This window comes from Arthrobacter sp. TMP15 (genome assembly GCF_039529835.1).
Classification (GTDB): domain Bacteria; phylum Actinomycetota; class Actinomycetes; order Actinomycetales; family Micrococcaceae; genus Specibacter.
In genome coordinates this window covers 1,897,075-2,127,760 of record NZ_CP154262.1, presented here as the reverse complement: position 1 = coordinate 2,127,760, position 230,686 = coordinate 1,897,075, and the positions used below count along the sequence as shown (strand labels likewise).

Annotated in this window: 215 protein-coding genes, 4 tRNA genes and 1 riboswitch (1 of these 220 cut by a window edge); of the genes, 149 read left to right on the top strand and 70 right to left on the bottom strand. The window is 57.2% G+C overall.

From position 1 onward, the window contains the following. A protein-coding gene (ettA, locus tag AAFM46_RS09415; protein WP_283527496.1) for an energy-dependent translational throttle protein EttA crosses the window boundary here: on the top strand, nt 1-301 show its final stretch. 1,382 nt of this gene lie to the left of the window's left edge; only the last 301 of its 1,683 coding nucleotides appear in the window; the start codon falls outside the window, past its left edge; it ends in the stop codon at nt 299-301. Between the two features lie 120 nt (nt 302-421). Here ettA and AAFM46_RS09410 read toward each other — a convergent pair whose 3' ends face one another. Further along, nucleotides 422-1,327 carry an acyl-CoA thioesterase II gene (locus AAFM46_RS09410; RefSeq protein ID WP_343317507.1) on the bottom strand — a complete coding sequence of 302 codons (906 nt, stop codon included), beginning with the start codon at nt 1,325-1,327 and terminating at the stop codon, nt 422-424. Between the two features lie 136 nt (nt 1,328-1,463). Here AAFM46_RS09410 and AAFM46_RS09405 point away from each other — a divergent pair, with 136 nt between their 5' ends. Continuing rightward, nucleotides 1,464-1,955 carry a thioesterase family protein gene (locus AAFM46_RS09405; RefSeq protein WP_343317506.1) on the top strand — a complete coding sequence of 164 codons (492 nt, stop codon included), beginning with the start codon at nt 1,464-1,466 and terminating at the stop codon, nt 1,953-1,955. After that, entirely contained in the window at nt 1,955-2,623 is a 669-nt protein-coding gene (locus AAFM46_RS09400) for a hypothetical protein (RefSeq protein ID WP_343317505.1), read from the top strand. Before AAFM46_RS09405 ends, AAFM46_RS09400 begins: the two co-directional genes overlap by 1 nt. Before the next feature lie 60 nt (nt 2,624-2,683). Here the strand turns inward: AAFM46_RS09400 and AAFM46_RS09395 are convergent, their stop codons facing one another. From AAFM46_RS09395 to pepN, 4 genes are all read right to left on the bottom strand, one after another. After that, nucleotides 2,684-3,181 (bottom strand): globin, encoded by a 498-nt coding sequence (locus AAFM46_RS09395; protein ID WP_343320426.1) that lies wholly within the window; start codon nt 3,179-3,181, stop codon nt 2,684-2,686. Between the two features lie 146 nt (nt 3,182-3,327). Further along, nucleotides 3,328-3,957 (bottom strand): mechanosensitive ion channel domain-containing protein, encoded by a 630-nt coding sequence (locus AAFM46_RS09390; RefSeq protein ID WP_283528588.1) that lies wholly within the window; start codon nt 3,955-3,957, stop codon nt 3,328-3,330. Between the two features lie 97 nt (nt 3,958-4,054). Continuing rightward, nucleotides 4,055-4,537: an OsmC family protein gene (locus AAFM46_RS09385; protein WP_343317504.1), complete on the bottom strand. Its 483-nt coding sequence runs from the start codon at nt 4,535-4,537 to the stop codon at nt 4,055-4,057. A gap of 122 nt (nt 4,538-4,659) precedes the next feature. After that, the gene (pepN, locus tag AAFM46_RS09380) at nt 4,660-7,209 is read right to left on the bottom strand and encodes an aminopeptidase N (RefSeq protein WP_283527488.1); all 2,550 of its coding nucleotides are present in this window, start codon (nt 7,207-7,209) and stop codon (nt 4,660-4,662) included. A gap of 238 nt (nt 7,210-7,447) precedes the next feature. On the opposite strand from pepN, the gene AAFM46_RS09375 reads away from it, so the two are divergent. From AAFM46_RS09375 to AAFM46_RS09310, 14 genes are all read left to right on the top strand, one after another. Then, nucleotides 7,448-8,536, top strand: a complete 1,089-nt coding sequence (locus AAFM46_RS09375; protein ID WP_343317503.1) for a hypothetical protein — start codon at nt 7,448-7,450, stop codon at nt 8,534-8,536. 4 nt (nt 8,537-8,540) lie between these two features. After that, on the top strand, nt 8,541-9,590 hold the full coding sequence (locus tag AAFM46_RS09370) for a hypothetical protein (protein ID WP_343317502.1): 1,050 nt from the start codon (nt 8,541-8,543) through the stop codon (nt 9,588-9,590). Nucleotides 9,591-9,669: 79 nt separating this feature from the next. Then, nucleotides 9,670-10,143: a ribose-5-phosphate isomerase gene (locus AAFM46_RS09365; protein ID WP_283527483.1), complete on the top strand. Its 474-nt coding sequence runs from the start codon at nt 9,670-9,672 to the stop codon at nt 10,141-10,143. Nucleotides 10,144-10,238: 95 nt separating this feature from the next. Then, a complete protein-coding gene (locus tag AAFM46_RS09360; protein WP_343317501.1) occupies nt 10,239-11,300 on the top strand; it encodes a zinc finger domain-containing protein in 1,062 nt (353 codons plus the stop codon). A 131-nt stretch (nt 11,301-11,431) separates the two neighbouring features. Continuing rightward, a tRNA-Gly gene (locus tag AAFM46_RS09355) sits at nt 11,432-11,502 on the top strand. A gap of 146 nt (nt 11,503-11,648) precedes the next feature. Continuing rightward, nucleotides 11,649-11,721: transfer RNA gene (locus tag AAFM46_RS09350), tRNA-Pro, on the top strand. 89 nt (nt 11,722-11,810) lie between these two features. Continuing rightward, nucleotides 11,811-13,181: a trigger factor gene (gene tig, locus AAFM46_RS09345; RefSeq protein ID WP_343317500.1), complete on the top strand. Its 1,371-nt coding sequence runs from the start codon at nt 11,811-11,813 to the stop codon at nt 13,179-13,181. Between the two features lie 293 nt (nt 13,182-13,474). Then, on the top strand, nt 13,475-14,095 hold the full coding sequence (locus AAFM46_RS09340) for an ATP-dependent Clp protease proteolytic subunit (RefSeq protein ID WP_283527478.1): 621 nt from the start codon (nt 13,475-13,477) through the stop codon (nt 14,093-14,095). Between the two features lie 32 nt (nt 14,096-14,127). Next, nucleotides 14,128-14,802 (top strand): ATP-dependent Clp protease proteolytic subunit, encoded by a 675-nt coding sequence (locus AAFM46_RS09335; protein WP_283527476.1) that lies wholly within the window; start codon nt 14,128-14,130, stop codon nt 14,800-14,802. 189 nt (nt 14,803-14,991) lie between these two features. Then, entirely contained in the window at nt 14,992-16,278 is a 1,287-nt protein-coding gene (clpX, locus tag AAFM46_RS09330) for an ATP-dependent Clp protease ATP-binding subunit ClpX (protein ID WP_283527474.1), read from the top strand. Between the two features lie 107 nt (nt 16,279-16,385). Then, nucleotides 16,386-17,012: a DsbA family protein gene (locus tag AAFM46_RS09325; RefSeq protein WP_283527473.1), complete on the top strand. Its 627-nt coding sequence runs from the start codon at nt 16,386-16,388 to the stop codon at nt 17,010-17,012. Nucleotides 17,013-17,179: 167 nt separating this feature from the next. Next, nucleotides 17,180-18,325, top strand: a complete 1,146-nt coding sequence (locus AAFM46_RS09320) for a glycosyltransferase family 1 protein (protein ID WP_283527472.1) — start codon at nt 17,180-17,182, stop codon at nt 18,323-18,325. Then, nucleotides 18,322-19,710: a UDP-glucose/GDP-mannose dehydrogenase family protein gene (locus AAFM46_RS09315; protein ID WP_343317499.1), complete on the top strand. Its 1,389-nt coding sequence runs from the start codon at nt 18,322-18,324 to the stop codon at nt 19,708-19,710. Before AAFM46_RS09320 ends, AAFM46_RS09315 begins: the two co-directional genes overlap by 4 nt. A 39-nt stretch (nt 19,711-19,749) precedes the next feature. Further along, nucleotides 19,750-20,538: an SGNH/GDSL hydrolase family protein gene (locus tag AAFM46_RS09310; RefSeq protein WP_283528585.1), complete on the top strand. Its 789-nt coding sequence runs from the start codon at nt 19,750-19,752 to the stop codon at nt 20,536-20,538. 67 nt (nt 20,539-20,605) lie between these two features. Here the strand turns inward: AAFM46_RS09310 and valS are convergent, their stop codons facing one another. Beyond that, nucleotides 20,606-23,245, bottom strand: coding sequence for a valine--tRNA ligase (gene valS / locus AAFM46_RS09305; RefSeq protein ID WP_343317498.1), 2,640 nt, complete (start codon nt 23,243-23,245; stop codon nt 20,606-20,608). A gap of 103 nt (nt 23,246-23,348) precedes the next feature. On the opposite strand from valS, the gene AAFM46_RS09300 reads away from it, so the two are divergent. The 7 genes from AAFM46_RS09300 to ndk all read left to right on the top strand — a co-directional run bounded on the left by AAFM46_RS09300 (nt 23,349) and on the right by ndk (nt 31,000). After that, the gene (locus AAFM46_RS09300) at nt 23,349-23,837 is read left to right on the top strand and encodes a MepB family protein (protein WP_343317497.1); all 489 of its coding nucleotides are present in this window, start codon (nt 23,349-23,351) and stop codon (nt 23,835-23,837) included. A gap of 110 nt (nt 23,838-23,947) precedes the next feature. After that, entirely contained in the window at nt 23,948-24,295 is a 348-nt protein-coding gene (locus tag AAFM46_RS09295) for a DUF488 family protein (protein ID WP_343317496.1), read from the top strand. Between the two features lie 70 nt (nt 24,296-24,365). Further along, a complete protein-coding gene (locus AAFM46_RS09290) occupies nt 24,366-25,133 on the top strand; it encodes an SDR family oxidoreductase (RefSeq protein ID WP_343317495.1) in 768 nt (255 codons plus the stop codon). Nucleotides 25,134-25,410: 277 nt separating this feature from the next. Beyond that, nucleotides 25,411-28,692 carry an isoleucine--tRNA ligase gene (ileS, locus tag AAFM46_RS09285; RefSeq protein ID WP_343317494.1) on the top strand — a complete coding sequence of 1,094 codons (3,282 nt, stop codon included), beginning with the start codon at nt 25,411-25,413 and terminating at the stop codon, nt 28,690-28,692. After that, nucleotides 28,693-30,075, top strand: coding sequence for a folylpolyglutamate synthase/dihydrofolate synthase family protein (locus AAFM46_RS09280; RefSeq protein ID WP_343317493.1), 1,383 nt, complete (start codon nt 28,693-28,695; stop codon nt 30,073-30,075). It begins immediately after the preceding gene. Nucleotide 30,076: 1 nt separating this feature from the next. Then, complete coding sequence (locus AAFM46_RS09275) at nt 30,077-30,541, top strand: DUF4233 domain-containing protein (protein ID WP_283527456.1); 465 nt, start codon at nt 30,077-30,079, stop codon at nt 30,539-30,541. A 42-nt stretch (nt 30,542-30,583) separates the two neighbouring features. Continuing rightward, complete coding sequence (gene ndk / locus AAFM46_RS09270; protein WP_283527454.1) at nt 30,584-31,000, top strand: nucleoside-diphosphate kinase; 417 nt, start codon at nt 30,584-30,586, stop codon at nt 30,998-31,000. Nucleotides 31,001-31,209: 209 nt separating this feature from the next. On the opposite strand, the gene AAFM46_RS09265 is transcribed toward ndk, so the two are convergent. After that, a complete protein-coding gene (locus AAFM46_RS09265; RefSeq protein ID WP_283527452.1) occupies nt 31,210-31,845 on the bottom strand; it encodes a vitamin K epoxide reductase family protein in 636 nt (211 codons plus the stop codon). A 367-nt stretch (nt 31,846-32,212) separates the two neighbouring features. On the opposite strand from AAFM46_RS09265, the gene AAFM46_RS09260 reads away from it, so the two are divergent. The 16 genes from AAFM46_RS09260 (at nt 32,213) to AAFM46_RS09185 (ending at nt 48,552) form a co-directional block, all read left to right on the top strand. Beyond that, complete coding sequence (locus AAFM46_RS09260; protein ID WP_343317492.1) at nt 32,213-35,881, top strand: Rne/Rng family ribonuclease; 3,669 nt, start codon at nt 32,213-32,215, stop codon at nt 35,879-35,881. A 109-nt stretch (nt 35,882-35,990) separates the two neighbouring features. Next, nucleotides 35,991-36,089, top strand: a riboswitch (TPP riboswitch). Further along, the gene (locus tag AAFM46_RS09255) at nt 36,080-37,618 is read left to right on the top strand and encodes a bifunctional hydroxymethylpyrimidine kinase/phosphomethylpyrimidine kinase (RefSeq protein ID WP_343317491.1); all 1,539 of its coding nucleotides are present in this window, start codon (nt 36,080-36,082) and stop codon (nt 37,616-37,618) included. Its footprint overlaps the riboswitch before it by 10 nt. Nucleotides 37,619-38,038: 420 nt before the next feature. Then, nucleotides 38,039-38,347: a 50S ribosomal protein L21 gene (gene rplU / locus AAFM46_RS09250; RefSeq protein ID WP_283528583.1), complete on the top strand. Its 309-nt coding sequence runs from the start codon at nt 38,039-38,041 to the stop codon at nt 38,345-38,347. Between the two features lie 59 nt (nt 38,348-38,406). After that, on the top strand, nt 38,407-38,664 hold the full coding sequence (gene rpmA / locus AAFM46_RS09245) for a 50S ribosomal protein L27 (protein ID WP_283527445.1): 258 nt from the start codon (nt 38,407-38,409) through the stop codon (nt 38,662-38,664). 145 nt (nt 38,665-38,809) lie between these two features. Beyond that, entirely contained in the window at nt 38,810-40,423 is a 1,614-nt protein-coding gene (gene obgE, locus AAFM46_RS09240; protein WP_343317490.1) for a GTPase ObgE, read from the top strand. Nucleotides 40,424-40,443: 20 nt separating this feature from the next. Next, nucleotides 40,444-41,586, top strand: a complete 1,143-nt coding sequence (proB, locus tag AAFM46_RS09235) for a glutamate 5-kinase (protein ID WP_283528581.1) — start codon at nt 40,444-40,446, stop codon at nt 41,584-41,586. A 61-nt stretch (nt 41,587-41,647) separates the two neighbouring features. Then, entirely contained in the window at nt 41,648-42,928 is a 1,281-nt protein-coding gene (locus AAFM46_RS09230; protein ID WP_283527442.1) for a glutamate-5-semialdehyde dehydrogenase, read from the top strand. Between the two features lie 147 nt (nt 42,929-43,075). Continuing rightward, nucleotides 43,076-43,321: a hypothetical protein gene (locus AAFM46_RS09225; RefSeq protein ID WP_283527440.1), complete on the top strand. Its 246-nt coding sequence runs from the start codon at nt 43,076-43,078 to the stop codon at nt 43,319-43,321. Nucleotides 43,322-43,334: 13 nt separating this feature from the next. After that, entirely contained in the window at nt 43,335-43,988 is a 654-nt protein-coding gene (gene nadD / locus AAFM46_RS09220; protein ID WP_283527437.1) for a nicotinate-nucleotide adenylyltransferase, read from the top strand. Nucleotides 43,989-43,995: 7 nt separating this feature from the next. Continuing rightward, nucleotides 43,996-45,735 (top strand): hypothetical protein, encoded by a 1,740-nt coding sequence (locus tag AAFM46_RS09215; protein WP_343317489.1) that lies wholly within the window; start codon nt 43,996-43,998, stop codon nt 45,733-45,735. 26 nt (nt 45,736-45,761) lie between these two features. After that, nucleotides 45,762-46,181 carry a ribosome silencing factor gene (gene rsfS, locus AAFM46_RS09210; protein ID WP_283527433.1) on the top strand — a complete coding sequence of 140 codons (420 nt, stop codon included), beginning with the start codon at nt 45,762-45,764 and terminating at the stop codon, nt 46,179-46,181. Between the two features lie 37 nt (nt 46,182-46,218). Further along, nucleotides 46,219-46,968, top strand: coding sequence for a histidine phosphatase family protein (locus tag AAFM46_RS09205; RefSeq protein ID WP_343317488.1), 750 nt, complete (start codon nt 46,219-46,221; stop codon nt 46,966-46,968). A gap of 112 nt (nt 46,969-47,080) precedes the next feature. Next, nucleotides 47,081-47,156: transfer RNA gene (locus tag AAFM46_RS09200), tRNA-Ala, on the top strand. Between the two features lie 61 nt (nt 47,157-47,217). Beyond that, nucleotides 47,218-47,290, top strand: a tRNA-Ala gene (locus tag AAFM46_RS09195). 138 nt (nt 47,291-47,428) lie between these two features. After that, nucleotides 47,429-48,157, top strand: a complete 729-nt coding sequence (locus AAFM46_RS09190; protein WP_343317487.1) for an FCD domain-containing protein — start codon at nt 47,429-47,431, stop codon at nt 48,155-48,157. A gap of 62 nt (nt 48,158-48,219) precedes the next feature. Further along, nucleotides 48,220-48,552 (top strand): YchJ family metal-binding protein, encoded by a 333-nt coding sequence (locus AAFM46_RS09185; protein ID WP_343317486.1) that lies wholly within the window; start codon nt 48,220-48,222, stop codon nt 48,550-48,552. On the opposite strand, the gene AAFM46_RS09180 is transcribed toward AAFM46_RS09185, so the two are convergent. After that, nucleotides 48,549-49,520: an MIP/aquaporin family protein gene (locus AAFM46_RS09180; protein ID WP_283527424.1), complete on the bottom strand. Its 972-nt coding sequence runs from the start codon at nt 49,518-49,520 to the stop codon at nt 48,549-48,551. The genes AAFM46_RS09185 and AAFM46_RS09180 overlap by 4 nt on opposite strands. Nucleotides 49,521-49,663: 143 nt before the next feature. On the opposite strand from AAFM46_RS09180, the gene AAFM46_RS09175 reads away from it, so the two are divergent. After that, the gene (locus tag AAFM46_RS09175) at nt 49,664-50,815 is read left to right on the top strand and encodes a methyltransferase (RefSeq protein ID WP_283527422.1); all 1,152 of its coding nucleotides are present in this window, start codon (nt 49,664-49,666) and stop codon (nt 50,813-50,815) included. 180 nt (nt 50,816-50,995) lie between these two features. Next, complete coding sequence (locus AAFM46_RS09170) at nt 50,996-52,201, top strand: ROK family transcriptional regulator (protein WP_283528579.1); 1,206 nt, start codon at nt 50,996-50,998, stop codon at nt 52,199-52,201. A 6-nt stretch (nt 52,202-52,207) separates the two neighbouring features. Here AAFM46_RS09170 and AAFM46_RS09165 read toward each other — a convergent pair whose 3' ends face one another. After that, on the bottom strand, nt 52,208-52,405 hold the full coding sequence (locus AAFM46_RS09165) for a hypothetical protein (protein WP_343317485.1): 198 nt from the start codon (nt 52,403-52,405) through the stop codon (nt 52,208-52,210). Between the two features lie 150 nt (nt 52,406-52,555). On the opposite strand from AAFM46_RS09165, the gene AAFM46_RS09160 reads away from it, so the two are divergent. The 9 genes from AAFM46_RS09160 (at nt 52,556) to AAFM46_RS09120 (ending at nt 62,913) form a co-directional block, all read left to right on the top strand. After that, the gene (locus AAFM46_RS09160) at nt 52,556-53,563 is read left to right on the top strand and encodes a MoxR family ATPase (protein ID WP_343317484.1); all 1,008 of its coding nucleotides are present in this window, start codon (nt 52,556-52,558) and stop codon (nt 53,561-53,563) included. 27 nt (nt 53,564-53,590) lie between these two features. Further along, nucleotides 53,591-54,451 carry a DUF58 domain-containing protein gene (locus AAFM46_RS09155; RefSeq protein ID WP_343317483.1) on the top strand — a complete coding sequence of 287 codons (861 nt, stop codon included), beginning with the start codon at nt 53,591-53,593 and terminating at the stop codon, nt 54,449-54,451. Beyond that, the gene (locus AAFM46_RS09150) at nt 54,441-54,911 is read left to right on the top strand and encodes a hypothetical protein (protein WP_343317482.1); all 471 of its coding nucleotides are present in this window, start codon (nt 54,441-54,443) and stop codon (nt 54,909-54,911) included. Before AAFM46_RS09155 ends, AAFM46_RS09150 begins: the two co-directional genes overlap by 11 nt. Continuing rightward, a complete protein-coding gene (locus tag AAFM46_RS09145; protein WP_343317481.1) occupies nt 54,902-55,885 on the top strand; it encodes a VWA domain-containing protein in 984 nt (327 codons plus the stop codon). Before AAFM46_RS09150 ends, AAFM46_RS09145 begins: the two co-directional genes overlap by 10 nt. Then, a complete protein-coding gene (locus AAFM46_RS09140; protein WP_343317480.1) occupies nt 55,882-56,880 on the top strand; it encodes a VWA domain-containing protein in 999 nt (332 codons plus the stop codon). Before AAFM46_RS09145 ends, AAFM46_RS09140 begins: the two co-directional genes overlap by 4 nt. Next, nucleotides 56,877-57,617 carry a tetratricopeptide repeat protein gene (locus tag AAFM46_RS09135; RefSeq protein WP_343317479.1) on the top strand — a complete coding sequence of 247 codons (741 nt, stop codon included), beginning with the start codon at nt 56,877-56,879 and terminating at the stop codon, nt 57,615-57,617. Before AAFM46_RS09140 ends, AAFM46_RS09135 begins: the two co-directional genes overlap by 4 nt. Before the next feature lie 401 nt (nt 57,618-58,018). Next, on the top strand, nt 58,019-58,996 hold the full coding sequence (locus AAFM46_RS09130; RefSeq protein WP_343317478.1) for a methylenetetrahydrofolate reductase: 978 nt from the start codon (nt 58,019-58,021) through the stop codon (nt 58,994-58,996). Between the two features lie 66 nt (nt 58,997-59,062). Further along, nucleotides 59,063-61,378 (top strand): 5-methyltetrahydropteroyltriglutamate--homocysteine S-methyltransferase, encoded by a 2,316-nt coding sequence (metE, locus tag AAFM46_RS09125; protein WP_343317477.1) that lies wholly within the window; start codon nt 59,063-59,065, stop codon nt 61,376-61,378. A 122-nt stretch (nt 61,379-61,500) separates the two neighbouring features. Then, nucleotides 61,501-62,913, top strand: a complete 1,413-nt coding sequence (locus AAFM46_RS09120) for an aldehyde dehydrogenase family protein (protein ID WP_343317476.1) — start codon at nt 61,501-61,503, stop codon at nt 62,911-62,913. Nucleotides 62,914-62,957: 44 nt separating this feature from the next. Here the strand turns inward: AAFM46_RS09120 and AAFM46_RS09115 are convergent, their stop codons facing one another. Further along, nucleotides 62,958-63,890, bottom strand: coding sequence for a LysR family transcriptional regulator (locus tag AAFM46_RS09115; protein WP_283527400.1), 933 nt, complete (start codon nt 63,888-63,890; stop codon nt 62,958-62,960). A gap of 426 nt (nt 63,891-64,316) precedes the next feature. Here AAFM46_RS09115 and nrdH point away from each other — a divergent pair, with 426 nt between their 5' ends. The 5 genes from nrdH (at nt 64,317) to AAFM46_RS09090 (ending at nt 68,933) form a co-directional block, all read left to right on the top strand. Then, entirely contained in the window at nt 64,317-64,571 is a 255-nt protein-coding gene (nrdH, locus tag AAFM46_RS09110) for a glutaredoxin-like protein NrdH (protein WP_283527397.1), read from the top strand. Between the two features lie 125 nt (nt 64,572-64,696). After that, entirely contained in the window at nt 64,697-65,173 is a 477-nt protein-coding gene (gene nrdI / locus AAFM46_RS09105; protein WP_283527395.1) for a class Ib ribonucleoside-diphosphate reductase assembly flavoprotein NrdI, read from the top strand. Between the two features lie 14 nt (nt 65,174-65,187). Then, nucleotides 65,188-67,308, top strand: a complete 2,121-nt coding sequence (gene nrdE, locus AAFM46_RS09100; RefSeq protein WP_343320425.1) for a class 1b ribonucleoside-diphosphate reductase subunit alpha — start codon at nt 65,188-65,190, stop codon at nt 67,306-67,308. Nucleotides 67,309-67,418: 110 nt separating this feature from the next. Then, on the top strand, nt 67,419-68,396 hold the full coding sequence (gene nrdF / locus AAFM46_RS09095) for a class 1b ribonucleoside-diphosphate reductase subunit beta (RefSeq protein ID WP_283527394.1): 978 nt from the start codon (nt 67,419-67,421) through the stop codon (nt 68,394-68,396). Nucleotides 68,397-68,459: 63 nt separating this feature from the next. Then, nucleotides 68,460-68,933 carry an NUDIX hydrolase gene (locus tag AAFM46_RS09090; RefSeq protein WP_343320424.1) on the top strand — a complete coding sequence of 158 codons (474 nt, stop codon included), beginning with the start codon at nt 68,460-68,462 and terminating at the stop codon, nt 68,931-68,933. Nucleotides 68,934-69,033: 100 nt separating this feature from the next. On the opposite strand, the gene AAFM46_RS09085 is transcribed toward AAFM46_RS09090, so the two are convergent. From AAFM46_RS09085 to AAFM46_RS09075, 3 genes are all read right to left on the bottom strand, one after another. After that, a complete protein-coding gene (locus AAFM46_RS09085) occupies nt 69,034-70,452 on the bottom strand; it encodes a reverse transcriptase family protein (RefSeq protein ID WP_343317475.1) in 1,419 nt (472 codons plus the stop codon). Between the two features lie 355 nt (nt 70,453-70,807). Beyond that, complete coding sequence (locus AAFM46_RS09080) at nt 70,808-71,740, bottom strand: hypothetical protein (protein WP_343317474.1); 933 nt, start codon at nt 71,738-71,740, stop codon at nt 70,808-70,810. Between the two features lie 92 nt (nt 71,741-71,832). Continuing rightward, a complete protein-coding gene (locus AAFM46_RS09075) occupies nt 71,833-73,461 on the bottom strand; it encodes an AMP-binding protein (RefSeq protein WP_343317473.1) in 1,629 nt (542 codons plus the stop codon). Between the two features lie 228 nt (nt 73,462-73,689). On the opposite strand from AAFM46_RS09075, the gene AAFM46_RS09070 reads away from it, so the two are divergent. From AAFM46_RS09070 to AAFM46_RS09060, 3 genes are read left to right on the top strand one after another with little or no spacing between them, the layout of a single operon-like run. Then, a complete protein-coding gene (locus AAFM46_RS09070) occupies nt 73,690-74,232 on the top strand; it encodes a VTT domain-containing protein (RefSeq protein ID WP_343317472.1) in 543 nt (180 codons plus the stop codon). Nucleotides 74,233-74,276: 44 nt separating this feature from the next. Continuing rightward, a complete protein-coding gene (locus AAFM46_RS09065) occupies nt 74,277-75,128 on the top strand; it encodes a thioesterase family protein (RefSeq protein ID WP_343317471.1) in 852 nt (283 codons plus the stop codon). Beyond that, nucleotides 75,125-75,838 carry a lipoate--protein ligase family protein gene (locus AAFM46_RS09060; RefSeq protein WP_343317470.1) on the top strand — a complete coding sequence of 238 codons (714 nt, stop codon included), beginning with the start codon at nt 75,125-75,127 and terminating at the stop codon, nt 75,836-75,838. Before AAFM46_RS09065 ends, AAFM46_RS09060 begins: the two co-directional genes overlap by 4 nt. A gap of 108 nt (nt 75,839-75,946) precedes the next feature. Here the strand turns inward: AAFM46_RS09060 and AAFM46_RS09055 are convergent, their stop codons facing one another. From AAFM46_RS09055 to AAFM46_RS09045, 3 genes are all read right to left on the bottom strand, one after another. Beyond that, nucleotides 75,947-76,567 (bottom strand): MBL fold metallo-hydrolase, encoded by a 621-nt coding sequence (locus AAFM46_RS09055; protein ID WP_283527379.1) that lies wholly within the window; start codon nt 76,565-76,567, stop codon nt 75,947-75,949. Then, complete coding sequence (locus AAFM46_RS09050) at nt 76,564-77,661, bottom strand: S-(hydroxymethyl)mycothiol dehydrogenase (RefSeq protein ID WP_343317469.1); 1,098 nt, start codon at nt 77,659-77,661, stop codon at nt 76,564-76,566. The genes AAFM46_RS09055 and AAFM46_RS09050 overlap by 4 nt, the downstream gene beginning before the upstream one ends. A 90-nt stretch (nt 77,662-77,751) precedes the next feature. Continuing rightward, on the bottom strand, nt 77,752-78,009 hold the full coding sequence (locus AAFM46_RS09045; RefSeq protein ID WP_283527375.1) for a mycoredoxin: 258 nt from the start codon (nt 78,007-78,009) through the stop codon (nt 77,752-77,754). A gap of 97 nt (nt 78,010-78,106) precedes the next feature. On the opposite strand from AAFM46_RS09045, the gene AAFM46_RS09040 reads away from it, so the two are divergent. Next, entirely contained in the window at nt 78,107-78,832 is a 726-nt protein-coding gene (locus tag AAFM46_RS09040) for an SOS response-associated peptidase (protein WP_283527373.1), read from the top strand. A 61-nt stretch (nt 78,833-78,893) separates the two neighbouring features. Here AAFM46_RS09040 and AAFM46_RS09035 read toward each other — a convergent pair whose 3' ends face one another. Then, the gene (locus AAFM46_RS09035) at nt 78,894-79,400 is read right to left on the bottom strand and encodes a GNAT family N-acetyltransferase (protein ID WP_283527371.1); all 507 of its coding nucleotides are present in this window, start codon (nt 79,398-79,400) and stop codon (nt 78,894-78,896) included. 262 nt (nt 79,401-79,662) lie between these two features. On the opposite strand from AAFM46_RS09035, the gene AAFM46_RS09030 reads away from it, so the two are divergent. From AAFM46_RS09030 to AAFM46_RS09000, 7 genes are all read left to right on the top strand, one after another. Continuing rightward, nucleotides 79,663-80,019 carry a DUF6504 family protein gene (locus AAFM46_RS09030; RefSeq protein WP_283527369.1) on the top strand — a complete coding sequence of 119 codons (357 nt, stop codon included), beginning with the start codon at nt 79,663-79,665 and terminating at the stop codon, nt 80,017-80,019. Continuing rightward, nucleotides 80,012-83,554: a DNA polymerase III subunit alpha gene (dnaE, locus tag AAFM46_RS09025; RefSeq protein WP_343317468.1), complete on the top strand. Its 3,543-nt coding sequence runs from the start codon at nt 80,012-80,014 to the stop codon at nt 83,552-83,554. Before AAFM46_RS09030 ends, dnaE begins: the two co-directional genes overlap by 8 nt. Nucleotides 83,555-83,590: 36 nt before the next feature. After that, the gene (gene thrS, locus AAFM46_RS09020; protein ID WP_343317467.1) at nt 83,591-85,597 is read left to right on the top strand and encodes a threonine--tRNA ligase; all 2,007 of its coding nucleotides are present in this window, start codon (nt 83,591-83,593) and stop codon (nt 85,595-85,597) included. Between the two features lie 32 nt (nt 85,598-85,629). Further along, complete coding sequence (locus AAFM46_RS09015; protein WP_343317466.1) at nt 85,630-86,238, top strand: HIT domain-containing protein; 609 nt, start codon at nt 85,630-85,632, stop codon at nt 86,236-86,238. Next, a complete protein-coding gene (gene pgsA, locus AAFM46_RS09010; RefSeq protein ID WP_283527361.1) occupies nt 86,231-86,869 on the top strand; it encodes a phosphatidylinositol phosphate synthase in 639 nt (212 codons plus the stop codon). The genes AAFM46_RS09015 and pgsA overlap by 8 nt, the downstream gene beginning before the upstream one ends. A 103-nt stretch (nt 86,870-86,972) precedes the next feature. Beyond that, complete coding sequence (pdxS, locus tag AAFM46_RS09005; protein ID WP_283527358.1) at nt 86,973-87,875, top strand: pyridoxal 5'-phosphate synthase lyase subunit PdxS; 903 nt, start codon at nt 86,973-86,975, stop codon at nt 87,873-87,875. Nucleotides 87,876-88,032: 157 nt separating this feature from the next. After that, nucleotides 88,033-88,944, top strand: a complete 912-nt coding sequence (locus AAFM46_RS09000) for a dihydrodipicolinate synthase family protein (RefSeq protein WP_283527356.1) — start codon at nt 88,033-88,035, stop codon at nt 88,942-88,944. Between the two features lie 66 nt (nt 88,945-89,010). Here the strand turns inward: AAFM46_RS09000 and AAFM46_RS08995 are convergent, their stop codons facing one another. From AAFM46_RS08995 to asnB, 3 genes are all read right to left on the bottom strand, one after another. Continuing rightward, nucleotides 89,011-89,688, bottom strand: a complete 678-nt coding sequence (locus AAFM46_RS08995) for a GNAT family N-acetyltransferase (RefSeq protein ID WP_343317465.1) — start codon at nt 89,686-89,688, stop codon at nt 89,011-89,013. A 4-nt stretch (nt 89,689-89,692) separates the two neighbouring features. Continuing rightward, complete coding sequence (locus AAFM46_RS08990) at nt 89,693-91,741, bottom strand: M3 family metallopeptidase (RefSeq protein ID WP_343317464.1); 2,049 nt, start codon at nt 91,739-91,741, stop codon at nt 89,693-89,695. Between the two features lie 95 nt (nt 91,742-91,836). Then, nucleotides 91,837-94,521, bottom strand: coding sequence for an asparagine synthase (glutamine-hydrolyzing) (gene asnB / locus AAFM46_RS08985; protein ID WP_343317463.1), 2,685 nt, complete (start codon nt 94,519-94,521; stop codon nt 91,837-91,839). A gap of 134 nt (nt 94,522-94,655) precedes the next feature. Here asnB and pdxT point away from each other — a divergent pair, with 134 nt between their 5' ends. The 9 genes from pdxT (at nt 94,656) to AAFM46_RS08940 (ending at nt 104,776) form a co-directional block, all read left to right on the top strand. Further along, nucleotides 94,656-95,342, top strand: coding sequence for a pyridoxal 5'-phosphate synthase glutaminase subunit PdxT (pdxT, locus tag AAFM46_RS08980; protein WP_343317462.1), 687 nt, complete (start codon nt 94,656-94,658; stop codon nt 95,340-95,342). Between the two features lie 2 nt (nt 95,343-95,344). After that, the gene (locus AAFM46_RS08975; protein WP_283527349.1) at nt 95,345-96,109 is read left to right on the top strand and encodes a YebC/PmpR family DNA-binding transcriptional regulator; all 765 of its coding nucleotides are present in this window, start codon (nt 95,345-95,347) and stop codon (nt 96,107-96,109) included. After that, complete coding sequence (gene ruvC / locus AAFM46_RS08970) at nt 96,072-96,743, top strand: crossover junction endodeoxyribonuclease RuvC (RefSeq protein WP_283527348.1); 672 nt, start codon at nt 96,072-96,074, stop codon at nt 96,741-96,743. The genes AAFM46_RS08975 and ruvC overlap by 38 nt, the downstream gene beginning before the upstream one ends. A gap of 75 nt (nt 96,744-96,818) precedes the next feature. Further along, the gene (gene ruvA, locus AAFM46_RS08965) at nt 96,819-97,448 is read left to right on the top strand and encodes a Holliday junction branch migration protein RuvA (RefSeq protein WP_283527345.1); all 630 of its coding nucleotides are present in this window, start codon (nt 96,819-96,821) and stop codon (nt 97,446-97,448) included. 3 nt (nt 97,449-97,451) lie between these two features. Then, nucleotides 97,452-98,582, top strand: coding sequence for a Holliday junction branch migration DNA helicase RuvB (gene ruvB / locus AAFM46_RS08960; protein WP_283527342.1), 1,131 nt, complete (start codon nt 97,452-97,454; stop codon nt 98,580-98,582). A gap of 281 nt (nt 98,583-98,863) precedes the next feature. Then, nucleotides 98,864-99,304, top strand: coding sequence for a preprotein translocase subunit YajC (yajC, locus tag AAFM46_RS08955; RefSeq protein ID WP_343317461.1), 441 nt, complete (start codon nt 98,864-98,866; stop codon nt 99,302-99,304). Nucleotides 99,305-99,443: 139 nt separating this feature from the next. Beyond that, nucleotides 99,444-101,213: a protein translocase subunit SecD gene (gene secD / locus AAFM46_RS08950; RefSeq protein ID WP_343317460.1), complete on the top strand. Its 1,770-nt coding sequence runs from the start codon at nt 99,444-99,446 to the stop codon at nt 101,211-101,213. Continuing rightward, complete coding sequence (gene secF / locus AAFM46_RS08945; protein ID WP_343317459.1) at nt 101,213-102,208, top strand: protein translocase subunit SecF; 996 nt, start codon at nt 101,213-101,215, stop codon at nt 102,206-102,208. Before secD ends, secF begins: the two co-directional genes overlap by 1 nt. A gap of 201 nt (nt 102,209-102,409) precedes the next feature. Continuing rightward, nucleotides 102,410-104,776: a bifunctional (p)ppGpp synthetase/guanosine-3',5'-bis(diphosphate) 3'-pyrophosphohydrolase gene (locus tag AAFM46_RS08940; RefSeq protein WP_343317458.1), complete on the top strand. Its 2,367-nt coding sequence runs from the start codon at nt 102,410-102,412 to the stop codon at nt 104,774-104,776. 3 nt (nt 104,777-104,779) lie between these two features. Here AAFM46_RS08940 and AAFM46_RS08935 read toward each other — a convergent pair whose 3' ends face one another. The 5 genes from AAFM46_RS08935 to AAFM46_RS08915 form a co-directional block, all read right to left on the bottom strand. Further along, on the bottom strand, nt 104,780-105,529 hold the full coding sequence (locus tag AAFM46_RS08935; protein ID WP_343317457.1) for a hypothetical protein: 750 nt from the start codon (nt 105,527-105,529) through the stop codon (nt 104,780-104,782). A 3-nt stretch (nt 105,530-105,532) separates the two neighbouring features. Next, entirely contained in the window at nt 105,533-105,730 is a 198-nt protein-coding gene (locus tag AAFM46_RS08930; protein WP_343317455.1) for a hypothetical protein, read from the bottom strand. Between the two features lie 183 nt (nt 105,731-105,913). Further along, the gene (locus tag AAFM46_RS08925; RefSeq protein WP_343317454.1) at nt 105,914-106,501 is read right to left on the bottom strand and encodes a hypothetical protein; all 588 of its coding nucleotides are present in this window, start codon (nt 106,499-106,501) and stop codon (nt 105,914-105,916) included. Nucleotides 106,502-106,595: 94 nt separating this feature from the next. Next, nucleotides 106,596-108,209 (bottom strand): DUF349 domain-containing protein, encoded by a 1,614-nt coding sequence (locus tag AAFM46_RS08920; RefSeq protein WP_343317453.1) that lies wholly within the window; start codon nt 108,207-108,209, stop codon nt 106,596-106,598. A gap of 121 nt (nt 108,210-108,330) precedes the next feature. After that, nucleotides 108,331-109,131 (bottom strand): peptidylprolyl isomerase, encoded by an 801-nt coding sequence (locus AAFM46_RS08915; RefSeq protein ID WP_343317452.1) that lies wholly within the window; start codon nt 109,129-109,131, stop codon nt 108,331-108,333. A 235-nt stretch (nt 109,132-109,366) separates the two neighbouring features. Between AAFM46_RS08915 and hisS the strand changes: the two genes are divergently transcribed. Together hisS and aspS are read left to right on the top strand one after the other, a co-directional pair. Then, complete coding sequence (hisS, locus tag AAFM46_RS08910; RefSeq protein ID WP_283527326.1) at nt 109,367-110,713, top strand: histidine--tRNA ligase; 1,347 nt, start codon at nt 109,367-109,369, stop codon at nt 110,711-110,713. A 234-nt stretch (nt 110,714-110,947) separates the two neighbouring features. After that, a complete protein-coding gene (gene aspS / locus AAFM46_RS08905; RefSeq protein ID WP_283528571.1) occupies nt 110,948-112,753 on the top strand; it encodes an aspartate--tRNA ligase in 1,806 nt (601 codons plus the stop codon). 117 nt (nt 112,754-112,870) lie between these two features. Here aspS and AAFM46_RS08900 read toward each other — a convergent pair whose 3' ends face one another. After that, nucleotides 112,871-113,488: an acVLRF1 family peptidyl-tRNA hydrolase gene (locus AAFM46_RS08900; protein WP_343317451.1), complete on the bottom strand. Its 618-nt coding sequence runs from the start codon at nt 113,486-113,488 to the stop codon at nt 112,871-112,873. A 32-nt stretch (nt 113,489-113,520) separates the two neighbouring features. On the opposite strand from AAFM46_RS08900, the gene AAFM46_RS08895 reads away from it, so the two are divergent. The 14 genes from AAFM46_RS08895 (at nt 113,521) to nusB (ending at nt 127,312) form a co-directional block, all read left to right on the top strand. Next, nucleotides 113,521-115,050 (top strand): replication-associated recombination protein A, encoded by a 1,530-nt coding sequence (locus tag AAFM46_RS08895; protein WP_343317450.1) that lies wholly within the window; start codon nt 113,521-113,523, stop codon nt 115,048-115,050. A 238-nt stretch (nt 115,051-115,288) separates the two neighbouring features. Continuing rightward, entirely contained in the window at nt 115,289-115,915 is a 627-nt protein-coding gene (gene rpsD / locus AAFM46_RS08890) for a 30S ribosomal protein S4 (RefSeq protein ID WP_283527320.1), read from the top strand. A gap of 352 nt (nt 115,916-116,267) precedes the next feature. After that, nucleotides 116,268-116,642, top strand: a complete 375-nt coding sequence (locus AAFM46_RS08885) for a DUF948 domain-containing protein (protein WP_283527318.1) — start codon at nt 116,268-116,270, stop codon at nt 116,640-116,642. A gap of 26 nt (nt 116,643-116,668) precedes the next feature. Next, entirely contained in the window at nt 116,669-116,902 is a 234-nt protein-coding gene (locus AAFM46_RS08880) for a hypothetical protein (RefSeq protein ID WP_343317449.1), read from the top strand. A gap of 191 nt (nt 116,903-117,093) precedes the next feature. Beyond that, the gene (gene alaS / locus AAFM46_RS08875; protein WP_283527314.1) at nt 117,094-119,775 is read left to right on the top strand and encodes an alanine--tRNA ligase; all 2,682 of its coding nucleotides are present in this window, start codon (nt 117,094-117,096) and stop codon (nt 119,773-119,775) included. 6 nt (nt 119,776-119,781) lie between these two features. Next, nucleotides 119,782-120,393, top strand: a complete 612-nt coding sequence (ruvX, locus tag AAFM46_RS08870) for a Holliday junction resolvase RuvX (protein ID WP_343317448.1) — start codon at nt 119,782-119,784, stop codon at nt 120,391-120,393. Continuing rightward, on the top strand, nt 120,390-121,685 hold the full coding sequence (mltG, locus tag AAFM46_RS08865) for an endolytic transglycosylase MltG (RefSeq protein ID WP_343317447.1): 1,296 nt from the start codon (nt 120,390-120,392) through the stop codon (nt 121,683-121,685). Before ruvX ends, mltG begins: the two co-directional genes overlap by 4 nt. Further along, nucleotides 121,686-122,597: a shikimate dehydrogenase gene (locus tag AAFM46_RS08860; protein WP_283527309.1), complete on the top strand. Its 912-nt coding sequence runs from the start codon at nt 121,686-121,688 to the stop codon at nt 122,595-122,597. Between the two features lie 5 nt (nt 122,598-122,602). After that, nucleotides 122,603-123,802, top strand: coding sequence for a chorismate synthase (gene aroC / locus AAFM46_RS08855; RefSeq protein WP_283527307.1), 1,200 nt, complete (start codon nt 122,603-122,605; stop codon nt 123,800-123,802). Nucleotides 123,803-123,818: 16 nt separating this feature from the next. Next, nucleotides 123,819-124,397, top strand: a complete 579-nt coding sequence (locus AAFM46_RS08850; protein WP_343317446.1) for a shikimate kinase — start codon at nt 123,819-123,821, stop codon at nt 124,395-124,397. 3 nt (nt 124,398-124,400) lie between these two features. Beyond that, nucleotides 124,401-125,561: a 3-dehydroquinate synthase gene (gene aroB / locus AAFM46_RS08845; RefSeq protein ID WP_343317445.1), complete on the top strand. Its 1,161-nt coding sequence runs from the start codon at nt 124,401-124,403 to the stop codon at nt 125,559-125,561. A gap of 10 nt (nt 125,562-125,571) precedes the next feature. After that, complete coding sequence (locus tag AAFM46_RS08840; protein WP_283527301.1) at nt 125,572-126,063, top strand: tetratricopeptide repeat protein; 492 nt, start codon at nt 125,572-125,574, stop codon at nt 126,061-126,063. Between the two features lie 239 nt (nt 126,064-126,302). Further along, nucleotides 126,303-126,866, top strand: coding sequence for an elongation factor P (gene efp / locus AAFM46_RS08835; protein WP_283527300.1), 564 nt, complete (start codon nt 126,303-126,305; stop codon nt 126,864-126,866). Further along, nucleotides 126,866-127,312, top strand: a complete 447-nt coding sequence (nusB, locus tag AAFM46_RS08830) for a transcription antitermination factor NusB (RefSeq protein WP_283527298.1) — start codon at nt 126,866-126,868, stop codon at nt 127,310-127,312. Before efp ends, nusB begins: the two co-directional genes overlap by 1 nt. 106 nt (nt 127,313-127,418) lie before the next feature. On the opposite strand, the gene AAFM46_RS08825 is transcribed toward nusB, so the two are convergent. Further along, nucleotides 127,419-128,876: a PrsW family intramembrane metalloprotease gene (locus AAFM46_RS08825; protein ID WP_343317444.1), complete on the bottom strand. Its 1,458-nt coding sequence runs from the start codon at nt 128,874-128,876 to the stop codon at nt 127,419-127,421. A 230-nt stretch (nt 128,877-129,106) separates the two neighbouring features. Here AAFM46_RS08825 and pyrR point away from each other — a divergent pair, with 230 nt between their 5' ends. From pyrR to AAFM46_RS08760, 13 genes are all read left to right on the top strand, one after another. Further along, on the top strand, nt 129,107-129,718 hold the full coding sequence (pyrR, locus tag AAFM46_RS08820) for a bifunctional pyr operon transcriptional regulator/uracil phosphoribosyltransferase PyrR (RefSeq protein ID WP_283527294.1): 612 nt from the start codon (nt 129,107-129,109) through the stop codon (nt 129,716-129,718). Next, nucleotides 129,715-130,755 carry an aspartate carbamoyltransferase catalytic subunit gene (locus AAFM46_RS08815; RefSeq protein ID WP_283527292.1) on the top strand — a complete coding sequence of 347 codons (1,041 nt, stop codon included), beginning with the start codon at nt 129,715-129,717 and terminating at the stop codon, nt 130,753-130,755. Before pyrR ends, AAFM46_RS08815 begins: the two co-directional genes overlap by 4 nt. Next, entirely contained in the window at nt 130,752-132,077 is a 1,326-nt protein-coding gene (locus AAFM46_RS08810; protein ID WP_343317443.1) for a dihydroorotase, read from the top strand. The genes AAFM46_RS08815 and AAFM46_RS08810 overlap by 4 nt, the downstream gene beginning before the upstream one ends. Further along, nucleotides 132,077-132,688 carry a hypothetical protein gene (locus AAFM46_RS08805; RefSeq protein ID WP_343317442.1) on the top strand — a complete coding sequence of 204 codons (612 nt, stop codon included), beginning with the start codon at nt 132,077-132,079 and terminating at the stop codon, nt 132,686-132,688. Before AAFM46_RS08810 ends, AAFM46_RS08805 begins: the two co-directional genes overlap by 1 nt. Nucleotides 132,689-132,690: 2 nt before the next feature. Then, complete coding sequence (gene carA, locus AAFM46_RS08800) at nt 132,691-133,902, top strand: glutamine-hydrolyzing carbamoyl-phosphate synthase small subunit (RefSeq protein WP_283527286.1); 1,212 nt, start codon at nt 132,691-132,693, stop codon at nt 133,900-133,902. Then, the gene (carB, locus tag AAFM46_RS08795) at nt 133,902-137,213 is read left to right on the top strand and encodes a carbamoyl-phosphate synthase large subunit (RefSeq protein WP_283527284.1); all 3,312 of its coding nucleotides are present in this window, start codon (nt 133,902-133,904) and stop codon (nt 137,211-137,213) included. The genes carA and carB overlap by 1 nt, the downstream gene beginning before the upstream one ends. After that, nucleotides 137,203-138,051, top strand: coding sequence for an orotidine-5'-phosphate decarboxylase (pyrF, locus tag AAFM46_RS08790; RefSeq protein ID WP_343317441.1), 849 nt, complete (start codon nt 137,203-137,205; stop codon nt 138,049-138,051). The genes carB and pyrF overlap by 11 nt, the downstream gene beginning before the upstream one ends. Nucleotides 138,052-138,163: 112 nt before the next feature. Further along, on the top strand, nt 138,164-138,484 hold the full coding sequence (mihF, locus tag AAFM46_RS08785) for an integration host factor, actinobacterial type (RefSeq protein WP_283527280.1): 321 nt from the start codon (nt 138,164-138,166) through the stop codon (nt 138,482-138,484). Further along, entirely contained in the window at nt 138,481-139,095 is a 615-nt protein-coding gene (gene gmk, locus AAFM46_RS08780; protein ID WP_343317440.1) for a guanylate kinase, read from the top strand. The genes mihF and gmk overlap by 4 nt, the downstream gene beginning before the upstream one ends. A gap of 80 nt (nt 139,096-139,175) precedes the next feature. Beyond that, nucleotides 139,176-139,433: a DNA-directed RNA polymerase subunit omega gene (gene rpoZ / locus AAFM46_RS08775; protein WP_283527276.1), complete on the top strand. Its 258-nt coding sequence runs from the start codon at nt 139,176-139,178 to the stop codon at nt 139,431-139,433. Nucleotides 139,434-139,463: 30 nt separating this feature from the next. Then, nucleotides 139,464-140,870, top strand: coding sequence for a bifunctional phosphopantothenoylcysteine decarboxylase/phosphopantothenate synthase (locus tag AAFM46_RS08770; RefSeq protein WP_343320423.1), 1,407 nt, complete (start codon nt 139,464-139,466; stop codon nt 140,868-140,870). A gap of 69 nt (nt 140,871-140,939) precedes the next feature. Continuing rightward, entirely contained in the window at nt 140,940-142,142 is a 1,203-nt protein-coding gene (gene metK, locus AAFM46_RS08765) for a methionine adenosyltransferase (RefSeq protein ID WP_283527274.1), read from the top strand. Between the two features lie 171 nt (nt 142,143-142,313). Then, nucleotides 142,314-144,455 (top strand): primosomal protein N', encoded by a 2,142-nt coding sequence (locus AAFM46_RS08760; protein ID WP_343317439.1) that lies wholly within the window; start codon nt 142,314-142,316, stop codon nt 144,453-144,455. Between the two features lie 974 nt (nt 144,456-145,429). On the opposite strand, the gene AAFM46_RS08755 is transcribed toward AAFM46_RS08760, so the two are convergent. The 5 genes from AAFM46_RS08755 to AAFM46_RS08735 form a co-directional block, all read right to left on the bottom strand. Beyond that, entirely contained in the window at nt 145,430-146,215 is a 786-nt protein-coding gene (locus AAFM46_RS08755) for a hypothetical protein (protein ID WP_343317438.1), read from the bottom strand. A gap of 116 nt (nt 146,216-146,331) precedes the next feature. Continuing rightward, a complete protein-coding gene (locus tag AAFM46_RS08750) occupies nt 146,332-147,384 on the bottom strand; it encodes a glycosyltransferase (RefSeq protein ID WP_343320422.1) in 1,053 nt (350 codons plus the stop codon). Nucleotides 147,385-147,455: 71 nt separating this feature from the next. Continuing rightward, nucleotides 147,456-148,448: an alpha/beta hydrolase gene (locus AAFM46_RS08745; RefSeq protein ID WP_343317437.1), complete on the bottom strand. Its 993-nt coding sequence runs from the start codon at nt 148,446-148,448 to the stop codon at nt 147,456-147,458. A gap of 2 nt (nt 148,449-148,450) precedes the next feature. Beyond that, on the bottom strand, nt 148,451-149,284 hold the full coding sequence (locus AAFM46_RS08740; protein WP_343317436.1) for an aldo/keto reductase: 834 nt from the start codon (nt 149,282-149,284) through the stop codon (nt 148,451-148,453). 71 nt (nt 149,285-149,355) lie between these two features. Then, a complete protein-coding gene (locus tag AAFM46_RS08735) occupies nt 149,356-150,366 on the bottom strand; it encodes a sugar-binding domain-containing protein (protein ID WP_283527259.1) in 1,011 nt (336 codons plus the stop codon). Between the two features lie 119 nt (nt 150,367-150,485). Here AAFM46_RS08735 and AAFM46_RS08730 point away from each other — a divergent pair, with 119 nt between their 5' ends. The 8 genes from AAFM46_RS08730 to holA all read left to right on the top strand — a co-directional run bounded on the left by AAFM46_RS08730 (nt 150,486) and on the right by holA (nt 162,612). Next, a complete protein-coding gene (locus tag AAFM46_RS08730; RefSeq protein ID WP_343317435.1) occupies nt 150,486-152,261 on the top strand; it encodes a glycerol-3-phosphate dehydrogenase/oxidase in 1,776 nt (591 codons plus the stop codon). Nucleotides 152,262-152,343: 82 nt separating this feature from the next. Next, nucleotides 152,344-153,084: an MIP/aquaporin family protein gene (locus AAFM46_RS08725; protein ID WP_283527255.1), complete on the top strand. Its 741-nt coding sequence runs from the start codon at nt 152,344-152,346 to the stop codon at nt 153,082-153,084. A gap of 50 nt (nt 153,085-153,134) precedes the next feature. Then, a complete protein-coding gene (gene glpK / locus AAFM46_RS08720) occupies nt 153,135-154,649 on the top strand; it encodes a glycerol kinase GlpK (RefSeq protein WP_343317434.1) in 1,515 nt (504 codons plus the stop codon). A 249-nt stretch (nt 154,650-154,898) separates the two neighbouring features. Next, complete coding sequence (gene leuS / locus AAFM46_RS08715; RefSeq protein WP_343317433.1) at nt 154,899-157,424, top strand: leucine--tRNA ligase; 2,526 nt, start codon at nt 154,899-154,901, stop codon at nt 157,422-157,424. 96 nt (nt 157,425-157,520) lie between these two features. Then, entirely contained in the window at nt 157,521-158,543 is a 1,023-nt protein-coding gene (locus AAFM46_RS08710) for a DegV family protein (protein WP_343317432.1), read from the top strand. Between the two features lie 104 nt (nt 158,544-158,647). Continuing rightward, on the top strand, nt 158,648-159,574 hold the full coding sequence (locus tag AAFM46_RS08705; protein ID WP_343317431.1) for a ComEA family DNA-binding protein: 927 nt from the start codon (nt 158,648-158,650) through the stop codon (nt 159,572-159,574). A gap of 61 nt (nt 159,575-159,635) precedes the next feature. Continuing rightward, nucleotides 159,636-161,492, top strand: a complete 1,857-nt coding sequence (locus AAFM46_RS08700; protein ID WP_343317430.1) for a ComEC/Rec2 family competence protein — start codon at nt 159,636-159,638, stop codon at nt 161,490-161,492. A gap of 94 nt (nt 161,493-161,586) precedes the next feature. Beyond that, nucleotides 161,587-162,612 carry a DNA polymerase III subunit delta gene (gene holA, locus AAFM46_RS08695; RefSeq protein ID WP_343317429.1) on the top strand — a complete coding sequence of 342 codons (1,026 nt, stop codon included), beginning with the start codon at nt 161,587-161,589 and terminating at the stop codon, nt 162,610-162,612. Between the two features lie 157 nt (nt 162,613-162,769). Here holA and rpsT read toward each other — a convergent pair whose 3' ends face one another. Both rpsT and AAFM46_RS08685 read right to left on the bottom strand, forming a co-directional pair. Continuing rightward, entirely contained in the window at nt 162,770-163,030 is a 261-nt protein-coding gene (gene rpsT / locus AAFM46_RS08690; RefSeq protein ID WP_283527239.1) for a 30S ribosomal protein S20, read from the bottom strand. A gap of 179 nt (nt 163,031-163,209) precedes the next feature. Next, nucleotides 163,210-163,785 (bottom strand): type II toxin-antitoxin system PemK/MazF family toxin, encoded by a 576-nt coding sequence (locus AAFM46_RS08685; protein ID WP_283527237.1) that lies wholly within the window; start codon nt 163,783-163,785, stop codon nt 163,210-163,212. 242 nt (nt 163,786-164,027) lie between these two features. On the opposite strand from AAFM46_RS08685, the gene lepA reads away from it, so the two are divergent. Together lepA and hemW are read left to right on the top strand one after the other, a co-directional pair. Continuing rightward, nucleotides 164,028-165,884 (top strand): translation elongation factor 4, encoded by a 1,857-nt coding sequence (lepA, locus tag AAFM46_RS08680; protein WP_283527235.1) that lies wholly within the window; start codon nt 164,028-164,030, stop codon nt 165,882-165,884. Next, complete coding sequence (gene hemW, locus AAFM46_RS08675; protein WP_283527233.1) at nt 165,881-167,110, top strand: radical SAM family heme chaperone HemW; 1,230 nt, start codon at nt 165,881-165,883, stop codon at nt 167,108-167,110. The genes lepA and hemW overlap by 4 nt, the downstream gene beginning before the upstream one ends. 31 nt (nt 167,111-167,141) lie before the next feature. Here hemW and AAFM46_RS08670 read toward each other — a convergent pair whose 3' ends face one another. Then, nucleotides 167,142-167,534, bottom strand: coding sequence for a DUF4870 domain-containing protein (locus AAFM46_RS08670; RefSeq protein ID WP_343317428.1), 393 nt, complete (start codon nt 167,532-167,534; stop codon nt 167,142-167,144). Nucleotides 167,535-167,602: 68 nt separating this feature from the next. Next, nucleotides 167,603-168,451, bottom strand: a complete 849-nt coding sequence (locus tag AAFM46_RS08665; RefSeq protein WP_283527228.1) for a DUF3097 domain-containing protein — start codon at nt 168,449-168,451, stop codon at nt 167,603-167,605. Between the two features lie 269 nt (nt 168,452-168,720). On the opposite strand from AAFM46_RS08665, the gene hrcA reads away from it, so the two are divergent. From hrcA to AAFM46_RS08650, 3 genes are read left to right on the top strand one after another with little or no spacing between them, the layout of a single operon-like run. Next, nucleotides 168,721-169,734, top strand: coding sequence for a heat-inducible transcriptional repressor HrcA (gene hrcA / locus AAFM46_RS08660; protein WP_283527227.1), 1,014 nt, complete (start codon nt 168,721-168,723; stop codon nt 169,732-169,734). Between the two features lie 34 nt (nt 169,735-169,768). Continuing rightward, nucleotides 169,769-170,914: a molecular chaperone DnaJ gene (dnaJ, locus tag AAFM46_RS08655; RefSeq protein ID WP_283527225.1), complete on the top strand. Its 1,146-nt coding sequence runs from the start codon at nt 169,769-169,771 to the stop codon at nt 170,912-170,914. 6 nt (nt 170,915-170,920) lie between these two features. Then, on the top strand, nt 170,921-171,703 hold the full coding sequence (locus AAFM46_RS08650) for a 16S rRNA (uracil(1498)-N(3))-methyltransferase (RefSeq protein WP_343317427.1): 783 nt from the start codon (nt 170,921-170,923) through the stop codon (nt 171,701-171,703). A 184-nt stretch (nt 171,704-171,887) separates the two neighbouring features. Here the strand turns inward: AAFM46_RS08650 and AAFM46_RS08645 are convergent, their stop codons facing one another. Next, on the bottom strand, nt 171,888-172,895 hold the full coding sequence (locus AAFM46_RS08645) for a GerMN domain-containing protein (RefSeq protein WP_283527221.1): 1,008 nt from the start codon (nt 172,893-172,895) through the stop codon (nt 171,888-171,890). Nucleotides 172,896-173,236: 341 nt separating this feature from the next. Between AAFM46_RS08645 and AAFM46_RS08640 the strand changes: the two genes are divergently transcribed. From AAFM46_RS08640 to AAFM46_RS08620, 5 genes are all read left to right on the top strand, one after another. Next, nucleotides 173,237-174,322 (top strand): PhoH family protein, encoded by a 1,086-nt coding sequence (locus AAFM46_RS08640; protein ID WP_343317426.1) that lies wholly within the window; start codon nt 173,237-173,239, stop codon nt 174,320-174,322. Then, on the top strand, nt 174,319-174,792 hold the full coding sequence (gene ybeY / locus AAFM46_RS08635; RefSeq protein WP_343317425.1) for an rRNA maturation RNase YbeY: 474 nt from the start codon (nt 174,319-174,321) through the stop codon (nt 174,790-174,792). The genes AAFM46_RS08640 and ybeY overlap by 4 nt, the downstream gene beginning before the upstream one ends. Then, nucleotides 174,789-176,108: a hemolysin family protein gene (locus AAFM46_RS08630; RefSeq protein WP_343317424.1), complete on the top strand. Its 1,320-nt coding sequence runs from the start codon at nt 174,789-174,791 to the stop codon at nt 176,106-176,108. Before ybeY ends, AAFM46_RS08630 begins: the two co-directional genes overlap by 4 nt. After that, nucleotides 176,101-177,066: a GTPase Era gene (era, locus tag AAFM46_RS08625; protein WP_283527214.1), complete on the top strand. Its 966-nt coding sequence runs from the start codon at nt 176,101-176,103 to the stop codon at nt 177,064-177,066. The genes AAFM46_RS08630 and era overlap by 8 nt, the downstream gene beginning before the upstream one ends. A 189-nt stretch (nt 177,067-177,255) precedes the next feature. Beyond that, nucleotides 177,256-178,824 (top strand): LCP family protein, encoded by a 1,569-nt coding sequence (locus AAFM46_RS08620; RefSeq protein WP_343317423.1) that lies wholly within the window; start codon nt 177,256-177,258, stop codon nt 178,822-178,824. Between the two features lie 115 nt (nt 178,825-178,939). On the opposite strand, the gene AAFM46_RS08615 is transcribed toward AAFM46_RS08620, so the two are convergent. Then, a complete protein-coding gene (locus AAFM46_RS08615) occupies nt 178,940-180,904 on the bottom strand; it encodes a M13-type metalloendopeptidase (RefSeq protein WP_343317422.1) in 1,965 nt (654 codons plus the stop codon). A 294-nt stretch (nt 180,905-181,198) separates the two neighbouring features. Here AAFM46_RS08615 and leuA point away from each other — a divergent pair, with 294 nt between their 5' ends. The 3 genes from leuA (at nt 181,199) to AAFM46_RS08600 (ending at nt 184,669) form a co-directional block, all read left to right on the top strand. Continuing rightward, nucleotides 181,199-182,941 carry a 2-isopropylmalate synthase gene (gene leuA, locus AAFM46_RS08610; RefSeq protein ID WP_343317421.1) on the top strand — a complete coding sequence of 581 codons (1,743 nt, stop codon included), beginning with the start codon at nt 181,199-181,201 and terminating at the stop codon, nt 182,939-182,941. Nucleotides 182,942-183,084: 143 nt separating this feature from the next. Further along, complete coding sequence (gene recO / locus AAFM46_RS08605; RefSeq protein ID WP_343317420.1) at nt 183,085-183,831, top strand: DNA repair protein RecO; 747 nt, start codon at nt 183,085-183,087, stop codon at nt 183,829-183,831. 4 nt (nt 183,832-183,835) lie between these two features. Next, entirely contained in the window at nt 183,836-184,669 is an 834-nt protein-coding gene (locus AAFM46_RS08600) for an isoprenyl transferase (RefSeq protein ID WP_343320421.1), read from the top strand. Between the two features lie 84 nt (nt 184,670-184,753). Here the strand turns inward: AAFM46_RS08600 and AAFM46_RS08595 are convergent, their stop codons facing one another. After that, a complete protein-coding gene (locus AAFM46_RS08595; protein WP_343317419.1) occupies nt 184,754-185,905 on the bottom strand; it encodes an alpha/beta hydrolase in 1,152 nt (383 codons plus the stop codon). Continuing rightward, nucleotides 185,902-187,575 (bottom strand): FAD-binding dehydrogenase, encoded by a 1,674-nt coding sequence (locus AAFM46_RS08590; protein ID WP_343317418.1) that lies wholly within the window; start codon nt 187,573-187,575, stop codon nt 185,902-185,904. The genes AAFM46_RS08595 and AAFM46_RS08590 overlap by 4 nt, the downstream gene beginning before the upstream one ends. Nucleotides 187,576-187,668: 93 nt before the next feature. On the opposite strand from AAFM46_RS08590, the gene AAFM46_RS08585 reads away from it, so the two are divergent. Next, nucleotides 187,669-188,751, top strand: a complete 1,083-nt coding sequence (locus tag AAFM46_RS08585) for a quinone-dependent dihydroorotate dehydrogenase (protein WP_343317417.1) — start codon at nt 187,669-187,671, stop codon at nt 188,749-188,751. 1 nt (nt 188,752) lies between these two features. Here the strand turns inward: AAFM46_RS08585 and AAFM46_RS08580 are convergent, their stop codons facing one another. Together AAFM46_RS08580 and AAFM46_RS08575 are read right to left on the bottom strand one after the other, a co-directional pair. Next, entirely contained in the window at nt 188,753-189,757 is a 1,005-nt protein-coding gene (locus AAFM46_RS08580) for an aldo/keto reductase family protein (RefSeq protein WP_343317416.1), read from the bottom strand. A 153-nt stretch (nt 189,758-189,910) separates the two neighbouring features. After that, entirely contained in the window at nt 189,911-190,531 is a 621-nt protein-coding gene (locus AAFM46_RS08575; protein WP_343317415.1) for a DUF3043 domain-containing protein, read from the bottom strand. 70 nt (nt 190,532-190,601) lie between these two features. Between AAFM46_RS08575 and AAFM46_RS08570 the strand changes: the two genes are divergently transcribed. The 5 genes from AAFM46_RS08570 (at nt 190,602) to AAFM46_RS08550 (ending at nt 195,730) form a co-directional block, all read left to right on the top strand. Next, nucleotides 190,602-192,080 (top strand): dipeptidase, encoded by a 1,479-nt coding sequence (locus tag AAFM46_RS08570; protein ID WP_343317414.1) that lies wholly within the window; start codon nt 190,602-190,604, stop codon nt 192,078-192,080. A gap of 77 nt (nt 192,081-192,157) precedes the next feature. Then, entirely contained in the window at nt 192,158-192,544 is a 387-nt protein-coding gene (locus AAFM46_RS08565) for an iron-sulfur cluster assembly accessory protein (protein ID WP_343317413.1), read from the top strand. A 183-nt stretch (nt 192,545-192,727) separates the two neighbouring features. After that, a complete protein-coding gene (gene coxB / locus AAFM46_RS08560; RefSeq protein ID WP_343317412.1) occupies nt 192,728-193,609 on the top strand; it encodes a cytochrome c oxidase subunit II in 882 nt (293 codons plus the stop codon). A gap of 13 nt (nt 193,610-193,622) precedes the next feature. After that, a complete protein-coding gene (ctaD, locus tag AAFM46_RS08555; protein WP_283527185.1) occupies nt 193,623-195,332 on the top strand; it encodes a cytochrome c oxidase subunit I in 1,710 nt (569 codons plus the stop codon). Next, entirely contained in the window at nt 195,329-195,730 is a 402-nt protein-coding gene (locus tag AAFM46_RS08550; protein ID WP_283527182.1) for a cytochrome c oxidase subunit 4, read from the top strand. The genes ctaD and AAFM46_RS08550 overlap by 4 nt, the downstream gene beginning before the upstream one ends. 167 nt (nt 195,731-195,897) lie before the next feature. Here the strand turns inward: AAFM46_RS08550 and AAFM46_RS08545 are convergent, their stop codons facing one another. Further along, the gene (locus AAFM46_RS08545) at nt 195,898-196,185 is read right to left on the bottom strand and encodes an HPr family phosphocarrier protein (RefSeq protein ID WP_343317411.1); all 288 of its coding nucleotides are present in this window, start codon (nt 196,183-196,185) and stop codon (nt 195,898-195,900) included. Between the two features lie 83 nt (nt 196,186-196,268). Between AAFM46_RS08545 and AAFM46_RS08540 the strand changes: the two genes are divergently transcribed. After that, the gene (locus AAFM46_RS08540; protein ID WP_343317410.1) at nt 196,269-197,048 is read left to right on the top strand and encodes a GntR family transcriptional regulator; all 780 of its coding nucleotides are present in this window, start codon (nt 196,269-196,271) and stop codon (nt 197,046-197,048) included. Between the two features lie 196 nt (nt 197,049-197,244). Here the strand turns inward: AAFM46_RS08540 and AAFM46_RS08535 are convergent, their stop codons facing one another. The 4 genes from AAFM46_RS08535 to AAFM46_RS08520 all read right to left on the bottom strand — a co-directional run bounded on the left by AAFM46_RS08535 (nt 197,245) and on the right by AAFM46_RS08520 (nt 201,558). Then, nucleotides 197,245-198,915 (bottom strand): cytochrome bc complex cytochrome b subunit, encoded by a 1,671-nt coding sequence (locus AAFM46_RS08535; RefSeq protein ID WP_343317409.1) that lies wholly within the window; start codon nt 198,913-198,915, stop codon nt 197,245-197,247. Nucleotides 198,916-198,917: 2 nt separating this feature from the next. Next, nucleotides 198,918-199,946 (bottom strand): Rieske 2Fe-2S domain-containing protein, encoded by a 1,029-nt coding sequence (locus AAFM46_RS08530; RefSeq protein ID WP_283527174.1) that lies wholly within the window; start codon nt 199,944-199,946, stop codon nt 198,918-198,920. Between the two features lie 96 nt (nt 199,947-200,042). Then, nucleotides 200,043-200,831, bottom strand: coding sequence for a cytochrome c (locus AAFM46_RS08525; RefSeq protein ID WP_283527172.1), 789 nt, complete (start codon nt 200,829-200,831; stop codon nt 200,043-200,045). A gap of 88 nt (nt 200,832-200,919) precedes the next feature. Continuing rightward, entirely contained in the window at nt 200,920-201,558 is a 639-nt protein-coding gene (locus tag AAFM46_RS08520) for a heme-copper oxidase subunit III (RefSeq protein ID WP_283527169.1), read from the bottom strand. Nucleotides 201,559-201,744: 186 nt separating this feature from the next. On the opposite strand from AAFM46_RS08520, the gene trpD reads away from it, so the two are divergent. Continuing rightward, on the top strand, nt 201,745-202,806 hold the full coding sequence (trpD, locus tag AAFM46_RS08515; protein ID WP_343317408.1) for an anthranilate phosphoribosyltransferase: 1,062 nt from the start codon (nt 201,745-201,747) through the stop codon (nt 202,804-202,806). Here trpD and AAFM46_RS08510 read toward each other — a convergent pair. The 6 genes from AAFM46_RS08510 to AAFM46_RS08485 all read right to left on the bottom strand — a co-directional run bounded on the left by AAFM46_RS08510 (nt 202,803) and on the right by AAFM46_RS08485 (nt 206,626). After that, complete coding sequence (locus AAFM46_RS08510; protein WP_343317407.1) at nt 202,803-203,567, bottom strand: copper homeostasis protein CutC; 765 nt, start codon at nt 203,565-203,567, stop codon at nt 202,803-202,805. The two genes, trpD and AAFM46_RS08510, sit on opposite strands and share 4 nt — an antisense overlap. Before the next feature lie 4 nt (nt 203,568-203,571). Then, the gene (locus AAFM46_RS08505) at nt 203,572-203,853 is read right to left on the bottom strand and encodes an Lrp/AsnC ligand binding domain-containing protein (RefSeq protein ID WP_283527163.1); all 282 of its coding nucleotides are present in this window, start codon (nt 203,851-203,853) and stop codon (nt 203,572-203,574) included. A gap of 62 nt (nt 203,854-203,915) precedes the next feature. Beyond that, nucleotides 203,916-204,323, bottom strand: a complete 408-nt coding sequence (locus tag AAFM46_RS08500; RefSeq protein ID WP_343317406.1) for a DUF3054 domain-containing protein — start codon at nt 204,321-204,323, stop codon at nt 203,916-203,918. Nucleotides 204,324-204,408: 85 nt separating this feature from the next. Beyond that, complete coding sequence (locus AAFM46_RS08495; protein WP_343317405.1) at nt 204,409-205,305, bottom strand: AAA family ATPase; 897 nt, start codon at nt 205,303-205,305, stop codon at nt 204,409-204,411. Nucleotides 205,306-205,450: 145 nt separating this feature from the next. Next, nucleotides 205,451-206,080 (bottom strand): hypothetical protein, encoded by a 630-nt coding sequence (locus AAFM46_RS08490; RefSeq protein ID WP_343317404.1) that lies wholly within the window; start codon nt 206,078-206,080, stop codon nt 205,451-205,453. 72 nt (nt 206,081-206,152) lie between these two features. After that, nucleotides 206,153-206,626 carry a DUF1990 family protein gene (locus tag AAFM46_RS08485; protein ID WP_283527157.1) on the bottom strand — a complete coding sequence of 158 codons (474 nt, stop codon included), beginning with the start codon at nt 206,624-206,626 and terminating at the stop codon, nt 206,153-206,155. A gap of 64 nt (nt 206,627-206,690) precedes the next feature. On the opposite strand from AAFM46_RS08485, the gene AAFM46_RS08480 reads away from it, so the two are divergent. The 3 genes from AAFM46_RS08480 (at nt 206,691) to AAFM46_RS08470 (ending at nt 208,586) form a co-directional block, all read left to right on the top strand. Then, nucleotides 206,691-207,623 (top strand): hypothetical protein, encoded by a 933-nt coding sequence (locus AAFM46_RS08480; RefSeq protein WP_343317403.1) that lies wholly within the window; start codon nt 206,691-206,693, stop codon nt 207,621-207,623. 2 nt (nt 207,624-207,625) lie between these two features. Further along, a complete protein-coding gene (locus AAFM46_RS08475; RefSeq protein WP_283527153.1) occupies nt 207,626-208,033 on the top strand; it encodes a GntR family transcriptional regulator in 408 nt (135 codons plus the stop codon). Nucleotides 208,034-208,103: 70 nt separating this feature from the next. Next, nucleotides 208,104-208,586: an SRPBCC family protein gene (locus tag AAFM46_RS08470; protein WP_283527151.1), complete on the top strand. Its 483-nt coding sequence runs from the start codon at nt 208,104-208,106 to the stop codon at nt 208,584-208,586. A gap of 465 nt (nt 208,587-209,051) precedes the next feature. Here the strand turns inward: AAFM46_RS08470 and AAFM46_RS08465 are convergent, their stop codons facing one another. Then, the gene (locus tag AAFM46_RS08465) at nt 209,052-209,723 is read right to left on the bottom strand and encodes a helix-turn-helix domain-containing protein (RefSeq protein WP_343317402.1); all 672 of its coding nucleotides are present in this window, start codon (nt 209,721-209,723) and stop codon (nt 209,052-209,054) included. 52 nt (nt 209,724-209,775) lie between these two features. Between AAFM46_RS08465 and AAFM46_RS08460 the strand changes: the two genes are divergently transcribed. Next, the gene (locus AAFM46_RS08460; RefSeq protein ID WP_343317401.1) at nt 209,776-210,426 is read left to right on the top strand and encodes a maleylpyruvate isomerase family mycothiol-dependent enzyme; all 651 of its coding nucleotides are present in this window, start codon (nt 209,776-209,778) and stop codon (nt 210,424-210,426) included. Then, nucleotides 210,423-210,719: a DUF1905 domain-containing protein gene (locus AAFM46_RS08455; RefSeq protein WP_343317400.1), complete on the top strand. Its 297-nt coding sequence runs from the start codon at nt 210,423-210,425 to the stop codon at nt 210,717-210,719. The genes AAFM46_RS08460 and AAFM46_RS08455 overlap by 4 nt, the downstream gene beginning before the upstream one ends. A 616-nt stretch (nt 210,720-211,335) precedes the next feature. Here the strand turns inward: AAFM46_RS08455 and AAFM46_RS08450 are convergent. Continuing rightward, a complete protein-coding gene (locus AAFM46_RS08450; RefSeq protein ID WP_343317399.1) occupies nt 211,336-211,926 on the bottom strand; it encodes a GNAT family N-acetyltransferase in 591 nt (196 codons plus the stop codon). 130 nt (nt 211,927-212,056) lie between these two features. Further along, entirely contained in the window at nt 212,057-213,085 is a 1,029-nt protein-coding gene (locus AAFM46_RS08445; protein WP_343317398.1) for a S66 peptidase family protein, read from the bottom strand. A 366-nt stretch (nt 213,086-213,451) separates the two neighbouring features. On the opposite strand from AAFM46_RS08445, the gene AAFM46_RS08440 reads away from it, so the two are divergent. Further along, nucleotides 213,452-213,883 carry a hypothetical protein gene (locus tag AAFM46_RS08440; RefSeq protein ID WP_283527138.1) on the top strand — a complete coding sequence of 144 codons (432 nt, stop codon included), beginning with the start codon at nt 213,452-213,454 and terminating at the stop codon, nt 213,881-213,883. 140 nt (nt 213,884-214,023) lie between these two features. Here the strand turns inward: AAFM46_RS08440 and AAFM46_RS08435 are convergent, their stop codons facing one another. The 3 genes from AAFM46_RS08435 to AAFM46_RS08425 all read right to left on the bottom strand — a co-directional run bounded on the left by AAFM46_RS08435 (nt 214,024) and on the right by AAFM46_RS08425 (nt 215,669). Beyond that, nucleotides 214,024-214,566 (bottom strand): GNAT family protein, encoded by a 543-nt coding sequence (locus AAFM46_RS08435; RefSeq protein WP_343317397.1) that lies wholly within the window; start codon nt 214,564-214,566, stop codon nt 214,024-214,026. 47 nt (nt 214,567-214,613) lie between these two features. Beyond that, a complete protein-coding gene (locus AAFM46_RS08430) occupies nt 214,614-215,153 on the bottom strand; it encodes a putative immunity protein (protein ID WP_343317396.1) in 540 nt (179 codons plus the stop codon). A gap of 264 nt (nt 215,154-215,417) precedes the next feature. Next, a complete protein-coding gene (locus AAFM46_RS08425; protein ID WP_343317395.1) occupies nt 215,418-215,669 on the bottom strand; it encodes an NUDIX domain-containing protein in 252 nt (83 codons plus the stop codon). 228 nt (nt 215,670-215,897) lie between these two features. Between AAFM46_RS08425 and AAFM46_RS08420 the strand changes: the two genes are divergently transcribed. Then, complete coding sequence (locus tag AAFM46_RS08420; RefSeq protein WP_343317394.1) at nt 215,898-216,524, top strand: hypothetical protein; 627 nt, start codon at nt 215,898-215,900, stop codon at nt 216,522-216,524. Nucleotides 216,525-216,639: 115 nt separating this feature from the next. Beyond that, the gene (locus tag AAFM46_RS08415) at nt 216,640-217,305 is read left to right on the top strand and encodes a GNAT family N-acetyltransferase (protein WP_343317393.1); all 666 of its coding nucleotides are present in this window, start codon (nt 216,640-216,642) and stop codon (nt 217,303-217,305) included. Nucleotides 217,306-217,842: 537 nt separating this feature from the next. Here the strand turns inward: AAFM46_RS08415 and AAFM46_RS08410 are convergent. From AAFM46_RS08410 to AAFM46_RS08400, 3 genes are all read right to left on the bottom strand, one after another. Beyond that, entirely contained in the window at nt 217,843-218,004 is a 162-nt protein-coding gene (locus AAFM46_RS08410; RefSeq protein ID WP_283527134.1) for a hypothetical protein, read from the bottom strand. Nucleotides 218,005-218,156: 152 nt separating this feature from the next. Then, nucleotides 218,157-218,798, bottom strand: a complete 642-nt coding sequence (locus AAFM46_RS08405; RefSeq protein ID WP_343317392.1) for a hypothetical protein — start codon at nt 218,796-218,798, stop codon at nt 218,157-218,159. Nucleotides 218,799-219,064: 266 nt separating this feature from the next. Further along, nucleotides 219,065-219,970, bottom strand: a complete 906-nt coding sequence (locus AAFM46_RS08400) for a type II CAAX endopeptidase family protein (protein ID WP_343317391.1) — start codon at nt 219,968-219,970, stop codon at nt 219,065-219,067. 241 nt (nt 219,971-220,211) lie between these two features. Between AAFM46_RS08400 and AAFM46_RS08395 the strand changes: the two genes are divergently transcribed. Both AAFM46_RS08395 and AAFM46_RS08390 read left to right on the top strand, forming a co-directional pair. Further along, a complete protein-coding gene (locus tag AAFM46_RS08395; RefSeq protein ID WP_343317390.1) occupies nt 220,212-220,604 on the top strand; it encodes a VOC family protein in 393 nt (130 codons plus the stop codon). A 140-nt stretch (nt 220,605-220,744) separates the two neighbouring features. Further along, the gene (locus tag AAFM46_RS08390; RefSeq protein ID WP_283527122.1) at nt 220,745-221,029 is read left to right on the top strand and encodes a hypothetical protein; all 285 of its coding nucleotides are present in this window, start codon (nt 220,745-220,747) and stop codon (nt 221,027-221,029) included. Nucleotides 221,030-221,110: 81 nt separating this feature from the next. On the opposite strand, the gene AAFM46_RS08385 is transcribed toward AAFM46_RS08390, so the two are convergent. Continuing rightward, nucleotides 221,111-221,545 carry a protein-tyrosine phosphatase family protein gene (locus tag AAFM46_RS08385; RefSeq protein ID WP_343317389.1) on the bottom strand — a complete coding sequence of 145 codons (435 nt, stop codon included), beginning with the start codon at nt 221,543-221,545 and terminating at the stop codon, nt 221,111-221,113. A gap of 88 nt (nt 221,546-221,633) precedes the next feature. Beyond that, nucleotides 221,634-222,074 carry a cytidine deaminase gene (locus tag AAFM46_RS08380; RefSeq protein WP_343317388.1) on the bottom strand — a complete coding sequence of 147 codons (441 nt, stop codon included), beginning with the start codon at nt 222,072-222,074 and terminating at the stop codon, nt 221,634-221,636. Nucleotides 222,075-222,319: 245 nt separating this feature from the next. Here AAFM46_RS08380 and AAFM46_RS08375 point away from each other — a divergent pair, with 245 nt between their 5' ends. Beyond that, nucleotides 222,320-222,769, top strand: coding sequence for an SRPBCC domain-containing protein (locus AAFM46_RS08375; RefSeq protein WP_343317387.1), 450 nt, complete (start codon nt 222,320-222,322; stop codon nt 222,767-222,769). A 58-nt stretch (nt 222,770-222,827) separates the two neighbouring features. Here AAFM46_RS08375 and AAFM46_RS08370 read toward each other — a convergent pair whose 3' ends face one another. From AAFM46_RS08370 to AAFM46_RS08350, 5 genes are all read right to left on the bottom strand, one after another. Further along, the gene (locus AAFM46_RS08370; protein ID WP_343317386.1) at nt 222,828-223,448 is read right to left on the bottom strand and encodes a hypothetical protein; all 621 of its coding nucleotides are present in this window, start codon (nt 223,446-223,448) and stop codon (nt 222,828-222,830) included. Between the two features lie 347 nt (nt 223,449-223,795). Continuing rightward, nucleotides 223,796-224,110, bottom strand: coding sequence for a PadR family transcriptional regulator (locus tag AAFM46_RS08365; RefSeq protein ID WP_343317385.1), 315 nt, complete (start codon nt 224,108-224,110; stop codon nt 223,796-223,798). Continuing rightward, complete coding sequence (locus tag AAFM46_RS08360) at nt 224,107-225,111, bottom strand: hypothetical protein (RefSeq protein ID WP_343317384.1); 1,005 nt, start codon at nt 225,109-225,111, stop codon at nt 224,107-224,109. Before AAFM46_RS08360 ends, AAFM46_RS08365 begins: the two co-directional genes overlap by 4 nt. 330 nt (nt 225,112-225,441) lie before the next feature. Continuing rightward, entirely contained in the window at nt 225,442-226,005 is a 564-nt protein-coding gene (locus AAFM46_RS08355; protein WP_343317383.1) for an AAA family ATPase, read from the bottom strand. A gap of 328 nt (nt 226,006-226,333) precedes the next feature. Next, on the bottom strand, nt 226,334-226,666 hold the full coding sequence (locus AAFM46_RS08350) for a DUF4190 domain-containing protein (RefSeq protein WP_343317382.1): 333 nt from the start codon (nt 226,664-226,666) through the stop codon (nt 226,334-226,336). Nucleotides 226,667-227,342: 676 nt separating this feature from the next. On the opposite strand from AAFM46_RS08350, the gene AAFM46_RS08345 reads away from it, so the two are divergent. Then, on the top strand, nt 227,343-227,765 hold the full coding sequence (locus tag AAFM46_RS08345; protein ID WP_343317381.1) for a hypothetical protein: 423 nt from the start codon (nt 227,343-227,345) through the stop codon (nt 227,763-227,765). Nucleotides 227,766-228,098: 333 nt separating this feature from the next. Continuing rightward, the gene (locus tag AAFM46_RS08340) at nt 228,099-228,434 is read left to right on the top strand and encodes a hypothetical protein (protein WP_343317380.1); all 336 of its coding nucleotides are present in this window, start codon (nt 228,099-228,101) and stop codon (nt 228,432-228,434) included. A gap of 150 nt (nt 228,435-228,584) precedes the next feature. On the opposite strand, the gene AAFM46_RS08335 is transcribed toward AAFM46_RS08340, so the two are convergent. Then, nucleotides 228,585-229,142, bottom strand: coding sequence for a GNAT family protein (locus AAFM46_RS08335; RefSeq protein ID WP_343317379.1), 558 nt, complete (start codon nt 229,140-229,142; stop codon nt 228,585-228,587). A gap of 1,021 nt (nt 229,143-230,163) precedes the next feature. On the opposite strand from AAFM46_RS08335, the gene AAFM46_RS08330 reads away from it, so the two are divergent. Together AAFM46_RS08330 and AAFM46_RS08325 are read left to right on the top strand one after the other, a co-directional pair. Continuing rightward, nucleotides 230,164-230,442 (top strand): ribbon-helix-helix protein, CopG family, encoded by a 279-nt coding sequence (locus tag AAFM46_RS08330; RefSeq protein ID WP_062009995.1) that lies wholly within the window; start codon nt 230,164-230,166, stop codon nt 230,440-230,442. Then, complete coding sequence (locus tag AAFM46_RS08325) at nt 230,439-230,678, top strand: hypothetical protein (protein ID WP_086998300.1); 240 nt, start codon at nt 230,439-230,441, stop codon at nt 230,676-230,678. Before AAFM46_RS08330 ends, AAFM46_RS08325 begins: the two co-directional genes overlap by 4 nt. Nucleotides 230,679-230,686 lie beyond the last annotated feature (8 nt).

Below are 230,686 nucleotides of genomic sequence, written 5' to 3'. Positions count from 1 at the left end.
GGGTGGCAACCTTTTGCTCTTGGATGAGCCCACTAACGACCTTGACGTGGAAACTCTTAGCAGCCTTGAAAACGCTTTGCTTGAATTCCCGGGCTGCGCCGTAGTGGTATCGCACGATCGCTGGTTCCTTGACCGGGTCGCGACTCACATCCTTGCCTATGAAGGCACCAATGAGAACCCGGCCAACTGGCACTGGTTTGAAGGTAACTACGACTCCTACGAGGAAAACAAGGTTGAGCGTCTTGGCGCCGATGCGGCACGTCCGCACCGCGTGACGCACCGCCGCCTCACACGCGACTAGCGCCTCACACGCGACTAGCGCCGAACATGCGTGAGCGTGGCTCACGCATGGCGCAACAATAATGGCCGGCCCCACTGGGACCGGCCATTATTTGTTGCCTAACATCTCTCAGCCGCAGACTTATTCCTTTGGTGTTTCTTCGGGGATTCGCATCATGCCCTCTTGAGCAACTGAGGCGACAAGTACGCCGTCGCGGTTGTAAAAACGGCCAAAGTTCAGTCCACGTGACTCGGAGGCACTGGGGGATTGGGCAACATAGAGCAGCCAGTCGTCAACTTGCAGCGGGCGGTGCCACCACATGGCGTGATCAAGACTGGCAATGCTGATACCCCGGGTTACCCAGCTGATTCCGTGGCGGCGCAATGAAGGCTCAAGCAAAGTGTAATCGCTGGCATAGGCAAGAGCGGCCCGGTGTAAATTCTGGTCGGTTGGCATCGGGCCGAGCGTTTTTAGCCACACTGCCTGATGTGCCACATGCTCGCCCTTGACATCGAAATAAATGTCAGAGCCCACATGGCGAATATCGAAAGGCCGTTCATAGGCCCACGCCCTTGCCACAGGGTGATCGATGCCACCCAGGAGTTCAGCTGTTGTTGGAAGTGTCTCAGGCGCAGGAATCCCTTCCGGCATGGGTTCCTGATGCTCCATACCGCTGTCGGGGCGCTGGAAGGAGGCGATCATGGACAGGATCGGCACACCACCTTGGTAGGCATGGGTACGCCGCGCTGAAAATGAGCGTCCATCACGCAGCCGCTGCACACCAAAAGTCAGGGCTGAGGAGGCATCGCCGGGGCGCAAGAAATAGCCGTGCATCGAGTGCACAAGATGATCGCTCTCCACCGTGCGAGTTGCTGCAACCAATGACTGCGCCAACACCTGGCCACCAAAAAGCCGCGGTTGTGGTGCGGTCTTATCGCCGCGCCCCACAAAAATATCTTCATCTGTTTGGGCTCCGCCAGCATCGGAAAGCTCCAGAATGCGCAGGAGTGATTCCATGGGGTCGGTGTTGGTTGGCATCGAATTCATAAACGTGACTCTATGCGTCCGCAGGTCCTTGCGACAAATGGGCTCCCCGGTGTAGATACAGCCATTTTCAGCCACAATACTGTGACCTTGCCGACTTCGATTGGTGGCGTCTGAGCGGCTTTGGCATGATGAAAGCATGGCATCTGGTATTGAACTCTCACAGCAAATCCGTTTCGGCGATATTGATTCCTACGGTCACGTCAATAATGTTGTTTATTTGCAGTACCTTGAGGATGCGCGCGTCCAGCTGACTTACACGGAACTTCCCAACGGCGGCACTTTCCAAGACCTTATTGGCACGGATTTATTCACGCTGGTGGGGCGAAATGAAATTGAGTACCTTGCACCCATCAGTTTCCGGCCGCAACCCATCGTGGTACAAATTTGGGTCACACACGTTGGCGGCTCCAGCTTTGACTTCGGCTACATCATCACGGAACCTGACGCTTCGGTGATTTACGCACAAGCTGCCACTTCCATGGTTTTGGTCTCGCGTAGTACCGGGCGTCCAGTGCGCCTCACCGACCAACAGCGCACTGCATTAGAGGCTTGGCGTGGGGACCCCGTCCCGTTCAAACGCAGCCCGGCACGCCCAAGCAACCCCGCACTTGTTGAAGGAAGTATCTGATGTCCACCACCATTAACACCGACGAACTGCTACTGGAAGACGCTGGAACGCTGGCGGATTTACGCACCTTTGTGGCGCGCGCCCGTACAGCGGACGACGGCGCTATTCGGCTTCAGGGGGCCGGGAACGTACTCGCGGCTTATGTATGTGTTATGCGAGGCAAGCTTCTGGGCGAAGGTACCCCAACGGTTCTGGGCCTGCGCACCATGAGGTTGGGGACGCCGTCGGACATTGATGTGACGGTGTCGCTTTCCTCCGTGGCGGATCGCCTGGCACGCATGGATACAAATGATCTTCGGTTGCCCGTGCCGCCCATGAGCGTCAATGAGTCATGGGCGGGTGTCAGTGCACCACGCGGTGCATGGGAGGAGCTTGGCACGGTCTCAACTGACAATCTGATCGAGGTAGCCAAGGCGGGCGTTCAGGAAATTGGTCAGATCATCCCGGTCAACCCGGGCGCCATGTTGGTCAACAATATCCGCGCATCCGTCTGGGGCCGGCCGATGGAAGGCCTCCCAGGCGATGTACCTGGCGGAGCCGCATTCGCCGCGTACGCCCTGGGATTCGTGGCTCCCGGAGAAAACGGCACCATTTACCGCTCTCACAAGTGGCTGCGCGTCAGTACAAACCGTGGTCACATTCTGATCCGCCCCACGGCGTTCCTCTGAGCCCCACGGCTATTACATGGCGGCGGTTGGTGGAAGCCTCAGCCATTGCCAGAGTCTCTTCTAGAGCTTCTGTGCGGGATCTGACGCAGCGTTGACAAGTGAGTGTGCTGCGCGCTCGAGATAATCCCAGAGGGTGGCCTCATGCATGGGAGAGAGCTGCACGGCATCGACGCCCTTGCGCATGGCTGCCAGCCAACGGTCTCGGGCCTCCGGGGTTACCGCGAATGGAACGTGACGCATGCGCAGCCTCGGGTGGCCGCGTTCTTCCAAGTACGTCCGCGGGCCGCCCCAATACTGTTCCATGAACATCAGCATCCGGTGCTCGGCCGGGCACAAGTCCTCCTCCGCATACATGGCGCGCAGCAGTGGATCTGCGGCAATGCCTTGGTAAAACACGTGAATCATTTTCTTGAACGTCTCGTGACCACCGATTTGCCCATAGAACGTGTCAGAGTAATCCGCGGGTTCGGCCTCTTCCCCATTCACAACCGTGCGGGAGGCAGCTGGTCCGGTTGTGGATGGCAGTTGCCGGCCCCTCGTGGTTGGAATCGGCAGCATACGGGCCAACGGTTCCCCAAAACGTGAGGGAATGGGGGTGCCCTCCGCGGCGTCATTCTCTGCTGGGCCGTTGGCGAAAGGAGAAGTAGGGTTATGCTCGGTGCTCATGGAGTTGAGAGTGCTTTCTAGTTTATGGAATCGGTAATTTAGTTCGTGCCCGGGCCGGCAGGGTCTTCCTGCACCGGGCGGTAGTTGCCTTTGGAACGGTTGCCTAAACGCATGATTTCGCCGTTGCGGATATACCACAGGGTGCCGTTCTCTGCTCTGACCCGGGTGATGCGCAACCCCAGATATTCAACTGAGCCAACCACTTCACTTGTTTCAATCACATCGCCAATACCGTATTGATCCTCGATGGTGATGAAGATGCCAGCGAGAAAATCGCGGATGAGCTGTTGGCAACCAAAACCAATGGCAATGCCCAACACCCCTACGCTTGCCAGCAGCGGGGCGATGTTGATTTCAAAGGCGATCAAAATATAGAAACCAGTGACTACACAAACCACTGTGGTTAGCACTGAGTTCAACAACGAGCCGATGGTGCGGGCCCGCTGGCCGCGACGTTCATTATCCAAGGCACGGATCATAGGATCAATGTTGCGCAGCATGGGACCGGCCCAACGCAGAGACCGGTGCTGTAGGTATGTGCGCTCCGCCATGGCTCGTTTCACCACAATGCGGATTAGGTAGTGAAGTACCAACCACACCAGTATGCCAACGGCGGCCGTGATACCGGCAAGGGCCAGACGCTCCAGGATAGTACCGTCAGAGCCGATGAATAACTTGGTTGATTGCACGCGCGCTGTACCCTTTGGTGGTTCGTGGTGGAAGGTGGACCTTACTTCTCAACCCTAGCGCGCAGGCCAGTTTGAGCTAGTCCTGCGTTGCGGTTAGCAGACCGGGATCATGGTTGACAGGAAAGTTTACGCTGCGGGCAATGAAGCACTTAGATGCGGCTTCGGCGTGCAGCGAGAGGGCTAGTTGTTCAGTTCCCGGATCGGCAACATAGATCCGGGGGTGCAGTGTCACTGATTCGAAGTGGCCGTTGCCGTCGGGGGTCATGACAAGCGTGCCTGTGGCCCGGTCTTCGTACTTGGTCACAACTACGCCATGGAGGACGGCCACATGAAGGTAAGAGAGCATGTGACACTGGGCTAACGCTGTGACAAGGAGTTGTTCCGGATTCCATCTATCACTATCGCCATGAAACGTCTTATCGGCTGAGCCCAGCAGGACTGGCAGCCCAATGGCCGTGATTGTGTGATCACGGCCATACTTCTTATAGCCGGAGGTACCGGAACCCAAATTTCCGGTCCAATTGACGTTGATCTCGTAGTGGTGCTGGTTCAAGGCCATGGCTGCAGTCTAAAGCAGAACACGTCAGTTCGACTCCTGCGCACGGCACGGGTTGGCCGTGCCGCCACAGCCATCGCTGCGGCACTAGCCCTCCGCACGGTGCGCAGGAGTCGAACTAGGTGTTACTTGTCCGCTGCCTGGGCCCGTAGTGCCCGTACTACTGTGTCCCGGCTTTCCACCAACAGGCGGTGCAGCGCAGGCGTGCCTGTGCCCAGCTGCGCCAAGAACGCGTCGGTGGCATCCAGGGTGTGCTGGGAAACCAGCTGCGAGGGGTACAGGCCGGTGATGATGGTTGAAGAAGTCTCATATGAGGACTCTTCCCACACGCGCTGAATCGCGGCAAAGTACTTCTCCACATACGGCTCAAGCAATGCCGTGTCCCATACTTTGCTGAAACCAGTAATGGCTGCGCGTTGCACAGCATTGGCGCCCACACCGTCAACAACAACAGCCTCCCAGGTCGCAGCCTTCGCCTGGGCCGTGGGGATGGCCGCGTGTGCGGTGGCTGCCGCCAACTGACCGGTCTGAGTGTTATCCAGTGCCTGGGCAGCCTCGATAGCATCGGCATCGGCGCGGCCACCGGCCACCAGTGAAATGAGGAATTCCCAACGAATATCGGTGTCGATGGTCAGGTCCTCAAGCGTGGCACTCCCATCAAGCAAACCCTGGACAAGGTCCAACTGCTCAGCGGACTGGGCATGGGAGGCAAACGCTTTCACGAACTGCAGCTGCGCATCCGAGCCAGCCTGAGCGCACTGAGCCAAGCCCCACAAGGAATCCGCAGCAGCAACAGCTGCACGCTTTTGGTGCTCGGGGGCAACATAGAATGCCAATGCCGTAGCCAACTGGCGCAGCAGCACCATCACCACTGAGGAGTCAGTCTCGTATCCAATGGTGTCCAGCACAAACTGGACGTATTCACGCGCTGGTGTTTCGCCATCCCGTGCAGCATCCCATGCAGATGCCGAAACCAGGGTGCGGGGCAGTGACTCTTTGAAGTCCTTCAAATGCGTCTTAGCAGTGGCAAGTGAGGCTGGGTCGAGACGGATCTTGGCGTAAGCCAGATCGTCATCATTGAGCAGTATCAATGCCGGACGCTGCATACCCACCAGTTCCGGCACGTGTGTAACGGCTCCGTCAACATCTAGTTCCACGCGGTGCGTGCGTACCAGCTTGCCAGCGTCTTCGCCCTCCTGTGCCAGATTATAGAAGCCAACCGCCATGCGGTGCGGGCGCAACGTGGGATGCTCGGCCACAGCGGACTGCACAATGGAGAAGCTGGTGATCGTGCCGTCATCCGCCACATCAAGGGCGGCCTTGAGCGTGTTGACACCCGCTGTTTCAAGCCACTTTTGCGTCCACACTGATAGATCGCGGCCGCTGGCAGCCTCAAGCTCCACCATGAGATCGGGCAGCTCCGTGTTGGACCAGGCGTGCTTGGCAAAGTAGGCGCGCACCCCTGCCATGAATTCCTCTTGGCCTACCCAGGCAACCAACTGGCGCAGTACCGAGGCACCCTTGGCGTAGGTGATGCCGTCAAAGTTGACCAGTACGTCTTCAAGGTCGTTGATCTCGGCCTTGATGGGGTGTGTGGACGGGAGCTGGTCCTGACGGTACGCCCAGCTCTTTTCCAAGGAGGAGAAGGTGGTCCAGGAGTCCACGTACTTGGTGTTCTCAGCGGCGGCCAATGTGGACATGAACTCGGCGAATGATTCATTGAGCCAGAGATCGTTCCACCAGCGCATTGTCACAAGATCGCCGAACCACATGTGGGCCAGCTCGTGCAGGATGGTGATGGCGCGGCGTTCAACCATGGCGTCGGTGACCTTGGACCGGAACACGTAGCTTTCCAGGAACGTTACGGCCCCGGCATTCTCCATAGCGCCGGCGTTGAACTCGGGCACGAACAGCTGGTCATACTTTGGGAACGGGTAAGGGACACCGAACTGCTTTTCAAAGTACTCAAAGCCCTGCCGGGTCAGCTCAAAAACGTTCTCGGCGTCAAGATATTCCATGAGAGATTTACGGGCAAACACGCCCAGCGGCACCACGCGGCCATCGGAGCTTGTCAGCTCGCTGCGAACAGATTCATACGGGCCGGCAATGAGTGCGGTGATGTAGCTGGACATCGTCAACGTGGGCTCGAAGTGCCAGCTGGCTTTGCCTTCGCCAGCACTCTCCGGGGCCGGGGTGGGGGAGTTGGAGATGACGTCCCAGTGCGCGGGGGCCGTGACGTGGAAGGTGAAAGTAGCCTTCTGATCTGGCTGCTCGAACACGGCAAACATGCGCCGGCTATCTGGCACCTCGAACTGGCTGTACAGGTACACCTCACCGTCCACGGGGTCAACGAAGCGGTGCAGGCCCTCGCCGGTATTCATGAAGCGGGCGTCAGCGACCACTGTCAGTTCATTCTCGGCGGCCAGATTCGGCAGTTGGATGCGTACGCCGTCGGACACCTCAGCAAGGTCTTGGTCCACACCGTTCAATGTCACCCGGTGCACCGCGGCGGTTACCGCATCAATGAACGACGACGAACCCTCCTTCGCGCTGAATCTCACCACGGTTGTGGAGGGGAAAGTAGTATCTGAAGCGGTTAAATCAAGTGTGACGTCGTAGCTTTTGACGCTTAGGGTCGCCGTGCGTTCAATGGCTTCGGCGCGGGTCAGGTTCATACCAGGCAAAGTGATGCCTTCCGTTTGAGTTCGGATGTATTGGGCGGCCCACAGGATTACCGTGGGCTGCAGCCGCCGGAACGTTGTCCGGCAACCGTTATCTCAATTCTGTCACCATTTGAGCCCGGATGTGGTTCGGGTCTCCTCTGGCCCACTTGAACTTGTCCACAGGACGGCCCGCAGGAACTGTTTCGCGATGGAGTTGTGGGTACTTCCGCGGTGGGGCACTCTTGAGTTGATGGCAAGAATTTTGCTGCTCATGCAGGATTGTGAAAGACGGGTTTTCGTGGGGCAACAAGGACGCAGTGCTGAGGATGAGCGGGTTTACAACCGGCGGTGGCTTATTACTGTCATTGGCGGGCCCTTGCTCGCTGGTGTTTTGGTGGTTGTTTGGATGTTCATGGTGGCGCAACGGTTGCCAACTGAGCTGGCTACACACTGGAATGGCAAAAATGAAGTGGACGGGCATCCCTCGTTATGGTCAATGGCTGCCATGACAGTAGCCCTGGCCGCAGGCACCGGCTCTGGAATTTCATTCTTGGCGATCGCCACCCGCAGCCAGAACCTTCTCATAGCGCGCATCGGAGTCGGTTTTGGCGTGGGCTTTGGCACAGGCATGGTGGCGCTGATGGCCGCTATCGTGGCGGGACAACTTGACCTTGTAGACCCATCCGCCCCCGCATTGTCGGCACCTGTTATGGCAGGGGGATTGGGGCTAGCTTTTGTAGCCGGAGCCGCTGCGATCTGGCTGTACCGGCCCGGTGAAACCGGGCGGGCCCCTGACCGGCACGCTCTGGCTATGAACAAGGCTGTCGCAGCAATGACAGGCCCACTGGCTGTGGCTGGCCAAGACAGCGTCGTACGGGGTGAGACCATGGCCGTAAAAGTATCAATGGCCCGTTGGGGGCCCATCATAAGTCTTGGTATAGGGGCTGCCACCGGTGTTGGCCTGTTCTTCATTTTTCCGTTGTTGGCTTTGTTGGGTGCGGTGCTGGGCGGTGTTATCTGGATATTCACTCGTGGTACGGCGATGATTGGGCCCGACGGCGTGAAGGTGCTGGCCGCCGGTTTTTACAAAGTCATGCCGTTGCAGTGGGATGAAATCAAGCGGGCAACGGTGGAGGACATCAAAGCGTTGGACTATGGCGGGTGGGGTTACCGGATCAATGGCGGCTCTGTTGGTTTCATTATGGCCAGCGGACCGGCACTGGTGATAGAGGCGGGTTTCCATCAGAAGTTCGTCATCTCTATGCCTGACGTGAAAACAGCCGGTAAAGCCGCAGCCCTTGTTAATGGTTACGTTCACGCAACAACAGTGAAAAGCTAGTCCCATGGTATCCGAGGGCAATCACGATTCAACAGGCAGTCATGATTCATCCGGCAGTTACGATTCCACAGGCAGTCATGATTCGACGAGGGAGCGGCACATCGATGCAAGGGCCCTGCGCTTTGCCTTGATTTTCCCGGTCCTGCTCGCGGCTGCACTGGTCCTTGGTGGTGTGCTCACCAGTTCCCAGCTTCCCGATGGCGTGCTGCTTCCGGTGGGTGGGTGGGCCGTGCCACTGCCTACATTCTTGGGCATTGGAGTGGCAAGCATTCTGATTCTTGGGGCGGGTGTAGGCAGCTTTGGCGCTCGCACCACCTTCTCACGGACGCTTCGGCGGATACTGCTCGGTGTAGCCATGACGTTACAACTAACAGCATGCGCACTCTTTGCCGCCACTCTTTTGGGCCAGGCTGGTGCCGGGGAGCTACCCGCCGTTCAAGTGGATGGCTACGTCATGTTGATGGGCAGCGGGCTGGCTATGGCCATGGGCGTAGTTCTAGCTCTCACTTTCAAACCGGACGAGCAGTGGAGCTCAACGGATGATCTAGCGCTGGCCCGAGTCCTGTTGGCCGAGGAAGATCCCGCTGCCGGCAAAGACAAACTGGCCTACTTCCTGCACCCGAAGAGTTCAGTGATCATGATGATTTTGCTGGCGGCCATCCTGCCTGGGGCCCTGTTGGCGTTGCTCTCGCCGTGGGTTCTCTTGGCGGCAGGGCTTCTGGCGCTGCTGGCGATATCCATGCTGTGTGCAACCGTGGAGGTTGATCGCAGTCAGCTGATCGTGAAGCTGCTGGGAGTGATACCTGTGGTGGTTGCCCCCTGTGAAGAGGTGGATGCCGCAGTGTCACTGAACATTGTGGCGAAAAACTACGGTGGTTGGGGTCTACGCAAGCACAGCGGATCGGCTACATTTTTGACACACTCGGGAGCCGCCGTCGTACTTAGGGAAAGTAGCGGAGCGAAAGTGGTGGTCAGTGCGCCTAATTTGGATATTGCTGATGAGCTCTCACAGATTCTGAACCGTCGAGCCGGGAAATCGCCGCAACAACGCTAGTGCCTCCGACCGGGCCCACATACGTCGCAGGCTTGGGTAGGCTGATGAGTACTACTCACTTCCAGATCAAGGAACACTCATGCGCGTTCACATTGCAACCGACCATGCCGGCATGGAGCTCAGTGCCCACCTCATCACCGTTCTGATCGCCAAGGGCTACGACTTAGTTGACCATGGGCCCAAGGCGTACGACGCCGAAGATGACTATCCTTCTTTCTGCATCAACGCGGCGTTGGCCGTTGTCGCAGACCAAAGCGAGGGAGTCGATGCGCTGGGAATCGTACTGGGCGGGTCTGGCAATGGCGAGCAGATCGCGGCCAACAAGGTCAAGGGGGTGCGCGCTGCGCTGGCATGGAACCTCTCCACTGCGAAGCTGGCCCGCGAACATAACGACGCCAACGTGGTTGCTGTGGGTGGACGCCAGCACAGTGTTGAAGAAGCCACAGAGATCATTGAAGCCTTTCTAGCCGAGCCATTTAGCAACGCTGAGCGTCACGTTCGTCGCATCTCAAAGATCGCCACCTATGAGACCAACGGCGAAGTTGTTCACTAACAACGCCGCGGATGACCGATTAACGCTGGGGCTCGTGAGCGCGTAAGGGCTGGTTTCAGTGCAAGTTTCAGTGCAAGAGATGGGAAATAAAAGCAATGCCTGAAGGGCACTCGGTACACCGTTTGGCTCGGCAGTTTAACGATGTTTTTGCCGGGGCCGCACTGGCGGTAAGCAGTCCGCAAGGGAAGTTTGCTGCCGGTGCCGCTCGGATTGATGGCCACAAATTAGAACATGCTCAAGCCCACGGCAAACAAATGTTCCTGTTCTTCTCACACGAATTGGTCATGCGCGTGCATCTGGGGCTATACGGAGCGTGGGACTTTGGCGGTGATTCCAGCTTCAGGGGTGCCTCCAGCATCGGGGCCCCCAGACGGATCGGTGAGAAAGAGCTTGACTCAGGCACAGGGCCGGACGGTGCTGTCGGGGACATGTATTTGGGCCCACCAGAGCCCAAGGGTGCTGTGCGCGTCAGGCTTATTTCCCATCATGGGTGGGCAGATCTGCGCGGACCAACAGCCTGCGAGGTCCTCTCGCCGGCAGAATCAACAGCCGTCCTGTGCAAACTTGGCCCAGATCCTTTGAATGACTTCCCCGGTGACGCCCAGGAGTTTGCCCGCAGAGTAAGGCGAAGCGCCACCTCCATTGCCCTGTTGCTGATGAAACAAGAAGTGTTAGCCGGAGTGGGCAATGTGTACCGTGCCGAGGTGCTGTTCCGACTCGGCTTGGACCCTATGCTGCCGGGAAAAACCCTGGAGCAGGAAGAAGCCTTGGCAATATGGCGAGATATTTCCATTGTCATGGCAGATGGACTCTGCGACGGGCGCATCATCACCACCGAGTTGGTTGATAGGCCCACGGGATTAGGTGCTGAGGTGGGGCACGGGCAGGCCATGGCAGCAATGACATCCGCTGAGGGAGGGGCACACCCTGCTGTGCCCGCCCGTGCTGTGCCCGCCCGTGCTGTGCCCGCACGTGCTGTGCCCGCACGTGCTGTGCTTGCCCCTGCTGTGCCTGCCCCTGCTGTGCCCGCAGATGAGGCGCACTATGTCTACAAACGTGAAGGGTTGCCCTGCCGTCACTGCGGGAGCCCTATCGCCCTGAAGGAGCTTGGTGGTCGCAAACTCTATTGGTGCCCACGGTGCCAAGGCGGCCGCTGAACTAATGACCGTTCCGGCGGCTGAACTGGGCGCAAACCGGGCTAATGCGCACCGCGTAGGGGCCCGATTTGCGGCAAACCGAAAGTCGTTGATAGTGTTACGGAGTTGTTCCGGTGAAAGCCCATAACAATGGGGGCGTAGCTTAATGGTAAAGCCTCAGTTTTCCAAACTGATGACGCGGGTTCGATTCCCGTCGCCCCCTCTGCACTGAAGAAGTTTCCCCGTCAGAAGTTGTCGGGGCTTTTTTATTCCCGGTCGCTTATGCGGTGGATAACATCACGAATGTGGTGCTGCTGAGAGGCGATTGTGCATCTGGGAACATTTGCCCGTAGACTGTTGCGGGCACTACGGGGCGTAGCGTAGTGGCTAGCGCGCCTGCTTTGGGAGCAGGAGACCGCAGGTTCGAGTCCTGTCGCCCCGACTTCAGCATTATTCGGTTCACGTTTGGTCAGTGACTGCCCATGTGCTGGGGCCATTTATCCATCAACAGACCATCAGGAGTACCACGCTGTGAAGAGCGCTGTCGAAAACCTCACACCCACTCGGGTAAAGCTCGACGTTGAGGTTTCCTTTGAGGAATTGAAGCCCAGCATTGCAGAGGCTTATACGACAATCGGTGCGCAGGTTCAGGTACCTGGCTTCCGCAAGGGCAAAGTCCCCAACAAGCTGATCGATCAGCGCGTTGGCCGCGGCTACGTCTTGGAAACAGCTATCAACTCCGGCCTGAACGGCTGGTACCAGGAAGCTGTCATCGAGAACAAGCTGACGCCCTTGAGCCGTCCTGAAGTTGAAATCACGGAGGTTCCGGACCCCACGGCAACCGACGGTGTGGTTAAGTTCCACGTTGAACTGGATATTCGCCCCGAGATTGAACTCCCTGACTACGAAGGCATTGAAGTTCAGGTTGCAACGCTTGAGGTTTCCGCCGAAGACAGTGAGAAAGCCCTTGACGAACTGCGTGGCCGCTTCGGCACGCTGAAGACCGAAGATCGTCCCAGCGTAGAAGGTGACTTCCTCACCATCAACATCGAAGCCAAGATCGACGGCGCAGAAGTTGACTCGGCTACTGATCTGTCCTACCAAATCGGTGCAGGGAACATGCTCGACGGCCTGGACGAGGCAGCCACTGGCCTGTCCGCAGGCGAAGAAGCAATCTTCAACACCAAACTTGCCGGTGGCGAGCACGCTGGTGAAGAAGCACAGGTAACCGTGAAGGTAACCTCCGTGAAGGTCCGCGAGCTTCCTGAAGCCAACGATGACTTTGCACAGCTGGCTTCCGAGTTCGACACCATCGCTGAGCTGAAAGAGGATCTGGCCAAGCAGGCTGCCGAATCCAAGACCGTTGAGCAGGGCGTTGAGGCTCGCGACTTGGTTCTTGAGAAGCTCATTGGACTTGTTGAGGTTCCGGTTCCGGATTCAGTCGTGGCCGATCAGCTTGAGCAGCACTTCAAGCCGGAGAATGCTCACGGCCCCGAGGAGCACGACACCGAAGCGCACCGCGCCGAGGTCAAGGAAAACACCGAGAGTGCCTTCCGCAACGAGATCATCCTTGACGCCATCGCTGAGAAGGAAGAGGTTGGCGTCAGCCAGGCTGAACTGATCGATTACATTGTTTCCTCCGCCAGCCAGTACGGCATGGAACCGAATCAGTTCGCGCAGATGCTGGACTCCTCCGGCCAGGTCAACATGATCGTTGGCGAAGTTCGTCGTCGTAAGGCTCTTGCCGTTGTTCTGGGCAAGGCAATTGTGAAGGACACCGAGGGTGCTTTAGTAGACCTGAGCGACTTCGTTTCAGCCGCCACCGAGGAAGAAGAAGTTCTTTCTGAAGATGAGGCAATCGAGCCCACAGCAGTGACCGATCCGGGCGAAGTTCGTATCTAATACTGCCCGCCAGGGTATTTGAGTATTGCAAAGCCGTTGCCGGTTCCTTGAAAAGGAACCGGCAACGGCTTTTTGCTTTGATGTGGCATTGCACAAGTAGTGCTGGAACTGCCACGTGAAGCTCGTTTTATTCCCGGAGCGCCCTCATCTTCAGGTGTCGTGCGCCTACAGCGAACAGTGTCCAGATGGACCACAAACGCCCGCCAAAAAGGGCTACTGTCCAAGTAGTGAACATTAGTGATGGTCACGTTGGGCAGGCCCGACGGACCACACGAAGGAGAGGTAAACCCACCATGGCACAGCAAACCACCCCCACAATGGCCAGCGCGGATCCGTCCGCTCAGGACCAGTACATTTACAACCGTCTGCTCAAAGAGCGCATCATCTGGTTGGGCTCGGAGGTTCGCGATGACAACGCGAACCTGATCTGCTCGCAGTTGCTACTGCTTTCGGCAGAGGATCCCGAAAAGGACATCTACCTCTACATCAACTCACCCGGTGGCTCTGTCACTGCGGGCATGGCCATCTACGACACGATGGAGTTCATTCCCAACGACGTTGTTACGGTAGCCACCGGCCTCGCCGCGTCGATGGGTCAGTTCCTCCTCTCCTCAGGCACCAAGGGCAAGCGCTACGCGACGCCCAACGCACGCATTCTCATGCACCAGCCATCAGGGGGCATTGGAGGAACGGCGTCGGACATTAAGATTCAGGCAGAACTGATCCTTCACATGAAGAAGGTCATGGCTGAACTGACGGCGGAGCAGACTGGCCAGAGCGTTGAAAAGATTTTAGTTGATAATGACCGTGACAAGTGGTTCACGGCTGCCGAAGCCCTTGAATACGGCTTCTTCGATAAGATCAGCCGCCATGCAGGAACCGTTGCCGGTGGCGGCGGAACCAACGCCAAATAATAAGCCGAAGAACAGATTTCAGGAGCAATACCATGACCTATAACTTTGGCAGCACCGCTTTTGGCAAGACTGCCGGTAACCTGCCCACCAGCCGCTACGTGCTCCCGCAATTCGAGGAGCGTACACCCTACGGTTTCAAGCGCCAGGATCCGTACACAAAGCTCTTCGAGGACAGGATCATCTTCCTCGGCGTGCAGGTTGATGATGCATCCGCCGACGACGTTATGGCGCAGCTTTTGGTGTTGGAGGCAGATGACACAGACCGTGACATCACCTTGTACATCAACTCACCCGGAGGTTCATTTACGGCCATGACGGCCATTTATGACACGATGCAGTTCATTCGTCCGGAAATCCAGACCGTGTGCTTGGGCCAGGCCGCTTCGGCAGCAGCGGTCCTGCTTGCTGCGGGGGCACCCGGTAAACGGTTGGCTCTGCCAAACGCCCGGGTACTGATCCACCAGCCGGCACTTTCCGGCGGCCAAGGCGGACAGGCCTCCGACCTTGAAATTCAGGCGAATGAAGTTATGCGTATGCGCGCGTGGTTGGAGAACACACTCTCTGATCTTTCCGGACGCACACCCGAGCAGGTCAGCAACGACATTGAGCGTGACAACATTCTAACGGCGGCCCAGGCCAAGGAATACGGTCTGATTGATGAAGTTTTGGCTCCGCGCAAGATGAAGCCGGCAGCAATCACACGCTAGAACGGTACAAGTAAATGCCGGGCAGGGGAACATAAAAACCCCTGTTCCGGCGTTTGCTTTCCGCCCAATGTCCATGCTGTGGCCTAGAGTGGAAGATAATTTGCAGGACGTTCCCGGCAACTGTCGTGAACGAAGACTTATTTTGTTCTAATCCCGCCGCCGGCGGGTTGTTCGCGGGAGGACACAGCAATGGCCAGGATGGGCGAAAGCACCGATCTGCTGAAATGTTCCTTCTGCGGCAAGAGCCAAAAGCAGGTCCGCAAGCTAATAGCCGGTCCCGGTGTTTACATCTGCGACGAGTGCATAGAGCTTTGTAACGAGATCATCGACGAAGAATTGGCAGAGGTGGCAGAACTTGACGCCTTTGAACTACCTAAACCTCGAGAGATCTTCGATTTCCTACAGGAATACGTCATAGGCCAGGAACCGGCAAAGAAGTCGCTGGCTGTGGCGGTCTACAACCATTACAAACGCATCCAGTCCGGGCATGCACTCAAGAGCACCACCCTGTCTGGGGACGTCCACGATGATGTTGAAATCTCCAAATCCAACATCTTGCTTGTTGGCCCCACTGGTTGTGGAAAAACCTACCTGGCACAGACCCTCGCTAAGCGCCTGAACGTTCCCTTCGCAGTTGCTGATGCAACCGCCCTCACAGAGGCCGGGTACGTGGGTGAGGATGTAGAGAACATTTTACTCAAACTGATTCAGGCTGCCGACTTTGATGTTAAAAAGGCCGAACAGGGCATTATTTACATTGATGAGATCGATAAAATCTCGCGCAAGTCAGAGAACCCCTCTATTACCCGTGACGTATCCGGTGAAGGTGTCCAGCAGGCGCTGCTGAAAATTCTTGAAGGAACCGTAGCCTCGGTGCCGCCGCAGGGCGGGCGTAAGCACCCGCACCAGGAATTCATTCAGATCGACACCACAAACGTGTTGTTCATTGTTGCTGGTGCTTTTGCCGGGTTGGAAGAGATCATTGGGTCTCGTGCTGGCAAAAAAGGTATCGGTTTTGGCGCCCCACTTAGTGCGCTGAAACAAAGCGATGCTAGCTATGCCGACGTCATGCCGGAAGACTTGCTGAAGTTTGGGCTGATCCCCGAATTCATTGGGCGGCTACCAGTGATCACCACCGTCACACAACTTGACCGCGCATCACTGATCCAGATATTGACAGCGCCCAAGAATGCGCTCATCAAGCAGTACCAAAAAATGTTTACGCTGGACGGCGTCGAGCTTGAATTTGATGACGAGGCTCTGGCCGCCATTGCCGAGCTGGCACTGGATCGCGGCACCGGTGCCCGCGGGCTGCGGGCAATCTTGGAAGAAGTGCTGCAACCGGTCATGTTTGACCTGCCCAGCCGCGAAGACATCGCCACTGTTGTGATCACTGCCGATGTTGTGGGCAAGAAAGCCGAGCCCACGCTGATCCCACACGAGGTGGCAGCCAAGCGCAGGAACAAGTCTGCCTAACTGCTCTTGATCGTGGCGGAATAGTTTTAGATCCAGGACCGTTACAGAAAACAACGGCTTTAGGCCTGTTGACGATGTGAATTCATGCCCTACGAAGGAGATTTGACGTGTCTGAAAGTGTTCTGCCCGCCAGTGAAACTGCCGATTTCTGGTTTGACCCCACGTGCCCGTTCGCTTGGGTGACTTCGCGTTGGATTGGGGAAGTGGAGACGGTCCGGAACATTTCCGTCAACTGGCACGTCATGAGCTTGGGCGTGCTCAACGAAAATAACGACGATTTACCTGCCGAATACAAAGAACACATGGCTAAGGCGTGGGGACCGGTTCGGGTGATCATCGCCGCAGCGCAGGAACACGGCAAGGAATTCATCAAGCCGCTCTATGACGCCATGGGTACCCACATACACAACAATGGCAACAGGGATCTAGACGATGTTATGGCCAAGTCATTGGCCGAAGTTGGGCTGCCAGGTGAACTAGCCGCGGCAGCGCGCACAGACGCCTACGACGCACCGCTGCGTGCCAGCCACGCCGAAGGCATCGCCAAGGTGGGTCAAGACGTTGGCACCCCCATCGTTGCCTTCAATGGAACAGCATTCTTTGGCCCTGTCATCACCCGCATCCCTCGTGGTGAAGAAGCGGGAAAGCTCTGGGACGCCACGCTAACGCTGGCCAGTTTCCCCTACTTCTTCGAGATCAAGCGCAGCCGCACAGAGGACCCACAGTTCAGCTGACACCACTAATGTGATGTGCCCAAGGCCAGTGTGCGGAATCCTCCGGGATCCTTCACACTGGCCTTTGCGCTGTCCCAAACACACCGGAATCAACCGTTCATCTAGTTTTCATCGAGGAGTTCCCGCAACTGCGCGTGGAGGTAACCTTCAACGGTCATGGTTGGAGCGTGAAGGTTGCCATAGTTGCTGAATCGTTCCTGCCCGAGATGAACGGGGTTACCCACTCCCTTCTAAAAGTCCTGCAACATCTAGACGCGCGTGGCGATGATGTTTTGGTCATTGCGCCATCCACACCAGAAGATGCCCCCAACATGGTTTCAGGTGCCAGCGTCAGGCGGCTGCCATCAGTTGCACTGGCAGGCTACCGCAATATCCGTGTTGCTGTTGGGGGTGTGGCCAAAGTGAAAACAATTTTGGCGCAGTTCAATCCGGACGTTGTTCACCTAGCATCCCCTTTCGTTCTAGGCTGGCGTGCTGTCAGAGCTGCCGCCGCGCTGGGAATACCTACGGTGGCCGTCTACCAAACTGATGTGCCCGGATACGTTGCAAAGTACGGGATGCCTTTTCTGGAAAACTGGGCATGGCACCGAGTGGAACAGATCCACACAACAGCAACCAAAACGCTTGTTCCCTCTACCGACTCGTATCAAGCACTGAGCGGTCATGGCATTCCACGCGTGCAAATGTGGCGCCGTGGGGTGGATCTGGAACGCTTCCACCCAAAAAAGCGTTGTGATGAGTTCCGCGCCACTGTGGCGCCGCAGGGACAAAAAATCATTGGCTACGTTGGTCGCCTTGCCCTGGAAAAACAAGTAGCAGACCTATCCGTTCTCGCTGGCTTAAACAACACCAAAATTGTCATTGTGGGCGAGGGACCACAACGCGAAACTCTCCAAGCGGCCCTTCCCGATGCATACTTCACCGGCTTCCTTGACGGTGAAGACTTGGCAACTGCCATGGCGTCCCTGGACTTATTCGTGCACCCGGGGGAGTTGGAAACCTTTTGCCAAACGATTCAAGAAGCCATGGCATCGGCAGTCCCGGTTATTGCTACCGGCCGGGGCGGGCCCTTGGACTTGGTGGATTCCTCCCGCACTGGCTGGCTCTATGAGCCGGGTGAACTCAGCCAGTTACGCGCCTATGCAGCAGATTTGATCGGTGACGATGCTAAACGCAGTGCTTTTGGCCAGGCAGCTTTGCAACAAGTACAGGGCCGCTCCTGGGGTGTCCTGTGTGAGGAGCTGATGGACCTCTACGAGCAAGCCATTGCAGAGTACCCGCAGCTAAGTGCAGTCTTGAAAGGAATCAGATGAAAATTTCAGTGATTGGTGCCGGGTATCTAGGAACAGTTCATGCGGCGACGTTGGCCCACTTGGGGCATGACGTGGTGGGACTAGATACAGATGCTCTAAGAATTGCACACCTTGAAAGTGGCAACGCCCCTTTCTATGAGCCGGGACTGGCCGAGTTACTGGAGCAAGGCCGCCACAATGGGCGCCTTCGTTTCACCACCGATCCTGGCGAGCTGGCGCAGGCACAGGTCCATTTCCTCTGTGTCGGCACCCCTCAGTCCAAGACTGGTAACGATTCTGACCTATCGTTTCTGTTCAGCGCCATTGAGACCCTCGTGCCTTTTGTACGAGCAGATGCCGTCGTGGTGGGCAAATCGACCGTTCCAGTTGGGACGGCCGCTCAAGTCCAGGAAATGATTGCAGGGACGGGGGCCGCGCTGATCTGGAACCCGGAGTTCCTTCGTCAAGGCACTGCCGTACAGGATTCCTTGGTCCCGGATCGGTTGGTCTACGGTCTGCGGGACGGCACATTACAAAGTAGCGCGTGCGCCATGCTCGACGCCGTCTACGCACCCCTGTTGGCACGTGGCACACCGCAGGTGCTCACCAACTTTGCTACAGCGGAACTGATCAAAGTATCAGCGAACGCATTTTTGGCATTGAAACTCTCTTACATCAACGCTGTTGGTGAGTTTTGCGAGCAGGTGGGTGCCGACGTCGTGGCATTGCAACAGGCGCTGGGGCACGATGAACGGATTGGTGGAAAATATTTCCACGCGGGGGTGGGCTTTGGTGGCGGATGCCTGCCCAAAGATCTGCGCTCGTTTCGAGTTCAGGCGCAGCGGCACGGAATTGAGTCGCTGGATGAGATGCTCTCTCTGGTTGACGGCATCAATGCCGATGCCAGATTCAGGATGGCTGAGACAGCGGTGGGGCTGTGCGGCGGTTCAGTCCGCGGACTTCGGATCACCATTTTAGGGGCATCGTTTAAACCCAACACTGATGACATTCGCGATTCTCCCGCATTGGATGTGGCAGTTCAGCTTGCTGCACAAGGGGCACGGGTGAGCGTCACTGATCCGCAAGCCGTGGACAGCGCCTGGTTGCAGTACCCGCAGCTTAGCTTTGAAAGCGATGTATTTGCCGCCCTGCGTGGAGCCGAGCTAGTGCTTTTGCTGACCCAGTGGCCGGAATTCGTTTCTTTGGATCCGCGCAAGGCAGCCGCTGCGGTGCAACGGCCGGTGATCGTGGATGGCCGGAATGCTCTTGATGCGCGGTCATGGCAGGAGGCTGGGTGGGATTATCACGGAGTTGGCCGCGGCAGTGACCAGGTGGTTGGCCCGGCAGTAGAAAACTGGGCACCAGCTAGCGGGGCGAACATTGCCTCCAACCAGTTTGCTCTCTAACGCCCCGTGTTCGCTGGTGATCCTGGGCGCTATGTGGCACTGGGCGATTCCTTTACTGAGGGCGTTGGCGACGTCAACAAGCACCTGCCCAATGGAGTCCGCGGCTGGGCGGACAGAGTTGCGGAAGGGCTGGCCAAGGAAGCACCCGGATGGGAGTACGCTAATCTGGCGGTGCGCAGCAAGCGCCTACGGGACATTGTTGCAGAACAACTTGAGCCCGCCCTAGCCATGGAGCCAACGCTGATTACGCTGTATGCCGGCGGGAATGATGTTATGGACTTCGGAACAAAACTCCCGGAAATCCTGGCGCACTATGAATTCATGGTTTCCCGGCTTTCTCAGACCGGCGCCACCTTGCTGCTCTTCACCGGTTACGACGTGGAGGTTTCCCCGCTGCTATCTCCTCTGCGGCGCAAGAACCATGCCTACAATGACGGTGTGCGGAATCTGGCGAAAAAATACGATGCCATTTTAGTCGATTACGCCGGCTTTGCAGCGTACGCAAGTCCGCGCATGTGGGGGCCGGACCGGCTGCATATGTCAAAGGCAGGGCATAAGTATTTAGCTGCCGCGCTCTTAGATTTGCTGGATGTCCAGCACGGGATTACTCATAAACACAAGGAAATTACTCCCATGCCCGGTCTGGTGCACTGGACGCGAGAACAATATCTCTGGGTCAGAGACTGGGTGCTTCCGTTGGCTGTGCGCAAAGTGCGTGGCACCACCTTGGGTGATTCACTGACACCGCGTTGGCCGGAGCCCGTCCGGGTGCCGCCCAAGAAAGGACTGAAGAAACGTGCCCGGGAGTTAACGAACCCGCCTGGTTGAGAAGCAGAGTTGAGGACACCCCTTCGTTCCTCCGGGGGTGTCCTCAACCACACAGTTGTGTGGCGTATTAGGCCTGTACTGCGGATACTGCTGCAGCGGGTTCTTCTGCCGGTGCTAACGCCACATCGGAAACACGCAGTTCGCCTTCGCCCACGGCAACCGTGATCTCCAGTGCATTGGCGGCAGCCTTGAGGTCGCCCAGACCGGCAGCAAGCTGAGAAGCCTCTACGGCTCCGGCCGTCACTGTTGCTGAGAGTACCTGGGTACGTTGCTTGACCTTCGCTTCTGACTTGGCCTTGCGGATACCACTCAAAGCATCGCCCACTGTCGCCAGTAAGCTGGTGTCGCCGTCGTCCACGGCGACCAGCGCCGGCCATAATTCGCGGTGAATCGAACCCTTGCGCCACCAGCTCCACACCTCTTCTGTTGCAAAGGGCAGGAAGGGAGCAAAGAGGCGCAGCAGAGAATCCAACGTTGTCGCCAAAGCTGCCAGCACGGAGGCCTGACCCTCTTCGCCACTGGCTCCGTACGCACGGTCCTTGATCAGCTCTACATAGTCATCGGTGAAGTGCCAGAAGAAGCTCTCAGTAAGCTGGAGTGCACGGGCGTAGTCGTACTTCTCAAACGCTGAGGTGGCAATCCAAACAACCTCAGAGAGCTGAGCCAGCAGTCCGCGGTCCAACGCATTTTGTAGCTCATCGGAATCGGCGGTGAGGACATTGGCTTCGGTGGCGCCGAGATTGAGCACAAACTTGGAAACGTTGAGCAACTTGATTGCCAAGCGGCGGCCAATCTTCATCTGCGCAATCTCATAAGCCGTATCAGCGCCGAGCTTGGCTGAGGCCGCCCAGTAGCGAACGGCGTCGGCCCCGAAGTCGTTCAGCACATCAGTGGGGACCACCACGTTGCCCTTGGACTTGGACATCTTCTTCCGGTCGGGGTCAAGGATCCAGCCCGAGATGGCTGCATGCTTCCAGGGTGCGCTTCCTTGGAGAGCGTCTGCGCGCACGGCTGAGGAGAACAGCCAAGTACGGATGATGTCGTGGCCTTGGGGACGCAGGTCGAACGGGTAGACGTTGTTGAATAGTTCTTCATCTACGCCCCAACCACCAACAATTTGCGGTGTCAGGGATGAGGTGGCCCACGTATCCAACACATCGGCGTCACCGACGAAGCCGCCAGGGAGATTTCGCTGCTCTTCGGTGTAGCCAGGAGCGGCGTCCGCTGCAGGATCAACTGGAAGCATTTCGGTGGTGGGCAGGATGGGGTTTTCGTAGTCTGGGTTGGCGTCGGCGTCGAGGGGGTACCAGACGGGAACCGGCACGCCGAAGAAGCGCTGACGCGAAACCAGCCAGTCGCCGTTCAACCCGGAGATCCAGTTGTCGTAGCGTGAGCGCATGAAAGCCGGGTGGAATTCGATTTCTTTACCGCGGCTGATCAGGTGTTCGCGGCGATCCGCGTCACGGCCGCCATTGCGAATGTACCACTGGCGTGAACTGACGATTTCCAAGGGCTTGTCGCCCTTTTCAAAGAAGTTCACCGGGTGCATGATCTTCTTGGCTTCACCGTCAAGAAGCTCAGCGTCGGTCAGCAGGGTTATGAGACCTTCTTTAGCACCAAAGACAGTCTTGCCGGCGATGGTGGCGTAGTTCTCGCGGCCCTCCTCGGTGGTGATCCACTCGGGGGTCTCCGAGAGGATGCGCCCGTCACGGCCAACAATGGCGCGGGTGGGCAGCTGGAGTTCACGCCACCAAATGACGTCTGTCAGGTCACCAAAGGTACACACCATGGCGATTCCGGAGCCCTTATCGGCCTTGGCCAGAGCGTGCGGAAGGACCTCAACCTCTACTCCGAACAACGGGGAGGTAACCTTTTTTCCAAACAACGCCTTGTAGCGTTCGTCGTCAGGGTTGGCCACCAAGGCGGAGCAGGCCGCCAGCAATTCGGGACGGGTCGTTTCAATGTAAATCTTTGAACCATCTTCGGCGAAGAAGGGGAACCGGTAATATGCGCCGGGCATTTCACGGTCTTCCAGTTCTGCCTGGGCAACGGCGGTCCGGAAGGTGACATCCCACAGTGTGGGGGCCTCAGCCATGTACGCATCCCCGGCACTCAGATTTTCCAAGAAACCGCGCTGCGAGACTGCTCGTGAGTGATCATCAATGGTGCGGTAGGTCAGTGCCCAGTCAACAGAGAGGCCCAGGGTCTGGAAGAGATGCTCAAAAACTTTCTCGTCTTCAACGGCAAGCACCTCGCAGAGCTCAATGAAATTCTTGCGTGAGATGACATCGAAATCACGCTGGTTCTTGGCGGGAGTCGCCGGAGGTTGGTATCCGGGCTCGTAGGAAATCTTTGGATCACAACGCACACCGTAAAAGTTCTGCACGCGGCGTTCGGTGGGCAGACCGTTGTCATCCCAACCCATGGGGTAGAAGACGTTCTTGCCGTTCATACGCTGGAAGCGTGCCAGCACATCGGTTTGGGTGTAGGAGAACATGTGCCCCACATGCAACGATCCAGAAGCCGTGGGCGGGGGAGTGTCAATGGAATACACCTGCTCCCGCGTGGTCTCACGATCAAATTTGTAGGTTCCTTCAGCAAGCCAGCGCTTGGTCAGGGACTCTTCAAGGCCCTCCAAAACGGGTTTGTCGGGAACGTTGCTTGGGGTGGGTGCGGGCGTGTCTGTGCCCGGAATGTTTTCAGCCATGGCCCAATTCTTCCACGAGTTGGGCAGGAACGGGTGGTTCAAGCATTCCAGGTGGGCACTTGATACCATTTGGGCCAAAAGCCGTGTGGAGAAAGTGGCACTGATGACCCATGAAACCTTGTTGATGATGCACCAAAACGTCTGGGAGCCTGCCGGGCTTGTGTGCTCTTCGATCGAGCCTGAGCCCGAAAGTATGCAGTATTGCGCCCACACACTAAACATAGATGGCCGGCTGCTGCTCTTCCGTACGGCCAAGATAACGCCCACAAAGCTGGGTCAGTTCGTAACGCTGTGGAAGCGTTCAGCGCAAGGGCCCATCCGGCCCTTTGACACGTCCGACGGCGTTGCCTCCTTCGTGATTCACGCCGGCCTTGGCACCGGGCTGGGTCAGTTCGTGTTCCCCCTTGAAGTTCTAACTCGCCACGATGTGGTGTCAGTGAGTGGCAAGGGTGGCAAACGGGCCATGCGTGTATACCCTCCGGATGTGCAGGGCCTCAGCACTACGGCCCGGCGGACACAAAAGTGGCAATGCGAGTATTTTCTACCCCTGGACTCCGACGTTGCACTGATCAAAGAGCTGTACTCTGCCTGATTCCTCTCCTTCTGCGCGCCGTTTTGCGCCAATAGTGCGCAGCAATGCTTGTGGCGCATCATAGCCTCCAAACGCTGCGCAGAAGGAGGTCTCGGGACTATGCTGCTGACATGGGCACTGTACGAATACTGCGGGTATATGAGGAGCCGGAAGCGGGGGAGTACCGCGTGCTGGTGGACAGGCTATGGCCGCGGGGGATCAAGAAGGGCACTATTGACCTCTGGCTCAAAGACGTGGGCCCCAGCAAGGAAGTTCGTCAAGCTTTTGATCACGTGCCGGAGCGCTTTGACGCCTTTGTGCACCAGTACACGGCCGAGCTGGTCAAGAACTGCGCCGTAGCGCAGCTGCGGGAGGTCATGGCCGAGCACAAGAAAGTGGTGCTGCTCTATGGCGCCAAGGACCATCATGAAAACCAGGCAGCAGTCCTGCTGGACTTCCTGCAAAAAACGGCTGACTAGGAACAATTAGCGGGCCGCAAAAAAGCGACAGGTGTTCAACCCGGGGCTGCAACGGCGCTAGATTGGTGACATGGCTGAAAACACTTCTAAAAATGCAATTGTCACGGGTGCCAGTTCAGGGATTGGCGCGGCCACCGTCCGCCAGCTGCGAAGAGACGGTTGGAACGTGATTGCCGTGGCTCGGCGCGAGGACAGGCTCGAACAGTTGGCTGCGGAGACCGGAGCCTTGGCGTTCGCCACTGACATTACCAACGACCAGGACGTCTCTCGTTTACGCAATTTCACCGCCGACACCTTCGCCCAGACCGGTGGGCTAGATACCCTCATCAACGTTGCCGGCGGTGCCCGCGGTGCGGACAGTGTGGCCAATGCGGAGGTTGCAGATTGGGATTGGATGTATCAAGTCAACGTCCTGGGTACGCTCAAAGTCATTAAAGCTTTCCTACCTGCTCTGCGGGGACACGGCCACGGCACTATCTGCAACCTTACTTCCACCGCAGGAGTGGAAGCGTATGAGGGTGGGGCCGGCTACAACGCAGCCAAGTTTGGCCAGCATGCCCTGACCGGTGTGTTGCGTCTGGAAGAAGCCGTGCACAACATCCGCGTCATTGAGGTGGCGCCGGGCATGGTGCACACCGAAGAATTTGCGGTGAATCGACTAGGCGGTGACCAGGAAGCTGCCGATAAGGTCTACCGTGGCGTGGCCCAACCACTCACGGCAGATGATGTGGCCTCGGTAGTGGGTTACGCCGTCGGGCTTGCCCACCACATCAACCTGGACCAGATTGTTCTGCGCCCTGTGGCGCAAGCAGCCGCACACAAGTTGATCCGCCGCTAACAGACTGAGCCCTGACAGACAGAACGGGATGCGCGCAGAAGTCCCGCGCATCCCGTATAATGAATAGATAATGCGTTGACCCGGCCATCACCGGTGAGCTTCCGGAAGAAAGTGCCCCTCAAAAGGCGCCAGTAGAACCGGACGGGTAAGCCCGTCACAGCAGCTAATGAGCGGCCACACCCTGGAAACAAAAGCCAGGGGGTGGTAAGCGAGGTGGTACCGCGGCGCAAGCCGTCCTTGCATCCTGAACCTGAACGCCCACAACCAGGATGATGTGATGACCCACTTCCCGAAGGCCTCTGCCGCCGCTGGCCTCCATGCCGAATCCAAGCACGTTCCCTCCTCCGTGAATTTTCCGAAGGTTGAAGAACTTGTCCTGAAGTACTGGGATGAAGACGGCACCTTCCAAGCCAGCATTGACGCCCGCGACGCCGGTGAAGATGGCTCAAATGAATTCGTCTTCTATGACGGTCCTCCCTTCGCCAACGGTTTGCCGCACTACGGGCACCTGCTAACCGGCTACGCCAAAGACCTAGTTGCCCGCTACCAGACCCAGCGCGGGCGCCGAGTAGAGCGCCGCTTCGGGTGGGACACACACGGTTTGCCTGCGGAGCTGGAAGCCATGAAGCAGCTGGGCATGACGGACAAGGCGCAGATCGAGGCCATGGGCATCGATAAATTCAACGACGCCTGCCGCTCCTCCGTTATGAAGTACGCCGGGGAGTGGCAGGAATATGTCACCCGCCAGGCCCGCTGGGTGGACTTTGAAAATGACTATAAGACACTCAATGTGCAGTACATGGAGTCCGTGCTGTGGGCGTTCAAACAGCTGCACTCAAAGGGTTTGACCTACAACGGTTACCGTGTGCTGCCGTACTGCTGGAAGGATGAGACGCCGCTTTCCAACCACGAGCTGCGCATGGATGACGACGTCTACAAGGACCGCCAGGACCAAACCGTCACCGTCACCTTTCCCATCGTGGCTGGCGAATCTGCGCTGTCCCGGGAACTGGCCGGCGTTGAGGCCATCGCCTGGACCACCACGCCCTGGACCCTGCCCACCAACCAGGGACTGGCCGTGGGACCTGCCGTGAGCTACGCCGTCGTGCCTGTTGGGCCTAACGGAACCAGCGCAACGGGGGAGAAGTTCCTGATCGCGTTGGATCTGGTGGGTGCTTACGCCAAGGATTTGGGGTACGACGACGGTGCTGGCGCAACTGCCGCCGTTTCTGCCACGTACCTGGGCGCTGAGCTTGAAGGTCTGAAATACCAGCCCTTGTGGGACTACTTCGCCGACGATGAAAAGTTCGGCACCGCAAAATCGTGGCAGTTCCTGCTGGCTGACTACGTCACCACCACCGACGGTACGGGCATTGTCCACCAGGCACCCGCCTACGGTGAAGAGGATCAAAAGGTCTGTGAGCAGTACGGCATCCCGGTGGTCCTCTCCGTGGATGAGGGTGCGAACTTCCTGCCGCTCTTTGCAGGTGGCCCGCTCAGCGATATTGCCGGCGTGCAGGTCTTCGACGCCAACAAGACCATCACCCGCGTGGTTAAGGAGGCCGGCCGGCTGATCCGCCAGGCCAGTTACGTGCACAGCTACCCGCATTGCTGGCGCTGCCGCACACCGCTGATCTACCGGGCAGTGTCGTCCTGGTATGTGGAAGTGACAGCGTTCAAGGACCGCATGGTGGAGCTGAACCAGGACATCAACTGGATCCCGGGCAACGTCAAGGACGGACAATTCGGCAAGTGGCTCGCCAACGCCCGCGACTGGTCCATCAGCCGCAACCGCTACTGGGGTAGCCCCATTCCCGTCTGGCAGTCCGACGACGAAAATTACCCCCGCACCGACGTTTACGGCTCGCTGGCGCAGATCCAAGGCGACTTTGGCCGCCTGCCGCTGAACAAGGTCGGCGAAGTTGACCTGCACCGCCCCTTCATTGACGAGCTCACCCGTCCCAACCCGGATGATCCCCGCACCCCTGAGCAGGGACAGTCCACCATGCGCCGGGTGGAGGATGTGCTGGATGTTTGGTTTGATTCCGGGTCCATGCCGTACGCCCAAGCTCACTACCCGTTCGAGAATGAGGACTGGTTCAACACCCACAACCCAGCCGACTTCATCGTGGAGTACATTGGCCAGACCCGCGGCTGGTTCTACATGCTGCACATCCTCTCCACGGCCCTCTTTGACCGCCCGGCGTTTAGGAACGTCATCAGCCACGGCATTGTGCTGGGCTCAGATGGTGCCAAAATGTCCAAGTCGTTGCGTAATTACCCGGACGTCTCAGAGGTTCTTGACCGTGACGGTTCCGACGCCATGCGTTGGTTCCTGATGTCCAGCCCCATCCTGCGCGGAGGCAACCTGGTGGTCACCGAACAGGGCATCCGGGACGGTGTCCGCCAAGTCATCTTGCCGCTGTGGAACGTGTACAGTTTCTTCACCCTGTACGCGAACACGGCCAAGGGCGGCACAGGCTACGACGCTGTGCTGCGCTTTGACGGTTATGCGGATCCCATGGATCAGTACCTGCTGGCGAATACCGGTGACTTGGTGCGTGAAATGACTGCCAAACTCGATGGCTATGACGTCTCAGGTGCCTGCGATTCACTGCGCAGTTACCTGGACATGCTCACTAACTGGTATGTCCGGCGTAGCCGCAACCGCTTCTTTGACGAGAGCACGGACGCCTTTGATGCGCTATATACGGCGCTGGAGACGGTGTGCCGGGTGGCGGCACCCCTGCTGCCGCTGGTCACTGAAGAAATCTGGCGTGGTCTCACAGGTGGGCGCTCAGTCCACCTGACCGATTGGCCCAACCACGAGCTCTTCCCTGCCAATGCAGACTTGGTGGAAGGTATGGACCGAGTACGCCAGATCTGCTCCACAGGTTCAAGCCTGCGCAAGGCCGCTAACCTGCGGGTGCGTCAGCCCTTGGCGGAATTGACTGTTGTCACGTCAAACTTTGATCTGAGTGTTGCTGCTGACATCGTCAAGGACGAACTCAATATCCGCACTGTGCGCTTCGTTGATGCTGCTCTCGCCTCCCCTGAGGAGTTCGGCATCTCCCAGAAACTGGTTGTCAACGCTCGGGCAGCAGGGCCGCGTCTGGGCAAAGACGTCCAGCTGGCTATCAAGGGTGCCAAGTCCGGGGATTGGTCCGTCACCGACGGCGTTGTCACCGCTGGCGGCTTGGAACTTGAGCCTTCCGAGTACAGCCTGGAAACTGTTGTTGCTGATGCGCACGACGGCGGAAAAACTGCCGTTGCGATGCTGCCGCACGGCGGGTTCGTGGTGCTGAACACCGAGCTGACACCGGAGCTTGTTGCCGAAGGAACCGCACGCGATATGGTGCGCGCCGTCCAACAAGCCCGCAAGGACGCAGGTCTTCAGGTCAGTGACAGGATCCGCACCATTATCAGTGCGCCGCAGGAGATTGTCGATGCCCTACACGCCAACGCAGATTTGGTGAAGACTGAGACTCTGACACTGAAACTTGAACTCATCCCAGGTGACGTCGAAACCACCATCACTGTTGAACGGAGCATTTCATAAATGCCTGCTGACCATGACCTATTCTCGGTTGAAAGTGTCTATGCCGATCTTTTGGGCCGTGCCCCCGAAAACAAGATGGAACCCAGACTGGCTCCGTTGTTTAGGGCCATGGACATCCTGGGGGAGCCCAACAAGGCTTTTCCGATCATCCACATCACAGGCACTAACGGAAAAACTACCACTGCCCGGATGATTGAGGCTGGCCTGCTGGCCCACGATCTACGCACTGGCCGTTACACCAGCCCGCACCTGACCCGGGTTACTGAGCGCATCAGCATTAACGGGGCTCCCGTCAGCGATGAGACGTTTGTGCGGATCTGGGATGAGATCCGGCCCTACCTGGAGATTGTTGATGCCGAACTCATGGCAGGCGGCGACGTCCGTCTCACATACTTTGAGGCATTGACAATCTTGGCGTTTGCCATCTTTGCCGATGAACCAGTGGACGTAGCTATTATGGAAGTCGGTTTGGGTGGCATCACAGATGCCACCAACGTGGGAGATGGCCAAGTAGCCGTCATCACTCCCATCTCCCTTGATCACACTGAACTTCTTGGTGATACCACGGGTCTTATAGCGCAGGAGAAGGCCGGGATCATCAAAGAAGGTGCATTCGTGATCAGCGCAGCCCAGCCCACTGATGCCGCGCAGGTCATTTTGGATGCGTCGCGAGAAAAGCATGCCGAGTTCCGTTTTGAGGGCGTGGAATTTGGTGTTGAGGCACGCACTGTGGCTGTTGGTGGACAGATGCTTGACCTGCAGGGACTCGCCGGACGCTACCCTGGAATTTTGCTTCCGTTGCATGGGGAACACCAAGCTCAGAATGCCGCCGTGGCACTGGCAGCCTTGGAAGCATTTCTTGGCGGGGGCGAAACGGAACTCAATCACGAGCTGATACAAGAAGGCTTCGCCGCCGTCACGTCACCTGGCCGCCTGGAAGTCATGCGCACATCACCGACCATTGTTGTCGATGCAGCGCACAACCCGGCAGGGATAGCCGTCACGGCGGCTGCATTGCAGGAGTCGTTTGCATTTAGCAAACTTGTGGTGGTGCTGGGTATCCTGGCGGAGAAGGATGCCGAAGAGATTCTCAATACTCTCAAGGAATCTTATGGTGATGAGGCAGCGGAGATCTGCTTGACCCAATCAAATTCTCCCCGTGCCATCCCGGCGGCCGAGCTCGCTGAAATGGCGGTGGATCTTGGTTGGGCTGAAGAAGACGTTCACATCGCCGAGAAGCTTGATGACGCCATTGAATGGGCTGTTGAACGTGCGGAGTCCAACAATGATCTGGCCGGTGGCATCCTCATCACAGGTTCCATCACACTTGTTGGAGAAGCACGGATTTTGTTGGGCCGTCCCGGCGAAAAGCAAGGTGCCTGAGATGGCTAAGCTGACGAAAGCGCAGCGTGAATGGAAGCCCAACACGCCAAAAAAGGCGCGTTCCACCAAACTGATGTTTGCCTCTGTCGTATTGTTGCTCGAAGCATTTGTGGCACTCTTTCTAGGATTGGCATTATTTGGCCTCAAGGGCAAAGATCCTCTCTACCTTATTGTTGCTGCCGTGCTGGCGCTGCTGCTGATCGTGGCCTGCGGAGTGGTCCGTAAATCGTGGGGTCCAGCGTTCGGCTGGGCCCTGCAGTTGGCTTTGATCGCCGGTGGTTTTTGGGAACCGTCCATGTTCGTTGTGGGTGTCCTTTTTGCGGTTGCCTGGTGGTACGCCCTCTACGCAGGAGCAAAAATCGATCGGGAGAATGCTGTGCGGGCTAAGGCCCAAACCGTGTGGGACGCAGCTCATCCGCAGGTTTCGACTCCCGAAGTCCCAACCCCAGATGCCGACGCCAAGTAAACTAAATCCGAATGTCCTTTTTATCTAGTTATTGGAGTTACTGTGAGCATTGAGCGCACCCTTGTCCTGGTCAAGCCCGACGGTGTTGCCCGCAACCTTTCAGGGGCGATCCTGGCCCGCATCGAGGCCAAGGGATACACCCTGGCCGAGCTGAAGAAGGTTCCCGCCACCCGTGAGCAGCTGGAAGCGCACTACGAAGAGCACGTGGGCAAGCCATTTTATGAGCCGCTTGTTGAATTTATGCTCTCGGGCCCGGTTGTCGCGGCAATCTTCGAAGGTAACGCCGTCATTGCCGGTTTCCGGTCCCTGGCTGGCGCCACGGACCCCACCACGGCCGCACCCGGCACCATCCGCGGCGATCTTGGCCGCGACTGGGGCTTGAAGGTTCAGCAGAACTTGGTTCACGGCTCCGACTCTGCAGAGTCCGCTGAGCGCGAGATCGCCATCTGGTTTGCATAATCCCAGAAGCAGTTAGCGAACGACGACGAGGGGCGCCTTCCACAAGGAGGGCGCCCCTCGTCGTTGCCCACCCTGACGCTCGCTCACTTAACGTCGTGTTTTCGCTGACGCTCGCTCACTCCTGGGGCTTAAGAATCAAACGCTCCTTCATATCTGAAGGAGCGTTTGATGAAACTCGACGTTAAGTGAGCGAGCGTCGGGGGTGGGGGTTATGCGTTCGACGGGATGATCAGGTGCATGAACTTGAAGAAGATCGAGGCAACGGTCGCCACGTAGATCAGCCCCACAATAATCCAAGCCCACTCGTTGAGGAACTTGGTCAGGGCAGGGGGAGCGCTGATGACTCCGTGGTTGAGGTTACGCACAGTGATAAAGACAAACAGCGGAATCATCATTGCCCACACAATCATGCAGTAGGGGCACAGGACGGCGAGTACGTAGACGGCCTGAAACCAGAACCAGCCAATCAGGCCCATGCCCGCGGTTATGCCCACTTGCATGCATATCCAGAACCAACGGTTCATGTGTGCCCCGGCCAGTAAAACCACACCTGTAGTCATGAGGACCGCAAAGGCGACCACACCAATAAATGGATTGGGGAAACCGAGAATAGCCGCCTGAGGTGTTTTCATAACATCACCGCAGGAGATCCAGGAGTTAAAATCGCAGCTGAGATTCGAGTCCGGGTTTGTGTACAGCTGCAGACGATCCAACACCAAAACGAAAGATGCAATCCATGAGATGGCGCCAGTAATGACCAAGAACCAACCAAACGGTTTAGCACGCACCATGGCGGGCAGATCCACCTCCGTCTGGTTGCTGGTGGAAACTTTGGTGCTTGGCATGGTGTCCTATCCATTGAAATCAGTGATTGTGTCCTGATTGTAGCGTGAGTTTCTTGGCGCGCCCTCCGTGAAACGGCTCCGTGGCTTGGCGCATGTGAGACAATGAAAGCGGCTGGTTGGCGATCCACATGCGCCCCTCAGTCCAATGGCAAGCCTCCGGCTGCCGGTGACGACACTGCCTATCCGTGCAGCTATCCACCGGACGGATCCCGCAAACCATTGGCTTTTCAGAGCTTGCGCACCCAGAAGTTGGTGCCGCCTGGGAGGTATTTAGACGACTTCCGTCAGCGCCTGCGGGGGCTGACACATCTGCCGCTGTCGGCGCCCGATGTGGGGGTGCCGATTCGGCGCGAAAGTAATGCCCACAATGGATAATGAACAAACCTCACCGGAGCACACAGAGCCAACGCAGGCAGCTCCCGCCAAAGTAAAGACCACACGATCGCGTCGGGCAACCGCCGCCGTCACCAGCCCGGCAAGCGTCACCAGCCCGGCAAGCAATGTGGCGGCCCCAACAGTTAGTAAAGATGTCCCAGCCGCTGACACCTCTGCGCTTGAGAGCACTGCTGTGCTTGAAAGTTCTGGCGAAAAAGAACAAAGCCCGGCAAAGAAGACTCCTGCACGTCGCAGCCGAGCCAAAAAGGTTGCGCCAACGGCTGGCTTGGAAACATCAAATGAATCATCAGTCAAAGCAGCTGAACCTTCGCTGTTGGATGAGATAACTGAGCCCGCCAAGACTGCGCCAACCGCCAACCAAGGCACCAAAGCGGCAGAGGTAGCGGCGGAAACTAGCTCAGCTCCGGCCAAGCGGGCACCCCGACGCCGGGCTACAGCGCCCGTGACCGCGCCCGCAGCAGTGCGGGATGAATCTACCGGTGTCCAAGGTGAGCTGAGCTTGGCCGGAGCAGACGTTCAAACACCTGCAACAAAAGCCCCGGCTAGGCGCAGCCGTGCAGCCAAGACTCCAGTCACCAGCACCGCCGCTGCGCAGACTGATACCCCGGAGCCAGATGCAACGAAGTCAGCAGCAAAGGCCCCGGCCCGGCGTACAAGCCGGAAAGCCGCAGCACCGGCTGGTCCTGCTCCAGTTCAGAGCGCGATTACTTTGGACACGCCCAGTAGTTCAACGCCAGCATCGGAAGCGCAAACTGTTCAGACTCCGCCCGCACCCGCTGCCACCAAAACAACCCGCAGTCGCCGCAGGCCCGCAGCGAAGACTGCCGCTACTGGGCCTGCCGCTGTTCAGGCTGTCAGTACTGAAACCGTGAGCACTGAGACTGAAGAACAGGCAACAGCCACTGACTCTTCGGCGGGAACCGCCGCCCCAACGCAGCACACTCCCGTCCAGGATGAGTTTGGATCAGCAGCTCCGGCCCACAGTGGAGCCCATGACGGCTCCGAGCCTGAAGCCCCAGGAGCATTGTTCATTTCCCCTGCAGCAGGGATCTCAGCATTGTTCATGGCTGCAGATTTGAGCATGGCCGTCCCGGCTGCCAGTCAGGAGACCCGCAATGATAACGAGGCCAACGGCACACGCGACTCACAGGAAAGTGAACGAAGCGGCCGTTCACGCTCTCGCAACCGCCGTACACGAGGCTCCAGCTCTGAGGCAACTGAAACTGTAGAAATATCAGAGGGCACCAACGCGGCTGACACTGATCACTCCAGTGACTCCATCAACACGGATCAAATGGACGACGGCGTGACGTCGCGCCGTCGGCGCCGCCGCCGCCGTGGTGAAGCAGATTTGGAACTGACAGGTGGCAGCGAAGAAGATCCGCCCAACACTGTGACGCGGGTGCGGGCGCCTCGCACGCCGTCGGAGTCCACATCTGTGGACTCAAACCGGGTCACAAGCCTGCGTGGCTCCACTCGTTTGGAAGCTAAGAAGCAGCGTCGCCGTGATTCCCGCGACTCGGGTCGCCGCCGCACTGTCATCACAGAAGCTGAGTTCCTTGCCCGCCGCGAATCAGTTGACCGTGTCATGGTTGTGCGCCAGGGCGAAGACAGGATTCAGATTGGCGTCCTTGAAGACGGCATCCTGGCTGAGCACTTTGTTTCCAAGACCCAGCAGGATTCACTGATCGGCAATGTCTACCTGGGCAAGGTCCAGAACGTGCTGCCCAGCATGGAAGCGGCTTTCGTGGACATTGGTCGAGGGCGCAACGCTGTCCTCTACGCAGGTGAAGTTGATTGGGATTCCGCAAATCTGAACGGACAACCGCGCCGGATTGAGAACGCGTTGAAGTCCGGTGACCCCGTCCTGGTGCAGGTTTCCAAGGATCCTGTGGGCCATAAGGGTGCACGTCTGACCAGCCAGATTTCTTTGCCTGGCCGTTACCTGGTGTTTGTGCCGGGGGGGTCCATGACTGGGATCTCCCGCAAGTTACCCGACGTGGAACGTAATCGCCTCAAGCGCGTGCTCAAGGATCACCTGCCCGAAAATGCTGGTGTGATTGTCCGCACCGCGGCCGAGGGTGCCAGTGAAGAAGAGCTAACGAATGACATCAACCGTTTGCGCGCTCAGTGGGCGGGCATCAATGAGCGGGCGTCTTCGCATAAGACGCTCGCCCCGGAGATGCTGTACGGCGAACCTGACCTGACGATCAAGGTTGTCCGTGACGTCTTTAATGAAGACTTCACCAAACTAATTGTCTCGGGCGAGGACGCCTGGGACACCATCGAGGCATATGTGACCTATGTTGCCCCGGATCTGCTTGACCGTTTGGAGAAGTGGAACAAGCCCGAAGATATCTTTGCCGCGCACCGCATCGATGAGCAGATCAACAAGGCGCTGGAACGCAAGGTCTTCCTGCCCTCGGGAGGTTCGTTGGTGATCGACCGCACCGAAGCTATGACAGTGGTCGATGTCAACACCGGTAAGTTCACCGGCTCCGGCGGAAACTTGGAAGAAACAGTGACCAAGAACAACTTGGAGGCTGCCGAGGAAGTAGTTCGTCAGCTGCGCCTGCGTGACATTGGCGGGATCATTGTCATTGACTTCATCGATATGGTGCTTGAATCCAACCGGGATCTGGTGCTGCGCCGCCTGGTTGAATGCCTGGGACGCGACCGCACCAAGCATCAAGTTGCCGAGGTGACCTCACTTGGATTGGTTCAGATGACCCGCAAGCGTATGGGTACAGGCCTCCTTGAGGTCTTTGGCGAGCAGTGCCCAACCTGCGTGGGTCGCGGCATGGTCACGCACGAGATTCCAGTGGAGCATCGCCGTACGCATAGTCCTGCTGTGGAGGTTGCGCAGACCCATGCCAGCAAACCGGAGCATCGCGAGAACGAGCGCACGGCCAATAGGTCTACCCGCAGCGAACGTAAACGCAACCGCAACCGCGGGCAACAGGCTGAGTCGCAGCACCCGGAAAGCACTCCTGTGCAGTCACCCGATGAGGTTACCGAAGCAGAGAAAGTCCAGAAAGCCCACGCTGCCCGTACTGCTTTGGCGAACATTGCGGCAGCTGCGGCTGCTTCACATCATGAGCACGACGGGGACGAGTCACACCGTGGCGCTGCGGCCGTAGCAACAGCAATTGCGCAGAGCGCCACAAGCTCTGGCGGCAACGTAGGTGTCAAAGGCGACGTAAAAGCAGAAGGTTCAGAAACCTCCGACGGCGCAACTCTCACGTTGGGTGGGGAAGCCATTGAACTCCCTCGTGGGCATCGTAGTGAAAGCAGCGCAAACGTACAGGCAGGCAATGCTGACCATGCGGCGGCGCTGGCGGATCTGGCACAAGCTCTAGACCAGCTGGTGGCTCCCGGCCAGGACCAGCATCATGAGACGGTGGCGGACTCCAACGGTGGTAACCGTTCGCGTGCACGTCGGGGACGCCGCAACCGCAGTGCACGTAGCGCTCAAGGTGGTGCCGACATGGTGGTTGAAACTTCTCATTACGCTCCTGCAGGTCAGGGTTCCGCTCCGCATCTGAGTACCGCGGCAGCTATTCCGGCACCTGCAACGACTGTAACCAAAAGTAGCGAACCGATCATTCTCGGTGTGGGAGTGCCCGCTTCAGAGCTCTGATGCTGACACTGCCGGCCCGGAACCTGCGTTAAAATGTGCGTGCAGAACGCAGTTTTTGACATTGGCTCTGGGCCGGTTTTCTTTAAGCGTCACGGCTGGGGCTAGGGTGGAGATCGACACGGGGTGCCATGCCATCAGGGCTGGCTGAGAGAATACCCGTTGAACCTGCCCGGTTAGAACCGGCGAAGGGATGTCCCATTGAGTACCTACGCAACAGTTTCTTCCACTTCTGAAACTGGGCAACGCACCACCGTGCCCGCAACTGTGAAGCACCCCCGGATCCTGAGTGTTGCAGGTTCTGATTCATCGGGCGGTGCCGGTATCCAGGCTGACATTAAATCTATTTCAGCCCACGGTGGATATGCAATGACTGCCATTACGGCATTAACTGCGCAGAATACGCGGGGAGTACAAGACATCCATACTCCACCGGCAACTTTCCTCACAGCCCAACTGGACGCTGTAGCTTCCGACGTCACCATAGATGCCGTGAAGATCGGCATGCTTGGCACTGAAGAAGTCATCAACGCGGTGAGAGAGTGGCTGGCGCGGACCCGGCCCGCCGTGGTTGTACTGGACCCGGTCATGGTGGCTACTAGCGGAGACATGCTTGTGGCCCCGGCCGCCCGTGAAGCTTTACTGGAACTCATTAAAAGTTCGCACCTAGTGACTCCGAATCTCCCAGAGCTAGGGGTTCTCCTTGACCAACCGGAAGCTGCAAGCTGGCAGGCCGCCGTTCAGCAGGGTAAGGAGCTGGCCGCGACTCATGAGGTCTTGGTGCTCGTGAAGGGCGGGCACTTGGCGGGGGAGCTGTGCCCCGACGCACTGGTTCACCCTGACGGTGTGGTCAATGAGTTCATTGGCGCTCGGATAGATACCGTGAATACTCACGGAACCGGGTGCTCATTGTCGGCGGCAGTGGCTACTTTGCAGGCTCAAACTGGTGATTGGATTGCCAGCGTCCAGCAAGCCAAGGAGTGGCTGGGTAGGGCCCTTGAGACATCCGAGGTGCTAGAGGTTGGCTCCGGTGCAGGCCCCGTCAACCACCTGCACGCACTGTGGGAGAACGCAGCGCCTGGAGCCGGGCAATTCAGTGCAGCATTGTGGGCGCACATCGAACCCCAACGACAAGCAATTTTCGCTCTTGAGTTCATTAAGGAATTAGCCGCCGGTACGTTACAACGCAACCACTTTGCCTATTACCTGGTTCAGGATGCGCTGTACCTGAGCGCATACTCGCGTGTCCTTGCCCGTGCCAGTTCCTTGGCCCCAACCGAAATGGAGCAGAAGTTCTGGGCGGCAGGGGCACAGAATTGTCTTGAAGTTGAATTGCAGCTGCACCGCAACTGGCTCAATGGGCAGCCCGCAAATCCGCAACAGGGCCCGGTGACAAAGCACTACGTGGACCATTTGCAAGGTGTTGGATTCTCCGGCAGCTATGCGGAAGTGGTTGCCGCAGTTCTTCCGTGTTACTGGCTGTACGCAGAAGTGGGGCGTGTGCTGCATGCCGATTACCTATCCTTTTCGGGCGAACATCCCTATGGCACGTGGCTGGCGACATACGCCGACGACGACTTTGCTCAGGCAGCGGCCACAGCCGTGAGCATCATGGATACGGCCGCGCGCAGGGGATCGGCCCTGGAAAGAGAACGTATGCGGGCCGCCTTTGCGCATTCTGTACAGTACGAGGTGGATTTTTTTGCGGCACCGCATCAACACGTTCCAAGCGAGATCTAGGCACACTTGTCTGCAAAGGTGATCAACGCCACTGGTGATTGCCTAAGAAAACGGCGCGTCACGGTCCTAAATGAAGAAAAACGGTGGCAACCACGCTAAAGTTGGTGAGTACGGTTTCAGGAACCCCGGAAATTGTCAGTCAAAACAATGTTTTGGCAGACGCGCTTCGGAAGCTCGAAACCAGTCTCATTTGCTCCCGGAGCCAGAATTAGCGTATTCTTGATCTTCGGTGCTTACGCCAACACCTAGGGCAACCACTCCATGGCAGAACTCCATTGAGGTCCACGGCGTTGAGGCACATAGTATGCACCCCGCGTTTGTTCTTTTCTAGAACTGCGGCGCATGCGGTTGGCAGCGATCAAATACGATCCCTGCCGGCATAAAAATTTGTAATAAACGTCGAGAGAAGTGAGTTCCCCAGTGGTGTACGCGATTGTCCGCGCAGGCGGCCGTCAAGAAAAGGTTTCCGTTGGAGACCACGTGACCATGAACCGCGTCCCCGGTGGAGTTGGCAGCACACTTGAGCTGCCCGCTTTGCTCTTGGTTGATGGTGAGAAAATCACCACAGCCGCGAAGGACCTGGCTAGTGTAAAGGTTACGGCTGAGAAGTTGGAGGATCTTCGCGGGCCGAAGATCGTCATTCAGAAGTTCAAAAACAAGACCGGTTACAAGAAGCGTCAGGGCCACCGTCAGGAACTGTCCAAGGTCAAGATCACCTCAATCGCTTAATAAGCGTTTTGAAGTTCGATCCACTTAGAATCTTTTAGTCAAAAGGCAGGCATTTTCAAATGGCACATAAAAAGGGTGCGAGTTCCACTCGCAACGGTCGTGATTCAAACGCCCAGTACCTCGGCGTAAAGCGCTTCGGCGGTCAAGTTGTCAAGGCAGGCGAAATTATTGTTCGCCAGCGCGGCACACACTTCCACCCCGGTGAGGGTGTTGGTCGTGGCAAGGATGACACATTGTTTGCATTGGATGCAGGCGCAGTCGAGTTCGGTCAGCGTCGCGGACGCCGCGTCGTAAACATCGTCGCTGCTGCACTCTAATACCAAAGCTTTTCCAGTGGAGCGGGCCGCATGGCTCGCTCCACTGGCTTTTAACACAGTAATACCCACCGGCCGGCATCAGGCCCTAGCCCATTACAGGACTAGAATGAGTGCGCAATAGCAAGATCTATTCAAGGAGATTTTAGTGGCCAGCTTTGTTGACCGGGTTGTTCTGCATGTATCCGGCGGGACTGGCGGCCATGGCTGCGTGTCGGTTCACCGGGAAAAGTTTAAGCCTTTGGGCGGGCCCGACGGCGGTAAAGGAGGCGACGGCGGTTCTGTCACCATCCGTGTGAGCGATCAAACCACCACCCTGTTGGATTTCCACCACGCCCCGCACCGCCACGCTGGTAACGGACAGCCCGGTATGGGGGACTGGCGCGATGGAAAAATTGGCGAGTCGCTGGTCCTTGATGTACCCGACGGCACAGTCGTTAAAGATAAGGAAGGCAACGTGCTTGCCGACCTTGTCGGGATTGGCACCGAATACATTGCTGCCCAGGGTGGCCAAGGTGGCCTGGGCAACGCGGCCCTTTCCTCGCAGAAGCGCAAAGCTCCCGGCTTTGCGCTGATGGGAATCGAAGGCGACGAGCGCGATGTTGTCCTTGAATTGAAATCGATTGCAGATATTGCCTTAGTAGGGTTCCCCTCAGCCGGGAAATCCAGTTTGATCGCCGCCATGTCCGCGGCGCGGCCAAAGATTGCCGACTACCCGTTCACCACCTTGATCCCCAATTTGGGTGTTGTGCAGGCAGGGGACGTCCGGTTCACCATGGCTGACGTGCCCGGCTTGATTGAAGGAGCCAGTGAAGGCAAAGGCTTGGGTCATAACTTCCTGCGCCACGTTGAGCGGTGTGCGGCCATTGTGCACGTTTTGGACTGCGCCGCACTGGAAGTTGATAGGGATCCCATCAGTGACTTGGCTATAATTGAGCGCGAGCTGGATAACTACTCAGTGGATATGAGCTTCGCCGGCGCCGACGGAGACGTTGTCCCCTTGAATGCACGCCCGCGTCTCATTGCCTTGAACAAGGTAGATTCCCCCGATGGACGGGACATGGCAGGATTTGTCCGCGGTGATTTGGAATCGCGTGGCTACAGAGTCTTTGAAGTTTCAGCGACCAGCCACGAAGGCTTACGACAATTGGGCTTTGCTATGGCTGAGATCGTCAGTGCCGCCCGCCAGAGCGTAATCGACCAGCCTGCAAAGGTTGCGCCGGTCATTCTGCGCCCGCGAGCAGTGAATGAAGCCTCGTTTACAATCCATCGTGAAGAAAAGAATTTGGAGCCGTTGTTCCGTGTTCGCGGGGACAAACCTGAACGTTGGGTGCAGCAATGTGACTTCCAAAACGAAGAGGCCATTGGCTACTTGGCAGACAGGTTGGCTAAGATCGGCGTGGAGACAAGCTTGTTTAAAGCTGGTGCCACACCGGGAGACACGGTTGTCATTGGCGGCGAAGACGGCATTGTCTTTGATTGGGAGCCAACCATGATGGGCGGTGCCGAGCATTTGGCGGCACCTCGCGGCACCGATCTACGCCTGTTGGACTTGGGCGACCGCCCAACACGTCAACAGAAGCGCCAAGAGCAGCAGGATCGTCGAGACGCCAAGGCTGCGGCACGAGCGGAACTGGAATCCGAGCGTAAAGCTGGCATCTGGACCGAATCAACCGACCGTCACACAGCCAAAAGCCACGAGATCAAGGCAGACATGGCTGCTGACGAAAGCGGAGAAAACACTACCCCTAAGGATCTATGAGCCCGGAAGCTACAACAACTATGGAATATGATCAGGCACTCTCACTGCCGGAACGACAGAGCATGGCGACCGCATCGCGAATCGTGGTGAAGGTCGGATCATCCTCCTTGACCTCAGTCGCTGGCGGCATTTCGGAAGAAGCCCTCAAAGGGCTTGTTGACGTGCTTTCGCAGCGGCATTTGGCGGGAACAGAGATTATCTTGGTTTCCTCCGGCGCTATCTCCGCCGGACTGTTGCCTTTGGGCCTGTCACGGCGGCCTAAAGACCTAGCTACCCAGCAGGCTGCTGCCAGCGTTGGTCAAGGATTGTTGATGGCGCGCTACAGTGAGGCCTTCACCTCACATGGAGTGACTGCCTCTCAGGTGCTCCTGACGGCCGAGGATTTGGCCAAACGGCGCCAACACGTTAATGCCCACCGCGCCCTTGAACGCCTATTGAACCTAGGCGTCATCCCCATTGTGAACGAAAATGACACAGTGGCTACACGTGAGATTCGCTTCGGCGACAACGACAGGCTCGCTGCCCTGGTGGCGCACCTGATCAAGGCAGACGCCCTGCTGCTACTTTCGGATGTGGATTCCCTGTATGACGGTCCACCGTCGAAGGGCGCAACGCGTATCAGCCAAATTGACTCACCCGATGACCTTGACGGAATTGTTATTGGCAGTGCCGGCGAAGCGGGCGTGGGGACCGGAGGAATGGCCACTAAGGTCCAGGCTGCCATGATTGCAGCAGAAACCGGTATCCCGGCCTTAGTGACGTCCACAGCGCAGGCTGGTGCCGCCCTTGCCGGTGAAGACGTGGGGACATGGTTTGGGGACCACGGCAACCGACGCTCAGTGCGTATGCTTTGGCTTGCCCACTTAGCTGACATTCGAGGGCGCCTGGTCCTGGATGATGGTGCCGTGCGCGCAGTCAGTGAACGTCATAAATCGGTGCTCCCTGCCGGCATCACCGCAGTCTCTGGCATGTTTGAGGCCGGTGACGCCGTTGAGATCTGTGATTCCAGCGGTAAGGTTTTTGCTCACGGCCTAGTTAACTTCCGCAATTCGGACCTACCTCAGATGCTTGGCTACTCCACCAAAGCGCTGGCAAAAGAATTGGGCCAACAGTTTGAACGTGAAGTGGTCCATGTGGACGATCTGGTGGTCCTGAGCATTTAGCTTCTAGCGCAGGGAGAGCTGTGCCACAGCAGCACCGACCCGAGTGCCGTAGGCTTGATGGATGACTGAACCGATTGTTAAAGAAAACATTTCCGCTGAAGTCCAGGCCATCACCGACCGTGCCCGCAGGGCTGCCCGTCGTATGGCCGGAGTCAACAGGGCCTGGAAAGACAAGGGTCTGCGGGCCATTGCCAAGGCGCTGTTGGAAAACCAGGAAACCATCCTCAGCGCTAACGCCAAGGACGTGGCGAACGGGAAAGAAAACGGCACCTCAGTGCCCATGCTTGACAGGTTGACACTGACAAAAGCGCGAGTTCAGGGATTGGCTGATGCTCTTGAGAACTTAGCCACCCTGCCCGATCCCGTCGGGAACGTTGTACGCGGACAAACACTGCCCAACGGTCTGCGGATGCGCCAGATCAACGTTCCCATGGGGGTTGTGGCAGCTATCTACGAAGCCAGGCCCAACGTCACGGTTGACATCGCTGGATTGGCGCTGAAGAGCGGCAACGCCGTCATCTTGCGCGGTGGCACGGCAGCTGCCAACACCAACAAGGCACTGTTGGCAATTTTGCGTGAAGCACTCGATGGCGTTGGCCTACCTGCCGACGCAGTGCAGTCGGTTGACCAGTTTGGACGCGAAGGCGCCAATCTCATCATGAAGGCACGCGGTGCCGTTGATGTGCTCATCCCTCGTGGTGGCCGCGAACTCATCCAGACTGTTGTTGCGAACTCCTCCGTTCCCGTTATTGAAACGGGTGAAGGAAATGTTCACATCTTCATTGACAGTAGCGCCAAAGAAGAGATGAGCGTGGAGATCGTTTTGAACTCCAAGACTCATCGCCCCAGCGTATGCAACACGGTTGAGACGCTGATTGTGCACAGGGAAGCTACTGTGATCCCCGCAGTGCTGAGCGCACTGAGCAAGGCGGGGGTGCGCCTACATGTAGACGAGCGTATCCAGGCAATGCTTCCCGCAGGAGTCACGGCGACCTTGGCTACCGATGAAGATTGGGCTACCGAGTACATGGACCTGGATCTTGCCGTGAAGATGGTTGATTCCTTGCCCGAAGCCATCAAACATATCCGTACGTGGACAACGGGTCACACCGAAGCGATTGTGACCAACGACCTAGCCAACGCAGAGAAATTTATTGCTGAAATCGATTCTGCAGCAGTAATTGTCAATGCAAGCACGCGTTTTACCGACGGAGGCGAGCTGGGGCTGGGTGCCGAAGTGGGCATCTCAACGCAAAAGCTACATGCACGTGGTCCCATGGGGCTCACCGAGCTGACAACAACAAAGTGGATTGTCCAAGGTGAAGGCCAAGTACGTAGCTGATACCCGTACCGTCCCGGGTGGCAGCTTAACTGCGGGTCGATGTGCCGGTGTACGCAGATACCACGTACTATTAGAGGGAATTCAAGGAACAACTTGTCTGGCGCAGGCAACACTGCCGCGCTGGCCACGCACCCAAGGGGAGAAATAATGCTGACCCAGCTTGCCGGCGTCGTACTAGCTGCCGCAGAAGAACATGAGCTTGCACCGCTGATTGCACCGCCGCTTGTGATTGGTGGTGTCATGCTTGCGGTGTTGTTGACACTGATGCTTGTCACCGTCTCTTTCATGAACCTGGGCAACCGCCATGAAGCTGTCCAGGCATCTGAGGACCCGCACCGTCAGCACACCAATAAGCACATGCACGACGACGATTCGGCGTCATCCAATCACTGAGGAAACACTTCGGGTGCCTTTGCATGAAGGCACCCGGAACCGTCTCCGAATCGGAGTCATGGGCGGCACTTTTGATCCGATCCACCATGGTCACCTTGTCGCAGCCAGCGAGGTTGCGAGCGTTTTTAAACTTGATGAAGTCATTTTTGTGCCCACCGGCCAGCCCTGGCAGAAAGTCAAGAGTGAAGTCAGTGCGGCTGAACATCGCTATTTGATGACTGTTATTGCTACTGCGGCGAACCCACAGTTCACTGTCAGCCGGGTTGATATTGACAGGCCAGGGCCCACGTTTACCATTGATACTTTGCGGGATTTGCGCAGGCTGCGCCCGGATGCGGATCTGTTCTTCATCACAGGAGCCGATGCGATGGCTAAGATCATGTCGTGGAAAGACAGCGACGAACTGTGGGATCTGGCCCATTTTGTGGGAGTCACCCGGCCCGGGCATGTGCTGGATAGCAGGGGCAGGAAGAATGTAAGTTTGTTGGAGGTCCCCGCCATGGCGATTTCCTCCACTGATTGTCGCAAGCGTGTGGCAGAGCAGAACCCTGTTTGGTACCTGGTGCCGGACGGCGTGGTGCAATACATTGCCAAGTACGGCCTATACGTACAACCCGGCGCGTCTGCCAGCGCAGGTTTAGTGCCGGTAGCCTCGAGAACCGAATGAGTATTCAATGAGTAAGGAAAAGGAGCCGATTCGCAGCCGCAGACAATTGCGGGAAGAATCGGCACAAGCAGCGAACACCGTTGGCATCCCTGCGGTGCCGCCCCGCCCTGCGCCCAAAAAAAGTGCTAGTGCTAGTCCGAGCGATCCGGGCGCTCCTGCGAGTGCCTCCAGCGGCGAATCGGCGCCTCCCCGCGGTGAGCGGCAATCCCAGACCAGGGCCCGTGACAGGGCTGCGCTGCGTGCCTACAAGGAACTCGTTGATCCGCCCGGTCTGAATCCGCTACCTTCCAGGCGGGCACTGCGCCAAGCCCAGCTCGACGCCGAACGGGCACCCATCACAGCAATCAACCCGGTTGTGTCCGCAACTGCAGCCCCCAGCGCCGATGCTGGCTCCCCTGTGACGAAGCAGTCACCACAAGTTGAACCGTTTACGCAGCCGGAGCCGGAATCGGAAACGGAATCGGAAACAGCGCCAGAGACAGCGCCAGAAACAGCGCTAGAATCGGAGCCAGAAGACGTAGCTCAGGAGACTGCCGCTGAGCCCGAGGTTGTTGCCCCGGCACCGCCTGTTAAAGCGCCAAAAACGGTATCGCCAACTGCTGGCCGACCCCAAGCCGGCCGACGCGCTGCAGTGTCCACGGCGTCGAATCAGCAGCGCAACCGCCACCCATCGTCACTAGATCAACTACCCGCGGCCAAAACTAAAACTCCATCAGGTGTGCCAGAATCTGCCGTGCCGGAATCTCCCGTGCCAGAATCTCCCGTGCCGGAATCTCCCGTGCCGGGGGATTGGCCCAGAACCCGGGCAAACTCCGCGAGTACTCCCGCGGTTGAACAGCCGGATGTACAGCAGCGTGAAGGTAATCCTGCAGGAACCGAGCTACCAGCGGCCGGTGAGCCAGATACCGCTGCCGATGCGCAGTCCTGGAAGTACCCGCCGTTGCCCGGGCTGGTGCCTGGCGGGAACTATTATCCTGTCTCAGCGGGTCCGCCCGAGGATGGTCCTGCTGTGGTTGCGCCAAGCACAGAAGAACTGCGGATCATGGCTGCTGAACGCGCAGAAGCGGAACGCTCCGCGATTCTTAGCCAGCGCGCATCCGCACGCGAGCGATTAGCCCAAGAGAGCGCTAAAAACCGCAAATTGGCTGCTGATCCAACGGCAACCGATAACCTGGCCATGGTTACCCCCCTGGAGTTCATCGAAGTGGCCGGTACCGACCGTCCCGTCCTACGGCCCCCAACCACCACCCATGTCCCGATCGTCACCCGGTCAACGCCGCATCAAAATGTTGCTAAAACACCTTCGAAAAAAGCGCCTGTACTGCGTGCGGAAGCACAGAGCGGTCAGTCAGGTGCACATGCCCGCTCCGAAGAAGTCCGGTCAGAGGCTACCCACCTCAGTGCTGAGCGTTTCGATGCCGCACTGGCTGCGCGCCCGGCGGATCACTCACAGCCGGACAACCGTTCGGTGACAGGTGGTCACAGCAATACACTTAAGCGGGCACAAGAGATGGCGACAGGTGGGCAAGCAACCGTGCGCCCCGACGCCGGACAGGCGCAGATCATGCGGTCGCAAATGCCGCCCATGCCAGCAGATTATGCCCATGGTCTTGAGCCGCTGGATGCTATTACGGCGGGATTGGGCAGGACTAAACGCAATCTGCTGATCCAGTGGGGCAGCATTATCGTTGGAGGCGCGGCACTTGTTGCCGGCGCCGTCATGTTTATCACAGCACTAGTACGCTAAATTTTCACCAATCAAAGGAAACAGTAGTGACCGCAACAGAACAGTCAATCGAACTAGTACGCGCAGCGGCGCGTGCGGCTTCGGATAAATTGGCCCTCAATGTGACAGCCATCGACGTCAGTGAGCGCTTGGCAATCACGGATATTTTCTTCATTGCCTCGGCGGCTACCGAACGCCAAGTCAATGCCATTGTTGATGGCATTGAAGATGAACTGCACAAGTTTAACTTGCGCCCTGTGCGCCGTGAAGGCCGTTCAGGTGGCCGGTGGGTGCTGCTTGACTACGCGGACATCGTGGTGCATGTCCAGCATGAAGAAGATCGTGTTTTCTACGCTCTGGAACGTCTTTACGGGGACTGCCCCGTCATTGACTTACAGCTTGCTGAGTCGGATCCATCCGCCAAGCACGCTCAGGCAGACGCTGAAGAACCGGTAATCGAAAACTAACCCCTGCCAAGGGCTCAGGAATGGATATTGTCATTTGATGGCTTTTACTTCACCCGAAGGCTCTGTTTTGCAGCCCGTCGGTCCACGCCGGCGGGTCATTTTTTGGCGCCATGGACGCACCTCTTGGAATGCTGCACGCCGTTTTCAAGGTCAAAGCGACATCCCTCTTGATGAGGTGGGAACTTCCCAGGCCAACCGTGCCGCCGCATTGTTGGCTGGGAAGCTTGGCTCCCCAAGCGAGATGGCACTGCCTGTAAGGATAGTTTCCTCGGATCTGGCGCGCGCGTTTTCCACAGCACAAGCGCTGGCGGCACTCACAGGAAACGAGGTGGGTGTAGACCCCCGTCTGCGCGAAACCTTCGGTGGAGAGTGGGAAGGGAAAACCTTTGATGAGATCACCACGGATTTCCCTGACCAGATCCATCGATGGCAGCAGGACGAACCCGGTATACGCGCCGGGGGTGGGGAAACCCGGGTCGAAGTAGCTCAACGAATGGTCGATGCCATCTTGGAAGAGGTTCAACTACTGGCCGATGGCGGCACCCTCGTTGTCACAACCCACGGTGGTGCTACCCGAGTTGCGCTGGCTAAACTGCTGGGCCTGCCTGAACACCTTTGGCGGACACTCTCCGGGCTCTCGAACTGCCACTGGTCGGTTGTTGAAGCGTCAGCATTGGCGGACTCAGGATCGAATGAAGCACAGTGGCGCTTGCTTGAACATAATGTTGGTACGCTCCCGGAACCGTATGAAAGACCCGAAGATTTAGCCGAGCCCATTGAGGACTAATCTGGTGTTGAGCGCCGATTTGGCAGCAGGCCAGCAGGTGTTCTAAGATAGATAAGTTGCTTCAGCCTAGACCGATGAGTCAAAGCTTTTAGGGCAAGATTGTAAAGTGTTTGGGGCTGTGGCGCAGCTGGTAGCGCACCTGCATGGCATGCAGGGGGTCAGGGGTTCGAGTCCCCTCAGCTCCACCAAACACACTGTTGGAGATAGTTCCTGTGCAGTGGTTTATAACTAAATAGTTTTTATTGTTTTGGGGCTGTGGCGCAGCTGGTAGCGCACCTGCATGGCATGCAGGGGGTCAGGGGTTCGAGTCCCCTCAGCTCCACAAAAATACGGTCCGGTCATCCCTTGTGGGTGGCCGGATTTTTTGCCCTCCGCCAGCAACAGCGCCACACCATTACCGCTTCTGGCACTTCTGGTACTGCAGGAGAAAAGCACACGCAAAGAATGGGACAATGATGGCGTGTCCACGCTAAATCCCGCACCCACTCCCGCCCCCCGCAGTTACGACGCGGTTCTGAACAGTATTGAGGCCGATCTGAGGGATGGGAGGATCAAGATGGGCGACCAACTGCCCGGTGAGCGCGCGCTGGCGTTGGCCCATGGCATTTCCCGGGCCTCCGTACGGGACGCCATCCGGGTTCTTGACGCCATGGGTTTGGTGCGCACCGGGGTGGGTTCCGGGCCTAACTCAGGGGCGGTGGTGATAGCCAATCCGAGTGCCGGTCTCGGGGCCGCCTTGCGCCTGCATATGGCGACTAACCATTTCCCGGTCGCTGACATAGTCCAGACCCGCATTATGATGGAAAGTTGGGCCGCCCTTGAAGCAGCAGGGCGGGACCGCAATGAGGAACAGGAAAAAAGATTGGCCGAACTGCTCACAGCCATGAATGAGCCGGAGCTGGGTCGGGAAGAATTTCATATTCTCGATGCGGCCTTCCACGTACTTCTGAGTTCCTTGGCCGGAAACACTGTCATCACGGCCATGATGGAATCACTACGCTCGGCGGTGCAATCTTACGTCAGCGGCTCCATTGACAGCGATGCCATGTGGGCCCGGATAGTTCCCTCCTTGCGCGAGCAGCACCACGGAATCATGGCTGCTGTATTGGCGAACGACGGCGCTCAGGCAGCCCAAGCGATCAAGGATCACATCGAATTCTTCCACGCCCAAACTCATCCGATGCAATGAGTTGTCCATGCAGAAGTGGCGAGTCGTATGAGAACTGCTGTGCCAAATTCATTGTGACGGCGGTGTTAGCGTTTCCCATCTACCCGCCCACCGCTGAGGCGCTCATGCGCTCTCGTTTCACGGCCTTCGCTATAGGTGACGCCAGCTACCTTCGCCACACCTGGCACCCGGACACCGCACCAGGGACACTTGACCTTGATCCCGACCAGCAGTGGTACTTGCTGGAAATCCTTAGCACCAGCAAAGGGGGGTACTTTGATCGAGAAGGTGTTGTGAGTTTCCGGGCACACTACCGCTCTGCGGCAAACCGAAAACTCAAGGACTCCCTGACGGAAACCAGTGCCTTTTCTCGAGTGGGTAAGCAGTGGCTCTATGTGAAAGCGTTGGAGCGTTAGTAGTCTTCTTCCTCCGCTGGTCCGGGTTCCGTCTGCGGTTCAGGGGGCTCTTGCTCCGCTAGAATCCGGCGCGCATGCAAGATGTCGCCAATGAACCAGTCATAGAGCAAAACACCTATGACGCCACCAACGAGCGGACCAACAATTGGCACCCAAAAATACCAGCTGAAAGCTCCGGGGACTCCTGTGATAGTTCCTGGCATGGCCACATCGCCCCAACCAGCCAGCCAGGCCAGAACGCGGGGGCCGAAGTCACGGGCGGGATTGATGGCATAGCCTGCGTTCGCCCCAAAGGACATGCCGATGGCTGCTACCGCGAAGCCGATCAGCAGCGGACCCAGATTGGCTTTGACAGCCATGTTGCGCATGTCGATGATCGCTACTATCAACATCACCAGAAACGCTGTGCCAACAATCTGGTCAATCAGCGGTACTGTCAGGTTTCCTTTGAAATACGGAGCGGGGAACGTGGCAAAGATCGAAAATGTTGCCAGTCCGCCAGCTTCATCGCGCTGGGTTTTGGAAGCCGCATTAAAAGCATCGATGGCGTTGAAATAAAGAACATAAAGAAGGGCGGCTGCAGCGAATGCTCCCACAACCTGGGCCACAACGTAGGGGATGACCTTATTCCAAGGGAATTTTCGGCGTACCGCAAACGCCAATGTCACCGCAGGGTTGAGGTGTGCCCCGCTGACGCCCCCGGCAACATACACACCCAAGGCAACCGCTAACGCCCAGCCCCACGTGATCAGTAACCAGTCCCCAGAGGCCATGAAGATGGTGGTGTCGGTGGCGGCGCGGCCGCTACCGGGCAGCGCCGCGACTGCCATGGCAACCACACCGTCGCCAAAACAAATCAGGACAAAAGTGCCGAGAAACTCAGCCAGAAACTCCCCCCACACCCCACCAACGTTTTTCAGTCCGCTGCCTTCACGTACTCTTCTGCGCAGCGGAGTAATTTCACTCATGATGATCATCCTTCGAGTCGTCGACGACGGCGACGTATCTTTGACTGAGGTGACTGCCCCTATTATACGACGCATGTGATCTGCAGCACCTCTGCCAGTGGCTGTATTTCTGGTAGGTTATTTCCTCCCTGTAGAGTGGAACGGTGGAGGAATACAGCATTTTTGAAGGCATAGAATTTGATTTTTCTCAGTTGCGAAGGTTTCCTGACGTTGAAGCTGAGAACCTCTTTGCATTCGATGCCAGCGATGAGTTGATCCTGCGGGAAAGCGCCACTGGATTGGCCCGGATGGGCCCTGGAAAAGTCAGTATTGTAGGAGACAGGTACGGTGCCCTGACACTCGGTGCCGCCAGCCTGCACAACCTCACAGGTGTCCGAGTGCACCAGGACTCCCTCTCGGGCCAATACGCTCTCAACGCGAATGCCGCACGAGCCGGATTAGCGGATGTCTACGACTCAATGCCGCTAGATGCCAGCCTCTTTTCCGGAGCTGAAGTGGTTCTATGGCAGCTCCCACGCAGCCTGGAAGAAGTTGTTGAAGTCGCCGAGTTGATCAGGGCCCACGCAGCGGCGAGCGTGCAGATCTTTGCTGGCGGTCGCATTAAGCACATGACACTGGCCATGAACTCCGTTCTTGGGACACAGTTTTCGCAGGTTGTGCCGGGCCGAGCCTGGCATAAGTCCCGACCGCTGAAAGTTAGCGGCCCACTTGCCGAGGTCCCGGGGTCGAACTTCCCGCGCAAAGAGCATCACCTGGACCTCAACCTATGGCTTTGCGCACATGGGGCCACCTTTGGGGGTACAAAAGTTGATGCTGGTACCCGTTTCCTCCTGGACTTCATCCCGAAGATGAGCACGGAAGCAACCACCGCCATTGATTTGGGCTCAGGCAACGGAACCATCGCCGCATCCCTAGCCCTGAAAAGACCACACCTACGTGTAGTTGCCACCGACCAATCCTGGGCCGCAGTGGCGTCCACAGCTGCGACAGCATTGGCCAACGAGGTGGCGGATCAGATAGATGTGATCCGCGACGACGCATTAGAAAGCTTCGCCACGGCGTCAGCGGAGCTGATTGTGCTTAATCCTCCCTTTCATGTTGGCGCCACCGTCCATGCCGGAATCGCCCTGAAACTCTTTGCTGCCGCCGCCAGGGTCTTGGCCCCTGGCGGAGAGCTGTGGTGTGTTTACAACCGTCATTTGGAGTACAAACAGGTTCTCAGCAAAACAGTGGGTCCCACCCGGGAAGAAGGGCGCAACCACAAGTTCACGGTCACAGTTTCAGTCAAGGCATAGGCACGCACTGTGCCGGCATCCGTGGCGTATCCGCGCATGAGTCCAAGGCGGGGGTAACCTGACAACTGAAGACTGGGGGAGTCAGCTTCAACAACGGTCAATAGAATGTCAAGGAGTCTTACTTTGGGTGTTCCCGAGATTGGTTTGCCGCACCGCCGTCGCGGTACAAATCTTCCCAGGATGGGGGATTTTAACCAAGCCGTCATTTTGGACTCCATCCGCAGGTCCGAGGAAGGCCTGAGCCGGGTGGAACTGGCTGCCTCAACAGGTTTAGCGGCGCAAACAGTCTCCAACATCTGCCGTCGGCTGCTTAACTCCGAGCTCATCATGGAAGCAGGCAAAGAGACCTCCGGCCCGGGAAAACCACGAACGATCTTGCGGTTGAACCCTCGCGGCATGTACGCCATTGGCATCCATATTGACCCGGCACAAACAAGCTATGCGCTTCTTGACGCCGTAGGCACTGTGCTTTTCTCAGCGGATGAACCCACCGATTTGACCAATGATCCCGCAGAGGTAGTGGCTGGCATGGGGGCCAGGGTCACCCGGATCATTAAGGATTCCGGTATCGATGAACAACGGATCGCAGGTCTTGGCGTGGCCACTCCTGGCCCCGTTGATGCGGCCAGCGGAACAGTGGTTGACCCACCCCACATGACAGGCTGGACACGGGTACCTCTACGTGAGATCCTCCATCAGGCCACGGGGCTGGCGGTTGTGGTGGAAAAGGATGTTACGGCTGCGGCCGTTGCGGAACTATGGGCCGGATCTGCCAGCAGTGCAAAGGATTTCATCTACGTTTACGTGGGTACTGGAATCGGTGCCGGGCTGGTCCTGAACGATGAGGTTGTTCGCGGCTCATCGGGGAACGTGGGGGAGATCGGACACATCATTGCCGATCCGTCCGGTCCCGACTGCGACTGTGGACGCAAAGGCTGTGTTAAGGTCACCTGCATGCCCGAAACCCTGGTGGCCCTGGCCCGGAAGGCAGGAGTGTTACCGGCACAGAACCCCTTGGCGCCGGCAACCCTTCTTGAAGACCTAATGGCGCTTGCCTACTCCGCCGAAAACGGTAACCCCGCAGCAGTTGAGTTGATGGCCCAATCCGCACGCAGACTAGCAGGAGCCGTCTCGGTACTGACCAACCTCCTTGATGTGGAACGGGTTGTGTTTGGCGGACCATTCTGGCCCGCATTGGCGAGCAGCTACCTGGCCCAGATGCCGGAGTTGCTGGCTGAACTGAGCGCCACAAGTTGTGTCCATTGCGTAGAAGTGGTGGGAACAATAGTCAACTCAGGTGCGGAAGCCTTCGGCGCGGCCTGCTTGTTCATGGAAAAAGCTTTTAGCCCCAGCGCCACTCAGCTACTGCTGGATTCCAAGCCCTAAGAAGCCCTAGTCAACACTCTCGAAAATCTCCCCAAACGGAATCTCGGGATCCGTCTGGGCCTGGATCACATGAGAATTAAGGACAATATGGACCCCATGGGTCTTCTCTGCCACTGATTGCAATAGCACGGGAAGCACAGTTGCAATAAAGTCGCTGCTGCGACCCTTGAGATATTCTGCATAGGCAACTGGCAATTCACTCATGTTTCATACTTTAGACCCAGCCCATCCCGGCCGATAGGTGTTCATGGGAAGTTCTCCCCATTGCCGGAGCGCGCAAGATCCGATGTGCTGATCATTGGGGTACATTCCTTAGAGCGCCAACAAAGACAGTCCCAACGAAAGGCTTAGATCTTGCTTTCCACCAGTGCCAATCCCCACATCGACCCTGCGGAGTTGGCCCACGCACAGCAGGTGGTGCACAGCATCTCGCAGAGTTTCGAAAAAAAGGTGGTTGGCCAGGCACTTTTGCGCGAAACGTTGCTGATCTCCTTGATGACAGGGGGCCACGTGTTGTTGGAGTCGGTGCCGGGTCTGGCGAAGACCACTGCGGCGCAAACCTTGGCCAATTCAATCAGTGCTCTCTTTCACCGGATCCAATGCACCCCGGATCTTTTGCCCAGTGACATAGTTGGCACTCAGATCTACGACGCCGCCCATGGCAGTTTTGTGACTGCGCTTGGACCTGTGCACGCTAACATTGTGCTCCTTGATGAGATCAACCGCTCAAGTGCCAAGACTCAGTCGGCCATGCTTGAGGCCATGGCGGAACGCCAGACAACTATTGGTGGGCAGGTTTATCCATTGCCTTCGCCCTTTATGGTCATGGCCACCCAGAACCCGATTGAGCAGGAAGGCACGTACCAGCTTCCCGAAGCGCAGATGGACCGTTTCATGCTCAAGGACGTCCTGGACTACCCAAGCCCCGCGGAGGAAGCGGAGATCATCAGGCGGATAGACGCCGGAGTGTTCCTTGCGGGAGCCACGCCTTCCCCGGTGGCAACCCTTGAGCAGGTGGTGGCACTGCAGGAAACTGCTAAAAAGGTTTACCTCGATCCATCCTTGGTGAATTATATTGTGGGCCTTGTGTACGTCACCCGGCATGCGCGGGACTACATTGATCCTGCCCTGGCCGGGCTGATCGAATTTGGTGCCAGCCCCCGCGCCAGCATTGCCTTCACTTCGGCCGCGCGCGCACTTGCCCTGCTTCACGGCCGTGACCATGTGATCCCGGAAGATGTGAAGGCCTTGGCAGAGCGGGTTTTGCGGCACAGGCTCATCCTAGGATTTGAGGCCGTGGCACAAAATATACGAGTTGAAACGATCATTTCCGCCATTGTCGATTCAGTGCAGACACCCTAGGCAGCGGTGGCTAGCTTACTGACGGCGGTGAAATCGAAGATGTTCATTGTGGCTCACCGCAAGGCCCGGGGCATGCTGGAAGGTGAATACGGGGCAATATTTCATGGGCGCAGCCAGGACTTTGAAGACCTGCGCGGCTATGTCCCGGGGGATGAGATTCGTGACATTGATTGGAAAGCCACAGCCCGGACGGGTTCGCCGCTGATCAAACGCTACATAGCCATGCGTAGTCAGCAGCTACTTTTTGTCAGTGACAGTGGCCGGAATATGGCTGCCCAGGCGCGCGGTGGCGAGTTGAAGAAGGATATTGCCGTGATGGCGATGGGTGTCATCGGCCTGCTTGCCATCCGCCACGGTGATTCAGTGGCGCTTGTTCACGGTGACGGAGAAAATTCTATTGCGCTGCCAGCCAAGGGTACGGAGGCGCACCTGGAGCAACTTCTGAAGGGCATGGACGGTGCCTGCATGACTCGCGGGCCAAGCCAATTGTGCTCCCGGCTGGAATATGTGGCCGCGCACTATAAACAACGCATGCTGCTGGTGGTTGTGGCCGATGAGCTCACTGCTGAGCCGCGCCTTGCCAAGGTGCTGCGCAGGCTCTGTGCCCAACATGAAATCCTATGGCTGCAGATTCAGGATGCTACTTTGGCCGGCCCCGAGGCTGTCTCTGGGGTAGGCGTTGATGTTGCAGGCATGGACACCGTTCTGATGCTGTTGGCGAAGGACCCTGATCTTGCACGCAGCTATTTCAAGGCCGTGGCCCTTCGCGCCCAGGAGCTGGAGACGCTGCTTGGTTCCTGCGGTATTGCCATCTCCAGCGTCGCTGCCACCACCGAAGTTGTGGCAAAGGTGTTTACCCTCTTGGAGAGGCACCGGCGTGGCCGCTGACGGTGTTTTCTTTGCCCCCGTTGGATACTCAATCTGGTGGCCGCTGACGGGTGCTGCCCTGGTGCTGATGTGTCTTGGCTGGATCGTGTGGGTATGGGTTTCCACCAGTGAGCGGGCCACCACCGGCGTGCCTGACTTTGTGCCACCCCGCCATCCCGGGTCTGTGCGGAACAAGTACTTGCAGCTAATCACGGACGTTGAGAACAAGTACGACGCCGGCACCATAGACCAGCGTGCCGCTCACCTTGAGCTGAGCCTGGCAGTGCGAGGCTTTGTTCATGAAATGACGGGGTTGCCAGCCCAGCGCATGACTCTGACACAACTAAGAGGAGAGCAGCTTGCTGTGGCTGCTGACGCGGTTGAACTGTTTTATCCCGGCGAGTTCACGGCTCACGGTGGGGGGCTTACGGTCACCGAGGCAACCGGTACAGCGCGGAACGTGGTGGCATCGTGGCACTGAAATATTGGTGGCTGCTGCCCCTGGCCCTGGCCATGATTGTCGCCGTGGCAGTGATTTTCTGGCGCCGAGGAGACTCCACCGTGCCGCGCACGCCAGTGGCCCACGTGGACAGGCTCACCGCACTGCCCGCATACAAGAGAGCCGTGGCGCAGCGCAGGAAATGGTTGCTTGTGGCGCTGGCCGCGCTGGCTGTTCTTGGCCTCTCGCTAGCCGTGGCTGCCGCACGTCCCATCAAAGAAGAAACCTTCAATCCCGAACACGTGAACAGGGACATCATGCTGTGCCTTGACGTATCCGGTTCCATGCTTGGCACCGATGAAGCGATTGTGAGTGTTTTTTCAAAACTTGTTGGCAACTTCAGGGGCGAACGCATTGGCTTGACCATCTTTGATTCCAGCGCAGTCATGGTGTTCCCTTTGACAGATGACTATGAGTTTGTCACCGGTGAGCTCACTGTGGCGCAAAAGGCCTTGGGCATGGACACCTCAACTTTTGAATATTTCGCGGGCACCTATGAAGCGCCCGGATCGTCCTTGATTGGCGATGGTTTAGCGTCCTGCGTCAATGGTTTCCCCGCCACGGCTGATCCTCAACGATCACGATCAATTATTTTTGCCACTGACAACATGCTGGCGGGCAAACCCATTTTTGCACTCTCAGAAGCAGCTTTGCTGGCAAAAAATACGGGTATCCGGGTGTACTCTCTGAATCCCAACGACTTTGGTTCAAAAACGGCGTTTGGTCAGGCCGCTGACGGCCTCAAGAAGACGAGCAGCAGCACAGGCGGCAGTTACCATGCGCTGGAGTCAGACGCGGCAGTTGAGTCCATTGTGAACCAGGTACAAGCCACCGAGAGCTCAAAGTTGCAGGGGGCACCGCAAATCACTGTCCTTGACCAGCCGGGCGGCCCGCTGGGTGCAGCACTGGTGTCGCTGCTACTTTTGGGTGCTGCGACATGGCGGCTGCGCCGATGACCATGACGCCTATCCTGACACCGTGGCTGTTCTGGCCGCTGAGCGTACTCCTTCTAGCGGCAGCTGTGTTGCTAGTTTGGCGCAATCGCAGCTCCGCCAGTTGGCGGTACGCCGCACTGGTGGTATTGCTGAGTCTGGCCGGCATGCGTCCAGGTCTCACGGGTGCTACTGCACCCGTGGCCAACACCGAGCTGAACGTATTTTTTGTTGTGGATATGACTCCTAGCTCCTCCGCCGAGGACTACAATCCCAGCTCCCCACGACTTACGGGAATGAAGACGGACATCATGGCGTTGGCCGATGAACTTAGCGGTGCGCGGTTCTCATTGATCACCTTTGACAGCGAAGCTAAAGTTGCGCTGCCACTGACAACTGATGCAACGGCATTGCGAACACTCACACAGGTCATGGCACCGCGCTCCGCCTTCGCTTCGCACGGTAGTAGTATCAGCGTTGCCGATGAGGTGCTGGCGCAGCGACTTACCTCTGCGGAAGCGAGCCACCCTGAAAGGCCGCGGCTTGTCTACTACCTCGGCGATGGTGAACAAACAGCAGCCACCGCCCCAGAACCGTTCACTGAAGCGACGGCCCTCATCGATGGGGGTGCCGTGCTCGGGTACGGAAGCACTGCCGGGGCGAAGATGCGTGATTACTCTTTTGGCACCGACAAACCCGGGCCCTACATTCTGGATAAGAGTGCCGACTATGCCCCTGCCCTGTCAAGGATCGATGAAAAGTCGTTAAACAAGATAGCCTCCCAGCTCAATGTCCCCTATATCCACAGGACGGGTCCGGGCTCCATCAGCGGCGCTCTGATCAAGTCAGCACCGCACGCCGCCTCAAAAGCACCAGCACACGCTGACCGGGAGGGCGCTGGACGGTGGGAAGTGTATTGGATATTTGCTTTGGCGGCCTTTGCCGTGGTGCTGTGGGAGTTGGCTGCGCTCACTCGCGCATGGCGCCAGTTGCCGCGTCCTGAAAAAGGTGCACCATGAGCCATCACAATATCCGGCAGAGCTTAAGGCGGCGGCGACGGCGCCTGCTGTGGGGGTCGGCACCCCTGCTGCTATTGGCGATGCTGCTCGCCGTGAAGCTGCTCAGCCTGCCCGTTTCCGCTGGACTGGCGGCTACCGCCTACGCCAATGGAAATGCCGGTGGGACTACGCAGGCTGGTGCACTCATGGGGAGTGCAAATGTTGTTGAACGGTACAAGGCCCACTTCGCACTTGGTGACGGCTTTGTCTTGCACGGGGATTTCGAACAGGCCCGGAAACAGTTTCTCCGTGCCCTGGAGCTTGTCCCCGCTGCCGAGTCCTGCAAGGTACGCGTGAACCTGGTGCTGAGTCTGGAAAAGCTCGGTGATGAGCAAAAAAAAGGCGGCAATACGCCCTCGGCCAAGGAATTTTACGCTCAGGGCAGTGAAGTAGTGGCTCAATCCCCGCGGGACTGCTTCGCACCCAATAGCGAAAATAACAAGGACGGAGAGTCAGCAGCGCTCAAGGATGCCCAAGAGCGCCTAGCCCAGAAGCTCTCAGCCAGCAAGGACGACGGCGATGGCTCGAGCCCGTCTGATTCCGGCACGGAAGAGGATGCCTCAAAACCTCCCTCGGACAGTAAACAAGAGGAACTTGCTGAGACTGGAAAGAAAGCGCAAAAGCAACGCAGCAAGTCTCAGAAGTTGACTGAGGACTACAACGACCCGGAGCCTGAGCAGTACGCCAAACCGTGGTAATCGGCTCATTTTGTGTGAGCTTCCAGACGCCCCGGGTGCAGATAGTTCGGTCAAAGGACGCAAACTGTGCTCATAGCCGAACGTAATGCATGAAATATTCCGTAAACTGACGACGTAATTCGATGATGACTTGTTATCGCAAGAAAGTCGTGACTAAGCTTGGTCGTACGTTAGTTCCTCAACGTGTGTCAGCGACCTTCTGTTGAATCGAAGGTGTGGGTGCCCCCATGTGGGCCTGACATTTGCTGGCGGATCCATCTCCTCATGACTGTTTTCTAGGCAGTGTGCTGAGTTGTGAACGCCCCCTCACGAATCAAAGATCGGCTTGTCTTTACCTGTACGGAACAGACGTGTTCTCGCTATGGGTAGAGATCACCGACCCACCCTCAAGGACCAAGCAAATGTCTCCTCCGAGCCTTATTCGGGTGTCGGCGCCATGGACTCAAAGTGCGCCGATAGCCCTGTCTTACGAACTTTTTCCACCCAAAAATGATGTTGCCGAAGTGACGCTGTGGGACACCATTAGGGAGCTGGAGAGCACCAACCCTGACTATGTTTCAGTCACCTACGGAGCCAACGGGAGTAACCGGAGCACTGCGGTTGAGCTGCTGAACAGGCTCTTGCATGAAACATCGTTGTTGCCGCTGGCCCACCTGACGTGTGTTGGCAACACTGCCGATGAGCTTGCCAGTATTATCTCCGAACTCCTTGACCACGGTGTCCGTGGCATCCTGGCCCTGCGTGGGGATCTACCCAAGGAATTACCATCAGCGACACGGGCGGGATCACTTAGCTATGCCCAAGACTTGATCGAATTGATCCGCCGCGTGGAGCAGGGCCGTTCGGCGCTGCTCTGCGCCGGCAAGGTTGCCATTGGTGTGGCGGCATACCCGTCGCAGCACCCGGAGTCACCCTCGGTTGAACATGATGTGGAAGTCCTGCTGGCCAAACAGCGCTCGGGGGCGGACTTTGCCATCACCCAAGTGTTCTTCCACGCAAATCAGTACAAGGACCTGCTCAGGCGTGCACGGCGGGCAGGGGTGAGTATCCCCATCATTCCCGGGGTCATGCCGTTTACAAGTCTGCGCCGCGTGCAGCGCTTGGGTGATCTGACAGGTGTTGCTCCTTCAACCTCGCTGCTTGATTCGCTGGGACGTGCCGACAGCGCTGTTGAATGTAGGCGAATTGGCGTATCCGCAACAGTAGATCTAGCCCGTGCGGCACTGGATGCCGGAGCCCCCGGCATCCACCTTTACACCTTCAACGAGCATGCCGCCGCTCTTGAAGTCCTTGACAAGCTTCAGCTCCTGCGTCCGGGGCGGCCGCGCATGGCACCCCGGAATCCAGCCCCCAGCGCTGCACGGTTGGTTACGGCCTAGCCCAGGCGGTCCCAGCTCCGCATATTCTTCACATTTTTCGCCTAAAATATTATTAAGGAACCCACTATGTCCACTGCCCTTGTTTTCCCCTCAGCCTCTTTGCTGGGCTACCCCCGGATTGGCCGCCGTCGCGAATTAAAGAAGGCTGTTGAAGCATTCTGGGCAGGAAAGATTGATCAGAGTGCACTGGAAGCCGCCGGTCAAGACATTGCCCTAGGCACCGCCCGCCGTCTCTCTGAACTGGGCTTGACTGAACCTGCCGCGATCCCTGGCACCTTCTCCTTCTACGATCAGGTGCTCGATGCAGCCACTCATATAGGTGCTGTCCCTGCGCGCTTTGGTGAGTTGCGCAATGAAAACGGCCAGCTGGATCTCAACGCCTACTTCACTCTTGCCCGGGGCACAGTGGAGATTCAGCCGCTGGAAATGACTAAATTCTTTGACACCAACTACCACTACCTGGTGCCGGAAGTTGGTCCGGAAACCAACTTCTCGGTGACGTCCAACCGCATTGTTGAACAGTTCGAGTTTGCCCTAGCTAACGGTTTCGAAACACGTCCCTACTTGGTAGGTCCTGTCACCTTCCTGCTGCTGAGCAAGGCATCCGAGGATGCCCCGGCCGGTTTCAACCCGCTTTCACGCCTTGAAGATGTCCTTGAGGTGTACGCGCAACTGCTCACCCGTCTTGGTGCTGCCGGTGCCAGCTGGGTGCAGTTGGATGAGCCAGCCCTTGTCAGTGATCAGGATGTTCCGCTGGCCGAAATCCAGGCAGCAGTCGCCCGGGCGTATGACGTTCTTGGCGATGCCCCAGAGCGCCCGGCGATCCTTGTCTCCACTCCTTTTGGAGCGCTCACAGAACTGCTCCCAACCCTGGCCGCGACGAAGATCCAGGCACTGCACATTGACGTGTTCAAGGGAGCAGTACCTTGCGCTGACAAGCTGGCCCTGCTTGCTGGCAAAATAGTGGTTGCCGGCGTGGTTGACGGCCATAATATTTGGCGCAACGACCTCGCCGAATCGATCAACCGTTTGGAGGCCTTGGCCAGCGCCGGCCTCACAGTGACGGTGTCCACCTCCACCTCCACCCAGCACGTTCCTCATGACGTCACCGAAGAAACCCAGCTTTCAACGCAACTACGCAGCTGGCTGGCATTCGCAGACCAGAAGGTCACCGAAGTGGTGACGCTGGCAGCGCACCTGGTGGACCCGGCGTCGTCCGCTGCCGCCGTAGCTGAAGCCACAGCCAGCATCGCCTCCCGCGCTGGCGCCAAGGGCGTCAGGCGCCCCGAAGTGCGTGCACGCGTGGCCGCCCTGACCCCAGCAGATTTTAGCCGTTCAGAATACTCGGTTCGTGTTGCTGCCCAAGAAAAGTCACTGGACTTGCCGGCACTACCAACCACCACCATTGGCTCGTTCCCCCAGACAGGGGAGATCCGCTCAGCCCGTGCCCGCGCCAACAGGGGTGCTATCACCGGCGAAGAATACGCGCGGTTGATGAGAGAGGAAATCAAGCGTGTGGTTGACCTCCAGGAAGAACTCGACTTTGACGTGCTGGTTCATGGCGAGCCCGAACGCAACGACATGGTCCAGTACTTTGCTGAGAACCTGGAAGGCTTCGACGTCACTGTTCACGGCTGGGTTCAGTCGTACGGCAGCCGTTGCACCCGCCCCTCAATCCTTTGGGGTGATGTCACCCGCGAGAAGGCAATCACAGTCCAGTGGGCAGAATACGCACAGTCGCTGACGGCCAAACCCATGAAGGGCATGCTCACAGGCCCCGTCACGATCCTTGCCTGGTCCTTCGTCCGTGACGACCAGCCTCTGGGTGACACAGCCAACCAAGTAGGACTGGCCCTACGCGATGAAATCGCTGACCTGGAAGCCGCCGGCATCAAAGTGATTCAGGTGGATGAACCGGCACTTCGCGAACTGCTTCCTCTGCGCCGGGCAGACCAGGGTGCTTACCTTGACTGGTCAGTGAACTCCTTCCGTCTCTCCACCGCAGGCGCCAGCGACGGCACACAGATTCACACCCACCTTTGCTATTCCGAGTTTGGTGTCATTATTGACGCCATTGATGGTCTGGATGCTGATGTAACCTCCATCGAGGCTGCACGTTCCCGCATGGAGGTTGTCAACGACCTGGAAAACCACGGCTTCGGCCGTGGCGTGGGCCCGGGCGTCTACGACATCCACAGCCCCCGCGTCCCCGGACTAAATGAAGTCCGTGAACTGTTGGACACAGCAGTCAAGCACGTCCCTGCCCGCCAGCTCTGGGTCAACCCGGACTGCGGACTAAAGACCCGCGGCTACGCAGAGACCGAAGAGTCACTGCGCAACCTGGTGGCCGCCACCAAGGAAGTCCGCGCGCAGCTGGTCTAGTTCCCGCCCCATTAGTGCAAAACTGTGCCCAAGCCGTCAGTGAGCTGTTCTCCAACAACTTACTGACGGCTTGGCTGCACCACGCGTTACTGCTGTTTGGACGGCGCGGGTAGATTAGGGGCATGAGCGTACAAGAAACCGTGGCTGCGGCAAGAGAAGTTTTCAACAGTGGAAGAACTAAGCCCCTTGCGTGGAGGCTGCGAGAACTCAAAGCCATGAACCAGATGCTGCTGGATCATCAAGATGACTTCAGTGCAGCCCTGGCAGCCGATCTGGGTAAACACCCGGCGGAGGCGTGGCTGACTGAACTGGGTTTCCTTACTGCTGAGATCGCCCACACCATCAAGCACCTGCCCGAGTGGTTAAAGCCACGCAAGGCTGCCGTGCCGTTGGCGCTGCAACCGGCCCATGCCTCAACCGTGCTTGATCCCCTGGGCGTGGTGCTTGTGATTGCCCCGTGGAACTACCCCATTCAGTTGCTTTTAGCTCCGATGATAGGTGCGTTGGCAGCAGGGAACACGGTGGTTGGCAAACCAAGTGAGATGGCACCGGCCTGCTCGGCAGTCCTTGCCCGATGGGTGCCGGAGTACCTTGGCGGTGCTGTGAGCCTTATTGAAGGTGGAGTGCCGGAAACTACTGAGTTGCTGGAGCAGCGCTTTGATCATATCTTCTACACCGGGAACGGGCGCGTGGGCAGAATCGTTATGGCCGCAGCCGCCAAGCACCTGACCCCTGTGACGCTAGAACTGGGCGGGAAGTCTCCTGTTTACATAGATGAGAGCGTTGACATGGTGGCGGCGGCGCGCAGGATTGCCTGGGGCAAGTTCATGAATGCCGGCCAAACCTGTGTGGCCCCTGACTACGTCTTGGGCACTGACACCGCCCTGGCCAAACTTGCCAAGGAACTGTCCGAAGCCATCAATGACCTTTACGGTGGCGAGCCTTCCCACAGTTTGGCCTATGGCCGGATTATCAACGACAGTGCTTATACCCGTTTAGCTGGACTGCTCGCTCATGACCTCCATGACGACGCCGGGTCCGCCCTTGTCAGCGGGGGAGGCATGGATGCCGCCACCCGCTACATTGAACCCACTGTGATCCACGTGGACGCTGAAGCGAAGTTGATGGAGGAGGAGATCTTTGGTCCAGTGTTGCCCCTGATCACTATTGGCTCCGCTGCGCAAGCAATCGACTTCATCAACTGCCGTCACAAGCCACTGGCCCTGTATGTCTTTAGCGAAGATGAAGGTGTGCGCCAGGACTTCCTTGAGCAGACGTCGTCGGGCGCGCTGAGCTTTGGTGTACCAGCGGCACACCTGCTGGTTCCAGGGCTGCCGTTTGGCGGAGTAGGGGAGAGCGGCATGGGCAGCTACCATGGGCAGCATTCCATCGAAACGTTCTCACACCGCAAGGCCGTGCTCCGCAAGTCGCTCTCACCGGACACGCTCTCGCTGATCTACCCGCCGTTTACGTCACTGAAGAAGCAACTCATCAAACGCCTCATCGCACCGGCCCGGAAGTTCGCCAAGGACTAAGAGCCTGAGTGCCTGGGTGCCTAAGTGCCTAAAGAGCCTAAGTGTCAGGGGGTCAGGTCCACCGTGCTGGTGCCTGTCAGTTCCTGGAGGATGTGGGCCAACTTGTCAACGAATACCTCCACACGTGCCGTGCGGTTGTCATTGATGAGCAGGGCAAAGATGTTCCTGGCCAGCCGAATCTCAGGAACGTCCAAAACCACCACGTTATCTGGCCTGCCCGCAAGGGCCAGTTCTGGAACCAGGGCAGCGCCCAGGCCCACGCTGGCCATCTGCAGACTGGCGTTGAAGTCATCACTGTATGAGACCACCCGGGGGTGTAGGTTGCAACTGGCAAAGAGCCGCTCAATCACGGTGGCATCGCTTGTCCCGGGGTGGTGCATGATCCACGGCATATCGGAGAGGTGGGTCGCCTCAACCACCGAACCTGAACGGATACCCCAGGACTTGGGCAGGACCACCCTGAACTTATCGTCCCCAATCCACTGCCGATTGATGGTGTGCGGCCACGCCAACCCGGACTGTCCTACCTGGTAAACCAGCGCAACATCTAATTCGCCACCGGTTCGCAAGCCCCCAATGGTCTGTTGCGGTTCACCCACAGAAACGTGCAAGTTAATGCCAAGACCGGGCCAGTCAGGGCTTCGCAATAGCCGTGGCAGTACATGAGTTGCCAGGGATGGGAAGATACCAAGCCGGAGTTCCTGGCTGGTCCCCTCTTCCGTTCTGGCGCTCGCCGCAAGCAGCGCATCAATGTCTGTAAGAACTTTGGCAGCATGGCGGGACATGACAAGGGCGGCGTCGGTGGGCAGGACGCTGCGGGCCGAGCGGTGGAACAACTTCACGCCGCTGTCACGCTCAAGTGTTGACATCTGCTGTGAAACGGCCGACGCCGTGTACCCCAATTGTGTGGCCGCGGCGGCAAAGGACCCACGGCGAACAACTTCCAACAGGGTCCGCAAATGCACAGGATTGATCACAAGACTCTCTTCTCCAACGGGGACTGAACTTCTTAGCAAGCATAGATTGCCGGTGAGTGCTATCTGCGGCCCCCGCCCAGCACCGACACGCCGGGCACCGTCGACACGCCGCACTGTTTTTTGTGGCTAAGTACTGCACAACCTGTGGACAGCTAAGAATCCGCCTTGATTTCTCGCGCTTTTAAATGGATTGGCCTGTGGACGAACGGTGCATAAAATGACATACTTGTAATACATCATGTAGGGGTCAACCTTGGGTGGCTGCACTACATGTAGTATCTATTACAGAATTCAAGTGGTTCCAAAGGAGCCGCTGGAACAGCTCGAACAGCTGGCGAGACCCTGACGCGAACCGTTGGTCCCACAGGCAGCGAGTTAGCCGTTCTTGGCAGCCACAGGCAGTTATATACAAAGGGGATCTCCATCATGACCGTCACGGTTTACACCAAACCTGCATGTGTCCAGTGCAACGCAACATACCGTGCGTTGGATAAAAAAGGCATCACATATCAGAGCGTGGATATCTCAACTGATCCCGCCGCTCTTGAGCATGTGCTCAGCCTGGGCTACCAGCAGGCACCTGTTGTTATCACGGACGCCGATCACTGGTCAGGATTCCGCCCGGATAAGATTGCCGAATTGGCTGCAGCCGTCGATGGCGCTGCCTTCAACGTCGCGTAGTGAGTATGCAGGCTGTAGCCTGCAAGCTCACCATAATTTTACGTGCGCATAGCGCACACAAGTGGGGCTAATCCAACAAGCGGTTGGCCCCACAACCGCAAGTAAGTAGTTGGAAAGCGAAAGCCATGTCAGCCGTTGCAGCAGAACCCGCAGTAACAGCGATAACTTCTCGATACACCAGCAGCCGATTGATTTATTTCTCGTCAGCTTCCGATAACACCCACCGTTTCGTCATGAAATTGGGGTTGGAAGCGGCGCGGTTGCCGATTTATACCTCTGAAGAAACCCTTTTGGCGCAGGAACCCTTCGTTTTGATCTTGCCCACCTATGGTGGGGAAACTCGGCGAGGAGCCGTGCCAAAACAGGTCATCAAATTCCTTAACGTGGCGGACAATCGAAAGCTAATCCGTGGCGTTATCGGCGCAGGGAACACAAATTTTGGCGAAACCTATTGCCTCGCCGGTGACATAGTCGCCGAGAAGTGCAATGTACAGCATTTATACCGTTTTGAACTCATGGGCACATCTGAGGATGTGGACCGCGTTCACGAAGGATTGGAAGAATTTTGGACACGATTGTCTCAGAACAAGACTCAACAATGAAGTCCTCTAAGGACATGCCGGCAGCTTGGGAAGGACTTGGCTACCACGAGCTCAACGCCATGTTGAACTTGTACAACGCCGACGGCGATATCCAGTTCGATGCTGACAAAGCGGCTGCTCGGCAGTACTTCCTGCAGCATGTGAATAACAACACCGTGTTCTTCCACGACCTGGAAGAAAAGCTGGAATACCTGGTGAAAAACCAGTACTATGAGCGCGAAACGCTTGACCAATACTCGATGAACTTCACCCGTGAGCTCTTCCAGCGCGCTTACAAGAAGAAGTTCCGCTTCGAGACCTTTCTGGGCGCGTTTAAGTTCTACACGTCCTACACGCTGAAAACCTTTGACGGCAACCGCTTCCTGGAGCGCTACGAAGACCGTGTGTGCATGGTTGCCCTGCACCTGGCCCGCGGCAATGAGGAACTGGCCAACAGCATCGTCGATGAAATCATTGGTGGCCGCTTCCAGCCGGCCACCCCCACCTTCTTGAACGCCGGCAAGGCTCAGCGCGGCGAGCTCGTCTCCTGCTTCCTGTTGCGCATCGAAGATAACATGGAGTCCATTGGCCGCTCCATCAACTCCGCGTTGCAGCTGTCCAAGCGTGGTGGCGGCGTTGCTTTTGCCCTCACTAACATCCGCGAAGTTGGCGCACCCATCAAGCAGATCGAGAACCAGTCCTCCGGGGTCATCCCGGTGATGAAGCTTCTCGAGGACAGCTTCTCCTACGCCAACCAGCTCGGTGCACGCCAGGGTGCAGGCGCCGTTTACCTGCACGCCCACCACCCGGATATCAACCGCTTCTTGGACACCAAGCGCGAGAACGCCGACGAGAAGGTACGCATTAAGACCCTCTCCTTGGGTGTTGTTGTCCCGGACATCACCTTTGATTTGGCCAAGCGCGACGAGGACATGTACCTGTTCTCCCCGTACGACGTTGAAAAGGTGTACGGCGTTCCGTTCTCTGATATCTCGGTCACCGAGAAGTACTACGAAATGGTGGACGACGCACGGATTAAGAAGACCAAGATCAAGGCACGCGAGTTCTTCCAGACGCTCGCCGAGATCCAGTTTGAATCCGGCTACCCGTACATCATGTTTGAAGACACGGTGAACCGCGAAAACCCCATTGAAGGCAAGATCATCATGAGCAACTTGTGCTCTGAGATCCTCCAGGTTTCCGCTCCCACCACGTACAACGATGACCTCTCCTACGCTGAGACCGGCAAAGACATCTCCTGCAACCTGGGCTCGTTGAACATTGCCAAGGCCATGGATTCACCGGACTTTGGCGGCACCATCGAGACGGCCATTCGCACGCTGACAGCCGTCTCTGACATGTCAAACATCACCAGCGTCCCGTCTATCGCCAAGGGCAACCGCCAGTCGCGCGCCATCGGTTTGGGCCAGATGAACCTGCACGGCTACCTTGCCCGTGAGCGGGTCCACTACGGTTCCGAAGAGGGCCTGGACTTCACCAACATTTACTTCTACACGGTGGTGTACCACTGCATCCGGGCCTCGAACCTGTTGGCGATTGAAAACGATTCCACCTTCATCAACTTCGAGAACTCCAAGTACGCCTCGGGTGAATTCTTCGACAAGTACACGGACCGGGAATGGCTGCCTCAGACCGCCCGCGTTGCCGAGCTGTTTGAGGGTATGCACATCCCCACCCAGGATGACTGGCGTGCGCTGAAGGCTTCGGTTATGGAGCACGGTATCTACAACCAGAACCTGCAGGCTGTCCCGCCCACGGGCTCCATCAGCTACATCAACAACTCCACGTCCTCGATCCACCCGATCGCTTCCATGATCGAGATTCGCAAGGAAGGCAAGCTGGGGCGCGTCTACTACCCGGCCCCTTACCTGACCAACAACAACGTTGAGTTCTACAAGGACGCGTACGAGATCGGGTTTGAGAAGATCATCGACACCTACGCCGCTGCCACCCAGCACGTGGATCAGGGTCTGTCGCTGACGTTGTTCTTCAAGGACACGGCCACCACGCGTGATATCAACAAGGCGCAGATTTACGCCTGGCGCAAGGGCATTAAGACCATCTACTACATCCGCCTCCGCCAGCTCGCGCTGGAAGGGACGGAAGTTGAGGGTTGCGTCAGCTGCGCACTCTAACACCGCATAACTGAAGAGTACGACGGCGGTGGAGACCCGCCGTCGTACCTTTGGCTTAAGATTGACTAGGCCCCTGCGGCCATAAAATTTTCACAAGGAGAGAAGCAGCGATGACACCGGAAAAGCTGAAGTTGGCGAGCCACGTAAAGGCCATCAACTGGAACCGCATCGAGGACGATAAGGACGTGGAAGTCTGGAACCGCCTCTGCAACAACTTCTGGCTGCCGGAGAAGGTGCCGCTGTCCAACGACGTCCAGTCCTGGGCCACGTTGACACCGGATGAGCAGCTGCTGACCATGCGCGTATTCACCGGGCTGACCTTGCTGGACACCCTGCAGGGTACCGTGGGTGCCGTCTCACTGATCCCGGATGCCATCACCCCGCATGAGGAGGCTGTTTACACGAACATTGCATTCATGGAATCGGTGCACGCTAAGAGCTACTCCTCGATCTTCTCCACCTTGGCTTCCACGAAGGAGATCGATGAGGCTTTCCGCTGGTCGGTAGAGAACGTGAACTTGCAGAAAAAGGCCCAGATCATTGAGGGCTACTACTATGGTGACGATCCGCTGAAGCGCAAAATTGCTTCGACGTTGTTGGAGTCATTTCTGTTCTACTCGGGCTTCTACCTGCCCATGTACTGGTCTTCACGGGCCAAGCTGACAAACACCGCCGACATGATCCGTCTGATCATCCGCGACGAGGCCGTGCACGGCTACTACATTGGCTACAAGTACCAGAAAGGCTTGGAAGGCCTCTCGGTAGAGCGCAAGGAAGAGTTGAAGGCGTACACCTTCGAGCTCCTCTTTGAACTCTACGAAAACGAGGTCCAGTACACGCACGATCTCTACGACTCCGTCGGCCTGGCCGAGGACGTCAAGAAGTTCCTGCACTACAACGCCAACAAAGCTCTGATGAACTTGGGCTACGAAGCAATGTTCCCCTCGGCCGTCACCGATGTGAACCCGGCCATTCTGTCCGCGCTCTCACCGAACGCCGATGAGAACCATGACTTCTTCTCCGGCTCAGGATCCTCTTATGTCATTGGTAAGGCAGTCAACACCGAAGACGACGACTGGGACTTCTAACTCTTGTCTACACATGATCCCGCAGCCGCAGCAGCCCGTTTCACCCGGGATGCTGCGGCTGTTGTGCGTCCGGGGCACCTGGGCAGCGACCGTGATCCCGGCGATGCCTGGGTGACAGGGGAGCAGGGCAGCTTTTGGGGAAAGTTTGGTTCTGCTGGCCTGTTGGTGTTCGATGCCGGCCGTGGAGTCTTGCTGCAGCACCGGGCACTCTGGTCTCACCACGGCGGCACATGGGGTCTGCCCGGCGGCGCCCTCAACCAAGGCGAAACTGCAGTGGATGGAGCACTGCGTGAGGCGTGGGAAGAAGCAGCTGTTCCGCGGGAGAACGTTGAGCTGATGTTCACCTCCGTCTATGACGTTGGCTATTGGAGTTACACCACGGTGGTTGTTACTGCAGTGGTGCCCTTTGAAGCTGTCATCAGTGATCCGGAAAGCATGGCGTTGGAATGGTTCGCACCTGAAACGCTCGACTCCCTAAACTTGCATCCAGGATTTAGTGCAGCTTGGCCCGTCCTGCGCGAACGCCTCCCGCGCTAACCACCCCCTGACGCTCGCTCACTTCACGTCGTATTTTTGCTAACGCTCGCTCACTGAATCAGACGATGTCTGTCGCAGGCACAACACGAAATAGGGGTTGCTACCAGCGAATCTTCTCGAAGTCCCGGCGCAAGCGTATTGCGCGAGTGGGGTTGAGGAACTCAAGCCACGTGATCCTGCCCAACAAGTGGGCACGAAAATCCGTGTGCCCAGCCTGGTTCTGAGTTTCTGGGCCGTGCACCACGCAATTGTGCAGGGTAGCTTTCAAGGCATCAAAGTCGCGGCGGGGCATATTGGTACGCTGGTTCACCACAATGCCCGTGACCTGTTGACGGGTACTGGCCGAGCGCACCCGCGTTTTTCTTTCATTGAGCAGGTGTCCCTCGTCAGCAACTATCACGCTCACGCCACGAATGAAGCTGTCTGCCCGTTGAATCAACGAAGTACCGCCGCTGAAACTCAGGTCATCGGCGTAGCGCGTATAACGCGTATCTGCCTTCTCAGCCCAACCTTGGAGCCGTGAATCCAGTCGTCGTAGTGCCAGGTTGGCCAACATGGGAGACGCAGGTGCGCCCTGTGGCAGATGGGGAATCCGCAATGACTGCGCTAAAGCAAATCGTTCAGCGGAGCTTCCTCCGGCTGGCATTGACGTGATGACCCATGGTGGAACTACATGGGTGCTTAGACCAGTTAGGGTATGAGCCACTGCTTCTGGATAGCCGGCCTGCCGCAGGATCCCGAACACTTTGCCAGCGGTGACTGTGGCAAAGAAACTCGTTAGATCCAGTGAAATGACAGTGTCACTGCCTACCTGTTGGGTGGCTCCGCTGACCGCGCTGCGGCCGGGGACAAAACCGTGAGCGCCGTCGTGTAAGGGGAGAGGGCTCAGCAGTTCCTGCAAAACCTTGCGCTGGATTGCCCGCAGGCGCAGCCCTGGAATTTCCAACAACCGTGGCGTTCTGCCCGGACGCACTAGCCATTTGTACCGGTAATGCTGAAGAGGCCCCTTGCCAGCGAGCCGATTCCAGTGGCCGGTATCGGCAAACCACTCCAATTGACCCAGCGTCAGTCCCAGAACTCTAGCTAATTGTGCAAGCCCGGCAATGGCTGGAACGGGGTGGGTTCCTTGGCGTTGCTCGGGCTCGGCGAGTACGTAACGCGCTATCCGTAGAGGCTTTCGCTGGGTGAGGGCCTTAGCGACCGCTCCGGCGAAGGAATCACTTTGGCCAATGTAGGCTGCGAGTTCGCGGGGAGCGTCGGCAGGCTTGTAGTGATAAGCGCCGATGACTGAACTCACCAGCGGTCCCAGCCATCGCCGTCGGACACCCAAAACTTGCGTACCAGCAGCGATTAGCCCGTCAGCGGTCCACGCCGGGGCGGCTAAGAATGCGTGGGCCAGCGCCGCGGCTACGGTTGCCGACGACGGGTGAGGGGTATGGCCACGGAGATGGAAATGGCCGCCTGGAACGTCTCGGCTGGCCGTTTCCGAGTCCGTGCCGTGGGCTTGGCTGTGGACCATGGGTCGATGCCATCCCTTCGTGGTGCCGCAATAGGACGGTGAAGGCCTCAAGACGACTCATCTGTCGGTGCGGGTGGGCTGCTGCGCGAAGCGCAGAGACCCACTCGCGGTGCTTGCTCGAGCAATACTGCGTGCCCCGGGGTATCCCCGGAGAGGAGAGCCCAACATGTGCCTCTCCACCTCGTCGGGAGACCTTCACCTGAATCCACGGTAACCGATGCGGGCGCCGACGTGCAGAGATGTCGAGGTGGCAGTCTCGGCGCCCCGGGGCGAGAGCAGCCGGCTCCACAGTAGGGATCGGCGCGGACCCGGATACCCCCGCTACCCGGATACCCCGGGCGAGGCAGGCCCCGGGCTAGGCAGGCGAGACGGATGATGAGCGGTTGAACTTCTTGAAAAGTGAGCGGCAAATAGAACCGGCAGTGGCTATTGCTGCGGCCACAACCAATGGGGCCAATGAGCCTGAACGGTAGTCTATGAAGTTCAGGAATGAGCTTGCACCGAGTTTCGCCATTCCAGCGGGCTGATAGGCAAGGACACGACTGCCAGCGGCAATACTGATAGCGGCGAACAGGGCAGGTCCAAACCACAGCACGATGAGGCTGAATCCTGCCGCAAGCAAACGAGCTGTTGACATGGAGACCGACCAGGCAATCGCCAGCCCCACTACAACGGCCGGGAACCAGTGGATCAGACCAAGCGTGAAGGAGTTCGGTGACGTTGTCACGTCATTGAGCGGTATGAGGAGTGCTCTAAGCCATGGTGCGAGGGCCACGGCGGCGAAGCTTGCTCCGATCACAGCACCGGAGGCAGGGGCACGCGAAATAAGGAACAGGACCAGAACGCCAACCATGATGGAGGCAATTGTGCCCGCTAATAGTGCAGACAGGTAAAGCTCAGCGGCCTGGTTATCCAGTAATCCGGCTGATACCGTCAGGCTGGCCTGGAGCGTGGCGGCAAGCTGCACACCCAAGAGTCCAATGACCGCTGCCGTGGCGCCAAAGCGGGGAAGTCGTGAACGTCTCAGGCGTAGGATTCCTCCAGCAATGGCCGATCCCGTGATGATGAGCCCGGCAATAAGAGTAAGCATGTACTGGCTAAAGGGGAGAAGTGATATTGGCATTTGACCCGGTGGGGTACTGGTTGCCCAGAGGTTCTGCAGCGGCAGACGCATCCCCGTAACGAGCCATGGCAAGAATCCTGCGATGGCCGCCGCTACGCCGATGAAAAGGTAAGCAACTACGTAGCTATTGCTCTTATTACCTGCGTGTTTAGTGTCTGTGCGCATAGTTGGAGAACCCCAGTATCTCAATGGTGAACAAGACTTTTTGTGCGCTAGCTTTTCGCAGCTCAAAAGCAGAGCCTATCCCAGTGTCACGGCTACAGTCCCAGTAGCTCGATGGTTCGCTGCCGCATGTCCATCTTGCGGACCTTCCCCGTGACCGTCATGGGGAATTCATCCACCACCAATACATAGCGGGGGACCTTGTGGCGAGAGAGGTGACCGGCACAATATACGCCGATGGCCTCGGCATCCAAGGGTATGGCACCGGGTTTCATCAGAAGCCAGGCGCACAACTCCTCGCCGTAGCGCTCATCCGGCACTCCAATCACCTGGACATCGGCAATGTCGGGATGATGGTACAAAAACTCCTCAATCTCCCGTGGATAGAGATTTTCACCGCCCCGGATGACCATGTCCTTGATGCGGCCCACAATGTTCACGTAACCGTCATTATTCATCACGGCGAGGTCGCCGGTATGCATCCAGCGCTCCTGATCGATGGCCCCGGCAGTCTTCTCAGAATCATTCCAATAGCCCAGCATGACGGAGTAGCCGCGGGTACAAAACTCCCCTGACTCTCCACGGGGGACAGTCTCCCCGGTGGAAGGATCCACGATTTTGACCTCAAGGTGAGGGTGCACCCGGCCCACTGTCTCGGTTCGGTGGGCCACGTCGTCGTCCATTAACGTTTGCATCGACACCGGTGAGGTTTCCGTCATGCCGTACGCAATGGAAACACCTTCCATATGCATCTCGGTCATGCACCGCTTCATGACTTCCACGGGGCACGGAGAACCAGCCATGATGCCGGTGCGTAAACTACTCAAGTCATAACTGGCAAAGTCCGGCAAATTTTGTGCGGCGATGAACATGGTGGGTACCCCGTACAGGGCTGTGCAGCGTTCCTCCTGGACGGCACGCAAGGTGGCGGCAGGATCGAACGCGGCCGCCGGAATGACCACGGCGGCCCCATGAGTCGACGCGCCCAGATTGCCCATGACCATGCCGAAGCAGTGATAGAACGGCACAGGAACGCAGAGCTTGTCATGCTCGGTGAAGCCGATTGTTTCCGTCACAAAGTAGCCATTATTGAGGATGTTGCGGTGGCTCAACGTGGCGCCCTTGGGGTAGCCGGTGGTGCCTGAGGTGTACTGGATATTGATGGGATCATCTGGAGTCAGGGCGTTCATGGCACGCTCGACGGCGTCAGCTGGCACTGACTGCCCGCCAGCCACGAGCTCGTCCCAGGAAGGCGTGCCGATGTAGATTGCCGCCGTGAGGTCCGGGCAGTCGGGACGGATTTGATTGATCATGGCTCGGTAGTCTGAGCCTTTGAAGTCAGGCAGCGCCACGATCATCGACATCCCGGATTGTGAGATGGCGTATTTAAGTTCATGGACCCGGTATGACGGATTGACGTTGACCAAGATGGCACCGATCTTGGCGGTGGCGAATTGCAGGATCACCCATTCAGGCACGTTGGGTGCCCAAATGCCTATGCGATCGCCGGTGACTATCCCGGCGGCGAGCAGCCCGCGGGCCAGAGCATCGACGTCGTCATTTAGCTGGGCATAGCTCCACCGCCGGCCCGAGGGCCTGTCAATGAGGGCCTCCCGAGCAGGAAATCGTGCGGCCGTGCGCTGGAAGTTCGCACCAATGGTGCTCTCCAAAAGAGGAGTTGTGGAGGTGCCGGACGTGTAGGAAGCCTGAACATCGGTGGTCATCTTCCGATGCTAACGCCCAAATCAGTTAATGTGTACTAACTCACGTGAGCAGGTTGTTTGTGTCCTGAAAACCAGCTGCCCTGCGCCTGGTCGTCCCGGTGGAAGCGATCATTGTCACCGGAACATAATTAGGGCAACCTCACCAGTCTTCGCTACTATAAGAGAAGACCAATAGGCCACAGCTATGTGGCCAAATTCTGTTCTGCACCCAGGGGGTAGCGCACGCTCATGATGGACAGCATCCTCTCCTTACCTTTTGTCTGGGCCTTCCTGATTCTGTTCGTTATAGTCATGCTTCGCTCCAACGCAACCTACTGGGCCGGCCGCGGTCTGGCTGCCGGCGGCCGAAAGACCGCGCTGGCGAAACATTTAGACTCCGCAGCGGTGCAGCGGGCCGAGAAAATCATTGCACGCTGGGGAGCACCGGCCGTGAGCGTGAGCTTCCTGACCATCGGGGTGCAAACAGCTATCAACATGGCTGCAGGCCTTGGCCGCATGCCTTTGCGCCGCTATATTCCAGCCACGGTGGCAGGGTCCATCGCGTGGGCTTGCATCTACGCAACAATCGGTTTGGCCGCGTTCGAGGCAGCCCTTGCCGCTGCGGCGGGATCACCGTGGGCCTTGATTACGTTGGTGCTCGGCGTTGGCGTTATAGGTTTGGCTATCCACTTGTTGCGAGTCTCCCGGACCCGCAAACTGGACCAGAGTGCCGTGGATGATTGCCCCGTTATGACTCCCGAGACAGCCGTGCGTCCAACTCTGCAGGCCTAAGAGAAATTGCTGTGGCAGGCGCTGCTGCCGGTAGAGTCGTAGCCATGTCGCAGACCACCACGGGCGCAGCCGCTGACACCGCTGACGCCCATACATTCCCCGTTGACAGTAATTCTTACTACCGCCACCTCGGTGAGAACCGCTACGAATCAACCGTGCATGCCCAGGGTGCTTGGAACTCGCACGAACAGCATATGGCCCCGGTCACGGGCATCATGGTTCACGCCTTGGAGCAATACCGGCCACGCGATGACATGCGTCTGGCCCGGTTGAGCTTTGATATTTTGGGCTTGATTCCCGCCGGAGAATTCACTATCGAAACCATGCTCCTACGTCCTGGGCGGACCATTGAGCTACTCCAGGCGGAGCTGATTGCCGAGGGTCGGGTTGCAGTGCGCGTCACGGCATGGCGTCTGCAAAAAAATGACACAACCGCTGTTGAAGCCTACGCGGATCAACCCCTCGATAGCCTTGAGAGCTCCATCCCCTGGGACGGCATGACTATCTGGCCAGGGGGTTTCATCAAAACTCTCGAGGGCCGTTCTTGCCCCGGACATGCCCCGGGCCGGGGGCGGGCCTGGTTACACAGTCCGTTTACCATGCTTGACGGCGGAGAGCACTCTTCTGCGTTGGTGCGGCTGCTGGGGCTGGCCGATAGCGCCAATGGGGTTTCCGCGCGCATGACGCCGGAGCCGGGCGGCTATATGTTCCCCAATGTGGACCTTTCCATCCACATCTACCGTGAACCGGTAGGGCAGTGGCTGGGACTGGACACCCATGTCAGTCTCGGCGCAGATGGGATCGGATTGACCTCCTCGGTACTTAACGATGTGAACGGCCCCTTTGGGCGAACGGAACAGATATTAACAGTTCGTCCTATTCCACTGAGCAAGTGAACCGCATTGTTGCTCCGCGGTTGGAGGTCCGCAAGCAGCTCATAAATCTTGGCGCTGAGGCTGATCTACACCACGCTCTGGACCTTCTGGGCCAAGTGAAAACGGGCCTGCAGGGGGATATGCTGCGTTTCTACCGGCCAGAACCCACAGTAGCTTTTGGCCAGCGCGACACAAGGCTGGCAGGATTTTCCGCCGCGGAACAAGCCTCAAGGGACAACGGTTTTATGCCGGCCGTGCGCCGTGCCGGCGGGCGGGCTGCCGCCTATCATCAGGGCACGTTGATTGTTGACCACATCCAGCATGAGAACGATTCCATAGCCGGCGCCAAGGGCCGTTTTGGTTTCTTCGGTGACCTCTTTACCCAAGCCCTGCGCTCCCTCGGGGTGGATGCCGGCGTGGGAGAGATTCCCGGGGAATACTGTCCGGGAGAATTCAGCGTCTTTGGTCGCTCTGCCTCAAGCAGCGTCAAGCTGGTGGGTACGGCTCAACGGGTTGTGGCGGGCGCCTGGCTGTTTAGTTCAGTGATTGTGGTGGAAAACTCAGCTCCAATCCGCAAGGTCCTTGTTGACAGCTATGCGGCACTTGAGCTGCAGTGGGACCCTGCCACGGCGGGTGCCGTAGAAGATCTGCGCCCAGGATTGAGCGTGGAGGATGTAGAAGCAGCTATTTTGGCGGTTTATGCCAAGCACACAGAGCTGTTCGAGTCATAACGGGAGTCTGCGTACTTGTATTGACCGTTGAGGTTGGAGATGATGACACTCCATCGTCCTCTGGGGTGTCATCATCTCCAACCTCAACGGCGGATACCGCAGGTGCTGTTACTGCTGATCGGCCAGGATTCCTGGAGTCTCCGCAGCAATAGTTGTTGAGTCACCGTGGCCGGTGTTGACTATTGTTTCGCCCGGCAACACCAGCAACCGACTCTTGATAGAGGTAACGATCGTGGGGAAGTCGCTATAGGAACGTCCCGTAGCTCCCGGACCACCATTGAATAAGGTGTCACCGGAAAAGACTGTCCCCAGCCCTAGTGCATGGAAGCACGTGGACCCGGGGGAGTGCCCGGGGGTGTGCAATGCAAGCAACCGTATGCCGGCTACTTCAAAGCTGTCACCGTCCGCGATGGGCGCATCCGGAGTTGTCCCCGGGTAGATCTTCTCCCACAGCATCTGGTCCTCCGGATTCATCAGCACGGGCGCACCCACCAGCGTCGCAAAATCGCGGGCGTGGCGGATATGGTCGTCATGACCGTGCGTGAGCAATACAGCCTTGACTTTCCTGGTGCCAACAGCCGTCGCGATAGCCTCAGGATCATGGGCCGGGTCAATGACATAGACCTCTGTGTCATCACCAACGATCCAAACGTTGTTCTCTACATCCCAGGTGCCGCCGTCGAGCGAGAATGTCCCGGAAGTAACTAAACGTTCAATGCGCGCGCTCATGCCATTTCCACCACTGAGCGCAGTACGGAGCCTTCGCCCATCTTGGTGAAGGCCGCTTCAATGTCGTTAATGGTGATCCGCTCACTCACAAAGGTGTCCAGATCCAACTTGCCCTGCTTGTACAGGTCTACGAGCATGGGGAAGTCACGCGAAGGCAGGCAATCTCCGTACCACGAGGACTTCAACGAGCCGCCGCGCCCAAACACGTCCAGCAGAGGCAGCTCCAATGTCATCTCAGGCGTTGGAACTCCCACCAAAACCACTGTTCCGGCCAGATCGCGGGCATAGAAGGCCTGCTTGTATGTTTCGGGACGTCCGACGGCGTCAATCACCACATCTGCGCCGAACCCGCCCGTGTGGTTTTGGATGGCGAGGACAGCGTCCTCCTTTGTGGAATCCACAGTGTGTGTGGCGCCGAGTGCCAAAGCACCCTTGAGCTTCTTGGGATCCCTGTCAACAGCGATCACAGTTGTTGCCCCGGCGAGGACCGCCCCGGCGATGGCTGCGGAGCCGACGCCGCCGCAACCAATGACGGCCACAGAATCCCCACGCTTAATGGCGCCGGTGTTGATGGCCGCACCGATACCTGCCATGACTCCGCAGCCTAAAAGGCCTACAGCACCAGGGTCAACCTCGGGGTCAACTTTGGTGCACTGCCCGGCAGCCACAAGCGTCTTTTCAATGAACGCACCAATACCCAACGCCGGAGTCAGGACCGTGCCGTCCTCGAGCGTCATTTTCTGGGTGGCATTCTCCGTGTCAAAGCAATACTGGGGTTGGCCCTTGGCGCAGGCCCGACACGTTCCGCAGACAGCGCGCCAGTTCAAAATGACGCGGTCACCTGGCACAACATTTGTGACACCCGCACCTACTGCGTTGACTACACCCGTAGCCTCATGACCTAGCAAGAAGGGGAAGTCATCATTGATTCCGCCTTGTTTATAATGCAAATCGGTGTGGCAGACACCACTGGTGAGGATGTCAACCAGAGCTTCACCGGGGCCGGGGTCCGGCACCAAGATGGTCTCCAATGTGACCGGGGCGTTCTTACTGAGCACCACGGCGCCCTTAACTTTATGAACCTTGTTAACCATGAAAAGCTCCTTAGCAGCGGTATTCCTGTCGGGAACGGCCATTGGGGTCCTGACAGGCTACACGGATTGAGGGGGTGGGGCGGGTTTTACCTAAACGCCGAGCCGTTCCTTAACGTCCTTGAGGGAAGGATTCGTTGCGGCTGTGCCGTCGGGGAACAAAATAGTGGGGACCGTTTGGTTACCATTGTTCAGGCTCTCAACAAGTTCGGCAGTGCCGGGGACATCTTCGATGTTTATTTCCGTATAGCCGATCCCGGAGGCGTCCAGTTGTTTCTTTAGACGCTTGCAATAGCCACACCAAGTGGTTGAAAACATCGTGATAGTACCGGCGTCGGGGGTAAAGTCCACGTCAAATGCTCCTTGCAGAATAAGTTTTTATGTTTCTACTTTGTTCAACGCTACCGGTGCGGGTACATATTCCTTATTTTGTGCCACGATGGACACCATGTGCGGACGATACGTGATGGCCAGGGCTGTTGGAGATTTGGTTGCAGAGCTGGAGGCGGAGGCTGATGCGTCCCTAGAACTGCGTGCCTCTTACAACGTTGCCCCCACAGCCGATGTACCCATTGTCCTTGAAAGGCTTATTGACGGGGTAAAGCACCGCCAGATTCACATGGCTACGTGGGGACTGGTGCCTGGGTGGGCGAAGGACCCTGCGGTGGGTGTGCGTGCCTTCAACGCACGTAGTGAAACCGCAGCTGAGAAGCCCACTTTTCGTGCAGCCATGAAGTCGAAGCGTTGCTGCGTGCCTGTACAGGGCTATTACGAGTGGAAGAAATCACCCGATGGCAAGACCAAGCAGCCATACTTTGTGCATTCCTTGGATGGTTCGCTGATCACTTTTGCCGGGCTCTATGAGTGGTGGAAAGATCCCTTGAAGGAAAATGGCTCACCGGAGCAGTGGCTGCTGTCCTGCACCATTTTAACTATGGCAGCACCGCCGGAAGGTGAATTGGCCATGCTACATGACAGGCTGCCAGTGCCGCTGAGTCAGGAGGGGTTAGCGGATTGGTTGGATCCGCAGAACAAGGAAGTTGCCCCGCTTCTCAAGACGGCACTTGGAGAAGCGTGGGCTTTGGCTGAGGGTTGGATGCTTTACGCTGTTTCCACAGATGTTGGAAATGTGCGCAATAACTCACCCGAGTTGATTGTTCCGCTAGCTCAGTGACTAACTCAGTGATTAGCTCAGCGACTAGGGCATTAGGGGTAGGGGCAAAAGCGAGAAAGCCTTAGTCGTCAGTTTCTTCTGGTGACCAGCGATGGAAGTCAAGGGATAGATAAAGTGCCAACGCGGCGGAGTTGGTGGCTTCAACCCGCAAGGCCACATCGCTTTGGCCCTCGTTGAAAAGAGTGTCCAAAGTGGCAAGGACCAAGTCTTCGGCGAGGCCTTGGCGGCGGTGCCCTCGGTCGGTAATAAGTTCGATGATGAACGGCGCATCGGGAGTGTCTTCGCCAATAGCGCGTTCCACAACCAATACTGCGGCCACAATTTTGCCCTGGTCATCTAACGCTACGTGGGAAGCTTCGGGGAGAAATCGGCCATATTTTCCTGCCATCGAGGCCTGGATATCGGCTAGTGCAACCTCGATAGACTCGCCAGCCAGTCCAGCGTCATAAGCGGTGAAATAAAGTTCACCGAGGCGGGGGATGTCAGTTTCCAGCACAGTTCTTGATGCTGTTTTGAGGTCGCGTTCCAACGGATTGGTTTTAGCGATGAGGGTGACCATGTCAGTCATGGAACGCTCCTTTGAAATCGGTGTGGCGCCAGCAGTCCGGCTAAGACAATGGCCATAAGGCCATGCTAGACGCCTGTTGCGTTGTCAGCTATCTACTTAACGCTTTCTGTGCGGAAGAATTCCCGCCTCGCGTTACTTCCCAATTGGCGGTTACTTTCCGCGTGAAGATGAGCGTACACTTAAATCCATTAGTATATATGTACTAATACGTTTGACGCACCTAGGACATGTCGTGTGTTTAGGGTGAGGACGGAGATCGCGCATGGGTATCTTTAGTGAGGCTATCACCGTGCTGACCTCATCTGATGGTGTGCCGTTGCAGTTGTGGTGGCGGGAGGAATTTTATGCCATTTCGGCTGATCCCCTGTGCTGGTATGAGCGCCGATCCTGGTGGGAGAGCGAGAAACGCGTGCGTCCGGGGGAAGGAGTAGGGGTTGTTGACAGGCAAATGTGGCGGTTGCAGGTCCATCGGGAAGAGGCAGGGCAAGGTCCTGCAGAAGCTGCACATGAAAGTTTAACCGTTGATGTGGTGCGCTACCGGCCTAGTGAACGGTGGCGCGTCATAAAGATATATGACGCTGTGGATGAGTTGTTTATGGAGGAGCAGGGCGGTGCGTAACTTTGTCCATTTGCATAGCTACTCCGCCTACAGTGCCCACTTTGGGGTTTCCTGGCCCGACGATCTTGCCCAAACGGCCGCAGTGGACGGTGATGCGCTGGCTGTCACCGACCGGGACGGTCTTTATGGCTCGGTAAAACATGTTAAAGCGTGCATGGCCGCTGGAATAGACCCAATCATTGGTGTGGACCTTGCCGTTTTGGAAGAAGGCTCGGAGGGTCTTGAAAAAGTGGGAAGGGTGGTTGTCCTAGCCCATGGAAACGCTTGTATGGCCCCGGGGGCAGGATACGCCGCCCTGTGCAGCCTGATCTCGGCCGCCCATAACCAGCCGGTGGTGGGGATCACGCTGGAGCAGCTGGCTGCCGGTGTGCTTGATCCGGAGACTCAGAAGCCGGCGTTGACAGTATTGTTGGGTCCCTACTCACCCGTTGGCAGGTCGTTGAACGGGCGCAAGTATTTACTTCCGCGCACAAAATTTTTGGCGTGGCGCAACGCCATGCCAGCAGGGTCAATGGTTGTTGAGATCCTCAGCCATCTCAGTACCCCTGGCGCTCCCATGAGCACAGCTCACGCGGTGCGGATGCTAAAGCTGGCGCAGGAATTCGGTGTTCCTGCCGTTCTGAGCAACGCGGCGCGCTACACCCGTGAGGAGGACGCGCCTACAGCAGATGTTCTGGATGCTGCGCGGAACATTGCCCCTCTTGAGCGTCTCCACGATTTGCAACCTACGGGTCAGGCCTGGCTTAAAAGCGCCGCCCAGATGGCCGCAGTAGCTAAAGAAATTGTGTACCAAAGCGGCTACGGCAGTGCCGAGCTGGAACAGCTGTGGGCCAACACAGCCCAGTTGGCTGACAAGTGCAGGCTGGACCCGGCCAGCGATCTGGGCTGGAAAAAACCAACCACCCCTGAACTGGATGTTTTGGGACTGTCCCAGCCGGCGGGCATCGAACTACGCCAGCGCAGCGAAGCAGGGCTTGTTCAACGGTTTGCGGACCTCCGTGGTGAGAAGCTGCACAAAGTCCGCAACCGGCTTGAGATGGAACTGGCCACTATTGGTGGGCTGGGTTTCGAATCGTACTTTCTGACTGTGGCCGAAGTCTCTGAAATGATTCGCGAAATGGGGGTGCGCCGGGCAGCAAGAGGTTCCGGGGCGTCGTCGTTGGTTAATTATGTTTTGGGCGTTAGCGCTGTTGACCCTATAGCCAACGACCTCCTTTTTGAAAGATTTCTTTCCAGTGACAGGTCTACGCTGCCTGACATTGATCTTGATGTGGAAAGTGCTCAACGCCATAACGTGTATAGGCGAATATTTTCTCGTTTTGGTGCCAAACGAGTCACCTTGATGAGTATGCAAAATAGTTATCGTGCTCGCGGTGCTGTGAGGGACGCGGGGCTGGCGTTGGGGATAGAAAAACGGGAAATTGATCAAATTGCCAAGCAATTGTGGCGTTTCTCGGCGGGTTCTTTCAGGGAAGCGTTGGAGGAGAAGCCTGAACTGCGAGATTTTGCGGCTCAAGTCCGGCAGTCTCGCTACAACCAAGAAGGTGGAGACCCTGAGGGGGAGGAGCGCGAAGAGTTCAGTCAAGCCGGCGGCGCCCGGGAACGCGGTGGCCAGTTGGATCTACTGGTTGACCTCACCGAGCGTCTGGACAGGCTGCCCAGGCATATTTCAATGCACCCGTGTGGAGTGATCTTGGGGGATTCCTCGTTGCTGAGCCGCACGCCTGTCCAGCCCAGTGGGATGGGGCTGCCCATGAGCCAGTTCGACAAACATGACATGGATGCAATGGGAATGCTCAAACTCGACGTCCTGGGTGTGCGCATGCAAAGTGCCATGGCTTATGCGGTGCGAGAAGTCATCCGGTTACACCCGTCGAAGAAGGCTGTGGCAGCTGAAGGCGGGCATACCCCTGACGCCCCTTTCATCGGCGAGGATGGTGGGATCGATCTTGACGCCGTCCCGCTCGACGACGAACCCACCTTTGAGCTGATCCGCAGCACCCACACGCTGGGTTGCTTTCAAATTGAGTCACCGGGGCAGCGGGAGCTGGTGGGAAAAATGGCCCCCACAGAGTTCAGTGACCTTGTCATTGACATTTCGCTGTTCCGACCTGGGCCCATGAAATCAAATATGGTGAAACCTTTTTTGGAGAGCCGGGCAGGTTTCGCGCAAGCACACTATGCTCATTCGGACCTCATACCAGTGCTGCAGGAAACCCATGGAGTGACGGTTTTTCACGAACAGGTACTGCGCACCTTCAGCACTATGACCAAGTGCACATTGTCCCGGGCGGACGAGTTTAGGCGTCAGCTGGGGAACCCAATGTTGGAACCGGTTGTGGAAAAGTACTTTAGGGACAACTCGGCAGAGCATGGCTACAGCCAGGCCGTCATTGAGGAGGTGTGGGAGACGCTGAGGGCCTTTGGAAGCTTTGGTTTTTGCAAGGCCCATGGTGCTGCTTTCGCCATTCCGACCTACCAATCCGCTTGGCTAAAAGCACACCACCCTGCGGAGTTTTTGGCAGGCTTGTGGGAACACGATCCAGGTATGTACCCGCGGCGTTTATTGGTTTCCGAGGCCAGACGCCTGGGCATACCCATCCTTGCCCTTGATATCAATGCAAGCACCGGGGAGTACCGGGCTGAGCGGGTTATTAAGGATGTGGTGGGCAGGTATGTCAGTGGTAAGGATGCTGAGGGCGAGGCTGTGACCGGCATCCGGCTAAGTCTGGCCGGGGTATACGGTCTTTCGGGTACAGAACTCAAACGCATTGTGGCCGGTCAACCCTATGAATCTCTAGCGGACCTGCGTGACCGGGCCAAAATGAGCCGACCAACCTTGAAACGCTTGGCCCAGCTGGGAGCCCTGGATTCCCTGCACCGTCAGGCACAAGTTGGGACAGGGAATACGGCCAACAGGGCGGACCTCGTTGCACACGTCAATAGCCTGCCGGCGCATAAGTCAAATAAACGAACCCAAGCTATTACCGGACAGTTGGCATTGCCCTTAGAGGATATTGAACTGGGCAGCCTTCAGGCGATCCACTCGCCAGCAGATTTGGCGCAGACGGTGGGTACGGAACTGGATTTGTTGTCCTTGGATGTCAGTGGACACCTGATGGATAGTTATGCCCCACTGTTGGACCGGCTGGGTGTGATCCGAGCCGAACACTTGCTGGCTCTGCGCAATAATACGGAAGTCTTGGTGGCGGGGGTGCGGGTGGCAACCCAAACACCGCCCATGCGGGGCGGGAAACGGGTAGTGTTCATCAGCATCGATGACGGCACTGGGTGTGTGGATACAACGTTCTTCACCGAGGCGCAGGAAAAGTCCGGACCATTGCTTTTTGGTACCCGAATACTGCTCATTCGCGGGCTCACGCGACGCACAGGTCCACGTGGGATCACTGTGCAAGCGTTGGAAGCCTGGGATCTACAAAACACCCATCTACTCCCGGAGCCGCCCGTGTTGGTTGGTGCCCCGGCAAACCGATACCATCAAAGAGGCTCACAGCAACCCCCGTATGTTGCTTAAACATGGAGTCACACCGGAGCAATCAAGGAGTCAAGCGTGCCAGTGGAAACAGAAATCACCATCAATGTCGAGGGCGTTACGACTTCGGTGGCCACCGGCACCACAGGCGCTGAACTGTTCTTTGAACGCCGCGAAGTCGTTGTCATGCGTGTTGGTGGGGTTTTAAAGGACCTCTCGGCAGTACTTGAGGCTGATGCGAGCGTTGAAGGCGTCACTATTGACTCCGCAGATGGCTTGGATGTCCTACGGCACTCGACCGCCCACGTCATGGCCCAGGCAGTACAGGCGTTGCGTCCCGATGCGAAGCTTGGAATTGGCCCGTACATCACCGACGGGTTCTACTTTGATTTTGATGTTGCCGAGCCCTTCACTCCTGAGGACCTGAAAACGCTTGAGAAGATGATGCTCAGGATAGTGAATCAAAACCAAAAGTTTGCTCGCCGCGTCGTTTCCGAGGATGAGGCGCGTCAGGCTATGGCCAACGAGCCTTATAAGCTTGAGCTTTTGGGCAAGAAGAACGACGGCGACACCGCCGAGGGCGTCAATGTTGAGGTTGGTGCCGGTGAGATCACGATTTATGAGAACATCGATCGCAAGAGTGGGGACATGGTGTGGTGCGATCTATGTCGCGGCCCACATCTGCAGAACACCAAGTTGATTTCCAACGCTTTCGCGCTGACCCGCACCTCCGCAGCCTACTGGTTGGGTAACCAAAACAACCAGCAGTTGCAGCGCATCTACGGCACAGCTTGGCCCACCAAGGAAGCCTTGAAGGCCTACCAGGAGCGTATCGCCGAAGCTGAGCGCCGCGACCATCGCAAGCTCGGTGTTGAACTGGACTTGTTTTCCTTCCCGGATGAGCTGGGCTCAGGTCTGCCGGTCTTCCACCCCAAGGGTGGGATCATCCGCAAGGAAATGGAAGACTACTCGCGTAAACGCCACGTTGAGGCCGGTTACGACTTTGTGTACACCCCACACATCACCAAGGCCAACCTTTACGAAGTCTCCGGCCACCTTGACTGGTACAAGGACGGGATGTTCCCGCCCATGCATGTGGATGCCGAGCTCAACGAGGACGGCACGGTGCGCAAGCCCGGCCAGGATTACTACCTCAAACCCATGAACTGCCCCATGCACAACCTGATCTTCCGCTCCCGTGGACGCTCATACCGTGAACTGCCGCTGCGGCTCTTTGAATTTGGTTCTGTATACCGCTACGAAAAGTCCGGTGTGGTACACGGTCTCACCCGTGTTCGTGGCATGACACAAGATGATGCGCACATCTACTGCACCAAGGAGCAGATGAAGGATGAACTCACCGAGACCTTGAATTTTGTTCTTTCACTGCTGAAGGACTACGGCCTGGATGACTTCTATCTGGAGCTCTCCACTAAAGATCCAGAAAAGTTTGTTGGAGATGACGTTATTTGGGAAGAAGCCACCCAAACACTAGAAGAAGTGGCTCAGGCATCGGGATTGGAGCTGGTTGCCGATCCCGGAGGGGCAGCTTTCTACGGCCCCAAGATCTCCGTGCAGGCCAAGGATGCCTTGGGCCGCACCTGGCAAATGTCAACCATTCAGCTTGATTTCAACCTGCCTGAGCGCTTCGAACTTGAATACCAGGCAGCAGACGGGACGCGTCAGCGGCCCGTTATGATTCACCGTGCCCTCTTCGGTTCAGTGGAGCGTTTCATGGGAGTTCTGACGGAGCATTACGCCGGCGCGTTCCCGGCCTGGCTTTCCCCCGTACAGGTTGTTGCCATCCCAGTTGCGGAGGCTTTCAATGACTACATGTACTGCGTCGTTGCCAAACTCAAGGCAGAGGGTATCCGCGCTGAAGTGGATATCTCAAGCGACAGGTTCCCGAAGAAGATCAGAACAGCGAGCAAGGATAAGATCCCGTTTGTCCTCATTGCAGGCGGGGACGACGTTGACGCTAACGCTGTCTCGTTCCGCTTCCGTGACGGTAGCCAGGACAATGCCGTGCCCGTCGATGAAGCGGTGCAACGCATCGTTGAAGCCGTCCGAAACCGGACAGCGTAAGCCCAACAAGCAGCGGAATAAGGAAGTACAGCGTGAGTGAGCAAGGTGCGGTGTCCAACGCCGTAGAGGATGACTTTGAACTCCCAGGAGTTCCTGATGCCTTTCAGCGGCTTTGGACCCCGCACCGGCTCGCCTACGTAAAAAAAGGTGAGCAGGTCACCAGTTCCCACGATTGTCCCTTCTGTGCGGCCCCCGGACGCGAAGATGAGGAGTCTTTGATTGTCCACCGTGGCAAGCTCGCCTACGTGGTGTTGAACCTTTTCCCATACAACCCGGGACATCTGCTGGTGTGTCCTTACCGGCACATCCCGGACTTCACCGATTTGACCGTGGCTGAGACAGCCGAATTTGCCGCGTTGGCCCAACAGGGAATGCGGGTGCTGCGGGCCGTGTCCAACCCCTCAGGTTTCAACTTGGGCATGAACCAGGGGGTTACCGGCGGAGCTGGTATTGCTGCCCATCTGCACCAGCACATCGTCCCGCGCTGGGGAGGGGACGGAAACTTCCTACCCATTATTGCTGGCACCAAGGCCATTACACAGACATTGGGCGAGGTCCGGGAACAGGTCGCGGCGGCGTGGGAGAACACGCCACACACACCGACCGACGCATCAACTGGTGCTAAGGAAAGCAATGCTTAATAAATACGCGCGTGCGCTCTTTGCTGCCATTTTTACTCCGGTTGCGGCCCTTCTAGTCCGTCTGAAGGTTTCACCTGACGCAGTCACCATTGTTGGCACGCTGGGTGTAGCAGCGGGGGCGCTGATCGGTTACCCGCTAGGTGAGCTGTTTTGGGGGACAGTTGTCATCACAGTCTTTGTCTTCTCCGACATAGTGGACGGGCTCATGGCGCGGATGCTGGGCCGCTCCGGTAAATGGGGGGCGTTCCTTGACTCCACACTTGATCGGGTGGGTGACGGAGCCGTTTTTGCTGGCATCGTCATCTGGTTTTACACAGGCGGAAGCAATCACTTCATCGCCGCCATGGCACTGACCTGCCTGGTCCTGGGATCCATCGTCTCCTACGCGAAGGCACGAGCCGAAGGCCTCGGCATGAGCGCCAACGTTGGTATCGCAGAACGCTCTGATCGACTTGTTGTAGTACTTGTGGCGACCGGGCTGGTAGGTCTGGGGATCCCTGAGGCCGTGCTCGCCGTCGTACTTGTCCTGCTGGCCATCGCAAGCCTTGTCACGGTGTTCCAACGGATCGGAACTGTGCGGCGCCAAGCATTTGCGGCGAGTGTGCACGTTGGACCCCCAGAGGGGCAGTAACACTCGTTTCAAATGATGCACACCCCCGGAATATACTGAGGCCACCCGTGCTGCGGATCACGTTCACGGGCCCAATTAGTCGTTCCTTTCCAGAGGGGTTTTTGTGTCTACACCCGATGTAACACCGGTGACCGGCAGCAACCGAGTCAAGCGCGGCATGGCGGACATGCTCAAGGGCGGCGTCATCATGGACGTCGTTAACGTTGAACAGGCCAAGATCGCAGAAGATGCCGGCGCGGTCGCCGTCATGGCGCTGGAGCGCGTCCCTGCTGACATTCGTGCCCAGGGCGGAGTCTCACGCGCCAGCGATCCGGACATGATTGACGCCATTATTGCCGCTGTCTCCATTCCCGTCATGGCCAAGGCCCGGATAGGCCACTTCGTGGAGGCTCAGGTTCTCGAGTCCTTGGGTGTTGACTACGTGGACGAGTCCGAGGTCCTGACCCCGGCTGACTACGAGCACCACATCGACAAGTGGAACTTCAAGGTGCCTTTTGTTTGTGGCGCAACCAACCTCGGTGAGGCCCTGCGCCGCATCAATGAAGGTGCTGCAATGATCCGCTCCAAGGGTGAAGCAGGCACTGGAGACGTCTCCAACGCCACCGGGCACATGCGCAAGATCCGCGCCCAGATCGCAAAGCTGGCCGCCCTGCCAGAAGATGAGTTGTACGTGGCTGCCAAGGAATTGGCCGCACCGTATGAGCTGGTCAAGGAAATCGCAGCCACCGGCAAACTCCCGGTCGTGCTCTTTACCGCCGGTGGTATTGCTACCCCGGCTGACGCCGCCATGATGATGCAGCTGGGAGCCGACGGCGTGTTTGTTGGTTCGGGAATCTTCAAGTCAGGCAACCCGGCCCAACGCGCCGCAGCCGTGGTCAAGGCCACCACGTTCTTCGATGACCCTGCTGTCATCGCCGATGTCTCCCGCGGCTTGGGTGAGGCGATGGTGGGGATCAACGTAGCTGATATCCCCGCACCGCACCGCCTCGCCGAGCGCGGCTGGTAAACCCAACTAAAGAAAGGCGGCACCTGACTCACACCTCCAAGTGAGTCCGGTGCCGCTCTCTTTCCGACGCTCGCTCACTCCACGTCGTCATTTTTCCCACGCTCGCTCACTCCACGTCGTGTTTTTTCCTACGCTCGCTCACTTAAGATTGCCTTCCATGACTCAGTTGTTCTCAGGGCTTCTGGCCTACCCCATCACACCATTGATGCCCGACGCCGAAATTGACTTTGCTGCCTTGACCCACCAGGTCCGAAACGCGGCCCAGGCAGGAGTAAACGGGGTGACTGTCCTTGCGACTTCCGGAGCGGGTGTGAGCTTTGACCGGGGAGAGCGGCATGATGTAACAGCCGCTGCCGTTGATGCCACAGCCAGTATGAGCCAACCGAATTCGGCTACCGTTCCCGTTTATGTGGCCATCAGTGCTGCATCCACTCGTGAAGTGGTTCACCTGGCTCGAGATGCTCAGAGTGCAGGGGCGCAAGGTTTACTGCTGGCACCCTTTTCCTACTTGCCGCTCTCCGATCTGGAAGTCAGGTCACTGTTCGAAACAGTTTCTGACGCCACCAATCTCCCCTTGTGCTTCTATAACAAACCGGTTCAGACACAATACGATGTATCGCCGGAAATGCTGGCTGAATTGGCTGCCTCTGCCAATCTTCTGGGAGTCAAGGAAACCATGCGTCGGCCCAATGTGGCAGAGCGTGTTTCAGCGTTCCGTGATGCTGTGGGGTCTGATTTCTCTATAGGATTAAGCGCCGACGTGCAGCTCTTGTCCTTGTTGCCGCAAGTCGATGCATGGCATACGGGGTTAGCGGCGCTACTGCCCGATGACTATGCAGAGGTGTGGAGGAGTGCCAGGGCTGGTACGTTGCAAGGAATCCCTTTGAAACGTCTCCTGATCATTGCCCAAGCTGTTTCCGAGAGTAAGGCGCCGTTGGGGGCACTGCACGCGCTGGCAAATATTCTGGGACTCGAGACACCGCAGCCCAGAGGCCCCTTTGCCTCAGCAAGCCAATCGGATGTGGCAGCTTTGGGACGTGCCGTGGAATCAGTTAATGGTTCTAAATAGCCGGCACTAGCAGTGAGCGAGCGTGCCCGAAAACACGACGTGGAGTGAGCGAGCGTCGGGGCGGGGCTAGCGAGGTGGATGGAACCACCAGGTTTGTCCTTTGCCGATGAGCTCAAAACCATGCTGACGGTACAGTCGTTGGCCATCCGGGGTGGCGTTGAGCAGCAAGTGCTCAGCACCTGCATTGAAGGCCGCCTCTGAAAGCGCATTCAGCAAGGATGTGCCGATTCCGCTGCGGCGATGCTCAGGGGCTACCTCCATGTCAAAAATTCCGGCCAGGTGTTTGCCGTCCTGTTCAGGTGGCAGGAAGGCATAGGATCGTCCGGCCCACTCTTCCTTGATGCGGGCCGTTGCAAGCCACACCTGGTCATCCACCACGGCTGTCAGTCCGATGCGCTCTTCAAGGGCATCACTGGCTTTGGAAACGCTCTCGAGATCAAGGGCCCGAGTCATCCACCATGGTTTCCAGCCGGGATCGAATCCGTACTCAGGCAGGAGACCTTCCCGGACTGAGGCGTTTAGCCAGATCCCAACAGATGAGGCTCCTCGGCGTTCAGCTTCGCTCAGGGCAGGTTTCAGCCCCGCGGCAGTGATCTCGGTAGGGAACATGCAGAGCATTTCCCGAGTCTCAGGTAGCCATACCCAATCCATCTTGTGGGTGGAGAATGCCCTACCCCCTGTTGCCTGGGCCAAGGCTTGGAACCATGCATGCTGTGTGCGTTGGCAGTCTGCTAACGTCACCATGCGCTTAGACCAGTCCCCGACGGGCGAGCAGGGGCAGGGTATTGGCGTCTCGGCCAGCAAAGTCGTGGAAGGCTCTCAGGGGGTCAACGGAAAAACCACGGCACAGCAGGGTGTTGCGGAAGTGCTCTCCATTGGATCGTGTCAGCCCGCCATTGGCCTTAAACCACGCCACTGTGTCTGCGTCGAGCACCTCGGACCAGATATATGAGTAGTATCCGGCAGCATAACCACCGGCGAAAATGTGACTGAAGTAGCCCGTCCTGTAGCGCGGCGGCAGAGCCGGAATATCGAGTCCCACAGCGGCAAGTGCCGTCGTCTCAAAAGCTGGCGGGTCGCTGACAACCGAGCCTGGAGCTAGCTCGTGCCACGCCAGATCAAGTAACGCAGCGCCTAAATATTCTGCGGTGGCAAAGCCTTGTCCCCACAGTGCAGCATCGGTCAATTTTTTGGCCGTGCCAGCGGGTAGGGGCTCCCCGGTGAGATGATGCGTGGCATAGTTCTCAAGTACCTCTGGCCACAAGATCCACATCTCATTGACCTGAGAGGGGTATTCCACAAAATCTCGCGGTACATTTGTGCCCGAAAAAGTGGGGTAGGTAACGTCGGAGAAAAGTCCGTGCAGGGCATGACCAAATTCATGGAAGCACGTCACCACTTCATCAAAAGTCAGCAGCGTGGGTTCACCGAAAGGCGGCTTCGGGATGTTTAGGTTGTTAACCACGACGGCGGTGGTTCCCTCAAGAGCCGATTGCTCGACTAAGGAATTCATCCAGGCACCGCCGCGTTTGGTGTCCCGGGTGTAATAGTCGCCAAGAAATAGCCCCAGCGCGGAACCGTCAGCGTTGAATACTTCCCACACGCGCACATCGGGGTGGTAACCAGCCAAATCTGTTCGCTCGGTAAAAGAAACTCCGTACAGGCGAGTTGCAGCATAGAACACGCCTTTGCGCAGCACGGATTCAAGTTCAAACCACGGGCGCAGAGCTGCCAGATCAACGCCGTATTCATCCCGACGAATTTGCTCAGCATAAAACGCCGTGTCCCATGCTTCAAGGTCGTGGCCGGCAACCTCGCGCAGTCTCTTCGCCTCGGACGCCGCATTATGGGCAGCAGCCGCGGTGATGGGGGAGAGCATCTCATGGACAGCCTCCAATGAGGGTGCCGTCTGGGACTCGATGGCGCGTTCAGCCTCGGAAGCAAAGCCAAGGAGTTCCGCTCTCTCGGCGCGCAACGCCGCCATTGTCGCGGCTAGCTCCAGCACCACAGTGGCGCCGTCGGACTCGTTGTCAGAGTCCGCAGTGGCGCCGCCGCGCCCAACAGAAGCAAGATGCAGTCTGCGCCTGGTGTCTCTGTTGGTGAGTACCTTCAAGGCTGGCTGGGCGGTGGGCAGAATCAAGGTGAGCAAGTATCCACCAGAGTGCCCGGCTGTAATGGCTGCCGCAGCCGCCGTCGCAAGGTCATCCGCACTGAGCCCATCCAGCTCGGTCGGATCCTGTACATGGATAGCAGCCTCGTTACCTGCCTGCATGACCAGTTGAGAAAACTCTGTGCTGAGAGAAGCCAGCTGCCCGTTGAGCTCACGCAGGCGGTCCTGATCAGCAGCAGTCAGGGCTACGCCAGCGAGCGTGAAAGACTTCTGCCATTCGGAGAGGAGCCGAGCGGACTCAGCGTCCAGCCCATCGGCGGGCACGTCAAGGAACCGCCCGTAAAGGGCGCCATTGAGTAGCACCGAGTCGTCATGGGCGGAAACCCGCGGACCAATATGCGTCTCCAGTTCCTGTATGACTGGGGTGGCATTGGCCCCTGCCATGTTGAAAAACGCATTAGCAACACGCGTCAGAATCGCGCCGCTGCGCTCCATCGCCGCAACGGTGTTGGCAAACGAGGCGGGCTCTGGATTCTCTGTGATGGCGTGAACTTCCGCCAACTGCTGCGCAAACCCCGCTTCGAAGCCGGCCACATAGTCTTCGGGCCCGATGGCAGCAAAATTAGGTAACTGGTGGGGGAGTTCACTCGGTGCCAGAAACGGGTTGGTTGAGTTCTCAACGGTCATTCTTTGACTCTTTCATGGTTTAACGTAAGGACGACGGCGAAACGAGAGTTTCGCCGTCGTCCTTGGTTTGCTTCGTTGCCCGACCTGCGGAGGGACTACTTTTGGGTGAACACCAGAGACATCGGAGTGGTCTCGGTGGTCTGTCCCTGTGGGTTGTCACGGAAGATGTCCTCAAGGACTGCCGTGGTCAGGGCGGTGTCATGGCCCAAGGCAACAACTCCCAGATCGTTGGCGTCCATGATGGCTGTTCCCGCAAAGGTTGCTGCGAACTCTGCCGGAACGCTTGCCCGCACCAAGGCGCTCAAGCGGGCTGCTACGCCGTCGGGGTCGATAGGGGCGTACTTTACCGAGTGGGTTGAGGTGCCAACCTGGTATCCGGCGGCACCATCGATGGCGTTGATATTGTGGCCCACCACTTCGTAAAATACCCCGGATTTTCCTTGGATTTTACCGATGACGCTGCGGGCGGAGGCGTACATAATGCGCGGCAAACCCACCTCATCGATGGCAAGCTGCATTGACCATGGACTGGCTAATCCAATGCCGCCCGGGTTGCGCGTTACGAACTTACTGAAAAAGCGTGCAGCATTGCTGACCTTGATGTCCCAGACAGGAATGGAGCGGCCCTGGGTCATGGCAACAATCTTTTCAGAGACAAACAAGTACCACGGTGTGTCAGCAGTGGCCGTGCCATGGTCCCCGCCAGCTGTGGGCAGGCCATCAAAAAAGCGTTTCACATACGTCATGGCCGTGGGATCAAAGTCGGTTTCTTTGTAGAAAACCTCTGTGCGCAGCGGGTAACGTCGGAAAGTTCCGGCACCGCCTGGCACGCTGATGTTTAATTGCTTGTCCGCGTTGGGAATGTAATCGCTCTTACCCTCAATGCCGGCCTTGATTTCAGGCTCGTCAAAGAACTCGCGCAACCACAACTCAGTGTTGATCAAACGCCAGAACACCATGGTGGAACCTGAGCTCTTGCCGCTGAGGAGTTCCTCGAACGCGTAAATAACCGCGTCCTGGTTCCAGTACGGGCGGGCACCAAAGGAGCTGGAAAGGAAGATCTCATAGATCTTCTCTTTCATGTGTGAAAACCATTCAGCTTCAGGAGTGGTGAAACCAATTTTGTTGCGACGGTTGCTGATCATTTCCGGGAGCAAGTCTCGTGTAGCATCGCGCAAGATCCGCTTGTTCCAACCGCCTTTGATGATTGACTCATCGTCAAGGCTGAACAGGAACTTCACCACTTCTTTGTCCAAGAACGGCACGCGGCCCTCCAAGGAAAATCGCATGGTGTTCTTGTCTTCATAACGCAGCACAGCAGGCAATGACTTGTGGAACAGGTCATCGATGAGGCGCAGCTTCAAGTTATCGGCGATGTTGGCGAACTTTTCGGCCTTGTATTTTGCCGTGAACTTCTTATCCAGCAGGGCAGAAATGCCCACTTCTTTCTTGAAGGTGAGCTTGCCTTGAATCCGGAAACGAGCGAGCCGGAACAGGATATCTGAACTCGCCACAAGCTCCTTGGCAAGTTTCGCGTTCTGGCCGTTCTTTTTGAGCTGGCGCAAGTAGGCGAAGTAATAGGGGATGTATCCGGCCATCATCTCATCGGCGCCCTGACCATCAAGCAGCACTGAGACATGCTTGGAGGCCTCGCGCATGACCTGATACTGGGCATAAGGACCCGAGGAGATGACAGGCTCCTCCATGGTCCGCACAAAATCTTCCAGATCTTCAACAAACTCACTTGGCTGCGGCAAAATCTTGTGGCTGATGACATTGCCCTCGCACCGGGCGAGGACGGCATCTGCGTATTTCTCTTCATCATTGATGGAGTTTGGGAACACAGCCGAAAATGTTTGCTGCTTGGCGCCCAAAGAATCAGTTGCGGCAGCATTTTCCTGCATGAGCTTGTTGATAGTTGCCACGACGGCGGATGAGTCCAGGCCCCCTGACAAGGCGGTGCCTACGGGGACTTCCGACTGCAGACGCAGGCGCACACCTTCGGTGAAACGGTCCCGGTACTCGTCAATGACAGCCTGTGAGTACGGGGTTTCAATCTTGGCGAGCTCCGCGAGTTCTTCTTTGAACCGAGTGTAAGAACTGATGCGCACGGTCCCGGCTACTCCAGCCTCGGAATCTACGGTGTTGACCACCAGTTTCTCCCCTGGCATCAGCTTCTGCACGCCGGCAAAGAACGTGGCTGGCTCGTCGTCGTGGATTCTAAACTGCAGGTAGCGGAACAAAATGCGCTCATCAACACTGCGTTCAAGCTTGTTGGTGGCCAACAAGGGCTTGATTTCTGAGCCAAAGAGCAGAGTGGGAGCCTCGGCAGTACCTGCCGTGGCGTAGTACAGAGGTTTGATGCCGAAGTGATCGCGGGCTAGCACCAGACGGTTGTTTTTGAGGTCATGAATGGCGAAACCAAACATTCCGTTAAATTTATCGAAGGCCGCGTCCCCCCACTGCTCGTAGGATTGCAACACAACTTCGGTGTCCGATTGGGTGCTGAAAACTCGTCCTAGGGCTTCTAGCTCGGCTCGCAGGTCGAGGTAGTTGTACACCTCGCCGTTGTAGACCAGAACTGTCTGCCCGTCCGCGCTGTACATTGGCTCCTGGCCGTGGGCCACATCAATGATGGAAAGACGGCGATGGGCCAGTCCTACGTTGCCGTGCGTGTACACACCCTCACCATCGGGGCCGCGGTGCACCATGCACGCATTCATCTGCTGTAACAGGGATAGATCTTCCCCATAACCGTAGTAACCAGCGATTCCGCACATACTCTAAGTTCCTCGTCTCTGTAGTACGTCAGTCCTGCGGACAATGCTACTTGCTTGCAGAGCTACGCGGTCCATCCGCTCCGGCGCGTAGACGAAGTTCCCTGTGTGAGATGAGGCCCATCTATGATGAAACGGTGACTTTTAAAACCACTTCCGCCACCTCGTCCGGACCAACTATTGGCATTTTGGCATTGCAAGGCGACGTCAGAGAGCATGCGAATGCGCTGATGGATTGCGGTGCAAAGGCAGTGGGGGTGCGCCGTCCGAGTGAACTGGCCGGGGTTGACGGGCTGGTGATCCCGGGTGGGGAGTCAACCACGATCGATAAACTCAGCCGCATTTTTGGTATGCGCGAGCCGCTGATTGACCGTATTGCAGCAGGAATGCCCGTTTACGGCAGCTGCGCGGGCATGATCCTGCTTGCAGATGAAATCGCCGATCCCGCGACCGACGGGTCCGGGAATCCGCAATGTACCTTCGGTGGCCTGGACATTACAGTGCGCCGCAACGCCTTTGGCCGGCAGGTGGATTCCTTTGAAACTGAGCTTGAGTTCCACGGTCTAACCCAGCCGGGGGAGCCCGAAATTCCTCTACATGCTGTGTTCATCCGGGCACCCTGGGTCGAGCGTGTGGGGCCCAACGTGGAAGTGCTGGCCACTGTGAAACCGCCCCGAGCTGCACTAAACGATAGGATTGATTTAGAAGTTCGTGCAGTCGCCGTTCGTACCAGGCATTTGCTGGCCACCTCCTTCCACCCGGAAGTGACAGGGGAGCGCCGCATCCATGAACTGTTTATTCGGATGATTAAAGGAGAAGCGTAACTATGTCAGGCCACTCCAAATGGGCAACGACCAAGCACAAAAAGGCCATTCTTGATAGCCGCCGAGCAAAGTCGTTTGCCAAGCTCATCAAGACCATTGAAGTTGCTGCACGTGGTGGTGGAGCTGACTTGGTGGGCAACCCTGCCCTTGAACTCGCCGTCACGAAAGCCAAAAAGACGTCAGTTCCGGCAGATAACATCGAACGCGCCATCAAACGCGGTTCCGGCCAGCTCGGTGACGCAGTTGACTACCAGACCATCATGTATGAAGGTTACGGTCCGCAAGGTTCGGCCATCCTGATTGAATGTCTCACCGATAATAAGAATCGTGCAGCTTCCGAGGTCCGCCTCGCGGTGGGCCGCAACGGAGGCAACATGGGTGACCCCGGATCCGTTGCCTACATGTTTACTCGCAAGGGCATTGTTGGTTTGCAGAAGAATGACCTGACCGAAGATGACTTGCTCATGGCCGTGCTGGATGCAGGCGCAGAAGAGGTCAAGGATCATGGGGAGAGCTTTGAAGTTATCTCCGATCCGCAGGATCTGCCATCCGTCCGTGAAGCTCTAACAGCCGCTGGCATCGAATACGAAAGTGACGAAGCGGGTTTCGTTCCCTCCATGCAGGTGGAACTTGATGTGGAGAACGCGCGCAAATTTATGAAACTCTACGACGCGCTGGAAGACCTGGATGACGTCCAAAATATCTACTCAAATGCAGACATGAGCGCCGATGTCCTGGCCGCTCTGGAAGAAGACAAAGAAGACTAAGAAGTTTCAGAATCTCGTAGAAGATAAAAAGGAAAAGGACCCAAAACTGCGTGTTTTAGGTGTTGACCCGGGTCTAACCCGGTGTGGGCTCGGCGTGGTTGACGTGGCCCCCAACCGCACGGCCACCTTGGTGGGGGTTGGGGTGGTGGGGAGTTCACATGAGCTTTCCCTTGACGCCCGGCTACTGGTGATCGCGGATGCGGTTGATCAGTGGCTGGACGCGTTTAAGCCTGATGTTTTGGCGATAGAGCGTGTGTTTGCCCAAACCAACCTCAGTACGGTGATGGGCGTGGCCCAAGTGTCAGGGGTGGTGATGGTGGCCGCCGCGCGCCGTGGGATTCCCGTGGCCATGCACACTCCCTCCGAGGTCAAGGCGGCTGTCACCGGCAATGGGCGGGCCGATAAGGAACACGTCACGGCTATGGTTACCCGGTTGTTAAGACTGGATGAGCCGCCCCGCCCCGCCGACGCAGCCGATGCGCTGGCCCTTGCTATTGCCCATGCCTGGCGCAGCGGTGGCTCTTTTTCTACAAACTCCCAAAGTTCGACGGCGGCGCAACAGCTTTGGCGTGAGGCTGAAAGTAAGGCAAGAGTTAAGAAAAACAAGGAAAAACCGGGCTCCACCTGGCACTAGGTGTTAGTACGTATGTTCTATATGCTTGTTAGTGTGTAGCCACCAGTCAGTTTGGTTTTGTCAGGAGAAGTTCTAATGATCAGTTTTGTCCGTGGGCCTGTGGCCGCACTTTCCTTGGCTCAGGCCGTCATTGATGTCAACGGGGTGGGCATGCTGGTGCACGCAACACCAAAGACTCTCGGCGGCTTGCGGCTGGGGGATGAGGTGCGCCTCACCACTGCCATGATTATTCGTGAAGATTCAATGACCCTGTATGGGTTCGCGGATGAACAAGAGCGTGAAGTGTTTGAGGTGCTGCTCTCAGTGAGCGGAATTGGTCCCCGGTTGGCATTGGCTATTTTGTCGGTGCTGGAGCCTGAGAGCATCAGAATCGGCGTGGACACAGGAGACGGCAAAGTGTTTACAAAGGTTCCGGGTGTGGGGCCCAAGGTTGCTGGCCGGATAGTCCTTGAGCTCAAAGGAAAACTCAAACCCACAGGTGCCCCGATTGCTTCGGCGCCTGCGGCCGCGCTTGAGTGGAAAGACCAGGTCGTAGCAGCCATGACAAGTCTTGGCTGGAATGAGAAGGATGCTTTGAAGGCTATTGACGCCGCTCTGGCGGCAGAACCTGAGCTGGCCGAGGGCGCCAACGTGCCCGCTGTTTTGCGTGCCACACTACGTTGGCTGGGCCAAGATAACACCAGGGCGAAGAACGGTGCGCGGTAGACGATGGCTGGTGTAGAAGAACCAACACCGTTGCTGCCTGGGCAGATCAGCATCGGTAACGGCGGCGCCCCCGCCGGACCAAGTGCTGCACGCGAACTGGCCGCGCCTCTTGTGGAACCGGCAGAACGCGAACTCGAAGCAGCGCTGCGGCCCAAAAATCTTGATGACTTTGTTGGCCAGGAGCGGGTGCGTAAGCAGCTTGCGCTAGTGTTGGCAGCATCAAAGATCCGGGGCCGTAGCGCCGACCACGTGTTGATGTCCGGCCCCCCAGGGTTGGGCAAAACTACTCTGGCCATGATTGTGGCTGCGGAAATGAACGCACCCCTTCGAATCAGTTCCGGACCGGCCATCCAGCATGCTGGTGACCTTGCCGCCATTTTGTCTTCGTTGTCTGAAGGCGAGGTACTCTTCCTCGATGAGATCCACCGGATGTCCCGCCCGGCTGAGGAAATGCTTTATATGGCCATGGAGGACTTCCGGGTTGACATCATTGTGGGAAAAGGAGCCGGGGCCACAGCTATTCCGCTGGAATTGCCATCGTTTACCCTCGTGGGTGCCACAACGCGCGCAGGCTTGTTGCCCGGGCCGCTGCGTGACCGTTTTGGGTTTACCGGGCATCTGGAATTCTATTCGGTGGCTGAGCTGGAGCTTGTCCTGCGCCGTTCTGCCGGCATGATGGATCTAAAACTAACTAGTGCTGGTTTTTCGGAGATTGCTGGCCGGTCCCGGGGAACTCCTCGCATCGCAAACCGGCTCCTGCGCCGAGTACGTGATTGGGCGCTGGTGCACGGGGTTGAAACGATTGATGCACGCACAGCATCGGCGGCCCTTGACATGTATGAGGTTGATGTAAAAGGCCTCGACCGTTTGGATAGATCGGTGCTGGAGGCGTTGGTGAAGAAATTCAATGGCGGACCTGTGGGACTCTCCACACTTGCCATTGCGGTCGGGGAGGAACCTGAAACTGTTGAAACGGTTGCCGAGCCGTTCCTGGTACGCGAGGGATTGTTGGGCCGGACTCCGCGGGGACGCATTGCCCTTCCAGCCGCGTGGGAGCACCTTGGGCTAAAGATGCCCGGAAACGCCGTAGCAGCAGCCATGCTCCCCTACGAGGAGGAACAGCTGGAGACTTAGTCAGCGCAACGCCCGATGCGTGCGTGGACGTTCAGCTCTGTCCAGCGGGCTCGGACGGACACACAGATAGTGCAGAGGTAAGGGCGTTAAAAAATTTAGTTCTCAAGAGAGAACAGCACACGACAAGCAGCTGTATTTGGGGAATCTTTTACAACGATGTGTGCATTTGAGTGCAGATTCTGACTCGACGTTCAGCTTTACCCCCTAGACTGTTATGACGTCGGGCACGTTCGCTCCGTGCCGGGCCTCCACCACTTACTTAGACGAATGGAATCCCAGCTGTGTCTTTTAGCAGTATATTGGCCAACGACCCCGCCCCGCAGGCGGGTTTCCTGAGCCCCATGAACCTTCTTTTGTTCGCCATGTTTGGCCTGCTCATCTTCATGATGGTCCGCAAACAAAAAAAGACCAAAGCAGCAGCGCAGGAGCAGCGTTCCAAGCTGGCACCCGGCGTTGAGATGATGACTAACTTTGGCCTCTTCGGCAAGGTTCTTGCCATTGATGAGGAAGAAAACAAAATTCTGTTGGAAATCTCCCCCGGCACCACAGCAACTGTGCACCGTCAGACGGTTGCCAAGATCATCACTGCCGCGGATGAAGAAACCATTGTCCCTGATGATGCATCTTCACTGACACTAAACCTGGATAAGGCGTCAGAGTCAGTAGAGTCCGTAGAGGACTCGATCGAACGCCTGAAGAACGAAAACAACAAAGACAACTAACCATTTCCGGGTTGGCAGCTGCTGGGCCTGTGAAGTTTCTGGGCACAGCAGCATTGTCATGTTCATAACTGCGCGGCGCGTTGCCGCACTCTTTGACTAATAGCTTGACCAATAGCTTGACCAATAGAAGGATCCCTTGATGGCACGAACTGGTCCCACGTCAACAGCTCGCAGAACTCTTCTGTGGCTTGCGGCGATCATCATCGCATGCACCCTGGCAGTAGGCGGCGGCGTTCTAGCCGGCGCAGCCACGTGGGCACCAAAACTTGGGCTTGATCTCGAGGGTGGTACCCAGATGATTCTGGCGCCCAAGGTTGAAGGTGCCGGTAACATCACCTCCGAGCAGTTGGATCAGGCCGTGTCCATCATCCGTCAGCGTGTTGACGGTTCAGGTGTCTCAGAAGCAGAGATTTCAACCGAGGGTGGACGCAACGTTGTTGTGAGCCTGCCGGGCAAGCCCACGGACCAGGAACGCGAACTCATCAAGGCATCCGCCAACATGAACTTCCGCCCGGTCATTGCGGCAACGCAGGCTCCCAGCGGAGCTGTTCCAGAGGCTGAGCGAACCCCAGAAGACAAGCTTCCTGTTCCCACGGCGGCTCCGGTGAATTCCAGCGACACTAACTGGGTTGATGCCGCGTTGATGAAAAAGTTTGAGGCCACCAGCTGTATCCCTCCGCTGACTGAACGGCCCACCACATCCGATCCGGATAAGCCTCTTGTGAGCTGTGAGCCCGATTCCGGTGTCAAATACATCCTGGGCCCTGTTGAGGTCCCCGGAAAGTGGATCAAAACTGCTTCCTATGGTCTTCAGGCTGGTGCCCAAGGCGCCACAACCAATGAGTGGTCTGTGCAGCTGACATTGCAGAAGCCTGACGGTGCGAAGGCTTTCAAAGACGTTACCCAGCGCTTGAATGCCAAGTACCAGGCAAACCCCAATGATCCGCAGGCCCGTTTCGCCATTGTTCTTGACGACAGTGTTATTTCGGCGCCGTCCTCTATGGCTGTCATCACTGACGGGCAGTCTTCGATCACAGGCCAGTTCACGGAAGACAGCGCCAAGTCACTCTCAGATAAACTGAAGTTTGGTTCGCTGCCGATCAGCTTCGAAATTCAAAGCGAAATACAGATCTCCGCAACACTGGGACTGCAGCAGCTTGAAATGGGCATGTTGGCAGGCTTGATTGGTCTTGGCCTGGTTGTTATTTACTCGCTGTTCCAGTACCGCGCCTTGGGCTTTGTGACCATTCTTTCCCTGGTTATTGCGGGTCTAATCACCTACCTGGCCATCATCTTGTTGGGCTGGGCTGAGAACTACCGGCTTTCATTGGCCGGTGTGGCGGGCATTATCGTGGCCATCGGCCAAACAGCTGATTCATTCATCGTTTACTTTGAACGGGTCAGAGATGAACTACGCGATGGACGAGGCCTGGTTGCCGCCGTTGAAAACGGTTGGGCGCGAGCCAAGCGGACAATTCTGGCATCCAAGGCAGTGAACATTTTGGCTTCCTTGGTCTTGTACTTTGTCTCTGTTGGCAGCGTTAAGGGTTTCGCCTTCACGCTCGGTTTGACTGCAGTTGCCGACCTCATTGTTGTCTTCATGTTCACTCACCCGGCTTTGCAGTTACTTGCACGCACCAAGTTCTTTGGTGAGGGGCACGCCTTCTCGGGTCTTGACCCCGTCCAGTTGGGTGCTGTGCCGCTGTACCGCGGTGCCGGCCGTTTCCGTACCCCCGAAGAGAGCCAAGAGGTTCACAAGGGCAAGAACGCCCGCGCTGCCGGTGAAGCTGAACGCCGACAAACCATTGCCGAGCGTCGCCTAGCTGCCAAGGAAACTCAATTGGTCGGCAGTAGAGGCGCAGGGACTGCAAAGTCCGAGTCACGTGACGACTCCGAGGAGAAGAAGTAATGAAGAGTTTCGCCACTTTCGGCAACGAACTGTACACCGGAGAACGGTCCTACGAGTTCGTTGGAAAACGTAAAATTTGGTTTGGTATTGCCGGCATCGCGGTACTGCTTTCAATCCTCTTCCCGCTGTTTGGGGGAGGGTACAACTTCGGAATTGAGTTCCGAGGTGGTTCACAGTTCACTATTTCCCAAGTGGCCCATACTGATGTGCTTATTGGTGAAGAGGCGGTTGCTAAAGCTGAACCCGGAACTGTTGCCGTTGTCACAAACATTGCAAGTGACACCATGCAGGTTCAGACGGACAGGCTCAGCGATGATGCGACGTTGAAGGTCAAGGATGCGTTGAAGGCTGCCTACGGGGTTACCGAGGACCACATCACGTCAACCTTTGTGGGCCCCACCTGGGGACAAGACGTTTCGCGTCAGGCCATCATCGGATTCTTTGTGTTCGTGCTGCTTGCCACTGTCTTGATGGCGTTGTATTTCAGGACCTGGCGCATGTCCATTGCAGCCATTGTTGGTTTGCTCGTGGTCATGGTGGTGACGGCGGGAGTCTACGGTGCCTCCAACTTTGAGGTCACGCCGTCGGCCATTATTGGATTCCTAACGATTTTGAGCTACTCCCTCTATGACACAGTGGTGGTGTTCGATAAGATCCGAGAGAACACTGTGGACATCACCAAATCTACTCGGCGAACCTTCGCCCAGGAGGTGAATCTGGCTGTCAACCAGACTCTTGTCCGCTCCATTAATACGACGATGGTTGCTGTGCTTCCGGTGGGCTCCATTTTGTTCATTGGTGCCCTCCTACTCGGTGCCGGAACCTTGCGGGACTTGTCCCTGGCGCTGTTTATTGGCATTATCGTCAGCACTTTCTCCACCATTTTCGTAGCAGCCCCTATGTACTCATGGCTGCGTGAGCATGAGCCCGAGCTGGTCAAACAAGCTAAAAAGGTTCAGCAGCGAGAGGCAACTGAAACGGCCGTCGCGCTCTAGCACATAGACACCCGTTGGGCGCAGGTCACTGAACCTTCCACCGGATGAGTCTGCGAACCAAACTGCAGGGGTGAAACCCGAAGTTCGAAACCAGGAGGCGTCGGATGCTCAGCATCCGGCGCCTCCTACTTTGGTCAATTCCACTTGCCAAGCACCTTAGACTGGATTAATGCCCCGGAGTTGGGGGCGCATGGTCAGCAAATGCGTGAGGGAGGTAATGCGTTGAACGAAGAATCGCCCTCGCATGAGATTTTGACCGATAGCAGCAGGAAGAGTGCATCGGGCACTCCAGAGCGTCCGCTGGCCGGTGAACCCAAGCCCACGTTCCCAGGACGTCGTGAACGGACAAGGTCTCGCCTTGCCCGGCTTACAGGATGGTCGAACGAGAGCTATTCCCCTATTCTGGAACCGTTACTTCGCATAGTGCGTGCCAGGAATCCCAAAGAAGACTTTGACCTGATTCAGCGAGCTTTCACTGTTGCTGAGCAATACCATGAGGGCCAGAAGCGCAAGAGTGGGGACCCCTACATCACCCACCCTGTGGCCGTGGCCACCATCCTCGCCGAAATGGGGATGACCGGGAGCACTCTAGCCGCGGCACTGCTGCACGATACCGTGGAAGATACCTCTTACACGCTAGTTGAATTGGAACGCGATTTCGGGCCCGAGATCACGATGCTTGTTGATGGTGTAACTAAGCTGGACAAGGTCGAGTTTGGCGACGCTGCACAGGCCGAAACAGTGCGAAAAATGGTCATTGCCATGGCCAAGGACATTCGTGTGTTGGTCATTAAACTTGCCGACAGGCTGCACAACGCTCGTACTTGGCGGTTTGTTTCGGCAGCATCCTCAGGCAAGAAGGCCCGTGAAACCCTAGATATCTTCGCGCCTTTGGCCCATCGATTAGGTATGAACGCCATGAAGTGGGAGCTTGAAGAGCTTTCCTTCGCAGCACTTTATCCCAAAGTGTATGAAGAAATTGTCAGGATGGTTCAAGACCGTTCACCTGAACGTGAGAAGCAACTGAGCATTATTCGGCGTGAGATCGTTGAAATGTTGCGTGTCTCAAAACTCAAAGCGGATGTCACGGGCCGGCCCAAGCATTACTATTCGATCTACCAAAAAATGGTGGTTCGAAACAAAGACTTTGATGACATCAATGACCTCATAGGTGTCCGCATACTAGTTGACTCCGTGGGCGATTGCTATGCTGCGCTGGGACAAATTCACGCGTTGTGGAGTCCCTTGGTTGGACGGTTCAAAGACTATATTGCGTTGCCTAAGTTCAATATGTACCAGTCACTGCACACAACGGTTGTTGGCCCAGGTGGCAAATTAGTTGAGATTCAAATTCGTACCCTTGAAATGCATCAGCGTGCAGAGTACGGTGTTGCAGCTCACTGGAAGTATAAGACCGGAAACAAGGCCCCAGTAAGTGTCCAGGAGGACATGAATTGGTTGCGCACCCTTGTCGACTGGCAGCAGGAGACCAGTGACCCCAATGAGTTTCTAGAGTCGCTGCGTTATGAAATGAACACCAAGGAAGTGTACGTCTACACTCCCAAGGGACAAGTTATAGCCCTTCCTGAGGGGTCAACCCCGGTAGACTTCGCTTATTCCGTGCACACGGAGGTGGGTAATAGAACTATCGGTGCACGAGTCAACGGTAAATTGGTGCCTCTGAACAGTGAGTTGGCGCACGGTGACACGGTTGAGATCTTCACGAATAAAGCGGAAGGTGCCGGGCCCAGCCAGGACTGGCAGAAGTTTGTTAAGAGTGCACGTGCCCGCAATAAGATCCGGCAGTGGTTCACGAAGGAACGCCGTGATGAGTCCATCGAAAAGGGCAAGGATCTCCTGACTAAGGCAATGCGCAAGCAAAACCTTCCGCTGCAAAAAATGATGACCCATGATGCTTTGATGGCTGTCACGGAGCACTTCCACTACACCGATATTGCTGGACTCTATGCCGGAGTAGGGGATGGGCACTCCTCCGCCCAGTCAGTGGTTGAACGCCTTCGTGACCTCCTAGGGGTCAATGAGGATATCGAAGAGGTGCTGGCGCCTCTTGAGACCCGTGTACCGGCAGCCCGTTCACGGGTGTCAGATTCCGGTGTCATTGTTGATGGCATCGATGACATGCTGGTTAAACTTGCCAGATGCTGTACCCCGGTACCGCCTGACCCCATTTCCGGTTACGTCACCAAGGGCTCGGGAATTTCCGTGCATCGCCAGGATTGCCCTAACCTGCTGAACCTGAAAAAAGAGCCTGACAAACTCATAGACGTTAATTGGGCGCCTACCCAGTCGGGCGTCTTCCTGGTAGAGATTCAGGTAGAGGCTTTTGATCGGAAGAATTTACTTTCGGATGTGACACGAGTTCTTGCTGAAAGTCACGTCAATATTCTAGCGGCCAGCATGAATACCTCGCGTGACCGGGTGGCCTTGTCCAAGTTTGCTTTTGAAATGGGTGACCCAAAGTATCTTGACCACGTGCTGAACTCTGTGCGCCGCATCGACGGGGTTTTTGACGTCTACAGATCAACGGGTTCACACAGACGCGCCTAGCCATCATCTACCGACGCGGGTAGGCCCATTCTGGCAAGCATGCCGTGAAGGGCTGCCCCGTCCACTGGCATGCCCCACATGTCCCGAAGCTGGCCCGTTGAAAATTCCAACAGCTCGATGGCGGCACCACCGCCCGTCGCCACCTGCCATCGAGTGCCCCGGTGCGCGGTGCTCAACGATGAAGTGCGCTATCGCCTCGGCGACGGCGGTGTTGGGCAGCGCATCCAGGCGGTAAGGGGAATCGACCTTCCTTCGGGCCCCGGGCCCGACTGTCAATGCTAGCTTGGCCGAAAGTTTCCGGTTGTCCGCGTTACCCGGCGCCAGCGGCCAGTACGTTTCCTGCCATGCGAGGCACGCGTGCCCCCCTTTGCCCAGATAAGCAATCATGTCCCTACGGGCATCTTCCGGCGACGGGCGGGTTTCCACTGCCTGCACCACGGCCAACGGCGTGCGCAACGGTTGCATGAGCAAAAGTGCGGCCGGGGTTGCCCGGCCGTTGGAGGCAACGAGTGAGAACTGTAACAGGGTCTTGGAAGGGCCATCTGGTTTTCCCATGGGGGCCCGCACCGTGTAGTTGCGCCACATCAGGTCGGCGGCTTCCGCATCTAGCAACGGACCCTCCGAGCAGGCTAGTGAGTGACCACGCCGCGCTGCCGTCCAGGCTGGCAGCTGTGCCGGGCTACCGTCGTCGTTGATGATGGGTGAGATGCCCTCAACCTGGCGGATCCAGCGGGGGCGCAGGACAGCGGGCATCCATCAGTAGCTGAAAATGAGGCCCACGACAAAGACAATGACTCCGGTCCCGGCCAGGGCCGTGAGCAGCAACTGCCACCAAGTTCCTTCGGTAGTTGGCTGCGCATCGAAGCCATCGGCGATCAGACTCACCAGGCAGGTTGCCGCAAAAAACAGCAGTCCCACCCCCATATACGTCATGGCAGGACCCGGGTACGCCATCAACCTATTCCACGGCCGCCATTGGCCGCGATAGCTTCGAAGCCCCCACGGCAGGGCGGTTGCCCCGGCCAGGAGCAACACGAAGAAGAAGCCAAACAAAGTAGCCAGGTCTGTGGTGTCTATTGTGCCTGTGGTGTCGATGGTGTCTGTACCTTCGTCGGGGTGTTCTTGCTGTCGGTGGAATCATGGGGACTGGTCCTCGATCATACTCGCCAGCAGCGCCTCGCCGCGGCATTTCCCCGGCACGTGCATTGCCTCTGCCAGCCCTTGACGGATCCTGCCCAGTGGGCAGTGCATTGCCGGGTGACAACTGATGGCTGCTAAGACGGCTCTAGCCAGAGGCGCGGGAGCACTCCGTGCCACATCTAGAGCCGTACGTAGCGGGCTTGTTATAAGCACCCCTCCCATTCTGAGCACATCAAACCTATCTAAATACACTTGGCGGAGGTTGCACCCGCTGAACAGCGGGAGCGAGGCGCTATTGCCGTCATTGTCCAGCAGAAGCGATATGACCTGTGGCACGGGGGCACAGCCGTAAACCCAGGCGGCGGAGAGTTGTCCTAGGGCGGCCCGGTATGACAGAGCTGCCGGGACATGGTGCGCCAGGGCTTGGGCCCGCAGCCCAGGTGTTTCTTCCGTGTCGGATCTGCGAAAAGCGTGACCTGTGACTTGAACGAGAACGCCGTCAAGTTTCATTGCATGGAGTTCAGCAAGTATGAAAGGGACACCTGGCACAAGCAATGCGCTGGCAGCGTTTGGGGTTTCGTTCATGAGTCCACACTGCACCTCGGCTGCGAGAAGGAAAAGGCCCCTGGGCCGGGTTGTGGACAACCCGGCCCAGGGGCCTGATGAAACAGTTAAACCTCTATGAGAAGTCTGCTGCTGCCTTCTGAATTTGCTCCAGCCACAGTTCACGGGCTTCGAGTGCCTCAGTTGCTTTAGCGACCTTCCTGGCGTCCCCGGCCTTCTGGGCTTTCTCGAGATCTTCGCGCAAGCCTGCAATGGTCGCTTCAAGTTGACTCAAGGCGCTGCTGGTGCGGGCTTTCGCTTCCGGATCACTGCGGCGCCAGTTGTCTTCATCGGCAGCCCGAACAGCATCCTCGACCTTGCGCATTCCCGCCTCAACACGCTGCATGTCATCGCGTGGAACTTTACCGGCGACTTCCCAGCGGTCGCGGATGTTCTGCAGTGACTTCTTGGCGGTATTGAGATCCTTGATGGGAAGCAGTGCTTGTGCTTCGAGGATCAACGCTTCCTTGACAACAAGGTTGGCGCCGAATTCTTCATCGAGAGCGTTATTAGCGCCCTGTCGAGCGGCAAAGAACTTATCTTGGGCCCCGCGGAAACGGGCCCACAGGGCGTCGTCATCTTTGCGGCTGGCGCGAGGGGAACTCTTCCACTGGTCCATTAGGCGACGGTACTCGCCAGCGGCGAAGCCCCAATCGGTCGATGAGGATAGCTGCTCGGCAGCTTCGATCAAGGCTTCCTTGGCAGTCTTTGCCGCAGCATTGTTGTTATCCAGCTGCGAGAAGTAAGCACGACGATGACGATCAAACACTGTGCGGGCGCTACGGAATCGCTTCCACAATCCCTCTTCTGTTGCTCGGCCAAGTCGCATGCCTGACTTTTGAGCCTGCTTCCAGGACTCAAAGAGCTCGTTCATACGGGCGCTGCTGACCTTCCACTGAATGGCCGCAGGGTCTTCGCCAGCAATGCCTTCGGCTTCGGCGACGATTGCTTCGCGGGCAGCCAGTTCTACTGCGCGGGCTGCGTCGTGAGTGGCGCGTTCGGCACCGGCAAGGGCTTTGATGCTGGCCTCGAGAGTGACAAGTCGGGTCAAAGCGGCGTTGACGTCTCCCACGGCAGTGCGTTCCCCGAGTTGCTCGCGCAGGTGTCCTACTGTCTTGTGCATATCCGTTGTGGCTGCTTTGGCCTCAACACGCTGTTCCAGCAAAGTTATCTGGGCAAGAATGTCATCAAATTTGCGGGCAAAGTAGGCCAACGCCTCATCTTTGCTGGCGCCTGGATATTGCCCCACGGGAAATTCTTCGCCATCGAGGAGCAGAAAAACGTGTCCGTCTTCCTCCGCCCGACCAAATTTGGCGGCCTCAACGAGGTCCACTACGGGCACGGCGGCGGCAGGAGCACCCGGTGCAGGTGCTTGAGCTGTGGCAGCCACCTTGGGCCGGGCGGCAAAAGCTGCCGGGGAAGGTGACGGCGCCGGTACCCGCGGTTTTGCTGGTGCAGCCGGTTTTGCCGGCGCAGGGGAATCAGTGGCCGGGGAATCTGTGGCAGGAGAGTCTGTGGCAGCGGAGTCAGCTGCTACTGAGGATTCTGCAGGCTCAGCACCTTTCGCAGGCACGGCCTCCTGGAGAGGAGCCGCAGACGGGTCTTCCTGAGCAGGTAAACCAGGCTCTGTTGTGGAGTCATGCCCTGTGGCCGAGGCAAGTGTTTCGTCGGATTCTTGACTGTGTGTCACCGCTAAAAATCTTTCGCTTGTTGGAAACTGGCAGATGGTGCATGGGCACGGCCGGGACCTCAATGAAACTTTTCCCTCGGTGAGCACAAGCGTGCAGGACCAAGGGATGGCCTGGTGAAAATTAGTTGAGCTTGAACGAGTCTATCGTCACCTTGGTCTTGGGCGTACCGTCAGTGCTGTCGCCCTCAATCCCGGTCTTGGCTATTGCAGTTACAACGTCAAGACCGCTAGTGACCTTGCCAACAATGGTGTAGCCGCCGTCTTCCTGGGGGAGGATGGTGTCTTTGAAGGTGATGAAAAACTGTGTGCCGTTTGAATAAGTAGTTCCTGCGCGCGCCACAGCAATGGTTCCGGCTGGGTAGGTGCCATCTGCCGGGGTATTTTCTACCGGACCCCATTGGTACCCGGGATCACCCTCTCCATTGCCTTTTAGCGAGCCGCACTGCAGGACGCCAAAGTTGGGTGCGTCGGCCAAACGGTGGCAGAGCTTACCATTCATGAAATCTGAGTCGGCCAAGGACTTGAAGACGGCGGCCGCTTGGGGAGCTTTGGTGCCATCGAGGCTGATCCCCAGAGGCTTGCCATTGAGCGTCAACGTGCCGGTGAACGTTTTGCCAGCGGCCGCTTCTGCCTTGGGCACGGTGGGGCTGTTGGTCCCGGCAGGAGTGCCGGCTGGGGGAGTTGCATTATTCTCTGTTGCAGCTTTGTCCCCCGTGCTGCCGTCCGCTGCGCCGTTGTCCTTGGGCATGAACACAGTCAGTGCCAGCACGATGGCGATCACTAGAGCCACACCCATGGCGACGAAGGCGATGATATTGTCGCGCTTGCGTCGCTGCACTGCTCGCTGGTGCATCGCCTGGTTGGCTTGCATGCGGGCAACACGTGCCTTGGTTTCACGGCCTGGCTTACTTTTGTTGGCCAACTGTGCCTCTCCTTCAAATCGAGCGGTATGTTCACCCGGCGCGGACTTACTCAAGCGGGGTAGGTTAGGGATGGACCGCCGAAGAATATAAAATGGCTGTCGGTGCCAGTTTACCCATGTATTTCTCGCATAGAGGCGAGCATGACAAGGCAAGCTGGGCGCCATTACGTTTACCCGTCCCGCCGCATCCTGTGATTGAACTACGGATGCGGTGCATGTTAGGAGTCCAACCCCCATGGCACGCAACGCCTCCTTGTCTGGTTTTCCCGAATGGCTTCCCGAGGAACGGTTGGTGGAGCAGCATGTGCTTGACACACTGCGCCGGACTTTCGAGCTGCACGGGTTTAGTTCCATAGAGACACGAGCCGTGGAAACCGTTGGCCATCTGCTCCGCAAAGGCGAGATCGACAAAGAGGTTTACGGGTTATCACGCCTTCAGGACGACGATGGAAACGCGACAGTTGCTGCCAAAGAAGACCCGAACCAACTGGCTTTGCACTTTGATCTGACGGTGCCCTTTGCCCGTTACGTTGTGGAGAATGCCGGCTACCTGTCCTTCCCGTTCCGCCGGTACCAGATTCAGAAAGTCTGGCGAGGTGAGCGTCCGCAGGAAGGCCGAGCGCGCGAGTTCACCCAGGCTGACATTGATGTAGTGGCCGACGGCGTACTTCCCTTCCGCTACGACGTGGAACTTGCGCTGGTGATCGCCGAGGCGTTATCTGCTTTGCCCATCCCTGCTTTCAAGCTCAGGATCAATAACCGCAAGTTGGCGGAGGGTTTCTATGGCGGTATTGGACTAACCGACACGGCAGGAGTGCTGCGCAGCATCGATAAGTTGGAAAAAATTGGTGCCGGCGCCGTCGCCCAGTTGCTGATCACCGAGCTTGGCGCCACGCAGGAGCAAGCTGCGAAGGCACTGGCTCTAGCCTCGATTCGTACCGAGGACACCTCATTTGTTGCTGCAGTCCGCGCCCTTGGGGTCACGAATGAATTGCTAGAGGAAGGCCTTGACGAGCTCGAGCAGGTCATCTCTGCCGCTGTCAAAAGCGCACCGGGCTCCGTTGTGGCCGACCTCTCGATCGCTCGCGGACTCGACTATTACACAGGCACAGTTTATGAAACGGTGCTCGTGGGCCACGAGGCGCTTGGCTCGATCTGTTCAGGTGGGCGTTACGACGCACTTGCCTCCAAGGGGAACCGTAAGTTCCCTGGCGTGGGGTTGTCGATCGGAGTCACTCGCCTGGTGGCCCGGATCTTGAGCCAAGAATTTGCCAAGGCATCACGCAGTGTTCCCACCGCAGTGCTTGTCACCCTGGCAGATGAGGACAGCTGGAGTGAAGCCCAAGACGTTGCAGCGAATCTGCGTCGCCGCGGCATTTCCACGGAAGTGGCCGCAAAAGCAGACAAGTTTGGCAAGCAGATCAAGTACGCCGATAAGCGCGGGATTCCGTTCGTCTGGTTTACTGACGAATCAGGCGCCCACCAAGTCAAGGACATCCGTTCAGGAGAACAACTCGCCGCTGACCCGGCGACGTGGATGCCACCAGTCGATGACCTCAAGCCTCGCATTGTCATGGTCTAACGCTTTGAGCCTGAAATCGCGTTGAAGTTGGAGGTGATGACACCCCCGTCATTCCCTCGGGGGTGTCATCATCTCCAACCTCAACCAGGGGGTGGACGGGTCGCTGGGTGCCAACCCGCCGCGGGGCTAGGTCAGCCCGTGACCGGACCATGCTTGATCAACGCTAAACTTGATGGCAACTCCCTTATCTGGCCCCGCAACGTAGGGCCTTACATCACCATTGAAAGGACTGTTGTGCTGCGCACACATGACCTGGGCTCCCTGCGGGCCGAGCATATTGGACAGACTGTAACTCTCTCGGGCTGGGTTGCCCGCCGTCGAGATCATGGTGGAGTAGCCTTCCTTGACCTGCGAGACGCCTCTGGCTTCGCGCAGATTGTGGTTCGCGAAGAAGAAGTTTTTCATTCTCTGCGCAATGAATACGTGCTCCAAATTACCGGCACCGTTGCGCGGCGTCCTGAAGGTAATGAAAACGCCGGTTTAGACACCGGTGAGATCGAAGTGATGGCGGATACGGTCGTTGTACTGAACGAAGCTGCTCCCCTTCCTTTCCAGATTGACGAGCATGTTGAAGTGGGCGAGGAAGCACGCCTCAAGCACCGCTACCTTGATCTGCGCCGTCCTGGTATGCAGCGGAACCTGCGTCTGCGTTCGGAAGCCAACCGTGTGGCCCGCGAGTTGTTGCACGAACAGGGTTATACCGAAATTGAGACCCCGACGCTGACCCGTTCCACCCCTGAGGGTGCTCGCGACTTCGTGGTGCCTGCCCGTCTGGCGCCAGGCTCCTGGTATGCATTGCCGCAGTCACCGCAGCTGTTCAAGCAGCTTCTGCAGGTGGGTGGGTTTGAAAAGTACTACCAGATCGCCCGCTGCTACCGTGATGAGGACTTCCGTGCTGACCGTCAGCCGGAGTTCACACAGTTGGACATTGAAGCCAGCTTCGTTGACCAGGATGACATCATTGCCTTGGGCGAAAAGATTGTTTCGGCACTGTGGAAGCTGATCGATGTGCAGATCCCGCTGCCGATCCAGCGGATGACCTACCGGGACGCGATGGCCCGCTTCGGTTCGGACAAGCCAGACCTGCGTTTTGGTTTGGAACTGACCGATCTGACCGAGTTCTTCAAGGACACCGAATTTGGGGTCTTCAAGGCTCCCTACGTTGGCGCCGTTGTCATGCCAGGTGGGGCCACACAGCCGCGCCGTCAGCTCGATGCATGGCAGGAATGGGCCAAGCAGCGCGGTGCCAAGGGCCTGGCCTACGTCTTGTTCAAGGAAGAGGGTGAGCTGACTGGTCCGGTTGCCAAGAATCTTACGGATACAGAACGTGCCGGTCTGGCCGACGCCGTGGGCGCCAAGCCCGGTGACTGCATCTTCTTCGCAGCCGGTGAGGTTTCCCCCTCCCGGGCACTGCTAGGTGCCGCCCGTGTTGAGATCGGCCACCGAACCGGCCTGATCAACCCGGCCGACTGGGCGTTCGTCTGGATCGTGGACGCCCCCATGTTTGAGCCCGCCTCAGAGGCCGTTGCCTCAGGGGACGTGGCTGTTGGGGCAGGTAAGTGGACAGCTGTCCACCACGCGTTCACCTCACCCAAACCGGAGTTCATGGACACTTTTGATACGGATCCGGAATCTGCCCTCGCCTTTGCCTACGACATTGTGTGCAACGGCAACGAAATTGGTGGCGGCTCCATCCGTATTCACCGCCGCGAAGTCCAGGAACGAGTCTTTGAAGTCATGGGCTTGAGTCACGAGGAAGCGCAGGAGAAGTTCGGCTTCCTACTTGAAGGCTTCAAGTTTGGGGCCCCTCCCCATGGTGGAATTGCCATTGGCTGGGACCGTGCCGTGTCCTTGCTGGCCGGAGTGGATTCCATCCGCGACGTCATCGCATTCCCAAAGTCCGGTGGCGGCTATGACCCACTGACGGCTGCCCCTGCCCCCATCACGGCTCAGCAGCGCAAGGAAGCCGGAGTGGACTTCAAGGCCGAAGCCAAGGCCGAAGCCGGAGTCCAAAACCTGAGTTCAAAGCCGGAGTCCTAAGCGCTTGCGGCACATAATCCAGGTCCATTAATCTAGGCCCAAAAAAAGATGCTGCCCCGATGGGCAGCATCTTTTTTGTGTTGGCGCCAGGTGACTGCTGCGCAGTGGTGCAGTTCGTTAGCACGTGGCGGTGCTCTGATGCTCAGTGATCTGAACCCGGATGGCACAGAAATCAACTGCCGCCCGCTGCAGTACGGCCAGATTAGGATCCGCCACGGCAAGGGCCCCTAACTGAGGTCGGTTCCTATGGCTACGCAGTAGCGGCGAGGCCAGAACAGCCTCCACCAGCGCCTTGTCACCTCCGGGGCCCATATACTCAAAATTCTCTCCACTGAAAATCTTTGCGGCTTCCTGCGCGGTGCGCTGGGTAATCGCCCACGCCTGGTCTGCGCCACGGGAGCGGGAGGAAACGGTTCCAACCTTGTGAACCACGAGTTTCCCGGCCACGGCAACTCCCACGGCGTAACCGCCACGTCGGATAAGGACCAGGCCCAGCCTGCGTTCCTGGACGCCCACGGACGCCAGCCGTGCTAACAAATCAGTGCCTCGCCCCGGTCTGCCATCGTCGGGCCACGGAGGTGCCAGCAGCGCTACCGAGCCATCATGCAAACGCAACCTCACGCCGTCGTCCGTGTCTTCGGTGACGTCGATGCCCTGATGGGCGGCGGCAAAACGCTCTACCCATCCGGTGAGGCGGTCTGCGGGGACAAAGGCCATACGGCGAGCGGTGTTCACGATCCCAGACTACCGCGCGCTAGCCTAGAGGGGTGAGTGACCTTTTTAGCAGCGCCTTCGATGGCGATGAAGCGGACGACGCCGGCACCCTCGCCTTTGGGGGAGGTCGGGAGGATGCGTCCTCGCGCCCTCGCAGTCCGCTGGCAGTGCGTATGCGTCCGCGAAGCCTTGCGGAAGTGGTGGGCCAGCAACATCTTCTTGGTGCCGGTTCGCCATTGCAAATGTTAGCGGCAGGTGGGGCCGCCGGGGGAGCGGCCGGGCCTGCCTCCGTCATGCTGTGGGGACCCCCTGGAACAGGGAAAACCACTCTTGCCCACGTGATTGCCCGTGGCCCGGGACGGAAGTTTGTGGAACTTTCGGCCATTACTGCCGGTGTTAAAGATGTTCGCAGGGTGATGGATCAGGCGCTGACGGACAGAGACTTGCACGGTCGCACCACAGTCTTGTTTCTGGATGAGATCCACCGATTCAACAAGGCTCAACAGGATGCGCTGCTACCTGGGGTGGAGAACCGTTGGGTGGTGCTGATAGCGGCAACAACAGAGAATCCATCATTCTCTGTTGTTGCCCCGCTACTCTCGCGTTCAATTCTGCTCACGCTCAAGCCACTGACCAATGCAGATATCCAAGACCTCCTTGAACGCGCTATCACCGACCAGCGCGGATTGGATGGGTTGCTCACCGTCACAGATGAAGCCATGGATCACCTTGTGCGTCTGGCAAGCGGTGATGCCCGCCGTGCCCTGACCACATTGGAGGCGGCAGCCGGTGTGGCCCTTTCTGAGTGTGAAGGCGCCCGGGCCAGTTACGGTGATGCCACACTTACGCCCAATGACCCGCCCAATCATGCGGATGCCCAGAACGGGGTGGGGGAGAATGCGGTGGTTATTGACTTAGCTGTTGCTGAACGTGCCATTGACGCCGCTGCTGTGCGTTATGACAGGGCGGGGGATCAGCATTACGACATCATCAGCGCTTTCATTAAGTCGGTGCGCGGTTCTGATGTGGATGCGGCGCTGCATTATCTGGCCCGCATGCTGGAGGCGGGGGAGGACCCCCGTTTCATCAGCCGACGCATCATGATTTCAGCCTCAGAAGACGTGGGCATGGCTGATCCAACTGCCCTTCAAACAGCCGTGGCTGCGGCCCAGGCCGTCACGCTGATAGGCATGCCGGAGGCGCGGATCATCTTGGCCCAGGCAGTAGTTCACGTGGCTACGGCGCCGAAGTCAAACGCTTCCTACAACAGCATCAATGCCGCCGTGGCAGATGTCCGCGCTGGCAAGGGCACAATGGTTCCGGCTGCCCTTCGGGATGCCCACTATGCCGGTTCGAAGGGGCTAGGTCACGGCAAGGGCTACATCTATTCGCACGACTCCCCGCACGCCATAGCCACACAGCAATATCCACCAGATGATCTGATCTCCCGCGACTACTACTTACCCACCGCCAATGGGCATGAACGTGATCTAGGCCCACGGGTGGCTCGCCTGCGTGAAATAATTCGCGGAAAAAGTCCGTCCCCGGCTAGTAAATCTGAGAGTAAAGGCGAGCCGAAGTAGGCCGCCTCCGGTGTCAATACCTGCGTCGCGAAGGCCACAGCGTAGGTGGTAGAGTTGATGGCGCACTGGCAAGCCTTGGCTCCATGCCCAACACCGCGAACTTCCGAGTGGCCCACAAGCCGCCCGATTTACCCGCGGATGGTCATGCCCAGGTGCTGTAGCGAAAAGGCGGCAATAGCCCCAGCTCTCCATAATGGAGGCCAGGACACTACTTATTGCAAATATTGGAAGGACACAAGTGGCTAACAACACACGTGCCCGCCGGCAGGCCCGCCTTTCGCGGTCCCTCGGCATTGCCCTGACTCCCAAGGCCGCCAAATACCTGGAGCGCCGTCCGTACGGCCCCGGTGAGCATGGACGTGCCCGCAAGAAGCAGGACAGCGACTACGCAGTACGGTTGCGCGAAAAGCAGCGTCTGCGTGCCCAGTACGGCATCCGCGAAGCACAGATGACACGTGCCTTCGAAGAAGCCAAGCACACCAAGGGCATGACCGGTGAAAACCTGGTTGAAATCTTGGAATGCCGTTTGGACGCCTTGGTCCTGCGTGCAGGCTTCGCCCGCACCACCGCTCAGGCACGCCAGTTGGTTGTGCACCGCCACATCATGGTTGACGGCGCCCGCGTGGACCGTCCCTCGTTCCGCGTTGCCGAGGGTCAGCTGATCCACGTGCACCCGCGCAGCCAGACCATGACACCGTTGCAGCTTGCTGCAGCCGGCGCCCACCGCGACGTGCTCCCCGCCGTCCCGGCATACTTGGACGTAAAACTGGAGAGCCTGCAGGCTCGCCTGGTTCGCCGTCCCAAGCGTGTTGAAGTTCCCGTAACCTGTGAAGAGCAGCTGGTTGTGGAATTCTACTCACGCTAAATTCATTTGGCGCGAAGTAGAGTTCGAACTACTCGCAGTTTGAAACACAAAACAGCCCGCGGCACTTGCCGCGGGCTGTTTTGTTAGCAAAACATTATTTATGCACCAAGAATTGTCTCCTAGAACAGGTTTTTTACTAGTAAATTGGCCAGCAAAGCCCTTTTGTCACCCAAGCCTCGAGCCTTTTGGACTAGGGTATTTTGGAAAGACGTTGCCACAGGCACTGAGGCTGCATTTAGAGACAGATCATTAGAATCGAATCACCAGGTTAATGGCATGCGTAAGCGGGCCATGTAATAGGCGCCGAATGACGGCGAACAGCCAACGAGTAAGGAATTGAGGCGGCACGCACATGAGTGGTGGCGACATTGCAGGATTGATTGCGGCAGGGGTCTTCGCCGTCTTGGTGGCCTTGTTGGCTGTGCCCATCTACAAGCTCGGCAAAGTGTTCGATGAAATTCGCACCACCATCAAGCAAATTGGAGACGGCACCACGCCGCTCATTGACGAAGTCACGGCCACTGTCGTTACGACCAATACACAATTGGGCAAGGTAGATGGGATCTCAAATAACGTCTCCGATGCCACTGCTAACATCTCAGCTCTGTCAGCCTTGGTCGCAGCGACCATCGGCTCACCGCTAATCAAGGTTGCGGCGTTCTCCTATGGTGTGCGCCAGGCCTTCGACAGCCGCAAGAAGCCCACCCGCGCCAGGCGCAGCCGCTAAAAGAAGCCACTAAAGGACGAAAACTGATGAAAAAGATCTTTTGGCTTGGCGTCGGCATCACGATTGGTGTCATTGCCGCCCGTAAAATTGCTGCCGCACAAGGGGTCATCGGCCCTGAAGGCCTCAACCGCGCCGTAGGGCGCATGAGCGATGCCGTTCATGACTTTGCTGACGCGATGCGTGAGAACATGGATGAACGAGAAACTGATTTACGGGTGGCCCTGGGTATGGACCAGGCACCGAAAACCGCACGCCACTGACCAAATTTATCGGTCGTGAAGAGTCTCAGAGCGAAGCGCAGTGGCCAATACGCAGCAAGTTCTCACCCTGTACGGCGTCGGTGCACCCTCGCCCGAACTTCAAGGCAACAGGGGACTAAAGCAAACAACTCTAGGGTGCCTGAACTCTAGAACTCCAGAACTCCAGAACTATTGAAGGAGCCACCAGGCTAATGAAATCGCACGATATTGCACGCCGCTGGGTAGATTTTTTTACCAGCAAGTCCCACACCCCCGTGCCCTCGGCTTCTCTGGTGTCCTCCGACCCGTCACTTCTGTTTACTGTGGCAGGAATGGTCCCTTTCATTCCGTATCTGACAGCCCGGGAAGTTCCACCTTTTGCCAGGGCAACAAGCGTGCAGAAGTGCATTCGTACTGGCGATATTGAAGAGGTAGGCAAGACTGTCCGCCACGGCACTTTCTTTCAAATGTGCGGAAATTTCTCCTTTGGTGACTACTTCAAAGAAGGCGCCATCAGCTATGCGTGGGAGCTGCTGACCACACCGTTAGAAGACGGCGGCTATGGCCTGCCGGCAGAGAAACTATGGGTCACTGTTTACCTTGATGACGAGGAAGCATTGGAAATCTGGCGTGACAAGATTGGTGTTCCGGCAGCCCGCATCCAAAAAATGGGGAAGGCTGATAACTATTGGTCCACTGGTCAGCCTGGTCCGGCCGGACCCTGCTCTGAAATTTTCTATGACCGTGGCCCGGAGTATGGGATAGACGGTGGCCCTGAGGCTGATGACACCCGTTACATCGAAATCTGGAACCTGGTGTTCATGCAGTACCAGCGCGGTGAGGGCACAGGCAAAGATGATTTTGAGATCCTCGGTGACTTGCCTAAGAAGAACATTGACACCGGTTTAGGGCTTGAACGCCTAGCCATGATTCTCCAGAATGTACAGAACATGTACGAGACGGATCAGGTCCGTCCCGTCTTGGACAAGGCTGCCGAGCTAGCCGGAAAAAATTACACTTCTACTGAGGATCCAAAGGATCCGCATCACACTGACGATGTCCGTCTGCGCGTTGTTGCTGACCATATCCGCTCCTCACTGATGCTGATTTCCGATGGTGTTTCCCCTTCCAATGAGGGCCGGGGCTATGTCCTGCGCCGTCTGATTCGCAGAGCAGTGCGCTCCATGCGTTTGCTGGGCGTGGAGAGCGCTGTCCTACCTGAACTGCTGCCTGTCTCGCGTGACGCCATGAAGGGCGCCTACCCCGAGGTTGAAACCGACTTTGCCAGGATCGCACGCATAGCTTATGCCGAGGAGCGCTCCTTCTTACGCACCATTGCAAGTGGCACGGCTCGCCTAGAGGAGTCCGTTAAAGAATCCAAGGCAGCAAATACTCCGCTCTCCGGAGGCGAAGCCTTTGCCTTGCATGACACTTACGGCTTCCCGATTGACTTGACCCTTGAAATGGCTGCAGAGGCTGGGCTTGAAGTTGATGAGCCGGGTTTCCGCAAGCTCATGCTTGAGCAGCGTCAACGTGCTCAAAAGGATGCCAAGGCAAAGAAGAGCGGCCACGCAGACCTTTCCGTTTTTCACGATGTGCTGGCACAAGGGGAGACAGTCTTCACCGGCTACACCGAGCTCGTCGGGGAAGGCCGGGTTCGCTCAATCCTCTCCAATGGTGCCGCCGTCCAGCATGCCTCAACGGGGGAAGAGATCTCCCTTGTTCTTGATGCAACACCTTTTTATGCTGAGGCTGGCGGTCAAGCCGCTGACACTGGGCTGATCACCGGGGATGGGTTTGTTGTTGAAGTTCTTGACGTGCAGCGGCCAATCAAGGGACTGAGTGTACACAGGGCGATTGTCCGTGAAGGAGAACTGCCAGCGGATGCACTGGTTCAGGCCGCAGTGGACCGTGAACGGCGTCGTGCAGGTGAACAGGCCCACACTGGGACACATATTGTGCACGCGGCCCTGCACCAAATTCTAGGCCCGGAAGCGCTGCAGCGTGGTTCCTTCAACAAGGCCGGCTACCTGCGCTTCGACTTCGCCTGGGGTGAAGGTCTGAGCACGGCCACACGCTCGGAAATTGAAGAAGTAGCAAATATCGCTATTCGCAATAATTTCACGGTTGAAACCAAAGTTATGGATCTTGACGCCGCGAAAGAGCTCGGTGCGATGGCCCTCTTTGGCGAAAACTACGGCTCCCAGGTTCGTGTGGTGGAGATCGACGGCGCCTGGTCACGCGAGCTTTGTGGCGGCACCCACGTGGACACCACATCCCGGATTGGTTCCCTCACTTTGCTTGGTGAGCAATCCGTAGGTTCCGGGAACCGGCGTGTTGAAGCTTTTGTTGGTTTGGACGCGTTCCGTCACCTCGCCGCAGAACGGACCCTTGTCGCTGAACTCACCGACATGCTCAAAGTGCCGGCAAACCTTCTCCAAGACCGGGTAGCGGCAACGCTGGCCAAGCTCAAAACGGCCGAAAAGGAACTTGACCGCCTACGCAAGGAACAACTCAGCGCGGCAGCAGCCAACCTTGTTGGAACGGCCGTAGACGCCAACGGAGTTCGCTTCATTGGCCATGATGCTGGCGATGTCAACAGCGCTGACGACCTGCGCGCACTGGCTCTTGATCTACGCGACCGTCTTGGCTCAGCAGCGTCCGCAGTAGCTGTTGCCGGTGCAAGCAACGGGCGCCCGATCATCTTGATAGTGACTAATGAAGGGGCGCGTCAGAACGGCGTGAAGGCCGGGAACCTCGTGAAGTTGGCCTCGGGTATCCTCGGGGGAGGCGGCGGTGGTAAGCCTGATATGGCCCAAGGCGGTGGCTCCGACGTCAACGCCATTGGTGCGGCCCTGGCCGCCGTGAGCAACGCTGTTAAAGAGCGGCCGTAACGCTCCATGTCCGAACTAGAATTCCCGCAGGGAACAAGACAATTCCCGCAGGGGGCCAAAATGGGTGTGGACGTAGGTATGGTCCGCGTCGGTTTGGCTGCCTGCGATCCGGACGGTATTTTGGCTACTCCCGTCAAAACACTCAGCCGTGATCTGAAACGCCACAGCGACATTAAAATCATTGTCAATGAGGCTACTTCCCGCGGGGTTTGCCAGATCATTGTGGGTCTGCCAAGGACCCTCAAAGGGGAGGAAAAGTCTTCGGCGCAGATGGCCCGGGATTACGCCCAGCACTTGGTCTCAGCACTGCAGAGCGCCGGACTAGATGTCCCGGTACACTTGTTCGATGAACGTTTGAGCACAGTCAGCGCCCACCAGGCGCTGCATCGGGCTGGCATGAGCAGCCGTGAGCACCGTAAAGTAGTAGATCAAGTGGCAGCTGTTGAAATATTGCAGCACGCTATTGATACGCAAAAAGCGCGTAATGCCGATGTTGGCTTAGCTGTGCGCGCAGTAACGGCGGAGGTTGTGGGGACCGCCGGATCATCCGACTATGAAGAGGTTTCCACCATTTCAACGCAAATCGGCGTGCCCGAAGAAACGACGCCGGAACCATGAGCGGTCTATTTCGCGGCCCCGCGCACGTTCCCGGGAATGATTCCGGCGTTTCCCGGGACGATCCCTCCTCGACCCAGGAACCCACCAGTGCCCATGATTATGACCATGCTTTAGCCGATGATGATGATCAGTATCAGCAACCGGTGCCGGAGTCAGCCATGGCTCCTCTCTACCATGGTCAGGCATCTGCGCAAGGACTGCCATCGCGGCGATCGAGCCGGGTGTCAAAACGTGTGCGCAAGCGCCGCCGTAGTGTGATCTTCTTTATCATCCTGTTGCTTTTTGGGGTAGTTGTATTTTTTGCCGTGCAGGCTGCCAAACCTCTCCTGAGTGGCTTTCAGGCCGCCGATTATCCCGGACCGGGCACCAGCTCAGTGCAGTTTATGGTCCCGGAAGGTGCCACTGCCAGGATGGTAGCGAATGATCTAAAGACAGAGGATGTCGTTGCCAGCGAGCAGGCGTTCCTTGATGCTCTGAACGCTGCAGATGGGGCCAGCGCGTTGCAGCCGGGCACGTTTGGCATGAAACTGCAGATGAAAGCTGCAGATGCCGTGAGTGTTCTTCTGGCTGTGGGAGATGACAAAGTGCACTACGCAGCCGTTGCCCAGAACCTGCGTATGAGTGACACCCTTGCAGTCTTGGCCAAAGACACGGGCATTCCCGAGGCCGAGTTTGAGTCGCTGGCAAAACAGCCCCAGTTGTTTGACCTCCCCGAAGAGGCTAAAAATCTTGAAGGTTACTTGGCACCCGGTGAATACCGTTTTCCGATCGAACTCGATGCCAAGGCGATCCTCAGCGAAATGGTGGCCGGCACGAAGAAGTCGCTGACTGACACTGGGGTGAAGGATCCAACGGAGCAGTACCGGGTTCTAACCATTGGAAGCATCATTGAGTTCGAAGGCAACGCGGCGAACTATGCCAAGATTTCTGGTGCAATTGAGAACAGAATCAACAACCCCAATGGAGAAACGGGTGGACGCCTTGAGTCCGATGCCACCGTGGCTTACGGGCTGGGTTTAAAAACGTACAACATCACGTCGGCCCAAAAGGCTGATAAAACAAATCTCTACAACACATTCGCCAATCCCGGTCTGCCCGTGGGTCCCATCGGTTCACCAGGGATCAAAGCAATAGAAGCTGCGGCTCACCCTGAGGCGAACCCGTATTACTTTTGGGTGACAGTTGATCTGAAGACGGGTGAGACGTTGTACGCTGCCACGTTTGCTGAGCATAAGACCAACGTGGCGAAGTACGTTGCCTGGTGTGATGCAAACCCGGGAGAGTGCAAGTAGGTGACGGTTTTGCTTCAGGGCGCCGTTTTGGGTCATCCTATTGGGCACTCCAAATCTCCTGCGATGCACAACGCTGCCTATGACGTTCTCGGCGCGAACTTCAACTATGGCGCCATTGATGTGGATGTTTTTGAACTTCCAGCACTGATGGCGCGGGTGAAGACAGAAGGAAATTGGTATGGCCTGTCCGTGACCATGCCGCTGAAACAAGCAGCAGTAGGTCTTGTTGATGAACTAAGTCCGGTAGCCCGGGTTTTGGGCGCCGTCAACACGATCGTCGTGAGGCAGGACGACGCCGGTGCCCCCATGCTTCGGGGAGAGAACACCGATGTGGCTGGCATTGTGAACGCCCTTAAACATGCTGGAGCCGGTGAGCGTCCGCGAGCCGCGATTCTAGGTGGGGGAGGTACCGCCGTTTCTGCGATTGCGGCGCTGTGCCAACTGGAGGCCACAGAAATAGTGATTTTTGTGCGTAACCCAGTCAATGCAGCCCCAACGCTGGAAGTAGCCACAGCATTAGGGGCCACTGCTTGTCTTGCTGCATTCGAAGGTGCGGCGGAAGCACTGGCAGGGTTCGACGTCGTAATCTCCACCCTGCCACCGCACGGTGCCGATGAGCTGGCTGATGAGTTTGCTGACAGTACTACGAGCGTGTCCGGTTCAGTGCTGCTTGATGTGGCATACGATCCTTGGCCCAGTGCACTGGCGAAGGCTTGGGAGAACCACGGCGGCACAGTGGTGGCCGGGATTGAGATGCTTCTTTACCAAGGTGTTGAGCAAGTCAAGCTGTTTGCGGAGGCGGGAGGTTACGGCACCCTCGCAACAGATCAAGTAAGGGACGTCATCAATGTGATGTGCGACGCAATTGGCGTGCATAGGCGGGCACCCCACGAACAGAACATGGCAGGATAGAGAGTATGTTGCGTTGGTTGACCGCCGGAGAATCACATGGCCCGGCCCTTGTCGGAATTATTGAAGGCGTGCCTGCCGGTGTGGAGCTTACGAGCGTCCACATCCGTGAGGCACTCGCCCGTCGTCGTCTGGGCTACGGCCGTGGTGCGAGGATGAAGTTTGAGCAGGACGTTGTCACCATTTTGGGCGGAGTCCGACACGGTCTGACACAAGGCGGGCCCATCGCCATCCAGATCGCTAACTCCGAATGGCCCAAGTGGGAACAGATCATGTCAGCGGATCCTGTAGATGCTGGCGAACTTCAGGGTCAGGCCCGCAATGCCCCGTTGACTCGCCCTCGCCCAGGTCACGCCGACTTTACCGGCATGCAAAAGTACGCCTTCGATGAGGCGCGACCGGTGTTGGAGCGTGCCAGCGCCCGTGAAACCGCAACCCGCGTTGCCCTTGGTGTTGTTGCGGGACAAATGTTGGCCGCAGTTGGTGTGAGACTTATCAGCCATACAGTCCAAATCGCCGGGGTTAGCTCACCGGACACTGCTGCCCTGCCCGGCTTTGCCGATGTTGGTGCACTTGATGCAGACCCACTGCGCTGCTTTGACGCAGCAACCTCAGCTGCCATGGTGCAGGAAGTGGATACCGCCCAAAAGCAGGGAGAAACCCTCGGCGGTGTTGTTGAAGTGTTGGCCTATGGGCTGCCCCCAGGACTTGGCAGCTATGTTCATTGGGACCGTCGCCTCGACTCCAGACTGGCGGGGGCCCTGATGGGTATCCAAGCCATCAAGGGAGTGGAAGTAGGTGACGGCTTTGCCACGGCAGCTCGCAGAGGATCCGCAGCACACGATGAGATGGTCCATGATGAGAACGGACGGATTGTGCGTACCTCAAACCGTGCCGGTGGCATCGAGGGTGGTATGAGTATCGGGGATGTGTTGCGCGTCCGTGCAGCAATGAAACCGATTGCGACGGTGCCGCGTGCCTTGAAAACCGTTGACGTCGCTACGGGGAAGGCTGCTAAGGCTCACCACCAGCGTTCCGATGTTTGTGCCGTGCCGGCTGCCGGAGTTGTGGCTGAGGCTATGACAGCCTTGGTTCTGGCAGAAGCACTTGTGGAAAAGTTTGGTGGAGACTCCATGGCAGAGACCAAGCGCAATATGGAGAGTTTCTTGGCAGCCATACCCTCGAATCTGGATACGCAGGGGCACTGATGGGACGCGGTCGCTGATGGCAACGGGCAAGGAGCCGGTTGGGACGCCGGACTTCACGCCCCAGCGGCCCATAGTCATTATTGGGCCCATGGCCGTTGGGAAATCGGTGATAGGCGCAGAGCTTGCTCGTGTGTTGAGGCTGGACTTTGTTGATTCGGACCACAAAATTGTTGCTAAGCACGGTCCCGTCCCACGAATTTTTGCGGCGAAGGGTGAACATCACTTCAGGCAGCTGGAAGCGAGGGCTATTGCGGAGGTTTTAGACTCCCAGAAGCCTGCAACAAAGTCAGTTGTCCTGTCCCTTGGCGGGGGTGCGGTTCTAGACTCTGGGACGCAACAATTACTCGCCGGGGCCACTGTGGTCTACCTCAGTGCCGATCTGGCAACTGTAAGGGAGCGAATAACGCGCAACACCGGACGCCCGCTTCTCGCCGCCGACCCGGTGGCAACCTGGCAGCGCCTGGCCACCGCACGCGGGCCCGTCTATGAACGCCTGGCAAATATCAACCTAAATGTTAGCAATTCAAATGTGCCACAGCTTGTTGCGCGGCTGATCCACCTGTTGGCAGCAGAATCAAGGAAAGAGAATCTGTAAACCATGAACACTGAGAACACCGTGCACCCTGCCGAGTCAGAACCTGTAGCTAGTGCAGAGATCCCAGCTGGCCCCGGTTCCACCAATACCATCATCAAAGTTACCGGGGCCTTGCCCCAAGAAAACTACGACGTTGTTGTAGGGCGCGGGCTGTTGGCACAGTTGCCGGCACTGCTGGGTGAACGGGTAAAAAAAGTTCTGGTGATTCACCCTCGCGCATTGCGCCTGACAGGTGACACGGTTCGTGATGACTTGGAAGGCGCCGGCTACACCACACTGACGGCAGAAATTCCTGATGCGGAAGAAGGTAAACACATCCAAGTTGCCTCCTTCTGCTGGGAAGTTCTAGGCAAAAACGATTTCACCCGCTCTGACGCTGTTGTCGCTGTGGGTGGAGGGGCTGTCACCGATCTTGCAGGTTTCGTTGCCGCCACATGGTTGCGCGGAGTGAAAGTTGTCCACCTGCCTACCTCCCTGTTGGGAATGGTTGATGCTGCTGTGGGTGGCAAGACTGGCATAAATACGGCAGAAGGCAAGAACCTGGTTGGTTCTTTCCACCCGCCAGCAGGGGTCCTCGTTGACTTGGACACCCTCGATACGTTGCCCCCGAATGAGCTGATTTCAGGAATGGCAGAAGTCATTAAATGCGGGTTCATTGCAGACCCTGTGATCCTGGAATTGATCGAGGCCAACCCGGAGGCAGTCAAGGATCCCAAGTCGCCGGTTCTTCGCGAGCTCATTGAACGTGCCATCGCCGTGAAAGCGAAAGTTGTTTCCGAGGACCTAAAAGAGTCCGGGGTACGGGAGATCCTCAATTATGGCCACACCCTGGGCCACGCCATTGAGCTAACAGAGCGTTACTCTTGGCGCCACGGTGCGGCAGTGTCGGTAGGCATGATGTTCGCTGCCGAGCTAGCCCGCAGCGTCGGTCGCCTCAGCGATGAGGACGCCGACCGTCACCGCTCCATCCTTGAACTCTTAGGGCTACCCCTGAGCTACCGCAGGGACCGCTGGCAGGCACTCCTGGATGCCATGCGCAGGGACAAGAAGACCCGAGGGGATCTGCTGCGCTTTGTTGTGCTCGACGGCGTTGGCAAGCCAGGAATCCTAGATGTCCCTGATGCTTCCTTGTTGTTTGCCGCCTACCAAGAGATTGCTTCCTAGTATGGGTTTGATGGACTGGCCCTCAGCAGGTTTCCCGGGCACCGCAGTGAACCCGCAGACACTGCTGCCCGAAGTGGTCGACGAGGACGCCTGCAATTCCGCGCTTGAGAGCTCCACTGACGCAGGAGATAAAATCTTCGTGTTGCTGGCCCGCGGACTCACTGCCGAGGCCGCCGAAGCCGCGGCAGATGCACGTCTGATTGACCCCGAATCAATTAGACTCCAGGTACTCGATGCCGAGGTCCTGCGTGCAACAAAGAACTTTGATAGAGCCGAAAGAGTCCTGCGCACCATTCTGCCCACAGTTGCCGGGACACCCATGGAACCGTGGGTATTTCAACAACTGGGAAAGGTGCACTTCAGTAACGGACAGTTTGAAGCCGCTGCCAAAAACTTTGCCACCTCCCTTGATCTTCGCGTGGCGTCAGGTTCGGACGCGACGGCAATTTACTCGGCAACGGTCTCGCTGACGCGCGCTTTGGACTTGGCCGAGAGGGAATAGTCCCCACCTGCTCCCCGCCCTCGTGCCTCGGGTGGGGGCCCCTCGCAGGCGTGGCCCCACCCACCTGCTGAGACCACCTGCCTCGGGTGGGGGCCCCTCGCACCTGCTGAGACCACCGCAACGGCCGGGTAAGTGCAAGGGTTTGAGCGGCTGTGGTGAGCCTCATGCCATGCAGTGCTGCTAGGTACGGTAGTGTGGTCTATGGATTTTTGATAATACTTATACGCTAAGAGGCTACTGTGGCAACGACTAACGACATTAAGAACGGCACTGTACTCAAACTTGAGGGACAGCTTTGGAACGTCATCGAGTTCCAGCACGTCAAGCCCGGCAAGGGCGGCGCTTTTGTCCGGACGAAGATGCGCAACATCCTCTCGGGAAAAGTAGTTGATAAGACATTCAACGCCGGGCTGAAGATTGAAACTGCAACCGTTGATCGCTCGGACTTCCAGTACCTGTACCAAGATGGCGAAGACTTCGTTTTCATGGACAACGACAACTATGACCAGCTCACCGTGCCGGGTAAAACCGTTGGCGATGCCACCAACTTCATGCTTGAAAACCTCAACGTGACCATCGCACTGTACGAAGGTTCCCCGTTGTACATTGAGCTGCCACCGTCGGTTCAGTTGCGCATAACCTACACCGAGCCGGGTCTTCAGGGCGATCGGTCCTCCGCAGGCAACAAGCCCGCAACAGTTGAGACAGGCTTTGAAATCCAGGTTCCCTTGTTCGTTGAGAACAACACCTTGGTCAAGGTCGACACCCGTGACGGTAGCTACTTGGGACGTGTCAGCGAGTAGTGGCAAGTAGTCAACCCAACACCACGGGCAAACCGAATTCAGCGCGAAGCAAGGCTCGACGCCGTGCTTTGGACATCCTGTTTGAGGCAGAGCAACGTGAAGTCAGTGCCATGTCTGCCCTGACGGCGCGCCGTGAAAAAACAGGTCAAATTATTAACCTCTACACAGTAGATTTGGTCGAGGGCGTCACAGCCATGGCCGAAAATATTGATGAGTTCCTAGCCACCTATTCCCAGGGCTGGACACTTGAGCGCATGCCCGCCGTGGACAGGATTATCTTGCGAATCGGTACTTGGGAACTGCTCTACAACGATGATGTCCCTGATGGTGTCGCAGTTAGCGAGGCAGTGGAGTTGGCCAAAATGCTCTCCACTGATGAGTCTCCCCAGTTCGTCAACGGCCTACTTGGGCGGCTTCAGCAGATCAAGCCGACTTTGCTTGCCTGAGAGGCAATCAAGAGAATAGTAGTCGTATCCCTGGTCCAGGGGAAGCACAAATCGAGATACAGTAATGGCCCGGTGCACTCAATGCACCGGGCCATCGGTTTAACCGCTATTGCACAGGTGGCTGCCAATTATTCTGCTGCTGATGCGCCTGCAATTGTTGGGCTTGGAGTTGTTGTAGGTTCCAGACGGTGGCGGCATGCCGGCCCAGAAGGTCGCTGCGTACTGCTGCGATCTTGTTCAGTAGTGTCATCTCAAGTGCTTGTCCGGAGACGAAGCGACCGGCCGCGGCGCCGCGCTTCCCGCCCTTGGCGTCAACAAGTAGTCGTTGACGTGTAAAGGCCAGCCTGGTTGCGAGGCGGATGAATTCCTTCATAAGGGGTGCTGCAGAGAATGTTTTAGACCAGGTCAGCGCCCGACGCCGGCCACCTCCTGTGGCGAGCATCGGCACCTCCTGCTGGGTGAACCAGCCTGACGGAACGTATTCGGCGAGCCGTTTGCGCGTCAGCTTGGCTTCGCTGCGACGCAAGAGGATCACACCGAGTATGAACAAAATGAACAGCGGCACCTGAAGAACTATATAAACAATGAAGAAGTTTGCGCCTAGGAATGAGGAGCCGTTCCACAACCCGTGCAACGCCATGGCGGGAACCAAACCAACTACCCAAGCCCCCAAGACCAGGGAAGTGCCGCCGTTGCGGGCCGCCCAGCCCACACAGACACCAAGTGTTGCTGTAAACATGACGTGCGCAAAGGGAGACATGAGACCGCGCAATACAAAGATGGCAATGAGCCCACCGGTAGCCCCGTCCGTCTCTACAAGGGCCTGGCCAAAGTAAAGAATGTTCTCGGTAAAGGCGAAACCAGCGGCGACTATGCCGGCATACACAACTCCATCGATAGGCCCGTCAAAGGTTTTCCGTCGTAAGAAGAACAGCAAGAGCACCCCTGCGCCTTTGCAGAGTTCCTCAACCATGGGTGCTTGGACCACTGCGCCAACCATGTCGGCGTCAGCTCCGCTCGCTCCACTCATGAGCAGCGGCTGGACCCAGCTGCCCACCACCAAGGTGGTAATAACAGCCATGCCTGCACCCCAACAAAAACCTAAGATCAGGGCGGAGATGGGTTCTGGTTCCCACCTGTCGATCCACATCAGTGTGGCTACACAGATGGAAAGGGGAATCAAAGCGAGGGCACCACAGATCAAAAACACGTTTGCACCGATAGAAATGGCGAAGAACGCCAAAGTGATAACGGTTATGAGTGCAAAGGCACACAGTAAGATGAGGTTTGTCACCTTCACTGCTGCACCCGGTGACTTTTTCCGGCGGGGATCGGGAGCGTGGTGGACCCAATACTCAGATGTGTGACTTAGCGCAGTTCCCTGCGCGTTGGCTTGGGCGAAGTTCTGGTTCCCTTGGGGGAGCGGCTGTGCATACTGTTGCTGTGCATACTGTTGCTGGGCGTACTGCTGGTGTCCATATTGTGGCTGTCCATGCGGGTCTTGTGGATATTGTTGCTCCGGGGCGCCTGGGGCGGGGGGTTGCCATCGGCCTGGTTCACTCATGAGTTCAAGACTAGGGCCACAAGATGCCGCGACAAAGATGGCGCGCGTAATCTTCCCTCTGTAGCTTATTCACGAACGGGCCGTGAGCTTGCGCTTATCTCCCACCAAACTGCGTCCCAGCTCGAGGCGCTTTAGTCGTGAAAATGCCCAGGACTGCTGTGGTAGTTTGAGGTGTACGCAATCAACCTTTTAATTCCGTCCTGTGAGGCGGGGAAAGGGGACGCGAGAAAATGAACAACTCCTCTGATGAGTTTGAGGAAGTTTTGCAAAACTCAGTGCCAGTCGCTGTGTCCCGTGTGGTTCTCACCGCAGCGGACATCGAGCGGGCACTGACTCGTATCGCCTATGAAATTCTTGAAGCCAACAAAGGTGCAGGGAACCTGTTGCTGCTGGGTATCCCGCGGCGAGGCTATCCTTTAGCCCAACGGTTGGCCACCAAATTGGCCGCCAGCGATCCCGCAGTGGATCCTGCCGCCATCGTAGGCCAATTGGACGTCACCATGTTTCGCGACGACCTGGCCCGGCACCCAACACGGGCCCCGCAAAGAACACAACTGCCCGCTTCGGGTATCGATGGAAAAACCATAGTCCTTGTGGATGACGTGCTGTACTCAGGTCGCACCATCCGTGCAGCCCTTGACGCGCTCGTCGATCTAGGCCGCCCTCGCGTTGTCAGACTCGCCGTGCTCGTTGACCGAGGACACCGTGAACTGCCCATCAGAGCAGACCATGTGGGCAAGAACCTTCCCACGTCTTCCAGCGAGAAGGTGCGTGTGCGGCTTTCTGAGATTGATGGTGGCAGCGTCGAAAATGACGAAGTGCTCATTGAGGCGGGCGCATGAGGCACCTGCTGTCAACAGAGGAACTGAGCCGGGCGAACGCCATCCAGATCCTGGACACTGCACAGGAAATGTCTGCCGTTGGTGAGCGAGAAATTAAGAAGCTTCCGGCTCTGCGCGGCCGAACCGTGGTGAACTTATTTTTTGAAGACTCAACCCGCACACGCATTTCATTTGAAGCTGCGGCAAAGCGGCTTTCCGCCGACGTCATCAATTTTAGCGCCAAAGGTTCCTCAGTGTCTAAGGGTGAATCTCTCAAAGACACAGCCCAGACTCTGGAAGCCATGAGTGCTGACGCAGTTGTCATAAGGCACTGGGCCTCCGGCGCACCAGCAAGACTAGCCAACTCCGGGTGGATAGACGCAGCGGTGATCAACGCCGGGGATGGCACCCATGCCCACCCCACACAAGCATTGCTTGATGCCTTCACTATGCGGGCCCATTGGGCCAAACTCAGTGGCAGCGCATCTGTTGGAGCTGACTTGACGGGCATGCGGGTGCTCATCGTGGGGGATGTCCTGCACTCGCGCGTGGCGCGTTCCAATGTGTGGCTGCTGCACACCCTTGGTGCCCACGTCACTCTCGTGGCACCGCCCACCCTGCTCCCTATTGGAGTGGAGCATTGGCCCTGCGAGGTCAGCTACGACCTTGATGCAACGCTTGAGAGCGGAGTAGACGCAGTCATGATGCTACGGGTGCAGGCAGAGCGCATGAACGCCTCATTCTTCCCTTCCACGCAGGAGTATGCCCGCCGGTGGGGGTTCGACGACGCCCGCCTGGCCAGACTTGACGCGCTGAATCTCAAGGACACCATCATCATGCACCCCGGGCCGATGAACCGTGGCTTGGAAATCTCCTCTGCAGCCGCCGATTCTCCACGCTCAACGGTGCTTGCACAGGTACGCAACGGTGTCTCAGTACGCATGGCAGCCCTGTACTTGCTGCTGTCCGGGGAAATGCGTGAGGAAAAAATCGTGCCAGTTCTCCCGTGGCTTTCAACAAATTCAAGCACCATCCCGTCTGTAAAGGACCATTCATGACTTCCACAAGTTATTTGATTCGTTCGGCTTCCCTGTACGGCAATACCACTGCCGACATCCTCATCAGCGGCGGCGTCATCACAGCCGTAGGAGCTGACCTTGGCCCCGACGTTGTGGTCGGTGCCACGGTTATTGAAGGCGACGGCCTCGTGGCGCTGCCGGGGATGGTTGACTTACACACTCATCTGCGCGAACCAGGCAGGGAAGACGCCGAGACTGTTGAAACGGGAACTCGTGCGGCAGCCCTGGGCGGCTTCACAGCAGTGCACGCCATGGCCAATAGTTCACCGGTTGCAGACACTGCTGGCGTTGTTGAACAGGTTTACACTTTGGGACGTGAATCTGGTTGGGTTGACGTGCGGCCGGTAGGGGCCGTAACAGTTGGGCTGGCTGGCAAGCAGCTTGCCGAGCTTGGCGCCATGGCGGACTCTAGGGCCAGAGTCAGGGTTTTCTCTGACGACGGTATTTGCGTCAGCGATCCAGTCATGATGCGCCGCGCTCTTGAATACGTGAAGGCGTTCGACGGCGTCATTGCCCAGCATGCGCAGGAGCCCCGCCTCACCGAGGGTGCCCAAATGAACGAGGGTAAAGTTTCTGCCGACCTGGGCCTGGCCGGCTGGCCAGCTGTGGCAGAAGAATCCATCATTGCCCGGGATGTTCTATTGGCTCAACATGTGGACTCGCGCCTCCACATATGTCACGTCTCAACAGCTGGCTCAGTAGAAATCATCCGCTGGGCCAAAGAGCGTGGCATTAAAGTCACCGCCGAGGTCACCCCCCACCACCTGCTTCTGACCGAAGAACTGGTCCGAAGCTACAACCCCGTCTATAAGGTCAACCCACCTTTGCGCACGGGCGCCGATGTCCACGCCCTGCGCGCAGCATTGGCCGATGGCACCATCGACATTGTAGGCACCGACCATGCTCCGCACCCCAGCGAAGCTAAGGAATGCGAGTGGGCCGCGGCGGCCATGGGCATGACGGGACTGGAAACAGCGTTGTCGGTAGTGCAGGAAACCATGATTGAGACAGGCCTAATGACGTGGGAAGACTTTGCCCGCGTCACCTCAACTGCACCTGCACGGATAGGTCAGCTCACTGACCAGGGCCGTCCGTTGGAAGTTGGGGAACCAGCCAATATTGTCTTGGTGGATCCGCATGCCCGATGGAACGTGGATCCGAAAAATATGGCTACGAAGGGACGTAATTCCCCCTTTGCCGGACTGGTTTTGCCCGGCAAGGTTGCTGCGACGTTCTTCCATGGGCACCCAACAGTCCTCGGAAGCAAACTGAACACCCCTTACATCCACGGAGCCAACTAGTGGATGAGAGAATCCTGCCAGGCATCCTGACCTTGATGCTTGTGGTTGTTGTCTTTGGATTGATGGGTTGGGGATGGCGCAACAAACTTAAACGTCAGGCGGAAGTAGCACCGTTGCCACCCATCCCCGCGGACCTCGGCACAGCTTTGATCAGTGTGCCTGGAACGTATGTAGTCACAACCACCACTGGCGACTGGCTTGACCGGTTGGCAGTTCACGAGCTCGGTATCCGCACACCGGGCGTTGTCCATGTCTATCCCTGCGGGATTGTCATGGACCGCTCGGGCGCGCAGGACATCTTCATTGCCAAAGAATGCCTCACCGATGTGGGCACTGCGTCCGGGATGGCCGGGAAATTTGTTGAAAGGGACGGGCTGGTTGTTATCAGCTGGTTCCTTGAAGAAACCGAAGTAGACACCGGTTTCCGCACCACTGAAGCCGGAGCCAAACGCCCCCTAATGGAGGCGTTGCAGGGATTGTTACCCACAGAGCAAACCGCCACAGTACCTAACGTGGCGGAGAATGACTTAGAAGATGCAGAAGAAGCGACCGTGAATGGTACGCCCTTAACGGACACACCCACAGCCGAGCACAACGGAAAGAACAATTGAGAATGAGTGATGCAATCATGCCTACACAGGCACTTTTGGTCTTGGAAGATGGACGCACTTTCCGCGGCAGCAGCTACGGTGCTCAGGGCACGGCCCTGGGTGAGGCGGTCTTCACCACCGGAATGACCGGCTACCAGGAAACGTTGACAGACCCCTCTTACGCACGCCAGCTGATAGTGCAGACGGCACCTCACATAGGTAATACGGGTGTGAACAAAGCAGATAATGAGTCAGCCAGAATTTGGGCTGCGGGTTACATTGTCCGTGACGCGGCACGCCGCCCGTCCAACTGGCGCAGCGAAGGGACCCTCGATGAGGAACTGTCTGCGCAGAACATTGTTGGCATTCAAGGAGTAGACACTCGCGCCATCACCCGGCACCTGCGTGAACGCGGTGCCATGAAGGCCGGTATTTTCTCCGGTGCCGATGCAGCGCGTCCTGAGACTGAACTCCTCACCGAAGTTCAGGCTCAGCCGTCCATGGAGGGCCTGCGCCTGGCCGAGGAGGTCAGTTGCAAGGAAGCGTACGTGGTTGAACCTGCCCAGCACGGCTGGACGGGGGAGACCCTCTTTACAATCGTTGCACTGGACCTTGGCATGAAGGCCATGACCCCTGCACGCTTCGCCGAGCGTGGGGTGCGCCTGCATGTCCTGCCCGCAACTGCCACTTTCGAAGAAGCCCAAGCGTTGAACCCGGATGGCGTGTTCATCTCCAATGGCCCCGGTGATCCAGCTACGGCCGACCGCCAGGTTGGCTTTGTCCGTAGCTTCCTGGACGCTGGGGTGCCGTACTTTGGCATCTGCTTTGGAAACCAAATTCTGGGACGCGCCCTGGGCTTTGGCACCTACAAGTTGCGCTACGGACACCGTGGCATGAACCAGCCGGTTCTGGACCGCAGCACTGGCAAGGTGGAAATCACCAGCCAAAACCACGGCTTCGCCGTGGACGCACCCCTTGACGGACCTGGCCAGGCGCCCGAGGATCGTTTTGGCAGGGTTGAAGTTTCCCACATCAGCCTCAACGACCACGTGGTTGAAGGGCTGTCCTGCCTGGATATTCCAGCCTTCTCCGTGCAGTATCACCCGGAAGCCGCGGCCGGTCCACACGATGCCGCCTACCTGTTTGACAGGTTCATCAATCTCATGACTAAGTACAAAACCGCACAGAGCCAGACCACACAGAGCCAGACCACACAGAGCCAGGAAGACAAGTAATGCCAAAGAGGGAAGATCTTAAATCAGTTTTGGTTATTGGCTCCGGCCCGATCGTGATCGGACAGGCTGCCGAGTTTGACTACTCGGGCACCCAGGCGCTGCGCGTTTTGAAGGAAGAGGGCCTGCGGGTCATCCTGGTAAACTCCAACCCGGCAACGATCATGACTGATCCAGAGTTTGCCGATGCCACCTACGTTGAACCCATCACTCCCGAGGTGGTTGAACAGATCATCGCCAAGGAACGCCCCGATGCAATCCTGCCAACCTTGGGTGGTCAGACGGCGCTGAACACCGCCATCGCCTTGGACAAAAACGGTGTGCTTGAAAAGTACAACGTTGAGTTGATCGGTGCCAATATCGCCGCCATTGAGCTGGGTGAGGACCGTGAAAAGTTCAAGGGCGTGGTTGAGCGTTGCGGAGCAGAATCTGCCCGTAGCCACATCATTCACACCTTGGATGAGGCATTTGTTGCTGCTGAAGATCTTGGCTACCCCATGGTGGTGCGCCCGTCATTCACCATGGGTGGGCTGGGTTCCGGACTGGCTTACAGCCCAGAGGACTTGTCCCGCATTGTTGGCCAGGGACTGCAGTACAGCCCCACCACTGAGGTTTTGCTTGAAGAGAGCATCCTTGGCTGGAAGGAGTATGAGCTTGAAATGATGCGCGACAAAAACGACAATGTTGTTGTTGTTTGCTCCATTGAGAACTTTGATCCGGTGGGCGTTCACACCGGTGACTCCATCACGGTGGCCCCGGCCATGACGCTGACGGATCGTGAATACCAGAACCTGCGCGATATTTCCATCGCCATCATCCGTGAGGTGGGCGTTGACACCGGTGGTTGCAACATCCAGTTCGCCATTGAGCCAGACACCGGCCGAGTAGTGGTCATTGAGATGAATCCGCGTGTGTCACGCTCATCGGCATTGGCCTCGAAGGCAACCGGTTTCGCCATCGCCAAGATCGCCACGAAGCTCTCACTTGGGTACACGCTGGATGAGATCCCCAATGACATCACGCAGAAGACTCCGGCTTCCTTTGAACCTGCTTTGGATTACGTGGTTGTTAAGGTTCCCCGCTTCGCGTTTGAGAAGTTCCCGGCGGCCGATGACACATTGACCACCACCATGAAGAGTGTTGGTGAGGCTATGGCCATGGGGCGTAACTTCACCGAAGCGCTCCAGAAGGCACTGCGCTCACTGGAGCAAAAGGGTGCCAGTCTTGAATTCCAAAGTGTCAATGAACTGGACGTTCCTGACCTCATTGAGGCTTCCAAACGCCCCACCACCGAGCGCCTTGGCCAGGTGCAGCGTGCCCTGTTGGGCGGTGCCACCATTGAGCAAATGTACGAAGCCACAGGCATTGACCCCTGGTTCTTGGACCAGCTGGTGCTGCTGAACGAGGTCTCGGCAACTATCCGCCAGTCCACCGCGCTGACACCGGAGATGCTCAAGCTTGCCAAGCGCCACGGCTTCTCCGACGCTCAGATCGGTGAGCTGACACACAACTCTGAGGCAGTGGTGCGCGGCGTCCGCCAGGCATTGAACATCCGCCCCGTGTACAAGACTGTGGACACTTGTGCAGCTGAATTTGCAGCGTACACCCCATACCACTACTCCACCTACGACGAGGAAGATGAGATTGCGCTGCACGAAAAGCCCTCTGTCATCATCTTGGGTTCCGGGCCCAACCGCATCGGTCAGGGTATCGAGTTCGACTACTCCTGCGTGCACGCCTCCATGGCACTGCGCAAAGCCGGCTACGAGACAGTCATGGTCAACTGCAACCCGGAAACCGTCTCCACCGACTACGACGTCTCCACGCGTCTTTATTTTGAACCGCTGACACTTGAGGACGTCCTGGAGATCATCGCGGCTGAAGAGCGTACAGGCGGGGTGCTGGGTGTTTTTGTGCAGCTCGGTGGCCAGACCCCGCTGAAGCTTGCTGCGGAACTGGCTGATGCCGGTGTGCCCATCTTGGGAACCTCTCCGGAAGCCATCGATTTAGCGGAACACCGCGGTATGTTCTCGCGTGTGCTTGATGAGGCCGGCCTGATAGCGCCAAAGAATGGCACCGCTGTGTCCTTCAACGATGCAAAAAAGATTGCCGATGAGATTGGCTACCCCGTCCTTGTGCGCCCCTCCTACGTGCTGGGCGGCCGCGGCATGGAGATCGTCTACGACGAGGCGCATCTCTCCCGCTACATCACGAACGCCACCGAGATCACTGAAGCACACCCGGTGCTCATTGACAGGTTCCTTGAAGACGCCATTGAAATTGATGTTGACGCGTTGTTTGACGGCAAGGATATGTACCTTGGCGGCATTATGGAGCACATTGAAGAGGCCGGTATCCACTCTGGCGATTCCGCTTGCGTGCTGCCTCCCATCACTCTGGGCAAAGACGTGCAGGAGCGTGTCCGCAAGGCCACCCGTGCCATTGCCGAAGGTGTTGGTGTACGTGGCTTGATCAACATTCAGTTCGCTTTGGCGGCTGACATTCTCTACGTACTTGAAGCCAACCCGCGGGCTTCGCGTACTGTCCCGTTTGTGTCGAAGGCCACGGGTGTGCAGATGGCCAAGGCCGCGGCTTTGATCGGTGTTGGCGTTTCCATCGCCCACTTGCGCAGCGTGCACCACATCCTGCCTGAAGTGGGCGACGGCGGCAATCTGCCAGATAACGCCCCCGTGGCTGTCAAAGAAGCTGTTCTACCCTTCAACCGTTTCCGCACCCCCGAAGGGCACGTAGTTGACTCCCTGCTGGGCCCGGAGATGCGCTCCACCGGTGAGGTGATGGGGATCGACAAACATTTTGATACTGCTTTCGCCAAGAGCCAGGCTGCTGCCAGTGGTGCCTTGCCGGTCTCCGGGACTGTCTTTGTTTCGGTGGCGAATCGTGACAAACGCTCCATCATTATGGCCGTCAAGCGTCTCGTGGACCTGGACTACACGATTGTTGCCACCAGTGGTACCGCGGACGTGCTGCGCCGCAACGGCATTGCCTCCACCACTGTGCGCAAGATCAGCCAAGAAAGCACAGTGTCCGGGGATCAGAGCATTGTCGACCTGATCAACAATGGCAAGATCGACATGATCTTCAACACCCCCTCAGGTGGTCAAGCGCGCGGAGATGGCTACGAGATTCGTGCGGCGGCAATCTCCAACGGCCGGCCCTGCATCACCACTGTTGCTGAATTCAACGTGGCAGTTCAGGCCATGGAAGCCTTGCGTTCCTACGAATGGGATGTCACCAGTTTGCAGGAACACGCCATTGTTCTTGCCGCAGGACTGGCAGCTCAGAATGCCAACTAACAGCGGTGAGCGGGAGCCTTTTGGGGCTCGGCTTGCCGCAGCCATGCTTGCCAGGGGACCCCTTTGTGTGGGTATCGACCCGCATCCGGCCCTCCTGGCAGCATGGGGGCTGGATGACAGCGCCGATGGCGTGCGGAGGTTCTCACGAACTGTGCTTGAGGCTGTGGCGCCGTTAGCAGCAGCCATCAAACCACAGGTGGCTCTCTACGAGCGCCACGGCTCCGCTGGTATGGCCGCCTTGGAGGAGCTGCTGGCTGCCGCTGCTCAGGCGCAGTTTTTGACCATCGCTGACGCTAAACGCGGAGACATCGGCTCTACCATGGCTGGCTACGCTGACGCATGGCTGCGAGATGGTTCAGCCTTGGCGGCTGATGCCGTAACGCTAAGCCCTTACTTGGGTTTCGAATCGCTGCGCCCGGCTCTTGAGATGGCAGCAGCGAACGGCCGGGGTGTCTTTGTGCTTGCCCTAACCTCTAATCCGGAGGGTGCCTCGGTACAGCACGTGGGTGGCAGCGATTCTGTTGCCAAGCGCATCGTGGAGGCTGCAGGCGTCGAAAATCAACGCTATGCCGCTGAAGCACTGGGATCTGTGGGCCTGGTTGTTGGTGCCACAGTGGGCGGTGCGCTAGCTGATTTGGGTATAGATCTTGCTGCGGTCCACGGGCCGCTACTGGCGCCGGGGCTCGGAGCGCAAGGCGCCACCGGGGTAAATATGCGGGCTACATTTGGTACTGCGTATCCGGCTGTGCTGGCGACCTCCAGCCGGGGTATCCTCGTTGCCGGACCGCAGGTTGCCGCGTTACGCGCAGCCACGGTGGAGACGCTGGCGGGCTTATAGCAGCACTTCAAGCTTTCCGACAGATTGATTTGCCTCCCCGGTAGGGATATGTTCGAAGAATTACTGCGTTCGTAACCCGCACCGGGGAGAGCCATCAACAGGGAGCTTTTTCGTGAATTTGCCGCAATTGTCCCAACATGAACGCGCAGAGGCACGCATCAAAGCCCTGGCTGCACGAGCCGTACGCTCCCAAGCCAAAGCTGATTTGAAGTCCGGGCACAAGAGTGTTGCCGCAGTGCTTGAAGCGGCAGCTTGCGAACCCGCTCTCGAGCGACTTAAAGTGTGTGAATTACTTGAAGCCCTCCCGGGCATAGGAAAGGTACGTGCAACTGTGATCATGAGCGAGCTGGGGATTGCCCCAACCCGCAGGGTGCGTGGCCTGGGCGTACACCAACGCCGGGCTTTGGTTCACTACCTGGGACAGACGTCATGAGCGAGGTTCATGTCCCAAGTGAAAAGACCACCCGCCTAAAGAGCCGTTGTGGCGTGACGGTGCTGGCCGGACCAACCGCTGTAGGAAAAGGTACTGTCTCAACGTTCATCCGGGACAATTATCCGGATGTCTGGCTTTCTGTCTCCGCCACTACCCGTGCTGCACGGCCAGGGGAAGAGGAAGGTGTTCATTACTTCTTCAAAAGTGCTAAGGAGTTTGATCAGCTGGCCGCCAGTGGGGATCTGCTGGAGTGGGCGGTGGTTCATGGCGTAAACCGTTACGGCACATTGCGCAGCACCGTCCAGGATGCCGTTGCCGCTGGAAAGTCAGTCCTGCTTGAAATTGACTTGCAGGGGGCCCGACAGGTTAAAGCCGCCATGCCTGAGGCGGATTTCGTGTTCCTTTCCCCGCCAAATTGGGCAGAACTTGTCCGCCGTTTAGTGGGACGCGGCACAGAAAGTGCGCAGGAACAGCAACGTCGCCTAGAAACGGCTAAACTGGAACTTGCTGCCGCGCCGGAGTTTGATTATGTCATCGTCAATGACGATGTAAGCCGTGCCGCAGCCGCGCTTGTTGAACTGATGGGGCTCACCCCCCACCACCTTGTTTGATCAGATTGTGTAGGCACTTAAAAGTGTTGCCACAATTTTCTGATCTGCAGGACACCCTTTCGATTTTTTTGGAGAAGTAATTGACTACACAACCCGAAGGCATCATCAATCCCCCGATCGATTCACTGCTTGAAGCAGCAGATTCGAAGTACGGACTGGTCATCTTTGGTGCAAAGCGCGCACGCCAGATCAACGCCTACTACGCACAGCTCCACGAGGGCCTGTTCGAGTACGTTGGCCCACTCGTTGATACCAGGCTGAACGAGAAGTCCCTCTCAATCGCCTTCCGTGAAATCGACGAGGGCCTGCTGGTTTCCACGCCGAACGAAACCGCGTAAGCGATTTAAGAAAACTGCAAGGTGACTGAGCTGAACATTGTCCTAGGGGTAGGCGGCGGCATCGCCGCCTACAAGTCGGCCTTGCTACTGCGTCTGTTTACTGAAGCAGGGCATCTGGTCACTGTCATCCCTACTGACGCGTCCACGAAATTTGTGGGCGTGGCAACGTGGGAGGCATTGAGCGGACAACCCGTCACCAACGATGTTTTTGCGGCTGTAGACCAGGTGAACCATGTCCGGATTGGTCATGAGGCGGACCTGATCGTTGTGGCGCCGGCAACCGCCGACCTTTTGGCTAAGGCTGCCGGCGGCCATGCCAACGACCTTTTAACAACCACGTTGTTGATGGCTCGCGGACCTGTCCTCTTTGCTCCAGCCATGCACACAGAGATGTGGCAGCACGCATCCACGCAGGCCAACGTAGCCACCTTGCGCTCCCGTGGGGTGCATGTGTTGGATCCTGCAGTGGGCAGGTTGACTGGCCCTGACACGGGTCCCGGCCGCCTTCCCGAGCCCGAAGCAATATTCGCTGCAGCCATAGCATTGGTCCGGGACGTCTCTACGCAAGAGACCCCCACAAGGGCGGCAGAGCTCAAGGTAGCCCAGAACCGCTCTGATACGCAGGACACACAGCTCAGCGAGCTGGCAGCTCCCCATGAGTTGCGAAGCAGCGAAAAGTCTTCCAGTGAGACGTCCGTCTCGGAGGGTTCTCTCTCCGGAGTTCACGTACTTATCACGGCAGGTGGGACGCGGGAACCTCTTGACCCTGTCCGCTACCTTGGCAACAAGTCCTCGGGCAAGCAGGGCGTGGCACTTGCAGAAGCGGCCCTGGCTGCCGGTGCCCAGGTCACCCTGATCCACGCTCCAATGGAAGTAGCGGCGCCTGCCGGGGCCAAACTTCAACGAATTGAAACGGCCCTTGAATTGCGCTCGGCCACGCTGGCAGCGGCGGCAACGGCGGATGTTGTCATCATGGCCGCCGCCGTGGCTGATTTCCGCCCGTCAAGTATTTCAACGGGCAAGATTAAAAAGCGGGACAATACGCAGGACCCTGTTATTACACTTGTCCGTAATCCGGACATCCTTATCGAGGTTGTTGCCCATCGGGCGGCGCAGAACCAGCAGCAGCTGATTGTTGGTTTTGCCGCAGAAACCGGTGATGAACAAGGCGACGTTCTTCGCTACGCACAGGAAAAGCTGATGCGAAAAGGATGCGACTTGTTGGTTGTCAATGAAGTCGGGCCCGGGGACACCAATACTGAGCGCGTCTTTGGGCAGGATACCAACCAGGTAGAGATTCTTGCCTTGGACGGTGCCAGCCCCGTGCAGGCCGGTGGCAGCAAGCGTGAGGTGGCCAACGCCGTCGTACATCTCATAGCGCAGCGCCTTGATGCAACGAAGACCGTGTCGGCACAGGATAAAGCACAAGCCACCTAGCTCCGACCACTATGACAGCCCATGTCAGGCGCCCATGAAGCGCAGCACAAACCAAAGTAAAGTAGAGACGTGACTTCAGCGAACCCCCTGCGCCTATTTACCTCCGAATCCGTGACGGCAGGCCACCCCGATAAGATTTGTGACCAGATCAGTGACGCTATCCTTGACGCGCTGCTAGCCGAAGACCCGGAATCGCGAGTTGCGGTTGAAACGATGGCAACCACTGGCTTGGTCCATGTGGCCGGCGAGGTCACGACCAATGCCTACGTGGAAATTCCGCAAATCGTGCGCAACACCATCCTCGACATTGGCTATGACTCCTCTGCCAACGGGTTTGACGGTGCCCGCTGTGGTGTTTCGGTTTCTATCGGGCAGCAGTCCCAAGATATTTCCGACGGCGTGTTTAACGCTTTCGAGACCCGCGAGGGAACCGCAGTTGATAAGTATGATGCCCAGGGTGCTGGCGACCAAGGGTTGATGTTTGGCTACGCCAGCAACGAAACAGCCTCATATATGCCGACCCCCATTTACTTGGCGCATAGGCTTTCCGAGCGCCTCTCAAGCGTGCGCAAATCGGGTGAATTGGAGTACTTGCGACCGGATGGTAAAACGCAAGTGACCATTGGGTACGACGGCGAAAAGCCTGTTTCGGTTGACACTGTTGTCATCTCCAGCCAGCACGCCGAAGGCACCTCCCTTGATAAGTTGCGAGCCGACTTGCAAGAATTCGTCATTGCCCCGGTCATGGAGGCTTCTGGTCTGGATGTTTCTAAGATTCAAACCTATTTAAACCCTGCAGGCCCCTTCGTTGTTGGTGGTCCCGTAGGTGATGCGGGGCTGACGGGACGCAAGATCATTGTTGACACTTATGGTGGAATGGCACGCCACGGAGGTGGTGCCTTCTCGGGTAAGGACCCATCAAAAGTTGACCGTTCAGCGGCCTATGCCATGCGCTGGGTTGCCAAAAATGTGGTGGCCGCCGGCCTTGCGGATCGTGCCGAAATTCAGGTGGGCTATGCCATTGGGGTGGCCAAGCCGGTGGGAACCTATGTTGAGACTTTTGGCACCGAGCATGTTGACCCTCGCATGATTGAAGAAGCCATTGCGGCTATCTTCGATTTGCGTCCGCTGGCCATCATCGACAGCCTTGATCTGAAACGCCCCATTTACGCCAAAACGGCAGCACATGGTCACTTTGGCCGCGACGACCCCGATTTCACGTGGGAAAATCTTGACCGGGTAGCTGCACTGAAGGCGTTCTTCAACGCCTAAGCTCGAAGTTGTCCACAGCCAAGCACAGTTCGCCGACTCCTTTGTCAGCGGGCTGTGCTTAGCTGGTTTCAGGACGACTAATGTGGACCTGCACAGTTGGGTTTGGAGGCCCTGTCCATGGCCTACAGTTTTTGCCCGTAGGTCTGGCAACACATATCAGAGGAGGATGCCGTGACCGAAGCCGAGAACCACACTGCCGCTAGTCACGCTTCGCCCAATCACGGTGTGCAGTTAAGTCTTTTGAGTGGATTCGTCACCAAGGATCGTGTAGCAGATCCGCACAGTGGAGTCGTGTTGGCGCCGTCGCTACCAGTTGCCCAAGTTGCGATTGATTCACCGCTGCCCCATCTTGACCGAATGTTTGATTACTCCGTCCCCCTGGAGTTGGACGCAGAGGCCCAGCCAGGGGTTCGGGTGAAGGTAAAGTTCTCTGGCCAAGACCTCAACGGGTATCTCGTTGCGCGCACTGCTGAGTCTGAAAGCGAAAGGCTGGTGCCACTGAGCAGGGTTTATTCAGCTGTCCCTGTGCTCACCCCACAGGTACTTGAGCTGGCGCGGAGGGTTGCCGCACGGTACGCCGGCACAGTAGCTGATGTGTTGCGGGTTGCTGTCCCACCGCGTGTCGCCAGCCTCGAGAAGATCTACCTGAAGAAGGAAACCGGACCCGCGCCCGTGGAGATGCTTCCCGAGGCTAAACCCGGGCATTCTCTCTTCACTGAGTTTGCTCATGCCGAGGACTTCTTGACGAAATTGGCTTTGGGCCAGTGCCCCAAAGGCGTACTCGGCGCACTCCACGGTTGGGGGCCCCGGTCATGGCACCACCAACTGGCTCAAGTAGTTGCATACTGCCAATTGTCAGGGCGGGGAGCCATCGTGGTTGTTCCCGATCTACGTGACCTCGAATTATTGGAGCAGGCATTTACCGCGGTCCTTCCGAAGGGCAGCTTCGTCAAGCTCACCGCTGACGATGGTCCCAGCAAGAGATACGCCAACTTCCTGCGAGTTCTTTCAGGGGACGTGCGCATTGTGATCGGTACTCGTTCCGCGGCGTACGCGCCAGTAGCAGAGCTAGGTTTGGTTTGTTGCTGGGATGACGGTGACGAGCTTCATATTGAACGTAGAGCTCCCTACCAACACAGCCGTGACGTTCTGTTGTTACGCTCTGAAGTTGAGGCAACGGCGGTGTTGATGGCCGGGCACAGCCGAAGCAGTGAGTCCCAGCGGTTGGTCGCCACAGGATGGGCCCAAGAGCTCTTAGCTGAACGCCCAGAGGTGCGCAAGGCCACGGCGCGGGTCATTAGCACGGCGGATTCCTATGAGCTGGAACGTGACCCCGCCGCCGCCATGGCCCGGCTGCCACACAGGGCCTGGGAAACCGCAAAGGCCGCGCTGAAGACGGGCCCGGTATTGGTTCAGGTGGCCCGAACCGGCTACGCTCCGGCATTAGCCTGCCAGCGCTGTCGAGAGGTGGCCAGATGCAGACATTGCACAGGGCCTCTGATGCAAACACGGTCCCCGGGGTCGGCTTCTTCCATGGTCACGTGCAAATGGTGCGGGCAGGCGGAAACGGCCTTTAGCTGCGGTACGTGTGGGAACCGCCAATTGCGGGCTATTTCCATCGGTGCACTGCGGACCGCAGAGGAATTGGGCAGGGCTTTCCCCTCAGTGCCAGTGATTTCCTCTTCAGGGGATCACATTAGGACAACTGTGCCTGACAGGCCCGCCATAGTTGTGGCAACTATAGGTGCTGAACCGGTGGCTCATCACGGCTACTCCGCGGCACTGCTCTTGGACGGAGATTCTATGCTCCGGCGTGAGTCGTTGCGTGCTGGTGAAGAGACACTCCGTCGGTGGATGAATGCCGCAGCCCTGGTGAGATCTGCCAAAGACGGAGGAATTGTTGTAGTCACGGCTGAGGACTCAGTTGAGGTTTCGGCGCTAGTTAGATGGGACCCCGCCGGGCATGCTGAGCGGGAATTTACTTTGCGGCAGGAGCTCGGGCTTCCCCCGGCCATGCGCCTTGCCTCGCTGACTGGAGCAGAAAAGGACGTTGCGGCATTTGCGGCGGCCTTGCAACTCCCTGAGTCCGTGCGCAGCATTGGCCCCGCTCCTGTGTCTGTGGGCAGGCCCGCCTCGGGTGGCACTTCCGGCCAGACAGGTGAAGAGGCTCCAGATTATCGAACGATTCTACTTTTCCCATACGCACTGGCGGCGACTGTCACAACGAACATGAGGGCATTGAAGGCTTCCAACGCGGCTCGACGAGTGGGCTCTCCTGTACAAGTTCGGTGCGATGGCCTAGACGTTTTGTAGCTGCTGTGCAACTAGCCTTCACCCTCGGTTGAGGTTGGAGATAATGACGTCCCCGAGGGAATCATCGGCAGTCGTGAACCCTTAGCTCGTCTCGGATGTCTCTGGGGATTCCCGAATTGACGGCCGCTGCTGGCGTACACTGCGAGTCTCTCGATGGAAAATGCGGCTGCGATGGAGACTCGGTTGTTAGTTCTGGCGGGACATACCACGGTGTGCTCTTTTGCGGGAAAGGCGGGCAGGACACGGGAGAAGATGTACCCGAGACCGTCGTCACTCGTGTGAAGGAAGCGCTGATAGAGCGCAGACGCAGCTGTGACGCTGGAAGCGAAGGGATGTCATGGCCAACGTTGTACGTGTTGACTGTCAGCGCTTCGGGCATGTATATCGCTGCACGTTTCTGGAGGGGCTGTCAAAGCTGGCGCGTCACCATATAGTGCTAAATCCACTATTGCCGGAGCCGTTGGTGCTGGACACACAACATTGTACATTGCGGCTGCCGAGAAGGCCGTGTTGCAGGCGTTGGCCGAAGGCTGTTAAATGCCCAATTGTCCCGATCCTGAGATGGACACTGAGTTTGATCACTTACGAGCTTTTGAGTTTGGTGGTGCCTCAACCATTGGAAACTAACGCCCCGCCTGCGCACGCCATCACACGATGAAGCACTTCAAGGATGAGGAGAATCGGCACGGACTCCGGCGCTGCATAGATGAACCCGATCGGCAAGGAACCAAGTGGCGCAGGTGGACTCCCAAACTTGGCCCGGACGGCAAGATTGGGTGGATTACGACTAGTGGCAGTTATTCTCCACCCTTGATCACCGATCCGCACCGGCCCCAATACTCCAAATGGCTAAAGGCTCTTATTACTAGGACAACAAGAAGGCTGTAAGCCAATCGATCATGACAAACGCGCAAAACCAACAGGTGTGCTGGATGTCCGGGAGCCCCAAGCCACGGCGTGAGGGTATACAGGTTTTAGGAGGTCACCTTGGGGATCTCTGAGGTGTTGCGTTTCGGGTTTCGGCCACGTGCTGCATCGAGTAGGGATTGAGTACGTCGGTGGACGTCGGTGTTGCGTAGGACAAGCGTCTGAACCGATTGTTTCAACTTCGCAACTTCAGCCACGTACCCGGGGTCAAGGCGCTGCGATAAGGGACGTTCCTGGAGGTCATCGGCCAAGCGCCATGCCATAGCCAAGGCGCTTTCAAATATCCGCTGGTCAGATTCAGCTGACATGTTCTTTGGAGCTGTCCCAAGCATCACTGCGGTGTTCAGCCGTGTGTCATCCAGGGCCAGGGCAAGCTCAAGTGCATCGAGGCTCAGCACCACGCCGGCGAGCAGGTGCTGAGCAGTGGTGAGTCTGCGAAAGATCGACTCATGACGTTTGCGTTTGGAGAGTGAGAACGCCAGCGTCAGTATCGTCAGACCAAGACCGGTGACAGTTCCTGTGAGCCAGAATAACGGAGATTGGATAGGACCCGTATCCAGGAGTTTGGCCGTTCGTTGTGCTGCTGCCGCAACGGCCGTGGGGCCATGTCCCAGTGTCACATTGGACTCGTAGGCCCTGTATATCTGAAGTGCGGATTGAGAGGTTTCCAGATGCTCAGCCTCGGCAGGATAGATACCTGCGCTCCAGTACCGGTATTCCTGGGCGCGGATCCCCTGAGCATTCGTGATGGTGGTGGATAAAATGACCTCAGCACCCGGATCTTCGCGTCCCAACTTCTCCTCGAGACGCAGGTGCCCAGGGGTGACAAGCATTCGCAGCGGCTTCTAGGTCCTAATGGGTTCGCGAACCACGGCTTCTAAGCTCTGCTGAGAAATAGGGCGGCCGAAGTGAGGCTTTTGGGAGGCGCGGATCAGCTGCGTGGTCATTGCTAGCGGCGCAGCTCCTGTGCAATTGCCAACAGTTCGCGCGCGGAGGAATCCCAGCTGAACGTACCCGCTTGGGCAATGGACGCCGTCGAACTCTCCGCCCATTGAGCGGGTTCAGCCAGAGCATGCACAGCAGCCGCAAAAGCCTCAGGTGAATCAGCTGGCACATAATGAGCGGCATCTCCGCCAACTTCACGGAAAATCTCAGTGTCCGCCACCACCACCGGTGTCCCCAAGGCCATCGCCTCAACCAGCGGCAGGCCGTAGCCTTCGGCTTTACTTAGAGTAACTAGCGCAGTTGTGCGCAGAAGCATCTGATCGTACTGCTCGTCCGTGACACCGTTGTGGAACACCACTTTGGCACCAGAGGGCACCAAAGCCGCGAGTTCTCTACGGCGTTCGTCGGTGATGCGGCTGAGTAAGTTAAGCGTGAAATCTGGCAGTTCGGCCATAGCCCGGATCAACGTTTCCACGTTTTTATAGGGCATGAATGAACCCATATAGGTGAGCGATTTCTCCGGCGAAACCGACGGATCTCGTGGGGTCCGCTGCCCTTGGGGTGCATTTCCAATGATCCGGACAGGGCGTTTGGTGAGCCTGTGTTTGCGCATCAGAGACAGAGTGGTTTCGCTGATAGTCGCCACAGTATTGGCCCGGTTGAGCAACATCCGCTGCGGCCAATACGCCTTGTGGTAGAGACGCCACAGCACCCGGACGGGGGCTGGGAGGAACCCGGGGGGTGCCGGGTGCTCATAGTAAATGAGGTCGTGCAGTGTCAGAACCAGCGGGTATTTTCTGCCCCAACTTCCCATTGTCTGCATGGGACAAAACACCACGTCGGCGCCAAGCTTGTTCACATGGCGGGCCACGAACAATTCCATGGGCGAGAGCGGTGAGTTGATTTTCACCCAGGGCAAATCCGGTAGCAATGCCAGCTGACGTTCGTCATGAATGAGCATTGTCACATCAGCGTAAGGGGCGACGGCGGCCATGAGGCTTGCGCCGTAGCGGCTGATGCCGTCGTGGTGGTCCATGCGGGTGAATCGGGCATCCATGACGATGGCTGGCCTACCGTCTGCTTGTTTCTGGAGCGCATTTTCGTGGTTGTTCAGGGAGTCGGAAATACTCACGGTGCGGGGTGCCTTTCAAGAAACTCGATGATAGCGGCGGCAGCCGGCTCGGGTGTTTCGTAGTGGATCAGATGGCCAACGTTGTTAATGACTTGGAGTTCACCGTCGGGTAGAAGTTCCATCAGCTTGTGCTGATTGGGCAGAGTTGCTATTTCATCCTCGGATCCGGCAATCAAGAGTGTAGGCAAGGAAAGTTCAGTGGCGACTTGGCGTACAGTGCCACTGACGGAGGCGCGGAAGGACTCAAGCAGCATATCCCTGTCTGCGAAACCGCTAAAGTACGCATGATGCTGGCCATGGATGAACTTGAGCAGCTGTGGGTCGCGCGTTTTAGCCATAGTCACGCTCATGACATGGACAATGAGTTTGCTGCGCAATAACGCATTACCCAAGGCGGCGGGAAGTTTCGCTGCAGCCCAGTAATAGAAAACCGCAAGCGTGGTCATAATGCCCTTTGGGCCTTCCAAAGCAGGGGCTGCGATGGGGTTCACAAGAATCAGCGGATACACGCGCTTCGGCCGTGTTGCCACAAAATGGCTGACAACGATTGAACCAAAAGAGTGGCCCAGCAAGACAGTGTCCGGTCCCAGGTCCAAGGCCCTGAGGAAGTTCTCAAGGAAGTTCCCGTAGCCGGCTATGTCATGCTGGCCATGGGCGAACGCTGGGGATGCGCCAAACCCGGGGAGATCGGCCATGATGACACGAAAATCAGGCAGCAGTTCAACCACGCGTTCCAGTCCGTGATGGTCACCACGGAAACCATGGACCATCACAATGGTGCGTGCGGGCACCGCTGGTGAGGTGGCGGCATGCACAGCGTCTGAGTCAGCAACAGCATCGCTACGCGGCACAGCTGCGTATTCCCAGTAGTGCACCGCAGTGTCGGCGACCTCGAGGACGTGGGCACTCTCGCGGTTGGCCAGGTTCAACCCGATTGGTGAGCCGGACGCCGTCGTACTCTTCTTTTCGGCTAGAAATTTTAGGACCAAGGCTAGTTGACCTCGCTCGGGTGGGAGCCAGCGCGTTGGCCCTTGTCCATGGCATTAATCCGGGACATCTCCGACGCGTCGAGAATAAAGTCAAAGACGGCCAAATTCTCTGCAATTCGTTGCGCCGAACTTGCTTTGGGGATCACTAGATGTCCGGATTGAACATGCCAGCGCAACACAATTTGGGCAACCGAGCGGCCGTGCAGTCCAGCAATCTCAAGCAGCACAGGATCGTCCAGGATGGTGCCTCGGGATAGTGGGCTCCACGCCTGAGTGGCAATCCCGAGTTCAGCGTGAACTGCGCGTAATTTAGTCTGGGTCAGCCAAGGATGCAGCTCAATTTGGTTCACTGCTGGAACAACGTCCACAGCCTCAAGGAGCTGACGCAGGTGGGGTTCTTCAAAGTTACTCACCCCAATGGCCCGCACGCGCCCTTGGTGGTACAGGGTTTCAAGTGCTTTGTAGGTGGGGATGAACAGGTCTTGGGCTGGGCAGGGCCAATGGATCAGGTACATATCCAAATAATCCAGTCCCAGACGCTCCATGCTTGACGCAAATGCGGCAAGCGTTGAGGCATAGCCTTGCTCCGTGTTCCACACTTTGGAGGTGACAAAAAGTTCTTCTCGAGGAGTCCCGGCCGCTATGGAGTGATTGATAGCCGCCCCCACACCCTCCTCGTTGCCATACAGCGCGGCCGTATCCACCGTCCGGTACCCGGCATCCAGCGCGGTCGAGACCAGGTCCAGGCACTCTTCGGCAGGCACTTTGTAGACACCATAGCCAAGGACATCGATTTTGACGCCGTTGTTGAGCTCATATTTGGGGGAGAGTTGCATACGCGCAACTTTACCTATCCGCGGGCGCCAGCGCTCAGTGCCGCGCGGCCAATACTTGCAGCTGTTGCTGCTCAGAGACCGTCCAGTCCGTTGAGGAAGCCAAAGATCGGGTCCGTTGCGTGACTGTCTTGCTCTACTAATTCCCGGGCTGTGCCCTCATCCAAAATCAGGTCAGTGGCAAGTCCGGCTGCGAGCGCCCCGCGCAGGCCAGTGATCTTTTTGCGTCCAGAGACTACGCAGATACGACGGCGGACCTTGCGCAGGGTGTCAAGGCTAGGTCCGCTCGAGCGATCGTTGAGCACAATGCCGTCATCGCTCCCATCCGAGCGGAAGAAGACTGTCGCCACATCGCCCGCCACACCACTGGCTTCAAGGGCGTCCAGGTCAGTGGAGTCAAGGTAGCCACCGGAGTACACATGACTGGGAATTTCAGCGTCCATGGAGCCGACACCAAAGATAGCGATCGTCATGCGGTCTTGTAAGTCGAGAATGCGTTGGACACTGCGTTCTTGCCACATCATGTTTTTTGTCTCGGCTTGGTCAAAGAAGGCAGGCACAGGAAATTGTTCAACTTTCGCTCCGTAGGCCGTGCCGAAGCGGCGGACGATCTCAGAAGCGTACGTGATGCCAGAGGTCTGTGTGTTCCCTGCACCGTTCAACTGGACAATGGTGGTGCCGTGGGTTGTTTTCCGTGTCAGGTGTCGGCTGACAGTGCTGACGGTTGATCCCCACGCCACACCTATCACAGCGTTGGAGTCAACTAATGGACCAATGGTGCGTGCAGCTTGCATGCTGACACGCTCAAGCACCTCCACCTCGTTGAGCATGTCCGATACTGGAACAACATGCACCTCCACTTTGTGGCGCTTACGGATCACACGCTCCAACTCCGGAGCCCTATCTGAGGGTGTCTTGATTTGGACCTGCACAAGTCCTGTTTCACGAGCAGTAGAAAGCAGCCTGGAAACGGTTGACCGCGAGGTGCGAAGTTCACGGGCAATGGCATCCATTGTTTGATCCTGCAAGTAGTACATTTGTGCAGCGCGGAGGGCATCTTGCTGTTTTGTTCGCTTCACAGGCATGTGATCTGCGTCCTTTCTGCACGTTCGTGCAGACGTGTTGACTATATTTTCCATTTATTCAAACAATAGTGGGAACAGGCGCTAAACGCGCAACACAACGGGACTCGAACGAGGTCAAAATGAGTATCGTCGGCAGCAGTGGCAAGAATCAAGAATCCCAGGACCAGCACCCCGTAGTTCGTGCAGAAGTGGAGGCGCTGAAGAAGCGCCCGCACGCTCAGGTTTTGATCATTGGCGGCGGCATCAATGGTGTTGGCACGTTCCGTGATTTGGCACTGCAAGGTATTGATGTTGCGCTCGTTGAACGGGGAGACTTCTGCCAAGGAGCCTCCGGCGCCTCTTCCCATATGATCCACGGCGGTATCCGTTACCTTGAAAATGGTGAATTCCGTCTTGTGAAGGAATCTGTCGAAGAGCGCAACGGGTTGCTGAAGATCGCACCGCATTACGTTAAGCCGTTGCAGACAACCATCCCCATCTTCAGCACCTTCTCAGGGATTCTAAGCGCCCCCATTCGCTTCCTAACTCACAAGCAGGGCAAGCCTCAGGAGCGTGGAGCCTTCCTAATCAAGGCGGGCCTAACACTTTATGACGCGTTCTCTCGCGACGGTGGGACCGTCCCTCGGCACGAATTCAAGGGCCGGAAGAAGGCTCTTGCCGAGCTTCCCCAGCTGCCGGCGAACCTGAAGTACGCAGCAACTTACTACGACGCGTCTGTGCACAACCCGGAACGACTCACCCTTGACGTCCTGCAAGACGGGGAGAAGGCCGGAACGGCAGCGGACGGTACCGAGCACGCCCGTGCCAGCAACTACGTTGGTGTCACTGCAGTTAATGACAAGGGTGTGGAAGTTACCGATCAGCTGACAGGTGAGACGTTTACGTTCACAGCTGACGTCATTGTCAACACCACTGGTGCTTGGGTTGATATGACCAACAGCGCCATGGGCAACGCCTCTCGTTTCATGGGCGGTACTAAAGGCTCGCACATTGTGCTGGACCACCCGGGTCTGCTGGCCGCCTGCAACGGACGTGAAATATTCTTTGAGCACACTGATGGCCGCATAGTTCTGATCTACCCCATGGGTGACCGAGTTCTCGTGGGGACAACAGATGTTGATGCGGATATGACCAAGGATGCTGTCTGCACAGAAACTGAAATCGATTACTTCTTCGACCTGATTGGCCATGTCTTCCCCAGGGTCCTGGTGACCCGCGATGACATCGTCTATAGCTTCTCGGGTGTTCGCCCACTACCTCGCCACGATGAAACAGCGCCGGGCTTCGTGTCCCGCGACTACCGCATTGAGCGAGCAGAGCGCACCATTGGCGGTTCATCGGTGCCCGTCTTGAGCCTGGTTGGCGGTAAGTGGACAACCTTCCGTGCCCTGTCCGAGCACATGGCCAATGACGTACTGGCCATTCTGGGGACTGCTCGGAAAACTTCCACAGCCAAGCTACCCATCGGTGGCGGCGTGAACTTCCCCGCAACCAGTGAGGGCGTTGAAGCCTGGATTGCCTCGCACACCAGCGGATCAGTCGACGTGGCCCGATCAGGGGTATTGCTGACCCGTTACGGCACCCGTGCCGAAGAGGTGTTGGCTTTCTTGAACGACGGTGAAGACACGGTGTTTGACTCAACGGATGAGCTCAGCGACCGCGAAGTGCTCTTCATGGTTGAGAACGAACAAATTGGACACCTCATCGATGTCATGATCCGCCGCACCTCTCTGGCGTTCCGTGGTCTTGTCACCAGTGAACTACTGGCAGAGACGGCGGCAGCCCTTGCCAAGCCGCTGGGCTGGAACAAAGAGAAGGTAGCACAGGAAATTGATCATGCCATCGACGTGCTGGCGCGTTTCCACGGTGTCCAGGTAGAAAGCTTGATTGCCTAAGCCCCTAGGGCGAAGGGGGCTCAAGAGGGCCAGTCAATACGGGCTGGCCCTTTCATGTAAAAATAACCAGTTGGAGTCAAAGATGTCTCTTGGAATAGTGTTCGCGTCCGAAGTGATGGGAACCATGATGCTCACCCTGTTGGGTTGCGGTGTCGTTGCAAACGTTGCACTGAAAGGAACCAAGGGTAATTCCGGCGGTTTTCTTCTCGTCAACTGGGGCTGGGGCTTGGCCGTGTTCGCAGGTGTATTTGTTGCCGCGAAGTCAGGCGCCCACCTCAACCCGGCAGTCACGATTGGTCTCCTGGCCAACGGCAAAGCCGAGTACGCCCCGGATGTGGCAGTAACGTTCGCATCTACCATGACCTACTTCGGTGGCGAAATGGTTGGTGCCATTATCGGTGCGGTGTTCTGCTACATCGCCTACAAGCAGCACTTCGATAGCGAACCGGATGCAGCCACCAAACTGGGCGTATTCTCCACAGGTCCTGCCATCCGCAGCTACGGCTGGAACGTTGCCACTGAAGTCATCGGTACCTTCGTTCTTGTATTTGTTATCCTTCACTTCTCAAATGGCCCAGCCGAACTTGGCGCGTTGCCGGTGGCCTTGCTGGTTGTTGGAATCGGTGCTTCACTCGGTGGACCTACCGGTTACGCCATCAACCCTGCTCGTGACCTTGGCCCGCGTATTGCCCACGCATTGCTGCCCATCAAGGGCAAGGGCTCAAGTGACTGGAGCTACGCCTGGGTACCGGTTGTAGGACCGATGATTGGCGGAGCTTTGGGTGGCGGTGTGGCAGCAGCGCTGCCGCTGGTAGTGGGCTAATCCACTCACCAATGTGTTCTTAAAACGAATCACGAGCAAAGGAAACAATGATGTCTCAGTATGTAATTGCCATTGATCAAGGAACTACCAGCAGCCGTGCCATTGTGTTTGACCACGACGGGAACATTGTTTCCACGGGCCAGCTTGAACACGAGCAGATTTTCCCCAAGGCCGGCTGGGTTGAGCACAACGCGACAGAGATCTGGAACAATATTCGCGAAGTGATTGGTACTGCGTTGGCACAAGCCAACTTGACCCGTCACGACATTGTCGGAGTTGGCATCACCAACCAGCGTGAAACCGCGGTTGTTTGGGACAAGAACACTGGCATTCCCGTATACAACGCCATCGTGTGGCAGGACACCCGCACCCAGCCGATCGTTGATGAACTGGCTGCCGACGGTGGCGTTGAGCGTTTCAAGTCCAAGGTTGGCTTGCCACTGGCTACCTACTTCTCAGGTACCAAGATCAAGTGGATCCTTGACAACGTTGAGGGTGCCCGCGCCAAGGCAGAAGCTGGGGATCTCCTCTTCGGCAACACCGATAGCTGGGTCACGTGGAACCTGACCGGTGGCATTGATGGGGGTGTGCACATCACCGATGTCACCAATGCATCACGCACACTGTTCATGGATCTGGAAACGCTGCAGTGGGACGAAGAGATTCTCGAGATCTTTGGTGTTCCGAAGTCAATGATGCCTGCCATCAAGTCATCCTCTGAGGTTTATGGCCACGTCCACGGCAGCCAGCTGCTGCGCGAAGTTCCCGTAGCCGGCATCCTTGGCGATCAGCAGGCTGCCACCTTCGGTCAGGCGGCGTTCAAGACTGGTGAAGCCAAGAACACTTATGGCACGGGTTGCTTCCTGATCTTCAACACGGGCGAGGAAATTGTCCACTCGAAGAACGGCCTGCTCACCACGCTTGGCTACAAGCTTGGCGATGCTGCCCCGCACTACGCACTTGAAGGTTCAATCGCCGTCACCGGGTCCCTGATCCAGTGGTTGCGTGACAACATCGGGATGATAAAGTCTGCACCTGAAGTTGAGGAGTTGGCTGCGGCAGTAGAGGACAACGGTGGCGTTTACATTGTCCCCGCGTTCTCCGGTCTGTTTGCACCGTACTGGCGTTCAGATGCTCGCGGCGCCATTGTTGGCCTCACCCGCTTTGTGAACAAAAACCATATTGCCCGGGCTGCGCTGGAAGCAACAGCATTCCAGACGCGCGAAGTACTTGATGCCGTCAATGCTGACTCTGGTGTTGACCTGACTGAGTTGAAGGTCGACGGCGGAATGGTCGCCAACGACGCGCTCATGCAGTTCCAGGCTGATATTCTCGGCGTTCCGGTGATCCGTCCCAAGGTCACCGAGACCACGGCTCTGGGTGCTGCCTATGCAGCTGGCCTGGCTGTTGGTTTCTGGAAAGACCTCGGCGAGCTGTCCTCGAACTGGTCTGAAGATAAGCGTTGGGAGCCGAACATGGAATCATCTGAGCGTGACCGTCAGATGCGTCTCTGGAAGAAGGCTGTCACCAAGTCCATGGACTGGGTTGACGAAGACGTGAAGTAACAAGCACCAAGTAGCACCCCAACCTCGCATCTGCGCATGGTTGAGATCGAATATGGCGCAGCAGTGCTTGCTGCGCCATATTCGTCGTTAACGGTGTGCAGGCGCGCTGGTCAACTTTGAAGGTGCGGTAAAGTAAGGGTGTGCACAAACTTCTCCTCCTTAGCTAACCGCAACAAGTGTTGCGGTGCGCCCCTTGCTACGTCGAGGGGCTTTTGCGTGTAAAGGGCCGGAAAGTGCAATAAGCCATAGATGAATGAAAAGGCAGGGTACGTGAGCGTGCAGTCCCAGACTGAAGAGAACAGCGAAGAGGGCGTCTACAGTTTCACCTCGATGGAAGCCAAATGGCCGGCCGTCTGGGATGAACTGAACGTTTTTGCTCCACTTGATGACGGATCCAAGGAACGCCGCTACGTCCTGGATATGTTCCCGTATCCTTCCGGGGACCTGCATATGGGCCATGCTGAAGCGTTCGCCATGGGCGACGTTGTTTCACGCTACTGGCGTCAGCTGGGCTACGACGTCCTGCACCCGATCGGTTGGGACTCTTTTGGGTTGCCTGCCGAGAATGCTGCGATTAAACGCAATGCCCACCCCAGCGAGTGGACGTATGCAAACATTGACACGCAGGCCGAGTCGTTCAAGCGTTATGCCATCTCGGTTGATTGGTCACGGCGGCTACAGACCTCTGACCCGGAGTACTACCGGTGGACCCAGTGGTTGTTTAAACGCTTTCATGAGCGTGGACTGGCGTATAGGAAGAACTCACCCGTTAACTGGTGCCCCAAGGACCAGACGGTCCTAGCTAACGAACAAGTTGTCGGTGGTGCCTGTGAGCGCTGCGGCACAGTTGTGACTAAGAAGTCCCTGAACCAGTGGTATTTCAAGATCACTGATTACGCCGATCGACTCTTGGATGACATGGACGCGCTGAAGGGGCACTGGCCTGACCGTGTCCTGGCTATGCAGAAAAACTGGATTGGCCGCTCCGAAGGCGCTCACGTCACATTTTTGATTGAAGCTGCGGGGGAGCAGAAACCTGAGCAGGAACTGAAAGTTTTTACCACCCGTCCGGACACCCTCTACGGGGCAACGTTCTTTGTGGTTGCAGCTGATGCTCCGTTGGCTCTGGATCTTGTCACGGCCGAGAACGCTGAGGCATTGAGCGAATACCGTGAACAAGTCAAGGCACTTAGTGACATTGAGCGCCAGTCAACGGAACGCCCGAAGTCCGGCGTGTTCACTGGCCGCTACGCTATTAACCCGCTCACGGGTGAAAAGCTGCCGGTGTGGGCGGCTGATTACGTCCTAGCTGATTACGGCACGGGCGCCATTATGGCCGTTCCCGCACACGACCAGCGTGACCTGGACTTCGCTAAGGCCTTCAAATTGCCAGTGCGGGCAGTCTTGGACACAGGCATGGAAGATCCCGCTGAAAGTGGCATCGCCAGCACGGGTGAGGGTACCTTGATGAATTCCGGGGAGCTCAGCGGGCTCTCGAAGTCTGAGGCCATCCCCGCGGCAATTGAAATTTTGGAGAAACTGGGCACGGGTGAGAAGTTTGTGAACTTCCGTCTTCGCGACTGGTTGCTCTCACGCCAGCGTTTCTGGGGCACCCCGATTCCCATCATTCATTGTGCCGCTTGCGGTGAGGTCCCGGTTCCTGACGAGCAACTACCTGTCCGCCTGCCGGAGAACCTGCGCGGCGAGGACCTCTCACCCAAGGGCACCTCCCCGCTGGCGGCTGCCACGGATTGGGTCAACGTTGCTTGCCCCACGTGCGGCGGGGCAGCCAAGCGTGACACCGACACAATGGATACTTTTGTTGATTCCTCCTGGTACTTCTTGCGTTTTGTCTCACCGCAGTTCACGCAGGGCCCCTTCGATCCGGCCAAGGTCAATGACTGGATGCCGGTTGGTCAGTACGTCGGCGGTGTTGAGCACGCCATTTTGCATCTGCTGTACGCCCGCTTCTTCACCAAGGTCATCCACGACATGGGCATGTTGGAGGCCACCGAGCCTTTCAGTGCCCTGTTGAACCAGGGGCAGGTGCTGAACGGGGGCAAAGCCATGAGTAAGTCCCTAGGCAACGGGGTTGATCTGGGCGAGCAGCTGGATAAATACGGGGTCGACGCCGTCCGCCTCACCATGGTCTTTGCCGGTCCGCCCGAGGACGACGTCGATTGGGCGGATGTTTCGCCGTCGGGCTCGGCGAAGTTCCTGGCACGGGCTTGGCGTTTGGGTAACGATGTTAACAGCGAGCCCGGCGCCGATGTATTGGCTGGCGACGCCTCCTTGCGGTCTCTGACCCACAGGACCGTCCACGAGTCCAAGGCACTCCTTGAAGGACACAAATTCAATGTTGTGGTCGCCAAGATCATGGAATTGGTAAATGCTACACGCAAGGTCATTGATTCCGGTGCTGGTGCGTTGGATCCCGCGGTGCGAGAGGCTGCAGAAGCTGTCGCTATTATTCTGAGTCTCTTCGCGCCGTACACCGCAGAAGACATGTGGAGTGCTCTTGGCCATCCAGCCTCGGTAGCGAACGCTGGCTTCCCAGCTGTCGATGAGTCACTTCTGGTGCAGGCGAGCATTACCGCCGTTGTGCAAATCCAAGGCAAGGTCCGCGAGCGTTTGGAAGTGTCACCTGATATCTCTGAAGATGATCTGCGCGAGTTGGCGTTGGCATCGCCGGTTGTACAAAAGGTTCTTGACGGCCGTGGAATCCGCACAGTGATCGTTCGTGCGCCTAAGCTGGTCAATATCGTTCCTGCCTAGCGGGGAGAGCCACTGCTTGTTAGTGCCTTCCCTGCCAGAGGCAGGGAAGGCACTTTTGTCAGGAACGCCCAAGGACTGTTTAAGGGAAGGGAAGCTGTGACTACGAAAACGCCAGCAGGTGCGTGGCTGCTCCAACATCTCCAACGTCTCCTTCCCAAAACCATCGGGCAAACACCGGATGCCGATGAGACTCCAGGACCACCGCGGCCGGCAATCGCCATCGTCACTGATTCGGCTGCAGCGCTGCCTCCTGAGTGGGTACTTAAGTTTGCCGAGAACGGGTACCTGAACGTGGTGCCTATGCCGGTTATTATTGGCGAGAATGTTTATTCAGACGATGATGCAGAACTGGAAACGCATATTTCGCTGGCTTTGGCTGCGGGCAAGTCAGTGAAAACATCGAGGCCATCGCCCGGGCAGTTCGAGCGCGCGTACAAGGCCGCCGCTGACGCAGGCTTTGACGCGGTGGTGTCGTTGCATATTTCAACCAAACTTTCGGGTACCTTCGATGCCGCCCAGATAGGTGCTGACCGCGTCCAGATCCCTGTCCACGTCGTTGACTCTGGGACTGTGGGAATGGGACAGGGCAGAGGTGTCCAGGCAGCACTTTCTGCCGCTGCCCACGGTGCGGGGGCGGATGAGGTTGTGGCCGCTGCCCATGCGGCGGTGGTGGGAACGTCAGTCTATTTTTACGTTCCTAGTTTGGAGCAGCTTCGTCGAGGTGGACGGATCAGTATGGCATCTTCATGGCTGGGAACAGTTTTGGATATCAAACCGATCCTGGGGATAAGGGACGGCGCCGTGGTCCCCTTGGAAAAAGTGCGCTCTGCGGCGAGAGCCATCGCTCGATTGGAAGCATTGGCAGCTGGGAATATCGCGGCAAGGGGGGATGAAGCCACCCAGATTAGCGTCCACTATTTTGGCAACGAGATCCAGGGCCGAAAACTCGGGGATTCTTTGGCGGTACGCTTTCCCGGTTTGGCTGCTGTGACTCTCACGCGTCTGCCCGCAGTACTGGCCGCCCATGCAGGCCTTGGCGTACTAGTTGTGGTTGTTGCGGACGCTCCTGCCGCCCCGGACATCCAGAACCCCGACTATCCATTAGCCGGTCTGCACTAACCTTTTCCTCCACAGCGGCGCACAAAATATGAGTTACGCACAGATTTAGGACAGATCAAGTAAAGCACCGCCGGGGTGGGCGATCCTCGGCCTACCGTTAGCCTATGGGTAGTTCCAACGACGACTTCAATACGCGATCAACCGGGCCTGAGAACACTGGCCGCGGTGAGTCTAACTCGCCTGGGCCTTTGCCCAGAAACACCGCGCATGTTGTTGGCGCACGCTTGCCCTTGCGGGGACCCAGATGGGTAATTTCTCTGCGTGCCATAGTAGTGGTGTTGGCCATGATGGCTGCCACCCTGGGGATACTGTGGATTGAATCGGCCGGGGTGCAGGTAGCCTCCGCCGAATTATCTACTGAACATGGCGGCAAAGTCGCGGTCCCTGCCATGGATGGCCCAGCCCCTGTGAGTTCAGAAGAGTCATTGAACGCGGCTAAAGCATCAGCTGGAGCAAGTGCGTCGATTCCAGCTACTGGTGCCGGAGCTGACGCCGCATCAACGCCCGGGGCACCTTTAGGATTAGACGTACAGCAGACGCAGAATTCTCTCGTGGTCCACGTTGTCGGCGCAGTCAAGAATCCGGGAGTTTTCGTACTGGAGCAGGGCAAGAGAATTTTCCAGGCTTTGGGTGCTGCCGGCGGGGCTCTCCCCACGGCCGAGTTGTCTGCCTTGAACCTGGCAGCGCCCTTAATAGACGGTATGCAGATTCTCGTTCTGACGCAAGAGCAGGCGGCCAGCATGCCTGCACAGCCGGGGGTGGCGGAACTGCCAGAAACTGCTCATGTGCCGGGAGCAGTAGGACAGCCTCTCGGCAACCCAGGGGTGGGCAGTGCCCCACTGCTAAACCTCAACACCGCTACGGCAGCAGAATTTGACGAATTGCCCGGTATTGGGCCGGTGCTGGCTGACAGGATAGTGGCTTGGCGCACAGATCACGGACGCTATTCCTCTGTAGATGCTTTGGACGCCGTGAGTGGGATTGGGGCCAAATTGCTGGCGGGGCTTCGGGATTTGGTGACAGTGTCATGACCGCGCATCGCGGGAATACTGCGGCGCAGCCACATGGGCTTAGCCATAAGAGCCGTGCAGCATGAGGGAGCGGGAGCCGCGGTGGGCGCGTTTTACCAAAGCTGCTGTGGGAGATGTAGGTTCCGAACCGGCAAAAAGACGTCGTTGGCGCCTGCGCCGGCACGTTGAAGACCTGAAGCGTAAGCTGGCTGCTGCCCATACAGAGCAAGCCGCAGCGGAACCAACACACCGTGCAGACATCAGATTATTGCCTGCGGTGGTGGCTGCTTGGGCAACAGCGGCCATCGCCATCGCAGCGCCGGTGAGCATCCTCCTGGTATGGGTGATCGTTTTAGGTGGCGGAATGCTGGTCAGCACAAGTGTTCAATGGCTGGTGCGGAACGGCTCGCGAGGCAACGGTCCAAAGCTCAGTCGTACGGACCGCCGCCCGAACGGATGGAGGGTACCCGTTGCCTTCGTTGCTGCATCCGGACCCACTGTACTGCTTGCTGGCCTGTGCATCTTCGCCGTGCTTCTGTCTGCGGGTTTAAGGATCTACACTGCCGCCAACTCTCCACTTGAACTGGCGGTCTCAGACGGTTCTGATTGGGTGCTCACTCTTGAGGTGGGAACAACTCCGAGAACGCTGGACTCGGCCAACGGCCCACCGATTGTTACCTTTGACGCATTCGTTGTTCGCGCCAGTGCCCATCAACGCGTACTTACCGGCAGAATGACTGTCAGAGTCATGGCAGATACAAGCTGGGCGCAACTAAAACCAGGGGATCGGGCGGATACAGCTGGAAGAATTGCTCCTGCGCAGGCGCGCGTGAAAGTCTCTGGAATCCTGCACCCTACAACGGGGCCACAGTCACAGGCGGCTGCCAAAGGTTGGGCCCAACGTTCGCTCGCCGCCATTCGGAAAGCGTGGGTATCGGCGGTTCACGGTGTCTGGGATACCCATTCAAAAGACACTGCCGGACTCCTGCCCGGTATGGTCATGGGTGACCGAGGCGGTATGAACAGCGAGCTCAACGACGCCATGAAAACCGTGGGATTGACACATCTGACCGCCGTCAGCGGCGCAAACTGCACACTCGTATTGGCCTCGCTGATGCTTGCCTTGCGTTCTATGCGAACGCCTCAACTCCTTGCTATAGGTGTCTCCGGTGCGGGACTTCTGGTGTTCGTTTTGCTGGTTGGACCTGATCCCAGTGTGTTGCGGGCTGCCGTTATGGGTGCCATGGGAGCCATGGCTATCTTGAGTGGTCGGCCAAAACGTGTTGGTGCCCTGCTATCGGCAAGTATTCTGGTGCTGATTCTGGCTGATCCGTGGCTTGCCGTGGACTATGCGTTCATCCTGTCAGTGCTGGCTACCTTGGGGCTACATCTGGTTGGCCGACGCTGTGTGGGTTGGCTTTCGGTGCTGATGCCGCTCTGGCTTGCCCAGGCAGTGGCTATTCCACTTTCCGCACAACTGTTCTGTGCACCTGTCATTGTCCTTCTGCAGGCTCGGCTCACGCCGTACACTATTCCTGCCAACATGCTTGCCGCCCCTGTTGTGGCCCTGGTGACGACTGTGGGAACCCTGGGCATGGTCAGCGCGGCTATATTGCCACCAGTGGGTGCGCTGTGTGCTGCCATTAGTGGATCGGGCGCTTGGTGGGTTGGTTGGGTGGCGCGCACAATGTCAGCCCTGCCGGCAGCCAGTCTTCCTTGGCCGGAAGGTCCACAGGGAGTGATCCTCATGGCAGTTTTGAACATGGCAGTATTGGCCTGTTTGTTTAGTATTGTCCAGACGCAGCGAGTAGCGGTTCTTCAAACGAGACTACTGGGTTGTATTGATCATTTTGTGCCAAAACGATTTGTTTTTGGAGTATTGGTGACCCTCGTTGCGGCAACAACAGCGTGGTGGACAGCAGCTGTTCTTCGGTTGTGAACAGGGCGCGGATATACTGCAAGGGCGGATAGGGAATACTGCGCAGGGGTGGCAGAGTAGACGCTGTGAATACAGCATGGACAGGAACATACCAGTGAGCCCAGCACCGAGAGCAACCCAAGGAGCTAGAACCACACAGCGCTCCACAAATAGTGCTGATTGGCGAGACGTTCCGCTAGCACCAGTGGTGCTACTCTTTGGTCCCGAAGATTTTATTGCTAGTCGGGCTGTGGATGATGTGCGCAAGAAATTACGGGAGAAAAACCCGGAGTTGGAACTGACCTCCCTTGATGCCGCTCATTACACAGCCGGTCAGCTGGGCATGGTTGCCAGCCCATCACTGTTTAGCGAACCGAAATTAATCGAAGTGGGTGCACTTGCCACCATGAATGATGATTTTCTGCTGGATGCCCTGACATACATCAAGGACCCCGCTCCGGACGTTACGCTTGTGCTAGCCCATGGTGGGGGTACTCGCGGTAAGAAACTCTTGGACGCCTTGAAAGTTGTGGGTGCTACCCGGATCGAATGCCAGCCGTTGAAGAAGGACGCGGAAAAGACCCAATTTGTCAGTGCAGAGTTCTCCCTTGCCCGGAGGCGGATCGACGCCCAAGCCGTTCGTGGATTGGTTGCAGCAGTTGGAGCAAGTCTGTCCGAGCTGGCTGCCGCGTGCTCACAGCTGATTGCCGATACTACGGGGACGGTCAGCACCGACGACGTCGATAAGTATTACGGTGGCCGGGTAGAAGCAACTGCGTTCCGCGTGGCAGACGCGGCCCTGGCTGGCAATGCCCCCGTTGCCTTGTCAACGCTGAGGCACGCACTGGCAACAGGCGTGGATCCCGTTCCCTTGGTGGGTGCCCTGGCAATGAAGGTGCGCCAGGTTGCCAAGGTGTTTTCACTGCGGGGTAGTTCGGCCCAGTTGGCCCGGGACCTCGGCATGTCTCCCTGGCAGGTGGATTCGGCCCGTCGGGATGCAGGACACTGGAGCGGTGCGGCTTTGATAACTGCCATCAAGGTTTTGGCCGAAGCCGACGCCCAGGTTAAGGGCGCAGCAAAGGATCCGGTGTATGCGGTGGAACATGCTGTGACAGTCATCGCCACGGCGGCGCGTCCCTAGCCTGTGGGCCCTAGCCTGTGGGCCCTAGCCTGTTGGCCCCAGCCTTTGAGTACTCGCCTGTGAGTGCTCTCCTGTTAGAACTGACCCGCTAAACACGAAGGGACCCCACCAAATGGTGGGGTCCCTTCGTCAGCGTTGCGAAGCAGATCAGCTTCTCTTAGATGGCGTTAACCTTCTTGGAGATGGCTGACTTGCGGTTGGCAGCATTGTTAGCGTGCAAGACGCCTTTGCCGACAGCCTTGTCCAGCTTGCGGCCTGCATTCACCAGTGCAGCCGTAGCTGCATCCTTATCGCCAGCGGCCACGGCAGTGTTAACTGCGCGGATGGCGGTCTTGACTCCTGAGCGGACCGCAAGATTGCGCTGACGCGCCTTCTCGTTAGTGAGGATGCGCTTCTTCTGGGACTTAATATTAGCCACGTTGTTTAACTCTCTTTTGATACGTAAATTCGGTCGTAGAGGGCGTAGCTTGACCGTTGACAGCGGCGTGGGGATGCTCGAATTATGGTGAACGTCAGGTCAAGCTGTTGTGTCCGCCGACCTGCACGAACACACACAGTGATAAATCTTATCAGATTCCCGTGCTGTATCCGTCTTGCTTACTTCCAACCGTGCTGCTTTCTCAGAGCAGAGGCCACCACGGCAAAACGTTTAGCGTCAAGGATCGCCCCCTCGCGGCGCATGTCGGCTGGGGAGACCTGCAGGATCCGATCCAACTTCACTTCGCTGGGCCGGCCTTGTTTATCCCAGGCGCCGGTACCAATGTCAATGTAATCCAAGTCGGCGCGCCGGTCATTGCTGTGATCCTTGCTGGTGAGCATGAGTGCCAGTAGTCGCTTTCCAGATTTGCCAACTACCAAGACTGGCCTGTCTTTGCCTTGGTTGTAATCCTCCTCATACGGTACCCATGTCCATACGATCTCTCCGGGGTCAGCAGCGCCGTCAATTTCGGGGGAGTAGCTTACGGTGGAGCTTCCATTGAAATCTCCTGGATATGGTGCACTAAGTCCAGTGAAAACACCGTTCGACGCCGAAGGCGCCGCCTGCTTGACCCTTGGCGTGGTGCGTCTAGAGCTGCTTGGCTTGCCGCTGGGAGGCAATGATTTGCCGGGCTTTAACAGTGAGCCCGTCAGTGAACGGAGGAGACGGAAAATGCGCTCGGATGTGGTTGGCATGGTTTCTACAGTATCGACAAGAGAGCCTCTTTGGGCTGAACTGGGAGCGTATCTTGCAGTGATGACGCATAATCGCACGTGAACCGGTGGCTTGGCTTGGCCCGTCAGTTCTGTGCCCGGCACGTATTCATGGCAGACTTGATGGCAATGAGTGTCCGACGTGGAACGTGCGGACGCAACCTCCTGCACGGTTCGGTGATTCCACCGCTGTCCCTGCGCTCACGCAACAGTAAGGAACACTAGTGTCACCCATGGCCCGCACTGCCCCGGTGCCCGCCGCGACCGATCCGGCGATCATCAGGAATTTCTGCATCATCGCGCACATTGACCACGGTAAATCAACCCTGGCCGATCGGATGCTCCAGCTCACCGGAGTGGTTCAGCAGCGTGACATGAAGGCGCAATATCTTGACCGCATGGACATTGAGCGCGAACGCGGCATCACCATCAAGTCCCAAGCAGTGCGCATCCCATGGGAAGTGGACGGTACGGCCTATTGCCTGAATATGATCGACACCCCTGGACACGTTGACTTCACCTACGAAGTATCGCGTTCGTTGGCTGCGTGTGAAGGTGCCATTTTACTTGTGGATGCTGCGCAAGGCATCGAGGCCCAGACTTTGGCGAACCTATACCTGGCCATGGAGAACAACCTCACGATCATTCCGGTTTTGAACAAAATTGATCTGCCTGCCGCGCAGCCAGAAAAGTATGCGTTGGAACTGGCGAATCTCATTGGTGGAAAACCCGAAGACGTGTTGATGGTCTCAGGTAAAACCGGGGTCGGCGTTGAGGCCCTGCTGGATCTTATTGTTCGGGACTTACCAGCTCCCGTGGGTGACCCCGATGCTCCGGCACGGGCCATGATTTTCGACTCGGTCTATGACACTTACCGTGGCGTTGTCACGTATGTTCGAGTCATCGATGGCAGCCTGAGTCCGCGCGAGAAAATCCAGATGATGTCCACACGTGCTACGCACGAACTCCTGGAAATTGGTGTCAGCTCACCGGAACCGAAACCTTCCAAGGGCTTGGGCGTTGGCGAAGTGGGGTACCTCATTACTGGTGTGAAAGATGTGCGCCTATCTAAGGTGGGCGACACCGTTACTACGTTCCACAAGCCGGCAACGCAATCGTTGCCTGGTTATCAGGAAGCCAAACCCATGGTGTTCTCGGGTTTATACCCCATGGACGGCACAGATTATCCGGTGCTGCGGGATGCACTTGAGAAGCTCATGCTCAATGATGCTGCCCTCATCTATGAACCGGAAACCTCCGCGGCTCTTGGTTTTGGGTTCCGAGTTGGTTTCCTTGGCTTGCTGCACTTGGAAATCACCCGTGAACGTCTTGAGCGCGAACACAACCTGGATTTGATCTCGACTGCTCCGAACGTGGAGTACGAGGTAACTCTTGAGGATAAGAAACTAGTCCATGTGACGAACCCCAGCGAATACCCGGCAGGGAAAATTGCTGAAGTACGCGAACCGATGGTGGCGGCCACCATTCTGGCCCCAACGGAATTTGTTGGTGCGATCATGGAGCTGTGCCAGAGTCGCCGTGGCATCCTCGGCGGCATGGACTACCTCTCCGAGGATCGCGTTGAAATCCGGTACAGACTGCCACTGGCCGAGATCGTGTTTGATTTCTTTGATATTTTAAAGTCCAAAACTCGTGGATATGGCTCGCTGGACTGGAAGGCCGACGGCGATCAGGCCGCCGATCTGGTCAAGGTAGACATTCTGTTGCAGGGCGAGCAGGTCGATGCTTTTAGTGCCATCACTCACCGAGATAAGGCGTATGCCTACGGTGTCATGATGACGGGGAAACTACGTGAGCTCATCCCTCGTCAGCAGTTCGAGGTGCCAATTCAGGCGGCCATTGGAGCGCGCATCATCGCCCGGGAAAGTATCCGGGCCATCCGAAAGGACGTCTTGGCCAAATGTTACGGCGGCGACATCTCGCGTAAGCGCAAACTGCTTGAAAAGCAGAAGGAAGGCAAGAAACGCATGAAGATGGTGGGCCGTGTTGAGGTTCCCCAGGAAGCGTTCATTGCCGCACTGACAACTGCCGAAGCACCCAAGGACAAGTCAAAGAAGTGACACCCAGCGCTTTACCCCTCGGAGACCCTGCTCCGGCCGACGGGATCCTGCCCGCGCAAGCTGCCGTCGGCGTGCAGAATCGCAAGTTCAGTTTGTACGCGCACATACCCTTTTGCGCTGTGCGCTGCGGTTACTGCGATTTCAACACCTATACGGCTACGGAATTGGGTGGGGGAGCCTCGCAAGATGCGTACGCAGCCACTGCCGTGCGTGAGGTGGAGTTCGCGGCTCTTGCCATGGCCGCTTCCGGAATGCCGCAGCGCAAGCTGAGCACAGTCTTCTTTGGCGGGGGCACACCTACTCTTTTACCCGCTGGTGACCTCACCCGGGTACTGAATTCCGCCGTCGCACGCTGGGGGCTTGAGGCAGGCGCGGAGGTGACTACCGAAGCCAACCCGGATTCTGTTACCAGGGAGTCCTTGCAGGAACTGTTCGACGGCGGATTCACCAGAGTCTCTTTCGGCATGCAATCTGCTGTGCCCCATGTTTTGAAGGTGCTGGACCGCACACACAAACCGGAGCGAGTCCCGCAGGCAGTCGCCTGGGCGCGTGAGGTGGGGCTGAAGGTCAGCGTGGACTTGATTTATGGCACGCCGGGGGAGTCAGTCGCGGATTGGGAAACCTCGGTACGCACAGCGTTGAGTTATTGCCCTGACCATATTTCCGCCTACTCACTTATCGTTGAAGAGGGCACCAAGCTCGCAGCCCAGATACGTCGCGGGCAGGTACCAAACATTGACGACGACGATCACGCCATCAAGTATGAACTTGCTGACGCCCTGTTTCAGGAAGCCGGAATGTCCTGGTACGAGGTCAGTAATTGGTCAAGAACCCCGGAAGATGCTTGCCAGCACAATCTGGCCTACTGGCGTGGTGATGACTGGTGGGGAATTGGACCCGGAGCGCACTCACACATGGGTGGCGTGCGTTGGTGGAATGTCAAGCATCCAACCGCCTATGCGACTAGGTTGGATGCAGGGGAATCCCCTGCTGCCGGCCGGGAAACTCTCGATGCGCAGACGCGCGAGGTTGAACGGATTATGCTGGTTTCGCGATTAGTGGAAGGTCTGGAGATCAAGACATTGTCTGCTTCGGCACGCAAAGCTGTTGCGGGACTCATCGCGCAGGAGCTGGTAGATCCGATTAAAGCGTTTGCCGGGACACTTGTGCTCACCCTGAAGGGACGTCTCTTGGGTGACGCTGTCACGAGGGCGTTGCTGGACTAGCGATTTCCTACACCGCTAATTGCCAGAGGACCTATTTGAGTAGACGAAGGTTCATTGAGTAGCGGTACGGCTGGCCCTTGTTGACATGGATTGCACCGATGACTGAGAAGACTGTCAGGGCTGCCCATACAAGGAGAGCTAGTAGGGCGAAGATGGTACCCACTGATGGGTTGAACATTGAAAACACCAGGGCCAAGATGTTCAAGAAGACGGCTGCAATTGTGGGTGGCAACGTGAAGTTCAGAGCTTCAAAAGATTCTTGTGCAGTAAACCGGCCACGGGGGCCAAAGACCTTGTAGATCAAAAATGATGGAATGCAGCCAAGGATGCCGCCGCAGTGGGCCAAGAAAGCCCACTGCCTATCTTCTGACGGCGTGAGCGGCCGTTCGCGGACAGCATCGGTTTGGTTATCCGGTTGACTCACAATGACAAGCCTTTCAACATACTAAAAAAGCGGGCGATACCAAGGCTTGTAGGAAATAGGCCTCAGCACTAGGGTACCGGTGCCGTTAGGAAATCTATGACTTCTTCAACGCGTCCCAGCAGCGAAGGTTCCAGGTCTGAGTAGGAATTCACTTTGGAGAGTAATCGCTGCCAGCCAAGCCCAACGTCTTCGGCGGTTGTGTGGGGCCAGCCGAAGGCTTTGAGGATTCCTAGCTTCCACTCCATTGTTCTCGGGACTACAGGCCAGGCGGGAATGCCCAGGGTCGATGGTTTGATGGCCTGCCACACGTCGACATAAGGGTGACCAACAACTAAGACGTTGGCGGCCATTCGTGGAACTTTCATGAGATTTCCCACAATGCGGGTTTCTTTGGATCCGGGCACCAGATGGTCAACCAAGATACCGAGCCGACGGTTGGGCCCAGGGGAAAATTCGGCGACAGCGCCTGTTAAATCGTCAATGCCTCGCAGCGGTTCCACCACAATGCCTTCAACTCGAAGATCATCACCCCATACCTTCTCAACCAGTTCGGCGTCGTGCTTACCTTCAACCCAAATGCGGCTGGCCTTGGCAACTTTCGCTCGGGTATCAGCAACTTTAACGGAGCCCGAAGCCGTTCGCAGCGCCGCTTTGGGCGCGTTGATCACCGGTGCAATGAGTTCAATGGGCTCACCCTCAAGCAAAAATCCGAAACCAAGGGGGAAAGCGCGGATCTTTTCTCGTCTGTCGGCAAGTTCGACAATGTGCATGCCACCGGATTTCTCAAGCCGAACCACCGCCCCAACCCAGCCGGAGGGCACTTCCTCCACAACCAGCCCCGAGCGAGCCTCAACTCGGCGTAAGATGCGCGCGGGCGGTGGGCTGAGGTCTTGGGGGCCCCACTGGTTGTAATGCACAAAAAACCCTAACTCTCGACGTTCAATGCAACGCTCATGGCGAACGCTGCTCGCTGAAAACCCATGCTATCCGGTGGAAGTGCACCAATTCGAGCATTGGTGGAGGTTGCGGCCATTTGTGGGTCAGCGTAAAAGTATTAGAATTGGCACTTGGATGTCTAGAGTGCCAACGTTGAAGACGTGGTCCCTGCTTCCGCAACAAACAGCAGGGTCTACACGACCAACAAACAGCAGGGTCTAGACGGCCAGCAAACAGGGAGGTGATGGGTATGAGCGAACCACGTAAGTTAGAGGTCCTTCGGGCGATCGTTGAAGATTATGTGCATACACGCGAGCCCGTCGGCTCCAAGGCCTTGGTTGAAAGGCACCAGCTGGGTGTTTCAAGCGCCACCATCCGCAACGACATGGCGGCCTTGGAAGAAGAGGGCTTGATTGCAGCACCGCACACAAGTTCCGGACGAATCCCCACTGACAAGGGGTACAGGCTCTTCGTTGATCAGCTTTCCTCGGTAAAGCCACTCTCCGCTGCTGAGCGTCGAGCGATATCTGTCCTGCTTGAAGGCTCAACGGATTTGGATGACGTGCTGGAGCGAACGGTGCGTGCGCTGGCGCATCTGACTAACCAAGTTGCCGTTGTCCAGTATCCCCGTTCGGCCGCAGCCACTGTCCGTCATATTGAGTTTGTTGCCCTTGCCGCGAGCCAGGTGCTTGTTGTGCTGATTCTGGCCTCGGGAAAAGTGGAGCAAAACGTGATCGACGTCGGGAGTTGTCTTGACGATGCGAGCCTGGCACAGCTGCGGCAGGCGTTTCTGCTAAGCCTCAACGGCTTGGCAGTAGCGAAGATCCCAGCCGTGGCGATAAAAATTCCTGCGACTGTACCGCGTGCCGAACAAGGCCCGGCGGCGAGGCTCGCACAGGGCTTGGTCCTCTTGGCTCAAAACGCCCGCGAAGACAGGATCGTGATGGCGGGCACGGCCAACCTGGCCCGATCAAACAATGACTTCCCACTGAGTATTGGTCCTGTCCTTGACGCCTTGGAGGAACAAGTGGTGTTACTGCGACTCCTTGAGGCTATGGCACAGGACACCTTAGGAATGGCGGTTGTCATTGGCCGCGAGAACCCCCATGATTCCCTGTCTGAAGCCTCCGTCGTGGCAAGCATTTACGGCCCCGGCGAAAGCGCCAAGCTGGGTGTGGTTGGACCTACCCGGATGGATTACCCCAACACCATGTCAAGTGTGCGAGCAGTAGCGCAGTACCTGTCTAGAATTCTGGCCGGCTAAACGGCCACCGTTTCCACGTAAAGAGAGCAACATTTTGAGTAATCACTACGACGCATTGGGCGTTGCCCGCGACGCAACAGCCGAAGAAATCAAAAAGGCCTACCGCAAGCTGGCACGCAAACTTCATCCGGACGTCAACGACGCCCCGGACGCTCAGGACAGCTTCAAGGCAGTGACCCATGCCTATGAGGTCCTTTCCGACCCGCAAAAGCGACGTGTCTATGACACCACCGGCAACGAAAACGGCAATGACAACGGCGGTGGTGGAGGTAACTTTGGCGGCGAGGGGTTCGCCTTCCAAGACATCTTTGAAACCTTCTTTGGAGGCGGCGGAGGCGGCGGTGGAGGCGGTGGCCGGGGCCCGGCATCACGTATGCGCCGTGGCCAAGATGCCCTCATCACGGTACGTGTTGAACTGCGCGAAGCCGTGTTTGGCGTCAATAAGAAACTTGAAATTGACACTGCCATCACGTGCCCCACCTGCGATGGCAGCTGCTGCCGCAAAGGTACCTCACCCACCACCTGCGATGTCTGCCACGGCAGCGGCCAGATCCAGCGACCCATGCGCTCCATTTTGGGTAATGTCATGACCCTGGCAACCTGCAATTCCTGCCAGGGTTTTGGCACCATGATCATTGACCCCTGTAATGAATGCATGGGAGAAGGTCGTGTCCGCAACCGCCGCTCCTTCACCATAAAGGTTCCGGCCGGAGTTAGCACCGGCACACGTATTCAGCTTGGCGGCCAGGGCGAAGCAGGACCTGCCGGTGGACCGGCCGGTGACCTGTATGTGGAGATGAAGGTCAATAATGACCCCGCATTCCTACGCGACGGCGATGACCTGCACGCCACACTCAGTGTCCCCATGACAGCTGCGGCTTTGGGCACAGAGCTCAGCTTTGAAACGTTCGACGGCGAACAACCAGTCAGCATCAAGCCGGGCACACAAGCCGGCGAAGTGGTTAATTTGCGCGGTCTAGGTGTCACACATCTGCGTGGGTTCGGTCGAGGCGATCTGAAGGTCCATGTGCATGTTGAAACGCCCACCAAACCGGATGCAGCCCAGGAAGAGCTACTAAAGCAACTGGCCGCCTTGCGCGGAGAAACGTACAGCGAAGGCAAACTAGTCACAAGTGGCGGCATGTTCGCCAAACTGCGTGATAAGTTCGGCAGTCTCTAAGCGGCCATGAGTAACCCGGTCTTTTACGCTGCCCCAGAGTCAATTGGCGCGCTATGCCCCGGCGCCCGATTTTCCCTGGACGGTGCTGAAGGACGCCACGCGGCAACTGTCAAACGGCTCAGCATTGGTGAGCCGGTTGACGTGTGCGACGGCGCAGGGTTGCGTTTGACCTGCACCGTCACCAACGCCGAAAAAGGCATCCTGACGGTGCAGGTGGAAGCTGTTTTGCCTGAGCAAAAACCAGCCGTCGAATTCACTCTTGTCCAGGCTCTGGCCAAGGGCGACAGAGATGAATTGGCCATTGAAATGGCCACAGAGTTGGGGATCGATGCAGTTGTGCCGTGGCAGGCGGAGCGATCCATTGTGCGCTGGAAAATGGACAAAGCCGTCAAGGGGCCGGAGAAATGGCGTCAAGTCGTGGTTGCTGCCGCCAAACAAGCCAGACGAGCTACTGTGCCACGTGTGGGAGAACTGGCAGGAACCGCGGCCGTATGTGAACATATTCAAGGAGCTGACCTTGCATTAGTCCTACACGAGGACGCCGTAGATTCGGTGGCGACGCGTGCCCACGAGTGGTTACTAGCCAACCCAGACGCGAAGAGCACTGTGGCTCGGCAATACTCTGTGTTGCTGATAGTAGGGCCGGAAGGCGGCATGAGCGCCGCCGAGGTCGAAGCATTCGTTGCCGCCGGTGCCAGGCGAGCACTCCTGGGCAAGCATGTGCTGCGCTCCTCCACAGCTGGACCCGCCGCCGTCGTACTTTTAAGCCAAGAACTGGGCCGCTGGTAGTCCCCGGTTGCTCCCACAGTTCGCCAGCTCACTGCGGGGCCCTCGCAACCGTGGGCCCACCCGGCACGTTCCACAGTTCGCCAGCTCACTGCGGGGCCCTCGCAACCGTGGGCCCACCCGGCGCCTGCCACAGTTCGCCAGCTCACTGCACTGTCTAAAGGACGACTGCGGGGCCCTCAGATAATTATTTGGGGGAGGGCTCCACGATGGAGACCCTTTTGCTGTCAATACCTACCTTTTGACCTGGGAGTGAAGGGTCAGCAATGTACACCGAGAGTTGGTAGCTGCCGGGCGGTGGGGCAATGTTGAAGCTGAACTCACCCAATTCCTTGGCACCCGCTGGAATGGACACTGTCCCGTTCAAATACTGTTCACCGACTTTGCCGTCCGAGAATCGGTCAAGTGACCACAAGAGGGCTCCGGTGGGTGAGACGCCCTGACCGCTGACTTTCAGAGGCAGACTCTTGTGCGTAGCACCGTCAGCTGGGTCAATAATCCAGACAGGTGCCAGAAATGTCGCCTTGCGAGTGAGTGGACGATCCAGGAGCACCTGACCAAAAGCCTTATAACCAGTGTGTCCGTCAACGAGGACAGAAACCTGTATGGAGCTATCGGTGTCGACGAGGCCGGCCATTGCAGCGGCGGCCGTAGCTGTATAGATCAACTGTGAAATTGAGCGCTCAGCCAGACCTTGATCCGCTTTTTTAGCGAAAGCATCAGCCGATATATCAATGGTGATGATGTTTTTTGCCGAAATGGAGGCACCAAGCCTGGAGGGACTGTTCCAAAGTGAAAAGTAATCAGGGTCGTGGGGTTGGCTGCCCATCATTGTTCGCAACGCTGTCACCAGCGGATCGTCTGTGGGCTGAGCGGGAAAAAACTCGCGGTACAAGAAAACGTCGTCATTGCTATGGCCGAGCCAGTACACGGGCAATGTCTGGGCGGCTATCGCTGTTTCAAGCGGCGCACTTGTTACACGCCCGGACGCGGTTGAAGCATTCGTTGTAGGCATCGTCGCGTCGTGCTGTTGCGCTTCGTTGGGCGTGCAACCGACAAGGGCCAGTGAGAGTGAGAGCCCAATAATGGCGATTCTGTCTACGATCCGCATGCGCGCCATCGAGCGGCGCTGCCGGCAGGCAGGACCAGCACAGGCGCCGGGGCGCCCTGAAGGTGCGGGGAAGAAGGCAGACATGTTGAAACGCTCTCGTTAATCTTGAGTGTTAAAGGCAGCCGGTTGTTCCCGGCGCCACAATGTTCTTGGTAGTTCCAAGCTTCCCCACAAGACTTTGAACCTTTCTCAGCTTGGCACAGCAAGTTCTCCAGATGCCCTTAAAAAAGGGTTAGCGCAGGAACTGAAACCGTATCGAAACACTTCCCGTGGCATATGGCACAAAGATGTGCCCTCGGCATAACTGCTATATGAGCACAGGTCCAAGGCTGTGCACTAGAATCGAGAATAGTTAGCAATGTCAAGAATTCCGGAAATGGTACCGGGCAAATCAAGGAGAGATTTCAGGCCGGATGGCCGAACTTATGACAGAGAGAACAGCGCACCCTCAGGACTCCTTCTCGGACCAGGGCCCGGGACGGCACTTCCCACATTCTGTTGATGGAACGCGCACGGAAGTGGTGCATTTCTTATCGACTGAACAGATGGTTGCCGCTTTGGGTGCCGAGGACGAAGGTCTGCGGATTGTTGAAAATCTGTATCCGGAAGTAACTTTCTTGGCGCGCGGTAATGTTCTGACCATTACTGGTCCCTCCGGTGTTGTTCCACGGATTATGCACTTGATGGAAGAAGCGCGCGGCATGGTAGCCAGAGACTGTCCCATGAGCGCGGATATGTGGGAACAACTGGTGACCATGCTTAAAACCCACCCGCAGACGTCAATTGTTGACGTTTTCAGCCATGATATTCTTTCCAGCCGTGGCAGGACCATCCGCCCCAAGACCACGAACCAAAAAGACTATGTTGACGCGATCGATCGTAATACCGTGGTGTTCGGCATTGGTCCGGCAGGCACAGGGAAAACCTATTTGGCCATGGCCAAAGCTGTGCAAGCACTGCAGCACAAGGAAGTAAGCCGCATAATATTGACCCGTCCAGCCGTTGAGGCGGGGGAACGCTTGGGCTTCCTACCCGGGACACTCAACGACAAGATAGATCCGTATCTTCGCCCTCTCTACGACGCCCTACACGAGATGATGGATCCGGAAACCATCCCGCGCCTCATGGCTGCAGGCACAATAGAAGTTGCCCCGTTGGCCTACATGCGTGGACGGACACTCAATGACGCTTTCATCATCTTGGATGAAGCGCAAAACACTACGCCTGAACAAATGAAGATGTTCCTGACCCGGTTGGGCTTTGGCTCTAAGATTGTCATCACAGGTGACATCACCCAGGTTGACCTACCCAGCGGGACAAAGTCCGGGCTTCGAGTGGTACGGGAGATTCTTGATGGCCTTGATGACATCAACTTCTCCATTTTGGATGCCTCAGATGTTCTCCGGCACCGTTTGGTTGGCGCCATAGTCAGCGCCTACAACAATTGGGATGATGCCCGTCCCGGCCCAACAACACAACCACAGCCACAGAAAGAAAGCACCTCGCGATGAGCATCGAAGTAAACAATGAATCAGGCGTGGAGGTGCGCCAGGAAGAGCTAGTGAGGCTCATCAGGCACATTTTGAACGCCATGTTTTTGCACCCCCAAACAGAGGTGTCGGTTATCTTGGCAGATGTTGAAACCATGGAGAAACTCCACCTTGAATGGATGGATGAACCTGGCGCAACAGATGTGCTCTCATTCCCGATGGACGAACTGCGTCCGGGGACTTCCTCAATGAGTACCCCCGCTGGTCTGCTCGGCGATATTGTGTTGTGCCCCGTTATTGCCCAGGAACAAGCGAGCGCCGCCGGGCACTCCATGGAAGATGAATTGTTGCTGTTGACCACACACGGCATGCTGCACCTCATGGGCTACGACCACGGCGAACCGGAAGAAAAAGAAGAGATGTTTGGTATCCAGCGTGAACTACTCTCCAACTTCCTGGGCAAGGACGCTCCCCGGGAGACAATGCAGTGACGCTAGTTGTTTTGCCGGTCATGGGAGTTCTCTTCACGGCCATGGCCGCGTTTTTAGCGGCCATCGAATCAGCGCTGAACTTCTTTCCACGACATGATGCCGACTCTGTGTCCGCACACGGTCCTGGGGCGTCTCTAGAAAAGGTGTTAGCCCAGCCGTTGGTGCACATCAACGCACTGCGTTTCTGGCGGGTGTGGTGTGAAATGGCCGCAGCCGTAGCAGTTGCCATCTTCCTTGTGGGGCTACTTGGCAACGAATGGCTAGCCGGGCTCATTGCCACGATCGTTATGGCAGTCCTGGGCTTCATGCTTGTGGGCGTTTCCCCGCGCAGACTTGGTCGAATGCATGCCACCACCCTTATTGCCCGGACGGCGTGGTTGGTGCATATTCTGCGTCGTATCTTAGGACCCATTCCCCAGTGGCTGATCCGCCTAGGCTCTATCATGACAAAGGATGCCGCGTCGGCCAACGACGCTTTTGTCAGTGAAGAGGAATTCCGTGAGTTTGTAGACCGAGCCAGTGAATCGGAGATGATTGAGGACAATGAGGCTGAGCTCATCCACAGCGTATTTGACCTCGGTGAAACAATGGTGCGTGCAGTCATGGTCCCGCGCATGGACATCGTCAGCATCAATCAAAACGATGCGTTGGACGATGCACTTGAAATCTTCCTTAACTCGGGTTATTCGCGGATTCCTGTCATAGGTGAGAGTGCAGATCACATCCTGGGCATCTTGTACCTGAAAGACGTTGTGGCCACCCTGCACCGGCTTGGGGACGAGGAAGCCCGCCCCTTGGTTGAACACCTGGCTCGCAGCGTCAGGTATGTCCCTGAGTCCAAACCTGTTGATGACCTGTTGAAGGAACTCCAACGAGAATCTACGCATGTAGCCATTGTGGTTGATGAGTATGGCGGTACTGCTGGCCTGGTGACGCTCGAGGATTTGATTGAGGAAATTGTTGGTGAAATCGCTGATGAATATGATCTCGTTTCGCCAGAGGTGGCGAACCTGGGAGACGGTAAGTACAGAATTAAGGCTCGCATGGCAGTTGATGAGTTTGGCGAACTGTTCGGCAAAGACATTGACGACGACGAAGTGGACACCGTGGGCGGGTTCCTGGCCAAACATCTGGGTAAGATCCCAACGCTAGGTAGCCGCGTAGAAGTAAACGGACTTCTTTTGGTTGCCGACAGGATGGAAGCTTCCCGTAATAGGGTCAGCCACGTCATTGCCAGCACCATTGAACCAGCCGAGAATGAGCGTACAGACAGCAGCAACCCCACCGAAGAGCACCACAGGAGCGAACATGAGTAAGTCAAAGGGCACGTCAGGCCTCATTGAAGCCAAGGCTGAGGGGTTCCGTGCCGGCTTTGCTGTTCTAGCTGGACGGCCCAACGCCGGGAAGTCAACACTGACAAATGCACTAGTAGGCCAGAAGGTAGCTATAACTTCGGCCAAACCGCAGACTACCCGGCACACCATCCGCGGTATTGTCCACAGTGATGCTTTCCAGCTGGTTTTAGTAGACACGCCTGGACTGCATAGGCCACGGACCCTGCTGGGAAAGCGCCTCAACGATCTCGTGGCCGACACGCTTTCAGAAGTTGATGTCATTGGGTTTTGCCTTCCGGCCAATGAGAAAATTGGTCCCGGGGACCGGTATATTGCAGCGCAGTTGGGAAACGTTGGCAACAAGCCTGTCGTGGCAATCGTGACTAAAACTGACACGGTCGATCGCCAAGCAGTCACAGATCAGCTGATTGCTGTTGAAGCGTTGGGCCGTGAGGTGATCGGTGAGAGAGGTTTCGCCGCCGTCGTCCCTGTCTCAGCAGTGGAGGACTTTCAAGTTCAGACTTTGGCCGCTGTCTTTGCCGAATATCTTCCGCTTTCTCCGGCACTTTATCCTGACGGTGAACTTACCGATGAGCCGGAAGCCGTCATGGTCGCCGAGCTCATCCGGGAGGCAGCCCTTGAGGGTGTACGCGATGAATTGCCACACTCTTTGGCCGTGGTTGTTGAGGAGATTGTGGCGCGTGAGGGACGCACGGAGGACAATCCGCTTCTTGATGTGCGCGTAAACCTCTATGTGGAGCGGTCTTCGCAAAAGGCGATCATTATTGGCAAGGGCGGCGCACGTTTGCGTGAAGTAGGCACTAACGCGCGGAAGGGTATCGAAGCCCTCCTAGGGACAAAAATTTATCTTGATCTTCATGTGAAGGTTGCCAAGGATTGGCAGAGAGATCCGAAGCAGCTTGTCAAGCTTGGGTTCTAGACACAAACGTCTAGAAGGTGGGGAACTGTAGCCCGGCATCAGCACGCCGCATCGCCGTCTCAGCACAGATGAAGACGCAGAAGTATCAATAAGAGGCGATATCGTGTCCTGCGTGCGCGGCATGTGGGAACTTCCCAGTCTTGACCGCTAAGCTCAACAAAGTCATTATTCACAGTGAAAGGTTCTTACATGGGGCGACGTCGTGCCGAAACGGGAGCAGTCAGCGCCGCCAGCACCCCTCGCACCAGGATCCATACTGTACAGAAACCACTTGGCAGACACTTCAAAATCTCCCGCCGGGCTCCCTTGTGGTTGAGAGTTACCGCTCTGGCGCTCTCGGCCGTGCTTGTTCTGGGTCTGGGAACTGCTGGCCTACTCTTTTATAAACTGCAGTCCAATGTCACCACCTCGCCCTTGAACGCCGGGGTTGGCAACAAATCCTCGGATAAGCCACAGGTTGAAGACACAGGATCGGTACAGATATTGATCCTTGGCACCGATACTCGTGCAGGTGCCAACAGTGAGTACGGCACCGCCGATGACTCCGCAGGTGAGGGTAACTCCGACGTCATGTTGCTGATGGACATCTCGGCAGATAACAGCAGAGTCTCCGTGACGAGTTTTCCTCGAGACTTGATGGTGCCCATACCCGCGTGTAAGCCGGTTGGTGGCGGCACCGTCATGCCGGGTGCCGCAGTAGGGCAGCTAAACGCAGCCCTGCAAGCCGGACCGGGGTGCACGGTAGCGGCCATCAATGACGTTACCGGATTGACCATTGACCACTTCATGTTGGCGGACTTTACCGCGGTAAAAGAACTCTCCAATGCCCTAGGTGGAGTTGAAGTGTGTGTTGATCATGCCGTGTATGACTACAACGGCTCGTGGCTTAAACTCCCAAAGGGTGAAAGCCTAGTCCAGGGCGAGCAGGCACTAGCATTCCTGCGCACCCGTCACGCATTTGGGGACGCCAGCGACCTTGAGCGCATCAAGGCTCAGCAGTACTTCCTGGGATCAATGGTCCGCAAAGTCAAAAGTGAAGGAACGCTGCTTAACCTGCCAAAGCTCTACAACCTAGCCGATGTTGTCACTAAGAATCTGACGATTGACGATGGGCTGGCAAATATTCCTTCGATGGTGACAATTGCCAACCGACTGGCCAAAATTGACCTCGCTAACGTCGCCTTTGTCACAGTGCCCTACGAACCCTATGCAGGGGATCCCAACAAGGTTCAGCTCAAGGAACCTCAGTCGGGGCAGTTCTTCGCTGCGCTACGGAACGACAAGTCACTAACCCCTGCCACCACTGCACCTGCGGCAGCTCCCACCTCGGAGGTTGCGCCCACAACGGATCCGGTTGTCCCCGCCTACGATAAGGCCCTGCAACCAGTGGGTATAGCCAACGCGTCAGCAGTAGTGGGCAGGCCAATAGAACTCCTCCAGGCTCTCACCACAGCAGGGTTTAGCAACTCTTATCAGTTGGGTGAATTTCCAGCTGAGAAAGAATCGAAAGTCTTTTATGGTTCTGACATGGCGGACGTGGCTGCCGACGTTGCCACATTGTTCAAACTTCCCGCATCAGCGGTTCAATCTGATCCCACCATCTCAGGGGTACGCGTAGTGGTTGGCACCGATTGGGGTTCTGGGACGCAGTTTGGCAGTGCTGTGGTGCCTGAGGATATCGTGGCCAGCACCGCGGACAAAGGTGGGGAATGCCTGAGGGTGAACCCTCAGTTCTATGCCGAGAATTACGCGCAGTAAACCATCACGTTCTGTCGCGGTGATGGAAAAAGTTGAACTGCGATGTAAGTGGCGGAGTTGCCCTGGATGATCCGGGCAACTCCGCCACATACATTGCAGTCTTGTTCTTACAGAGCTACCAAATACTCACGCGTTGCGCAGGTTCAAGCCACATGGCATCTGTTGTTTTGGTACCAAAGGCCTCGTGAAAGGCATCCAAGTTGCTGGCCACAGCATTGCAGCGCAATTCTCCGGGGGAGTGCGGATCAATAGTCAGGCGTCGGATTGCTTCCTCTGTTCGGATTTTGGTGCGCCAGCATTCGGCCCAGGAGAAAAAGAACCGTTGAGCCCCTGTCAGTCCGTCAACAACCGGTGACGCCGTGCCGTTCAGGCTGAGCTGGTAGGCCTTGAAACCAATGGCCAAACCGCCAAGGTCACCAATATTCTCACCGAGGGTGAGTTCGCCGTTGACAAACTCCTGGGGGGCGGCCGTGGGGGAGAGCTTGTTGTACTGCTGAACAAGTCTGGCCGTCAACTTTTCAAAAGCTGCCCTGTCCTCATCTGTCCACCAGTTCCTTAAGGCACCGGTACCGTCGAACTGGGAGCCCTGATCGTCGAATCCGTGGCCAATTTCATGTCCGATCACGGCCCCAATGCCACCGTAGTTTGCAGCGTCGTCAGCTTCGGCGTCGTAGAAAGGCGGTTGGAGTATTGCTGCTGGGAAAACCACCTCATTCATGGTGGGGTTGTAGTAAGCATTGACTGTTTGAGGGCTCATTAACCACTCTTCCCGGTCAATCGGGGCCCCGATCTTAGCCAGCTGGCGGGCCAGCTCAAAGGCATTGCTGCGTTCAACGTTCGCCAGTAATTCCCCAGCCACTATCTCCAGTTTGGAGTAGTCGCGCCATTTGGCGGGGTACCCGATTTTAGGGGTGAAGGCAGCCAGTTTCTCCAGCGCCCTATCCTTGGTTTCTTCGCTCATCCACCTCAATTCAACGATGCTTGTGCGGTATGCCTCAATGAGGTTGGCCACGAGCTTTTCCATGTGTGCCTTGTGTGACTCCGGGAAGTGCTGGGCCACGTAGAGTTGGCCCACCGCCTCACCAAGTACGCCCTCAACCAAGGCAACCCCGCGTTTCCACCGGTCTCGGATGGCTGGAGTTCCGCTGAGCGTTGTTCCGTAGAAGGCAAAGTTCGTGTCGACAAAGTCCTTGGATAGGTAGCCTGCCATGCTTGAAATGGTCCGCATGGCCAACCATGCCTGCCAGTCTGCACGGCGTTCTTCCACCAGTAGCGCATTCTGGCCGGTGAAGAACCCAGGAGTTGCCACCACCAGGTCTGCGCTCTGCTCGGGCGTGACACCCAGTGCTTCCAGCCAGGTTTCCAGGGCAGGCAACAACTCCAAGGTTTCCGCAAAACTCTTAAGGTTGTAGGTTTTTTGCGGATCCCGCAATGAGACCTTGTCCAGATGCGTGGCGGCAATCTCTGTTTCTAGCGCCATAATACGGGGAGCCTTGCCAGCGGCATCCTTGACACCAGCCAGTTCAAGCATGGCCTGGACATGGCTGATATAGGCGGATCGGATAGGCTCGAACTTTTCCTCACGGTAGTAGGACTCATCTGGCAGTCCCAGCCCAGCCTGGAAAAGGTGCAGCAAAGCCCGGTCAGGATTTCCGGCGTCGTTATTGACATAGGCGCCAAACAGAGTGCTGCCACCAGTTCGGTCAAGCTCACCCATTAGGCGCACAATTTCGGTGATACTAGCTGCGGAGTGGATTGCCTCAAGCTTTTCCGTCAGGGGGGAAGCCCCTGCACGCTCAATAGCCGCTTCATCCATAAAGTCTGAGTACAGCGCCCCGATCTTGGCTGAAAGTATCGGGTTTTCTGCATCAGGGTTGGTGGCTTCGGTGCCGGCGTGTTCGATGATTGCCTTGACGGCAGCTTCGGATTCATCACGCAAGGTGATGAAGGAGCCGGTCAGTGCTCTGTCGTCGGGAATCACCTCCGAGGCCAACCAGAGACCGTTCACATGCTTGAATAAATCATCCTGTGGCCTTGTGCTGTGGTCAATGTTCAAGAGATTAATACCGGAATGGGTCAAATGGATCGGTTCCCCTTCTTTTCTAGCTGTGTAGTTCAGCTGCTTGCTTACATCAGTACCTGCTGAAACCGTACTGAGCTGACACCGTACTGAGGTCAATGGTGACTTCTTTCACCATCATCCTACGTGTCGTGTTAGGGTAAAAATGTGCGCACTGGAATGCTTCTTCTTAGCTGCCGCGGCGAGGCTTGTAGCCCGTTGAATTGATCAACGTGGAATCTGGCCACCCTCGCTGCGGTGTTTGTGTTGCCCGGCCGGCTTCCCATTCGTTGAACAAACTTTAAGGTCACTCCCATGCGAAATACGCAAAAAACTTCCGGAATGCCCACTCACCGCTATCTGCCATTTCAAGATCAAATCTCGGTGGCTCTGCCAGACCGTACATGGCCGGATAAAGCGATTACCAAGGCGCCGCGGTGGTGTGCTGTTGATCTGCGTGACGGCAATCAGGCGTTGATCGACCCCATGAGTCCCGGGCGCAAGATGAAAATGTTTGCGCTATTGGTGAAGATGGGCTTCAAGGAGATCGAAGTCGGTTTCCCTTCAGCCTCGCAAACAGACTTTGACTTTGTCCGCCAGCTCATTGAAGGCGGTCATATTCCCGATGATGTGAGCATTCAAGTGCTGACTCAGGCTCGCGAGCACCTGATTGAGCGGACCTACGAATCCCTGATCGGTGCCAAGAGCGCCATTGTGCACCTTTACAACTCCACGTCAGTGCTGCAGCGCCGTGTTGTGTTTAATCAAGACGAAGACGGCATCTTGGATATAGCTTTGCAGGGGGCCCGCCTTTGCAAAAAATACGAAGAGACGATGGGGGATACTCTCATCACTTACGAGTACTCTCCCGAATCCTTCACCGGCACTGAACCGGAATATGCGCTGCGCGTGTGCAATGCCATCGCAGATATTTTCGAAGCATCCGCTGACAATCAGGTGATCATCAACCTGCCGGCCACTGTGGAAATGGCCACCCCGAATGTTTACGCTGACTCCATAGAGTGGATGAGCCGGAACCTGCACCCGCGGGAAGGTATCATTTTGTCTTTGCACCCGCACAACGACCGCGGTACCGGTGTTGCTGCGGCCGAATTGGGTTACTTGGCAGGAGCGGACCGTATTGAGGGCTGCCTGTTTGGCAATGGGGAGCGTACAGGCAATGTTGACTTGGTGACTTTGGGCCTGAACATGTTCACCCAGGGCATTGACCCGATGCTCGACTTCTCCGACATAGATGAAATCCGCCGCACGGTTGAGTACTGCAACCAGCTTCCCGTCCCTGAGCGCTCACCCTACGGTGGTGACCTTGTCTTCACCGCGTTCTCCGGCTCCCACCAGGACGCGATCAAGAAAGGCTTCGACGCCATGGCCGCGGACGCTGCCTCTGCCGGAGTGGACGTTAGCCAGCACACCTGGGCTGTTCCTTACCTGCCTGTTGATCCCAAGGACCTGGGGCGGAGCTACGAGGCAGTCATCCGGGTGAACTCGCAATCCGGCAAGGGTGGAGTGGCCTACCTGCTCAAGAACGAGCACAGTCTTGACCTTCCTCGCCGCGCCCAGATCGAGTTCTCCGGTGTCATTCAGCAGCGCACCGACACAGTGGGTGGGGAAGTTAGCGCCGCAGAGCTGTGGACAGTGTTCAAGGACGAATACCTGCCCGGTGAAAGCGCCGATGAGCAGTGGGGCCGCTACCGTATTGGCCCATTCACCACCTCCACTGACGACGATGGTGAAATGAGCCTCACGGCCAAACTGTTGATCGACGGCGTGGCACACACCAGAACCGGTACAGGAAACGGACCCATCGCGGCGTTACTGGCCATTCTGGCGGAGGACGGTATGGATGTGCGAGTACTTGACTACTCCGAACACGCTCTCTCTGAAGGTGGCGACGCCCGGGCCGCTGCGTTTGTGGAGTGCGCGGTTGGGGAGCGAGTCCTTTGGGGTGTAGGCATTGACTCCAACACCTCAACCTCTTCACTGAAGGCAGTTGTTTCCGCTGTGAACCGCGCTATCCGGGACTCCCAGATCGTTTGACGGTGACACCGGGCATGTTCCCAGTGCTGAGGCACACATGCCCGGTGGCCTGAGTGCCTGCTCTCAAGTTTTGGGGCAAAGGACACTCTAGACTCCGGTGAGCCCACTGCCTCCCTGGTGGGCAAAGGTGGGAGAATATAAGAATGTCCAATCATGCACTTCGCACCTATCGGGATGATGCTGTTGTGTTGCGCACCCATAAGTTGGGCGAAGCGGATAGGATCATCACTTTGCTGACCCACCGCCACGGTCAGCTGCGCGCAGTGGCTAAAGGAGTCCGACGCACCAGTAGCAAGTTTGGTGCACGATTGGAACCGTTCATGGTGGCCGATCTGCAATTGGTTAAGGGACGTTCCCTGGATATTGTGACTCAGGCAGTTGCCCGGGCCAGTTACGGTGACGCCATCTGCGCCAACTATGACCGTTATGTTGTTGCAGCAGCCATGACCGAAACTGCCGAACGACTCACAGATGTAGATGGCGAAACGTCAACCTCTCATTATCTGCTTCTGGTAGGTGCACTAGCGTCCCTGAGTCGTGGCGCGCATGCACCTGAGCTGATCCTTGACTCCTATCTGCTGCGGGCCGTCTCCATAGGAGGCTGGGCGCCAAGCTTCTTGGACTGCGCCCGCTGCGGGGAGCCAGGCCCGCACGGGGCCTTCAACGCTGCTTTGGGAGGGGCCGTTTGCCACGACTGCCGCCCACCAGGCTCTCCTGCCCCGGCGCCAGAAACAATGGCTCTGCTGGCACATCTATTGAGCGGGAACTGGCCCGGGGCGGACGCCTCAATGACCATCCACCGACGGGAAGCCGCTGGTTTGGTGGCCGGATATGTCCAGTGGCATCTGGAGCGTACTTTACGCTCCTTGAAACTTGTGGAGCGTGTATAAATATATGGCTATCCAACGCAGTACTCGGAGCAAATCCAAACCCCAAGTTGTGGCACCGTGGCCGCATGAATCGGGGAGAAGCGTTCCGGCTTTACCCGGCGAACTGATTCCCAGACATGTTGCCATTGTCATGGACGGAAACGGGCGATGGGCCAATCAGCGCGGACTGCCCAGAGTGGAAGGTCATAAAGCAGGTGAGCCAGCGCTGCTTGACGTTATGGCCGGTGCCATCGAGATGGGTATTAAATACGTTAGCGTCTATGCTTTTTCCACCGAGAACTGGAAGCGATCGCCCGAAGAAATTCGTTTCTTAATGGGATTTAATAAGGATGTATTAAGACGTCAAAGGGATCAGTTGGACGCGTGGGGTGTACGTATTCGGTGGGCTGGGCGTAAGCCAAAACTTTGGGGCTCCGTTATTAAAGAGCTAGAAGAAGCGCAGGAGCACACAAAAGACAACGACGTCATAACTTTAACCATGTGTGTTAATTACGGGGGGCGAGCAGAAATTGCCGACGCTGTTTCGGCATTGGCCTCCGACGTTGCTGCCGGGCGTCTGAGCCCCAGGGCGGTGAATGAAAAGACAATCCAAAAATACATGTACCTTCCGGATGTTCCGGATGTTGACTTGTTCCTTCGCTCCAGCGGAGAGCAGAGGTTGTCCAATTTTTTGCTGTGGCAGTCAGCCTATGCAGAATTTGTGTTCATGAACACCCTGTGGCCGGATGTGGACCGTCTGATTCTGTGGGAAGCCGTGGATGAATACGCGCGCAGAGACCGCCGCTACGGTGGGGCCGTCGATGCAGCGGCGGCCAATGGAAACGCCTCTGCTTCCTGACTCGAGAAAATTTAGTACGTACGTATTAGATATTAGTACAGCAGTGCTAAATAATTGTCGCTGCGTACGTTTGCAGTGTAGTAGTTAGTCAACGTAGCCGCGCAGCCACCGCTCCAGGCGAGCATATCCATCCTCACGAACAGGTTTACTCGAAAGAAACACCTCGTGGAGGGCACCGTCGATTCTCTCCAGCGTGACACTGTTACCCAACGAAAGCGTCCGTAAGGCTAGCGAACGCACGTCAAGAACAACGTCTGCCTTAAGCATTAGATCGCTCCAGACCGGACCGAGCATGCTTTTGGCTGCGAGCAGTACCAGCACTGGCATGGGCAGTTTCAAACCAGCGGCAACTTCTTGCTGTCCCGCCAAGATTGCTTTCATCCACCCGGCCCGAACTGGGAATGCATGAGGTGGACGCAAGTTCCTGTCCACGTTCCATTCCCCGTAAGCGGCGGAACTAATACCTCGCCAGTAAAAAGACCGCTCGGGAACGCGCATGCGCATGAGGGGGCGCAGGTCGGCTAGTTGCACCAGCGGACTTGCAGCGCGCCGGATGGCTGCACCGCCCTGAATTTCCAGCCACGGGCTGTTGAGTATCAGGTGACTGACAAGGCCGGGGTGGTGGTGTGCCCACAATGTTGCAATCAACCCACCGGTGGAGTGGCCCATGAGGATCACTGGGTGCTGTGAATCTGCCCCTGGTGCGGGCTCTCTTGATGGGTCAGGGAGTCCCGGATTGGTCATGGATTCCCTGGCGATGAGGGCATGCGCGGCAAGGATCTCAGCGTCGTAGTCCGCAAGGTTGCCAACATAGCCGCCCATCTCCGGAGATCCCAGACTGCGACCATGGTTGTGGAGATCCAAGGCGTAGAAAAAATAGCCACGCTCCGTGAAGAATTCGGCTAGCCCGGTGTTGAAGAAGTAGTCGCTCCAGCCATGGATGAACAGCACAGCATGTCCATTCGGTTCATAATCACGTGCAAGACTTGCAGCTGGCTTATGCCGAATTAAAGTGGCCCTATAGGTGTCCGCTAAAGGCGGTTCCTCACTTGTATGGGCAGCGGTGGCGCCGGAGAGTGAGCCAGAACTTCTCGCACCCTCTCCGGGTTGTCCTCCGGATCGGGTATTGGTGTTCTCGCGCACGGGAACCAGCAGCGTGGTGTTCTGGTAGTCCGCTCCAAGGATATCGGGGACCCACTGCGTGTCTGAAAGACCGTGGGGTTCAGACACGCTCATGCGTCCGTGACACTTGCCGCATGGCGCCCGGCAATGCGTCCGGAGAAGAGGCAGCCGCCTAGGAACGTCCCTTCAAGAGATCTGTGCCCGTGCATCCCTCCGCCACCAAAACCTGCAGCCTCACCGGCTGCGTAAAGTCCTGCTATGGGGGAACCATCGGAGCGGAGAACCCGGGCGGAAAGATCGGTAGCCAACCCGCCAAGGCTCTTGCGCGTGAGAGTCGATAGCCGGACGGCAATCAGGGGTCCGTGTTCTGGAGCAAGGATCGGATGGGGAGGCACAACACGCATGAGCTTATCCGTTGCGAACCGGCGGGCCTCCCGGATGGCATTGAGCTGGGTGTCCTTGCCTAAACCACTGGTGACCTGACGGTCCCTGGCGCTGAGAGTTTCCAGGAGTCCGGCGGGGTCGATGAGATTGGCGCCCACGAGTTTATTCATTTTTGCGGCCAACTCAGTCGCGCTCTGTGACTGAACAAAATCTATTCCACTGTCAATAAATTTTTGCACTTGCCCTCCAACACCTGGGAGAGCCCGTTTGGCCAGTAGTTTCATGTCCTTTCCCGTCAAGTCTGGATTTTGTTCGGAACCTGAAAGTGCAAACTCTTTGCTGATAATCGTCTGATTCAGCACAAACCATGAGTGAGAATGGCCAGTGGTTTCCAGATGCCGCAGGGTGCCCAGAGAATCGAAGCCGGGGAAGAGCGGAATGGGTAAGCGGTGACCTGTTGCATCCAACCACAGTGGAGACGGACCGGAGAGAATACGGATCCCGTGGTTTGGCCACACTGGGTCAGGGTTGTGAATACCTTCTGGGTAGTGCCACATGCGGTCTGTGTTTATCAAATTGGCACCCGCACGAGCCACTACTTGTTGGAATTCACCATCCACCGAGGCCGGAACACCGGTGAGCATGGACTGGGGACCGCTACCGTTGGGCCATTGTTCACGGACCATTTTATGGTTCCCACCAATTCCCCCGGTCGTGACAATAACCGCACTTGAAGAGACGCTGAATTCCCCGGCAACGCTCCTGCTGCTGGCCACGCCACGGTCCACGTCAGAGGCTTGAAGTATTTCACCGCGCACTCCGGTGACGGCTCCGGCGTCGAACATCAGCTCGGTGGCCCGGTGCCGGAAAGCAAGCTGGATCTTTCCTGCACCAACACCTTCTTGGATTTTTGCTAGGAAAGGGGCCAGTATGCCGGGCCCTGTTCCCCACACAACGTGGAAACGGGGAACAGAGTTTCCGTGGCCTTGAGCGTCATAGCCGCCACGCTCCGCCCACTGGACCAGGGGAAAGAATCGCACGCCCAAGGCGTGGAGCCACGCCCGCTTCTCGCCGGCTGCAAAATCGACATAAGCTTCCGCCCAACGTCTGGGCCATGTATCCTCAAGGCGGTCAAAGGCGGCCGAACCAAGCCAATCGGCCAGGGCGAGTTCAGCTGAATCCTTCACACCCAGTCGGCGTTGCTCGGGGGAGTCAACCAGGAACAGCCCACCAAAGGACCAGTGTGCCTGCCCACCCATGGAAGCCTGCGGTTCCTGATCCACTATCAGCACCGTTCGCCCGGCATTGTAGGCCTCGGCCGCGCACACCAAACCGGAGAGCCCGGCTCCAACAACCACAACGTCCGCGTGCTGCCATGTCAATCCACTATTGCTGTCCATGAGGACATGCTAACCCTCTTTAACCGGTGGTTTTACGCAATGAATTCTTCAGGAGGTTTTGCAGTTCCGGCGTAGAACCGGAAAACTAGAGACATGCGAATATATCCCACAGTTTTCCGGCTCTGTTTTTCCTGGATGGACGCCGAACGGGCGCACAAAATCGGTTTCTGCCTGGTCAAGGCAACTCAAGCAACAGGGGCCGGCGCCGTGTTGCGCAGAATGTTCGCACCGCCGGCATCGCTACAGACGCAGGCGCTTGGCCTCACGTTCCCCACTCCGTTCGGACTCGCCGCCGGGTTTGATAAGGAGGGCAAAGGCATCAATGCGTTGGCCAATCTGGGCTTTGGCCACGTAGAGGTAGGCACCATCACGGCCCAGGCGCAATCCGGCAACCCGCAGCCTCGATTGTTCCGTCTGGTGGCTGATCGTGCCGTGATTAACCGTATGGGCTTTAACAACGACGGCGCTGCCACCGTGGCGCCCAGACTTGCGCAGGCTTTGGCAGGCTTGGGCAAAAGTTATTCGTCGGTTCGCCCGATCGTTGGTGTGAACATTGGTAAAACCAAGACGGTTGAGCTCGAAGATGCTTTGGCGGATTACCTTCTTAGTGCCAGCACTCTTGCCCCGTCGGCTGACTACCTGGTGGTCAATGTCAGTTCACCTAACACTCCCGGGCTTCGCCTGCTTCAGGACGTGGCAACGCTGCGTCCTTTGCTGACAGGTGTTCGCGAGGCTGCCGACACGGCTGCCGGACGTCATGTGCCGTTGTTGGTGAAGATCGCACCGGATTTGGCCGATGCGGACATAGCCGACGTCGCCGCGCTTGCTCTTGAGCTGGAACTGGACGGTATTATCGCCACCAACACCACCATCAGCCGCGACGGATTGGCCAGCACCGCCGCTGACGTTGCGCAGACGGGTGCTGGCGGGCTTTCTGGTGCGCCGCTGAAGGCACGTTCACTTGAGGTGTTGCGTCAGCTCAAGGCAGCCGTAAATGACCAGCTGACATTGATCTCCGTAGGCGGTGTGGAAACAGGCGCTGAAGTGCAGGAACGCCTCGACGCCGGAGCCACACTTGTGCAGGGCTACACAGCATTCCTGTATGAGGGGCCTTTCTGGGCGGCCCGGATCAATAAGGAACTAGTGCAGCTGCGGCGCGCAAAACTGGGTCAGTAACCTAGGCCACTCTTGTCGCCGGGCTGATCGTCTTCGAAGGATCGTTCACGACGCTCGGCGCCAGAGCAGTGTCGATCACAGTCATGAGCTCGGCCGGAATCTTAACTCCGGAGGCCTTGACGTTTTCGGCAACCTGTTCAGGGCGTGAGGCGCCTACCAAGGCTGTTGCCACGTTCTCGTTCTGCAGCACCCAGGCGATGGCTAATTGGGGCATGCTCAGATTCAGCTCATCAGCGATGGGGCGCAGCTTTTGCACATTTGTGAGAATGTCCTCATTGAGGAAGTCCTTGATGGTGTTCTTGCCACCCTGCTCATCCGTGGCACGGGATCCGGCTGGCACAGGAGCCCCGGGCAGGTACTTTCCACTTAGTACTCCCTGCGCCATAGGTGACCAAACAACCTGGGATATGCCCAGTTCAAGGCAAGCCGGGATGACGTCGGGCTCTATCACACGCCACAGCGCAGAGTACTGGGGCTGGTTGGAGACCAATGAGAACCCTGCCTCCCGAGCCAGCCGCTGTCCTTCGCGCAACTGCTCGGCATTCCATTCAGAGACCCCAATGTAGAGTGCCTTGCCTTCTCGTACCACGTCTGCGAAAGCGGCAATGGTTTCCTCAAGCGGGGTTTCAAAGTCGTAGCGGTGTGCCTGGTAAAGATCCACATAGTCCATGTTGAGCCGGCGCAGGGAGTTATTGATGCCTTCCATGATGTGTTTGCGCGAGAGACCTGTATCGTTTGGTCCTTTGGGCCCAACCGGCCAGTACACCTTGGTGAAGACCTCAAGGGATTCGCGTCTTTCGGAAGACAACGCGGCCCCGAGCACCTCCTCAGCGGCACCGTTGGCGTAGGCGTCAGCCGTGTCAAAAGTTGTGATGCCGGCGTCGAGGGCTGCGCGTACACATGCCGCGGCCACATCATTTTCCACTTGGGAGCCGTGGGTAAGCCAATTGCCGTAGGTGATTTCAGTGATCTTCAGGCCTGACCGGCCAAGGTAGCGGTATTCCATCTACCCAGCCTAGCGATTCCGGCTACCTGGCGGCAGGGAGTTTGGCCGAATAATGGCTACCAGTTTTAAAAGAACGACGCCGGCCGCTTCCGTTAAGGAAGGGCCGGCGGGTTGCGCTCGGGTTCTCTGAGGCAGGCATCACTGAGCTGGAGCTCAGGTGGGCCATTCACCACGGCTGACAAGGGGCTTGGGCAAACGCAACCGGCGGAACTGCATGGAGCGCATAGCTCCATACCAAATAACACCGGAGTCAACAGAACCAAATTTTGCCGCCATTAAGCGTTTGAGCTTGCGCGACATCAGCAACACGTCCACGGCAACAAAAGCCACCATGGCCCAGAAGATACCAAACACAATCAGCTGCGAATTATTGGAGCTGCCGTCGGCGTTGCGCACAGGAATGAGCACTGTCAACAACACGATTGCCAGGGCAGCAAACATCACAAATTCTCCCAGACTGAACCTGGCGTCAACGTAGTCACGGGCATATCGCTTCTGTGGACCCTTGTCACGGGCAGGCAGGAATCGCTCTTCACCGGTGTCAAGGGCGCGGCGCATCCGTGCTTGTTCCACGCGTCGGGCATCACGAGCGGCAACCTTGGCCGCAGCGCGGTCGTTGGGCACCAAAGGCCGTTTGCGTGCCTCTTCCTGGGCCTTCCGGGAGGGCGTGGGCACGCCCTTGGCCGTCTGCGGGTCCTTGGACCGAGCAAACTGATCGGGGGAGGCAGGCGTTATCTGCTGGGCAGGGGCTTGATCTTTCTTACGTCCAAACACCCATAAAGGATACCCCGAACCAACTGCTGAGCTTGACCGCAAGGACTTCGCCGACTGTAGTCTTTGCAATATGAGACCTCACCAACCGGTAGCCAATACTCCTGGCGCCAATCTTGCAAATCTTACAGCCCACTTGCCAACCACCGCGCTGCGTCAAAGCGTGGCAGAGAACTTCTCTAAAACGGTGGCAGAACTTGTTCAACTTGTTGCTATCCCCGGCATCGCGTGGGATGCCTTCGACGCCGCCCAGCTTGAGCGCAGCTCAGAAGCCGTTGCCGCACTGATTCGTTCCACCGGACTTGATGACGTGCAGATCCTTCGTGTGGCCAAGGACGACGGCGGACAGGGCGGTCCCGCCATTGTCGCCAGGAAAGCCGCGGCGCCGGGTATGCCAACAGTTGTGTTGTACGCCCACCACGATGTGCAACCTCCCGGTGACAGCGAGCTATGGAACAGCGAACCATTTACGGCAGTGGAACGCGATGGTCGCCTCTATGGTCGTGGGGCAGCAGATGACAAGGCCGGCATCATGGCCCATGTTGCCGCGTTCCGGGCCATCACCGAAACTCTTGGGGACACGTTCGGGATCGGTGTGACGTTCTTTATTGAAGGTGAGGAGGAAGCCGGCTCACCCACTTTCGCCACCTTCCTAGAAACGCACCGGGAGCTCCTCGCCGGAGACGTGATTGTTGTTGCTGACTCGGCCAACTGGCAGGTGGGCGTCCCCGCTCTCACCACCAGCCTGCGTGGCTTGGTCGATGGCACAGTGGAAGTCCGGGTGACAAGTCATGCCGTGCACTCCGGCATGTTCGGGGGCCCGATCCTGGACGCACCGACTCTTATGGCGCGGCTCATTTCAACCTTTCACGATGATCAGGGCTCCGTTGCCATCAAGGGTCTCCATCACGGGGAAGCCGCAGCGGTGGACTATGAAGAAGAAGCGTTCCGGGCTGATGCCGGCGTGCTGGACGGCGTCAAATTAGCCGGAATGGGAAGCATCACCTCCCGTCTCTGGACCCAGCCGGCCCTGTCAGTGATTGGTATGGACATTCCATCCGTGGAGATGAGCTCAAATACTTTGCTGGCCTCAACCCGGGCCAAGATTAGCCTGCGCCTGGCACCTGGCCAGGATCCGGCGTCGGCCATGGAGGCCTTGGAAAAGCATGTTGTGGCCCATGCACCCTTTGGCGCGCAGGTCAGCTTCACTGCAGGTGAAGCCGGGCAGGCGTTCGCCACTGACACCCACGCTCCGGCGGCCCAGGCCGCCCTATGGGCGCTAGGGGAGTCTTGGGGTGTTTCCGCGGTGGAAACAGGGATGGGCGGATCCATTCCGTTCATTGCTGACTTGAAGGCAACCTACCCCCATGCACAGATCCTGGTCACAGGCGTGGAGGATCCGGATTCGCGCGCCCACAGCGCCAACGAGTCTTTGCACTTGGGAGATTTTGAAAAAGCCATTGTGGCGCAGACGCTCCTGCTGGCGGCCATCAATGCCGGCGCATTGGGGCAACCAGAGAAATCAGGGGAGCCCGGGGAACAGAAGGCGTAGGGCTATGGTTGACATAAGTTAGCGCCCCTGCCGGGCTCGACGTAGCATGTAGTTGTACCCTCACGTAAGGAAATGCCATGACAGCAAATGTCCACGAAGAAACCTCATCTGCCGCTATTGCAGATGTCGAACTGCCCACCCACGGTGTGCTCATCAGCGATGTTGCTGCCGGTAAGGTGCGCAGCCTGCTTGAACAAGAAGGCCGCACGGACCTTCGTTTGCGCGTCGCGGTGCAGCCTGGCGGTTGTTCAGGGCTGATCTACCAGCTCTACTTTGACGAGCGCATGCTTGACGGGGATGCTGTGCGCAATTTTGAAGGCGTCGAAGTTGTCATTGACAAGATGAGCGTGCCGTACTTGGAGGGCGCAAGCATTGACTTTGAAGACACTATTTCAAAGCAGGGTTTCACCATTGATAACCCCAACGCCGGCGGCTCTTGCGCCTGCGGTGATTCATTCCACTAAGCCATGATTTCTACTCGATGTAGAGCCTGTCGGAAAAAATTCCCGAAGGACATCCGACGCACGGAGAGTTTGGTGCGCTTTTTGCCTGCCATAGCGGTAAGCTCTACATCGAGTAGTAAAACCCATTTAGCTCGGGCTGCATTAAATCGCTGCCGAGCACAGTAAGAAGAGGAAGGGCCGTCTGTGAGTTCGCAGGACCGAACCGGCAGCCGACGCGCAAAAGTCATCTCCCTATCAGGGGTGGCAATTGCCGGAGCGTTAGCTTTGTCAGGATGTACGGCAGAGAATAAGAACGGCTGGATGCCATCCGAGCGTGATACCACCAATCACACAGCTGGGATCATTGATCTATGGGTAAACACCTGGATCACAGTCTTGATCATTGGTCTCATTACATGGGGACTGATCATCTGGTGCATCATTGCCTACCGTCGTCGCAAGGGTGCCACTGGTTTCCCGCGTCAGACCAGTTACAACCTCCCGCTGGAGGTCTTTTATGTGTTGGTGCCGCTGTTCATGGTGCTGGTTTTCTTCCACTTCACGGATGTGGAGTCGCAGTCAATTGACGCCCGTGACGACAACCCGGATGTCACCATCGATGTTCGCGCCAAGCAGTGGTCGTGGGACTTCAACTACTTAGCCGGCAACGACGTCAAGGACTCTGTTTACTCCGTCGGAGTGCAGGCTGAACTTGACGGGAAGCCGTTCGATAAGTCGACATTGCCCACGCTGTATTTACCGGTGAACCGTTCCGTTGAACTTCAGCTGAACGCCCGCGACGTTATTCACTCCTTCTGGGTTCCAGCATTCTTGAACAAGAAGGATATACTCCCGGGCAAGACAAACTACATGACCCTTACGCCCACGGCGCTGGGTACGTATGACGGCAAATGTGCCGAGCTGTGCGGGGAATACCACTCGGAAATGCTGTTCAACGTCAAGGTGGTCACGCAGGCTGAATTTGATGCGCATCTGAACGAACTGAAGTCAAAGGGCCAGACAGGCGAACTGACCGAGAAGTATGACCGTAATCCCAATGCCGCCAACACTGCGAATCAGAAGTAGGGGGGAGAGGAAAGTGTCTACGCTCGAGTACTCGGCAGCTGAAGTGACTTCGGCTGCACCTAGAGTTGTTCCCGTATCCAAGGGACGCATTGTCGTCAACTGGATCACGTCAACCGACCACAAAACGATTGGGTACATGTACCTGATTGCATCATTTATTTTCTTCTGCCTTGGTGGCGTCATGGCGCTGATCATCCGTGCAGAGCTCTTCGAGCCTGGGATGCAGATCCTGCAAACCAAAGATCAGTACAACCAGTTGTTCACCATGCACGGCACCATCATGCTGTTGATGTTTGCTACGCCTCTGTTCGCCGGCTTTGCCAACGTCATCATGCCCTTGCAAATTGGTGCACCTGACGTGGCATTCCCGCGTTTGAACGCTCTGGCCTTCTGGTTCTTCCTCTTTGGTAGCACCATTGCAGTGACAGGGTTCCTCACCCCCCAGGGTGCAGCGGCCTTCGGCTGGTTTGCCTACGCCCCGTTGTCCAACACAACTTTCAGTCCCGGCGTGGGCGGAGATTTGTGGGTGTTCGGTCTGGCGCTATCCGGCTTCGGAACCATTTTGGGTTCGGTAAACTTCATCACCACCATCATCTGCTTGCGAGCACCCGGAATGACGATGTGGCGTATGCCCATCTTCACCTGGAACACCTTGATCACAGGTATTTTGGTTCTCATGGCGTTCCCGCCGTTGGCGGCAGCATTGTTCGCGTTGGGTGCGGACAGGCGATTCGGGGCACATATATTTGATGCCGAATTTGGTGGTGCGATGCTTTGGCAGCACCTATTCTGGTTCTTCGGGCACCCTGAGGTCTACATTATTGCGCTGCCGTTCTTCGGAATTGTCTCGGAGATTTTCCCCGTTTTTAGCCGTAAGCCGATCTTTGGTTACAAGGGTCTTGTGTTTGCCACGATTTCAATTGCTGCACTGTCAGTGACCGTGTGGGCCCACCACATGTACGCCACAGGACAAGTTGCTCTGCCGTTCTTCTCGTTCATGACAATGCTCATCGCCGTTCCAACGGGAGTAAAATTCTTCAACTGGATTGGCACCATGTGGCGAGGGTCGTTGACGTTTGAGACGCCTATGCTGTGGAGTCTGGGCTTCATTGTGACATTCCTCTTTGGTGGACTGACGGGTATTATCCTGGCCTCTCCGCCACTTGACTTCCACGTCACGGACACCTACTTCGTGGTTGCTCACTTCCACTACGTAGTGTTTGGCACAGTAGTGTTCGCAATGTTTGCCGGATTCTACTTCTGGTGGCCCAAGTTCACTGGCAAGATGCTTAACGAGCGCCTCGGCAAGATCCACTTCTGGCTCTTGTTCCTGGGCTTCCACGGCACTTTCCTGATCCAGCACTGGTTGGGTGTTCTTGGTATGCCCCGTCGTTACGCTGACTACATGATCGAAGACAACTTCACGTGGATGAACCAATTCTCCACCATCGCCTCGTTCGTCTTGGGTGCCTCAATGATTCCTTGGTTCTGGAACGTGTACATCACCTGGCGCAGCGGCAAGAAGGTTGAAGTTGACGACCCTTGGGGCTTCGGAGCTTCACTGGAGTGGGCAACATCCTGCCCGCCACCGCGCCACAACTTCACCTCACTGCCCCGTATCCGCTCGGAACGCCCGGCACTGGATCTCCACCATCCCGAGCTTGCCCCGCATTATGTGCCGGCACAGCCCGTACGAACTGTCTCGAAAGGGGACCTCAAATGAAGGTTGAAGCCTGGCTCTTTCTCCTCTTAGGCGTTTTCTTTATACCCGTAGGGATTGTTTACGGCCTGATGGTCCAATGGATGGAACCAGTTGGCTTCCTTGCTATTTTCCTCATGTCGGCACTGTGCCTGATGATCGGCGTCTACGTCTATTACACGGGGAACCGCGTTGGTCTGCGTCCGGAAGACCGTTCCGACGCCGAAGTTCATGAAGGCTCCGGGGAACAGGGCCACTTCAGCCCCTGGAGCTGGTGGCCGCTGGTGCTTGCACTTGCAGCCGCCTCCGGTTTCCTGGGTCTGGCAGTTGGCTGGTGGGTGTTCTTGTTCGGTGCCGGCCTGGCGGTCATCGCACTGGTTGGTTGGGTCTACGAGTACAGTCGCGGAGACCACGCGCACTAAGAAGTTGCGCCGAGTAGTAACTGAGAAGTAAAAGGGACTGTTTGCACCCACGTGGTGCAAACAGTCCCTTTTGTTGTTTCATGGTGTTTAGGGTTTAGGAGTGCAGAAAACCAGGTGATTGGTACTGGGCATGTTGTCCCCGGGAACTTATACCAGCTTCAGTGCCGCTATAGAGGGTCCGTGAGGTCCGTTCGGAGCAGCTGCGCCAAATGATCCACGGCTGTCTTTACAGACTCCATGTCAGCCCCGCAGTCGCCAACACCAATCTCTACTTCCACGCCGTGGGCGAAATTCGCGCTCATTACTTCAAGGAGCGAGCGTCCATCCACGCCAGCCATGCCTTCTTGGGACAGGGTTATGGGCAAGCCGGTCCTATTAACCGCTCGAACAAATACTGCGGCGGGACGGGCATGCAAGCCAATGCTCGCCGCCACAGTGGCTTTCCGGGTGTACATGCGTTTACTACTCCTTGTTGAAAGATGTTTCTGTATTGAGAGTAGTCGTGTTTTAGGCTGATACTTGTAAACAGAGGAGTTTCATGGGCTATTCGGTGCCGTCGGCGAAGGACATCTCGGGCGCGTTGGACAGAGATTCAAAGGTTTCCGTTCACATCCAGTTGCGAGACTTGCTGCGCAACTACATTGTGAACCACAGTAAGGCGGGGCGGCAATTGCCTTCGGAGCGGGACCTAGCCACCCATTTCGGTGTGGCTCGTATGACGCTCCGTCATGCCGTTCAGGCTCTCGTTGAGGAAGAGTTACTTGAGCGCGTGGTTGGTTTGGGCACCTTCGTTGCCAGAACCAAACTGGAGGTGACACTGAAATTGACGTCATATTCAGAAGAGATGGCTCGACGTGGCATGCGCCCGTCTGCCAGAACCTTGGCGTTCGAACAAATACCAGCCACAGCTCGTTTGGCCCGTGAACTCCAACTTGATGAAGGGCAAGGCGTGATTCGTCTGCGCAGACTTTTGCTTGCCGACGAGGAGCCCATGAGCGTGGATGAGAACTTCATCCCAGCATGGCGCGTGCCAGGGATATTGGACGCTGGCCCGCCATCCTCCCTCTATAACATTTTGGGGGAGCGGTATGGGCTTGTTATTGAATGGGGTGAGGACACTATCGAGGCAAATGCTGCCACGCCCTCAATTGCGCGCTTACTACAGGTGGACATAGGCGCACCCGTGCTGCGCACCGAACGTCACGCCTTTGTATCGCGTTCCACAGTGGATTACTCTGTGTCTTTCTACCGCGCAGATCGTTACAAGCTGCGTGTGCCCCTACAACGCCCCGGCGTACGTGCACGCCGTATCTATTAGCCAGAGTATTTTGAGTAAGCTGGCGCCCACTTGCAGCTCCACTGTGAGCTCGCTGCAAGCGTGATCGGGTATCATCTCCTTGTGTCTTGGGCTCAAAGCAGTGATCTAGGGGACCAACAAGTAAGTTAATCTGAACAAAAAAGCCGTGCTGCTCTTGCCCCGAAGGGAAGTGCAGCACGGCTTCTCGTGGGGGCCTTTAGTGCGTGATCGCCTTGTCGTCTTCACTGGCGTCAATAGCCTCGTGATCGTGACCGGCAGCAAGCTCCGAAGGTGATGCAGTAGCAACACGGTCTTCGAAGAAGAAGCTGCTGAGCTTACTGCGTAGCCGTTCCTTCTTGGTGACAATCCCGTTTTCGTTCGGGATGCCTGCCTCGGGAACAGGAGACTCGTGGGCAACAAGCTTGTAACGCTTGTAGTCATCGAGCTGTGCATGGATTTCCTGGAACTCACCATGGGGCAAGCGGACAATACGTCCGGTTTCACGACCGTGTAGAGCGATTTCTCGGTCCTTACGTTGCAAGGCGAGGGACACTCGCTTGCTGACGATGAAACCAAGGATCGGGCCTAGGAAGAATAATGCACGCATCCAGTAAAGGACGTCGTTGAGGGACACTTCAAAGTGTGTGGCGATCAAGTCGGAGCTTGCAGCGGCCCACATGACGCAGTAGAAGATGAACCCTGCAACACCAATGGCGGTCCGTGTCGGCGCATTGCGTGGGCGGTCAAGCACGTGGTGCTCGCGATTGTCGCGGGTTACCCAACGCTCAATCCAGGGGTAAGCAAACATCAGTGTAAAGATGATGCCGGCAGGTACAAGTGCGGGTATGAGAACGTTCATCGAGAGCGTGTTCACGCCCCACGGGAACGGAATATTCCACTCAAGCGGGATGTTGAATAGCCAGCCTGGCATGAGTCGCAGGGCGCCATCAACAAATCCGATGTACCAGTCAGGTTGGGTACCTGCTGAAACGGGGGAGGGGTCGTAGGGGCCGTAGTTCCAGACCGGGTTGATCTGGAAGAACGCGGAGATGAGAGCGATGATGCCAAAGACAATGAAGAAGAATCCGCCGGCCTTAGCTGCATATACCGGGCCCAGTGGGTAACCAACCACATTGCGGTCGTTGCGACCCGGGCCAGGGTACTGCGTGTGCTTGTGGATAACTACCATAAACAGGTGAATGGCGATCATCAGCAGGATCATGGCGGGCACCAGCATGATGTGCATCATGTACAAGCGACCGATGATCATGGTTCCAGGGAATTCTCCGCCAAAGAGGAAGAACGAGATGTACGTTCCAACAATGGGAATGGATTTGGTAACACCATCAATAATGCGCAATCCGTTGCCGGAGAGCAGATCATCAGGTAGTGAGTAGCCGGTGAAGCCTGCCGCCATGGACAAGATCAGCAGCACGCTGCCAACAACCCAGTTCAGTTCACGAGGTTTGCGGAAAGCACCGGTAAAGAAAACTCGCAGCATGTGCACGGACACTGCAGCAACGAATAATAGTGCCGACCAGTGGTGGACCTGGCGCATGAACAGGCCGCCACGAACCTCAAAGGACAGGCGCAGAGTTGAATCGTAGGCCACTGACATTTCCACACCATTGAGCGGGACATAGGGGCCGCTGTAATGGGTCTCCGCCATGGAGGGATCGTAGAAGAACGTCAGAAAGGTGCCCGAGAGCAGCAGGATGACGAACGTGTAGAGGGCGACTTCGCCAAACATGAATGACCAGTGGTCGGGGAAGACCTTGCGTCCGAACTCTCGGAGTATTCCTGATCCGCCAACACGCTCATCAACAAAGTTGGTGATCCGTCCTGCGGGTGTTTTGGCTTCGAAAGGTGTTTGCGTTGCAGTAGTCATTATTAGCCACGCTCCCAAAAGCTCGGTCCAACAGGTTCATGGAAGTCGCTCTGGGCGACAAGGTAGCCGTCTGCGTCAATGGCAATGGGCAGCTGAGGCAGCGGACGGACAGCGGGTCCAAAGATGACCTTGCACTCCTGTGTCAAGTCGAAGGTGGACTGGTGGCAGGGGCACAGCAAGTGGTGCGTTTGCTGCTCGTAGAGTGCAACGGGGCAGCCAACGTGGGTACAGATCTTGGAGTAGGCAACGATGCCGTTGTAGCCCCAGTCCTCGCGCCCTTCGGAGGGGTGAAGGTCTTCGGGGTTTAGGCGCATCAACAACACCACGGCCTTAGCCTTGGCGGCGATCTTGCCCTCAGTGAGTGAGTTCAGGGACTCCGGGATCACGTGGAAAGCCGAACCGATGGTCACATCTGAGGCCTTGATCGGTGTTCCGTCAGGATCGCGGGCTAGACGCTCGCCAGCTTTCCAGAGCGAGTGGCGCAGTGCATTTCCTGGCAACGGACCAAGGTCGCGGAAAATGGCGATTGCCGGAAGAGGAGCCAAGGCCACAGCACCGATGAGGGTGTTGCGAATCAAGGGTCGACGCTTGATGCCTGTCTCTTCGACAATATCGTCGATGATTTGGACGGCAGCCAGGCGGTCCTCTTCGGAACGCAACTCGTGGCGATCTTCGGCCACTTCGTGGTCCGGCATGAGGGCGCGGGCCCAGTGCACAATGCCAGTTCCAATACCCAGCATGGCAAATGCTACGCCAAGGCCCAGGAAGGTGTTTTGGAGCCGCAAGGTGGCAAACGTGTCATCAAGGCGTACGCCGAAGTAACCAACCATGAACAGCAGCGTGCCGACGATGGATATGACAAAGAGCCACGCCACCTGGCGTTCGGCCCGTTTTGCCGCCTTGGGATTCGTATCAGCTAGTCGCAATCTGTGTGGAGGCAGTCCCGGATCTTGGAACTTGTCCACCTCTTGCTGACCAGCCTTAGCTACGGCGTCCGAGCTTGTCGGCGAGCCGTCACTATGGTTGCCCATAATCCCCTCATCCTTCTCTTATCCCGGTACGTTCCCGGGGTCGTAATGTAAGTTTCTCGCGGCTGCCAGTGCAGCCAGTATCTGTAGCTTCTTGTACTAGGAAGTACGTGAGGTCAACCAGATGGTGAAGCCGATGATGACACCCAATACAGCAGTCCAAAGGAACAAGCCCTCGGATACTGGTCCTAGTGAGCCGAGCTTGGCGCCGCCAGGTGAGCCCTGGTTCTCAATGGTGTTCAAGAACGTGATGATGTCGCGTTTGCCCTCAGGGCTGATGTTGGCGTCGTTGAACACCGGCATGTTCTGCGGCCCGGTCACCATGGCACTGTACATGTGGCTGCTGGTTACACCGTCCAGTGGCGGTGCAAACTTGCCACGAGTCAATGCTCCACCGGCTGCAGCAGCGTTGTGGCACATGGCGCAGTTAACTCGGAAGAGTTCGCCACCCACAGCTGCGTCGCCGCCGCCGTCGATGTACTGCTCCTCCGGCAGAGCCGGTCCGTCGCCCAACGTGGCAACGTAGGCGGCCAATTCACGGGTTTGTTCAGTGGTGAATTGCTGCGGTTTCTGACGCGCCTGGGGCCCTTGCATCTGCATGGGCATGCGCCCAGTGCCGACCTGGAAGTCGACGGCTGCAGCGCCAACTCCGGCCAGGGACGGTCCAGCGTCCGTGCCGCTGGCGCCTAGGCCGTGACAGGTGGCGCAGTTGGCGACGAAGAGCTTCTCGCCTTCGTCCACCTGCTGCGCTGTAAAAGTGGTGGTATCGGCCTTGGCCTCATTCACGGTTGTGACAACGGCGTATAACCCACCTGTCAGCATGAGCCCAAGCACCAGCAGCGCTAGTGCTGCCAGCGGATGACGTCGCTTCTGCGAGAGTGCCTTCACTTGGTGGTTCCTTTGATCTGTATCCAGCAGCCCCGGGTGAGGGCCGCAAATGCTAATTCTTACGTGTAGAAGTGAGCTGTTTGTCAGCTTACTTGAGGACGTAGATGACCAAGAAGAGGCCAATCCACACGACATCCACAAAGTGCCAGTAGTAAGAAGTCACGATTGCGCTGGTGGCTTCGAAGTGTCCAAACTTTTTGGCCGCGTAGGCGCGTCCAATAATGAGGAGGAATGCAATAAGCCCACCGAGAACGTGCAGGCCGTGGAAGCCGGTCGTAATGTAGAAGGCGGAGCCATAGGGGTTTGAGTTCAGTGTCACGTACTCGGAGGTCAGCATGGCGTATTCGGTCGTCTGACCGGCCACGAAGATGGCTCCAAGAACGAAGGTCAACAGGAACCACTCCGTCATTCCCCATTGGGAGAATTGGAAGCGGCGTCCCGTGCGGCGAGGCCGAAGGTTCTCCGCAGTAAACACACCCATCTGGCAGCTAAATGAGCTAGAAACCAGGATCAGAGTGTTCACAAGGGCGAACGGGAAGTTCAGCTTCGCCGTTTCTTCTGCCCACATCCCACCAGTGGTGGAACGCAGCGTGAAGTACATGGCAAAAAGGCCGGCGAAGAACATCAGCTCACTGGCCAACCAAACTACGGTTCCTACAGAAACCATGTTCGGTCGATTCAGTGTCGGATGCGCCGGATTACTGGGGGCATGGGTCACAGTTGTCACATAGACATTATGTCTATAAAACCCCAGAGTTCCCAATGCAAAACTCCGAGTCACGGATCTTTTTCTACAAACTTGCGAAATTCCGGGGAATTCACAGGTTAATCACAGTTGCCCATGCACAACATGTTCGCTGTGTCAATGGTCACAATCTGTGCGTTGGGTCCACTTTCGTCTAACATCTTGAGAGTGAATCCTCTCCAAAACGCATCCCCAAGCACCCCCACGTGGCCAAATCTGATCGCTGCCCTGATTGGCGGGGAGGACCTTAGCCAGGATGACACCCAGTGGGCTATGAACACGATCATGGCCGGAAATGCTACGGATGTTCAGATTGCCGGCTTCCTTGTTGCCCTGCGGTCCAAGGGCGAGACTGTTGCCGAGGTGACTGGACTGGTCGAGGCAATGCTTGCCAACGCCCGTCCGCTGCACGTTGTTGGCGACGCCTTAGACATTGTGGGCACTGGAGGGGACAGACTCAATACTGTGAACATCTCCACCATGGCAGCGCTCGTCTGTGCCGGGGCAGGTGCCACTGTGATCAAACACGGAAACAGGGCATCTTCCTCCGCCGCCGGTTCCGCTGACGTACTAGAAAAATTAGGTGTTCGCCTGGATCTGTCCTTGGAAAAAGTAGCCCTCGCTGCCACCGAAGTGGGCATCACCTTTTGTTTCGCGAACTTCTTCCACCCGTCCATGCGATACGCGGCCGTAGCGCGCAAAGAGATTGGGGTCCCCACGGCGTTTAACTTCCTTGGGCCGCTGACAAACCCGGCTCGCGTTGTAGCTTCCGCAATTGGTGTCGCAGACGCCCGGATGGCCCCACTCATGGCTGGCGTGTTGGCGGCGAGGAACATCCGCGCCCTGGTTTTCAGGGGCAGCGACGGACTAGATGAACTGACGACCACGGGAACCTCCAGTATTTGGGAGGTGCGGAACAACGAAATCACGCAAAGCAGTTTCGATCCGCTGGATCTAGGCATAGCCCGGGCAACCATAGAGGACCTGCGCGGGAAGAATGCCGAATTTAATGCTGAAGTGGTACAACGCATTCTGGATGGAGAACGCTCACCGATCCGTGATGCCGTGGTGCTCAATGCTGCTGCCGGGCTCGTCGCTTATGAGCGGTCAAGTTCTGGACCACTGCTTGAACGGATGAAATTTGCCGCAGCCCGCGCCGAGGCAGCGATCGACGGCGGTGCCGCAGCCAACGTGCTGAAGTCTTGGGTTGCGCTGAGCACCGAAAGCTAGGCCGGCGTTAGTGTTTCTTGAGATTCTTGAGTTTTCTGCACAGCCTGCACGGCTTGCTTGACTAGTCCGGCGTCTGTGCTGAAGTAGCTGTGGTCCTGCGCGAGTGCTGACGCTGTCATGGGTGCTGGTGGGAGTTGGCAGATGTTGCGTTTGGCGGAGAGATGCACGTCGCGCAAGCCTGCCGCATGGAAGGTGGCAATATCAGCGATATCGACTCCGCCACCGGCCATCACCGTGAGTCTGCCAGCGGCCGCTTCATGCATGGCAATTAGTTGATGGAGACCCTCGCCGGCCCGTCCAGCGCCGCCCGAGCTCAGTATGCGTTGCACGCCAAGGTCGGCTAGACGCGGAACTGCTGCCACGGCATCGGCGAAAGTTAAGTGATCCACCGCCCGGTGGAAGGTGATGTGCAGGCCCTCAGCAGCTGCAACAAGGGTTTCCACTGCCGCGTAATCTATGCCACCAACTGGTGTCAACGCTCCAATCACGACCCCGGCTGCGCCCCCGCTATGGACTTCTTTGATCTCCGCAGCCATCAGAGCAACTGCCGCTTCGTCGTAAACGTAGTCGCCGGGACGGGGACGGATCAGAGCGTGAATAGGTAGCCTGGGCTCAGCATCGTGGACGCTTTTTAATAAGCCTTGTGATGGAGTAAGTCCACCGAGCTGGAGGGCACAGCACAACTCAATGCGAGCGGCCCCAAGCGTGGCCGCCAGTGTGGCGCCGGGGACATCCTGGACAGCAATTTCTAGTTGCATCATGGATTTAGTTGTTGAAGCCGAGAGAAAACGCGGCATCCAAATCGTGTTGGGAGTATGCGCGAAAAGAGATTTGTGTGGTGGTGGAGACAACTGACTTAACTTTGGAAAGTCTATCTGCAATGACGTCAGCTAAGTCTTCGTGTTTCTCCACGCGGGCAATAGCAATCAGATCCCACTCCCCGGTCACCGAATAAACTTCGCTGATGCCGTTGAGTTCGGAGATTTCCTGAGCTGATTCGGGGATCCGCGTTGCATCAGTTTTGATCAGGACAAAAGCTGTGATCACAGGTGGGTTCCTTGTCATGGAGTGTGATGGTTGGGAGACAATTTGCTCATCTCGATGGTATCTCAAGCGGGAGTTGCATCACTGCCCTGATGACGGCGCGTGAAGAAAGTTGCAAGGAAACGGTGCCCCAGCAAGAAGACCCCAAGAGTGATCGTGGCGACCGCAACGAAGGGAAGTTCTGCTGTTGATCCGGAGATCAGGCGTAGGGCCATGCCACCGGCAACGGTGATCAACCACAGGCAGACTCCCTGAGGAAGAATTCGTAGCGGGTGTTTCCAGCTCTGGCATACAAGCCAGCCCAGAGCAAGAGAGGCCAGGAATGGCCAAGCCGTCGCTAGGACACCCACCACCGTCAAGGCCTCATGATGAGAACTGCGTCCCGCAAGAGCGAAAAGAAGAACCAGCACGAAGTCTGCGGCGGCGGTAGAGATGAGCGTTTTGGTGCCGAAGGCGGCTTTCGTTTGATTCACACATGGGAGTTTAGCGGGATTCTCTTGGAGGTGCTTTCTCAAGGAGGGCGGAACTGGCTCTGTGCCTGCGCCTGTTGAGCAAGAGTTAGAGGTATTTGAGGAATCGGTGCGGGGCGTCCATGAATGAGCGCCAGTTTTTCACCAAGTCCAGATCGTCCCAGCTGTTTGGACGCAGGCCCCAAGGCCCCACCTCATAAATATCGGCACCCGGCAGGGAAGCCAACAGCGGGGAGTGGGTGGAGAGAATAACTTGGGAATCGCCGTCGTCCATTAATTTCTGGAGCACGCTGAGCAGGGAGAGGCAGCCGGAAAATGACAGTGCCGATTCGGGCTCATCAAGTATCCACAGCCCGCCTCCGCGGAACCTGCTAACAATCAACTCCAAGAACGATTCGCCGTGGGAAAGACTGTGAAAATCGGTGTCTGGAAGCCCGGTGGAGGGGTTCTCCTCAAGGTAAGTAAAGAACGAGTGCATAGTCTCCGCACGCAGAAAGTACCCGTACTTACTGGCACCAGCATTGCGCGTCACCTTCAAGAAAGAATGCAGATCAGACTCCGTAGGCCGACTGTGATGCCTGGCATGGGTGGATCCGCCCTCCGGATTGACCCCGCACGCCATGGCGATCGCCTCAACCAAGGTTGATTTACCAGACCCGTTCTCCCCAACAAAAACCGTTGCCCGACCCAATACGAGCCCGTCGCGAAGGAGTTGTTGAACAGAAGGAAGAGTTGCCGGCCACGCATCCGGATCAGGCACATTGAAATCGTTTATACCAACATGGCGCAGGGGAGTCTGAGAGAACATCATGACGGTGTCTGGCGCGCGCCAGCTCGTGTCTGTGTCATGATGCCATCCTATCGGCGGGATGATCAAGGGCAAGGCAAGGGTTGCTTCAGGACTGTTCGGACGTGGCCAGGACGTAAAGTGGCGGGCCTTGCATTTCGATGTTCCCCGGCGCATGAGGAACCGAATTGGTTCCATGGATGCGCCTTACCGATGTGTTGGCGAGCAGGCCTCAGTTCCGTTTCATTACCTCAGTAACGTGTACCTTTTCGCAGGAGACTCCAAGGGGGTGCTCATATTCGTGTAGGTTGACTTTGCCACCCGTTTGAGTCGCTTCTCCACACTATCTATAGGCCGGTTGGGGTGCAGCAGGATCAGCAGAGACAATATCGAGGCGCTTGTCAGCCTTTAGCGCGGCAATGGCTTGTCCACTTGCCCCGATGCCGGCCCAGTGCGGGTCTACGTCATTGGCCACACACCAAGAGCGGTCCGCCGGCCAGATGAACGCAGGGTCCGGAATCCACAGTTGGCTCGGGGCTCGATCGCAGGCGGCGATTCGCCACTCGGTGTTGCCGGTCTCTGTAGTTTCTGTAGTTTCTGTAGGGTTCCCATGGTAAAGAAAATATGAGCGTTCTGGGACATCAAACCTCGCGCCAGGCATGATGAACCCGTAGCCATCCCAAAAACAGAAATAAAGTTCATCTGGTGTGCTGGTGTGGCGTTGGAGTACCTCAACTGCAGCCATTAGTTGAGCGGTCTGGGACAAATTCTCGGTGTTGGGCGGTGCATCAGTTTCGCTTTGCGCTGGGTTGGTGGGGTCCACGAGGAAACGCAGCCTTGCGTACTCAGGGAATCCATCCGGACCAAACCCGACCAACTGCTGCCATGGCAGCGTGGAATCGATAAGCCATGCTGCGGCTCCAATGCCGGCTCCACTATCGATTCCAGTGCTGCTGCAGGGCCTGATGCCCATCCTGTGCTCCTAGTCTGTTGCACGGCTGAGAGTCTGTTGTAAGGGAGTCTGTTGTAAGGCTGAGAAGGGGAATCAGCGAAGGGCACGCAAGTATCGTCGGCGAACTATCCGCTGAATGATCAAAAGCAGCGGGTACAGCATCCGCCACGGTTGCGCAGGTGACGGCCCGGTTAGGGAGCGAACGCTTAGGCTCACTTCTTCCCCGTGACGATGCACAATAAAAGCTTCCTCGCCGCTCACTGGGTGGCCAGGCAGCGTTTTATAGGCAAAGCCCACCCTGTCTTTTTCCTGAACCACGGAAACAACTTGAACCGGCTCAACCACACTGATGCCAAACATTCGCGCGGTCACATTCACGTTCTCGCCGGGAACCACCGGCCCGGAACTATCTACTGTGAACCCACTGGCGGTTTTGACTTTCCAGTAGAGCACGTCATGACTGGCGCGCTCCCATGAAGCTACGCCGTTACCAACGACGGCGCTCACTTCAGATTGACGATATGTGCCCTCATGTGTCGAGAATTCATGCTGGGCCGGGTTTGTCATATTCCTCATCCTTGCATGAAAGATTGTAATGATACATTGATACAGATAGCAATGAGGGGGCATTATGTTTTTGGAGTCATCGGTTGACCGCTTCGCCGTAGGATTCGCCGTGCTTGTCGCCGTGGCGGCGTTTATATTTGTTCACAGCAGCAGATACCAGCACAAGCAGGTGTTTATGTTCTGGCAACAGGTCGGGCTGCCCATGGGTACGGATCAGATTCAAGAATCTCTTCGCGTCCGGCTAAGGCGGAGCCACAAGGCATCGTTCTATGGAGGACTGACCGGTGGATTGGTTGCCGCTTGGCAACTCGTTATGACTCCCAATGCATCTCTCTCATTTTCGTTTGTCATGTTGACTGTTTTTCCTGCCGTCCTGATCGGAGCGACGCTCTTTGATGTTGCCGCCATGATGAAGGATGCTGTTGCTGCTCCACGTAGAGATGTCCCGCGGTTGGCCCGGGCCCAAGCAGTGAGCGTCACCGATTACATCAGTTCTTGGCGATTCTGGTCTGCGCCAGCTATAACTCTTTTGGCTGTTGTTCTGGGAGTGGCAGGCTTGGTAATGGGGACAGTGGGTGTGATTGATTTAGGTAATCTGCTTCAGGGTGCGGCTCTTCCCTTTCTGTTTATAGCGGTCATTGTCCAAGTTGCCTGCTGGACAGCTCTACGAAAAATTATGCAGAAAGCCCAAACGGTATCGAGCACCCTTGAGCTTGCATGGGACGATGCTGTTCGGGCCCACACAGTCCTGAAGGTGGGGATGCTGGCAACAGTCATGGCTTGGTTGGCTTTGTCTGCCATGGGCTTGGCAGTGCTAGAGGGCATGGGTGTCGCAACTCCGGGATCAACGGCACTGATTATTGCCCAAACAACTCCCATGTTGGGCTGTTCCGGGATCTTCATGGTTTTTCGCTACGGCAGTTCTTTCAACTACTTTCGTCATCACCTGTGGCCGGAAATTGGGGCCACGAAAGTTGTCCTTGGCCAAGGTGCATAACCATGCTCTTTGTTGATCCCCGCTCGCCAGTGCCCCCTTTTGAGCAAATTCGGGTTCAAGTCCTGGACCTCATCCAGAGTGGCGATTTGCAGCCCGGAACCAGGCTGCCGACTGTTAGAAGACTGGCCTCCGATCTAGCCCTCGCGCCGAACACCGTGGCACGTGCCTATCGTGAACTTGAACTCAACGGTGCCCTCGAATCCCGAGGCAGGCATGGAACGTTCGTTTCAGTTCATGACGACCCTCTTCAACGACAAGCGCAGAAAGCAGCAGAAGAGTACGTTCATCACATTCGGTCACTAGGTCTTGATGGGGGAGACGCCATGGCATTTCTCCACGAGGTACTCAAGGACAAAATGATTGGAAGTTCCGGCGCTGCCGCCCCGCCAACCCATTCTGCGCTGCCGTAGTAACGGGACCACTGCAGCGTAAACCCCCGGCGCCCTAGTTTTTATTCAGAGACTGCGCAATGCTTAGTGTATGGCTGATACCGAGAAAAAACTTACCGTTGACCGAGTGATTGATGCTCCAGCAAAGGAAGTCTTTGCTGTCTTGAGTCTTCCGGCTAACCATGCCGAACTGGATGGATCGGGGATGGTGCGTTCCGATGAGAAAACTGACCGGATCACCGCCGTCGGGCAGGTCTTCACCATGAACATGTATCTCGAGAAGCTCGGTGGCGAGTATCAGACCGAGAACCACGTGGTTGGATACGACGTCAATAAGCTACTTGCGTGGAAAACCGCAGATGCAGGTAAGGAGCCTGCTGGATGGGAATGGGTGTGGGAGTTGGAGGTACAGTCGCCAACTTCAACCAAAGTGTTGCTGACTTACGACTGGAGCGCCGTCACAGATAAAGAGGTACTTGGACGCGTTACTTTCCCACTAGTCCAGTCGCATGAGCTGGAAGGAACGCTAAGCAAGCTGGCAGAGATGGTTGCTGGGACGCACCCAACGAACTGATCGTTGATGCAGGCGCAGCACGCCACCGGTCTTCCCGCCGCCGTCTTCCCGCCGCCTGTCCGTAGGCGTGGCACTGCTTGGTGCTGGGTGTAGTGGGCACAGTGTCGGCCTCCACGCGGGGGAGTGTGATCGAGCGATTTGCCTCAAGCTCTCCGTGTTCCCGAATCTACCGAAGCGTTCTCTGCCGTGAAATTTCCGTTCGGGCTGGAGAGTGGGACGCTTACAGACATCGCAACAGAAAACTGACTTTATTGTGTCGTAAGGAGTCACAGGAGAGGATTCCTGTGACACGTTGGATTTCGTTTTCCTCTCCGGGGCAGATTCTTGGCGTGTTTGAGTATGGGTCGACCTTGAGGAAATTTTACATCAGACCATAGGTGGAACGTCTATGGGGTCAGTCATGGCACCCAACCTGAGTATGGTCTCGGGCTCGAGTTCTGTCGCTTGTTATGGGAAGTAGTGAGCTTATAGCTTTGTGGCGTCAACTAACATTTGGACCGCGACTTGATTACCGACGACCGCGATATCATCTTCGCTTTCAATAGATGCCCCTGCGATGATGACTGCTTTCCACGCCCTAGTGGTGCTGCTGATTGTCGCATCGACAGAGTCAACGGTGGGCGCCTTTGTGATCGTGGATTCTGTGGTTGTCATAGTGGCCACGTAGTCCACGGTCTCCTGCCCAGATACGCGCGAGTCACTTAGTTTCAGCGAAATTCTGCGCTCTGGTGTGCCTTCAGGCAGTGGGCGTGCGTGCGCGCGCATTACTAGGACAAGGGTGTCAGGTCCCATATCGGCTTCGAACGGCAGGCGTGGAGATTTGACAGCCCATAAGGACAACGCGGTGTTGACGGCTTCCAGGCCGAGGCCCCACTCTGTGAGTCCGTAGACCATCACTTTGGCCGGTGCTGAAAGTTGGTTGCGCACCACGATGCCAGTTTCTTCGAGGTCCTGCAATCGGCGTGTGAGGACGGCTGGACCGATTCCCGGGATGTTGCGTTGGAGGTCGAGAAAGCGTTTGGGGCCTAGTAGCAACTCCCGCACCACGATGAGCGCCCACCGTTCCCCGATCAAGTCGAGCGCATGCGCCGACGCGCATCCGTCGTTGTAGGAACTATACGATCTTCGCTCAACCATGATTCCATTCTACTACTTGTAAAGAAGTAAGCACTACTGCAACAATAGTTACATGACGAACTTGTCCAATTCTGAAATCTGGGCTGCTGTACATTTCGAACGGCAGGCGCTGATCGAGGACCTTTCAAGACTTGAACCTGACAAGTGGCGCACTCCTTCATCGTGTCCCGGCTGGGACGTCCACGATGTTCTGGCTCACCTCGTGGATTCGGCCAAGACGACCCGCCTGGGATTTGTGCGTCGCATGGTGGCTGCTGGTTTCGACTTCGACCGAGATAACGCCGTCGGGATCACTCGGGAGAAAGCAGCCAATTCGGACGACACGCTGAACGCGTTTCAGGAAGTATGCAGCCACACCGCCACACCACCGGCGGCATTGGCCACTCGACTGGTGGAGGTATTCATACACGGTGAGGATATTCGCCGTCCTCTCAAGATCCGGCGCAACTACCCGCCCGCATATGTCTCCCGCGCGCTTGCCTACCAGGTGAAGACCAGTGTCAAGATGGGCGGCGGCAAGGAGGAGGCTCACGGGCTGCGCTTGATCGCTACCGATACATCTTTCGAGCACGGCGACGGCCCAGAGGTACACGGCCCCGCAATTGTCCTTTTACTTGCCGTGTCAGGCAGACCCGTCGAGGCCGAGGAACTCACCGGACCCGGAGCCCGCAACTTTGTGACGACACCAAGCGAGGAATCATGACGACCACACCCGACCATCCCGAACAGAAACTCGAAGCCATATTCACGGCCACCGTCATTGCTGACTCCAAAAGCGGTTGGCCCTGCATCCAGATGCCCAACTCCGCCGAATTCTTCGGCACCGGCAAAGCAGTCAAGATTGGTGGCACCGTCGACGGCTACCCCTACGAAGCCACCATGTTGCCCGTGGGTGGCGGTACTCACATGATGCCGCTGCGGGCGGCGTTCCGGAAGCTCCTCGCGAAGGGCATGGGCGACGAAGTCACCGTGCACCTGACAGGCCGGTTCTCGTAAACAATCCCGAACCAACCCAGCCGCGGAACCGTGCCTACCAAGAACCATTAGAGAGATTGGTGTGACACTGCCGGAGCATGTTTCACTGCGGAACCGCCAGTGGTACAGCCACTCATCCGTGAATGGTGGAGCAATTCGCTAGTGCGATCACAGTCTGGTGCGTCTTCGAATAGAGTTCGATAATCATGCGAGTTTCGCATACGTTGGAGAGTGCACCGTGAATCGCATAATTCCTTGGTTCGCCCTTGGTTGCTCGATCATCGGAGAACTGCCGACAGCGAGTCATCTTCAATCATCGGAGACTAAATGAAACCTTTGCCCATCGGTTTAACCCTCACTGTCGTGGTCATCTTCGCGGGTTTGATTATTTCGAACTCACTCGAGAATCAAGGAGTGGCGTTGCTAGCTGCCGTCCTCGGTGTTCTGATCATTATCATGTCGATACTGATACAAAAAAGACAGAACCGCACTTCACGGAACCGAAACTAAGTCCCCGCCGACACCGCAGCAGAACTCACACATCGAAAGCAGCTGCGGTTGTCCATGATGGCTGCAAGGACTATTGAAATTCTTCCAATCAGCGATTTCGCGTCCGTATGCGGAATGTTGAGTGGGATTAACGTGATTCGTCGTTTTCCAAGTCAGTTATTGTCTCGGCTCTTACGCTGGCGTGTTCATCGCGCAAAATGGAATAGAGCATAGAGTCCCCGCGAACTCCTCGCACCAATCGGTGGGAACGAAGCCGCCCCTCTAGGGTGAACCCGCTCTTTTCTAGAACTCGAATTGAACCGATGTTGCCAGGATGGCAGGTGGCGCTGATTCGCTCCAGTTTGAGCGTATCGAACCCAAATTTAAGTAGCTGGACCGTAGTTTCGGTGGCATAGCCGTTTCCCCAGTAGGAGCGGTGGAAGGTGTATCCAAGCTCTCCGTTGTGATCGTATGGATTGGTAGTCCAAATGGCCACAGAGCCAATGGTCTTACCCTCTAAAACAGCAGCAAGTGAAAACGCTGATCGGCCCTCTTCCAGGTGCGCACGGGCCGCATCCTTAACAAAGGAAATTGTTTGCTCTAAAGTATTCGGTCCCCATGTTGACCAGCGAGTAACCTCAGGATCTGAGGTGAACTCGTGCACAGCCGGGATGTCCTCCGCCGTGAAGTCACGGAAACTCAGCCTAGGGCCATGTGGGTAGGCCTTTGAAAGACTCATCGTTCACCTGTCAAGTCGATTGTTGAGTTTCAATCCTAATCTTCTGGCCGACCCGCCTGTTGGACTTGGTCAAGGCCTGGTTGATCCGCTTCCGCACCTATGAGTGGTGGCTTGAAGTCGATTCCTAGGATCAGGCCAAAGTCTGTTCTAGGTATTGGTCTTTTTCGTTGAATACAAGGTGGCCTTGGGCTCCGTTGACGATTGGGAGTTGTGGCGGGACATGGCCGCATTCCACATTGCCGATGATGGGTATGCCGAGCGTTCCCAGGGCGTCGAGGGCCGCCTCTGCCTGGGTGAGCGTCGCAGAGTCAGGGGCGCCGGTGCGTCCCACGAGAATGGCTTCGGCACCGTCGAAGAAGCCGGCTAAGCGCATACCGTGGAGGTGGCGGCAAATCGTGGTTGCATCAACACCGGAAGCTTCTATATAGACGATCAAGGAGCCAGAGTGGTATTTGCGCAACGCTTCGGAATTCAGGTAGGGGGTACCGGCAAGGTTGACCATGGTCTCTATGCATCCGCCGATTAGACGGCCTGTAACGCTTACCTCGTCCTGGCCGGTGTCGAGCCGTTCCCAAGCTCCGGTGCCGTTCCATGTATTTTCAGTTAATTCGGGCTGGTTTTCCCAATCGTCCCAGTCATTGACACGATAAACGCCCGGTGATGCTTGCTTGAAACTTGAGCCAGTAGGCAGTGAAGCGATATCTATCCATGACATCAATGATTCCGGGACACGATATGGCGTGTCCAGGAGGTTGCTCCCATGGAGCGTTGCCATACCTGTTCGGAGAGTGATTGGGGTGAGTAACGTTGAAATATCGGAGTACCCCACGAACCAGGTTGGTTCTGCGGAAGTGAGTGCATCGAAATCAAGGTGAGGAATAAGGTCAATGGCGGTTGCCCCTCCCCACGGAGGCACAATGGCTTTGATAGTGGGGTCCAAAATCATCCTCATTAGCTCACGGGCTCGTTGTTGAGCGGGTGCGCTGATGTGAGTGGAACCGTCCATACAGTCGCCCACAACCACCGCGAAACCACGGTCACGCAATTGCTGTACCGCAAAATTCAAGCGCCGCGTAAGCGATCTTGGCACACCAGTCGAGGGGGAAGTAACGCCTATTACATCCCCGGCTACTAGCGGAGTAGGGTATCGAATCTCCATGAATTCATACTTGCATGCATAAGTCATTAGCTAATAAGTCTTCGCGAACGTGACGGTACCGCCCCTAGGATTCAGCAGCCAGCAAATTGTGGGCACCGATTACCCTTGCGGGGGTCGAAGTCGGCGTAAAAAGTTACAGCACCGTCCTGCAAGGGGTATGTCCGGATAAGAGTTTCGGCCCGTGCCGCAAGCCGGTCGGATACCGGCCTGTGGATTCAGGCGCACGCGGGAGCCAGAAAGTCGTGCCATGGCAGTTCCAGAGGGGAACGGTCACCGGGACGCGCTCTTGAGCGTCGTCGTGTTCGATTCATTGGTTCACTGGACACGGTTGCTGTAGCGTCTAGTGAAATCGACATGGGGGATCACATGAAACGTGCGTCATTTTCGCTAGTTGCTGCTGCGGGTATTGCAGTTCTTCTGCTGAGTGGTTGTTCTGGTCAACCAGAAATCAAAGCACTCAACCGTGATGCTACGCCGGCAGATGCTTTGCCCGCATTTGTTACGGTCCCAGAGCCAGTCAATGGTGAAACCGCGCGGCTACTGGCAACCCGTGATGGGGTCCGCTATTTCGTTGCGGAAAGCGATGATTCTAAGACTGCTTGCCTCGCCGTAGTTCCACCTGGTGAGCCCCCGAATTGGTTTGTGGGATGTGGCCCGAATACCGGTACTGGTCAGATTGTCGAGTCTGCTGGAGCAGGCGTGTCATCGGCAAGACTCCTGGCGGATGGTTCGGATACGGCAAAGCTAGAACCTGGATGGACCAAGGTTACGGAAAACATTCTCGTCTTAGATCCGTAAGAGCCCATCAGCCTCGGCAACCTCTTCGGCTAACTAATTTCGTCGTGCGCTTCCTTGCTCCAAACACGTGCGGCACTGCCACGACAATGTGGCCAGCTACTACCTACAACCATATGCGGAACGGTTTGCGGGACGAAATTCTAGATAGCTAAGTCTTCCCAGTCGAAACGGGTCACGTCCCCGGTTACCCAGTCTTGGCGCAAGATCGAGTAGGCGATGGAAGCGACATGTCCGCCGTCGTTGGTCGGCCATCCCATCCGGTAGTGCGCCTCCTTGAGGAAACCTGCGCGAAGGAAGGTCTTGCGCATGGCGATGTTGTCTTCTCGTGTTTGTCCCTCGAAGCGGAGCGTGTTCGGCATCGTTTTGAAAACCATGTCGCAGAGAGAACGCAGCACTTCCAGGCCGACACCTTTACCTCGTTGGGCCTCGTCCAGGCGCAGGTCGAAGAGGGGGGAATCTTCTTCTTGCAAGTCTTCCAGGGCGACCATGCCGATACGATGTTCGTCCATCACTATCCAATAGCCCTGGGTGTCATCGTTCCAAAAACGCCCATTCTCAATCTTCGTCCGTATGTTCGCAGCTTGCGGGGTCGCATGAACATGGAAGGGGAAACTGTTTGATATCAGGAAGCTGACGATATCTTCCGTGTCGGCCGGCGTCATTGGAACGAAGGTGATGGGCATAATTCGACCCTAGCAGCACCATTGGAGGCTTCCCATAAGCCGAACCCTCAACGGGATTCGCGTAGCTTGGAGTCCAAGGTACTCATGAGGTGAGTGACGCGGTTCTGTCCCGTTGGTGCGATTGGATACCGGCGGAGAACATCGATCAGGACTGGCGTGGCATGGTTCTTGGCTCGCTCAATGAAGACGTCACCAACCTCGGGATTGTCGCCTGCAACCAACTCAGCTATGCGCGCCGCACTTGCAAGCCCGCGCAGGATATGACCCACCTGAGTCGCTTTCGCAATTGGGTGCAGGTACGCAGCGGCTGCGGCGTCGCCCGCAGTGCGTGCGGCCAGTTGTACTGATTCGTTGGTCGCATCTTTTGCAGCACGGTGGGCGTCTACAGCTGTGACACGCTGTAGGTTGGTCCTTCTTGCGCCGTCGACAAACTCCCAAGCAGCGTCGACGGCAGCGCGCGGCCGAGGATCGTTTGGATTGGCAGCCTCAAACACAGGAAGCACTTGCTGTGCAGCCTCCGCTACATAGCGTGCCACGACTCGCAACTCGTCCATGGTCAACTCAAAATCGCCGGTTCCCATTGTCATGATCCAATTTTCTCTTTGCCGTGGCGTGCCCGTAAGTGGAACCCTCGGCGGGACGCCGTAGGCAGTTGATCTGGGCCTTTCGATTATTTGATTGAGTCTTCCCAAACATAAATAAGTGCCGTGGATCCTTCCGGGTACAGGGGCTGCTCCATACAAGAGATGTTGAACCAAGCGACTGTACTTCCCTCATCCAGAACGTACAGTTTTGAGTCGAGCGAGATCGAGTCGATTTCAGCAGACTGGACGCCGAAGACATGAACTATCTCATGCCCGGGTTTTCCCTCGTATTCTAAAAATGTTCTCGATGACTCCGAGTAACTGAACTGCACCGAGTTCGTTTTCGAGTTCCTCAAGGAACTCCCGTCGCAGCGCTTCCTCGGCGGTCTCGCTGACCTCGATTCCACCGCCGATTGCGCGCAAGTAGTCCGTGCCCTTCACAGCGTCGTGCCCTACTTGCGCGAGAATGTGGCCATTTTTGATCGGCAAGCCCACAGCAAGGTTCCGGATTGAAGACATGACCTCAACTCTACATTTCCGGGACTGATCAACTGATTTTTCACAGCATCCTTTAAGGCATGGGAGTGCCCACGGGGGAACCTTCAGTGACCCGGCGAACCCAATGGATTCGCTAGCGATTCTTTGATGCGCGCTAAGGCTACTAGCGAGATGTAATTGGCATCATTCAGGGCTCGCCATCTTCACCCATGAAGAGGAGGCGAGCCCTGGCCGCTGATAGGCTCGCCAGTGATGTATACGCCTCCGCTGCCTGAGCTCCTTGAACGCTGGATTCAGGGTTGGTGCCTCACACGGGGCATAGTGAGTGAGCGGGCTGCTAATGGTCGGCTGGTGCACGTGTGTGCTGAAACTCGCGTGGCAGAATACTTCGTCGTCTCGCCAACGGGTGAAGAGTTAGATCAGGTGGCGAAACTTGCCAATGGTCGCACCGACGTGTGGGTGACCGTCCTTGGCTGTTTGCCCAAAGCACAACCAGACGGGCTTGCGGACGTGACCTATGACGAACGAATGATGATGACGGAGATGGGGTCTCGGACACCGCCAGACGGTATTGAGGTCAAATCCTCACACCTAGTGGCGAGTGCTGCCGCGAAAGTGAATGGCGATACCGCGGCACGGGGTCAGGTCGCAGTCACTGGATCGGATGCGGTATTCGATCGGATCGGAACCGAATATGCGTTCCGCCGCCAAGGGTTCGCGGGCAGAATTATGATCGGACTGGAGCATTGGGCGGTTTCGCAAGGTGCTGAGACGGGCCTGCTAATGGCATCCGCTGAGGGTCGCCCCCTCTATGACAGCCTAGGCTGGCGCGAGATCGCCCCGCTCAAAACTTTCAGGGGTCATCGATCCAAATAGTGGCAACTGGGTTCTCTCTTGCCGTCAGTCTTGAGTTCCCGCAGAGCCAACCTTCTGCGGGGCAGTGGAGGAAGTTGGCCTGCGTTTTCTCGCGTGTCTAAACGCAAACCGGTGGATGCTGCCGTGCGATACTGGCGAAGTGCTAAACGATTACTGGCCTCTCGCCCACTTGAAGCTTGCAACCAAGCGGTTGGAACTCCGCGTTCCTAACGATGAAGAGTTATCCGAGCTGGCTCAGGTCGCGGCCAATGGCGTACACGAACCTGGCGAGCAGCCATTTCTGACACCATGGACAGATCTTCCTCCTCGTGAGCGGGCACTTCACGTGATGCAACAGCACTGGAGCCGACGGGGCGCGTGGTGTACGGAGGATTGGGCCTTGGAAATGGGCGTATTCCGAGGAGACCAGCCAGTAGGCATGGTCACGCTGAAGGCACGCAATTTTCCTGTACTGCGTGAAGTAAAAACCGAGTCGTGGCTTGGCTTTGAATTTCACCGGCAGGGTATTGGTACTGAGGCCCGGACGGCCTTGCTGAGTCTTGCTTTTGAGGGACTGGGAGCCGTCACCGCGCTGACCGAGGTGTTCCAGGACAATGTTGGTTCGCAGGGCGTCTCGCGTCGGCTCGGATACCTTCACGATGGCATCTCGCGGGACGTTCTCGCCGGGCGAGCCATCGTCTCCGACCGTCTTCGCCTCGATGCTTCAGATTGGGTACCGACCGAACCAGCGGATTTGGTCGTTACCGGCCTGGCAAAAGCCCGTCCATTCTTCAACGTCTAGAAAGCAATTCCGCGCGACGCCGCCCGTAGGCGGAACCTTCACCGGATGCAGGAGCACGAGGGTGTCGTCGATAGCGAATTTGCGACATGGGTCGTGGAGGCCGTGCCTTGTCTAGATTCAGGATGGCAGTGAGTGGATAGACTCTGGCGCCTTTCGTCTGCCGATAAACCAGAAGATAGGACCAATGAACGGCAGGAGAAAAATAATCAGTACCCATAAGATGATTCGGGCTGGCGGCTGATTCTTAGTCCGCACGATGCTTACCAAAGATGCGACCAACAACACGACCAGCACCAGTGATACTACGAACTGAAACACCATCCAGGCTGCAGGAATGGCGGGATCTGCACTTACGGATCGCATGAACGTCGTCAACATATTTCCCCCAAAAGACCGATGTGACCGATGTGGTTGCCAGCCGAAATGCAGACTAGCGAATGCCTAACACCTTACCGCTACTGTCATTTTCTTTAAACCGGCTACACATCGCCGTCAGAAGTCGTCAGCACCGGGATTCCACACCCGCAAGCCGAACCGCTACTGGGACGAGTTGTCCGTATTCTGCCGAGCGGTCTGACTTTCCAGAATGGCGAGTGCTTTTTCACTCGCGTTGCGAATCCGATGCAACGCACCAACAATGCTGATGCTTGCAAACATCACGATGAGAATCAGAACGACGAGCAACAAAGTGATATCCATGGACTCACTCTGTCAGATCCGGCAGCTGCATCGAAAGCGGTTCGCTCATCAATGGCGTCGACTTGCATGTGGGCGTACTGATGAAGTGGTCAGTGGGCTTAACTCTCGTCCCAATGAGGAACGCTGCGCGGACGCCTGAAGTCCCGAACTACTTAACCGGCCCAAGCAGTTTGTAATGCCTGACGGTAGCTTTCAGGATTGTTTCTGGTGGAGGCCGATACGGCGAGATGTCGGCGGCTGATTCGCTGGGCGAAGTAGCCAGCATAAGGGAGCACGATGACGGTGTCCATCCCCGATTCCCAAGCCGGGATGAGGCTGGACAGATTTTGGCGTTCCACGTCCGTCAGGATTTTCGGGGCCAGGCTTTGGTCCCAGGCGTTGAACGCGTCTTGGTCGATGCCATCCCAATCGTAGTCAGCTGTCCACAAGGGCGGAACGCTCGGGTGGAGGGGTTGCCCAGGCTGCATGACTTGCCGCATGGTTTCCTGCATCTGACGCATGCTTTCCTGTGTCGGGTATTCCGGCCGAGAGGAGTCGGCAATCTGGTACCAGGTCCAAGCCCTATCCCAAGCGGTTTGCCAACGGGTGCCCCACTCGGGGAGGCTGGCCGAGTCTGGGGCCTTGGAATTACCTCTCGCTGGCAGCGGCAGGAGTTTGGGAATGTCGGCATCGACTTCGAGCTGCCAAGCCTGACGGACAAACAACAGAAGATTCAGGGGAAACGGATGGTCCTCGACCGTAATTGCCATGTCATGTGGCCACGGGTTCCGTGCCAAAGGCTTACTGAAGCGCATTTCTTCTTCCCCTCGATCACCGGACCCCCACTAATCCATCCACTGATCTACCTTCAATGGTGTGGCCCGCCTCATAAACATCATGACATTTGCTTCAGGTAACCGCCACAGGTAAACCGAGTCGCACCGAAAGGGGTCTCCCTTATAGACATCACCGAACGGTCCCGTATGCCGGTCGATCACAGGTCGGCCAGATCACCTGAGGCAGAAGTAGCTGTGAGATCTAATTAGCTGTCCGCTGGGGAACCTTCACCGGGCACTGTGGACTATGTGGGACGCGCCATTGTTGTGGGGGCTTCGATAACCTCGCCGATACCGAGACGGCCCCTTGTCAGTACACCAACCACTGCGGCAGCCAGGATAATGCCAAGGCCCCACCAGTTCGTGGTTTCGACGAGCGATCCGGGGAATGCGACCACCAAGACGCCGAGGGAGCCATTGACGGATGAATGGGCCAGGACCGCAGCAAGGGTGCTGTCGCTGCCGTTGCGCACCCATGCCATGATCACTGAAAGCCCAATGACAACGACCACGTACAGCAGAACCTGTGCAATAGTGCTCCGGGGTGTATCCCACGTTTGAGTCAGGAACAGGGGCGTATGCCATGCGGCCCAGACGATACCGATCAGCAGTGCTGCCGCCAGTGGTGACGTTTTCTTTTGAAGCTTGGGCTGGGCGAAACCGCGCCAGCCAATTTCCTCCAGACCGCCGCCGAGGAAGACGATGCCGAGGAGTTGCACAGGGTAGATCATCAGGACTGCGGTCAGGCCATCCGTTCTGAAGGAACCTAGCGTTCCGGGCAGGAGTATTACTCCGGCTAACAGGATTGCGGGGATGCCTAACAGGGCCGCGCTCCACCACGGCAGACCGAGCCGAAGGCTAGTTACGTTTCCCCAGAAGCGACGGACTCCGGCATGGCCATCGGTGGCTCGGATGACGATAAGGGCGGCAGCGGCCGGGCCGAAGATGCCTAGCGGGTTCACCAGTGCTATTACCTGAAGGGAGCCAGGTATCGGGAGCAATCCGAGACCGTCCTGCCCCAGCCACCACGGACTCCACGCGATCCATGAAATTGCGAAGGCGAGGATGAAGAAACTTGCAAGGGGATACCGGGCGATCAGGCCAGGCTCGTTCGCGGTCTTACGGTCGGCATTCGCGGGGGAAGACTCCATGTGCTGAATGCTATCCCAGTAAAAATCCCCGGCCGTCGCCATGACGTCACGCAATGCACTGATCAACGGCAAAGCAAGTGTGGCTCCCCTAGGTAACCACCTGGTGCCCGGAGCGTCCCGCAAGCCGGTCCGCCAAGAACTAGTCTGAGCGCCTGTCGCAACCGTGGACTCGAGGTATGTTGGGCTGTCCGCTGGGGAATGGATAGCGGGAATAACGATGCGCTGCCTATGATTGCTGCTTATGAAACCTGAACCGCAACACCATATTCGTTTCGCACGTCCTACACGCGACATTGAAGCAGCCATTCGATTTTGGGTCGACGGAGTTGGGTTGCCTCTCCAGGGACGTCAGGAAGACGAGGTTTCGGGACACAAGCTTGCTTTTATTGGCTGGCCAGATGCGACTTGGCACTTGGAAATCGTCCAAGACGATACCCTGCAACCTACGCCCAGCGCTGAAGATCTCTTTGTGATTTATCTTGGTGGCACTATTGATGAAGATGCCATTTCGAGGATCGAGCATGCCGGGGGCGTTCGAGTTGCCGCACGGAATCCTTATTGGGACCAGCATGGCATGACTTTCACCGACGTTGACGGGTACCTTCTGGTATTAGTCACGCGCAGCTGGGCGTAACTGGCAGACCTGCTCGGTGACGAATTTCAGTAGTAGTCAACATTTCTGCCGTGCCCGGATGCGGAACGGTATATGGGACGGGGATTGCATTCATACTTCGGTAAGCCGGGTACTCTTTGAACCAACAGAGGAGGAGGTAAATGCGAAAAATGAGTGCGTTGGCGATCCGGGGCTCGATCAGGTTCGTGGCAGGATGCTTGGGCATGGGTGTTGGGTGGATCATTTGGTCAGCACTCTGGGTCAATTTCACAGCCGAGGTGTCCCCGGCGACTTTCGAAAACGTACGTAGCTCAAGCACGTTTGGTGCCATGCTCGGACTGCTTGCGGCATTTCTTGTTGTCGGCTCTGGGATGCTCTTATCGATTCTGGCTGATCAGGCAGTAATCCGGTTCAACCGCGCTAAACCCACAAGTTCAGTCTCATAAGCTCTGCAAATACGGCTTCATTGCCAGTTCGGGAACCGCTTGTGCGACTGAACTCTTGAGGTGGGTCGTCAGGCGAGTGGGTCAGTCCGCGGTGAAGTGCGCGACATACCGGCGTTGCCACGGTGTCTCGACTGCGCGTGAGTTGTATTGCTCGCGAACAAACTTCACTGCCTTGTCGGCGGGCACGCCGTCGAGCACGGCGATACACGCCAGCGCGGTGCCCGTGCGCCCATGGCCGCCATCGCAAACGATCTCGACTCGTTCTCTCTCGGAACGAAGCCAGGCTTCACGCAGCGCGTCCCGCGCGTCGTCGCGGTCCTTGGGCAGCCGTAAGTCGGGCCACAGCACCCATCGTGCTTCCCATTTGGACGGGGAAGGTCTCTTGCCCAGAAGGTAGACCGCGAAGTCGGGCGTAGCTCCACTGGGGATTGGTTGATGAAGGCCGCGGCCGCGCAGTAATCGGCCGGACGGCAACCGCATCACACCCGAATCGTCAGCATCCCAAACACTGTGCATGATCCCAACCTATCTGCCGACAAAGGACAAGGCAGTGCATATCGTGGGGACGGCGCCGTAAGGGAACCCATTTACAGGACGTCCTAATTCAGGCTTGCTCGGCAAGGTAGTCGTAGCTGAACGGCAAGAGGTCGCTGGCAATAACGCTCACAAGTCCATGTGGAGTATCGAGGATTACGCGGATTCCTGGGTAGTAATCAACAAGAATCTGCCGATCCCGCCCGCAAGGACTTTTCACGCCTCGGTCATGATTTCCAACGGCCACAATGTGAGTTAATTCAGCCGCACCTGCGGCGCGCGCTGCTCCGAGCGCGACGAGCTCAGCGCAGGGACCGCCTGTGAAGTGGAACAGATTCACGCCTGAAAAGATCCGTCCGTCTTTTGCTCGAACTGCAGCGCCCATTGTGTGCACACCTTCGTCCCCAGGTCCGGCATCAGTGGTTGCATTGATTGTCTCGCGTGCCAGGCCGATGAGAGACTGCTCGATCTCTGACAAGGGGAGCGCAGAAGCAGGAAGTGAATTGGGCATACACCAATAGTAAGAGCCCTAGGGTCTGCATAGGCCGTTCCGCTGGGGAACATTCTCCGGAACGATAAGTCAGCCAAATTCATCCTCTGACGCTCCGAGTCGATATCCGGTCCAAAGTTTACGGAACGGGTCAGGCTGGCTTTGCCAGTGAGGATAGGGACAATTTGCCTTGGATTGGATACCAAACCGTGCCGCAGGACGGTCGCCAATGGCATCATGGGATACATAATCGCAGAGGAGCTGGAATGTCTATCGTTCACGAAACCCTGAAGTTCACGAAAACACTTGATGCCGATTTATCGAGGGTTTGGGAAGCATTCGCTGATTCGAATCAGCAAGCACAGTGGAGCGTTCCGGCGGGCGAAGCAATGGTCTACGAACAAGCAGCGTTCGAAGTTGGTGGTCGAGACCGATACCGTTGTGGCCCGCTCGAATCGCTCGATTTCATCAACATCGTTGACTACTCGCTCATCGTGCCGCAATCGCTTGTTGTCTATACCGAGACTGTGGCGACCTCTGAGGAGCCGCTCAGCGCGGGCGTGGTCACATGGAGTTTCGCCGTTAACGGCGATGGTACCGAGGTGCGGCTCACGAGCCAAGTCACCTCGTTCGTCGGTGACGGGATGATCGAGGGCAGTCGAAACGGGCACGCAAAGGCACTAAACCAGCTCGAAGAGTTCGTTCTAACCGAATAGTCGTTTCTGCCGTCCGCAAGCCGAACCTCCTGCGGGACAGGGACATCCAGTGGACCCGTCAATCGCCCGCGCTTGGTGGCAGCTCGTCTCGATCAGCTCTCACCGACGCAGTGTCAATTCGGGGATCGTTGATTAGTTGCCGAAAGATGGGTAGCTCTGCGGCCACGATCAACGAGTCTGGGTAGAGCCGAGCACCCCATGCGAGACGCCGTTCGGCATCCCACGCGAACTCCGGGACCCTTCGTCCGGCCCGCACGTCGTCTGGACAGAGGTTTGCCTCGAAGTATTCCTCCCCGAACACTCGCCTTGGCGAGCTGGTATGCGGTGCTTCGGCGTAGCCCATCCAACGGAGACATTGGAGCCAGACAACGCCAATCACATCACGAAGGGCGTTTGCGGTTTGTTCATCCAACTCGCCCATACAGGAGACGAGGTCACGAACCGACGGGTGTTCTTCGACGATGCCTGTGGTCGCTTCAAACCAATCTAGCGAGGCAGAATGATCTTCTACCGCGACGTGCTGGGACCACCGCACAATGTCTTTCCCGTACTCGAGAGCGGGGTCTCGGAATGGGAGGTAAAGGCGCAGCATCGGTAGTCCGCGATGCGTTGCAGGGATGAAATCGCGTGCCTGAGTGGCCCATCCTGACCTTGCCTGACCCGTGATCTCCTCGCCCATCCTGACATCATAGCTGGGCGGGGTGTTTCATGTTCAGGCGTCGAGTCCATAGATATCAGGAGTGGTGGCCACTGGTCTGATTTGTCAGAAATGCTCTGCTGATAATTTCACAAGGTGCCAGCACAGACGACTCTGTTCCTAGGGGAACCTCCAACGGCCCTGAAATGACTCAACCGGTGCGCGGACCGGGTTTCGCGACAAAGACAACTGACATCTCTAGTGAGCTAAGCGCGATACCCGCTGGCGCATACGGAGATGCGCGACGTGCGGGTTCGCCACTCCGTTCCAACCAGTCACTAGCGCTGCTTCCTTTTGCTTCTCCTTCGGACTCGACGTGATCGCCGCGTTTATACGCCGAGCGCTCGGGCTGCTTTGCTAAACCTCTCCCACTCCAGCCTCAAGGTCGCGAGTTGCTCGCGACCTTGACCGGAGATGGAATAGACCTTGCGTGCAGGACCTGATGCTGCCGGCTCCCAAGTCGCGGAGATTGCTCCGTCTGCTTCAAGCTTCACGAGTGTCGGATACAACTGAGCTCCTTTGATGGGCTGGAGGCCAACCTCGACAAGCGCTTGCGAGACGCCGTATCCGTGTCGGGGCTGACTTTCCAGCACGCTGAGGATCAGCATCGGTAGGGATGCCCGCTGCCAGGCTGCGAGACTCATCTTTTCTGCTCCGCCGGGCGATGGCGCCAGCTCGTGTAGGCGGCGACTATGCCGCTCACAAAGAGGAAGAGCATTGCGGTTGATCGCCAAGCGCCAAATGACTCGCTGAACGCAATCAGGACGCACATCAGCAGAGGTACCGCCACCTGGAAAGAGCTGCTCCATCGCCACCGGCGAATGGCGGCGCGGTTATCGTCCACGGCCAATGATCGCGCGAACACGACAGGGTGACCGAACTCGACATAGTAGCCACCTTCGCCCTCATCGATCCCAGCCCGCACGCTGTGCTCGTGCTCCCGAGCGACATCCCCGTATACTCCCTGGCTGCGCATCGAGCCGCGAAAGCGCCTGAGCCACTCGTCGTCTGCCCACGCGGATCGAAGGGGGCGCCGAGGAACCAAACGGGCGACGAGTAGAACAAGAACGCCGGGCAAAGCCATCCCGATCATCAGCGCCCAGAGCGGGACCCTTGCAATCAGCAAATAGCCAGGCCCTACGGCCGCCGCGAGCCAGATGCACCCGGCCATGTAAGTGAGACCTCCAGCGCCGGCCACAAGAGTCCATCCAGTGCTACCTGCGACGAAGCGCGTCCACGCGAGATTTGCCGCTATCGACGCTCCTAGAATGCCGAGCACGATGCACAATGGGCCGAGCTCGACATCGATTTGCCAGACACCGCGGGTCAGCATGACTAGCGCGCTGGAGACTCCTAAAAACGTGAGCGCGGTGCCGATAAAGTTCAGCCCCTGACGAGGGCCGCCACCCTCCGAAGCTGAGACGGCCTCTTCGTTGGTGCCGAGGACGCGGACATCCTCTTCGGCGATCTCGTCTGGGTCGCCGAAGAGCACATCGGCGGGGGCATCCGCCTCACGCAAAGCGGAGATCAACTCGCGTGCTCGGGCATCGATGGCCGCTGATGGCACTTCGGGCCGCGACACTACAATCATGTACCGGCTCGCCCATGGGCGGTCGCGCTCGGGCCATTCGTCGATCAAATTCATGCGAACCCCATTATCTAGATATAGAATATATCTAGATAATGTCTCAAAACTGTTGCAGATGCAACACGGACATTACGTCCCCCCATTCGGCGATTCGACAGACGCTACTCTGGGTGCTCCTTCGTGAATCACCTCGGCGTAGCGGCCTGGGGACGTCAGCTGTCGCACAGCCTGGGGTTCGCGACAAGGGAGATAGGTACCCGGTCGGATCTGAGTGAGCTCCGATCAGGTGAGAGTTGCACGGGGACGATGCGCTCTTGGTTGTGCCCCCGCAAGCGGAACCCTCTGTGGACAGACACGCGGCAGCACGGGGTTCCTACATGAGGATCCTCAACGGGGAAGGGCATCGGGGGAGAGTTGGCTAGCGATATCACGCGCGCAGTCATCGGTTGAGCGATTCGTGGTGTCGACCTCGATGTCGTAGAAAACCCCGGCGTGCACGCTCAGGGCTTGCTGTCGCGCCATGCCTTCTACACGGTCAAGGCGTTGTGACTCGCGGGATACGGCGACGTCGGAGTCGCAGTGCACTCCCACCCAGATCAGGTCCACGTCGGCAAATGTTGACCGGATACGCTCCTGTCCAGCATCCCCGGAGAGAAGGACCTCATCGAGGATCAAGTGAGCCCCTGCTCGAGCCGTAGCGCTGAGGCCGGTATACCAGCTGCGCTCTAAAGCTCGATGCTCAGTACTGAAGGTGATCGTGCCGCCTTGCTCAAAGGTAATTCCTGCTTTCGAGCTGTCACCTCCGCCAGGAAGGGCGGCAATGAACGTGTCGACGCCGAACGTCAACCAGATGCCCGGGAGGATTTCCTGAAGCGCTCGAGCAATGGAGGACTTGCCAGAACTCGATCCGCCGTTCAGCACGATGACTTGGAGGCTCCAAACGGTAGACACCCCAAGAGTCTAGCCACCAATCGAGAAGCAAGCACGCCCGAAATCCGTTCCGCCAACCGCTATTCTGAACGCCTGGCCTAATCATTGGCCTGAGGGTCTAGCGGGTCTGTTCGCTGAGGAACCTCGTGTGGGATAGCTTTTGAGTGGTCGTTGAAATGGGTTTGGCCGAAGCCCGGAAATTGGGCCGTCGCCTGGGCGCAGGGCCCTACGTTACCGTGGTTCATCCATACTGTTTCATGGATCGTCTCCTAATTGGGGTCGCTGCAGAAAACGGACTTTATTGTGCCGTAGGGTGCCAAGTTCAGTACCGGGATGGCTTGAAATCTGGCTATGCGTTTCCGCTATTGACGGAGGCGGCTGCGCCCCAGATTCCGACGGTGAATAGGAAGACGATCAAGAGGAGCCAGCCGGCGATCATAAGTCCGTTGAGGATGATGCCCGTGACGGCCATTCCCTTGCCGGCGGGCTCTTTCTTGATGCCGACTATTCCAAGGATCAGCCCGAGGAGGGGGACGAGAAACGTCCAGCCAAAGAAGATGGAGACGAGCCCGAGCACCATACTTGCGACGCTCAGCCCCTTGGGCTGTGCTTGGATGTAGACAGGTGCCTGGACATAAGCAACTGGGTACCCTTGCGGCGCCTGGTCGTTTGGATAGCTCATAATTGTTCCCCCAGAGTTGATACGAATGCTCTTACGGTAACAGCCGACAGTCACCCGGCTTGCTTAGGCCGCAATGGCTTCCATGGAGCGGATAGACCAGGTTTCCCGATCCTGGCCACGAATCAACACAAACGTCACCAACGGTGTGCTCGGAGTCTTGGTAGTAATGGAACAGGATTGAGCGCTAGGGTTTCGGGTTTCACTGACCAGGGGTCTGGGGAAGATCTGCCCGGAAATTCCCTAAGAACGTGCCGGCGTTGATTCCGGAGTGGACGTTGCAATCCTGCGGATCTAAGCGGCGGCCTCGCCGGCGCGTTTGATGGCACGGTAGACGGTGGAACGGGCCACACCGGGGTCTGAGGAAGATCTGTCCGGAGATTCACGCTTAGGATTTCCACCATGGCTAACCCCACCGGTTACGAACGCGGCCATTTCCGTATGCGGAACCCTAAGCGCTACGCCCGCCAACAATTCATGGGTGTGAAAATGAATCTGGCATTTTCATCCATCTCCATGTAGTTCGAGAGGTTCTCCGCCGAGGCCGTACGCCGTTGAGAGGATTCCGGATAGTGGAAAATCGGTTGAGGGCCGCTGCTAGCCTTGCATGATGCGGATACTGCCTACACTCCTCGGAATCGTTGCGATCATCGTTTACGCCATGCTTGGAGCGACATTGATGAATGATTGGGCAGTGGTCGCCGCGAGCGAGATGCCGCTTGAAACGACGATTGCTGACTTGCATGCTGCCGGTCAGAACTACAGCACGATTCCGGGCTTCGTCTTCGCTGCGCTCGGCTCATTGCTCGGTCTTCTTTGGGGCGTGACGACTCTTTCCCGCCGAACCGTACTTCCGAACTGGGCCGCTGTGTCACTGTGGGCTGGAATCATTACCCTGGGTGCCCCAGCATACTTCTTCCTTTCATTTGCCAACCTAAACTCCGTGGGCGATACCTACTTCGATTGGAACTCCGAGGCAGCGTTCGCGTTGGAGACAGGCCTGTACATGGCCAGCGGGCTCGCGTTCCTTGCCGTCTTTGCGACGATGATGACGGTGGTGATCAAGGCAACGGCGCGGACGAAACCGTCGCCGGTTACCTAGCAGGACAGTAGCAAATGCGCGTAGCCTCCTTGCCGCTGGCCGCACGAGAGGAGCTGCGGAGTCCTCCTGATGATGCGGTCGGAGATTGATCTCGGTTGTGGTTTTCAACGCCAAATGCCGCAACCTCAAACGCAATAACTCCCGGTTCACACTGTTTCGCAGAGGAACCCTAAATGGACAAATTGTACGAAATGTCCGCCCACCGCATCGAGTCCTAGACGGAGGACCTGTCGATATGCCAGAGTCTCCTCATGACGAATGAGCAAATGAGGCTGACAGCTTTTCTCGGCGACTGGTCTGCAGAGGGCACGGCATTTGGAACCGACAGGCAAGGTGGACCGTGGCGTAGCGCTCACTCCGCTCACTGGTATTCGGGCGGGTTTTTTTATAGTGCAAGATGAGCATGCCAATGGACCGTTTGACACGATGAGCTTCCTGGGCTGGGATCCCAAGCGAGGCTGCTATTTCTCGTGGACCATAGACAATGGCGGATTCGCAAACAATTATCAGGTAGACGTTGACGGGGACACGTGGCACTTCACCGGCGAACAGGCACGAGCAACGATCACATTCAGCGACGACAGTCGTACTCAAACTCACCACTGGGAGTTCAAACCCGAGGGTGAGTGGGTCACGCTCTGCGACCGTGTAGCCACGCGCGTCGACTGAAGTGCAGCGACACTCCACGCACAAGCTGGCAACTCGCAAGCCGAACGGTCTGTGGGACAGGATTCTCTGTAGAGGATGTACCTGCACGCTCATCTTCATGGGTGGATAGGGCATTGACGATCCGGATGAGCTATCGACGATGCACTCTTTCTACGCTTGTGCCGGTTCAAACTCGCGGGCAAGCATCGCATAAACATACTCCGAACCCCATCGATCGCCGTCGCGGTCATTCTCGATGAGGTGGGCTTCCTCTCGCATTCCCAAACGCTCACACAATCGTCGTGAGGCGTCGTTCTCTGCGTCCAGACGAGCAAATACCCGATGAGCGTTCTCAGCTGTAAACAGGTAGGTAAGTAGCGTCTTCGCTGCTTCTGTCGCGTAACCCCGACCCGCGCTGCCTGGGTCAAAGATCCACCCGATCTCAATTTGACGGGCGTGAGGATTCTCCAACGTGGCAACGACTTCGCCCAAGACAATATCGTCTACGTTGCTGACCACGGCGAATAGCAGGCGATCCCCAGGACTCTCAAAACGCCGTTCTCTATTGGCCAAAGCCGACTCGCGAGTTGCCTCAGGAGTCAGCGGTGAGCGGTAGAGATAGCGAGCAACCTCCGGCAGCGCTTGATAGTGAATTCGGGCGCTAAGGTGACGTTCAATGAATGGCTGGAGCGATACTCGATCGCTTGTGAGAGTAAAAGTTTCGGACATCGCACCATCCTATACAGCGGGCGTCAGGGTATGTGGAAGATCGAAACGATCGTCCGCAGTGCCAATCTCGTATGCCGAACCTCTACCGGGCTTGCTACTTGCGGGTCATCCGTGCGGAGAATGGTGCCCTAAGTATCTTCGTCCACAGCGACCGGCGGTGTGCAGCATCTGGTGAGGAACTAAATTCGTTTTCTGCGCGATCAAGACTTTCTTCGATAAGAGCATCGTGCATAGGTCTGAAGAAGATTGGCCAGGTGAGTTTCGCCGCTCCGCTCGGCGACACGGAAAGCTCGTGCCGGAGTAGCGTTGAATTGTCCGTAAGGCTGGTTGCAGTGAAACCGTGGTGCCCATTGAAACCCGATGGGCCGGTGAACTGAAATTCGATCCGCCTGCCGGGCTCGAATACAGACACAACGTAGCGCACTGGCCCATGTCCTCCCGCTGCGCCCACGCCAAGCGGTCCATTCAAGCGCATTGCTGGCCACTCGCTTCGGGGCCACAGCCGATCATTCTCACTCGCAAGCGAGTCAATGAGGGACCCTACTTCACTAGCAGGGGCTGCAATTTCGCGCTGATGAGTGTTGTAGACCATGTGGCCAGCGTATCTTTGATCGTCACCAAACCAAGTTCGATTCATCCTTGGCAGGATGTCCCATGTGACGGTTGTCACGCGGTTCACTGAAACGAGGGCAGCGCCTTTAATCGTTCCGCGTTGGCCGTGCTCCACTGGGGAACCTTTAACGACACGAGGGACCTAGTCGTTGTTGCCTCGCGATGCTGGGGCAGTCTTAGTGTTGGGACTCTCGTGTCAGCGGTTACAGGTCAGCGGTTTGCGACGACGTCGAAGACCTCGCGCCCATGCAAACGGCTTCACGGAAGGCGGCTCAGGGTCAAAGCTGCTCTGGTGCATGGACAAGTTTTTCAATGAGGGATTCCAGATGTTATGTCACGGGCTGACTCTGGCGTACCGGCTCGCTGGATACTCTGGCTCCGCCAGGGGATTCGTATTACGATAGTACTCATGGAAAGAAAACTACACGGGCAGCCAGTCTCGGAGGCCGAGATCGACCAGTGGGTCGAGGAAGCCGAGGCAGGCTACGACGTCGAAGACCTCAAGGCCCGCATGGGGCGCCCCGCCAGGGGTGCAACCGCTTCGCAGGTCGTGCCCGTGCGCTTGACCACCGAGGAGCTTGCTGCAGTCATGGAACGCGCTGAGCGCGAGCACCTGAACCGCTCCGAGGCGTTCCGCGCTGCGCTGTCGAGCTGGGCGCACACAGACAACACGCTTACCAGCTCATGATCGTTCGCGGCTCCGCGCACAAGCACGGAATCAGCGATGAGGACGGGATCGAGGCAGCCTCTTGGCCGCTCCGGGAGGTGCCGCTGGATGATGAAGATCCGCGGCGTTTCCTTCGTCTGGGATTTGATACCCGAAGCAGGCTGTTGGAACTCGTGGTGCTGGTCTGGGATGACGGGACCGAAGAACTCATCCATGCGATGAAGTGCCGGCCGCAGTACCTATCGATGCTCGACTGACAGCAACA

What these genes read in the sequence shown, in the direction of transcription:
- AAFM46_RS09410 (WP_343317507.1), bottom strand. Translation starts at nt 1,327, where the DNA reads ATGAATTCGATGCCAACCAACACCGACCCCATGGAATCACTCCTGCGC.
- AAFM46_RS09405 (WP_343317506.1), top strand. Translation starts at nt 1,464, where the DNA reads ATGGCATCTGGTATTGAACTCTCACAGCAAATCCGTTTCGGCGATATT.
- AAFM46_RS09400 (WP_343317505.1), top strand. Translation starts at nt 1,955, where the DNA reads ATGTCCACCACCATTAACACCGACGAACTGCTACTGGAAGACGCTGGA.
- AAFM46_RS09395 (WP_343320426.1), bottom strand. Translation starts at nt 3,181, where the DNA reads ATGCTGCCGATTCCAACCACGAGGGGCCGGCAACTGCCATCCACAACC.
- AAFM46_RS09385 (WP_343317504.1), bottom strand. Translation starts at nt 4,537, where the DNA reads ATGGCCTTGAACCAGCACCACTACGAGATCAACGTCAATTGGACCGGA.
- pepN (WP_283527488.1), bottom strand. Translation starts at nt 7,209, where the DNA reads ATGAACCTGACCCGCGCCGAAGCCATTGAACGCACGGCGACCCTAAGC.
- AAFM46_RS09375 (WP_343317503.1), top strand. Translation starts at nt 7,448, where the DNA reads ATGGCAAGAATTTTGCTGCTCATGCAGGATTGTGAAAGACGGGTTTTC.
- AAFM46_RS09370 (WP_343317502.1), top strand. Translation starts at nt 8,541, where the DNA reads ATGGTATCCGAGGGCAATCACGATTCAACAGGCAGTCATGATTCATCC.
- AAFM46_RS09365 (WP_283527483.1), top strand. Translation starts at nt 9,670, where the DNA reads ATGCGCGTTCACATTGCAACCGACCATGCCGGCATGGAGCTCAGTGCC.
- AAFM46_RS09360 (WP_343317501.1), top strand. Translation starts at nt 10,239, where the DNA reads ATGCCTGAAGGGCACTCGGTACACCGTTTGGCTCGGCAGTTTAACGAT.
- AAFM46_RS09340 (WP_283527478.1), top strand. Translation starts at nt 13,475, where the DNA reads ATGGCACAGCAAACCACCCCCACAATGGCCAGCGCGGATCCGTCCGCT.
- AAFM46_RS09335 (WP_283527476.1), top strand. Translation starts at nt 14,128, where the DNA reads ATGACCTATAACTTTGGCAGCACCGCTTTTGGCAAGACTGCCGGTAAC.
- clpX (WP_283527474.1), top strand. Translation starts at nt 14,992, where the DNA reads ATGGCCAGGATGGGCGAAAGCACCGATCTGCTGAAATGTTCCTTCTGC.
- AAFM46_RS09315 (WP_343317499.1), top strand. Translation starts at nt 18,322, where the DNA reads ATGAAAATTTCAGTGATTGGTGCCGGGTATCTAGGAACAGTTCATGCG.
- valS (WP_343317498.1), bottom strand. Translation starts at nt 23,245, where the DNA reads ATGGCTGAAAACATTCCGGGCACAGACACGCCCGCACCCACCCCAAGC.
- AAFM46_RS09300 (WP_343317497.1), top strand. Translation starts at nt 23,349, where the DNA reads ATGACCCATGAAACCTTGTTGATGATGCACCAAAACGTCTGGGAGCCT.
- AAFM46_RS09295 (WP_343317496.1), top strand. Translation starts at nt 23,948, where the DNA reads ATGGGCACTGTACGAATACTGCGGGTATATGAGGAGCCGGAAGCGGGG.
- AAFM46_RS09290 (WP_343317495.1), top strand. Translation starts at nt 24,366, where the DNA reads ATGGCTGAAAACACTTCTAAAAATGCAATTGTCACGGGTGCCAGTTCA.
- ileS (WP_343317494.1), top strand. Translation starts at nt 25,411, where the DNA reads ATGACCCACTTCCCGAAGGCCTCTGCCGCCGCTGGCCTCCATGCCGAA.
- AAFM46_RS09280 (WP_343317493.1), top strand. Translation starts at nt 28,693, where the DNA reads ATGCCTGCTGACCATGACCTATTCTCGGTTGAAAGTGTCTATGCCGAT.
- AAFM46_RS09275 (WP_283527456.1), top strand. Translation starts at nt 30,077, where the DNA reads ATGGCTAAGCTGACGAAAGCGCAGCGTGAATGGAAGCCCAACACGCCA.
- AAFM46_RS09265 (WP_283527452.1), bottom strand. Translation starts at nt 31,845, where the DNA reads ATGCCAAGCACCAAAGTTTCCACCAGCAACCAGACGGAGGTGGATCTG.
- AAFM46_RS09260 (WP_343317492.1), top strand. Translation starts at nt 32,213, where the DNA reads ATGGATAATGAACAAACCTCACCGGAGCACACAGAGCCAACGCAGGCA.
- rpmA (WP_283527445.1), top strand. Translation starts at nt 38,407, where the DNA reads ATGGCACATAAAAAGGGTGCGAGTTCCACTCGCAACGGTCGTGATTCA.
- proB (WP_283528581.1), top strand. Translation starts at nt 40,444, where the DNA reads ATGGAATATGATCAGGCACTCTCACTGCCGGAACGACAGAGCATGGCG.
- AAFM46_RS09230 (WP_283527442.1), top strand. Translation starts at nt 41,648, where the DNA reads ATGACTGAACCGATTGTTAAAGAAAACATTTCCGCTGAAGTCCAGGCC.
- AAFM46_RS09225 (WP_283527440.1), top strand. Translation starts at nt 43,076, where the DNA reads ATGCTGACCCAGCTTGCCGGCGTCGTACTAGCTGCCGCAGAAGAACAT.
- AAFM46_RS09215 (WP_343317489.1), top strand. Translation starts at nt 43,996, where the DNA reads ATGAGTAAGGAAAAGGAGCCGATTCGCAGCCGCAGACAATTGCGGGAA.
- AAFM46_RS09205 (WP_343317488.1), top strand. Translation starts at nt 46,219, where the DNA reads ATGGCTTTTACTTCACCCGAAGGCTCTGTTTTGCAGCCCGTCGGTCCA.
- AAFM46_RS09180 (WP_283527424.1), bottom strand. Translation starts at nt 49,520, where the DNA reads ATGAGTGAAATTACTCCGCTGCGCAGAAGAGTACGTGAAGGCAGCGGA.
- AAFM46_RS09170 (WP_283528579.1), top strand. Translation starts at nt 50,996, where the DNA reads ATGGGGGATTTTAACCAAGCCGTCATTTTGGACTCCATCCGCAGGTCC.
- AAFM46_RS09165 (WP_343317485.1), bottom strand. Translation starts at nt 52,405, where the DNA reads ATGAGTGAATTGCCAGTTGCCTATGCAGAATATCTCAAGGGTCGCAGC.
- AAFM46_RS09140 (WP_343317480.1), top strand. Translation starts at nt 55,882, where the DNA reads ATGACCATGACGCCTATCCTGACACCGTGGCTGTTCTGGCCGCTGAGC.
- AAFM46_RS09135 (WP_343317479.1), top strand. Translation starts at nt 56,877, where the DNA reads ATGAGCCATCACAATATCCGGCAGAGCTTAAGGCGGCGGCGACGGCGC.
- AAFM46_RS09130 (WP_343317478.1), top strand. Translation starts at nt 58,019, where the DNA reads ATGTCTCCTCCGAGCCTTATTCGGGTGTCGGCGCCATGGACTCAAAGT.
- metE (WP_343317477.1), top strand. Translation starts at nt 59,063, where the DNA reads ATGTCCACTGCCCTTGTTTTCCCCTCAGCCTCTTTGCTGGGCTACCCC.
- AAFM46_RS09120 (WP_343317476.1), top strand. Translation starts at nt 61,501, where the DNA reads ATGAGCGTACAAGAAACCGTGGCTGCGGCAAGAGAAGTTTTCAACAGT.
- nrdH (WP_283527397.1), top strand. Translation starts at nt 64,317, where the DNA reads ATGACCGTCACGGTTTACACCAAACCTGCATGTGTCCAGTGCAACGCA.
- nrdI (WP_283527395.1), top strand. Translation starts at nt 64,697, where the DNA reads ATGTCAGCCGTTGCAGCAGAACCCGCAGTAACAGCGATAACTTCTCGA.
- nrdE (WP_343320425.1), top strand. Translation starts at nt 65,188, where the DNA reads ATGCCGGCAGCTTGGGAAGGACTTGGCTACCACGAGCTCAACGCCATG.
- nrdF (WP_283527394.1), top strand. Translation starts at nt 67,419, where the DNA reads ATGACACCGGAAAAGCTGAAGTTGGCGAGCCACGTAAAGGCCATCAAC.
- AAFM46_RS09085 (WP_343317475.1), bottom strand. Translation starts at nt 70,452, where the DNA reads ATGGTCCACAGCCAAGCCCACGGCACGGACTCGGAAACGGCCAGCCGA.
- AAFM46_RS09080 (WP_343317474.1), bottom strand. Translation starts at nt 71,740, where the DNA reads ATGCGCACAGACACTAAACACGCAGGTAATAAGAGCAATAGCTACGTA.
- AAFM46_RS09075 (WP_343317473.1), bottom strand. Translation starts at nt 73,461, where the DNA reads ATGACCACCGATGTTCAGGCTTCCTACACGTCCGGCACCTCCACAACT.
- AAFM46_RS09070 (WP_343317472.1), top strand. Translation starts at nt 73,690, where the DNA reads ATGATGGACAGCATCCTCTCCTTACCTTTTGTCTGGGCCTTCCTGATT.
- AAFM46_RS09065 (WP_343317471.1), top strand. Translation starts at nt 74,277, where the DNA reads ATGTCGCAGACCACCACGGGCGCAGCCGCTGACACCGCTGACGCCCAT.
- AAFM46_RS09055 (WP_283527379.1), bottom strand. Translation starts at nt 76,567, where the DNA reads ATGAGCGCGCGCATTGAACGTTTAGTTACTTCCGGGACATTCTCGCTC.
- AAFM46_RS09050 (WP_343317469.1), bottom strand. Translation starts at nt 77,661, where the DNA reads ATGGTTAACAAGGTTCATAAAGTTAAGGGCGCCGTGGTGCTCAGTAAG.
- AAFM46_RS09040 (WP_283527373.1), top strand. Translation starts at nt 78,107, where the DNA reads ATGTGCGGACGATACGTGATGGCCAGGGCTGTTGGAGATTTGGTTGCA.
- AAFM46_RS09035 (WP_283527371.1), bottom strand. Translation starts at nt 79,400, where the DNA reads ATGACTGACATGGTCACCCTCATCGCTAAAACCAATCCGTTGGAACGC.
- AAFM46_RS09030 (WP_283527369.1), top strand. Translation starts at nt 79,663, where the DNA reads ATGGGTATCTTTAGTGAGGCTATCACCGTGCTGACCTCATCTGATGGT.
- pgsA (WP_283527361.1), top strand. Translation starts at nt 86,231, where the DNA reads ATGCTTAATAAATACGCGCGTGCGCTCTTTGCTGCCATTTTTACTCCG.
- AAFM46_RS09000 (WP_283527356.1), top strand. Translation starts at nt 88,033, where the DNA reads ATGACTCAGTTGTTCTCAGGGCTTCTGGCCTACCCCATCACACCATTG.
- AAFM46_RS08995 (WP_343317465.1), bottom strand. Translation starts at nt 89,688, where the DNA reads ATGGTGACGTTAGCAGACTGCCAACGCACACAGCATGCATGGTTCCAA.
- AAFM46_RS08990 (WP_343317464.1), bottom strand. Translation starts at nt 91,741, where the DNA reads ATGACCGTTGAGAACTCAACCAACCCGTTTCTGGCACCGAGTGAACTC.
- asnB (WP_343317463.1), bottom strand. Translation starts at nt 94,521, where the DNA reads ATGTGCGGAATCGCTGGTTACTACGGTTATGGGGAAGATCTATCCCTG.
- AAFM46_RS08975 (WP_283527349.1), top strand. Translation starts at nt 95,345, where the DNA reads ATGTCAGGCCACTCCAAATGGGCAACGACCAAGCACAAAAAGGCCATT.
- ruvC (WP_283527348.1), top strand. Translation starts at nt 96,072, where the DNA reads ATGTCCTGGCCGCTCTGGAAGAAGACAAAGAAGACTAAGAAGTTTCAG.
- ruvA (WP_283527345.1), top strand. Translation starts at nt 96,819, where the DNA reads ATGATCAGTTTTGTCCGTGGGCCTGTGGCCGCACTTTCCTTGGCTCAG.
- ruvB (WP_283527342.1), top strand. Translation starts at nt 97,452, where the DNA reads ATGGCTGGTGTAGAAGAACCAACACCGTTGCTGCCTGGGCAGATCAGC.
- secD (WP_343317460.1), top strand. Translation starts at nt 99,444, where the DNA reads ATGGCACGAACTGGTCCCACGTCAACAGCTCGCAGAACTCTTCTGTGG.
- secF (WP_343317459.1), top strand. Translation starts at nt 101,213, where the DNA reads ATGAAGAGTTTCGCCACTTTCGGCAACGAACTGTACACCGGAGAACGG.
- AAFM46_RS08940 (WP_343317458.1), top strand. Translation starts at nt 102,410, where the DNA reads ATGCGTGAGGGAGGTAATGCGTTGAACGAAGAATCGCCCTCGCATGAG.
- AAFM46_RS08935 (WP_343317457.1), bottom strand. Translation starts at nt 105,529, where the DNA reads ATGCCCGCTGTCCTGCGCCCCCGCTGGATCCGCCAGGTTGAGGGCATC.
- AAFM46_RS08930 (WP_343317455.1), bottom strand. Translation starts at nt 105,730, where the DNA reads ATGGCGTACCCGGGTCCTGCCATGACGTATATGGGGGTGGGACTGCTG.
- AAFM46_RS08925 (WP_343317454.1), bottom strand. Translation starts at nt 106,501, where the DNA reads ATGAACGAAACCCCAAACGCTGCCAGCGCATTGCTTGTGCCAGGTGTC.
- hisS (WP_283527326.1), top strand. Translation starts at nt 109,367, where the DNA reads ATGGCACGCAACGCCTCCTTGTCTGGTTTTCCCGAATGGCTTCCCGAG.
- AAFM46_RS08885 (WP_283527318.1), top strand. Translation starts at nt 116,268, where the DNA reads ATGAGTGGTGGCGACATTGCAGGATTGATTGCGGCAGGGGTCTTCGCC.
- AAFM46_RS08880 (WP_343317449.1), top strand. Translation starts at nt 116,669, where the DNA reads ATGAAAAAGATCTTTTGGCTTGGCGTCGGCATCACGATTGGTGTCATT.
- alaS (WP_283527314.1), top strand. Translation starts at nt 117,094, where the DNA reads ATGAAATCGCACGATATTGCACGCCGCTGGGTAGATTTTTTTACCAGC.
- ruvX (WP_343317448.1), top strand. Translation starts at nt 119,782, where the DNA reads ATGTCCGAACTAGAATTCCCGCAGGGAACAAGACAATTCCCGCAGGGG.
- mltG (WP_343317447.1), top strand. Translation starts at nt 120,390, where the DNA reads ATGAGCGGTCTATTTCGCGGCCCCGCGCACGTTCCCGGGAATGATTCC.
- aroC (WP_283527307.1), top strand. Translation starts at nt 122,603, where the DNA reads ATGTTGCGTTGGTTGACCGCCGGAGAATCACATGGCCCGGCCCTTGTC.
- AAFM46_RS08850 (WP_343317446.1), top strand. Translation starts at nt 123,819, where the DNA reads ATGGCAACGGGCAAGGAGCCGGTTGGGACGCCGGACTTCACGCCCCAG.
- aroB (WP_343317445.1), top strand. Translation starts at nt 124,401, where the DNA reads ATGAACACTGAGAACACCGTGCACCCTGCCGAGTCAGAACCTGTAGCT.
- AAFM46_RS08840 (WP_283527301.1), top strand. Translation starts at nt 125,572, where the DNA reads ATGGACTGGCCCTCAGCAGGTTTCCCGGGCACCGCAGTGAACCCGCAG.
- AAFM46_RS08825 (WP_343317444.1), bottom strand. Translation starts at nt 128,876, where the DNA reads ATGAGTGAACCAGGCCGATGGCAACCCCCCGCCCCAGGCGCCCCGGAG.
- pyrR (WP_283527294.1), top strand. Translation starts at nt 129,107, where the DNA reads ATGAACAACTCCTCTGATGAGTTTGAGGAAGTTTTGCAAAACTCAGTG.
- AAFM46_RS08815 (WP_283527292.1), top strand. Translation starts at nt 129,715, where the DNA reads ATGAGGCACCTGCTGTCAACAGAGGAACTGAGCCGGGCGAACGCCATC.
- AAFM46_RS08810 (WP_343317443.1), top strand. Translation starts at nt 130,752, where the DNA reads ATGACTTCCACAAGTTATTTGATTCGTTCGGCTTCCCTGTACGGCAAT.
- carA (WP_283527286.1), top strand. Translation starts at nt 132,691, where the DNA reads ATGAGTGATGCAATCATGCCTACACAGGCACTTTTGGTCTTGGAAGAT.
- carB (WP_283527284.1), top strand. Translation starts at nt 133,902, where the DNA reads ATGCCAAAGAGGGAAGATCTTAAATCAGTTTTGGTTATTGGCTCCGGC.
- pyrF (WP_343317441.1), top strand. Translation starts at nt 137,203, where the DNA reads ATGCCAACTAACAGCGGTGAGCGGGAGCCTTTTGGGGCTCGGCTTGCC.
- gmk (WP_343317440.1), top strand. Translation starts at nt 138,481, where the DNA reads ATGAGCGAGGTTCATGTCCCAAGTGAAAAGACCACCCGCCTAAAGAGC.
- AAFM46_RS08755 (WP_343317438.1), bottom strand. Translation starts at nt 146,215, where the DNA reads ATGCTTGTCACCCCTGGGCACCTGCGTCTCGAGGAGAAGTTGGGACGC.
- AAFM46_RS08750 (WP_343320422.1), bottom strand. Translation starts at nt 147,384, where the DNA reads ATGGATGCCCGATTCACCCGCATGGACCACCACGACGGCATCAGCCGC.
- AAFM46_RS08740 (WP_343317436.1), bottom strand. Translation starts at nt 149,284, where the DNA reads ATGCAACTCTCCCCCAAATATGAGCTCAACAACGGCGTCAAAATCGAT.
- AAFM46_RS08735 (WP_283527259.1), bottom strand. Translation starts at nt 150,366, where the DNA reads ATGCCTGTGAAGCGAACAAAACAGCAAGATGCCCTCCGCGCTGCACAA.
- AAFM46_RS08730 (WP_343317435.1), top strand. Translation starts at nt 150,486, where the DNA reads ATGAGTATCGTCGGCAGCAGTGGCAAGAATCAAGAATCCCAGGACCAG.
- AAFM46_RS08725 (WP_283527255.1), top strand. Translation starts at nt 152,344, where the DNA reads ATGTCTCTTGGAATAGTGTTCGCGTCCGAAGTGATGGGAACCATGATG.
- glpK (WP_343317434.1), top strand. Translation starts at nt 153,135, where the DNA reads ATGTCTCAGTATGTAATTGCCATTGATCAAGGAACTACCAGCAGCCGT.
- leuS (WP_343317433.1), top strand. Translation starts at nt 154,899, where the DNA reads ATGAATGAAAAGGCAGGGTACGTGAGCGTGCAGTCCCAGACTGAAGAG.
- AAFM46_RS08705 (WP_343317431.1), top strand. Translation starts at nt 158,648, where the DNA reads ATGGGTAGTTCCAACGACGACTTCAATACGCGATCAACCGGGCCTGAG.
- AAFM46_RS08700 (WP_343317430.1), top strand. Translation starts at nt 159,636, where the DNA reads ATGAGGGAGCGGGAGCCGCGGTGGGCGCGTTTTACCAAAGCTGCTGTG.
- AAFM46_RS08685 (WP_283527237.1), bottom strand. Translation starts at nt 163,785, where the DNA reads ATGCCAACCACATCCGAGCGCATTTTCCGTCTCCTCCGTTCACTGACG.
- hrcA (WP_283527227.1), top strand. Translation starts at nt 168,721, where the DNA reads ATGAGCGAACCACGTAAGTTAGAGGTCCTTCGGGCGATCGTTGAAGAT.
- AAFM46_RS08650 (WP_343317427.1), top strand. Translation starts at nt 170,921, where the DNA reads ATGAGTAACCCGGTCTTTTACGCTGCCCCAGAGTCAATTGGCGCGCTA.
- AAFM46_RS08645 (WP_283527221.1), bottom strand. Translation starts at nt 172,895, where the DNA reads ATGTCTGCCTTCTTCCCCGCACCTTCAGGGCGCCCCGGCGCCTGTGCT.
- AAFM46_RS08640 (WP_343317426.1), top strand. Translation starts at nt 173,237, where the DNA reads ATGACAGAGAGAACAGCGCACCCTCAGGACTCCTTCTCGGACCAGGGC.
- ybeY (WP_343317425.1), top strand. Translation starts at nt 174,319, where the DNA reads ATGAGCATCGAAGTAAACAATGAATCAGGCGTGGAGGTGCGCCAGGAA.
- era (WP_283527214.1), top strand. Translation starts at nt 176,101, where the DNA reads ATGAGTAAGTCAAAGGGCACGTCAGGCCTCATTGAAGCCAAGGCTGAG.
- AAFM46_RS08620 (WP_343317423.1), top strand. Translation starts at nt 177,256, where the DNA reads ATGGGGCGACGTCGTGCCGAAACGGGAGCAGTCAGCGCCGCCAGCACC.
- leuA (WP_343317421.1), top strand. Translation starts at nt 181,199, where the DNA reads ATGCGAAATACGCAAAAAACTTCCGGAATGCCCACTCACCGCTATCTG.
- recO (WP_343317420.1), top strand. Translation starts at nt 183,085, where the DNA reads ATGTCCAATCATGCACTTCGCACCTATCGGGATGATGCTGTTGTGTTG.
- AAFM46_RS08600 (WP_343320421.1), top strand. Translation starts at nt 183,836, where the DNA reads ATGGCTATCCAACGCAGTACTCGGAGCAAATCCAAACCCCAAGTTGTG.
- AAFM46_RS08595 (WP_343317419.1), bottom strand. Translation starts at nt 185,905, where the DNA reads ATGAGCGTGTCTGAACCCCACGGTCTTTCAGACACGCAGTGGGTCCCC.
- AAFM46_RS08590 (WP_343317418.1), bottom strand. Translation starts at nt 187,575, where the DNA reads ATGGACAGCAATAGTGGATTGACATGGCAGCACGCGGACGTTGTGGTT.
- AAFM46_RS08585 (WP_343317417.1), top strand. Translation starts at nt 187,669, where the DNA reads ATGCGAATATATCCCACAGTTTTCCGGCTCTGTTTTTCCTGGATGGAC.
- AAFM46_RS08580 (WP_343317416.1), bottom strand. Translation starts at nt 189,757, where the DNA reads ATGGAATACCGCTACCTTGGCCGGTCAGGCCTGAAGATCACTGAAATC.
- AAFM46_RS08570 (WP_343317414.1), top strand. Translation starts at nt 190,602, where the DNA reads ATGAGACCTCACCAACCGGTAGCCAATACTCCTGGCGCCAATCTTGCA.
- AAFM46_RS08565 (WP_343317413.1), top strand. Translation starts at nt 192,158, where the DNA reads ATGACAGCAAATGTCCACGAAGAAACCTCATCTGCCGCTATTGCAGAT.
- AAFM46_RS08550 (WP_283527182.1), top strand. Translation starts at nt 195,329, where the DNA reads ATGAAGGTTGAAGCCTGGCTCTTTCTCCTCTTAGGCGTTTTCTTTATA.
- AAFM46_RS08545 (WP_343317411.1), bottom strand. Translation starts at nt 196,185, where the DNA reads ATGTACACCCGGAAAGCCACTGTGGCGGCGAGCATTGGCTTGCATGCC.
- AAFM46_RS08540 (WP_343317410.1), top strand. Translation starts at nt 196,269, where the DNA reads ATGGGCTATTCGGTGCCGTCGGCGAAGGACATCTCGGGCGCGTTGGAC.
- AAFM46_RS08535 (WP_343317409.1), bottom strand. Translation starts at nt 198,915, where the DNA reads ATGACTACTGCAACGCAAACACCTTTCGAAGCCAAAACACCCGCAGGA.
- AAFM46_RS08530 (WP_283527174.1), bottom strand. Translation starts at nt 199,946, where the DNA reads ATGGGCAACCATAGTGACGGCTCGCCGACAAGCTCGGACGCCGTAGCT.
- AAFM46_RS08510 (WP_343317407.1), bottom strand. Translation starts at nt 203,567, where the DNA reads ATGATGCAACTAGAAATTGCTGTCCAGGATGTCCCCGGCGCCACACTG.
- AAFM46_RS08495 (WP_343317405.1), bottom strand. Translation starts at nt 205,305, where the DNA reads ATGGAACCAATTCGGTTCCTCATGCGCCGGGGAACATCGAAATGCAAG.
- AAFM46_RS08490 (WP_343317404.1), bottom strand. Translation starts at nt 206,080, where the DNA reads ATGGGCATCAGGCCCTGCAGCAGCACTGGAATCGATAGTGGAGCCGGC.
- AAFM46_RS08485 (WP_283527157.1), bottom strand. Translation starts at nt 206,626, where the DNA reads ATGACAAACCCGGCCCAGCATGAATTCTCGACACATGAGGGCACATAT.
- AAFM46_RS08480 (WP_343317403.1), top strand. Translation starts at nt 206,691, where the DNA reads ATGTTTTTGGAGTCATCGGTTGACCGCTTCGCCGTAGGATTCGCCGTG.
- AAFM46_RS08475 (WP_283527153.1), top strand. Translation starts at nt 207,626, where the DNA reads ATGCTCTTTGTTGATCCCCGCTCGCCAGTGCCCCCTTTTGAGCAAATT.
- AAFM46_RS08470 (WP_283527151.1), top strand. Translation starts at nt 208,104, where the DNA reads ATGGCTGATACCGAGAAAAAACTTACCGTTGACCGAGTGATTGATGCT.
- AAFM46_RS08465 (WP_343317402.1), bottom strand. Translation starts at nt 209,723, where the DNA reads ATGGTTGAGCGAAGATCGTATAGTTCCTACAACGACGGATGCGCGTCG.
- AAFM46_RS08460 (WP_343317401.1), top strand. Translation starts at nt 209,776, where the DNA reads ATGACGAACTTGTCCAATTCTGAAATCTGGGCTGCTGTACATTTCGAA.
- AAFM46_RS08455 (WP_343317400.1), top strand. Translation starts at nt 210,423, where the DNA reads ATGACGACCACACCCGACCATCCCGAACAGAAACTCGAAGCCATATTC.
- AAFM46_RS08450 (WP_343317399.1), bottom strand. Translation starts at nt 211,926, where the DNA reads ATGAGTCTTTCAAAGGCCTACCCACATGGCCCTAGGCTGAGTTTCCGT.
- AAFM46_RS08445 (WP_343317398.1), bottom strand. Translation starts at nt 213,085, where the DNA reads ATGGAGATTCGATACCCTACTCCGCTAGTAGCCGGGGATGTAATAGGC.
- AAFM46_RS08440 (WP_283527138.1), top strand. Translation starts at nt 213,452, where the DNA reads ATGAAACGTGCGTCATTTTCGCTAGTTGCTGCTGCGGGTATTGCAGTT.
- AAFM46_RS08435 (WP_343317397.1), bottom strand. Translation starts at nt 214,566, where the DNA reads ATGCCCATCACCTTCGTTCCAATGACGCCGGCCGACACGGAAGATATC.
- AAFM46_RS08430 (WP_343317396.1), bottom strand. Translation starts at nt 215,153, where the DNA reads ATGACAATGGGAACCGGCGATTTTGAGTTGACCATGGACGAGTTGCGA.
- AAFM46_RS08425 (WP_343317395.1), bottom strand. Translation starts at nt 215,669, where the DNA reads ATGTCTTCAATCCGGAACCTTGCTGTGGGCTTGCCGATCAAAAATGGC.
- AAFM46_RS08415 (WP_343317393.1), top strand. Translation starts at nt 216,640, where the DNA reads ATGCTGCCGTGCGATACTGGCGAAGTGCTAAACGATTACTGGCCTCTC.
- AAFM46_RS08410 (WP_283527134.1), bottom strand. Translation starts at nt 218,004, where the DNA reads ATGGATATCACTTTGTTGCTCGTCGTTCTGATTCTCATCGTGATGTTT.
- AAFM46_RS08405 (WP_343317392.1), bottom strand. Translation starts at nt 218,798, where the DNA reads ATGCGCTTCAGTAAGCCTTTGGCACGGAACCCGTGGCCACATGACATG.
- AAFM46_RS08400 (WP_343317391.1), bottom strand. Translation starts at nt 219,970, where the DNA reads ATGGAGTCTTCCCCCGCGAATGCCGACCGTAAGACCGCGAACGAGCCT.
- AAFM46_RS08395 (WP_343317390.1), top strand. Translation starts at nt 220,212, where the DNA reads ATGAAACCTGAACCGCAACACCATATTCGTTTCGCACGTCCTACACGC.
- AAFM46_RS08390 (WP_283527122.1), top strand. Translation starts at nt 220,745, where the DNA reads ATGCGAAAAATGAGTGCGTTGGCGATCCGGGGCTCGATCAGGTTCGTG.
- AAFM46_RS08385 (WP_343317389.1), bottom strand. Translation starts at nt 221,545, where the DNA reads ATGCACAGTGTTTGGGATGCTGACGATTCGGGTGTGATGCGGTTGCCG.
- AAFM46_RS08380 (WP_343317388.1), bottom strand. Translation starts at nt 222,074, where the DNA reads ATGCCCAATTCACTTCCTGCTTCTGCGCTCCCCTTGTCAGAGATCGAG.
- AAFM46_RS08375 (WP_343317387.1), top strand. Translation starts at nt 222,320, where the DNA reads ATGTCTATCGTTCACGAAACCCTGAAGTTCACGAAAACACTTGATGCC.
- AAFM46_RS08370 (WP_343317386.1), bottom strand. Translation starts at nt 223,448, where the DNA reads ATGGGCGAGGAGATCACGGGTCAGGCAAGGTCAGGATGGGCCACTCAG.
- AAFM46_RS08365 (WP_343317385.1), bottom strand. Translation starts at nt 224,110, where the DNA reads ATGAGTCTCGCAGCCTGGCAGCGGGCATCCCTACCGATGCTGATCCTC.
- AAFM46_RS08360 (WP_343317384.1), bottom strand. Translation starts at nt 225,111, where the DNA reads ATGAATTTGATCGACGAATGGCCCGAGCGCGACCGCCCATGGGCGAGC.
- AAFM46_RS08350 (WP_343317382.1), bottom strand. Translation starts at nt 226,666, where the DNA reads ATGAGCTATCCAAACGACCAGGCGCCGCAAGGGTACCCAGTTGCTTAT.
- AAFM46_RS08345 (WP_343317381.1), top strand. Translation starts at nt 227,343, where the DNA reads ATGAATGATTGGGCAGTGGTCGCCGCGAGCGAGATGCCGCTTGAAACG.
- AAFM46_RS08335 (WP_343317379.1), bottom strand. Translation starts at nt 229,142, where the DNA reads ATGTCCGAAACTTTTACTCTCACAAGCGATCGAGTATCGCTCCAGCCA.
- AAFM46_RS08330 (WP_062009995.1), top strand. Translation starts at nt 230,164, where the DNA reads ATGGAAAGAAAACTACACGGGCAGCCAGTCTCGGAGGCCGAGATCGAC.
- AAFM46_RS08325 (WP_086998300.1), top strand. Translation starts at nt 230,439, where the DNA reads ATGATCGTTCGCGGCTCCGCGCACAAGCACGGAATCAGCGATGAGGAC.